Below are 167201 nucleotides of genomic sequence, written 5' to 3'. Positions count from 1 at the left end.
ACTACGACGTTGATAGGCTGGGTGTGTAAGCGTTGTGAGGCGTTGAGCTAACCAGTACTAATTGCCCGTGAGGCTTGACCATATAACACCCAAACAATTTGGCTGTTAGACGGTAGAAGTCGACAACAGACCGAAAATTTGTGAAAGAACACGCAACACCAACCGATATCACATACCCAATTCGCTGCCGCGGCTAAACCCCGAGGCAGCAACCGGATTGCTTGACGACCATAGAGCGTTGGAACCACCTGATCCCATCCCGAACTCAGTAGTGAAACAATGCATCGCCGATGGTAGTGTGGGGTCTCCCCATGTGAGAGTAGGTCATCGTCAAGCTTCTACTAGAAACCCCAGATCTCGACAGAGGTCTGGGGTTTCGTCTTTGCGGGCCGGGAAAGTCTTGGGCCCCAGTTCAGGGGAGCGCCTGGGCCTTGCCGACGAGCAGTGGTTCAAGAGCATCGCCGGCAAGCCGGCTCCTACAAAGGTCCTGGGCAGGGCTGCTACGGAGGCTGCTCGTCCTTTGGTGACCTTCCTGGGTATCGCTTCGCTCAACTCAGGCTACGAAGGCTCCGAACAGGTCGTGGTGGTGAGCTTTTGGTGGAAAGGATGAAGCGTCTTCCACCCTACGGATGCCTTTGCGCAGGCAATGAAAAGCCCGCACAAGGCGGGCTGAAGGATGGTGGTACTGAGTGTTCTTAAGCTCAGTCGCCGCGATATTCACAGCCGCTGCTGCAGGTCTCGTGAATACGGATGCGCGACAATTCCGGTAGTAGTGGTTTGAGCTGTTGCCAAACCCACTTGGCGATCACTTCGCTGGTCGGGTTTTCCAGGCCAGGAATGTCATTCAGATAGTTATGGTCGAGCTGTTCGTAGATCGGCTTGAAGATCGCTTTGATCTCAGCGAAATCTCGGATCCATCCGGTGTGCGGATCGACCTCACCTTCGATATAGACCGCGATACGAAACGAGTGCCCGTGCAGACGCCCGCACTTGTGACCCTCGGGGACGTGTGGCAGGTGGTGCGCCGCTTCGAATATGAATTCTTTGAACAGTTCCAAGGCCAGTCTCTTTGTCTACATAGCGAACAGGCCGCGATTCTAGCAGCCTGCAGCGCGCTATAGGACTTTCACTGAGCCAAGGCAGCGTTGCGGTCATGACGATAGACGCTCACGGCTTCGTATACCGCCTTGCGCAGTCGATTGATTCCGCCGATGGGACGATGCTCCGGTAATGCATGCCAGGGATTGAATGACAGGTTGTCGCAAAACAGATTCTGCTCCGAGCTATCGAAGTCCTGGGCGGGCAGGCGGATATCAGCCACGGTTTCGAAGGGGGAAATCCGCTCGTCCCACTCCACACTAGGGTCTTCTATAGGCATGTAATAACTCGGGTTCTGCCGTTGTACCTGCAATGCGAAGCATGCCGGCATCCGATCCAGCGATAATTGCTGGTAAAGCGCGCTACGCAGGAAGTTTGGCAAGTCGGTATTGGGTTTGGGGATTGCGTAGGCAGGACAGCTGTCGGGCGTGGGGATGACCCGGTACTTGATGTTGTGTGGCCCCAGCTTGAAAGGCGCGATCGAGTTATAGGTCGTTTCGACCGGACTGCTGGGCGCTGGCGAAAGCGTTTTCAAGGCAATGATGAGGTGGCGGATCTCCCAGGTGCGGGGATCCCAGCTGGGGAAGAAGGCCAGTGCTTTCTTGCCATCCGCCTGGGCGGCGAAGTTGCTTTGGTATTCGGCGACGTCGCGTACGAAGAATGCCGGATGGTTGAACATCACGAAATCCTGCTCATCGGTGTGGCGCGGATTGACCAGCAGCTTGTTGCCTGGAACGTCGAGAAGTTTGATCGCCATACCCCTGGCGTCGCGAGCGCGATCGAACTGTGGGTAGGCGTTTCCGTTGGACAGGCGCATCCAGGCCTGCCAGGTTTTGCCTGGCTCGCTGAGCACGCCATGGCGTAGCGTTTCGTCGAGCTCCGTTCTCACGGTTACTTCGGCTTTCACGCAACCGTGAGCCTTGGCGTGGGCGTCGCGCAATACGCGGGTATTGTCACGATGCTGTTCGACTACGCGGATTGCATCTTCGATGATGCCCTCGGTGTAGGCCGCTTCGTTGGCAGGAATCTGTTCTTCACTGGAAACCGGGCCGGAAAACTTCCAGCTGTAGTAAGCAGTGCCTATGCCCCAACCACCAAGGCCGACGATCAGCAGTACGACGAGTACTTTGGCGAAAAGCCGGCCAAGCCAGAGCCAGAATCGTTTAAGCATCGTTGGACTCCTTGTTGTTTACCGTCACGCTGCCCTGGCAGAACTGCCCGGGACTCCAGGGTTTGCTCTGCACTTCGCTCAATTGGCTTTCCAGCCGAGGATTGCCCAGTACTTTCAGGTACTCGACCAACGCCCAGCGCTCCTCCGGTTGCAAGGCCCGCCCAATGACGCCGTTGTTGCGGCAGCCATCGCGAAATTCATGGCCGCGATTGCCGTTGCCTTTGATGCTTGTATCGAGAAGGAACCCACCGGGGAATTTGTCGCTGACGAAGCCAACGTGCTTGGGATCGAATTCGAAGTTGCCGACCCAGAAGCTGCCTGGGCGCTCCGAGACCGGTGACAGCAGATGAAAGAGCGTGGGTACCGAGCCGTTGTGCAGGAACGGCGGCGTCGCCCAGATACTGTCCAACGGTCGAGGCTTGTAGCCGCGGAGCTCCTGCACGCCGATGGGCAGCCCGTAGCCGTCCATGCGTTTACGTTGCTCTGGCGAAACGCCATTGTCGCGGTATGCCCGCTCTTCGACATAGGCGGTGATGTAGGCCAGTGCTTCGGCGCTGGAGATGGCGCGTAAATCGACGTTATCGAGGCTCGCGCTGAACAACCGTACGTCCAGCTTTGCCAGGTCGGCCTTCTTCCAGCCCAGCTTGCTGATGTCGAAACGATGGTCGGCGATATTGTCGGCGGTACTGGAGTCGGTACCGACGATCGAAGTAGGGATGACCCGCATGTTCCACTCGGGGTCACGATCTGGGGCCATGCGCTTGTCCGCTGGCGTTACTTGTGGTGCGTGACAATGGGCGCAGTTTTCCTTGAACAGGGCACGTCCCTGGCTGGCGAGGGCGATGTCCACCTTGCCGAAGATCTTTTCTGGCCACGCTGGAGGCTGCAGGCGCTTGAGCGTTTCTTCCAGGGCATAGAGATCGGCGATTCTGACGCTGGAGGCATATCGCTGGTTCTCGGCGACGGCCTGTCCGTTGTCGTCAAACAGATGCAGTGTAGCGCCGACGCCGAGGGCCTCACCAACATTGCGCGCCATCGGTTGCATGGCCGATCCGTTCCACTGCACCCAGTCGAACTTCCAGATGTCCCAGAGATGTGGATAGCTGACCGGCGCATCGGCAATTCGGTAATTGGCGGCATCGATATTGTCGCCAAATACGGTATTGGCAATGCGGCCAAAGGCATCGGTTCGGCCGAAACCTTCTTCGGTCGGATAAAGACCACGGTGCCAGTCGTTGTAAGCCGTGCTCAGCAATTGATCGAGCACAGTCTTGAATTCCAGCCGCAGGTTGTCGTAATCGCGATCATAGCGCTCACCCAATACTTCTCGGGCGAAGCGACGGAATTTCAGCGGGTTGTAGTAGGTAAACGCCATACTCATGCCGAGCGACTGGCCGAAGCTGCCACCCTTCACCGTCGGTACTGTCGAGGCCAGTGAATGCAGTGCCGCGCCACCATCGATACGCACGGCCTGACCTTTGTAGCGCAGTTCGCCGGTGTGGCAAGCGGAGCAGGTGATGTCCAGATACTGGACGCCGCTTTCATCGTCTTCGTGCCGCGCGAACCCGACCGGCAAATTACCAGGATTGAGCGCTGTGGCTTTTTGGCCGGGTTCGGTAAGAAAACCGAAGCGCGCCAGGTAGTCGGGATCGGCGAACTTGGCTTTGCCGAACGGCAGCTCCAGGGCCGAGAACCATGCGTACTGCAGGTCTTTTACCCGCGTACCCTGAGGTGTGTAGTAATAGAGCTGACGTTCCTGATCGCTCCACTGCCCGAGGTAATGCAGCTTTTCGGCCGGTTTGTAGTCGGGAAGGTTGGGGTTGGCGATGAAGTAAACGGCAATCAGCAGTGCGCAGAGCAATAGCAGAAGAATGATCTGCACGGTACGGCGAATCAGGCGCATCGGTTACGTCCTTGCTGCGTTCTTCTAGTCGTGCACCTTTATGCCCATGCCGTCGCCTAATGGCAAGGTGCCAGGCCTGCATGACGTGCATTTTGTATGGTTTTTTATTCGGCAGCGGACAACCAGGCTTCGACCCGCTTTATTGCCTCGGCCTGGCGCTCGCTCCAGGTACCGGCAATTTCCACAACGGGCCGTTCATGCTCGTCGAGCCATTTAGCGCAGGCGTGGTGAAAGGCCAGTCGCTGTGCGAGATCCGGCTGGCAACGTTGACCATCGCTGACCCATTCGACGCCGCGCGGGTCGAGCAACAGGTGCAGGTGATATTCACGCTCGAGCAGTGCCGGCTCCATCCAGTCCGGGCAGTCGCCAAACAGCTCGCGGCTCCAGAGAATATTGCTCAGCAGGTGAGTATCGAGGATCAGCAGGTGAGGTCGCGTCTCTCTCGCAGCGTCTTCCCAGGCGAGCTGGCCCCTGGCGATAGTGGATATATCGGCATAACAGGTATCGCGTTGCTGGCTGTCGATGAAATGGCGGACGTATTCACCAACCACGACACCACCGAAACGCTGCTGCAGCTCATTGGCCAGCCAGCTTTTGCCACTGGACTCCGGGCCCGTCAGTACCAGTACTTTCATGATGGGCGCGCAACCAGTTCACGCCGCCAGGTCAGCCAGCCGTGGCAGGCCAGCAGGGTGAAGAGACCGTACAGGGCAGCGGTGAGGTATAGCGCCTGATCGATGAACAGTGCAACGAACAGCAGATCGAGGACGATCCACAGCGCCCAGCACTGCAGGCGCTTCTTGGCCATCCACAACTGCGCCACCAGGCTGAAGGCACAGAGCGTTGCATCCTGCCAGGGTGCGCTGGCGTCGGTGTAAACCACCATCAACATACCCAGTACGATGGAACCCAGCAGACCCAGGGCCAGGCCAAAGCCGGTCTGGCGAGTGTTCAGGCGCGATACATGGAGTCGTTCATCGGGCCGATCGCCTCGCGTCCAGTGCCACCAACCGTAAAGCTGCAGAGCGGCATAGACGAACTGCAGCAGCATGTTGGAATACAGCTTGGCCTGAAAAAACACCCAGGCGTAGAGCACCACCATAACCAGGCCAATGGGCCAGCACCAGGGGTTCTGGCGCACGGTCAGCCAGACGGCGATCAGGCCGAGCAGCGAGGCGCAGGCTTCGAGCGGTGACATGGAACCCCTGGGTGAGTGGTTGTATTGGGAGGCGCATTCTATCCCTTGTTATTACGGTCGTCTCGCCGCAGGGAGGCACGTTGCGGCGGCAATTCTCAGGATTGCATTGATAGCGGTTTGAAATTGAAAACAACTGCTTTATAACTGCCGCTTTTTTCGGCCATGCTGGAACCTCCACCAGCCGCTCCAGTCCGAGAATCATCCCCTTTCCAGCCAGCCTGTCTGGCGTATCCGTAGGAGTTCTGATGGACAGTTGGCTCGCGTTTCAGGCGCTGATCCTGGGTATCGTTGAAGGCCTCACCGAATTTCTACCCATTTCCAGCACCGGTCACCTGATCGTGGTCGGCGATCTGTTGTCATTCAACGGCGAGCGCGCCACGGCATTCAAGATCATCATCCAGTTGGGCGCCATTCTCGCGGTGATGTGGGAGTTCCGTCAGCGCATCACTTCGGTCGTGACCGGCCTCGGCAGTGACCCGATGGCGCGGCGCTTCACGGTCAACGTGCTGGTCGCCTTCATTCCAGCGGTGATTCTCGGGCTGCTGTTCGCGGATATCATCGAGCACTGGCTGTTCAACCCGATCACGGTCAGTGCGGCGTTGATCGTCGGTGGTGTGGTGATGATCTGGGCCGAGAAACGCCAGCACCGCATCGTGGCCGAGTCGGTCGATGACATGGACTGGAAGCTGGCCCTCAAGGTCGGCTTCGCCCAATGCCTGGCGCTGATCCCGGGTACCTCGCGTTCCGGCTCGACCATCATCGGTGGTCTGCTGTTCGGTCTATCGCGCAAGGCAGCCACCGAATTCTCGTTCTTTCTGGCGATGCCGACGATGATCGCGGCCACGGTCTACTCGCTCTATAAGTACCGCGAAATCTTGCAGTGGAGCGATCTGCCATTGTTTGCCATCGGTTTCGTCACCACCTTTATCGTCGCCATGCTGACGGTGCGCGCGCTGCTGGTATTCATCGCCAACCACAGCTACGCGGTATTCGCCTGGTATCGGATCGCCTTTGGTCTGGTGATCCTGGCGACCTGGCAATTCGGCTTGATCGACTGGAGTACGGCAGAAGGCTGATCGCCTCGCCAGGCAGGGAAGAGTATGCAGACGAAGGAACAGGCCGGCCGGATAAAGAGCTGGAACGACGACAAGGGCTTCGGTTTCATTCAGCCTGCCGCAGGGGGAACCGAGGTGTTCGCTCATATTTCGGCGATGCGTGGCGATCGCCGGCCCAGCAGCGGTGATCAGGTGTTGTTCGTTGCTGGGCGCGACGAGCGCGGGCGCTTGCGCGCCGAGCACCTGCGGCTGCGGCTGGCGGGTGAACTGGCCATCGACCAGCCGCAGGTTCGCGTTAAACCGCGAGCTGCGGCGTCTATCGGTAAAACTCAGCCGGCAGCCAGGTCGCGTGCCCGTAATGCCCGCCAGGCATCAGGTGGATTGCGCAATCCAGCCGCCAAGCTGATGGTTTTCGCTGCCCTGTGCAGCCTGCCGGTGTTCGGCGCCCTGCGCTGGCTGGCAGAGGGGCAGAACATCTGGCCGTTGCTGCTTTACCCGCTGGCCAGCGTCCTGTGCTTCATTCTCTACTGGAGCGACAAGAGCAGTGCCCAGCAGAACCGCCAGCGTATTTCGGAAAACACCTTGCACCTGGTCGAACTGGCAGGCGGCTGGCCCGGTGCCTTGTTGGCGCAGCAAGCGTTTCGCCACAAGACGCGCAAGGTCTCCTATCAACTGCTGTTCTGGATCATCGTCGCGTCGCACCAGCTGTTCTGGGTTGATCAACTGCTGCTGAGCGGGGCTTACACCGGCGGCTGGCTGCGTGGCCTGGGCATGGCCCTGCTATAGATCGAGCAGCAGGCCGACCTGCTGCTTCTTGGACAATCGCCGCACCACCAGTTGGTGCGAGCGGGTCAGCAGATCGCGCAGCTCTTCATCGCTCATGGGCGGCTGGCTGCCACTCATGCTGATCCAGTGGGCGCGGGCCAGGTAAGGCGCTGGGCGGATGCCCGGGCGATCCGTGTAGCCGAGAAACAACGCGTCATCCACCTTGAAGGCCAGGTTGTCACCGAGAAAGTCGACGATGGCGAACATCTTGTTGTGCGCCACGGAAAACACCTGGTTGCTACCCCACTTGTAATCGACGCGAGTCCCCGGCAGTTGCAGGCAGAAGGCAACGAGCTCTTCCCGAGTCATGGCTGTACCTCTTTCGGCCGTTCGGCACGGCGTAGCAGCAGGAGGCTCAGGCCAAGGCCGAGCAGCGACAGCAGGCCGGAGGCGAGGAACACTGCACCGTAGTCATAGGCACTGGCGATCAGGCCCATCAGCGGCCCGGCGATGCCGAGCGCCAGATCGAAGAACAGCGCGTAGGCGCCCAGCGCCGAGCTGCGGCTGGCGGCGGGGATGTTGCCGATGGCTTCGACGCCGAGCGCCGGGTAAACCAGCGACAGGCCGAAACCAGTCAGCGCTGCGCCACAAAGTGCCAGCGCGGGAATGGGGGCGAGCCAGAGCAATAGCAGCCCGAGGCTCTCGATTGCCAGGCAGATGGTGGCAACCCGGTAGCCGCCGCGCCGCTCGATGGCGCCGGCGAACAGCAGGCGCGCGGCGATGAATGCCACGCCAAAGGCACTCAGGCAGTAAGCCGCATGCTCCCAGCCGAGGCTGGCGTAATACAGGGTGACGAAGGTTGCCAGGGTACCGAAACCGATAGAGCCCAGGGCGAGCGCCACCCCGTTGGGAGCGATGGCCAGGAATACGTTGTGAAACGGCAGGCGCTTGCCCTGAATGATCGGAATGGCGGGTTTATCGCGTGCTACCCAAAGGGCACCGAGGCTTAGCAGTGTAATCGCACCGCCGATGCTCCAGAGGCCGAGCGAGGAGGCCATCAGTACGCCGAGCGGTGCACCTATCGCGATGGCGCCATAGGACGCGATGCCGTTCCAGGAAATCACCCGGGCGGTATTCTCTGCCCCGACCCGGCCGATGCCCCAGGTGATCGAGCCCGTACCGATCAGCGCCTGGGAAATGCCCAGTGCTACCCGTCCGACCAGCAGCAGGCCCAGGCCAACCTCGCTGGACAGGTCATGCAGGCTGGTCGCCGCGAGGGTCAGTACGCCGCTGCCCGCTGCGCCGGCCAAGCCGTAAACCACCGCGCGCTTGGGCCCGATGCGATCGATCAGCACGCCGGTGATGGGCCGCGAAACCAGCGTGACAAGGTACTGCAGGCTGATCACCAGGCCAGCCATCACCGAGCCGTAGCCCAGGTCGTTGAGCACGAAGCCAGGCAGTACCGCGAGAGGCAGACCAACACACAGGAAGCCGATGAAGGTGAAGAAAACCACTGCAAGAATTCGGGCGGTCTGGCCGGGAATAGGGGGCTTGCTAGCGGTCATCGGGCATCCTGTTTGATAGAGAAGGGTTGTTGATCGTTGCCAGGCGGATCGGACGAGGGAAGGCCTGCGTCCGATCCAGGCATCAGCCATCCATTGGCGTTGGCTTGAATCATGTGGTCGAGCCAGGCCCTCACGGCCGGCAACATGCCGCGACGATGAGGATAGACGGCCTGCAGGTGGCCGCCTGGCAGTTCCCAGTCCGGCAGCAGGCGAACCAGGCGGCCGGTCTGCAGGTCGGCCAGGCATTTGGTATGCGGCAGCATGGTGAAGCCTAGCCCTTGCAGTGCCGCCTCTCGGCGTATGTCGAAATCTTCGATGCTCAGACGCGCTTCGAAAGTCACCTCTCGACGAACGCCGGCCACATTCTTTATCAGATGGTGAATGCGCCGGTCGCTGCCCGCGGCGCCAAGCGCTGGCAGTTGTTGCAGGTCTTCCGGAGTGGTGATGTCCAACCCTTGCAGCAAGGCGGGCGAGGCCACCAGGTAGGCGGTTGCTGGTGCCAGTTGGCGGGCGATCAACGAAGGATCCTCGTCGCCCTGGTCGCGTACCCGCAGGGCGACGTCTATGCCTTCCTGGAGCAGATCCACGCGGCGATTGGTCAGCACCACGTCCAGTTGAACCAGGGGGTACTTCAACAAAAAGGTACTGACTACCTGATGCAGGCCGGCGCGCGCCAGCTCGATAGGGCAAGACACACGAATCCTTCCGCGCGGTTCGCTGCTGAGCGAGGCCACCGCTTCCTGTGCCTGTTCGGCTTCGAGCAGCATCGCCTGGCAGTGACGCAGAAAGCGCTCCCCCGTTTCGGTCAGCGCCAGCTTGCGCGTGGTGCGTTGCAACAAGCGCACACCAAGCCGTGCCTCGAGCTCGGCCACTCGCCGCGACAGGCGCGATTTGGGAATGCCCAGTTGCTGGCCGGCAGCGCTGAACCCGCCGTGCTCGACCACTTTGGCGAAGTACATCAGGTCGTTGAGATCCTGCATCACAGGCTCCTGGTCAGCCGAGAAAGTTCGTTTGTTCCATCAGTGGAACGCATCATCGCATTTTTGCCGACTAATCAGGGATTGGTTACACCTGTAGGATTAATCCATCGAATACCTACTGACGAGCCTAATTGCTCAAGGAGCCATCATGAAACTTCTGCATCTCGATTCCAGCATTCTCGGCAATGCTTCCGCTTCCCGTCAGCTCAGCGCTGCAGTGGTCGATGCCTGGAAGAGCGGGCAAGCCGATATCCAAGTCACTTACCGCGACCTGGCCAGCGATGCCCTGAGCCACTTTTCGGCTGCCAGCCTGGTTGCCGGTGGTACGCCCGCCGAGCTGCGTGATGCCGCCCAGGCTCATGAAGTGGCGCTGGCCGAAGCCACACTGGAAGAGTTTCTCGCCGCTGACGCAATCGTGATTGGCGCGCCGATGTACAACTTTTCCATCCCGAGCCAGCTCAAGGCCTGGATCGACCGTATCTCGGTTGCCGGTAAGACTTTCGCCTACGATGAAAACGGCCCCAAGGGACTGGCAGGTGGCAAGAAGGTGATCATCGCGTCGACCGCTGGTGGTCTGCATGCCGGGCAAGCCAGCGGCCAGGCCCACGAGGATTACTTGATCTTCGTGCTGCGCTTTCTCGGTATCACCGATATCCAGGTGGTGCGTGCCGAAGGCCTGGCTTATGGTGAAGAGCCGAAAGCCAATGCGCTGCGCGGTGCCCAGGAACAGATCGACGCTCTGTTCGCCGCCGCCTGATTCGACTCCCGGCAGCGGCGCCATGGGTTTCCCTGGCGCCGCAAATGTGCTTCCTTGTGGCTCTGGCGCAGCTTCGGCTGTATCGAATGGGCACATGCACGATGGGAGTCAAACAATGAAGAAATCACTGTTGTCGGTAGCGTTGCTGGGGCTGGCGGGGTTGGCCGAAGCGGGAGTGGTGGTCAAGAACGTTCCCTACGAAATCGATGGTGAGCCGTTCGAAGGCCTGCTGATCTATGACGATGCCGTTACCGACCCGCGTCCCGGCTTGCTGATGGTGCCCAACTGGATGGGCGTCAACGATGCGTCCGCTCAGAAAGCCGCCCGTGCGGCCGGGGACAAATACGTGGTGTTCATGGCCGATATGTACGGCAAGAACATTCGTCCCAGCAATGCGGACGAAGCCAAGGAAGCCGCCATCGCCGTGCGTGGTGACCGCGCACTGATGCGCAAGCGCGCTCAGGCGGCCGTCGAAGTACTGAAGGCGCAAACTTCTCAGGTTGCTCTGGATACCTCAAAACTGGGCGCTATCGGTTTCTGCTTTGGTGGCGGAACCGTTCTGGAGCTGGCCCGTTCGGGCGCGCCGCTGAAGGCCTTCGTGTCCTTCCACGGCAACCTGGATACACCCAACCCGGCTGACGCCAATAACATCAAGGCGCCGGTGCTGGTGCTGCACGGCGCGGATGATCCGGCAGTACCGCAGGCGCAGGTCGATGGTTTTGTCGCGGAGATGAAGGCAACCAAGGCCGACTGGCAACTGGTCAGCTACGGTGGTGCGGTGCATTCGTTCACCAACCCGCTGGCCGATGCGCCGGGCAGCAACCAGTACCATCCTCTGGTCGCGGCGCGGGCCTTCAAGGCAATGAACAATCTGCTCGATGAGGTGTTCGAGTAACGTGAGCCGAGGCAGGGGAAGGCCGGGCGGCCTTCCCCTGTGAAAGCCTTATCTGGCCGGCAGGACGGCGATGTCGATGATGTCACCAGGCAGATCCTTGATCTCACCCAGTGCGCTGGCCTTGCCCGTTTCCAGGTTGACCTGGTGCAGGGTGGTGCCGGTCAGCAGGTAAGCCGTATTACCGCCCTTGCCGTCGCTCTTGATATCCAGAACCGCGGTTTTCAGGCCATCGGCGATCTTGCCGACTACCTGCTGGATGCCGTCATTTGGCGGGTTCTGCAACATCAGGTTGCCGCTGGCCAGATCCACCGTGTACAGCGCGGTTTTCTCGGTACCAGCGTAGGCATTGGTGTAAGCGCCAGCTACGACCTTGGCGGTCTTGCCTGCGTACGGGCCGTCTTTGGCGTAGGCGACCTTGCCGTCTACCACGACTTCACCGCTGTCGACATTGACCCGCAGGCTGGTGCCGTCGGCAGCCAGCAGGCGCAGACGATCGGCGACCGGATTGAAGTCGACCACCGCCTGGCCTTTGCCCGGCAGCGCCTGGCTCAGTTTGGCGACCTTGCTGGCTGCGCCGCTCTTGGCGTCGAGGGTGTACAGCTGGCCATCGTCGTCCAGGCCATAGAGTGCGCCGCTGGCCGGGCGTACATCGATGCCGCGCAGGCTGGATACGCCGCTGAGTTGCACGTCGGAAGCGACCGTAAGGCTTTTGGTGTCGATGTGCAGTAGCTTGCCGTTCGCACTCAGAGCCAGCAGATCGTCGGCGTTGGCGGTGGCACAACCCAGGGCAGCGGTGGTGATGGCAATACCGAGCATTTTCTTGGAAATGTTCATGAGCGTCCTCTCTATGGGTAAGGCGCGAAGGTCTCTTCGCGCTCGCATCCAGGCGCCGTGATGAAGCACCTGTTATCGATACCCTCGAGATGACGTGGCAGATGTCGGCAGACATATCTGTTTACACCTGCCGAATCCCGGCTTCCATCCGATCAGTTGAGCGTGGCCACGACGGCGCGACCGATATACAGCACTTCACCCGTTGGCCTGTTCAGTGGCGAGCCGCCGGACGGCTCCAGGGTCAACTCGAACAGCTGGCCGGCACGTACGGCGCCGATCTGCTCGGCGGACAGGGTCAGCCGCTCGCCCGGCTCGACCAGGCCGAGTGAGCGTGGGCCATCTTTCGGATCGACGAGCGTCCAGAACTGCACGGAGCGATCCGCCGCGACCTGATCCTGGCGCAGTGGCTCCAGCAGCAAGGTGCCGTTGGCGTCGATATGTACCACCCAGCCCGGCGCTGCCGCTTCGCCTGGTGGTTGCAGCACGGCGGTATAGGCGGCAGGCGGCGCATCGTCGCGCCACGGCATCGGCAGCAAGGCGATGATCAGTGCCATCGCCAGGGCCGCGCTGGTCAGGCGCCAGGCGGTCAGGTTCGACCACCAGGCCTGCCAACTGCTGGCCCGTTGCCCCAGGTTCAGCGTCTGCTGCAGGCGCGGCCAGAGGCCGGGCGAGGGCGTACTGGGATCGAGCCTGTCACTGAGCTCGAGAAAATGTTGCTCCCATTCCAGGGCCATGGCGGCGGCCTGGGGGTCGCGCTCTATCAAGTCGGCGATTTCACGGGCCTGATCCTGCTCGAGCAGGCCGAGAACATACTCGCCGATGAGCGCACGGCGTTCTGCGGGGTCGGTGCTTATCATCGTTGCAAACACTCCTGCAGTGCGCGCAGACCGCTACGAATGCGCCCTTTGATGGTGCCCAGCGGGGTGGTCAGGCGTGTCGCGATCTGCTCATGGGTCAGGCCGCGATAGAACGCCAGTAGAATCGGATGACGCCGTGGGCGCTCGAGCTTCTGCAGGCAGGCGCGCAGATGTCGTTTGTCCGACTGTTGTTCATGTTGTTGAGCGGCCGAAGGGCTGTCGTCGATCAGGTGATCGGCGATGTCGTCTCCCAATGCCACGGTGCGACCGCGCTGGCGCAGCTGGTTCAAGGCGCGGTAGCGCAGGATGCTGTAGATCCACGCTCGGCCGCTGCCCAGCGAGCGCTGGAAGCGCCCGGCGTTGCGCCAGATCTGCACGAAGGCATCGTGCAGGCAATCCTCGGCAGGGTCGCGTTGGCCCAGCAAGCTGATCGCCAACCCGAGCATCTGCGAGGCTTCCTGACGGTACAGTGCCTGGAAGGCGCGCTCGTCACTGCGGGCGCAGGCTTCCAAGATGCTTTCGTAATCGAACATCGGGTCAGACATGCCGTCGTCCTGTCATGGGCTGCGTCCTGAATGTGCCAAGGGTTATACCCGAGACGGGCCGTTACGGATGCGTCGGCAATGAAACAAATAGTCTCGCGATGCCTTGGCAGATCCGCGATATTGGCTGAACTTGCCCGAAGCGGCCGCAGTCTATGCTGGTCATCGTCAGAAGGACGCCTGCATGCATCTGATTCGTCTGGTTTTTTTATTGTCCGCTGGGCTGCTGGCTGGTCTCGTGGAAGCGCGCGAGTATCGCTACAGCGATGCCCATCTACATTACGTCGACTTCTTCCAGGAAAGCGCCGGCATGGACACGCTGCTGCAGCGCATGGATGAGGCGGGAGTCGATCATGTGATGTTCTCGGGCATTCCGGTCGCCAAGAAATGGCACGAAAATGAGCCCAAGCGCCCGCGCTACTATGCGGGTGACGATGCAGCGGCCTACTGGTACAGCGCCACCGACGCATTGATCGCCCATGCCTACAAGCAGGTGCCGGAGGCGCAGCGTCATCGTTTCCACCCATTCCTGTCCGGCTTCAACCCCAACGACAAGAATTCGGATGCTCACATCCGCCGCATGCTCGAGCTCGATCCAGGGCTTTGGCAGGGCATTGGCGAGGTCTTCACGCGCCACGATGATCTTACTTCGCTGATCGAGGGCAGTACCCCACGGGCCAACAACGAGGCCATGACGCGGGTCTATCACCTGGCTGCCGAATACGATCTGCCGGTGATGGTGCACTCCAACATCACCTCCAAGCGGGAGCGCAATCCCCTCTATCTGCAGGAAATCGAAGAGCCGCTGCGCAATCATCCGCATGTGCGCTTCATCTGGGCTCATGCCGGTACGAGCATGGAGATCCACCGCCATCAGGAGAAGCTGGATTTTCTCTTCGATACCCTCGAACGCATGTTGGAAAGCTATCCCAATCTGTACGTCGATCTGTCCTGGACGATGCTCAGGCCCTATCTCACCGACGAGAACGGCAAGCCTGATCCTCAATGGGTGGGATTGGTTCGCCGCTACTCGGAGCGTTTCATGATCGGCTCCGACGTAGTAGGGCGCTTCGACAGCATGGGCGAGTACATGCAGGGTTTCGATCGCTTCCTCGATGAGTTGCCCGAAGACGTCGCCCACAAAGTGGCCAGGGACAACTTCCTCTCCATCTTGCCGCGGAGCGTGCAGGCGGAGTTGCCGGCGCCGCGCTGATGACGCCGATTGTCATCAGGTTGTCATCGCTGCGTCATAGCCTCGCGCCATTCCAAAGAAGGAGCGTGAGATGCAACACATCCGATTCGCAACGATGACGGCGCTGCTGCTGGCAGCAGGTCTGGCTCAGGCTGAAGTGCACGTGCAGGGGCCGGTCGAATATGGCGTTTTCGTCAGTCAGCACAAGGATTTCCAGCCTGGTGAGCGGGTGCTGACCCGATCCAACCAAGAGATCGAGCAAACCACCGTGGTGCCTGCCAAGCTGGGTACCAAGTTCGGCATGCGCTATACCCTGACGGGCAAGACCGCCGATGCCGAGCCGCTGACCCTGCTGTACCTCACACCGGGCGTGACCGGCAGCGATGGTCAGCGCCGCGACAAGTTCGTGGTGACGCAGAAGCTGGTGCCCGATGCGCCACAGGATGTCATGGCGTTCGAGTTCTCCGAGAACTATGAAGTGGTACCGGGCGAGTGGCATTTCCTGCTTTTTCAGGGCGACCGCAAGCTGGCTGAGCAGCGCTTCGAGGTGCGTTGAGACAGTGCGGTATCCTGGTGCTCGGTTCTTCAATAAGAAATGCGGGCAATGAAAAACGGCGCCAGAAGGCGCCGTTTTCCGTATCAGGCCGTTATCAGTTGCCGGCCCAGCGCTTCAGCACCAGGGTGGCGTTGGTGCCACCGAAGCCGAAGCTGTTGGACATGACGGTGTCCAGCTTGGCGTTTTCACGGGTCTCACGCAGGATCGGCAGGTCAGCGACCGCAGGATCCAGCTCTTCGATGTTGGCCGAGGCGGTGATGAAGTTGCCTTCCATCATCAGCAGGCAGTAGATCGCTTCATGCACGCCAGCGGCACCCAGGCTGTGGCCGGACAGGCTCTTGGTGGAGCTGATGGCCGGTGCCTTGTCGCCAAACACTTCGCGCACACCCTTGATTTCCGCAACGTCGCCGACTGGAGTCGAAGTGCCGTGGGTATTCAGGTAGTCGATCGGTGTGTCGACGGTGGACAGCGCCTGCTGCATGCAGCGAACCGCGCCTTCACCGCTCGGGGCAACCATGTCGTAACCGTCCGAGGTAGCACCATAGCCAACGATTTCGGCGTAGATCTTGGCGCCACGGGCCAGAGCATGCTCCAGCTCTTCGACTACCACCATGCCTCCGCCGCCAGCGATGACGAAACCGTCACGATGGGTGTCGTAGGCGCGGGAGGCCTTTTCCGGGGTGTCGTTGTACTGGGTGGAGAGGGCGCCCATGGCATCGAACAGGCAGCTTTGGCTCCAGTGTTCTTCTTCACCGCCACCGGCGAAAACGACGTCCTGCTTACCGAGCTGGATCTGCTCCATGGCTTGGCCGATGCAATGCGCGCTGGTGGCGCAGGCCGAGGAAATGGAGAAGTTGACGCCCTTGATCTTGAAGGGGGTCGCCAGACAGGCCGAGACAGTGCTACCCATGGTGCGGGTTACACGGTATGGGCCAACACGCTTGACGCCTTTTTCGCGCAGGGTGTCGATGGCTTCCATCTGGTTCAGCGTGGAAGCACCACCGGAACCCGCGATCAGGCCGGTACGTGGGTTCGAGACCTGGTCTTCGCCCAGTCCGGAATCCTTGATCGCCTGATCCATCGCCAGGTAGGCGTAGGCCGCGGCATCACCCATGAAGCGAAACAGCTTGCGGTCGATCAATTCTTCCAGGTTCAGGTCGACGGAGCCCGATACATGGCTGCGCAGACCCTTTTCGGCGTATTCCGGATTGAAGCGGATACCGGGGCGGCCAGCGCGAAGGTTGGCGGAGACGGTTTCTTTGTCATTGCCCAGGCAGGAAACGATGCCTAGACCGGTAATAACGACGCGACGCATGGAAAGGATCCTTTAGAAACTGTCGGTGGAAGTGAACAGGCCGACGCGCAGGCTTTCGGCACTGTAGATCTCGCGACCATCGACACTCACGCTGCCATCGGCGATTGCCAGGATCAGCGAGCGGGTAATGGTGCGTTTGATATGAATGTTGTAGGTGACTTTCTTGGCGGTGGGCAGAACCTGGCCGAAGAATTTCACTTCGCCCGAACCCAGGGCACGACCACGGCCAGGGTTGCCCTGCCAGCCGAGGAAGAAGCCAACCAGCTGCCACATGGCATCGAGGCCCAGGCAGCCAGGCATCACCGGGTCGCCTTCGAAATGGCAGCCGAAGAACCACAGATCAGGATTGATATCGAGCTCTGCGACAATCTCGCCCTTGCCGTACTTGCCGCCCGTTTCACTGATGTGGACGATCCGGTCGATCATCAACATGTTGGGGGCGGGCAGTTGCGCATTACCCGGGCCGAACAGTTCGCCGCGGCTGCAGCGCAACAGATCTTCCTGGGTGAAGGCGTTTTGTTTGGTCATGCGAGCTCCTCAATAATCCCCACGCGCCTCGGCTGGGTAAATCGTCCTGGCCGGCTGCGCATGAGTAATGCGACTGCCAGCAGCCTAGTCATAGACTGTTGCGTTGTGGTGAAAGTCACAGTGTGGCGAGTACAGTTGTACTCTGCAGTGGCCAATGGTGTCACAGATGCTCCTTTGGCGCCCACTTCAGCCCGCAAGCGTGCAACATTTCCGTCGATATGACTAGGGTCTGTTGACGTTTCAGCGCAGGCCGTAGGGCGTGGCGCGGTCGCGCTAAACGGGAGCAGCCCCTATCTCTAATGGCTAGGCGACAGCCAGCGGTCGAGCAATTCCTGCAGTTCCATGCGTTTGAACGGCTTGGCGAGGTAATCGTTCATTCCAGCCTGCAAGCAGGCCTCGCGGTCACCCTGCAGGGCGTTGGCTGTCAAGGCGATAATCAGCAGTTGGCCCCGCTGCCCCAGTTCGCGGATGCGGCGAGTGGCCTCGTAGCCGTCCATGATCGGCAGGCGGCAGTCCATCAACACGGCGGCGAATCGTCCCTGTCGTACCGCTGAAACGGCCTGTGCTCCATCGACCACCAGGGTGACTTGATAGCCCAGGCTGCGCAGCATGGCCTCGATTACCGTCTGATTGACCGCGTTGTCTTCCACCAGGAGTACTGAGTGGGCTTGCTGCACCGCAGGCTCAGAGGTCGAAGCTTCGGGGAGCAATTGTGGCTGTTGCGCTGAAAACGGCAAAGGAATCTCCAGGGTAAAGCAGGAACCGCGGCCCGATTGGCTCTGTGCTTTCAGGGTGCCACCCATGCGCTCAGCCAGCGTGCGGGCGATTGGCAAGCCCAGGCCGGTGCCACCGTAACGCCGGGAAATCGAATTGTCGGCCTGCTGGAAGGCATCGAACATGGTCTCCAGGCGTTCTTTGCTGATACCTATGCCGGTGTCGTGTACGTGGCAGGTAAACCACAGCACTTGATTGTCCAGCGCCTGCCAGTGGGCCTCGACCCGCACCTCGCCATGCTCGGTGAATTTCAGGGCATTGCCGATCAGGTTGACCAGAATCTGTCGAAGACGGGTGGGATCGCCCTGTACCTGCAGCGATGGCAGGGCTTCGCCAAGCTCCAGGCGCAGCGCCAGGCCGCGCTGCTGCGCGCTGTGCTGAAAGGCCTGCAGTGCCGTTTTCAGCAGTGCGGACAAATTGAAGCTGATGAGTTCGAGTTCCAGTGCCCCACGTTCGATCCGGGAAAAATCGAGAATATCGTTGATCACCTTGAGCAGGTGCTCGGTCGACTCGGTGGCCAGGGCAGCATATTCATGTTGCTCCTGATTCATGTCGGTAGTTTCCAGTAACTGCAGCATACCCAGGACACCGTTCATCGGGGTGCGTAGCTCGTGGCTCATCATCGCCAGAAAATCCGATTTGGCGCGGTTGGCCAGCTCTGAATCCTCACGTGCCTTGATCAGCAGGGTCATGGCCTGCTGTTGTTCCAGGGCGGCGTTGTTCAGACCGTTGGCGAGGTTGTTGATATGTCGCGCGAGGGTGACCAGTTCGCCGCCGCCGACTTCCGGGAGTGTGGTCTGGTAGTCGCCGCCCTGGATCGCCGTTACGGCATCGCTCATCGCGCTCAGGGGCTGCGACAGGCGGCTGGCGAGGCGCCGGGCCAGCAGGAAGGTCAGCAGCAGGGCGAACAACACCAGAAACGCGACCTTGAGCAGAATTTCCTGCTGGCGCGTATTGAAGGCTTCGCTGGACATGCCGACGACGACGCGGCCCAGGTAGTCGCCGGTCAGGGGCGCCAGTGCGTTGGCACCTTCCTGAATGAAGTCGGAACCCAGATCGACCTGCTGCTGCTGGATTGGGGATTGGAAAATGTCGATATGACCGTGGCCCGTCTGCAGGTGTTCGGGTTGCTCGAGGTAGACCAGGATGTTGTCGTCGCGGTCGCGCACTTCGACGAAGCGTACGTGAGGTGTTTTCAGGGTTGCCTTCAGCAGTGACTTCAGCACCTTGCGGTTGCCTGAAATCACCCCGTACTCAGTGGCCGGCGCCAGTTGGCTGGCGATCAATTGCCCGGTGTGGTTGATCTCTACTCGCAGATCCTGCAGGCGGTTGAAGGTCAGAAACCCAGTCAGCAGGAGCGTCAGCAGCAGGGCCGGGCCGACACTGATGAGCTGGGTGCGGATGTGAATGTTCCAGCCGCGCCACAGTTTCATGGTGTTTCTCCTTCTGATAGGTGCTGGGCAAGATCCTCGTCGCTGGGCAGATCCACCGCCAATGCGCGGGCCACCTGAGGATTGCCGAGCACTTTGAATGCGCTCGAGTAGGTGCCGTGAGGCCAGCTTTGCGGCGACCGGTCAAGCAGGCTGCCCAGCGTTTCCAGCCAATCGTTCTGGTCGCTGTAGGTGCTGGCCAGGCTACCGGCACGCACGAAGCCGGCACTGGGGCCGATCAGGGCGCGTTGCTGGCCGTAGCTGGTCAGTAGCAGGTTCTTGGCGGTTTGCGGGTTGTACAGATCGTCGTCGGCGACGCCGAGCAGCACATCGCTGTTGCGCAGCAGGCGCAACAAAGTTCGATTGTCGCGAGTGCTCGGCCAATCCTCGGACACGACCTCCAGGCCCAGGCTGGTAGCGGCCTGCCGGATCTCTTCGAGCAGAAACGCGCTCTGTTGGTCATGCAGTACGCCGACCCGACTGATATGCGGCAACAGATGTTTGGCCAGGCGCAGTTGGCGCAGCGGTGCGGGATCCTGCCAGAGCACGCTGAGGTTGGCCGGGGTGCGGTCGCCAAGGGTCGCGCGCGCCTGGGTCTTGTTGACCTGCAGCACCAGGGTCGGTGGGCCGTCCTGCGAGCTGAGGCGCCAGGCCAGTGCCGGCTGGCCGAAGAGGACGAGGCGGGTATCTGCCGACAGTTCGTTCAACGGTGGTAGATCGTTCAGCGGTACGATGCGCACGCGATCCTGCGGTCGCGCCGCCGCCAGCGCCGTGCTGAAGCCCCGCAGAATGCTGGTATCCCCGGCGCTGCTCAGCAGCAGCTCCGCCGCCTGCAGCGGTGATTGCAGCAGGCAGAGCAGAAGCAGCGTGCGGCGCATCCACGCGCGGCTGCTCAGCCATGTTCTCGAACGCTTGCTGACCATCTAGAACTCGAGATCGGCGCTGAGATAGAACAGGCGGCGCTTGTCGTAGTTGTTCTCGCGCCAGGTCAGGGCTTCGTCATCCAAACGCCACTGCACCACGCCAGCCATTTCCAGATTGCTGCGGCCAATTGCCGTGCGTTTGGCAAGGCGCAGGTCCACGCGCTCGAAGCGGCGTTCGTTGAGGCGATCCGCACCGTAATAGAACATGCCACTCGACCAGCCCAGCCCCCAGTCACGCAGCCAGCCGGCAGAGCCGCTGTTACGGGCGGTGAGGCGTCGATCGGTTTTGCTGGTGGCGCTGAAGTCGACATAGGCATAGGTCAGGCGCAGGCGGTCGTCAGTGCTGACCTGCCAGTCCAGTTGGGTTTCCGCGCCGCTGAAACGCATGCGATGGGTGTTGTCGGGGGCGAAACGATCAGCGCGCAAGGGTTCGCTGATCATGTTGTGGATCTCGTCGTAGAACAGTTTTACGTCGACGCTGAGTCCGGCTTCGGCGAACAGGCCGTTGTAACCCAGTTCATGGGAGCGGATGACCTCCTGCTCGAGGTTGCGCGGCCCACGTGCGTTGATGAAGTAGTAGGCGTCGTTCTGGCCGAATGGCTGTGGCTGCAGGCCGCGAATCCGGTAGCGCCAGTCGGCATTGTTCTCGTACATGTCGGGCGAACGTAGCGCTTCCGAATAGACGGCGCGCAGGCCGTGGCGCGGGGTGATCAGGTAGTTGAGGGCGAGCCGCGGAGTCAGCGATGAACCAGTGAGGTGGTCGTCTTCGAGCATGGCACCGCCTTGCAGCAGCCAATGGTTGTCCACCTGCCATTCGAGGTGGCCGAACAGCCGCCAGATCTGGTTGCTGAGCCGGCCGCCGAAGAAGGTTTCCGAGTCGGCCTGGTCATAACGGTAACCCAGGCCGCTGAGCAGGCGCAGGTTATCGGAGAGGCTGAGGGTGTCCTGCAGTTCGATGTCATAGCGGGTTTCGCGGATGTTCTGGTTGGCAGTGCCACAGACTTCGCGGGCTGCACCTGAGGCCAGTTGCTGCTGGATCTGTGTAGCCAGAGCCTGCTCCTGATGGGGGCCAGCGGGCACGCTGCCAAACGGATTGCGGGTGAAGCGTGTGACGTATCCAGGATTGAGCGACCACAGCTCGGCGAGCTGAGGGCTGAACGCGATCTCCGCTTCGCAGGCACGCCAGCGCTCGAGGCGCTCCCAGTGTTGTATCGAGCTCTGTAGCGACAGGCTGTGGTTGGCCGTCTGGTCGAAATTCCAACGCAGCGAACCGGCGTAGTCACGAGCCTTGATGTCCGAGTCGGTGTCGCCCAGGCCAATGCCTGGGAATAGTGGCTCGTAGAGATAGGGGCGCTGGTTGCTGCCTTCTTTGGCCGCCAGTTGCCAGTCGAGGCTCTGGCGCTCATCCAACTGATGATTGACGGAAAGGCTGATCCGTTCGAGTCGGCGGCTGTCCCGGTAGGGGGCGCCGAATTCGTTATGGTCGAAGCCGTCATCCTCCTGGCCGCTGATTGACAGGCGCATGGCGCCATTATCCCAACCGCTGCCCTGGCTGGCGTAGTGATCGGAAATCCCGCGCTGACCCCGGGTGACCTTGAGCCGGGTGCCAAGGCTATCGGCAGGGCGGCGGGTAAAGATATTGACCACGCCCATCAGTGCGTTGGCGCCGTAGCTCACGGTATTCGGGCCACGAAATACTTCGATGCGCTCGATATCTTCTATAGCCACTGGAATATCCGACCAGTCGACGGTCGCCAAGCCGGGGTGATACACCGAGCGACCGTCGACCATCACCTGCAGGCGCCGCGCTTCCGAGGCACTGGAACCGTGGTAGTTGAGTGTCGGCTGATTGCCATTGCGGTAGCCGACCATCATGCCGGGAACCAGGCGCAGCAATTCGGTGATGTCGCGTGCACCGCTGGCCTTGATCAGGGCGCTGTCGAGCACGGTGACGCTGCCGGGCACCGCGGCGGGCGATTGCTTCAGACGCGTGGCCGTCAGCACCTCGGGAACGAGCTGGCCTGCGCCGAACAGATCGTCGGCCATGGCGTCGCCAGCCGCGAGAAGCGCCAGCAGCAGAAGTCTGAGAGGAGGGGAGGCTTTGGTGATCACGCAACGGCCCTGTTCGCGCAGTGTGGTGCATGTTAACCGAGCGGCGAATCGTTGCCAGCCATACGCCGGCAAAAGACGAATTTTAGTTCAGAGGCCAGTCTGCAGTGGTGGCAAGCCCGCAAGGCTGGCCGTGGGGCGAGCGAGCCGTATAATGCCCCATTGCCACAAGGCTCACTACGGATCGGTCATGACTCAACAGCAACCTATCGCGGTGCTTGGCGGCGGCAGCTTCGGTACCGCTATCGCTAACCTGCTGGCGCAGAATGGTCATCGTGTTCTGCACTGGATGCGCGACCCCGTGCAAGCCGAGGCCATCCGGGTCAATCGCGAAAATCCCCGTTACCTGAAGGGCGTCAAAGTACTCGATGCTGTCGAGCCGACTACCGATCTGCCTGGCGCGCTGAACAGTTGCGCACTGGCCTTCGTGGCTTTGCCATCCAGTGCCTTGCGCCAGGTGCTGCAGCCGGTGTCGATGCTGCTGGCCGGCAAGATGCTGGTCAGTACCACCAAGGGCATCGAAGCGCAGACCTTCAAGCTGATGAGTCAGATTCTTGAAGAGGTCGCCCCTCAGGCGCGAATCGGCGTGCTGTCCGGGCCGAACCTGGCACGTGAAATTGCCGCTCACACGCTGACCGCCACGGTCGTGGCCAGTGAAGACGAAGCCCTGTGCCGTGAGGTTCAGGCAGCGCTGCACGGTCGTACCTTCCGCGTCTACGCCAGTGCCGATCGCTTTGGCGTCGAGCTTGGCGGTGCGCTGAAGAATGTCTACGCCATCATCGCCGGCATGGCGGCGGCGCTGGGCATGGGTGAGAACACCAAGAGCATGCTGATTACCCGTGCGCTGGCGGAAATGACCCGTTTTGCCGTGCACCTGGGGGCCAATCCCATGACCTTCCTTGGCCTCGCCGGGGTTGGCGATCTGATCGTTACCTGCTCGTCGCCGAAAAGCCGCAACTATCAGGTCGGCTTCGCGCTCGGCGAAGGTCTGAGCCTGGAGGATGCCGTCGAGCGCCTCGGTGAGGTGGCTGAAGGGGTGAACACCATCAAGGTGCTCAAGGCCAAGTCCGATGAATTGCAGGTATACATGCCACTGGTTGCCGGGTTGCATGCGATCCTGTTCGAGGGGCGTACCCTGGATCAGGTGATCGAGGCGCTGATGCGCGCAGAACCGAAGACCGATGTCGATTTCATTCCAGCCACTGGCTTCTGAGGGGATCCGAATATGAGTGAGCACCAAAAAGGCGAGCCCATCGGGCTGCGCATCGTCTGGATGCTGTTGTTCCTGCTGGTCTGGCAACTGGCCGAGCTGCTGCTGGCCGGGGTCGTGCTGTTGCAACTGATCTATCGCCTGGTGTACGGCGCGCCAAATGCGGGGCTGCTGGGGTTTGGTGACAGCCTCAGTCAGTATCTGGCCCAGATCGGCCGCTTCGGTACCTTCAACAGCGAGTCCAAACCCTGGCCATTCGCCGACTGGCCGACGCCGCGCCCGCCGCAAGGCGAGATGGCGCACAGTGTGCCACCTGCCGAGCATCCAGTAAGGGATGAGGAGCCGAAGCTGTGAGTCATCGCGTATGAAAATCTGGTTGCTGCGACATGGGCAGGCCCATGCGGAGGCCCGCAGTGATGCCGAACGGGAACTGACGGATTACGGTCGGAGCGAAGTGCGTCAATCGCTCGAGCACCTGCGTGGTCGCTCGCTGGGCGCCATCTTCGTCAGTCCCTATGTGCGTGCTCAGCAGACAGCTGCTCTGGTACGTGATGGCCTGGCGTTGAACAACGAGTTGCACACTGTTCCCTGGCTGACGCCGGAAAGTGACCCACGTGAGAGCCTGGCGAAGCTGCAGCGCCTCGCGGGCAGCGAGATCCTGCTGGTTTCGCATCAGCCCTTCATCGGCGCGCTCGGCGGGCTGCTGGTGCACGGCAATCGACAGCAGCCATTGCCCATGCATACGGCCAGCCTGGCACTGTTGGAGGGCGAAGACCTGATCGCCGGGCTGATGTCCCTGGAGTTGCTGGCTCATCCAGATCCGAGCTGAACTGGCTGCGGAGCTCGGCATTTGTGTGGCACGATCAGATGCTTGCCGTTACTGGCGAGCCAGACCCTAACAAGAAGGATTGTCCATGAGTCTCTGGCGTCAACCCCCCAACCTCGACGAACTCAACGCCGCCCAGCGCAATACCATCGGCGAACTGTTGGACATTCGCTTCGAGTCCTTCGATGACGGATCCATCACCGCCAGTATGGCGGTCGATGCGCGTACCCATCAGCCTTATGGCTTGCTGCACGGTGGCGCCTCGGTGGTGCTGGCGGAAAGCCTGGGTTCCACTGCCAGTTACCTGTGCATCGACACCAGCAAGTTCTTCTGCGTCGGCCTGGAGGTCAATGCCAACCACCTGCGCGGCTTGCGCTCGGGGCGCGTCACCGCGGTGGCCAAACCGGTGCATCTGGGGCGTACCACTCACGTGTGGGATATCCGCCTGAGTGGTGACGATGGCAAGACCAGCTGTATATCGCGGCTGACCATGGCCATCGTGCCTCTCGGCAGCCAGCCGCCGGAGCGCTAGCGTCCGACATTTGGCCGGAGCGTCGTCCTTCCTGACCGTTACGGTCATTGCCGTGCACCGGGGGCTGGCTGACAATCCGTTCATTGCCTGCCACCAGTATCAATGCCATGTCCCAGCTCATCTTTTTCGCCCATGCCAACGGTTTTCCCTCGGGTACCTACGGCAAGCTGTTCGCCGCGCTCGCACCTGAGTACCAGGTTCAGCATCTGCCGCAGCACGCGCACGATCCGCGCTTTCCGGTGAATGACAACTGGAGCAATCTGGTCGATGAACTGTTGCATCATCTGCAGCAGTGCGCAGAACCTGTCTGGGGCGTGGGCCATTCGCTGGGCGGCGTGCTGCATTATCACGCCGCGCTACGCAGGCCTGATCTGTACCGCGGCTTGGTGATGCTCGACTCGCCGGTGCTGACCCGCACCGACCAACTGGTGATTCACGCGGCCAAACGTTTTGGTTTCATCGACCGTCTTACACCCGCAGGGCGAACCCTCGGGCGACGCGAGGCGTTTGCCGATGCGTTGGAGGCGCGACGTTACTTTGCCGAAAGGTCGCTGTTCAGCCGCTTCGATCCCGATTGCCTGGATGCCTATGTCGAGCATGGCCTGCATCCTCATGACGAGGGCGTTCGTCTGCGTTTCGAAGCGGCGACCGAGATCAAAATCTATCGCAGCGTCCCTCACACCAGCCCCGGGCGGCCGCAGCAGTTGCAGGTTCCCCTGGCATTGGTGAAAGGCGCCCATAGCCGCGTGGTGCTCGCCCACCATGGGCGCATGGCGCGCCGTGCGCCGCGGGGAGAGTTCCTGACGCTGCCAGGCGGCCATATGTTTCCTCTTGAGTACCCGGACGATACGGCGCAGCTAATTCGCGGGCTGTTCACGCGCTGGCAGGTTCCCGTCGAGGTTGCTCGATGACTCTCGGTTTCGAAGAGGTGCGCCTGCGCTTGCCACATATCGAGCTGGCCGCTCAGATCCATGGCCCGGAGCATGGGATGCCGGTGATCGCCCTGCATGGCTGGCTCGACAATGCCGCGAGCTTCGCCCGGCTGGCACCGAAGTTGCCGGGCCTGCGCATCGTCGCCCTGGATTTCGCCGGTCATGGTCATTCGGATCATCGTCCGCCGGGTGCCAGCTATGCACTGTGGGATTACGTGCATGACGTGTTGCTGGTCGCCGAACAGTTCGGCTGGCAGCGCTTCAGCCTGCTCGGCCATTCCATGGGCGCGATCGTCTCGTTGCTGCTGGCGTCGACCTTTCCCGAGCGAGTGGAGCGCCTGGCGCTGATCGACGGCCTGATCCCGCCGACCACCGAGGCCGATGCGGCGGTGACCACGCTGGCCGATTCCCTGCGTGCGCAACTGGCCCTGCCAGCCAAGCACAAGCCGGTCTATCCAAGCCTGGAACGAGCGGCCCAAGTGCGTCAGCGCGGAGTAGGGCTGGTCAGTTTCGAGGCCGCCGAGTTGCTGGCGCAGCGTGGGCTGATGCCAGTGCCTGGCGGCTACACCTGGCGCACGGACAATCGCCTGACGTTGCCTACGCCCCTGCGGCTGACTCGCGGCCATGTTCGGGCATTCGTCGCGGGCCTGAGTTGCCCCACCAAACTGCTGCTGGCCGAGCACGGCTTGCTGGCGCATCGCGACGGCCTGGATGAATTGCTGGCGCAAACGGCGATCAGCGTCGAGCGGCTACCCGGCGGGCATCATCTGCACCTGGACGATGAGCAGGGGGCGCAACTCGTAGCAGACTGTTTCAATCCTTTCCTGTACGCCGCTTGACGGCCTGCTGCAACTGGGGAAAGGTGTCGGCATTGCCATGGAGACCCGCATGACCGACTTGTATACCGTCGCGCTGGAAGCGCTGCTCGCGTCCGCTGATGTTCACGCTCTGCCATCTACCTCGCAGACCTTCGACATGACTGAGCAACGAGGGGCTTCATGCGTCTGAGTTACCTGCTTCCCCTGATGTTGGCCAGTACTGCCGCCTCTGCCGATGTAGCCGGCAGCCGCGATCTCGATGTACTGCCCCGTTTCCCCGGCAGTGAGATCGTCACGTTCAAGGAACAAGCGGATCAGGAACGTCTCTACCCGCAGGGCACAATCCGCCGTATCAGCGGGCGCCTGCGTTACGAGCGTGAGGTGCTCGCCGAAGGGCAACTCACCGCCATCACCTACGAACTACCCCGCACCCACAATGCCAACGAAGTGTTCTCCGCAGCGCGCAAGGCGCTGCAGGATCAGGATGCCCATGTGCTTTATTGGTGCGAGGGACGTGAGTGCGGCTCCAGCAGCCTGTGGGCCAACGCGGTATTCGGTAACTCCACCCTGTACGGCTCCGATGATCAGCAAGCCTATGCATTGCTGCGCCTGGCCGAACCGAATCAGGACAGCCTGGTAGCGCTGTACAGCATCACGCGCGGTAATCGCCGTGCCTATCTGCATGCCGAGTTGCTGGCTGCCAACGAGCCGCTGGCGCAGGTTCTGCCAACGCCTGCCACGTTGTCACGGCAATTGAAGAGCACCGGTGAGCTACGCGTGCCCGGGCAAGACGAGCCTCAGGACGAGTGGACGGAGCTGCTGGCGCGGAGCCTCAACCTGGACAGCACCTTGCGGGTCAGCCTTTCCGGCGCTCACGCTGAAGCCTGGCGTGAGGCGCTGATCGAGCAGCGGGTGAGGGCGGCGCGCCTGGAGATCGGTGAAAGCACCGGCGACGGCCTGCGCATCAACGTGCTACGTTGATGCGCCGTTTACGGGCTTGAGTCTGGTTTTCTGGAAACACTGAAAAATGCCGAATAACGACCGTTTGCTGGTGCAGATCCTGCTACTGGGGTTACTGGGCGCCAGCCTGTGGGTGCTGGCGCCGTTCTGGTCGGCGTTGTTCTGGGCCGCCGTTCTTTCCTTCGCCAGTTGGCCGGTGATGCGCTGGCTGACGCGGCTGCTCAAGGGCCGTCAATCCGTCGCTGCCGGGCTGTTGACTGGCGTATGGATCGTGCTGGTAGCCGTGCCGCTGGTGATGCTCGGCGTCAACCTCGCAGACCACATTCGCGATGCCACCGCCATGATCAAGGGCTTCCAGGTCGAAGGCCTGCCACCACCGCCAACCTGGCTGGAATCCGTTCCCTTGGTGGGCAATCGCCTGGTCAGCATTTGGGAAACCCTGGATCAGCAGGGCTCGGCTCTGTTCGCTACGGTTCAGCCCTACCTGGGCCAGGTCGGCAACTTCCTGCTGGTGCGCAGCGCCAAGATCGGCGGTGGCATCCTCGAGTTGGCCCTGAGTCTGATTCTGGTGTTCTTCTTCTATCGTGACGGCCCGCGACTGGCGGCCTTCGTCGAAAGCCTGCTCGAACGCCTGATTGGTGATCGCGCGGAGCATTACCTCGAGTTGGTCGCCGGTACGGTGCAGCGAGTGGTGAACGGTGTGCTGGGCACCGCTGTGGCGCAGGCGATCCTCGCCTATATCGGCTTCATGATCGCTGGCATTCCGGGGGCTCTGTTGCTGGGGCTGCTGACCTTCGCCTGTAGCCTGATCATGGTGCCGCCGCTGATCTGGGGGCCGGCCGTCGCCTGGTTGGTCTGGCAAGGTGAGATCGGTATGGCGATCTTCCTCGGTATCTGGGGCTTCTTCATCATCAGCGGCGTGGACAACATCCTCAAGCCGTACCTCATCAGTCGCGGCGGTAACCTGCCGCTGGTGGTGGTACTGCTCGGCGTGTTCGGCGGCATTCTGGCCTTCGGCTTCATGGGGCTGTTCCTGGGGCCGACCTTGCTGGCGGTGGCCTACAGCCTGCTCAGCGATTGGGTCGCACACAAGGCGCCGGTGGGGCTACCACCGCGCGAGGAGCGGACGCCGCCACACTGAAGGAGAGGCGACTCAGTGGTCGCCGCGCTCGTATTTGTCGAGTGTGTCCCGGGCGATTTGCCGGCCAAGCATGATCAGCTCCGGCGCCTTGTAGAACTCGAAGAATCGGCAAACCCGCTTGGGCACGTTGATCAGGATGTCCGGCGGGTAGCCGGCGATCTTGTACTGCGAAAGCGAGGTCTGCATGACCTCGAAACTTTGGTTTATCAACTCCAGCAACGAAGCCGGCCCGGCCATATTGGCGACACGGGAGCCGCTCGCCGAGTTCGGCGCGCTATCGCTCTGCGGCGCGGCGGCAGGTTGCTGGGCATGGGGATCCACCGGATCCTGCAGCCACAGGTCGGGTTGCTGCGGGGCAATCGACTCCGCTCGGTTTTCCAGCAACAGAAGCTGGTCATCCTCGCCTGCCTTGCGTCGCAGCGATGGCAGGCGCGAGCCCAATGAAGCCATCAATTGATCGAAGCGGCCTTTCAACGCCGGCGTGCGTTCGATCACTGGCAGTTGATAATGCTGTTGCTGCGCCGAGTTGAGGTTCACTGCGATGATCAGGTCGCAATGGCTGGAGACGACGGGCACGATCGGCAGGGGATTGAGCAGCCCACCATCGACCAGCATGCGTTTGCCCTGAATAACCGGCGTGAACAGGCTGGGGATTGCCGCCGAAGCGCGCATCGCCTGGTGCAGGCAGCCTTCCTGGAACCAGATTTCCTGCTGGTTGGTGAGGTCGGTTGCCACGGCCGTGAAGGGGATGTTCAGCTCCTCGATATTGATTTCGCCGACGATATCGCGAATCCGCCCGAAGACTTTCTCGCCGCGTATGGCGCCAAGACGAAAGCTCACGTCGAGCAGGCGCAGCACGTCCAGATAGTCGAGACTCTGCGTCCAGTCGCTGTAATCCTTGAGCTTTCCGGCCGCATAGATGCCGCCGATCACGGCGCCCATGGAACAGCCGGCGATGCAGCCGATCTCGTAACCGCGCGATTCCAGCTCCTCGATAACGCCAATGTGGGCATAGCCGCGTGCGCCACCCGAGCCGAGCACCAGTGCTACTTTCTTGCTCATCCAACTCTCCCTTGAAAACGCGTCGTGCCGTGCCGGCGATAGTGGCACTTTTTTCCCGGCGTACCGTCATAATCACACCGGTAACATGATTGCCGGTCAACCTCTGGAGTATGCGACATGAAAGCCTGGATCCTTTTACCGATTGCGCTGTTGGCGGGCTGCTCAGCGACCACCTCGTACCGCGATAGCTGTGCCAGGCAACTGGATGCCGCCTGGCAGGAACTCGACCTGGCCAAGGCCGAAGGCTTTGCCGGTACCGTTAGTTACTCCAAGGCGGCATCGTTGATGACAGCAGCGAAAACCCAGCAGCAGTTCGAAGCGTTTCGCGGTTGCACCAACAAGTCGGAGAAAGCTCGCTTCTATATCCGCGAGTCCCGGGCAGGCCGCTGACAGCACAGTGGAGTAAGCTGGCAGCAACCTGACTTTTCTGGAGAATGGGATGCTGCTCGATTTTGCCGATCTGACCCCGCTGGAGCGTTACCGCTGGCTTGCCTCAACCGTCACCCCCAGGCCCATTGCCTGGGTGTCCACCCTGTCGTGTGACGGCGTCGCCAATCTGGCGCCGTTCAGCTTTTTTCAGGTCATCAGCGACGATCCGGCGACGCTCATGGTCAACGTCGGCACCCGTGACGACGGCAGCCTCAAGGACACCCTGCGCAATGTACAGGATAACGGTGAGCTGGTGATCCAGCTGGTTTCCTTCGCCCAGGCCGAAGCCATGAATGCCAGCGCGGCGATCCTGCCGCACGAGGTCAGTGAATTCGAACGTTGCGCGATTGCACAGCTGGCCAGCGAACGTATCGCGCCGCCTCGGGTCGCGGGGGCTGCAATCGCCTACGAATGTCGTCTGGCGGAACTCATGCCCTATCCACGGCATGCGCCGACCTGTCATCTGATCTTCGCCGAGGTGTTGTTGGCGCATGTCGACGATGCCGTGTTGACCGAGAAGGGACGGATCGACCCGCACAAGCTGGATCTGGTCGGTCGTCTTGGCGGTATGGCTTACAGCCGCACCCGAGACACCTTCGAGTTGCAACGCCCGAGCTGAGGCTCGTCTATCAATAAAGCCCGGTGCATGAGTATGGCGATTGCAGGCGCTCGACCTAGCCACCTTATAGCCTGAAAACGACCTGTATTTAGCTAAAAGCACTGCCTGTGCGCATTGATGGCTTGTCGCTATCAATTCGCTGTTTCAATGTGCGCGCTATACAGGTTTAGTGGCCGCTTCTGGCCATGCTTGCGTCGGGGGAGTGGGTATGGGCTTGGTTTCGCTACGCGGGGTGGCCAGTCTCAGCACGGCAAGCAAATTGTCGCTGGGGTTCGGCGTGGTACTGGCACTGACACTGGTCGTTGCCATTACCGGCTTCTGGGCGCTGCGTGACGTTGGCGCACGCTTCGCGCTGCTCGAGCGGATGAGCGAAATCAATGACCAGGTCGCTCGCATGCGGCGCAGTGAACAGGCCTTCGCCCTGAGCAATGACGAGCTGGACAGCACGCGCTTGCACGAGCAGGCGCAGCAGGTCGGCGAGAGCACCCAGCAGTTGCAGGAGCTGGTGTCCGCCGAGGAGCGTGATGCCCTGCAACAGGTGCAAGAGGGGATTGCCGAGTACCGCGCAACCTTCGATCGTTATGTCGATCAGAGCGACAACATGCGCCTGGCCCTGGATGCGGCCAAGTGGTTGGTGGTCAGTGCGTCCAACAGCCTGGATCTATTGCGCGAGGGGTTGGCCGAAGACGGTGTCGATGCGCTGAAGAACAGCCAGGGCAGCGAAGGTGGCGACTCGGTGTTGCAGGCCGGCCAGATCGGCCAGGTGCATGTGCTGCTGCTACAGGCGCTGGATGAGGCGCGCATGCGTCTGGAACAGAGCCGCAGCAGTGGCGAGGTGCCGCAGACCGAGATTCAGCAGGCCGCCGACGCACAGCAACTGGCCGGCGAGTTGCGTGATGCCATGGACGATCCTGGCTACAGCGCCGTGCTGGTCGAGGTCATCGGTAATCTCGACTCGTTCAATCAGCGCCTGCAGGAATACACCCAGCTGTTGCAGCAGCAGAAGCAGGAGCACGTACGACTGGTCGAACAGGCCGAGCATATCGTTGCGCTCGTCGAGCAGTCCTATCAGCGGCAGAAGCGGGCGCTGCACGGGCAACTGAGCAGCAGCGTCTGGCTGATCCTGGGCGCGTCGGCACTGGCCCTGCTGATCGGCTTGCTGGCGACCGCGCTGATCACCCTGTTGATCGTCAGGCCGTTGAAGCAGGTCACCGATGTCGCGCGACGGATCGCCAGTGGCGACCTTACCGGAGATATCGACGTACAGCGCAGTGATGAAATAGGCCAGCTACTGCTGGCCATGCAGGGCATGTCGCGGGATCTGCGCAGCATGGTCGGTCGCCTGCAGGCTGGCGTGTCGCAGATATCCGCCTCCGCCCAGGCATTGTCAGCGGTGACCGAGCAGACGCGCCAGGGCGTGAACGGGCAGAAAGAGGAGACCGACCAGGTCGCCACCGCCATGAGCCAGATGGCCGCCACCGTGCATGAGGTCGCGCGTAACGCCGAGGCGGCGGCTGCCTCCGCGGCTCAGGCCGATGCGCGGGTCGGCAGCGGTGGCGAGGTGGTGCGCGAGACCCTGCAGGGCATCGAACAACTGGCCGCCGCAGTGTCCGTGACCACGCAAAGCATTGAGCAGTTGAGCCATGACACCCGCCACATCGACTCGGTGCTGGAGGTGATCAAGAGCGTGGCCCAGCAGACCAACCTGCTGGCGCTGAACGCGGCGATCGAGGCGGCCCGCGCCGGTGAGCAGGGCCGCGGCTTCGCCGTGGTGGCCGACGAGGTTCGCGCGTTGGCCAAACGAACCCAGCATTCGACCGAGGAGATCGAGGGGCTGCTGGGCGTGTTGCGCGAGGGCGCGCGCCGTTCCGCGGCCGATATGCGCCAGAGCGGCGAAAGGGTGGCGCAGGTGGTGCAGGGTGCCCGACAGACCGAAGAGGCGCTGGCCGGTATCGCCAGTGCGGTGGCGGTGATTCACGAGATGAACCAGCAGATCGCGGCGGCCGCCGAACAGCAGACGGCCGTAGCGGAAGACATCAGCCGCAGTGTGACCTCCATCCGCGACATCGCCGAGCAGTCGGCCACGGCCATGGAGGAGAATGCCGGCTCCAGCATCCAGCTGGTCGAGCTCGGCCGCGAATTGCAGGGTATGGCCGGACACTTTCGTCTGTAGAGGCTCAAAGCCGGGCATTGCCCACAGTTTCGTCAGTAAAGGTTACGCAATGCTTTGCCCGCTGCGATAGGGCCAGTAGCATCACCCCACCCGCATAAGGAGTGGACGATGCACACGAAACTGGACGCCTGCCTGGACACCGTCAACCAAGTGCTGCTCGGCAAGGAGGCGCAGGTGCGCCTGGCGCTGACCTGCCTACTGGCGCGCGGCCACCTCTTGATCGAGGATCTCCCAGGCATGGGCAAGACCACCCTCAGCCACGCGCTGGCCAAGGTGCTGGGCCTGAGCTTCCAACGCGTTCAGTTCACCTCGGATCTGCTGCCGGGCGACATCCTCGGCACCTCGGTGTTCGACAAGGACACCGGGCAATTCCTTTTTCATCCCGGGCCGATCTTCGCCGAGCTGGTGCTGGCCGATGAAATCAACCGCGCCACGCCGAAGAGCCAGAGTGCGCTGCTGGAGGCCATGGAGGAGGGGCAGGTGACCATCGAAGGGGCAACCCGGCCACTGCCGGATCCGTTCTTCGTCATCGCCACGCAGAACCCGATCAGCCAGAGCGGCACCTTCGCCTTGCCAGAGTCGCAACTGGATCGATTCCTCATGCGTCTGTCACTTGGCTATCCGGCCCGTGCGGCGGAGAAGGCGCTGCTGCTCGGTGAACCACGCCGTTCGGTGCTGCCAACTCTGGATGCGGTGCTCAATCATGCCGAACTGGCAAAACTGCAGGCCGAGGTGCCGAAAGTTCGGGTCAGCGATGCGCTGGTCGACTACGTATTGCGTCTGGTCGAGGCCACGCGTACCCAGCCGCAGTTCGCCTGGGGCCTGTCGCCACGGGGCAGTCTGGCATTGCTGGCGGCGGCGCGTGCCTGGGCGCTGCTGGCTCAGCGCGATTACGTGATTCCCGAGGATGTGCAGGCGGTATTGCCGTCGGTGGCCGGCCACCGGTTGCGTGATCAGGCCGACCCGGCCGGGCATGGTGGCGGGGCACTGGTGCAGTGGCTGCTGCGCGAGGTTCCTGCACTTTGACGAGTGCATTCAAACAGCGCAGGAGCCGCTGGCTGGTCAGGCGCATTCCGGCTGCTGCCAGTATTCAGCTCAACCAGCGCCGCATCTTCATCCTGCCGACGCGTGTCGGTCTGGCTTTTATCGTGGCGCTGCTGGTGATGCTGCTGGCGGCAATCAATTACCAGAGCAGCCTGGCCTATGCGCTGACCTTTCTGCTGGCCTCGGTGTTCGTGGTGGCCATCCTGCATACCTATCGCAACCTGGCCGGGCTGGTGCTGCACGCTGGTGGTGCCGGGGCGGTGTTTGCCGGCGAACAGGCACGTCTGCGGGTACGTCTGGAAAGCCGTGGGCGGGCCCATGAGGCCGTCGCGTTAGGCTGGCCGCCTGCCGACACGCTGCAGCAGGATGTCGCTGCTGGCGGCGCTGCCGAATGTGAGCTGAGCTTGCCCACCGAACGCCGTGGCTGGCTGCGCCCAGACCGGCTGCGTGTGGAAAGCCGCTTTCCTCTGGGCCTGCTGGTGGCCTGGAGTCTGATCGATCTGGATCAGTCGGTGCTGGTTTATCCACGTCCCCTGGAGGGCGAGTTACCGCTGGCTGCCGGGGGAAGCGAGGATGATCAGGAGCCTGGGCATCTGACCCAGGGGCAGGGCAGCGACGACTTTCAGGGCCTGCGTACCTATCAGCCGGGTGACTCGCGTAAACGCTTGCACTGGAAAGCCTATTCGCGAGGCCAGGGCTTGCTGGTCAAGGATTTCGCGGCCCAGAGCGGGCGCGACCTGCTGCTGGATTTCGATGTGCTCAGCGGTGATCTGGAGAGCCGGCTATCGCTGCTTTGTCACTGGGTGCTGGTGCTTTCCGAGCGCCAGCAGCCGTTTGCTCTGCATTTGCCGGGCAGTGCGTTTGCGGCGGATATTGGTGAGCGTCATCGCGAGCAATGCTTGCGGGCCCTGGCGTTACATGGAGTCAGCGCATGAGCGCTATCCAGGGTATTCCGCGCATCAGCCTGACCTGGCTGCTGGTGGCGCAAGCATTGGTGATCGTGCCGCATTTGGGCCATTTACCCTTGTGGGTGATCGGCCTGTGGCTCGGCTGCGCATTCTGGCGGGTACAGATCTTCCGCATGCGTGCCGGTTATCCCACGCTGCCGCTGCGAATCGGTTTGATCGTTGTAGCTGCGCTCGGCGTGTTCCTCTCCCGTGGCACGCTGGTCGGGCTGGATGGCGGCGTGGTGCTGCTGATCGCTGCGTTCATTCTCAAACTTTTGGAGATGCGCACGCGACGCGATGCGCTGGTGCTGATCTTCCTCGGTTTCTTCGTGGTGGTGACCGGGTATCTGTTCGACGACAGCATTCTGGTCGCGCTTTTCAGCCTGCTACCGGTCTGTGCCTTGCTGGCGGCGCTGATCGGTTTACAGCAGAGCGGTACGGCGACACGCCCATGGCGCACGCTTCGCTTGTCGGCCAGCCTGTTGCTGCAGGCACTGCCATTGATGTTGCTGCTGTTTCTGTTCTTTCCGCGGCTGGGGCCGCTGTGGTCACTGCCGGTGCCCAATGAGCGCGGGGCGGTTACCGGCCTCGCCGACAGCATGGCACCGGGGGATATCGCCGAACTGACCCGCTCCGGTGAGCTGGCGTTTCGCGCCAGCTTCGAAGGTGAGGTGCCACCGCGCAACGAGTTGTACTGGCGTGCGCTGACGCTCGATCAGTTCGATGGGCGGCGCTGGTCGCAATCACCGGCTGCGCAGTTCTCGCTGCCGCCGCAATGGCAGCCGCGCGGACAGGAATTGCGCTATAGCATCGTAATGCAGCCGACCACCCGGCCCTGGCTGTTCGCCCTCGACGTAGCGCAGACCGATCTGCAGGGCACGCGGCAGATGGGCGACTTCCGCCTGCAGCACCGCCGGCCGGTGGATCGTGTGCTGCTCTATAGCGTCAGCTCCTGGCCCCAGGCAGTTCGCGAGCCGCAGGCACGCCAGAGCGGCATGCAGACCTGGCTGCGTCTGCCGCCCGATGGCGACTCGCGCAGCCGCGCGTGGGCCGAGGCGTTGCGTCAACAGTACCCAGAAGACGAGCAGTTGGTCGCGGCACTGCTGAGTCACTTCAATCGCCAGCCCTATGTCTATACCTTGCGCCCGGTGCCATTGGGTGCCGACTCCATCGACGAGTTCCTCTTCGATACGCGCAGCGGGTTCTGCGCCCATTACGCGGGCGCCATGACCTTCGTATTACGCGCCGCCGGCATACCCAGTCGTGTGGTCGCCGGTTATCAGGGCGGCGAGCTGAGTAGCAACGGCGATTATGTTCAGGTACGCCAGTTCGATGCTCATGCCTGGGTCGAGTACTGGCAGCCGGAAAAGGGCTGGACGAGCGTAGATCCGACTTTTCAGGTTGCCCCCGAGCGCATCGAGCAGGGCCTGGAGCAGGCGCTGGCGGGCGAGCAGAGTTTCCTTGCCGACTCGCCGTTTTCGCCACTGCGTTACCGCAACCTGACCTGGCTGAACGAGCTGCGCCTGGCCTGGGATGATCTCAATTACGGCTGGCAGCGCTGGGTGCTGGGCTATCAGGGCGCCCTGCAGTTCGAACTGCTGCAGCGCTGGTTCGGTCAGGTCGATGCCAGCCGCCTGATACTGGCGCTGGTGGGCGGTGGCGGCTTGTTACTGGGGCTGCTGTCGTTGTGGCTGTTCAAGCCGTGGCGCGCCGAGCGTGATCCGCTGCTGCGGGTGTTCCTGCGCTTCGAGCGCCTGCTGGCGCAGCATGGCGTGCAGCGCCATACCGGCGAGGGGCCAAGGGCTTTCGCGGCGCGTGCCGTGCAGGCACTGCCCGGGCAGGCCGATGCCATCAATGCCTTCGTGCAGGTCTATGAGGCGCAGCGTTATGCAGGACAGAACATATCCACCACAACACTACTCCAACAGCTGAGTGCGCTTCGCCGCCAATTGCCGTGGCGTTGGAGTCGAACCCATTGAATGGTTTCCAGGAGTACCCGTGATGAGTGGTTTCGTCGGTGATTTGCGCAGCGAAGTGCTGCGTTTGCAGGTAGCGCTCTACGCCTGTCGCGAGCGTCTGCAGGCCCGAACCGATGGCGAGGCGCTGCACGACCTGCGGGTGTGCTTGCGCAGGTTGCGTAGCTTGCTGAAACCACTCAAGGGCGCGGCCGGCAGCGATCCGCTGCAGCAGCGTGCCGCTGAGCTGGGGCGTCTGAGCGGGCCGTTACGGGATCTTGAGGTATTGATCGATACGTTAAGGCAGCAGGGTGGGCATGTCGCTGCCGACAGGCGAATCTCCGAGCGGGCGCGGGGGGATAAGCTGCTGCTCGCCAGCCGCGCGCTGCCAGCGCTGTTTCGTGCGCTGGACGACTGGCCGCAGGAGCTGATTCGGCAGCAGGCGAGTGGTCAACTGGGCGACCTGCACAAGCAGGTCAGGCGCTACCTGCGCAAGCAGCGTGCGCGCCTGGTGGAGGCCCTGCGCGATGATGAGCACGATCGCCATCGCATCCGTCTGCTGATCAAACGTGTGCGCTACACGGCGGAGGCGTACCCGCAGCTCTCGCCGCTGTCCGCCGAACAAGTCCGCCTGCTGAAAAAGGGGCAGGCGGTTCTCGGTGATTGGCATGATCACCTGCAGTGGCTGGCAAAGGCCGAGCGTGAGGCGGATCTGCAAGTGTTCGAGGCGTCGTGGCGGCGCTCCATGCAGGAGGCCGAACAGTCGGCTGACGTGGTTCAGGCGCGTCTGCTCGCTGCGCTCGAATGAGCGCGGCTGCATTTCTGCTGACAAATGACCGAACGGGCGTGTGTCTCAGGCTCGCTGAGGGGGAGCGAGTCTCTTACTATCTGGCTGACCTGTCCGGAGGTGAGTATGGATTTCTTTGAACTGCTGGAAGAAGTGCAGCGCACGCCCGAGGCGCTATCGATTCCCCGGAACTGGGGCCAGGGCCGCGCCAGCTTTGGTGGTGTGGTGGCTGCACTGGTCTATGCCGTGATGCGCAGTAAGGTGCCAGCGGAGCGTCCACCACGGTCGTTGGCGATCACCTTCGTCGGGCCGGTGGAGTCTGGTGTCGCAGCGCGCTTCGAGGCTGAGGTGTTGCGCGAGGGCAAGGCTGTCAGCCAGGTATTGGGGCGTGCGCTACAGAATGGCGCGGTGGTGGCATTGGTGCAGGGCAGCTTCGGTGCGCCACGCTCCTCTTCGATCAAGGTCGACGCGCAACCGGCGCCCACGATCAAGGCCGTGGAGAATAGCCAGGAACTGCCTTATATCCCTCAGGTCACGCCGGAATTTACCCGCCAACTGGCAATGCGTTGGGGGCTGGGCGGCTTGCCATTCAGTGGCACTCAGTCGCGCGAGATGGGAGGTTGGGTGCGCTTTCGCGATCAGGATCGGGTCGAGACCCTCGATGAAGCGCACCTGCTGGGTCTGGTCGATGCCTGGCCACCGGCGGTGCTGTCGCTGCTTAAAGGGCCTGCGCCCGGCAGTTCGCTGACCTGGACGATCGAGTTCATCCAGCCGATGGTCTCGGTTACTTCTGATCAATGGTGCCTTTACCGCGCGGAAATCGAGCATGCCCGCGACGGGTACGGGCATGTCGCGGCTGCACTCTGGACGCCCAGCGGTGAGCTGCTGGCCATCAGCCGTCAGACGGTCACGGTGTTCGGCTGAGTTGTCGGCACCAGCGCCTGGCGTGCCAGGGCATAGGCGGCGACGGCACCCAACCCGGACAACAGCAGCGCCAGAGGGGCTGTGCCACTGCCAGCCAGGGCAAGCGACACCAGCAGCAGCGGCAAGGCGATGGCCAGCAATGGCATGTCGAGCGATTCAACGCTGCTTGAGCGGGTGAGGGGAGCGGTTTGCGTGTTCATGGGAGATCTCCTGCATCAGATGAGCCCAGTCTATGGCGCTCGATGCAGGGCAGCGAATTGATCCCTCCTATGTGGTAGATAGCTTTTGTGTTATCTGCCCATGCTTTGCTAGCGCTAGGGTTTGAGCTGGCGGATGGCCCGCGATAGCTCGCCCGCCAGTTCTGCCAGTTCGCTGCTGGTGGTGGCCGATTCCAGGGTCTGCTGAACCGTGCGCTCGGTGACATCGCGAATGCCCACCACCGACCGGGTCATTTCCTCGGCCACCTGACTCTGCTGTTCGGCAGCAGCGGCGATCTGCGTGTTGCTCTCACGCATCTGTGCCACGGCGCCTGTAATTGCAGCCAGGGCCTCACCGGCTTCGTGAGCGGCCTGTACGCAATCGTCGGCCTTCAGCGAGCTTTCCTGCATGAACTCCACTGCATCGCGGGTGCCCGCTTGCAGTGTGCCGATCATGCTGGTGATCTCGTCGGTGGAGTCCTGCACGCGTTTGGCCAGGTTGCGTACTTCATCGGCCACCACGGCAAAACCGCGGCCCATTTCGCCGGCGCGGGCTGCCTCGATGGCGGCGTTGAGAGCCAGCAGGTTGGTCTGTTCGGCGATGCCATGGATGACGTTCACCACACCGCTGATCTTCTGGCTGTCACCGGCGACCTGCTGGATCATCGTCGCCGTCTGCTGGACGCCGCTGGAAAGGCCGGTGATGGAGTGCACGACGCGGCTGACTACAGCCTGCCCGGCGCCGGCGAGCTGGTCGGCGGTCTGCGACTGGTCACGGGTAGTCGCCGCATGCTCGGCGATGTGATGCACGGTGGTCGACATCTCATTGATGGCGGTGGCGGCCTGATCGGTTTCGCTCTGCTGGCCGAGCATGCCCTGGCGCACGTCTTTCATGCTTCGCGCCAGGCGTGCAGTGCCGTCATCCAGCCTCGACGCCGCCTGGATGACCGTACCGACGACACGCTGGTAGCCATCCTGCATGGCATTGAAGGCGCCGGCCATCTGTCCGACTTCGTCACGACTCTGCAGGGGGACACGTGCCGACAGGTCACCGTTTTTCTCCACATGCAGCATGACGTCCTTGAGGGTGTTGAGGTGGGTGAGCAGGAAGCGGATCAGAACCTGCGAGGCGCCGAGCAGAGCGAGCATCAGCAGGGCGACCGTCAGCGCGTAGCTGCCGGCACGCTCGGCGAACACCTGGGCCAGACTGCGGCCGTATGCCGGTACCGCCACGCGCTTGTCGTTGCCGTGTTCGAGAACCTGGGCGCCGATCAGCGGATCGCTGCCGAACACTCCGTCGTGGGCGAGATCGATCCAGCCGCGCGCGTTACGCAGTGCGCTGGCGTCCATATTGCCTGGCAGGCGTGGCTGTTCACTTGCCGTGAACAGGATCAGATCGGTGGTGCCAGGCAGCTCACCTTCGGCTGGCCAGGCGGCGATCAGGCGCGCCTGTTTTTCCGCTCCTTCGCGGGCCGCCTGGGCAAAGGTGTCCTGCTCCTGAAGCATGGCGAACAGGACGAGCAACAGGGTGGTGAGGAAAGCGACGGCATTGACCGCCCAGAACTTGTGTTTCAGGGATACATCGCGAATCCAGACGGGCATGTTTTTCTGCTCTCGACATGAATGAGGCTAGGGTCTGTTGCCGTTTCAGCACGACCGCGCCGGAGCCCGTTTTGCCGCGAGGCAAGGCACGAGCCGCGAAGTTTGGCTGGCCAAATGAGCCGGCGAGAAACGCAGCATCGCGACAAAACGGGCCCGGCCCTTCGGGTTGCGCGGGAAATCTCACCATGCGTTGTTGGAGGACTTGAAAAGGGAACGCCATTCCCTGCGTCCTCCGCCTAGCCTGGTGAGATTTCTCGCAGCAACGCGGCTTGTGCTGAAACGGCAACAGACCCTGGCAAGGCGCCATCATTGTTTCACGGGCCACGTATCGATCCGTTGATGTGAATCAATGGCCACATGAAAGTCGGTTTCGAACGACTCCGGAAGCGACGCGGTTGCCCCCAGGTTAACGGCGGCGATCGCTCAGGCTTGAGGGGGAGTCGATCTCCTGCTCGTCAGCCTGCTCGACGATCGAGGGCAAACCGAAAAAGGAGCGTGCGCAGGCGGTGGTGTGCCTGGCGACCTGGTCTTCCGGCTCTCGGCGGTGCAGCGCCACTTCACGCAGTACCTCACCCAGGTAGGCGGGCTCGTTACGGCCGCTTTTCGGCTTCGGCCGCAGGCTGCGTGGAAGCAGATAGGGGGCATCGCTTTCCAGCATCAGGCGGCCAGCAGGAATTTCTCTGACCAGGGGATGCAGATGAGCGCCGCGACGTTCATCGCAGATCCAGCCCGTGATGCCGATGTGCAGATCCAGATCCAGATAATCGAACAGGGCGCGTTGCTCGCCGGTGAAACAATGCACGACCGCTGCAGGCAGGCGGTCGCGGTAATTGCGCAGTATCTGCACGAAGCGGGGATGGGCGTCGCGCTCGTGCAGGAATACCGGCATCTGCAGGTCTACCGCCAGGCTGAGCTGCTCCTCCAGGGCTTTTTCCTGCTGAGGCCGTGGCGAGAAGTCTCGGTTGAAATCCAGGCCACATTCACCCACGGCTCGCACCTGGGGCTCGATCAGCAGGGCGCGCAGGCGTCGCGTGTCGTCGCTATTCCAGTTCTTGGCGTCGTGGGGATGCACACCGGCAGTGCTGAACAGCCGTTCTCCGCTCTCATCCAACTGTCGGCACAGGCTCAGCGCATGATGGCTTTCAGCCAGGCTGGTGCCGGTCAGCACCAATTGGCAAATGCCCGCGTTGAAGGCTCGTTCGAGCAAAGCCTGGCGCTGATCATTGAAGCTTGCGTGGGTCAGATTGACGCCGATGTCGATGAGTTGCATGGTGTGAACCTGCAGAACGTGGGGCCGCAGCATAACAGAGCTTCTTATGGCTTATAAAAAGCCATTAATTACAAATGCTTGTGAGTTCTTTGTAATGTAAAGCCAACAGTTATTGGCATCAGAACTGTGGCCGTGCGACCCTCCGCGCCCAGCTTCGGCTGACTGCCACAGGCCGTCAGCCGGTTTTCCGCTTCCGGAGCCTCGATATTGCGTGTCCTTCTCGTGCTGTGCATGTTGCTCTCGCTGCCGACTTCGGCAGTGGCGCGCATTGCCGGCCCGGTAGAAGTGACCAGGCCGGCGGCAGTGCGCGACTTGCCCAGCATTCGTAAAAATGGCGAACTGCGGGTATTGGTCAATCAGAGCCGCAACAGTTCCGGTGAGGTCAAAGGGCAGAGCATCGGTGTCGAGTACCAGCGCCTGCGTGCCCTGGAGCAGTACCTCAACCGTAATGTGCGGGACGGACGCAGCCTGCGCCTGAAGATGATTCCCAAAGCCAAGGATCAGTTGCTCGCCGCTCTGCAGCGTGGCGAGGGCGACCTGGTAGCGCCCGGCGAATTGCTCAGCAGCAAGGGTGGCGCAAGTATCATCGCCAGCGCAGCGATTCGTCGCGACGTGCCGGTAGTCATCGTCGCGCGGCAGGGTAATCGGCGTTATCAGCGCCTCGAGCAATTGGCCGGACGTAGTCTGTCGCTGCCGGTCGGCAGCATCGCCAAAGAGGCCCTGCACGGCATCAATCTCAAGCTTCAGGAGCGCAAGCTGCCACCTATCGTGGTCGAGTGGGTGGATCCGACCCTTGCTGTCGAGGACGTGCTGGAAATGGTGCAGGCCGGTATCTTCGACTTCACCGCTGTGGAGCTGCACATCGCCGAACGCTGGGCCAAGGTGATGCCCAAGTTACGTGTGGATCGGCATCTGGTGCTCGATGACCAGGGCGACATGCGCTGGTACATGCGTCGCGATGCGCCGTTGCTCAGTGCCAGTGTCGACCGTTTCCTGGAAGGTTACCGGGTGCCCGATGATCAGGATGCCGCCTTTCAGCGGGTCTATCGGCGGCTCTACAAGGTGCATTCCCCCATGGGCCGAACCGAACGGCAGCGCCTGGAACGTGTCCGTCCGGTCTTGCAGCGCTATGCTGAGCAGCATGACTTCGACTGGCTGGCGCTGGCCGCGCTGGCGTTCAAGGAATCGACCCTGAACCCCAGCGCGCGCGGCAGCAGCGGGGCGACCGGGTTGATGCAGATCACTCCCGCCGCCGCGCGCAGTGTCGGTGTCACCGATATCTCCCACGTGGAAAACAACGTGCAGGCCAGTGCCAGGTATCTGTCGATGATTCGCCGCGTTTTCTTCAATAGCCCTCGGCTGAACGAGCGCGAGCGCATGGCTTTCGTGTTGGCCGGCTACAACCTGGGCCCGCAACGGGTGCAAAGCTTGCGCGCAGAGGCTCGGCGGCGTGGCCTGAACCCGGATCAGTGGTTTTTCCAGGTGGAGCGCATTGCCATGGAAGAGCTCGGTATGGGTGTCGTCAGTTATGTCAATGCGGTGAACAAGTACTACCTGGCGTATGCGCGTGAACGCTATTCCCTGGAGCCTGCACGGCAAGAAATGAGTATGCGAAAATAATCGACATATTCGATTTATTTAAGCGGTTTTATGCGATTTTTATATTAAATAATTTAATTAATATGGCGCCATCTTACTCACACAGCAAAGGACTCGCAGCATGAACGCACTCATCAAATCTCTGGCAACCACTCGCGCAGGCTATGGCCTGACCATCCTGCGGGTGCTGGTTGGTATTATTTTCGTGGCCCACGGTTCGCAGAAGTTGTTCGGCTGGTTCGGGGGTTATGGTCTGGCAGGTGTGGCGCAGTGGATGGAAAGCATCGGCCTGGCTCCTGGATACCTGATGGCGTTGATGGCGGGTAGCGCCGAGTTCTTCGGTGGCCTGGCGCTGATCCTTGGCTTGCTGGTGCGTCCGGCTGCGGTAGTGCTGACCTTTACCTTGCTGGTTGCCATTTTCTCCGTGCACATCGGCAACGGTTTCTTCATGAGCGACAACGGTTATGAGTTCGCCCTGGCGCTGATGGCCGCCACCCTGGCACTGCTGGTCGATGGTGCTGGTCGACTGTCCCTGGACAAGCACATCGCCGGCTAAGTACTGCAAGCCTCAGAAAAGCCCGCCGATGCGGGCTTTCTTGGTTATTGACAGGGTAATCGCCAAGTCTCTAGGATTGCCACCTGCGCCGATTTAAACAGCTACTTGCGGGGCGCCTCAGGGATTCTTCAATGAGTCTCGAAATTCCGCTAAAGCGCTGGTTCGGTGTTGCCTCTCACCGCTGCCCAGCGGGATTTTCGAGGCGGAGACAAACACCCATGACCTGCCTCCAGGCCACGCAGATTCGTATCGCCCCCATCGCCACCGGCCTGATCCGGCGCAACCCGCGCATTCTGCTCGGTGGCACTCATCAGCCGACTCTGTTGCGCTATCTCGATGGCTGGCCCAGCCGCCGTCAGGGGCAGCGCGCCTTTCTCGTGCAGTTCGCCGAAGACGGCGAGTCGCTGCAGCGTTTCGCGGATGACAGTTTTGATTTCGCGGTGCTACAGCGTCCAGGCGCCGAGATGCTCGGCCAACTGACCCGCATCGCTCGCCAGGGACTGATCACTCTGCGCTGAGCTCAGAACTTTCAGAGCCAGCAGTGCCGACGCGCAGCAGACTTTGAATAGGCTCTCTCAGGGATAGTCGATGGCGGTGATGTACCAGTACCTGTCGCCAGTCGGTGCCTGCACACGCACTTCCGCATCCAGGCCCTTGCCGATCACGGCGCGGGCCAGTGGCGAGTCGATGCTGATCAGGTTGAGCTTCAGATCGAGTTCGTCAGGGCCGACGATGCGGTAGCGTGAGCTGTTGCCGTCTTCATCTTCCAGGGTGACCCAGGCACCGAAATAGACCTTGTTCGGATCACTCGGACGGGTGTCGACCACCTTGAGTTTTTCGAGACGCTTGGTGAGAAACCGCACGCGGCTGTCGATTTCCCGCAGCATTTTCTTGCCGTAGGTGTATTCCGCGTTTTCCGAGCGGTCGCCCTGGGCCGCCGCCTCGCTGACCGAACGGGTCACTTCGGGCCGGCGTACGTGCCAGAGCTCGTGCAATTCGGCACGCAGACGCGCCTCACCTTCGGGGGTGATGAGAGGCGTTCCGGCGGCGCGGGGTGGACGGTATCGGCTCATGCTGTGCTCAGTCTGTTGCGGGCGCCAAGTCTATCAACCCTCGCGCAGAACGGTGAGAGGGCTGGCATCCAGGGAGCGCCGCGTGCCCAGTACGCCAGCAGTCGCGACCAGCAAGGCGCCGATCAGTGGCAGCAACAGCAACCACGGATGCGGCTGCCAGGCCATCTGGAAGGCGTAGCGGTAAAGCAGGAAACTGACCAACTCGCAGCCAAGGGCGGCCAGCAGACCGCTGGTCGCGCCGAGCAGGCCGAACTCGGCACGTCGTGCCTGAGTCAGCAGCCTGCGCTCGGCGCCCAGCGCGCGCAGCAAGGCGCCCTGATGAATGCGCTCGTCCAGCGTCGATTGCAATCCGGCGAACAGCACGGCCAGACCCGCCGCGAGGACGAACAGCAAGACGAACTCGATGGCGATGGTGACCTGGGCGAGGATGCTGCGCAGTTGATTGAGCAGCGCCTCCACCTGCAGCAGGGTGACCGATGGGAACGCCCGTGACAGCTCGACCAGTTGTCGCTCCTGCTGCGGTGGCAGGTAGAAGCTGGTCAGGTAGGTGACCGGCAGATCCTGCAAGGTGCCTGGCTCGAAGATCATGAAGAAGTTGGGCTGGAAGTTGTTCCAGTCGACTTCGCGCAGGCTGGTCACGCTGGCGTCGCGGTTGACACCACCGACGGTGAAGGTCAGCCGATCACCCAGCTTGATGTGCAGGCTTTCCGCCAGTTCGCTTTCCACCGAAACGCCCGGTAATTCCTGATTCTTCTCGCCTGCCCACCATTTGCCGGCAGTGAGGGTGTTGCCTTCCGGTAGGTCGGCACCCCAGGTCAGGCTCAGGTCGCGGCGTACGGCGCGCTCGCCACGGGAATCCTTGCTGACGTATTGGCGAACCGGATCGCCGTTGACCATGATCAGCCGCCCTGGCACCACCGGGTAGAGCGGCGCAGGGTGGGGCGACAGTTCCGTCAGGCGGGCGGCGAAGGCGTCCCGCTCGGCAGGCAGCACATTGAGGGCAAAATGGTTGGGTGCGTCGGCGGGCAACTGATCCTGCCAGGTGTCCAGCAGTTCGCCGCGCAGCAGAGCGATCAACGCCATGGCCAGCAGGATCAGACCGAAGGCCAGGGATTGCCCGGCGGCGGCCAGGGGGCGGCGCAGCAACTGGCCGAGCCCCAGGCGCCAGGGTAGTGAGGCGCGGGCCAGCAGGCGACGCAGGCTTTGCAATCCGAGCAGAAGCAGGCCGCCAAGCAGCAGAGCGGTTACCAGGCCACCGCCAAGCAGTGCCAGGGTCAATGGCAGATCCAGGCTCAGGCGCCACATGATCAGCCCGAGGGCGAGCAGGGCGGTACCGTATACCAGCCAGGAACTGGCCGGCACCGGCAGCATGTCGCGGCGCAGCACCCGCAGTGGTGGCACGCGGCCTAACGCTGCCAGTGGCGGCAGGGCGAAGCCGGCCAGGGCTACCAGGCCGGTGGCGATACCCGCCAGGGCCGGCCACAAGCCGCCAGGAGGAATCTGGGTGGGCAGCAGGCCTTGCAGTAGATGGAACAGCAACTGCTGGGCGAGCCAGCCGAGCAGGGCGCCGCTCAGGCTGGCAAGCAACCCGAGAATCGCCAACTGCAGACTGAACAGCCCAAGGGCCTGGCGTCGTGACAGCCCCAGACAACGCAGCAGGGCGCTGGCATCGAAACGCCGGCTGGCGAAACGCGCCGCGGACAGGGCGACGGCAACGCCAGCGAGCAGCACGGCGGCCAGACTGGCCAGATTCAGGTAGCGCTCGGCGCGATCGAGGGCACCGCCGACGCTGCGGCTGCCATCACGGGCATCGTCGAAACGCTGGTGGGCTGCCAGGCCAGGTTCGACGGCCTGGCGATAGCTTGCCAGTACGTCGCTCGGCCCGTTCCATTGTTCGACGTAGCGCACCCGGCTGCCCGGTTGCACCACGCGGGTGGCCGGCAGATCGTCCAGGTGCATCAGCACGTGGGGCGTCAGGCTGTAGAAGTCGCCGGCTTCATCCGGAAGGTAGGTGAGCACCCGAGCCAGGCGTAGGGTCTTGGCGCCGACTTCGATGTCGTCGCCGGTTTTCAGATCCAGGGCTGCCAACAGTCGCGCCTCGGCCCAGACTTCGCCAGGCTTAGGCCCCTCGCTGACGGCCTCCTCGGCGTAGGGTTCGGCTGCGCTCTTCAGTTCGCCACGCAGCGGATAGCCCTTGCCTGCAGCTTTGACACTGGCCAGTTGGATACCCGCGTCGCTGGCGATCACGCTGGAGAACTCCACGACCTGCGCGTGTTCCAGGCCCCGTGAAGTACCCTCGTCAATCTGCTCGGCGGCCGCTGGCGCGCTGCCGCGCAGGATCAGGTCGGCCCCGAGGAATTCGGTAGCGCGCAAGGTCATGCCTTCATTCAGGCGCGCCCCGAAATAGCCGATGGCGGTGCTGGACGCGACCGCGATCAGCAAGGCGAAGAACAGCACGCGCAACTCACCGGCACGGGCATCGCGCAGCAGTTGGCGGCCTGCAAGTGACAGCAGGCTGAAGAAGGACAGGGATTTCATCAGGCGTTCACCGGTGCCACGAGGTGGCCACCCTCCAGACGGATCAGGCGCTGGCAGCGCGTAGCCAGGCGTTCATCGTGGGTGACCAGCACCAGGGTAGCGCCGCGCTCCTGATTCAGTTCGAACAGCAGATCGCTGATGCGCTCGCCCGTATGGCTGTCGAGGTTGCCGGTCGGCTCATCGGCGAACAGCACGTCGGGATCAGCGGCAAAGGCGCGAGCGATGGCCACGCGCTGTTGCTCGCCACCGGAAAGCTGGCGCGGTGTGTGGCTCAGGCGTGCTCCTAGGCCAACACGCTCGAGCAGCTCCGTGGCGCGCTGCCGGGCATCGCCACGGCCTTCCAGCTCCAGTGGCAGCATGACGTTTTCCAGGGCGTTGAGGCTGTCGAGCAACTGGAAGGACTGGAACACGAACCCGACATGTTCGGCACGTACGCGGGCACGTTCGTCTTCGCCAAGGTTGCCAAGGTCGTTGCCGGCCAGCAGGATGCGACCGCTACTGGGCAAATCGAGCCCGGCCAGCAGACCGAGCAGGGTGGATTTGCCGGATCCCGAGCTGCCGACGATGGCCAGGCTACCGCCTTTTTCCAATTCCAGTGAAAGGTCGTGCAGGATGGTCAACTCGCCTTCCGCGCTGGAAACCACTTTGTTAAGGTTCTGCGCAGACAGAATGCTTGAGCTCATGAGGAATCCGATGCGTGCGATATGGAAAGGAACCGTTCTCGGCCTGCTGCTTCTGGGGCAGATTGCGGGGCAGATGGCGCAGGCGGGTACCGTGCTGGTAGTCGGCGATAGTATCAGCGCGGCTTTTGGCATGGATACCCGGCAAGGTTGGGTTCATCTGCTCGATGAGCGCATGCTAGAGCAGGGTTTCGACCATCAGTTGGTCAACGCCTCGATCAGTGGCGACACCAGTGCTGGCGGTGCCGCGCGGCTGCCGGCGCTGCTTGCCGAGCATGACCCGGATCTGGTGATCGTGGAGCTGGGTGGCAATGATGGGCTGCGCGGCTTGCCACCTGGTCAATTGCAACAGAATCTTGCGTCGATGATCGATGCGTCCCGTGAGGCGGGTGCCAAGGTGTTGTTGCTGGGCATGCGCATACCGCCCAACTATGGTGAGCGCTACACCACGGCCTTTGCCAAGGTGTATGAGGAGCTGGCGGCGGAGAAGAATGTTGCGCTGGTGCCGTTTCTTCTCGAAGGTGTGGGCGGTGTCGAGGCGTTGATGCAGGATGACGGCGTGCATCCTGCGATAGAGGCGCAGCAGATGCTGCTGGAGAATGTCTGGCCAACCCTGAAACCGTTGCTCTGACGGGCTTTTCCACTGACGGCGTTTCGGATAATGTGGCGCCCCCGCCCTGGAGCCCCCGATGCTGCGACCCGTCTGGTCTTTGTACGCCTATCAACTGATCGAGCCGGATGAACAGCTCGACCTGTTCGCCTGTCGCGAGGTACGCGTGCACCTGGTCGCTCGACAGCTGGAGCTGGGCGGTTACGCCGATCGCACGCTCTGCGGCGGTCTGTTGCCTGCACAGCCGTTGTGGCGTGATCTGGAACGCCCCATGTTGCAAGACCGGCGCCTGTGCCCGGCTTGCCTGGCGACGCTCGATGCGCAACGGCGCGGAGAACGTCCGGCCTGGCCCGGACGCTGAGCCTGGCGGCGGTATACACTTCACCTCCTATCTACCACTTCCACCTCAAAGGTTTCCTGCATGTCGCCGCGCGTTTCAGCTCTCGCCCGCTGTCTGTCGTTGTGTGCTTTCTGTCTGGCAGGTTCTGCTGTCGCGATGGAGCTGCCGCTGCCGCCGCCGGGTGAGGATGTGGTTGGTGAAATCCAAGTGATCAAGGCGCGTTACGAAGACACCTTCGCCGACCTGGGTACGGCCAATGATCTGGGCTATCTGGAAATGGTCGCCGCCAACCCGGGTGTGGATGCCTGGCTGCCTGGCGAGGGCACCGATATCGTGCTGCCGACGCGTTTCATTCTGCCGGCGGGCCCTCGAGAAGGCATCGTGATCAACCTGGCCGAGTACCGCCTGTATTACTTCCCGAAAGGCCAGAACGTCGTTTACACCTATCCGCTGGGGATCGGTCGTGAAGGTTGGAGCTCGCCCGTTACCGAAGCGCGCATCACCGCGAAAACGCCGAATCCCGGCTGGTACCCGCCGCAATCGATCCGCGACGAACACGCTGCCGATGGTGATCCGTTGCCGAGTTACGTGCCTCCAGGCCCGGACAACCCCCTAGGGCCCTACAAGATGGCGCTTTCGGTGCCGGGTTACCTGATTCATGGCTCGAACAAGAAATTCGGTATCGGCATGCGGGTGAGCCATGGCTGCTTCCGTATGCTCAATAACAATGTGCTCGAGCTGGCCGACAAGGTGCCGGTCGGCACGCCTGTGCGCATCATCAACGAACCCTACAAGTTTGGCGTGAGCAACGGCAAGGTCTACCTTGAGGCTCACGCGCCGCTCGACGAGGAGGAGGGCGTGCCGACTGGTGATCAGCACGCCGCGGTGGTCAACGCGCTGATCAAGCGCAGCGACTTGAATGCACAGAACCTGGATTGGGATGTAGTGCGTGAGGTCGTGGCGGCGCAAGACGGTCTGCCAATCGAGATAGCTGCGCCGCGAGATGCGGTAATCCAGGCGCAATCGTCCGCGCTCTGAGTGTGTTGGCGGCAATAAAGAACAGGGGTTCTTATTGTTCGCTAATTGTTAAGAGCAATAAAAAAACCGGCCCTGGGGCCGGTTTTTTTATTAGCCAAGGGCTTTTACTTGCGGCTGGCTTTTTCCAGCATACGCAGAGCACGCTCGTTGGCTTCATCAGCAGTTTGCTGAGCCTTCTGAGCAGCGGCCAGCGCTTCGTCAGCCTTGCGGTAGGCTTCGTCGGCACGGGCCTGAGCGCGAGCTGCTGCGTCTTCGGTTGCAGTCAGGCGAGCTTCGGTTTCTTTGGTAACGCTGCTGCAACCGGTAGCCAGAACTGCGGCCAGAGCCAGAGCAGAGAATTTCAGAACGTTGTTCATCGTGTTCCCCTTGGGGTAAGTTTTTTGCTTGTTGAAGCCAAATCCCGAACCCGGAAAATGACCGGCGTACATACTACCTGTAACTTTTAGTAAGTAAACGTACGGGAAGCAAGGCCGCCGGTTTTTTTCATGTTCAACGGGCCTGTCGGTAATTAACCGAGCGCGCGATGTTGGTTGTTTATTGAGCAGGTACGACAAGGCGAATGAGTACCGAACGATCAGGATAATTGGGTAGGGGCTGTGCCTGTTCCGAGCAGAACGGATTTTGCCTTGCCCTTTATCCTCTAGAATGGCTTTATATCCTATTGTTACCGGATGTACGCAGGCCACAATGGCTGGATGTCGATGTCCGACCCAATCGAGAGGAGTAGTAATGAGCGAGCCACTGTCCATTCACCATGACCTTGCCGGTCACCAGTTCGAGACCACAGTGGATGGTGATCGCGCTTACCTCTCTTATATGGATCTGGGTAAGCAGACGCTGGATATCTATCGGACTTTCGTCCCCAACTCGCTGCGTGGTCGCGGTATCGCCGCGGCCCTTACCGGTGCCGCGCTCGATTACGCCGAGCGCATGGGCTATACGGTGATTCCATCCTGCTCCTATGTGGAGCGTTACATGGCGCGCCGCGAGGGTTCCACCGAGCAGAGCTGAAGCAAAGGCTGCAAGCAAAACGCCGGGCAGATGCCCGGCGTTTTCATTGCTGTCGACTCAACCGCGCTGGCGCTTGGGCAGTACGTCCTTGAGCTTGATGTGCATGGAGCGCAAGGTCTTTTCGGTGCTCTCCCAGTCGATGCAGGCGTCGGTGATCGACACGCCGTACTTGAGCTGCTGCAGATCTTTCGGGATCGACTGGCTGCCCCAGCCCAGGTGGCTCTCGACCATCAGGCCAACGATCGATTGGTTGCCTTCGAGGATCTGGTTGGCGACGTTGTCCATCACCAGTGGCTGCAGAGCCGGATCCTTGTTGGAGTTGGCGTGGCTGCAGTCGACCATGATGTTCGGCTTGATGCTGGCCTTCTTCAATTCCTGTTCGCAGACGGCCACGCTTACCGAGTCGTAATTCGGCTTGCCGTTACCACCGCGCAGCACCACATGGCCGTAGGCATTGCCCTTGGTGGTGACGATGGACACACCGCCTTGCTGATTGATACCCAGGAAGCGGTGCGGGCTGGAAACCGATTGCAGGGCGTTGATGGCAACGGTCAGGCCGCCGTCGGTGCCGTTCTTGAAGCCCACGGCCGACGACAGGCCCGAGGCCATTTCGCGGTGGGTCTGGGATTCGGTGGTACGCGCGCCGATGGCGGACCAACTGATCAGATCCTGCAGGTACTGCGGCGAGATCGGATCCAGCGCTTCGGTAGCGGTGGGCAACCCCATTTCCGCGAGATCGAGCAGCAGCTTGCGGCCGATGTGCAGGCCATCCTGGATCTTGAACGAGTCATCGAGGTACGGATCGTTGATCAGGCCTTTCCAGCCGACGGTGGTACGCGGCTTTTCGAAGTACACACGCATGACCAGATAGAGCGTGTCGGATACTTCCTCAGCCAGTACTTTCAGGCGCTCGGCGTATTCATGAGCAGCCTTGATGTCGTGGATGGAGCAGGGGCCGACGACCACGAACAGGCGGTGATCCTTGCCGTCGAGGATGTCGCGCACGACCTGGCGGCCGGCGGAAACCGTGCGCTGCGCGCTTTCGGTCAGCGGAATCTCGAGCTTGATCTGTTCCGGGGTGATCAGGGTTTCGTTGGAGGCGACGTTAAGGTCGTTAATCGGTAAATCAGCCATCGTGCTTTTCATCAGTTGCGTCATCGGGTCACGGAAGCCGGCCGCCAGCGATCCCCGTGCAGCGGGCACAGCGGTATGGGCACAGCGGGGAAGCGGAACCTTAGCGCGTTAGCGCCTGGCTAGACAATGATATTTAGGGCGTGAGAGTGGTAAAGCTATCGGTATGCTGCTCCCTGCCACTCTTTTGCGGTGTCCTCCAGAGGCAGCGCCTAAGCGACTTGTCGTTCGTGCTGCTTGCGGTAGTCCGATGCGGTGGCCCGGTGTCGTGCCCGCTGAAGGCGATGCTGACGGACTGCTGACTGCTCCAGGCGGGCCAGAATAGGATCCCCGCTCACTCGGTAGCGGAATATGCGGCTCGGCTGCGGCGCCTTGACAGAGGGGACGCGTCGAGTGACATGCTCTGCGTAACGATACTCCATCGGTAAATCACGCCATGACGAAGAAGCCGACGCATGAACGACCACTGCAGCTGGCAGCAAATCGATATTGCCTCGCCGGGTATGACGAGCGATCTGGAGTTGTCCGATTTCGATGCCGATCAGCAGCTGCTGAGTCTGCCGGGTACCTCGCTGGTGATTTTCACCAGCCAGGGTTGTGCCGCATGCCGCTACGCCCGTGAACGATTGCCCAGGCTATCGCTGCCCGTCGAGCGGCTGGCATGGATCGATGCAGGTGCCAATGGCGGCCTGGTTCGGCGCTACGAGGTCTTTCATCTGCCTGCATTGTTCGTCGTGCGCGACGGCCAGTTCCTAGGGGCTCTGCATAGTCGTCTGGCGCCGCTCGATCTCGAAAGAGCCCTGGCCAGTGTGCTGGCTCGTCCACCCGAGGAACTGCCCTGAGCCTTGCGGGAGCCGCGGCTTCGCAGCGAGTGGTGGAGTCGCGTGATTTGGTGCGATGGCCATGATCGAATCCCCTTCCCGAGGCCGGATCTCCTATGCGGACTTTGGCTTTGGGTTGTATATGGCCATCGCCTGACTGCCAGTGTTTTCGTTGACTTTTGGATGACGCTGCTAAGCTCAAGCGAGGCTCCGCCGTGTCGGCAGTCGAGGAGGCCGTATGATTCGTTCGATTCTTTATGCAACCGATCTCGGTCTTTACGCACCCTACGTCCTGCAGCACGCGCTAGCGCTGGCGCGCAGTTTCAATGCTCGTTTGTATGTGGTGCATGTGGTGGAACCGATGGGGTTGTTCGCCGAGTCGGTCTTGCAAACCTATGTCGACGAGGCGCGCCTCAAGGAATTGCGCAGCACGGGGCTGGAAACCGTGATGAATAGCATCGAACTGCGGGTGCTCGAAGGATTTCGCGACGAGTTGGGGGAAAACCGCGACGACCTCGATCTGATCGGCTCGGTGCGGGTGCTGCGGGGCGATCCACCACTGGCCATTCTCGAAGAAGCGCAGAAACTCGGTGTGGATTTGCTGGTCGTAGGCAGTCACAGCCATGGTGCCGCGTTGGAGGTACCGATGGGCAGGACGGCGTCGAGGTTGCTGCAGTTATCCGATGTACCAGTCTACCTGGTACCCATGTTGCAACACCGTTCCCGTCACGAATGATCGCTACACAACCCAGATAAAAAATCTATATTTACCGTCTGAACCATTAATATGGTTATATACCGGTTCGACGATCAGGCTGCCTATCCGCTTTGAGGGATTTCTATGAAGCTTCAGCAACTGCGCTACATCTGGGAAGTCGCGCACCATGACCTCAACGTCTCAGCCACGGCGCAGAGCCTTTATACCTCGCAGCCAGGTATCAGCAAGCAGATCCGTTTGCTCGAAGACGAGTTGGGTGTGGAAGTGTTCGCCCGCAGCGGTAAGCACCTGACGCGAGTGACGCCGGCGGGTGAGCGCATCATAACCACGGCAGGTGAAATCCTGCGCAAGGTTGAAAGCATCAAGCAGATCGCCCAGGAATTCTCCAATGAGAAGAAGGGCACCCTGTCCATCGCTACCACTCACACCCAGGCACGTTATGCGCTGCCGCCAGTGATCAGCAGCTTCATCAAGCAGTACCCGGACGTTGCCCTGCACATGCACCAGGGCACGCCGACGCAGATTTCCGAAATGGCCGCCGACGGCACCGTGGACTTTGCCATCGCCACCGAAGGCCTGGAGCTGTTCAACGATCTGGTGATGATGCCTTGCTACCGTTGGAACCGTTGCGTGATCGTGCCCCAGGGCCATCCGCTGGCCAAGCTGCCGAAGTTGACGCTGGAAGCCCTGGCCGAGCACGAAATCGTCACCTACACCTTCGGTTTCACCGGCCGCTCCAAGCTCGATGAAGCCTTCAATCACCGTGGTCTCACGCCCAAGGTCGTGTTCACCGCGGCGGATGCCGACGTGATCAAGACTTACGTGCGTCTTGGTCTCGGTGTGGGCATCGTGGCCAAGATGGCCGTCGACCCGGCCCTGGATCCGGATCTGGTGGTGCTCGATGCCAGCGAGCTGTTCGAGTCTAGCGTGACCAAGATCGGCTTCCGCCGTGGCACTTTCCTGCGCGGTTTCATGTGCGACTTCATCGAGAAGTTCGCCCCGCACCTGACCCGTGAGGTGCTGGCCAAGGCCGTGCAATGTCACAACAAGGTCGAGTTGGAAGAACTGTTCAAGGACGTGGAGCTGCCGCTGCACTGACAACATTAGCGGCAAGCTGCAAGCCACAAGCGGCAAGTAGAAGCATGGGGTCACGAGGCCTCTGACTTGCAGCTTGTAGCTTGATTCAATGGCTCAGGTGCAGACCGCATTCACGGTTGTCTTCACCCTTGGTTGGGTCGAAGTAGTCGAAGTTGTTCGGCAGGCCGTGGGCGGTGAGGTATTGATACAGATCCTTGGATGACCAGTGCAGCAACGGCGCGACCTTTATCAGGCCGTCCGGGTTGATGCTCACCGGCTGCATCTGCGCGCGCACGGCGGTGTCGGTGGCGCGCAGCGCGGTGAACCAGACGCTCGGCGCGGTTTCGCGCAGGGCGCGGGCGAAGGGCTCCAGTTTGACCTCTTCGGTGAAGGCGGCATGGCGCGGATCGTCCAGTGCTGGCGTCGGGCCGTCGATGGCCTCACGGTGGGCACGGCTGCGCTTGGGCAGGTAGGTGATCAGGTTCAGACCGAGCTGACTCGTGACCTCATCGGCGAACTTGTAGGTGGCTTCGGTGTTGTAGCCGCTGTCCATCCACACGATCGGGATGTCGGCCTTGGCCTGGCTGACCATATGCAGGATGACCGCCTCGAACGGGCGGAAGTTGGTCGTGCAGATCGCCGGTTTGCCCAGGCCGATCGCCCATTCGATCAGCTTCTCCGGCTGGTTGGCGAATTCGGCGTTGAGGGTGTCCAGATCGAGATCCATGGCAGGCTCCAGGGCATATGCGTGAGGAGGGCGATGGTAGCAAATCTGCGTGGCTGCAGGGGCTGCCGTATCGTCAAAGCGGCGCGGCTTCTGTAGAGTTGCCGCCAACTTTAAAGCCCAACCTAGGAGTGTGCCGTGGAAATTGCTTGCCTTGATCTGGAAGGTGTACTGGTTCCCGAGATCTGGATCGCCTTTGCGGAAAAGACCGGAATCGAATCCCTCAAGGCGACCACCCGAGACATTCCCGATTACGACGTGCTGATGAAGCAGCGTCTGCGAATCCTCGACGAGCATGGCCTGAAGCTATCGGATATCCAGGAAGTGATCGCCACGCTGGAGCCGCTCGACGGCGCCGTCGAATTCGTCGACTGGCTGCGCGAACGCTTTCAGGTGGTAATCCTGTCAGACACCTTCTATGAGTTCTCCCAGCCGCTGATGCGCCAGTTGGGCTTTCCGACGCTGCTGTGCCATCGGTTGATCACCGACGATACCGACCGTGTGGTGGATTATCAGCTGCGCCAGAAGGATCCCAAGCGTCAGTCGGTATTGGCCTTCAAGAGCCTCTACTATCGCGTGATCGCTGCCGGCGATTCGTACAACGACACCACCATGCTCAGCGAAGCCCACGCTGGCATCCTGTTCCATGCGCCGGAAAACGTGATTCGCGAATTCCCGCAGTTTCCGGCCGTGCACACTTACGCAGACCTCAAGGTCGAGTTCCTGAAGGCCTCTAATCGTCAGTTGAGTCTTTAGGAGGCTTCGCCGCAGCGCTGTCGCGCAGCAAACAGGTCGATGTAGACAGAGTAGGATGGGTGCTAACCCATCAATTGCGATGGGTTAGCACCTACGCGGCCCGCCCCATCCTACATTTTTTAACCTCCTGTAAATCAATTGGTTACTTGATGTTTTGAGAGGAAGACTGCTGCCGACTGTGTCGGCAGCAGGGCAGGGCTCAGATCTCTGTGGCCGGGATATGGCCGAACAGTTCCTGAGAGAAGCGCATACGCTCTTCGGCGTTCTCCTGGATGCCTTTGGCAGCCAGCTCTTCCAGGCGTGCTTCCACCGCATGGGTACGGTGGGTCAGGCCGCAATCGTTGGCGATCTGAATGTTCAGGCCGGGGCGGGCGTTGAGCTCGAGAATAAGTGGGCCCTTCTCCTGATCCAGCACCATGTCCACGCCAATATAGCCGAGGCCGCATAGCTCGTAGCAGCCAGCGGCGAGCCTCATGAAACCATCCCAGTTCGGCAGTTGCACGCCGTCCACCGCATTGGTGGTATCGGGGTGTTTGCTGATCTTGTTGTTCAGCCAGGTGCCGCGCAGGGTCACACCAGTGGCCAGATCCACACCAACGCCAATGGCGCCCTGGTGCAGGTTCGCCTTGCCGCCCGACTGTCGGGTTGGCAAACGCAGCATGGCCATCACCGGATAACCCATCAGCACGATGATGCGAATGTCCGGCACGCCTTCGTAGCTGATGCTCTTGAAGATGGTGTCCGGGGTTACCCGGTATTCGATCAGCGCACGATCCCGGTGCCCGCCCAGGGAGTACAGACCCGAGAGAATGCTGGAAATCTGTTGTTCGATTTCGGAGTGGCTGACGATCTTGCCCGATACCGTCTTGAAACGATCCTCGAAACGGTCGGCGATCACCAGGATGCCGTCACCGCCAGCGCCCTGGGCCGGCTTGACGACGAAATCGCTGCGCTCGCCGATGATCTTGTCGAGGGTGTCGATTTCCTTTTCCGTGGAGATCACCCCATACATTTCCGGCACGTGGATGCCGGCTTCGATGGCGCGCTCCTTGGTGATGATCTTGTCGTCGACGATCGGGTACAGGTGCCGTTTGTTGTACTTCAGCACGTAGTCCGCGTTGCGTCGGTTGATACCCATGATGCCTTTGGCTTCAAGGGCCTTCCAGGTTTTCCAGAGACCTAGCATTGGCTCAATCCTTCAGGAAGGCTTTGAAGCGGAACAGTTCGGTCAGGCGGTAGCCGCGGTAGCGACCCATCGCCAGCATGAAGCCCACCAGAATCAGCAGAATCGCCGGGAAGGTGAAGACGAAGTAGACCAGTTCCGGCACGCTCATCAGCAGGTGCGCCAGCGTCGCGGCGACCAGGGTGCCGATGGCCACCTTGAAGGCATGGCTACCGCCACGTTCTTCCCAGGTGATCGACAGGCGTTCGATGGTCATGGTCAGGATCACCATCGGGAACAGCGCTACGGACAGGCCACGTTCGAGGCCCAGCTTGTGGCTGAACAGGCTGATGGTGGCGATCAGCACGACCACGAAGGTCAGTACCACCGACAGGCGCGGCAGCATCTGTAGCTTCAGGTGTTCCAGGTAGGAGCGTAGCGACAGGCCGAGTGCGGTGATCACCGTGAACAGGAAGATACCGAAGCCCAACTGAGTCTCGCGAAAGGCCAGGGCGATCAGCACCGGGGTGAAGGTGCCCAGGGTCTGCAGGCCGCCGAGGTTGCGCAGGATCAGGATGACCAGCACGCCGATGGGGATCATCACCATGATCATGAAGGTTTGCTGGGTCTGCAGTGGCAGGCCGTACAGCGAGTACTCGAGGAAGTCGGCGTCGGTGTTCTCGTCGGTCAACTGAGCGAGGCGGATGGCGTTCATCTCGCTGTTGTTGAGGGTGAAGGTAGTGGTCGCCTGGCGACCACCATCGAGGGTGATCAGCGGCTCGTCACCTGTCCACCAGACCAGGCGGTCGTTCGGCAGACCCTGCTCGCCGCTTTCCGGGTTGAAATACAGCCAGCGGTCGCCGTTGAAGCTGCGCAGCCACAACTCCGGGCTCTGCTGGATGTCGGCGGCCAGGCGAATGGTGTGCACGCGTTCCATCGGCACGTGGGCGATCGATAGCAGCAGTTCGATCGCTTGCGCCTTGTTCGGCGTCGAGGCGTCGCCGCCGAGCAGCAGCTTGGCGTTGTCGTCGTTGCTGTTGTTGACCCGTTTGATGGTTTCGCTGATGAAGGTCTCGACATCGGCCGAGTGCTGGCGAATCGGCGCCAGCAGGGCTTCGGCGGCGATCTTCTCGGGGCCTTCTACCGGGATGCTGTCGCGGAAGATCGGGCCTTTGGCCTTGGCCTGTTCGCCGCTGTAGCGCTTGGTCAGCACCAGGCGGTAGTAGAGCGTCTGCTTGCCATTGGCGCGGCGTGCCGACCAAGTCACCTTGCGGTTGCTGTCGGCACGGTTGATGCTCACACCGTAGTTATTGGAGATGAAACTTTCATTGAGGCTGACGTAATCCTGGTTCAGCGGCGGTACGAACATCTGCAGCTTGATCGGGTCGCGGCCGTTGGCCTGGAATTCGACACGGGTGTCGATGTTCCACAGGTCGTCGGTTTCGTCACTGCTGACCGGAATGCCAAGGACAAAGATCTGATAGGCCGTAATCGCGATCCCCAGGCTCACCAGGATGGTGATCAGGATTTTCAGATGCAGGTTAAGAGAGCGCATGGGGATTACTCGCCGGATTTTGCGGTGGTACAGGCAGGTTTCCCTGCTGCGTATTTTAAGCTGGGGTCGACCAGTGCATCGAAGCGCTTGAGCGCGTCGGAGCCGATCAAAAGTGGGTATTGGAAGGCGCTGCGATCGGTAAGGTTCACTTCGATCTGGCGCCTGGCGCCGCCCATGCACACATCCAGCTCGACTACCGGGCGTGCGGTGTAGGTTTTCTCTTCTTCCGGATCGAAATCGCCGGAGCGACGCTTGATCTTGCTGATGCGCGCCAGCGGCCGCTCGATCGGATGGGCATGGGCATCGTCGATGGCCAGGTAGAAGCGTACCCAGCGTTCGCCATCACGCTCGAAGCGTTCGATGTCACGAGCGCTGAGCGAAGCGGTCTGGGCGCCGGTATCGAGTTTGGCGGCCACGATCACGTCGAGGTCGAGGCTCACGTATTCGTTCAGGCCATAAATGGTCTTGTCGGCCGCAGCCGCGAGACCGGGCAGGAGCGATAGGCAGAAAAGCAGGGGGAAGGTTTTGAGTCTCATAAATCCTGTCGGGTGGATCGCGATCGGTAGAGCGAATCTCGGGCCGGGGCCGCCATTCGCTGGCATGGAGTCTAGCAGGCGCCCCGGGACGTCCCCTCCAGGCATTGAATGGCGCGCATTCTAACATGGGGTTTTTCCATGGTGACAGACGGTTGTCTGCCTTTGTGTATCTGCTTTTCTGGTTATCGTAGTTGCAGCGAGAATGGTTATATTGTCGACAATGTTGTTTTTAATTTGTGTTTATTTGGCTTTTTGCCTATGGTTTCAGGCAAATTACTAGCGGTGTGTCGACAATATGCAAGAGCCCAGTGTGCTTGTCCTGGCTGCCGAGCAAGATGCGGAAACCCGCTCCGAACACGTATTTCGCCGTATCCAGGCGGCTATCGTGAAAGGCGAGATCGCCCCAGGCAGCAAGATTTCCGAGCCGGAGTTGGCGCGTACCTATGGCATCAGTCGTGGCCCGCTGCGTGAGGCGATCCATCGCCTGGAAGGGCAGCGCCTGCTGGTGCGCATTCCTCATGTCGGGGCACGGGTGGTATCGCTCGATCGTGAGGAACTGATCGAACTGTACGAGATTCGCGAATCCCTCGAAGGGATGGCCTGCAAGCTGGCGGCCGAGCGCATGACCCAGGCCGAGATCGATGATCTGCGCCGGGTGCTCGACACCCATGAGCGTGACGAAGCCTTCCAGGCTGGCGTGGGTTACTACCAGCAGGAAGGCGATTTCGATTTTCACTATCGGATCATCCAGGGCAGTGGTAACCGTACCCTGGTGAAGATGCTCTGCGGCGAGCTCTATCAACTGGTGCGCATGTACCGCATTCAGTTCTCGGCGATAACGCCCAATCGTCCGCGTCAGGCCTTTGCCGAACATCACCGCATTCTTGATGCCATCGCCGATCGTGATGGCGAACTGGCCGAATTGCTGATGCGCCGACATATCGGCGCATCCAAGCGCAACATCGAGCGCCACTACCAGAGCGCCCATCCCACCACCGTCAAGACCCGAGGCAAGTCATGAGTCAGAGTACGCCAGGCCAGCGCTTTCGCGATGCGGTCGCCAACGAGCAGCCGTTGCAAGTCGTCGGCGCCATCAATGCCAACCATGCGTTGTTGGCCAAGCGCGCCGGTTTCAAGGCTATTTATCTTTCGGGTGGTGGCGTGGCGGCTGGCTCCCTGGGAGTACCGGATCTGGGCATCACCGGGCTGGATGACGTGCTCACCGACGTGCGTCGCATCACCGATGTCTGCGATCTGCCGCTGCTGGTCGATGTCGACACCGGCTTCGGCAGTTCGGCATTCAATGTGGCGCGCACCGTCAGGTCGATGATCAAGTTCGGCGCCGCCGCGATCCATATCGAGGATCAGGTCGGTGCCAAGCGCTGTGGCCATCGGCCGAACAAGGAGATCGTTTCCCTGCAGGAAATGGTCGACCGCATCAAGGCCGCCGTCGATGCGCGTACCGATGACAGTTTCGTGATCATGGCGCGCACCGACGCCCTGGCCGTGGAGGGACTCGACGCCGCTCTGGATCGGGCCGCGGCCTGTGTCGAAGCGGGCGCCGATATGGTTTTTCCGGAAGCGATCACCGAACTGCAGATGTACAAGACCTTCGCCGCGCGGGTGAGGGCGCCGATTCTCGCCAATATCACCGAGTTCGGCGCTACGCCGCTGTTCACCACCGACGAACTGGCCGCGGTCGATGTCGGCCTGGTGCTGTATCCGCTGTCGGCATTCCGCGCCATGAACAAGGCCGCGGAAAACGTCTACACCGCGATTCGCCGCGATGGCACGCAGAAGAACGTGGTCGACAGCATGCAGACCCGTATGGAGCTTTACGAACGTATCGACTACCACGCCTTCGAGCAGCGCCTCGATGCGCTGTTCGCGCAGAAGAACGGCTGAACCGATGCTGGTCTCATCGCTGGCAAGCCAGCTCCTACAGGCATAAAGCCCTCTCGTAGGAGCCGGCCTTGCCGGCGATGGCTCCGGCATATACGCCTCGAAGTGGCTGGATAGACATCTATAACAAATCCAAAAAAGGAGAAAACCCATGGCTGAAGCAAAAGTGTTGAGTGGCGCAGGCCTGCGTGGCCAGGTCGCCGGGCAGACCGAGTTGTGCACCGTGGGCAAGACCGGTGCCGGGTTGACCTATCGGGGTTATGACGTGCGTGAGCTGGCGGCGGGGGCGATCTTCGAAGAGGTTGCCTACCTGCTGCTGTATGGCGAGTTGCCCAACCAGGCGCAGCTGGATGGGTACCTGAAGAAGCTGCAGGGTCAGCGTGATCTGCCCACAGTGCTCAAGGAAGTGCTGGAGCGTATCCCGAAAGATGCTCATCCCATGGATGTGATGCGCACCGGTGCCTCGGTGCTGGGTAACCTCGAGCCCGAGACGAGCTTCGAGCAGCAGCGCGACAAGGCCGATCGGTTGCTCGGCGCCTTTCCCGCGATCATGACTTACTGGTATCGCTTCAGCCATGAAGGCCAGCGCATCGATTGCAACAGCATTGAACCGACCATTGGCGGTCACTTCCTGGCGCTGCTGCATGGCAAGAAGCCCAGCGAGCTGCACGTCAAGGTGATGAACGTGTCGCTGATTCTCTACGCCGAGCATGAATTCAATGCCTCGACGTTCACTGCGCGGGTTTGCGCCTCGACGCTCAGCGACATCTTTTCCTGCGTCACCGCGGCCATCGGCTCTCTGCGCGGACCGCTGCATGGCGGTGCCAACGAGGCGGCGATGGAGATGATCGAGAAATTCGCCTCGGCCGAAGAAGCCTCCGCCGGCACCCTGGCGATGCTGGAACGCAAGGACAAGATCATGGGTTTCGGCCATGCGATCTACAAGGAATCCGATCCGCGCAACGAGGTGATCAAGGGCTGGAGTCGCAAGCTCGCCGACGAAGTGGGCGACACGGTGCTATTTCCGGTGTCCGAGGCCATCGACCGGGTCATGTGGGAGCAGAAGAAGCTGTTCCCCAATGCCGACTTCTACCATGCCTCGGCGTATCACTTCATGGGCATTCCGACCAAGCTGTTCACACCGATCTTCGTCTGCTCGCGGGTTTCCGGCTGGACGGCCCATGTGTTCGAGCAACGAGCGAACAACCGCATCATCCGCCCGAGTGCGGAGTACACCGGCGTCGAGCAGCGTCCGTTCGTGGCGCTGGATCAGCGCTGAAGCAACGCACGCGGTCCACTTCGGTGGTGCCGCGACACCCATAAAGAGCGCTGCCGGCTCGAACGGCGCGCCAGCTACTCCACCGTGATCGAGTTTCGTGCCATGACCCTGACCATGAACAGCGCCAACCGCAAGCCGTTACCCGGCACCTCGCTGGACTTCTTCGATACCCGTGCTGCGGTCGATGCCATCCAGCCCGGTGCCTACGCCACGCTGCCCTATACCTCGCGGGTGCTGGCGGAAAATCTGGTGCGTCGCTGCGGCCCGGCGACTCTGCGCGACTCGCTCAGGCAACTGATCGAGCGGCGTCGTGACCTGGATTTTCCCTGGTTCCCGGCGCGAGTGGTGTGCCATGACATCCTCGGTCAGACCGCGCTGGTCGACCTGGCCGGCCTGCGCGACGCCATTGCCGACAAGGGTGGCGATCCCGCCCAGGTCAATCCGGTGGTGCCGACCCAGTTGATCGTCGACCATTCACTGGCCGTGGAATGCGGCGGTTTCGACCCGGATGCCTTCGCCAAGAACCGCGCCATCGAGGATCGCCGCAACGAGGATCGCTTCCACTTCATCGAGTGGACGAAGAAGGCCTTCAAGAACGTCGACGTGATCCCGCCGGGCAACGGCATCATGCACCAGATCAACCTGGAGAAGATGTCGCCGGTGGTGCAGGTGCAGCAGGGCGTGGCCTTTCCCGACACCTGCGTCGGCACCGACAGCCACACCCCGCATGTCGATGCCCTGGGGGTGATCGCCATCGGTGTCGGTGGCCTGGAGGCGGAGAGCGTGATGCTTGGCCGTGCCTCGTGGATGCGCCTGCCCGATATCATCGGCGTCGAGCTTACCGGCCGGCCGCAGCCGGGTATCACCGCCACCGACGTGGTGCTGGCGCTCACCGAATACCTGCGCCAGGCCAGGGTGGTCGGCGCCTATCTGGAATTCTTCGGCGAAGGGGCGGCGGCGCTGACCCTGGGCGACCGCGCGACCATCTCCAACATGACTCCGGAGTTCGGCGCCACGGCGGCGATGTTCGCCATCGACCAGCAAACCATCGACTACCTCAGGCTGACCGGTCGTGAGGATGAGCAGGTTCGCCTGGTAGAAACCTACGCCAAGGCTACCGGCTTGTGGGCGGACGACCTGGCCAGCGCCGAGTACGAGCGGCTGCTGAGCTTCGATCTGTCCAGCGTGGTACGCAACATGGCCGGCCCGTCCAACCCGCACAAGCGTCTGCCGACCTCGGCGCTGGCCGAGCGCGGCATCGCCGGTGCCTGGGAAGAGGTGCCCGGGCAGATGCCCGACGGCGCGGTGATCATCGCCGCGATCACCAGTTGCACCAACACCAGCAACCCGCGCAACGTGATCGCCGCCGGGCTGCTGGCGAAAAAGGCCAATCAACTGGGCCTGCTGCGCAAACCCTGGGTCAAGTCGTCCCTGGCGCCGGGTTCACGGGCCGTGCAGCTGTACCTGGAGGCCGCCGGCCTGCTGCCCGAACTGGAAAAGCTCGGCTTCGGCATCGTCGCCTTCGCCTGCACCACCTGCAACGGCATGAGCGGTGCGCTGGATCCGGCGATCCAGCAGGAAATCATCGAGCGCGACCTGTATACCACCGCCGTGCTGTCGGGCAACCGCAATTTCGATGGGCGCATCCACCCCTACGCCAGGCAGGCGTTCCTGGCCTCGCCGCCGCTGGTGATCGCCTACGCCATCGCCGGCACCATCCGCTTCGACATCGAGAAGGATGTGCTCGGCGTGGTCGACGGGCGGGAAATTCGTCTCAAGGATATCTGGCCGGCGGACGAGGAAATCGACGCCGTGGTGGCGTCCAGCGTCAAGCCGGAACAGTTCCACAAGGTCTACTTCCCGATGTTCGCCGTGCAGTCCGACAACGGCGAGCGCATCAGTCCGCTGTATGACTGGCGGCCGATGAGCACCTACATTCGGCGTCCGCCTTATTGGGATGAAGAGGGGGAAGGTGCATTGGCTGGCGAGCGCACGCTCAAGGGCATGCGCCCGCTGGCGGTGCTGCCGGACAACATCACCACCGACCACCTGTCGCCGTCCAACGCCATCCTCGCCGACAGCGCCGCTGGCGAATACCTGGCGAAAATGGGCTTGCCGGAAGAGGACTTCAACTCCTACGCCACCCACCGTGGCGACCATTTGACCGCCCAGCGCGCCACCTTCGCCAACCCGCAACTGGTCAACGAAATGGCCGTGGTCGATGGCCAGGTGCGCAAAGGCTCGCTGACCCGGTTGGAACCGGAGGGGAAGGTGGTGCGGATGTGGGAGGGCATCGAGACCTACATGCAGCGCAAGCAGCCGCTGATCATCGTCGCTGGCGCCGACTACGGTCAGGGCTCGTCCCGTGACTGGGCGGCCAAGGGCGTGCGCCTGGCCGGTGTGGAGGCCATTGCGGCTGAAGGCTTCGAGCGCATCCACCGTACCAACCTGATCGGCATGGGCGTGCTGCCGCTGGAGTTCAAACCCGGCACCACGCGCCTGACCCTGGGCATCGACGGCAGTGAAACCTTCGATGTGCTCGGCGCCCGCACGCCGCGCACCGATCTGACCCTGGTCATCCATCGGCGCAACGGCGAGACCCTCGAAGTCCCCATGACCTGCCGACTGGATACCGCCGAGGAGGTGTCGATATACGAGGCCGGTGGTGTGCTGCAACGTTTCGCCCAGGATTTTCTGGAAGCGGGTGCCGATGTTTCGCAAAAGGTGGCTGGTTAAGCCGTTTTCGTTTAACGATCAGGTATTCATCGATGGCTTATGCACCTCAAATCAAGATTCCCGCTACCTACATGCGCGGCGGCACCAGCAAGGGCGTGTTCTTCCGTCTCGACGATCTGCCCGAGCGCTGCCAGGTGCCCGGCGCCGCCCGCGATGCATTGCTGCTGCGGGTGATCGGCAGCCCCGACCCCTATGGCAAGCAGATCGACGGCATGGGCGGCGCCACCTCCAGCACCAGCAAGGCGGTGATCCTGTCGCGCAGCAGCCGATCCGGGCACGATGTCGACTACCTGTTCGGCCAGGTTTCCATCGACAAGGCCTTCGTCGACTGGAGCGGCAACTGCGGCAACCTGTCAGCCGCTGTGGGTTCCTTCGCCATCCAGGCCGGGCTGGTCGACGCCGGGCGTATCCCCCGCGACGGCATCTGTACGGTGCGGATCTGGCAGGCCAATATTGGCAAGAGCATCGTCGCCCATATACCGATCAGCGCCGGCGCCGTGCAGGAAACCGGTGATTTCGAACTCGATGGCGTGACCTTTGCCGCCGCCGAGGTGCAGCTGGAGTTTCTCGATCCGGCCGATGCGCAGGAAGACGAGGGCGGGGCCATGTTCCCCACCGGCAATCTGGTCGATGAGCTGGCCGTTCCCGGTGTCGGTACCTTCAAGGCCACGCTGATCAATGCGGGTATCGCCACTATCTTTATCAACGCCGAGGACGTCGGTTACATCGGCACCGAGCTGCAGGACGTCATCAACGGCGATCCCGAGGCGCTGGCCCGGTTCGAGGCGATCCGCGCCCATGGCGCCTTGCGCATGGGCCTGATCAAGACTCTCGACGAGGCGCAGAGCCGCCAGCACACGCCCAAGGTGGCCTTCGTCGCGCCGCCGAAGCCTTACCTGTCGTCCAGCGGCAAGCCGGTGGAGGCCGAGAACATCGATCTGTTGGTACGGGCGCTGTCCATGGGCAAGTTGCACCACGCCATGATGGGCACCGCGGCGGTGGCCATCGGCACGGCTGCGGCCATTCCCGGCACCCTGGTCAATCTGGCGGCGGGTGGCGGTGAGCGCAGCGCGGTGCGTTTCGGTCACCCCTCGGGCACCCTGCGGGTTGGCGCCGAAGCCCGTCGCGGCGGCGGGCAATGGACGGTGACCAAGGCGATCATGAGCCGCAGTGCACGGGTGCTGATGGAAGGCTGGGTGAGGGTGCCTGCCGATTCCTTCTGATTTTCGATAACGAAGCCCCTCCCATTGGAGAGTGGGCGCATTACCGGTTTGCCTGGCAACAGCAATCCTACGTAAAAAGGACGATTTCATGAGTAGCAATACCGACCGTAACGAGCGACCGGACTACGACAGCGTGCTGCAGCAGGTCGCCGACTACGTGCTGACCTACCGGGTCGAGTCCCGCGAGGCGCTGGATACGGCGCGCAACTGCCTGATGGACACCCTGGGCTGCGGCCTGCTGTCGCTGCGCTTCCCCGAGTGCACCAAGCATCTGGGGCCGATCGTCGAAGGCACCGTGGTGCCCCATGGCGCCCGGGTGCCGGGCACCAGCTATCGGCTCGATCCGGTCAAGGCTGCATGGGACATCGGCTGCATCATCCGTTGGCTGGATTACAACGACTGCTGGCTGGCCGCCGAATGGGGCCATCCCTCGGACAACCTCGGCGGCATTCTGGCCGTGGCCGATCATCTGTCACAGCTGCGGGTTTCCCGTGGTGAAGCGCCGCTGCTGATGCGCGAGGTGCTCGAGGCCATGGTCATGGCCCACGAAATCCAGGGCGTGTTTGCGCTGGAGAACTCCTTCAACCGTGTCGGTCTCGACCATGTGATCCTGGTCAAGGTCGCCTCCACGGCAGTCTGCGCCAAGCTCATGGGCGCCAGCCGCGAGCAGTTGCTGTCGGCGCTGTCCCACGCCTTCGTCGATGGCCAGGCGCTGCGCACCTATCGTCACGCCCCGAATGCCGGCTCGCGCAAGTCCTGGGCGGCGGGTGATGCCACCAGTCGGGCGGTGCGTCTGGCCGATATCGCCCTGCGCGACGAGATGGGCATTCCCGGTGTGCTGTCGGCGCCGCAGTGGGGGTTCTACGATGTCGCCTTCAGCCATACCAACAAGGATCTGGCGAGCAAGCCCGAGGATAAGCGTGTTTTCAGCTTTTCCCAGGGCTTCGGCAGCTACGTGATGGAAAACGTGCTGTTCAAGATCAGTTTCCCGGCCGAGTTCCATGCGCAGACGGCGGTGGAGGCGGCGGTGATCCTGCATCCGCAGATTCGCGAGCGCCTGGATGACATCGCACGCATCGAGATCACCACCCACGAGTCGGCGATTCGCATCATTTCCAAGTCCGGGCCCATGGCCAATTCGGCGGATCGTGACCATTGCCTACAGTACATGATCGCCGTGCCGCTGCTGACCGGCGGCCTGGTCGCCGAGCATTACGAGGATGGCTTCCACGCTGCCCATCCGCAGATCGATCGTCTGCGCGAGAAGATGGAAGTGGTCGAGGAGCCCCGTTATTCTCGGGAGTACTTGGAGGCCGACAAGCGCTCCATCGCCAACGCCATTCAGGTGTTCTTCAACGATGGCTCCTCGACCGAGAAAGTCGAAGTCGAGTATCCGGTTGGGCACCGCCGGCGCCGCGCCGAAGGCATCCCGCTACTGGAGGACAAGTTCAAGGCCAACCTGGCCACGCGCTTCACCGCGTCGCGCAGCGCCCGCATCTTTGCGCTGTGCAAGGACGCTCAGGCGCTGGAGGGCACCGCGGTACATCGCTTCATGGATTTGTTCGTGCTCTGACGTCGCGTGCCGGAGCGACTCAGTGTTGAGTCGCCCCCAACAGCAAACCGCCGGCGCCCATGAAAAAGGCGCCGGTGGTGCGGTTCAGGCGTTGCGCGCCGCGGCTGGTGCGGATGAACCGGCGAATCTGCCGGCCGAACAGAGCGTAAACCAGCGAGGCCGCATATTCGGCCAGCAGATACGTAGCACCCAGGTAGACGAACTGTTCGATGGCCGGCTGGCCGGGCTTGATGAACTGTGGAAATACCGCAGCGAACAGCAGGATCGCCTTGGGGTTGCTGATGCCGACCAGAAACTCCTGCAGCATCAAGCGGCGTAGTTGCCGTTGCGGCTGTACCGGCGGCATTGTCGCGTTGTCCAGGTTCAGACCGCTGAACTCCCGGCTGCGCCAGGCGCTGATACCCAGGTACAGCAGGTAGGTTGCGCCGACCCACTTGATCACGGTGAACGCCGTTTCCGAGGCCAGCAGCATCGCTCCCAGGCCGATCGCGGAAATGCTCAGGAAAATCGCGAAGGCCAGCACGCGGCCTGTGGTAGCCAGCACGGCCGCGCCAATGCCATGGCGAATGCCATTGTTCATCGCGCAGAAGTTGTTCGGCCCTGGCGTCAGGGCGATCAACATGGCGACTGGGGCGAACAGCACGGCATCGAGCAGGGTCATGAGGCACGTCCAGAATGGGGGCAGGCTATTTGAAGCGTCGTTCGACGCCTTTTTCCACCAGGATCTTGGCGGAGATTTCTTCCACCGAGAAGTGAGTGGAGTCGATGAAATTGATCGATTCGCGACGGAACAGGCTTTCCACCTCGCGCACTTCGAATTCGCATTGAGCGTAGCTGGAATAGCGGCTGTTGGGTTTGCGCTCGTTGCGGATGGCGGTCAGCCGATCCGGGTCGATGGTCAGGCCGAACAGCTTGTCGCGGTATTTCTTCAGTGAGGCAGGCAGTTGCAGACGTTCCATGTCGTCCTCGGTGAGCGGGTAGTTGGCCGCGCGGATACCGTACTGCATGGCCATGTACAGGCAGGTCGGCGTTTTCCCGCAGCGCGATACACCGACCAAAATCAGATCTGCCTTGTCGTAGTAATGTGTACGGGCACCATCGTCGTTGTCGAGGGCGAAGTTGACCGCCTCGATCCGCTCCATGTAGTTGGTGTTATGGCTGATCGAGTGCGACTTGCCCACCGAATACGAGGAGTGCGAGTTCAGCTCCTGTTCCAGAGGCGACAGGAAGGTCGAGAAGATGTCGATCATGAAGCCGCGGGACTCAGCCAGGATGTCGTGGATTTCCTGGTTGACGATGGTGGCGAAGATGATCGGATTGGCGCCGTCCTTGTCGGCGGCGTTATTGATTTGTTGTACCATGGCGCGCGCTTTTTCCACGCTGTCGACATACGGCCGCGTGAGTTTGCTGAAGCCGATGGTCTCGAACTGTGCCAGCAGGCTCTGCCCCAGGGCTTCCGCTGTGATACCGGTGCCGTCCGAGATGAAGTACGCGGTTCGATTCATTGCGACAATGGCCTTAAGCTGAGAGCGAATCTTGGCTATGATGGGCCGGTTTTTGCGGGCCCCGATGGGCTTGCATTGTTACTTATTTTCCAGGGCCAGGCCATTGTCCGCACGGCGCAAGCCGTCGACTTTTCCAGCCCCATGAGCTTTTCCAACACTGAAGTGGAGAGATCACCTTGGCAGAGTACGTAGTTTCCCTCGATAAGCTCGGCAATCACGATGTCGAGCATGTAGGGGGCAAGAACGCCTCCCTCGGCGAGATGATCAGCAATCTGGCGGGGGCGGGTGTCTCGGTTCCCGGTGGTTTCGCCACTACGGCCCAGGCCTATCGCGACTTCCTCGAGCAAAGTGGGCTCAACGCGCAGATCCACGAAGCCCTGGACGCCCTGGATGTCGATGACGTCAACGCCCTGGCCAAGACCGGCGCGCAGATTCGTCAGTGGGTGATGGACGCCGAGTTCCCAACCGAACTCAATGAGCAGATCCGCACCGCCTTCGCCGCCATGGCCAATGGCAACGACAACATGGCCGTGGCCGTGCGCTCCTCGGCTACCGCCGAGGATCTGCCGGACGCTTCCTTCGCTGGCCAGCAGGAAACCTTCCTCAATATCCGCGGCGTGGAAAACGTCATTCGTGCGGCCAAGGAAGTCTTCGCTTCCCTGTTCAACGACCGCGCCATCGCCTACCGCGTGCATCAGGGCTTCGACCACAAGCTGGTCGCCCTGTCCGCCGGCGTGCAGCGCATGGTGCGTTCGGAAACCGGCACCGCCGGCGTGATGTTCACCCTCGATACCGAATCGGGCTTTCGCGACGTGGTGTTCATCACCGGCGCCTACGGCCTGGGTGAAACCGTTGTGCAGGGCGCGGTCAACCCTGACGAATTCTACGTGCACAAGCACACCCTCGAGGCCGGTCGCCCGGCGATCCTGCGCCGCAACCTGGGTAGCAAGGCGATCAAGATGATCTACGGCGACGAAGCCAAGGCCGGCAAGTCGGTCAAGGTGGTCGACGTCGAGCGTGCCGAGCGTGCGCGCTTCTGCCTGAGCGATGCCGAGGTCACCGAGCTGGCCAAGCAGGCCGTGATCATCGAGAAGCACTACGGCCGGCCGATGGACATCGAATGGGCCAAGGACGGTGATGACGGCAAGCTGTACATCGTCCAGGCCCGCCCCGAGACCGTGAAGAGTCGTGCCAACGTCACCGTGATGGAGCGTTACCTGCTCAAGGAGACTGGCACCGTGCTGGTCGAAGGTCGCGCCATCGGTCAGAAGATCGGCGCCGGCAAGGTGCGGGTCATCAACGACGTGTCGGAAATGGACAAGGTTCAGCCCGGCGACGTGCTGGTTTCCGACATGACCGATCCGGACTGGGAGCCGGTGATGAAACGCGCCAGCGCCATCGTCACCAACCGTGGCGGGCGTACCTGCCACGCGGCGATCATCGCCCGTGAGCTGGGCATTCCGGCCGTGGTCGGCTGCGGCAATGCCACCCACGTATTGCGTGACGGTCAGGGCGTGACCGTTTCCTGTGCCGAGGGCGACACCGGCTTCATCTTCGAGGGCGAGCTGGGCTTCGACATTCGTAAGAACTCCGTCGACGCCATGCCCGAACTGCCGTTCAAGATCATGATGAACGTCGGCAACCCGGATCGCGCCTTCGACTTCGCCCAGCTGCCCAATGCCGGTATCGGTCTGGCGCGCCTGGAATTCATCATCAACCGCATGATCGGTGTGCACCCCAAGGCGCTGCTGAACATGGACGGCCTGCCGCCGGAAATCAGGGAAAGCGTCGAGAAGCGCATCGCCGGATACGACGACCCGGTGAGCTTCTATGTCGAGAAACTGGTCGAGGGCATCAGCACCCTGGCCGCGGCGTTCTGGCCGAAGAAGGTCATCGTGCGCCTGTCCGACTTCAAGTCCAACGAATACGCCAACCTGATCGGCGGCAAGTTGTACGAGCCGGAAGAAGAGAATCCGATGCTCGGTTTCCGCGGTGCTTCGCGCTACATCAGCGAATCGTTCCGCGACTGCTTCGAGCTGGAATGCCGGGCGTTGAAGAAAGTCCGCAACGAGATGGGCCTGACCAACGTCGAGATCATGGTGCCGTTCGTGCGAACCCTGGGCGAAGCCAAGCAGGTGGTCGATCTGCTCGCCGAGAACGGTCTGGCGCGCGGTCAGGATGGCCTGAAAGTCATCATGATGTGTGAGCTGCCGTCCAACGCCATTCTCGCCGAAGAGTTCCTCGAGTACTTCGACGGCTTCTCCATCGGCTCCAACGACCTGACTCAGCTGACCTTGGGCCTGGATCGTGACTCCGGTATCGTCGCCCACCTGTTCGACGAGCGTAATCCGGCGGTCAAGAAGCTGCTGGCCAATGCCATCGCCGCCTGTAACAAGGCGGGCAAGTACATCGGTATCTGCGGCCAGGGGCCTTCCGACCACCCGGATCTGGCCAAGTGGCTGATGGAGCAGGGGATCGAAAGCGTTTCCCTGAACCCGGATTCGGTGCTGGAAACCTGGTTCTTCCTGGCCGAGGGTCAGCAAAGCTGACCGGCATGCCTTGAATGTTGATCCGAGGGCAGGTTCTACCTGCCCTTTTTTATGACCTGCCGACTGGGGATGTTCGTAGTCGGCAGCGGGCTGTGCCAGAGCGAAGAAGATGCAAAGCAGTAGTGAGTTGTTTCCCGTTGCGCTGATCGGTGCCGAACTGCGTGGCGACCTGAGTGAAGATGTCTACCGTCTCAAGCCTGGCAACAGCCCGGATTTCAGCGTCGAGCTGGCACTTACCCGCCTGGCGGTGGCGGGCCAGGAGGCTGTGCGTGGTGAGCCGGTTATCCTGCTGCACGGCAGTTTCTCGAACCGACGTTTCTGGTATTCGCCCAAGTGCATTGGTCTGGCGCCATATCTGGTTCGCGCGGGGTTCGATGTGTGGATCGCGGAAATGCGCGGCCACGGCCTGTCGCCGCGTAACCTGGCCTATCGTCACAACTGCGTGGCCGACTATGCGCGTTACGACCTGCCGGCAATAGCGGCGTTCGTTGCTGAAAAGAATCCGCGGCCCGCTCACTGGCTCGGCCATTCGCTGGGCGGCCTGACCCTGGCCGCTGCACTGGGAGGCGGCTATCTGCAGCAGGCGGGGATAGCCAGTGTTGGCCTGTTCGGGGCCGAAATCAGTCGCCGCTACTGGTTGCTAAAGGTACCGCCAATCGAGTGGCTGGCGCGTTTGCTGCTCAAGCGTTTTACGGTGCTGTCCGGCTCGCGGCTCAAGCGCGGGCCTGAGGATGAGCCAATCGGTATCGCCCTGGAAACGCTGCGCTGGTATCGGCTGTTCGGACGTTTCGGCGATGCCGAGCGTGACTGGTGGGCGGGTTTGAGTGAGGTGCAGGTGCCCGTGCTGGCGATCGCAGGCGAGGGCGACGCCGAGTGTCCGCCTCCGGCATGCCGGGCACTGTTCGAGCAATTCGCATCGGAGGATCGCGAGTTCATCAGCCTGGGACGTGCTCAGGGCTTTCAGCAGGACTACGGCCACGTGCAGATGCTGATCAGCAAGGAGGCGCAGGACGAAGTCTGGCCGCTGGTGCGTCGTTGGCTGGACGGTGAGCGGCAATCGCCACGGGCTGCGCCGCAGGCGGAAAACGGGGCGGGCATTCCTGCCACGCCATGATCCGGCTAAGATTGCCCTCGTCAGTCGCTGCGATGCTTGGTCACGTGCCATGTGCGCAGTCGATCAGACTATGCTGCAGGCCTCGATCACCTATTCAGGAGCTTCGCCATGCAATACATCACGCCCGATTTGTGTGACGCCAACCCGGAGCTGGTCAGCGTCGTGGAACCGATGTTCAGTAATTTCGGTGGCCGCGACTCGTTCGCTGGGCAGATCGTCACCGTCAAATGCTTCGAGGACAATTCGCTGGTCAAGGCCCAGGCCGATCAGCCCGGCGCCGGCAAGGTACTGGTGGTCGACGGCGGCGCGTCCCTGCGCTGTGCGCTGCTTGGCGACATGATCGCGGAAAAAGCGGCAAAGAATGGCTGGGAAGGCATGGTGATCTACGGCTGCGTGCGCGACGTCGACGTGCTGGCGCAGACCCATCTCGGCGTGCAGGCTCTCGGTAGTCATCCGATGAAGACCGAAAAGCGCGGTCTGGGTGACCTCAACGTGGTGGTCACTTTCGGCGGCGTGACCTTTCGCCCGGGCGAATACGTGTATGCCGACAACAACGGCATCATCGTCTCGCCGCAGGCGCTGCAAGTCGAATAACCGGGTGCGGTTGCTCAACGGGCTGTCGCCATGAATCATCAGGGGTGTTGATGTACGAGGAAGACAACGCGCAGTGGGGCCTGGTGCATGGCTTCGTGCTGGATGGCAGAGGTGGCGCCCGTGCAGTGGCCCGCGAGCAACTCGATGAATTGCAGCTGGATGAGGGACAGAGCCTGTGGCTGCACTGGGATCGTAGTCATCCGCAGACGCAAAGCTGGTTGCGGCGCGACAGTGGCCTGAGCGAGTTCGCCTGCGATCTGCTGCTCGAGGAAAATACCCGGCCCCGAGCATTGCCGCTGCCCAATGACGAACTGCTGCTGTTTCTGCGTGGCGTCAACCTCAATCCCGGTGCCGAGCCCGAGGATATGGTTTCGGTGCGAATCTTCGCCGAGGCGCGGCGCATCATCTCTCTGCGCCTGCGTCCGCTGCGCGCCACCGAGGATCTGATCGACCGGCTGCAAGCTGGCAAAGGGCCCAAGAGCGCCTCTGAACTGGTGCTGCAGCTCAGCGATTACCTGACGGACAAGGTCGAGGATCTGGTCACCGAGCTCTCCGAACGGGTCGACGCCCAGGAAGAGAAGGTCGATGCCGACGAGCGCATCTTGCCCGATCATGGCCTGCTGCTGCAGATCCGTCGCCGCGCGGCGGGCTTGCGGCGTTTCCTGTCGCCGCAACGCGATATCTATGCGCAGCTGACGCGCAGCCAACTTCCCTGGTTGAGCCACGAGGACAGCATCTACTGGAACGAGCTGAACAACCGCCTGCTGCGTTACCTCGAGGAGCTGGAACTGACTCGCGAACGCATCGGCTTGCTGCTGGAAACGGAAAACCGGCGCATGGATGTGCGGATGAACCACATCATGTTCCGCTTCGGCATCATCACCTGCGTGTTTCTGCCGATGAGCTTCGTCACCGGTCTGCTGGGCATCAATGTCGGCGGTATTCCAGGGGCCGATAACCCCTACGGATTCCTTGTCGCCTGCCTGCTGATGCTGATTATCGGCTTCGGGCAGTGGTTGCTGTTCCGGCGCTTGCGTTGGGTCTGATGTGACTTGCGTCTCAGGCGCTTCGTCTAGCGGAGACGTTCTGTGAGGTCTGCCATGCACGATCCATTTGAAGAATCCCTGCGTGATCTGTTGAAAACCCCGTCCTCGCCGTCGCGCGATGACGATGCCTGCCTGAACCGCGTCCTGAAGACCGCCAACCGCCAGGTCGGCGCGGGCGACCTGTTCGGCTTGATGGGGCACTGGGCCGGAGCCCTGATGATCGCCCTCAACAATGGCTCTTCCCATGTAGCACCGGTGTCACGTCGCCGTACTTCTGCTCGCTCTTCTGATAAGGCTGAATGAAATGGAACTCGATCCCTGGACTCATAGCCTGGTCGCCGCGATGACGGCGTTGTGGACGAAAGTCGCCGGCTTCATTCCCAATCTGTTCGTTGCGCTGGTACTGGTGCTGCTCGGCTTCGTCGTCGCCAAGCTGCTCGATACGCTGCTCTCCAAACTGCTCGGAAAGCTCGGCCTCGACCGTCTGATGGCCGGCACCGGTCTGACCAAGATCCTGGGTCGCGCTGGCTTCCAGGTTCCGGTTTCGACTCTGATTGGCAAGATCGTCTACTGGTTCGTGCTGCTGGTATTCCTGGTGTCCGCTGCCGAATCGCTGGGCCTGGAGCGTGTCTCCGCGACCCTGGACGTACTCGCCCTCTATCTGCCCAAGGTGTTCGGTGCCGCGCTGGTGTTGCTGGCCGGTGTAGTGCTGGCTCACTTGCTCAGTGGCCTGGTGCGCGGCGCCGCGGAAGGTGTTGGACTGGATTATGCCCACGGCCTGGCACGCCTGGCCCAGGGATTGGTGATCATCATCAGCATCTCCGTGGCCATCGGCCAACTGGAAGTGAAAACCGACCTGCTCAACAACGTCATCGCCATCGTGCTGATTTCCGTGGGGCTGGCGGTCGCGCTGGCGCTGGGTCTGGGCAGCAAGGAACTGGCCAGCCAGATTCTCGCCGGCATCTATGTGCGTGAGCTGTATCAGGTCGGTCAGCAGATCGAAGTGGGCGATATAGAAGGGCAGATCGAGGAGATCGGTACGGTTAAAACCACAGTGTTGACGGACTCCGGCGAGCTGGTTTCGTTCTCCAACCGCATACTGCTCGAGCAGCGGGTAAGCAGCCGCTGAGAGGGCATTTCTGCTACCCTGTGCGCCCAGCCAGCGGCCTGTAATATCAGGTGCTGGCTGTTTTCGTCCTGACCGTTGGCCCGATCTGTTTTGAACGCACCCCAATCACCGTCACTGCGCTATGACCCACGCGAGCTCTCCGACGAGGAGCTGGTGGCGCGTGCCCATGACGAGCTGTTCCACATCACTCGCGCATACGAGGAGCTGATGCGGCGTTACCAGCGCACCTTGTTCAATGTATGCGCACGATATTTAGGGAACGATCGCGACGCGGACGATGTCTGTCAGGAAGTGATGTTGAAAGTTCTGTATGGGTTGAAGAACTTCGAAGGGAAGTCCAAGTTCAAGACCTGGCTCTACAGCATTACTTACAATGAATGCATCACGCAGTATCGCAAGGAGCGTCGCAAGCGTCGTTTAATGGACGCGCTAAGTTTGGATCCACTGGAAGAGGCGTCTGAAGAAAAGGCGCCTAAAATAGAGGATCGAGGTGGCCTGGATCGCTGGCTCGTGCATGTGAATCCGATTGACCGTGAAATTCTGGTGTTGCGTTTTGTTGCAGAACTGGAATTTCAGGAAATTGCTGACATCATGCACATGGGGCTCAGCGCCACGAAAATGCGCTACAAACGCGCGTTAGACAGATTGCGGGAGAAGTTTGCAGGCGTTACCGAAAGTTAGTTCGGGGCGAACTTTCACTGGCATAGGTGAGTTTTTTTAAACTTACTGACGACTCGCATGTCTACCTGCATGTGAATCAATCACTCATAGATGGGGATTTAACGGATGAAACTGAAAAACACCTTAGGCGTAGTCATTGGCTCCTTGGTAGCCGCTACCTCCATGGGCGTGCTGGCTCAAGGCCAAGGCGCTGTCGAGGTGGAAGGCTTTGCTAATCGCTATTTCACCGACACCCAACGTGACTTCGCTCACGACGAAGGCAACCTGTTCGGCGGCAGCGTTGGTTACTACCTGACCGACGATGTCGAGCTGGCGTTGTCCTATGGCGAATACCACGACCTGCGTGGCGAAGGCGCTGCTGGCAGCAAGAACATCAAGGGCAACCTGACTGATCTGAAGGCCATCTACCACTTCGGCCAGCCTGGTGTAGGCCTGCGTCCCTACGTTTCCGGTGGCTTCGGTCATCAGAGCATCGGCGACGCCAACAGCGGTGGTCGTAACCACTCCACTCTGGCTATCGCCGGCGCTGGTGCCAAGTACTACTTCACCGAAATCTTCTACGCTCGCGCTGGTGTGGATGCCCTGTACAACATCGACCAGGGTGACACCGAGTGGCAAGCTGGCGTTGGTGTCGGTCTGAACTTCGGTGGCAGCACCCGTCAGGTCGCCCAGGTCACTGAGCCGGCTCCAGAGCCGATCCCAGAGCCGGCTCCGGTCGTTGAAGAAGCGCCTCAGGTCGTCCGCGTTGAGCTGGACGTCAAGTTCGACTTCGACAAATCCGCTGTCAAAGAAGAAAGCTATGGTGACATCAAGAACCTGGCTGACTTCATGAACCAGTACCCGCAAACCAGCACTACTGTTGAAGGTCACACCGACTCCGTTGGTACCGACGCTTACAACCAGAAACTGTCCGAGCGTCGTGCAAGCGCTGTTCGTGACGTCCTGGTCAACCAGTACGGTGTTGATTCCCAGCGCGTCAACTCCGCTGGCTACGGTGAGTCCCGTCCGGTTGCTGACAACGCTACCGAAGAAGGCCGCGCGATCAACCGTCGTGTAGAAGCTGAAGTAGAAGCCCAAGCCCAGTAATAGGCTCAGGTTTCAGGAAAACCCGGCTTCGGCCGGGTTTTTCTTTGCCCGTAAAAAGTGCCAGGGCGTTGCAAATAAAAACGGCATCTACCAGGCCACCCGATGGGGGAAGGTGATCTGGCAGACACCGTGTTCGTTACCCGGCTTCCCGATAACAGGGCGCCGATTCATTGTCGTAATGCCAAAGCAAGTATCACGCCATATCGCTAGCAGGCGGAAAAACGTAATGGTTCGACCTGACCCACCCCTACGGTGTGAGCTATTGCTGTGCACTGCCGCCTCATGGATGGTTCGCTATGAGGCGGGGCACACCTGGGCTTCTTCCACGTAGTCCCTCAGCCAGCGCAGCACGTCTACGGCTTCCCAGCGATTGGGGTCGAACATTGCATAGGCAAGGCCCTGGTAGCCCACCACATCCAATTGTCTGTGATAACCCGCACGCTGCAGCAAGGCTTCGATCTCGGCGAAGCAGGTATTGAAGTGCAGGCGGTTGAAGGGAGTTTTACCTTCGGTAACGATTCCCTCCAGGTGCAGTTCCTCGACGATGGGGCGAACCTTGTCCAGTGGCATCCGATTGATCGAGTGTTTGAGTTGCATTACGTCCAGCATCATTAGACTCCCGCTTTACGCCTGATCTAGTCGGGTCAATCCCGATGTGCGATCGGTGTGGTGACGGCTGCTAGGGTAAATCAAAAATACTGTACAAATAAACAGTATTCGGTAATAGTGGTCTTCGACGCTTCATGACTCCCATGTGCGCGAGCGCTGCAGAGCGCCCGTGGTCGATGCCGAGGGCTACTAGCAATGCAACAGATACTCATGACAATTTTGCTGTTGGTGACGCTGACAGGCTGCGTGCAACCGCAGGTCGAGCAACCCAGGGTCAATGCCAACTACCTGATCATCGAAGACAGTCAGGCCTGGGCAGTGCTGGTTTCAGACGGCAAACGCGTGGAGGAACACGGCGTAGTGGTCGATGCCATCAAGCTGGCGAATAGCGATGCGCCAGTCGCTGCCAGCTACGTGATCGATACGCCGAACTGCGGCAAGGTGCAGTGGCTGGTCGAGCGCCAGGATGCCGCGGACGGGGTGACCACCCGCATGACCTTGCATGACAACAAGCAACTGGGCGTTTCGGGCTGTGTGATCGGTGAAGGGCTGACCCGAGTCTGGACGGTGCTCGATTATTCCAGCTGAGACCAGTCGCATTAGCGGCCGGTTGCTGTAGCGGAGGCCTTGCGCTCCTCGACGCTGATACGCTGGCATATCTCGATGATCTGTTCACGCATCCAGCGATTGGCAGGATCCTGATCAGTGCTTTCGTGCCAGTAGAGATGGGTTTCCAGCACTGGAATACCGGCCACCGGCAGTTCGCTGAAATGCAGATCATTGTCCCGCGCGAAACGCTCCGGCACGGTGATCGCCATGTCGGTATCGCGCATCACACGGCAAGCCATCAGGTAATGCTGTGAGCGCAGGGCGATACGCCGCTGAATGCCCATTTTGCCCAGTGCCAGATCGATATAACCCAGGCCGCTGCGACGGCTGGAAATGTGGATGTGGGTCAGCGACAGATACTCTTCCAGGCTCAGCTTTTCCTTGCCCAGCGGATGGCCGTGGCGCATCGCGCAGACGTAACGATCCTCCATCAGTTTGACGTGGCGCACCTGTGGATCGATGTTCAGCGGGGCGTCGACGGCGAAGTCCAGGCGACCGGCCGCCAGCTCCTTGGTGGTTTCCCGGCGACGTACCAGCATGCTCTCGATGGTCACGTTCGGTGCCTGGCGGCGCAAGCGCTGGAACAGCGGTGGCAATACCACGGCTTCGGTCAGATCCGTCATGCAGATGCGAAAGCTTTTGTTCGCCTGGGCTGGGTTGAAGGTACGACTTTCCTGAACCGAGATACGCAGTTGCTGCAGGGCGTTGCGCACGGGCGTGATGATGTTCTGCGCCATGGGCGTCGGCACCATGCCCTGGGCGGTGCGTACGAACAGCGGGTCGTTGAAGGTTTCCCGCAGGCGCGCCAGAGCGTTGGATACCGCCGGCTGGGTGATGCCGACGATCTGTCCGGCGCGGGTGAGGTTGGCTTCACTGTAGATGGCATCGAAGACGACGAAGAGATTGAGATCCACCTTGTTCAGATTCATGCCCGAGTGACTCCGCGTGTTGTTTTTGTGGGGTGATCTTATATCGGTGATGAATGTTAATACACGCTGAAAATAGCTTCGATAAATTATGCGGCGTCCACTAGCATCGTTTGCACACAAAAGCAGCTCTGAAGGTGTGCCATGGATTTCGCCTATTCCCCCAAGGTTCAGCAACTACGTGAGCGCGTCAGCGCGTTCATGGAAGCTCACGTCTATCCGGCCGAAGCAGTGTTCGAGCGTCAGGTGGCCGAAGGCGATCGCTGGCAGCCAACGGCGATCATGGAGCAGCTCAAGGACAAGGCGAAAGCCGAAGGCTTATGGAACCTGTTCCTGCCTGACTCCGATCGCGGGGCGGGGCTGAGTAACACCGAATACGCGCCTTTGGCAGAGATCATGGGCAGTTCGCTGATCGGTGCCGAGCCATTCAACTGTGCGGCGCCAGATACCGGCAACATGGAAGTATTGGTGCGCTATGGCAGCGAAGAGCAAAAACGTCGGTGGCTCGATCCGTTGCTGTCCGGTGAAATTCGTTCTGCGTTCGCCATGACCGAACCGGGCGTTGCTTCTTCGGACGCGACCAACATGCAGGCGAGCGCCGTGCGTGACGGTGATCACTGGGTGATCAATGGGCGCAAGTGGTGGACATCCGGTGCCTGCGATCCGCGCTGCAAAGTCATGATCTTCATGGGGCTCACCAATCCCGATGGTCATCGTCACCAGCAACATTCGATGATTCTGGTGCCCATGGATACGCCCGGCGTGAAGGTGGTTCGGCCGCTGCCGGTGTTCGGCTATGACGATGCCCCCCACGGCCACGCGGAAGTGCTTTTCGAAAGCGTTCGGGTGCCGTACGAAAACGTATTGCTAGGCGAGGGGCGCGGTTTCGAGATTGCCCAGGGGCGCCTCGGCCCAGGTCGCATCCACCATTGCATGCGTTCCATCGGCATGGCCGAACGGGCGCTCAAGCTGATGTGCGAGCGAGCCCTGGAGCGAAGTGCCTTCGGCAAACCGTTGGCGCGGCTGGGGGGCAATGTCGATGTGATCGCCGAGTCGCGCATGGAGATCAACATGGCGCGCCTGCTGACCCTGAACGCGGCGTACATGATGGATACGGTCGGCAACAAGGTGGCTGCCAGCGAGATCGCGCAGATCAAGGTGGTGGCGCCCAATGTGGCACTGAAAGTAATTGATCGTGCCATTCAGATGCACGGTGGGGCAGGGGTCAGCGGTGATTTTCCGCTGGCTTACTGGTACGCCATGCAGCGCACCTTGCGCCTCGCCGATGGCCCGGATGAAGTACACCGTGCGGCTATCGGCAAGTACGAGCTCGGCAAATACATGAAGTGAGGCTGGCTCAGGTGCCCGGCGGCTCGTCGGGCTCTGGAAGCAGAGCCCGCTTGTCGCCATTCAAGCGCCTATGCAGTGGTGCGGCGAAGGCACGTGCAGCGAGCTCCCCATCGAATATGAGGGTACATTTGCCCAGGCGTACGTACCAGAGTGCGCCGTTGCCTGCTGGGTCACGTCGTCTCTGCAGGCTTCTTGTCACGGGTTTTCAGCAGCGACAGTATGACGCCGCCGGCCAGTACGCCCATGGTAACGCTGAGCGAAAGCAAGGCGGGAACCTTGATGAAACCGTGCAGGAAGATCTTGCTGCCGATGAATATCAGCACGATCGCCAGCGCGTACTTGAGGTACACGAAACGGTGCATCAGCGCTGCCAGGGCAAAGTACAGCGCCCGCAGCCCGAGAATCGCGAAGATGTTCGAGGTGTAGACGATAAATGGATCCTGGGTGATGGCGAACACCGCCGGCACGCTGTCGACAGCGAATACCAGATCCGCCAGTTCGATCAGCACCAATGCGAGCAGCAGCGGGGTGGCGAACAACAGCACCTTGCCACTGCCCGGATCCCGTTGGCGCACCAGAAATTTGCCGCCATGCAGGTCATCCGTGACACGGATGTGCTTGCGCAGGAAGATCAGCAGCTTGTTTTGCGACAGATCCGGATGCTCTTCGTGATCCTTGCTGAACAGCATCTTGATGCCGGTAAACAGCAGGAACGCGCCGAACACATAGAGGATCCAGTCGAACTCCTGAACCAGGGCCGTTCCCAGGCCGATCATGATCGCCCGCAGCACGACGACGCCGAGGATGCCCCAGAACAGCACGCGGTGCTGATATTTGCGGGGAATGCCGAAGAAGCCGAGGATCATCGCCATGACGAACACGTTGTCCATCGATAGCGACTGTTCGACCAGGAAGCCCGTATAGAACTCCAGCGCCTTGGTTGCGCCAAGTTCCCACCAGACCCAGCCGCCAAACGCGACGCCCACGCTGAAATAACCCGCGTAGAGCAGCAGGCTTTCGCGCATTTCGATTTCGTGTTGGTCACGGTGCAGGACGCCGAGATCGAAGACCAGCAGCGCAAAGACGATGATGACGAACGCCATCCAGAAATAGTATGGGGTGCCGAGAAACGGCGTGGACATAAAGGCATGTAGAGCTGTCATGGGCCCTCCCTGTTTAATGCCTAAGTTGAGATTCAACTTAGTGACTCCGACATCACGATGAGATGGACTCATCGCCAGAGGGGCCCGGCGTCACATGCGCATAAGGCTAGGATGAATCGCGCAGCAGGGCAAGTGGCTGCCGCGCTCAAAAGATTTCAATACACCCAGACTTCGACGCGGCGATTCTTGATCCTGCCGCTGTCGCCTTCGTTGTCGGCGACCGGTAACTCATCACCGAGGCCGGCGACTTCACGCAACACCACACCTTCGCGCACCAGCTCGCGGCGTACCGCCATGGCGCGCAGTTTGGACAACAGTTCGGCTCGCGCCGAAGCGGCCTTCGGGTCGCCGAAACCAACCAGCACGACCTTTTGCTGCAGCTTGTCGTGCTGCTTCAGGTAATCGAGTACCCGGCGCAGATCCTGCTGGGCCTTGTTGTCGAGGCTGGCGCTGCCTTCCTGGAAGCGGAAGTTCACTGACAGGCGTTGGGCGTCACGTGCCAATTCCTGATAAGCCGCCGGCATGTCGGGCGTGGCTTCGATGCTGACCGCCTGCACGGTCTGTGCAATGAAGCCGTTCTGCGCGACGATGGCCTGGCCTTGCGGGCTTTGGGCGAATTGCAGCAGAGCTTCGGCCCACGGATTGGCGTTTTTCGGGGGGGCGTAGAGGAACAGGCGCCGTGACAGCGGGTAATCTTCGGTGGCTATCAGTGTCACGCTGGGCTGCATCGGTTGCGACTCACCGGCAGCGATGGGTACGGCCTTGGCCTTGCGCACATAGGGCAGGCCGATAAAGCCGATGCCCTGGGGATCATGGGCGACCGAATCGGAGAGCTGTTCGCTGGATTCGAAACGCTTGGCCTTGCCAGACAACTGCTTGCCATTGGCGCTCAGTACCAGCTCCTTGAAGGTGTCGAAGGTGCCGGAATTGTCGTCTCGGGCGTACAGGCTGATGGCACCGGAGCGTCCGCCCAATTGCGCCCAGTCACTCACTTCGTCAGAAAATATCTGCGCCAACTGCTCGATGTTGAGGACGCTGATCGGGTTATCCGGATGCAGGATGATCGCCAATCCATCGATGCCGATGATCTGCTCGGCGTCTCGGCTTTTCATGTTGCCGAGCGACGAGAGCATCGCCACTTCATTGTCCTTGATCGGCCGTGACGAGGCCGCGAGTTCGGCGTCGCCTTGCCCAATGGCACTGAAACCGGTGCCCGAACCGTGCGCGGCAATTTCCACGCGCAGCGTGCGGCCTGCTGCATTCGTGGCGGAGATCACTTGCTCGTTTTCCTGGGTGTTGATCGTGTTGATATTGCTCAGGCCCTGTTGTTGCATCAGGCCCCTGACCAGAGCAGGGCCCAGGCTGGCACCAATGGTGTTGGAGCCCTGGATACGCAGGGCCGGGCGATCCCCGGCTGGTAGCGGCAGGGCGGCGAATGCCGTCCAGGGACTCAGGTAGCAGACGAAGCCGAGCAACAGGAAGGTTGCGGTTCGGCTCCAGGTTTCACGGTCACAAACGAGGGCACGCAGCATGCGGCAAACACCTTGAAGGGGGTGGCTGAAGTGCTGCGACGATAAGACAGAAAAATGACCATAAGATGACTGGGCGGGTCAGCTCAGCTCCAGCCACACAGGGGCGTGATCAGAAGGCTTCTCCATACCGCGCAATTCGTAGTCGATACCCGCGTCCTTGAGACGTTCCTGTAGCACCTGAGAGGCGAGAATCACGTCGATACGCAGGCCGCGTTTGGGCTCATCCTCGAAGCCGCAGCTGCGGTAGTCGAACCAGCTGAAACGGTCATCGACCTGCGGATGCAACTGACGGAAGCTGTCGGCCAGCCCCCAGCTCTTGAGTGTTGCCAACCACTCGCGTTCTTCCGGCAGGAAGCTGCACTTTCCGGTCTTCAGCCAGCGTTTGCGGTTGACCTCGCCGATGCCGATATCGCAATCCTCGGGCGAGATATTGATATCGCCCATGACGATCAGCGGCTGGTTGTGGGCAAAGCGCTCTGTCAGCAACGCTTGCAGATCGGCATAGAAGCGCTGCTTGGCGGGAAACTTGGTGGGATGGTCGCGGCTCTCGCCTTGGGGGAAGTAGCCATTCATCACGGTGACCGGGTTGCCCTGGGCGTCGGCGTAGGTGCCGTAGATGAAGCGCCGCTGGGATTCCTCGCCGTCGTTTGGAAAACCCTTGAACAACTCCAGCGGCGCCTGGCGCGAGAGCAGCGCTACGCCGTAATGGCCCTTCTGACCGTGGTAGTGGACGTGGTAACCCAGGGCGCGGATTTCCGCTTCGGGAAACTGATCGTCGCTGACCTTGGTTTCCTGCAGGCCGATCACATCTGGCTGGTGCTTCTCGATCAGCGCAGCGAGTTGATGCGGACGTGCCCGCAAGCCGTTGATGTTGAAGGAAACGAGTTTCATGGCAGCGATCCTGGTGATTCTGGCAGGTAAGGAGACGATGCTAGCCGATCAGGGCGATAGACGGCCACTAGGAGAGCCAGATCTTGAAATCGTTTCGATTCGTACAGGCTCTGGAATAGGGTGGTTGCCGTGATAGCATCGCGGCCATGAGAGTTATTTCTACACTAGGCGCGGGATGCGCACTGTTGCTGTTCAGTTCGGTATCGCTGGCCGAAGACGCTCGCCTCGTGGTCAGTGTGCAGCCTGCCAACAATGCCTTGAAGAGCAATGTCGAAGGTTACATCGGCAGTCTCGGCGAGCGTGATGTCGAGGCTCTGCAACGTTTGCGTCGAGTCGTCGAAAGCCAGGCGGAAAAGGCGGCGCAGGCGCTGGGATACTACCAGTCGCAGATCAGCACCGAAGTGGTCGAGCAGACGCCGCCGCGCCTGAACGTGCGTATCGTGCCAGGCGAACCGGTACGCATCGGCAGCGTGACGGTGCGGGTCGACGGGCCGGCCGCGGAAATGCCCGCCTTCCAGTTGCCCAGGGATGCACAGCTCACCCAGGGCGCCCGGCTCAATCATGGCCGTTACGAGGCGGCCAAGCGGCACATTCAGAACCAGGCTTCGCGCTACGGCTTCTTTCGCGGACACTTCACCCAGCAGCGCTTGAGCATCGACCCCCAGGCCGGATTGGCCGACATCGAACTGGTCTATGACAGTGGCCCGCGCTACATCCTTGGTAGCGTGAGTTTCGAGGGCGACATGCCGTTCGACGACGACCTGCTGCAGCGCATGGTGCCGTTCTCCGCCAACACACCCTACGACTCCGAGCGCATTGCCGAGCTCTATCAGGCGTTGCGCTCCAGCGGTTATTTCGAATCGGTACGGGTCGATGCCAGCCCCACGGTCGCCGAGCAGCAGGTGATTCCAGTCGAGGTGCACCTGCAGACCCGTCTGCCGCGTACCATGGGCCTCGGTCTTGGCTTTTCCACCGACGTCGGCCCCCGCGGCCGCGCCAACTGGGAGCGGCATTGGGCCAACCCGCAAGGGCACAGTTACGGCGCGGAGATGGAGCTCTCGGCGCCGCGGCAGAACGTCGGGCTGTGGTACGACGTGCCGCTGGATCCGCCGTTGACCGACAAACTGCGGATCTCCGGCGGTTATCAGTACGAAGAGATCGCCAACACCGACAGCCTCAGTCGCCTGTTGACCGTCGGCCCGGAATGGCACAGCAAGCTGGACAGTGGCTGGCAACGGGTGATCTCGCTGAAATGGCTACGCGAGGAGTATCGCCTGGGCGACGATTCGGGCCTGAGTACCTTGCTGATGCCCGGCATCAGCTTTGCCTACCTGCGCAGCGATAACCGCATCGACCCGAATTACGGCTACCGCCTGCAGTTCGACGCCTCGCTGGCCAAAGAGGGCTTGCTGGCCGATTCGGACGTCATCCACGGCAACGCGCTGGTCAAGGGCTTGACCACCCTGTGGCAAAAGCACCGTTTCCTCGGTCGGGCACAGTTTGGCGGTACCGAGTCCAGGGGGTTCAATTCTTCCGTGCCGCCCTCATTGCGCTTTTTCGCCGGTGGTGACCAGAGTGTGCGCGGTTACGACTACCAGAGCCTGTCGCCGGAGAACAACCAGGGCGACAAGATCGGCGCACGTTATATGTTCGCGGCCAGCGCCGAGTACCAGTACAGCGTGGCGGACAAGTGGCGGGTGGCGACCTTCTACGATACCGGTAATGCCTTCAACTCCCTGGATATGCCGACGCTCAAGAGCGCGGTGGGTATCGGTATGCGCTGGGTGTCGCCGGTGGGGCCGTTGCGCCTCGACCTGGCTCACCCGCTGGATGACGAGGGCGGGGTGCGTCTGCATTTCTCCATGGGGCCGGAACTGTGAGGCGGGCGCTCAAGTATGTCGGTCTGAGCCTGGCGGGCCTGCTGGTGTTGCTGGCCGTACTGCTGATCTGGATGCTGGCGACCGCTGCCGGCAGCCGCTGGACATTGGGCCTGGTGCCTGGGCTGCAGATCGACGGATTCGAAGGGCGCCTGGGTGGTCGCTGGAGTGCCGAGCAGTTGCTCTGGCAGCAGGGCGACAATCAGGTGCTGGTTCGCCAGCCGCTGCTCGACTGGTCGCCTGCCTGTCTGCTGCGTCTGACACTGTGCATCGATACGCTGCGTAGCGAACGCATCGAGCTGAACTTCGCACCCAGCGACGAGCCGCCGAGTCAGGAGCCCTTCAGCCTGCCGCAACTCGATCTGCCGCTGGCCTTGCAGGTCGGTGAGGTATGGATCGGCAGTCTGCAGTTGAACGGTGAGGATCAGTTGCAGGGGCTGGAGCTCGCTGCGGACTGGGCAGCCGACGGCCTGAACATCAGCAAGCTGCACGTGCAGCGTGACGATCTGATCGTCGACCTGCAGGGGCGCTTGCAGCCCAGTGGTGAATGGCCGCTGAGCCTGCAGGGCCGCGCAGCGCTGCCAGCACCAGACGGGCAACCCTGGAACCTGGGGCTGCAGGTCGAAGGCGACCTGCTTCAGAGCCTGGCGCTGACGGTCGACAGCAGCGGCTACCTGGCCGGGCGCTTGAGTGGCGAGGTACAGCCTCTGGTCGAGCACATCCCGGCGACGCTGACGTTCACGGCTGACGGCTTCAAAGCCGATGCATCGTTACCCGATACCCTGCGACTGGACGCCTTGCAGCTGCAGGCGGCGGGTAATCTGCAGGACGGTTACGGCATCGACGGCAACGCCACTCTGCCAGCCGAGGGTGGCTCGGTAGCCCTGGCGCTGCGTGGTCGTGTCGACGCCAAGGGCGCGGATATCGCCACCTTGCGCCTGGCCGCGGCGGACAACCAGTACCTCGCGGTCAATGGTCGTCTGGACTGGCAGGACGGCTTCAGCGCGGATACCCATATCGATTGGCAGGATTTCCCCTGGCTGCGCTTGTATCCGCTGGAGGAGGCTCCACCGGTCACGCTGAAGAAACTCACCGGTGATCTCGCTTATGAGGATGGCAACTACCTTGGCAATCTGTCCGCGGCATTGGACGGCCCGGCGGGCGCATTCAGTGTGCAAACACCGCTCAGTGGCGATCTGCAGCAGGTGCACCTGCCACAGTTGCAGATTCGTGCCGGCCAGGGAACGATCGATGGCCAGGTGACCGTCGGTTTCGCCGATGCGGTGCGCTGGGATGCGCAGTTGCAGGTCAGCGATTTCGATCCTGCGTACTGGGTCGCCGAATTGCCCGGCCGTATCGCCGGGCCGGTGCGCAGCAAAGGGCAATTGCTCGACGGACGTCTGGAACTGACCGGCGATCTCGATCTGCGGGGGCGCCTGCGTGGCCAGCCGGCACAGTTGCAGACCCAGGTAGCTGGCGCCGGGGAACGTTGGGAGTTGAACGCGCTGACATTGCGTCTCGGCGACAATCGCATTGATGGCAGCGGTCGGCTCGATCAGCGTCTGCAGGGCGAGCTGCGCATCGCGCTCAATCGCCTCGGCCAACTGTGGCCGGGCTTGCAGGGGCAGGCCACAGGGCGTCTCGATCTGGCTGGCAGCCTGCAGGCCCCTCAGGGCAAATTCGACCTGAGCGGCCAAGGTTTGGCGTTCGAGGACATGCGTCTGCATCAGCTCGGGCTGGACGCAACCCTGAATGCCAACGGGCAGGCCAAGGTACAACTGCGTGGCCTGGGGATCGCCAGCGGCGATACGCAGATTGGTGATCTCACGGTCAACGGCGGCGGTAATCAACGTCAGCAGCAAATGGAGCTGAGCCTGCAGGGCGAAGCGCTGCAAACCAGCCTGGCGCTGGACGGAACACTGGATCAGGGCAACTGGCGTGGCCGTCTGAGCCGCGCCGAGGTGCAGGCCGGTGGCCAGGATTGGCGCTTGCAGCAGCCCGCCTCGCTGGTGCGCCTGGCCAGCGGCCAAATCGACCTGGGCGCCCATTGCCTGCGCTCTGGCGAGGCCAGCCTGTGCGGCGAGAACCAGCGTCTGCAGCCGGAGCCGAAAATCCGTTATCGACTGGCGGATTTCCCCCTCGACAGCCTGTCGCCCTGGTTCCCGAAGGACTTCGCCTGGCAGGGGCGGCTCAACGCCGAGGTGCACCTGGATCTGCCTGCCGCCGGCCCCAGCGGGCGCGTGGTGGTGGATGCCGGCAGTGGTACCTGGCGTGTGCGCGACGACGAGCAGTGGGTGGATTTCACCTACGACAGCCTGCGCCTGAGCAGTGAGCTGCAGTCCCAGCGTATCGATACCCAATTGAATCTCAGCGGGCCGAAAATCGGTGAGCTGTCGGTGCAGGCGCAGCTCGATCCGCGCCCGCAGAACAAACCGCTGTCTGGCCAGTTCCGCCTGAGCGGCCTCGATCTGGCCATCGCGCGGCCGTTCGTGCCGATGGTGGAGCGCCTGACCGGGCGTCTGGATGGCAGCGGCAACCTGTCCGGCGATCTGCTGTCGCCTCTGGTCAATGGCCAGTTGCTGCTCAGCGGAGGAGAAGTCTCCGGTGGTGAATTACCGACCAACTTCGAGGATCTGCAGATCCGTGTGTTGATCGCCGGCGAAAGCCTGCAGCTCAACGGCGGCTGGCGCAGTGGCGATCAAGGGCAGGGCACACTGAACGGTGCGCTGGCCTGGAGTGGCCCGCTGAACGTTAACCTGAGCGTGCAGGGCCGCCGCTTGCCGGTGGTCGTCGAGCCTTATGCGACACTGGAAGTCGAGCCGGACATACAGGTGCGTCTGGCCGAGGATCGACTGTCGGTCAGCGGCAAGGTGTCCATCCCTCGTGGCGAGATCGTGGTGCGTGAACTGCCGCCGTCCACTGTCAAGGTCTCCGACGATGCGGTCATCGTCGGTGCCGAGGCGCGTGAGCAGCAGGCGGTGGCCATCAGCATGGACATCGACGTCGATGTGGGTAGCGACAAGCTGACCTTCAGTGGCTTCGGGCTCAATGCCGAACTGGCCGGGCAGGTGCATATCGGTGACGACATGGACACCCGTGGCGAGCTGAATCTCAACAAGGGCAATTTCCGTGGCTACGGCCAGCGCCTGACGATCCGCCGCGCGCGCCTGCTGTTCGCCGGCCCCATCGACCAGCCGTTCCTCGATATCGAGGCGATCCGCAAGGTCGACGAGGTGGTCGCTGGCTTGCGTCTGACCGGCAGCGCCGACCAGCCGCGTACCGAAGTGTTTTCCGAACCGGCGATGAGCCAGGAGCAGGCGCTGTCCTATCTGGTGCTGGGGCGGCCGCTTTCGACTGGCAGCGAGGACAACAACATGCTCGCCCAGGCAGCATTGGCGCTGGGCGTGGCGGGAAGTTCAGGGGTCACCGGCTCGGTCGCGCAGAGCCTGGGCATCGAGGACTTCCAGCTGGATACCGAGGGCAGCGGCAATACCACCAGCGTGGTCGCCAGTGGCAACCTCTCCGAACGCCTGAGCCTGCGCTATGGCGTAGGTGTGTTCGAGCCGGTGAATACCGTGGCGTTGCGTTACGCCCTCAGTCGCCGCCTGTATCTGGAGGCTGCCAGCGGCCTGGCCAGTTCCCTGGATCTGTTCTACAAGCGAGACTTTTAGGAGCGACTGCCTGCGCCGCGAAGCATCGTTGACGCAGGCCTGACCGGCGACGGGTAACTGGCAGTATTTACGCTGCTGTCATCTTGCAGCGGGCCGGGCATTCACATTACCGACACATAGGGATTCCATGGGCCAGCGGCAGACACAGATACTCAAGCACGACCTGAAGGCAATCGCCGAAGACCTGAAATGGGCGTCCGTTGATCTGGTGCAGATCGCCGAGCGCTTAAGAGGCACGGAGAACGAAGCAGATGCATGGGCAATTCTCAGGATGGTGGGGGTGCTGATCAACGGTGAGGATCGCCTGTCCAAGTATGCCGCCGAGGTCAAGTCCGGCCGGATCTCTCGCTCCAAAGCATGAGCCGCCGGCCAGAGCCTTGCGCTTAGCGTCCCTTCGCACGAATGCTGGAAAGTCATTCAGCACTGACGCTGCGTATTTTTTACTGCGCACGGCCTGCTCTGCCGAGGGTAGAGCAGCCTTCTAGTGAGCGCTGTCCTGGCGTAGGATGGTCGCCCATGCGTGTATTACCCACATAGAAAAGGATCATTTTCATGGCACAAGTAACCCTGCGCGGTAATCCGGTTCAGGTCGATGGCCAATTGCCGCAAGTCGGTCAGCAGGCGCCTGCGTTCAACCTGGTCGGTGCCGGCCTGGCGGATGTCAGCCTGAGCAGCCTGGCGGGCAAGCGCAAAGTGCTGAACATTTTCCCGAGCGTCGATACCCCGACCTGCGCGACCTCGGTACGCAAGTTCAACGCCGAGGCCAGCAAGCTGGCCAATACCGCGGTGCTGTGCGTTTCCGCCGACCTGCCGTTTGCCCAGGCGCGTTTCTGCGGTGCCGAGGGCCTGGAAAACGTGATCAACCTGTCGACCATGCGCGGCGCCGAATTCCTCAAGGACTACGGGGTGGCCCTGAGCTCCGGCCCGCTGGCCGGCGTGGCTGCCCGCGCCGTGGTGGTGCTGGATGAAAACGACAAGGTGCTGCACAGCGAACTGGTCGCCGAGATCGGCAGCGAGCCGGACTACGATGCCGCTCTGGCGGTTCTCAAGTAAGTTCTCGTAACGCTTCGAAACGGCCTGCTCTGCAGGCCGTTTTCGTTTCAGCCATTCATTGCTGGTTCAGCCCCGCGGCCACCAGCCTGCGCAGGCGGTTGGCTACCGGCGACAGCTGGCGACCCTTGACCAGCAGCAGGTAGTACGGCGACATCTCGATGGTCACGTTGAGCGGGAGTACCTTCAGCTTGGCGCCGACCTGGTCGCCCAGTAGCAGATCCGGCACCTCGCTGGCCAACGGGGCGATGGCCGATGACGACACCAGAATGGCGATCATCGCCAGTAACGATGTGGTGTTGGTGATGTTGGTCGGCAAGGGCGCACCGGCACTGAGAAAGGCCGTTTCCATCGCCTCACGGATCGGCGCCCGGTGGCTCTGCATGACCCATTCATAGGGCGACAGATCGCGCAGCGTCACCTGATCCACATTGGCCAGCGGGTGATCCTGGCGAACCATCAGCTTGAGGGTTTCGGTGCGCGCCGGAAAAATCTCGAAGTCCGCCGGATTGACACCGCGCGGCAGGCGGGCGAGCACGAAGTCGTTCTTGCCCGCAGCCAGGTCATGCACCAGCACGTCGCTGGCGGCGACGTTGACGTGCACCTCGGCCCGCGGCGAGATCGCCTTGAGCTGACGAATGGCCGGAATCACGAAACCCACCGCAGCCCCGGTCACCGCGCCGACCGTGGTGATGCCGCCTTCGCCGCGCTTGAGTTCTTCGACGTCCTGGGCGAGGTCGCGCAGTTCCACCAGCATATTGTGCGAGCGCTGTGCCAGGGCTCGGCCGATCAGGGTCGGCAGCATGCCTTTGGCATGGCGTTCGAACAGCCGGGCGCCGAGGGTATGTTCGATATCCGCCAGCATGCGCGAAGCAGCCGGTTGAGTGACGGTCAACGCGTCTGCCGCGAGGCCTAGCTGGCCGTGCTCGGCGATGGCGGCGATCAGGCGCAACTGGGGAATCTTCAGGTGTCGGGCGATCCCGATATCCATGGTGGCTCTCGTTTTATTGTCGTTATTGAGGCGTTGAACGGATTCTGTGACGCGGCGGGGCACTTGTCGATTACTTGCATACCACTATTGGTATGGCGATGCACTGAATATGAATTTGATTGATATGGACGGCTGACTCTATCTTCATGCCTGCTTTGAAAGCTCTTCGCTGAACGAACAACAATAACTGCGATGTCGCGTGTGCCCTGGCATGCAGCAGGCGTCGCCCAGGAGAAGCTGATGAACACTGTCCGTAAACTCGTGGCCGCCGTGGCCATGGGCGCCAGCCTGTTGAGTGCCGCCTCCGCCGGGGCCGCCGACAAGGGGTTCGTGGGTATCGCGATGCCTACCAAGTCGTCCGCCCGCTGGATCGACGACGGCAACAACATGGTCAAGCAACTGGAGAAAGCCGGCTACAAGGCCGACCTGCAGTACGCCGAAGACGACATCCCCACCCAGGTTTCGCAGATCGAAAACATGATGGTCAAGGGCGTCAATGTCCTGGTCATCGCGGCGATCGATGGCACAACCCTGACCAACGCGCTGGAAAACGCCAATGCCGCGGACATCAAGGTCATCGCCTATGACCGTTTGATTCGCGATAGCCAATACGTGGACTACTACGCCACCTTCGATAACACCAAGGTGGGTGTGCTGCAGGCCGAGTCGCTGGTCAAGGGCATGCAGGCACGCGGCCCTGGCCCTTACAGCGTCGAGCTGTTTGGTGGTTCACCGGATGACAACAACGCCTATTTCTTCTACGACGGCGCCATGTCGGTGCTGCAGCCGCTGATCGACAAGGGCGAGATCAAGATCCTTTCCGGGCAGACCGGCATGGGCAAGGTCGGCACCCTGCGCTGGGACGGTGCCACCGCCCAGTCGCGCATGGACAACCTGCTGTCCGCCAATTACACCAAGGAGCACCTCGACGGCGTGCTGTCGCCCTATGACGGCATCTCCATCGGCATCCTCTCGTCCCTCAAGGGGGTCGGCTACGGCTCGGGCGACATGCCGATGCCGGTGGTGACCGGCCAGGATTCGGAAGTGCCTTCGGTGAAATCCATCCTCGCCGACGAGCAGTATTCCTCGATCTTCAAGGACACCCGCCAGCTCGCCGAGGTGACCGTCGGTATGGTCAAGGCCTTGCTCGAAGGCAGCGAGCCGCAGATCAACGACACCACAACCTACGACAACGGGGCGAAAGTGGTGCCGTCCTATCTGCTGCAACCGGTCACCGTCGACAAGAGCAACTGGGAGAAGGTGCTGATCGACAGTGGTTACTACCGCAAGGATCAGTTCCAGTAACCGCGCCGCCGTCGGCAGCGCCTGGCGCTGCCGGCCATCCACTCCTTTCCTGACCTGAGCATGGCGCGCCCGCTGCGGCTGGCGCGTGCCTTGCGGACGGATATGCCCATGCAGCAAGACATCATTCTGGAAATGCGCGGCATCACCAAGACGTTCCCGGGCGTGAAGGCCCTGAACAACGTCAACCTCAAGGTGCACCGCGGCGAGATCCATGCCCTGTGCGGTGAGAACGGCGCCGGCAAATCGACCCTGATGAAGGTGCTCAGCGGCGTCTATCCCCACGGCAGCTACGAGGGCGAGATCGTTTACGAAGGCAAACCACTGGCATTCACCGGCATCCGCGACAGCGAGCGGGAAGGGATCATCATCATTCACCAGGAGCTCGCTCTGGTGCCGTTGCTGTCCATCGCCGAGAACCTGTTTCTCGGCAACGAGATCGCCAGCAACGGCGTGATCGACTGGCCGGAGGTCTATCAGCGCACCGAGGTGCTGCTGAAAAAGGTCGGCCTCGACGAAATCGCCACCACGCCGGTCGAGAAGCTCGGCGTGGGCAAGCAGCAACTGGTGGAGATCGCCAAGGCGCTGGCCAAGGACGTCAAGCTGCTGATTCTCGATGAGCCCACCGCGGCGCTGCAGGAAAACGACAGCCAGAAGCTGCTCGATCTGTTGCTGGAGCTCCGCGCCCAGGGCATTTCCTCGATTCTGATTTCCCACAAGCTCAATGAAGTCAGTCGCGTGGCCGACAGCATCACGGTGCTACGCGACGGCGCCTCGGTGAGCAGCATGGATTGCCATAGCGAAGCGGTCAGCGAGGAAACCATCATTCGCGGCATGGTCGGCCGCGACATGGAGAACCGCTACCCGGATCGCACCCCCGAGATCGGCGAAACCCTGCTGGAGATCCGTGACTGGAATGTCTGGCACCCGGAATCGGCATCCCGGCAGATGATCCGCAACGTCAACCTCAGCGTGGCTGCCGGTGAAGTGGTCGGCATCGCCGGGCTGATGGGGGCAGGGCGCACCGAACTGGCCATGAGCGTGTTCGGCAAGAGTTACGGGCGCAACATCTCCGGCTCCGTGCACCTGCGCGGCAAGGAAATCGATGTGTCCACGGTGCGTAGCGCCGTGGACAACGGCATCGCCTACGTCACCGAGGATCGCAAGTCCCTCGGGCTGGTGCTCGACGAGAGCATTCTTTGCAACACCACCCTGGCCAACCTCGCCGGCGTGTCGAGCTTTGGGGTGATCGACGAACACGAGGAACGACGCGTCGCCGAGCAGTATCGCGAAGCGCTGCACATCCGCACGCCCGGGGTATTCCAGAAGGTGCTCAACCTGTCCGGTGGCAACCAGCAGAAGGTGGTGCTCAGCAAATGGCTGTTCGCCAAACCCGAGGTGCTGATTCTCGATGAGCCGACCCGGGGCATCGATGTCGGCGCCAAGTTCGAGATCTACAGCCTGATCAACCAACTCGCCGCCAGCGGCAAGGGGGTGATCATCATTTCTTCGGAAATGCCCGAGCTGCTGGGCATGTGCGACCGCATCTACGTAATGAACGAAGGCGCCTTCCTGGGCGAACTGGCGCGCGCAGACGCGAGCCAGGAAAAGATCATGTCGATGATCGTCAAGGCGTGAGCGAGGTGAACGCAATGGAAACCAAAACCCAACCGGCTCGGCCGTCGTTGCTGGCCCACCTGAAGAGCCATGTGCGTGACTACGGCATGCTGATGACCCTGGTGGTCATCATGGCGCTCTTCGAGGTGCTGACCGACGGCACGCTGATGCGCCCGGTGAACCTGACCAACCTGTTCCTGCAGAACAGCTACATCATCATCATGGCGCTGGGCATGCTGCTGGTGATCGTTTCCGGGCACATCGACCTGTCGGTGGGCTCGGTGGTCGGCTTCGTCGGTGCGGCAGCAGCGGTGATGATGGTGCAGTGGGGCTGGCCGACCTCGGTGGTGGTGCCGGTCTGCCTGCTGATGGGCTGTCTGATCGGCGCTGCCCAGGGCTACTGGATCGCCTATTGGCAGATTCCTTCGTTCATCGTCACCCTGGCCGGCATGCTGGTGTTTCGCGGCCTGACCCTGGCGGTGCTCGATGGCCAGTCGGTCGGCCCGTTCTCGAGCAGCTTCCAGTTGATGAGCAACGGCTTCATCCCGGATATCTTCAGCGATACGCGGCCGAACATCACCGCCATCGTGCTGGGCGTGCTCGCCGCCGTGTTGATCATCTACCTGTCAGTGCGCGCCCGTCGTCGTGCCAAGCGCTACGGCATCGTCGACGAGCCGGCGCTGTTCTTCGTCATCAAGAACGGCCTGATCGCCGGTGCCATCGTCTACATCGCCTACCTGCTGGCCACCTACCGCGGTCTGCCGAACGTACTGATCATCATGGCCATGTTGATCAGCGCCTACACCTTCCTGACCAACCGCACCACCCTCGGCCGGCGCATCTACGCCATCGGCGGCAACGTCAAGGCGGCCAAGCTGTCGGGCATCAACACTGAGCGCCTGACCTTCTTCGCCTTCGTCAACATGGGCATGCTCGCCGCCCTGGCCGGGCTGATCTTCGCTGCGCGGCTGAACACTGCCACGCCCAAGGCCGGGGTTTCCTTCGAACTGGATGTGATCGCCGCGGTATTCATCGGTGGCGCTTCGATGTCGGGCGGCGTGGGCAAGATCATCGGCGCGGTGATCGGCGCCCTGATCATGGGGGTGATGAACAACGGCATGTCGATCCTGGGGATCGGTATCGAGTGGCAGCAGGTGATCAAGGGCCTGGTGCTACTGGCTGCGGTGATCTTCGACGTGGTCAACAAGAACAAATCCCGCTGAGGTATTAGGCCATGAATAGCCAGAATTTGACTCCAGGCAAGGCCGTGTATGCCGACCTGGCCGAGCGCACCGTGCTGATTTCCGGTGGCGCCACCGGTATCGGTCGGGCATTGGTGGAGGCCTTCGCCCGCCAGGGCGCACGAACCGCTTTCGTCGATATCGACGACAAGCACGGCCAGGCCCTGGCCAGCCAGTTGAGCGAAGAGGGGCATCAGGTGCGCTTCCTGCGCTGCGATATCACCGATATCAAGGCTTATCAGGCGGCCATCCACAAGATCGCCGAACAGTTCGGGCCGATCACCGCATTGCTCAACAATGCCGCCAACGACGTTCGCCATGCCCTGGACTCGATCAGCGTCGAACGCTTCGACGACCTGATCGCCGTCAACCTGCGCCACGCCACGTTCGCCACCCAGGCGGTGGTGCCGATGATGCGCCAGGCCGGCGGCGGCTCGATCATCAACTTCGGCTCGGTCGGCTGGATGATGGCTTCGGCCGGTTACCCGGTGTACGCGGCGAGCAAGGCCGCCGTGCATGGCCTGACCCGTGGCCTGGCGCGCGATCTGGGCAAGGATCGCATCCGCGTCAACACCCTGGTGCCGGGCTGGGTGATGACCGAGAAGCAGCTGGCCATGTGGGTCGACGAATCGGCCAAGGAGCAGATCAGGCAGAACCAGTGCATGCCCGGCCAACTGCTGCCCGAGCATATCGCCGACATGGCGCTGTTCCTGGCTTCTGATGCGGCGGCGATGTGCACGGCGCAGAATTTCATTGTCGACGGAGGCTGGGTATGAGCACCTTCAAAGCGGCGGTCTGGCCACGCAAGCTGCGTTCCACCGAATGGTTCGGCGGCAACTCGCGGGATCACATCTACCACCGCAGCTGGATGAAGAATCAGGGGCTGCCGGCCGATCTGTTCGACGGCCGGCCAGTGATCGGCATCTGCAACACCTGGTCGCAGCTGACGCCCTGCAATGCACATCTGCGTGATCTGGCCGAACGCGTCAAGCACGGCATCTACGAAGCCGGTGGCCTGCCGCTGGAGTTCCCGGTGTTCTCGGCCGGGGAAAGCTCGCTGCGGCCGACCGCGATGATGTACCGCAACATGGCGGCGATGGACGTGGAAGAAGCGCTGCGCGCCAACCCGCTGGACGGTGTGGTGCTGCTGGCCGGCTGCGACAAGACCACCCCGGCGCTGCTGATGGGCGCGGCGAGCGTGGATATTCCGGCCATCGTGGTGTCCGGCGGGCCGATGCTCAATGGCTGGTTCCGTGGCGAACGGGTCGGCTCGGGCACCGCCCTGTGGCAGATGTCGGAAGACATCAAGGCCGGCAAGATGAGCCGCGAGGACTTTCTCGAAGCCGAGCAGTCGATGTCCCGTTCGCCCGGCTCCTGTAACACCATGGGTACCGCCAGCACCATGGCCAGCATGGCCGAAGCCCTGGGCATGGCGCTGTCCGGCAATGCGGCGATTCCGGCGGTGGACAGCCGCCGCCGTGTGGTGGCGCACCTGACCGGGCGGCGCATCGTGCAGATGGTCAAGGACGATCTCAAACCATCCGACATCATGACCCGCCACGCTTTCGAGAACGCCATCCGGGTCAATGGCAGCATCGGTGGTTCGACCAATGCGGTCATCCACCTGCTGGCCATCGCCGGCCGCGTCGGTGTCGACCTGACCCTGGATGACTGGGATCGCCTCGGTCAGGACATTCCCACCATCGTCAACCTGATGCCGTCGGGCAAATACCTGATGGAGGAGTTCTTCTACGCCGGTGGTCTGCCGGTGGTGATTCGTATGCTCGGCGAGGGCGGCAAGCTGCACAAGAGCGCGCTGACCGTGTCCGGCGAAACCATCTGGGAGGAGGTCAAGGACGTACGCAACTGGAACGAGGACGTCATCCGCCCGGTTGATCAGGCGCTCACCGCCAAGGGCGGGATCGCCGTGCTGCGTGGCAACCTGGCACCTCGCGGCGCAGTGCTCAAACCCTCGGCAGCGTCGCCGCACCTGATGCAGCACCGTGGCCGCGCCGTGGTGTTCGAAGACATCGACGACTACAAGGTGAAGATCAACGACGAGAGCCTGGATATCGACGAGCACTGTGTGATGGTGCTGAAGAACTGCGGCCCGCGCGGTTATCCGGGCATGGCCGAGGTGGGCAATATGGGCCTGCCGCCCAAGGTGCTGCGCAAGGGCATCACCGACATGGTACGGATCTCCGATGCGCGGATGAGCGGCACCGCCTACGGCACCGTGGTGTTGCACACCACGCCGGAAGCGGCCGCCGGTGGGCCGCTGGCGGTGGTACGCGATGGCGACATGATCGAGCTCGATGTGGAGGCCAGGCGCATTCACCTGGACATCCCCGAGGCCGAACTGCGGCAGCGTCTGGCCGAGTGGCAGCCAACCATCGAGCCGCCCACCAGCGGCTACATCAAGCTGTTCCACGATCATGTTCAGGGTGCCGATAGCGGTGCGGACTTCGATTTCCTCAAGGGCTGCCGCGGTGCCGGCATTCCCAAAGACAGCCACTGAGACTTGCGAGAGGAAATCGAAGATGACAGAGATCAGCCAGGCTGCGATCAGCTGGATTGCCGTCGACTGGGGCACCTCCCAGGTGCGTGCGTGGGCACTCTCGGATAGCGGGGAGGTTCTCCAGCGCGCTTCATCGGCGCGCGGCATGAGTACCCTGACGCCGGATCAGTTCGAAGGCGCGCTGCTCGAATTGATCGGCGGCTGGCTGGACGACAGGCGCGTTATCGACGTGATCGCCTGCGGCATGGTCGGTGCGCGGCAGGGCTGGCGTGAGGCCCCCTATGCCGAAGTGCCCTGTGCGCCGCAGGCGGTGGAGCGAATGGTCAGGCCCGAGGTGGCGGATGGACGCCTGCGTGTCTCGATCATCCCGGGATTGTGCCAGCGCGCGCCTGCCGATGTGCTGCGCGGCGAGGAAACCCAGATCGCCGGCCTGCTCGCCGAGCACCCCGATTACAGCGGCGTGATTTGCCTGCCGGGTACCCATAGCAAGTGGGTGGAGATTCGTGAGGGGCAGGTCATCGCTTTCCAGACATTCATGACCGGTGAGCTGTTCGCCTTGCTGAGCCAGCAGTCGGTGTTGCGCCACGGTATGCAGGGGGATGCTCGGCTTCTGGATCAGCAGGCTTTCGACACCGGGCTGCAAGCTGGGGCAGGGAAGGCGCAGCGGTTGGTCGGCGCTTTGTTCGGCCTGCGCGCCGAAGGCTTGCTCGAAGGGCTGGCACCGGTTGCCGCACGCTCTCGGCTATCTGGGTTGCTGATTGGCCAGGAGCTGGCTGCGCTGGATGAACGCTGGCGAGGTCAGCGGGTCTGTGTCATCGGCGACGGCGAATCGGCCGAGCGCTATCGGCATGCCCTCGATATCCTGGGCGTGGCGGCGCTGCCCGTGAGTGCCGAGCGCGTCACCCTGGCTGGCCTGACCGCTGCCCGTGAGCATATTCAACGAGGAGCCTAGAGATGGCTGCAAACTCGAACGGCACCAGCGCCGCACGTATCGCCGACGCACGCCTCTGCACCCTGGGCGAAGGGGTGTTCTGGCACCCGCAGCGCGAGCAACTGTTCTGGTTCGATATTCTCGGGCGACGCTTGCTCAGCCAGCAGGATGATCAGCCGCTGGAGTGGACATTCGATGAGCGTGTATCCGCCGCTGGCTGGATCGATGAGGAACTACTGCTGATTGCCAGCGAGACGGCGTTATCGACCTTCAATCTGGCCACCGGCGCACGGCAAAAGGTCTGCGCGCTGGAGGCGGATAATCCACTGACCCGCTCCAATGACGGCCGCGCCGATCCCTGGGGCGGTTTCTGGATCGGCACCATGGGCCTGAACGCCGAGAAGCAGGCCGGTGCCATCTACCGTTATTACCGTGGCGAGCGGCGCCGCTTGTTCGCCGCTATCAGCATCACCAACGCCATCTGTTTTTCGCCCGATCGGCGCTATGCCTATTTTGCCGACACCGCACGCCAGCAGATCTGGCGCCAGCCGCTGGACGAGCAGCACGGCTGGCCACAGGGCGAGGCGCAGCCGTTCATCGACGGTCGCGTGGCGGGCGTCAGCCCCGATGGCGCGGTGATCGACAGTCAAGGGCGTCTGTGGAGCGCGCAGTGGGGGGCCTCGCGTGTCGCTTGTTACGACACGGAGGGGCACTTTCAGCAGGCAGTGGCCTTTCCCGCTTCGCAGATTTCCTGCCCGGCATTTGGCGGGCCAGGCCTGTCGACCCTGTTCGCGACCTCCGCGCGCGATGGCCTCGACGACGAACAACTGGCTGCCGAGCCCCAGGCAGGCAAACTGTTTGCCGTGGAGCTGCAAGCACAGGGGCAGGCCGAGCATCGGGTCATCCTGTAGGCGCTCGGAACGATGGCAATACCAGGCAATACATCGAAAAATGCATGCCGCGCTCGCGTTACAGGCGCCCGGCGCGGTTTTCTGCGCATTTCTCCCTCTCAAGCCACTGCTGGAGGTAAATAGCCCGTAAAGAGGCTTTGCTTCGAGCCTTACAGTGCTTATCGTTCACGCTCCCCTAGGAAGCGATTGGCCCATGTCCGAAGTAAACACAACGCGCAGCACTCCATCCTCCAAACGTCAGTGGTTCATCGGTCTGCTCTTGCTGGCGTTGGTCATCGTCTTGATCTGGTGGTTCTGGCCGGCAAAAACGGCGCCTCAAGGCAACACGCGCTGGGGGTTCGATAATGTGCCGGTGCGCATCGCCCATGTCGAGTCGCGGGACTTCCCCATCGTGCTGAAAGCCCTGGGCACGGTCATCGCCTATAACACCGCCAACGTGCGTAGCCGAGTGGATGGCCAGTTGCTGAAGGTGCTCTTCAAGGACGGTCAGCCGGTCAAGGCCGGTGACGTGCTGGCGCAGATCGACCCGCGGCCGTTCGAGATCGCCCTGCAGCAGGCACAGGGCACGCTGGCGGAAAACCAGGCACAGCTGCGTAATGCCGAAAAGGATCTGGCGTTGTATCGCGGCCTGTTCGCCGAAGACTCCATCGCCCGGCAGACGCTGGATACCCAGGAAGCACTGGTCAACCAGTACCGTGGCGCGCTGCAGAACAACCAGGGCGCGGTGGCCGAGGCCAAGCTGAATCTGGACTTCACCAAGGTGCGCGCACCCATCGACGGCCGCCTGGGTATCCGTCAGGTCGACCAGGGCAACCTGGTGAACTCCGGTGACACCAATCCCATCGTGGTGATCACCCAGACGCTACCGATTTCCGTCACCTTCACGCTGCCCGAGGCCGAGCTGCCGGCCGTGCTGGCTCAGGTGCGCAACGAGCGCACCCTGGTCGTGCAAGCCTGGGATCGTGGTGAGAACAACCAACTGGCCGAAGGTGTGCTGGAGAGCCTGGACAACCAGATCGACACCACCACCGGTACGGTCAAGCTCAAGGCGCGCTTCGAGAACGCCGAGGAAATGCTGTTCCCCAACCAGTTCGTGAATACCCGCCTGCAGGTTTCGGTTCGCGAGAATGCCTTGCTGGTTCCTGTCGCGGCGCTGCAGTTCGGCGCCAACGGCACCTTCGTGTATGTCATCGACGCGGAAGACAAGGTAGAGGTTCGCAAGGTCAAGGTCGGCCCCGGCGACGGCGAGTTCACGGTGATCGAAGAGGGCGTCGCGGCCGCCGAGCGCGTGGTGGTCGAAGGTACCGATCGCCTGCGTGCAGGTAACAAGGTCGAGGTGATCGGCGAGGGTACTCGTGAGCCGTCGGCCACCGAAGAAAATGCACCGCGGGTGCGTAGCGCTTCATGAACGTCTCCCGCCTGTTCATCCTGCGACCGGTCGCCACCACCCTGATCATGCTGGCGATCTTCCTCAGTGGCGTGATCGCTTATCGGCTGCTGCCGGTGTCCGCATTGCCCGAAGTGGATTACCCGACCATTCGGGTGATGACCCTGTATCCCGGTGCCAGCCCCGATGTGATGACCAGCGCGGTGACTGCGCCGCTGGAGCGCCAGTTCGGGCAGATGGCCGGGCTGCAGCAGATGTCCTCGACCAGCTCCGGCGGCGCTTCGGTGATCACCCTGCGCTTCAATCTGGAAGTGCAACTGGACGTGGCCGAGCAGGAAGTACAGGCGGCGATCAATGGCGCCACCAACCTGTTGCCGAACGACCTGCCGGCGCCGCCGGTGTACAACAAGGTCAACCCGGCCGACACCCCGGTGCTGACCCTGGCGGTGACCTCCAAGGAGCTGCCGCTGCCCCAGGTCAATGACCTGGTCGACACCCGTCTGGCGCAGAAACTGGCGCAGACCACTGGCGTCGGTCTGGTATCCCTGGCCGGTGGCCAGCGTCCGGCGGTACGTATTCGCGTCAATCCCGAGGCCCTGGCGGCCTATGGCTTGAACCTTTCGGACGTGCGCTCGCTGGTCAATGCCAGCAACGTCAACCAGCCCAAAGGCAACTTCGACGGCCCGACGCGGGTCAGCCAGCTCGACGCCAACGACCAACTGCGCTCGGCCGACGAATACCGCGATCTGATCCTCACCTACGCCAATGGCGGCGCGCTGCGCTTGCGCGATGTCGCATCGATCGTCGATGGCGCGGAGAACCAGCGTCTCGCCGCCTGGGCCAATCGCAATGCGGCGGTGCTGGTCAATGTGCAGAGGCAGCCGGGCGCCAACGTCATCGACGTGGTGGATCGCATCCAGACCCTGCTGCCCAACCTGACTCAGGGCTTGCCGGCCAGCGTCGAGGTGACGGTGCTCACCGACCGCACCCAGACCATTCGCGCCGCGGTGCGCGATGTGCAGCACGAACTGTTGCTGGCCATCGCCCTGGTAGTGATGGTCACCTTCCTGTTCCTGCGCAAGGTCTCGGCGACGCTGATTCCCTCGGTAGTGGTGCCGCTGTCGCTGATCGGTACCTTCGGTGTGATGTACCTGGCGGGCTTCACGATCAACAACCTGACGCTGATGGCGTTGACCATCGCCACCGGTTTCGTGGTGGACGATGCCATCGTCATGCTGGAGAACATCGCCCGCCATCTGGAGGATGGCGAAACGCCGCTCAACGCTGCGCTCAAGGGCGCCAGGCAGATCGGTTTCACCCTGGTTTCGCTGACCCTGTCGCTGATCGCCGTGCTGATCCCGCTGCTGTTCATGGCCGATGTGGTAGGGCGGCTGTTCCGCGAATTCGCCATCACCCTGGCGGTGGCGATCCTCATCTCCCTGGTGATTTCCCTGACCCTGACGCCGATGATGTGCGCACGCCTGCTCAGGCACGAGCCGGAAGCGGAGCAGGGGCGTTTCTACAAGGCCAGCGGTGCGGTCATCGACCGCATGATCGAACGCTACTCGGTCGGCCTGCGCTGGGTACTGCGCCATCAACCGCTGACCCTGCTGGTGGCCATCGGCACCATGGCACTTACCGTGGTGCTTTATCTCGCCGTACCCAAGGGCTTCTTTCCGGTGCAGGACACCGGGGTGATCCAGGGTATTTCCGAGGCGCCGCAGTCGATTTCCTTCTCGGCCATGAGCGAACGCCAGCAGCGCCTGGCCGACGTGATCCTCAAGGATCCGGCGGTCGCCAGCCTGTCGTCCTACATTGGTGTGGACGGCGACAACCCGACCTTGAACAGCGGGCGCATGCTGATCAACCTCAAGCCCCACGCCGAGCGCGACCTCAGTGCCACCCAGGTGATCGAGCGGCTGCGTCCGGAGTTGGCCAGGCTCAGCGGCATCGAGCTATTCCTGCAGCCGGTGCAGGATCTGAGCATCGAAGATCGGGTCAGCCGTACCCAGTTCCAGTTCAGCGTGGAGTCACCCGACCCCGAGATGCTGGAAACCTGGTCGGCGAAACTGGTCGAGGCGCTGCGTCAGCAGCCGGAACTCAGCGACGTCAATAGTGACTTGCAGAGCCGCGGCCTGCAGGCTTACCTGCGGATCGATCGCGATATGGCCGGGCGGCTCGGTGTCAGCGTTGCGGCTATCGATGATGCGCTCTACGACGCCTTTGGCCAACGGCAGATCTCCACCATCTATACCCAGGCCAGCCAGTACCGCGTGGTGCTGGAAAGCGAAAATGGCGGCAGCATCGGCCCGGCGGCGCTGCGCCAGATCCATGTCGCCACTGCCGAGGGCGGTCAGGTGCCGCTGTCGTCCCTGGCCCATGTCGAGGAACGTGCGGCGAGCCTGTTGATCAACCATATCGGCCAGTTCCCGGCCGCCACGCTGTCGTTCAACCTCAGCCCTGGCGTCGCCCTGGGCGATGCGGTGGCGGTGATCGAGCGTGTGCAGCAGGACATCGAGATGCCGGTCAGCGTGCAGGTGAACTTCCAGGGTGCCGCCGAGGCCTTCCGCGCCTCGCTGTCGTCCACGCTGCTGCTGATCCTGGCGGCCATCGTCACCATGTACATCGTGCTCGGTGTGCTCTACGAAAGCTACATCCACCCGATCACCATTCTCTCCACGCTGCCGTCGGCCGGCGTTGGCGCCTTGCTGGCGCTGCTGCTGACCGGCAACGACCTGGGGTTGATCGCGATCATCGGTATCATCCTGCTGATCGGTATCGTCAAGAAGAACGCCATCATGATGATCGACTTCGCCCTGGAGGCGGAGCGACACCAGGGCATGACGCCCCATGACGCGATCTATCAGGCGGCGCTGCTGCGTTTCCGGCCGATTCTGATGACCACGCTGGCCGCGCTGTTCGGCGCGATTCCGCTGATGCTGGCTTCGGGATCCGGTGCCGAGCTGCGGCAGCCGCTGGGCCTGGTGATGGTCGGTGGCCTGCTGCTCAGCCAGGTGCTCACCCTGTTCACCACGCCGGTGATCTATCTGTACTTCGATCGGTTGTCGCGGCGTTTCAGCCGCCGTGGCACGGCGGGGGTGGTGGTATGAGCGGCAAGCTTCAAGCTTCAAGCTTCAAGCTAGAAGCAACAGCCAGCTTTGACTTGCAGCTTGCAGCTTGTGGCTTGCGGCTCAAAGCTGGCTTGCAGCTATGAATCTGTCAGCACCTTTCATCCGCCGTCCGGTGGCGACCCTGTTGCTGAGCCTGGCGATCATGTTGCTGGGCGGCGTCAGCTTCGGTTTGCTGCCGGTAGCGCCCCTGCCGAACATGGATTTCCCGGTGATCACCGTGCAGGCCAGCCTGCCCGGTGCCAGTCCGCAGGTGATGGCCGCCACGGTCGCCACGCCACTGGAGCGTTCCCTGGGCGCCATCGCTGGCGTCAGCCAGATGAATAGCAACAGCAGCCAGGGCAATACGCGGATCATGATCGAGTTCGATCTGGATCGTGATATCAACGCCGCGGCGCGGGAGGTGCAGGCGGCGATCAACGCCTCGCGTGAACTGCTGCCCAGCGGCATGCGCAGCATGCCGACCTACCGCAAGATCAATCCGTCCCAGGCTCCGATCATGGTGCTTTCGCTGACCTCGACGGTGCTCGACAAGGGCCAGCTGTACGACGTCGCCTCGACCATCGTCGGCCAGAAACTGTCGCAGGTCAGCGGCGTCGGCGAAGTTCAGATAGGCGGCAGCTCGCTACCTGCCGTACGGGTGGCCCTGGAGCCGCGGTTGCTGGATCAGTACGGCGTGGCGCTGGACGATGTGCGTGCGACCATCGCCGCGGCCAACGCCAAGCGTCCCAAGGGCGCCGTGGAGGACGAGCAGCGGCATTGGCAGGTGCAGGCCAATGACCAGTTGGAGCGCGCCGCCGATTACCAGCCGATGATCATCCGCTACCAGGACGGTGCGGCGATCCGCCTGGGTGACGTCGCCCAGGTCACCGATGGCGTGCAGGATCGCTACAACAGCGGCTTCTACAATGACAAACAGGCCGTGCTGGTGGTGGTGAACCGCCAGAGCGGGGCGAATATCATCCAGACCGTTGCCGGCATCCGCGCGTTGCTGCCGGAGCTGCGCGGGGTGATCCCGGCCAGCGCCGACCTGGAAGTGGCGATGGATCGCTCGCCGGTGATTCGCGCCACGCTCAAGGAAGCCGAGCACACCCTGCTGATCGCCGTGGCGCTGGTGATCCTCGTGGTGTTCGCGTTTCTCGGCCGCTGGCGCGCCGCGCTGATTCCCGCCCTGGCGGTGCCGGTCTCGCTGGTCGGCTCGTTCGCGGCGATGTACCTGCTCGGTTTTTCCCTGAACAACCTGTCGCTGATGGCGCTGATCATCGCCACCGGTCTGGTGGTGGACGATGCCATCGTCGTGCTGGAGAACATCTCCCGGCATATCGAGGCCGGTGAAACGCCCATGGCCGCAGCCTTCAAGGGCTCACGCGAGGTGGGTTTCACGTTGCTGTCGATGAACGTCTCGCTGGTGGCGGTGTTTCTGTCGATCCTGTTTATGGGCGGGCTGGTCGAGCGGCTGTTCCGCGAGTTTTCCATCACCCTGGCGGTGGCCATCGTCATTTCCCTGCTGGTATCGCTGACGCTCACGCCGATGTTGTGCGCGCGTTGGCTGAAGCCCGAGCCCAGGCGCGAAGAGCACCAGGCAGGACGTCTGCAGGTCATCGGTGCGCGTGTGCTGCGTGCTTATGAACACAGCCTGGAGTGGGCCTTGCGCCATTCGCTGCTGATGCTGATCAGTCTGTTCGCGACCATCGCGCTGAACGTCTTCCTGTTCGTCAGCATCCCGAAAACCTTCATGCCGCAGCAGGATACCGGCCAGTTGATGGGCTTCATCCGCGGCGACAACGGGCTGTCTTTCCAGGTGATGCAACCGAAGATGGAGGCTTATCGCCGTTCGATTCTGGCCGACCCGGCAGTGGAAAGCGTGGCGGGCTTCATTGGCGGTAACAGCGGTATCAATAACGCGATCATGATCGTGCGCCTCAAGCCGCTCAAGGAGCGCGACCTGTCGGCACAGCAGGTGATCGACCGCCTGCGTGCCAATGCACCGAAGATTCCGGGGGGGCGGATGTTCCTCATGCCCGATCAGGATCTGCAGGTCGGCGGGCGCCAGGGGCGTAGCTCGGAGAACGAATATATGCTGTTGTCGGGCGATCTCGACGCTCTGCGCGAATGGTTGCCGAAGGTGCGTGAGGCATTGCGGGCGCTGCCTGAGCTGACCGATATCGATGCGTCCGAAGACGGCGGTGCGCCACAGATCCGCCTGGTGGTCGACCGTGGCGAGGCCAAGCGCCTGGGTATCGACATGAGCCTGGTGACTGGCGTGCTCAATAATGCGTTCAGCCAGCGGCAGATCTCCACTATCTACGACAGCCTCAACCAGTACAGCGTGGTCATGGAGATCAACCCGCGCTACGCCCAGAGCCCCGAAGCACTCGCGCAGATCCAGTTGATCACCGCGGACGGCGCGCGCGTGCCGTTGTCATCCATCGCCCATTGGGAACGCAGCCTCGAGGATGATCGCATCAGCCACCAGGGGCAGTTCGCGGTCGAGAACATCGGCTTTTCCCTGGCGGAGGGCGTCAGCCTCGATCAGGCTACCCAGGCCATCGACCGCGCAGTGGCGCGGATCAGCCTGCCCAACGAGGTGCAGGGCACGCTGGGCGGCACCGGTGCGGCGTTCCAGCAGACGCAGCAGAACCAGCCGTGGATGATTCTGATGTCGCTGGTGGTGGTGTACGTCGTGCTCGGCATTCTCTACGAGAGCTACGTGCATCCGCTGACCATTCTCTCGACGCTGCCGTCGGCTGGCGTCGGCGCATTGCTCGCTTTGCAGCTGCTCAATACCGAATTCAGCCTGATCTCGCTGCTCGGTCTGTTCCTGCTGATCGGGGTGGTGAAGAAGAATGCCATCCTGATGGTCGATCTGGCGCTGCAACTGGAGCGCAACGAACACCTGAGTCCGGCCGACTCGATTCGCCGCGCCTGCCTGCTGCGCTTCCGGCCGATCATGATGACCACCCTGGCCGCATTGCTCGGTGCCTTGCCGCTGATGCTCGGCAGCGCCGAAGGTTCGGAAATGCGCCAACCGCTGGGTATCACCATCGTCGGCGGGTTGATACTCAGCCAACTGCTTACGCTTTACACCACCCCGGTGGTCTACCTCTATCTCGACCGCCTGCGCCATCGGGTCAACCGCTGGCGTGGCGTGCGCACCGATGCCGCTTTGGAAACGCCTCTATGACCCATGCAACCCGCCGTACCCTTGGCCTGCTGGCGCTGAGCATCGCCCTGGCCGGCTGTGCCATCGGCCCCGACTACCAGCGTCCGGAAATCAGTACGCCGGCGCAATTCAAGCAGGCCGAAGGCTGGAAGGCCGCCGTGCCTGCCGATGCTCTGGAGCGCGGCGCCTGGTGGGAGCTGTATGGCGATGGCGAGCTCAATGCGCTGGTCGGGCGCCTGAACGTGTCCAACCAGACCCTGGCCGCCTCCGAGGCTCAATACCGTCAGGCTCGTGCGCTACTGCGTAGCGGGCGCGCGGCGTTCCTGCCGACGCTGTCGACCAGTGCCGGCATGACCCGTGCCGGGCAGGGCGGTGGCGACAGTACGCTGCGTACCTCCGACGGCATTGCCATCGGCGGGGCCAACTCGGCGAGCATCTCGAAAAACTACGATCTGAGCCTCAATGCCAGCTGGGAACTGGATGTGTGGGGCAAGCTGCGTCGCGGCCTGGAGTCCAATCGCGCGGCGTTCGAGGCCAGCGCGGCCGACCTAGCTGCGGTGCGCCTGAGCCTGCAATCCGAGTTGGTGCAGAGCTACCTGCAACTGCGTGTGCTGGATGAACAGCAGCGCCTGCTCGACGCTACGGTCGCTGCCTACCAGCGTTCGCTGCGGCTGACCGAAAACCAGTACCGGGCCGGTATCGTGCCGCGCTCCGACGTCAGTCAGGCGCTGACCCAGCTGCGCAGTACCGAGGCCCAGGCCATCGACCTGCAATGGCAGAGGGCGCAGCTCGAACACGCCATCGCGGTGCTGATCGGCGTGCCACCCAGCGATGTGAGCATTGCCCGCCGCGAAAGCTTGCCTGCATTGCCGCAGGTGCCGGCGAGCGTGCCTTCCCAATTGCTGGAGCGCCGCCCTGATGTGGCGGCCGCCGAACGTCGGGTGATCGCCGCGAATGCCGAGATCGGCGTGGCCAAGGCCGCCTGGTTTCCCGACCTGACACTGTCCGCTGCTGGCGGCTACCGCGGCAGCAGCTTCTCCGACTGGGTCAACCTGCCCAACCGCTTCTGGTCGGTCGGGCCGCAGCTGGCCCTGACCTTGTTCGATGGCGGGCGCCGCAGTGCCGAGAGTGAGCGGGTCGAAGCGGTCTACGATCAGACCGTCGCCCAGTACCGCCAGGCCGTGCTCGACAGCTTCCGCGAGGTCGAGGATTACCTGGTGCAGCAGCGCGTACTCGGACGCGAGATGGAGGTGCAGTCGCAAGCGCTGGACGCCGCGCGTGAATCCCTGCGCCTGATCGAGAACCAGTACCGCGCCGGTACCGTCGACTACAACAGTGTGGTCAACGTACAAGCCACGGCGCTGAGCAACGAACGCAGCAGCCTGACGCTATTGGGCAGCCGCCTGACGGCCAGCGTGCAACTGATCACCGCGTTGGGCGGCGGTTGGGATACGCTGAACCTTTCGCCGGCCGACGAATAGTCTGGTGAATGGGGCCCTGGCCATTGGTGACTATTCGTGACTGTTTAGTTCGCGGCGTTTTTCGCTAAAATTCCATACGTGATGTCGCGTTATTGTGCGTACGCCCTTGTACACAGCGAGTATGTGCCCATACGGATATAGGTGTGTGGTGGCTGTTGATTCGGCGATCCGGCAACTCGGTGCATGGCGGCACGCCGTTCCTTATTGAGAGTTGCAATGCTGACGGGTAGCTACGACCTTTCCCTGGTTCTGATTTCTCTGTGCGTGGCGATCCTGGCCTCCTATACGGCGCTGGATCTGAGCGGGCGCATCGCTACCGCCAAGGCCTCTGCGGTTTCGCTGTGGATCGGTGGTGGAGCACTGGCCATGGGGATCGGCATCTGGTCGATGCATTTCATCGGTATGCTTGCCTTCAGCCTGCCGATCCCCCTGGGGTATGACCTTGCCATCACCTTGTTGTCTCTGACCATCGCCATGCTCGCCTCGGGGTTTGCCCTGTGGCTGGTCAGTCAGGCGCGGATGCCGCTCTGGCACTGGTTGCTCGGTGCGCTGGTGATGGGCACGGGCATCAGTTCGATGCATTACATCGGCATGCAGGCACTGATGATGCAGCCGGGCATCGACTACGATCCGCTGCTGTTCGCGCTGTCTCTGCTGATTGCCGTACTGGCGTCCGCCGCAGCGCTGTGGATCGCTTTCCGGCTGCGCCGGCATACGCCTTTCGTCCGTCTGGCACGGGGTGGGGCAGCGGTGATCATGGGCTTTGCCATCGTCGGCATGCACTACACCGGCATGGCTGCCGCCAACTTTCCCGCCGACAGTTTCTGCGGTGCAGCGAATAGCGGGCTGGATACCGGCTGGCTGGCCAGCCTGGTGATCATCGTCACCCTGGCGGTGCTGGCCATTGCCTTGCTCACCTCGGTGCTCGATGCGCGTCTGGAGGCGCAGACCGCGATGTTGAACAGCTCGCTGGCCGAGGCCAATCAGGAACTGACCTTGCTGGCCCTGCACGACAACCTGACGCGCCTGCCCAATCGCCTACTGCTGGAGGATCGCATCGAGCAGAGCATGCACAAGATCCGTCGCAATGGCGGGCACTTCGCACTGATGTTCATGGATCTGGATGGCTTCAAGCCGGTCAACGACGCATTCGGTCACCATGTCGGCGACCTGTTGCTGAGGGAGGTCGGTCAGCGCCTGCAGCGCAGCCTGAGGGCTCAGGACACCCTGGCACGAGTAGGTGGGGATGAATTCGTCCTGCTTGCCGAACTGGGCGAGCGCGACGATGCGGCCACCATCGCCGGGCAGATCGTCGTGTTGCTTGGTCAGCCTTTCCAGGTGGCCGAACATGAGCTGAGAGTCTCGACCAGCGTAGGTATCGCCCTGTATCCGGGCGATGGCGACGATCGGCAGGAGTTGTTGAGAAATGCCGATGCGGCGATGTATCACGCCAAGGGTACCGGCAAGAACGATTACAGCTTCTTCGAAGCGTCGATGAACGCCAATGCGCATAACCAACTGCAACTGCTGCATGACCTGCGTGCGGCCCTGGCGAATGAAGAGTTCGTGCTGCATTACCAGCCCAAGTTCGATGCGCTCAATGGCCAGCCGATCGGTGCCGAGGCGCTACTGCGCTGGCAACACCCCGTGCGTGGGTTGCTGGCCCCGGATACCTTCATCCCCCTGGCCGAGCGCACCGGGCTGATCATTGCCATCGGCGAATGGGTGCTGCGACAGGCATGCCGTCAGATGCAGCAGTGGTATGCCGCCGGTCATCGCGATTGGCGTGTGGCGGTCAACCTGTCGGCGTTGCAGTTCTCCCATGCCGGCCTGCTGGGCAGTGTGGCCGGAGCCTTGGCCGAGCACGCCCTGCCGGCCAATTGCCTGACCCTGGAAATCACCGAAACCACTGCCATGAGCGATGCCGACGCCAGTATGCTGGTGCTGCAGCAGCTTGCCGACATGGGCGTCGACCTGTCCATCGACGATTTCGGCACCGGCTATTCCAGCCTGCTCTACCTCAAGCGTCTGCCTGCCAATGAGCTGAAAATCGATCGTGGCTTCGTCCGCGAACTGGAACACGACAGCGACGATGCGGCGATTATTTCCGCCATCGTTGCCCTGGGTCGGGCTCTGAATCTGCGCATCGTCGCCGAAGGCGTGGAAACCGCCAGGCAGCAGGACTTCCTCACCAACCTGGGTTGCGATTCTTTGCAGGGTTTTCTGCTTGGCCGGCCGTTGCCGGCCGACGAATTCATGGGCGCCATCGATCAGGCTCGAGCGGACAGGGCGAACGCTGCTACGAGTTGATCGGCGGGCTGGCATCAGCCCCGTAGCCAGATGCCTTTGCCGTTCAGGCGCTTGCGGTCATGGGCGATGTTGAAGTCCAGTAGTGGCCCCTTGGGCACGATGCTGGTGGGATTGATGGTCTGGTGGCTGGTGTAGTAGTGATGCCGGATATGCCACATGTCCACGGTGGCCGCCACGCCCGGCCACTGGTACAGCTCGCGCAGCCAGTTGCTCAGGTTCGGGTAGTCGACGATACGCCGCAGGTTGCACTTGAAGTGGCCGTGGTACACGGCATCGAAGCGCACCAGGGTAGTGAACAGGCGCCAGTCGGCTTCGGTCAGGTATTCGCCGGTCAGGTAGCGTGATTGGCCCAGGCGGGTTTCCAGCACCGACAGTTCGCCGAACAGTTCATCGAACGCTTCTTCGTAAGCTGCCTGGGTCGTGGCGAAACCGGCGCGGTAGACGCCATTGTTGACGCTCGGGTAGATGCGCGCATTGAGCGCATCGATATCGGCGTGCAACGCCTGCGGATAGAAATCCAGGCGATTGCCGGTAAGCCCGTCGAATGCCGAGTTGAACATGCGGATGATCTCCGCCGACTCGTTGCTGACGATGCGCTGCTGCTTCTTGTCCCACAGCAGGGGCACGGTGACCCGGCCTGTGTAATCGGGGTCGTCCTGGGTATAGCGCTGGTACAGAAAGGCGAAATCATCCAGGGCGTCACCGCTGGAGCCATGCTCGGCGTCGAACGTCCAACCGTTCTCGAGCATCAGCCAGCTCACCACCGATACCTCTATCAGCTCCTCAAGATCCTTGAGGGCACGCAGGATCAGCGTGCGATGGGCCCACGGACAGGCCAGAGACACGTACAGGTGATAGCGGTCGGCTTCGGCGGCGAACCCGCCTTCGCCTGTAGGGCCGGGCGATCCATCGGCGGTGATCCAGTTGCGCCGCTGGGCGTTCTCCCGCTTGAAGCGGCCACCGGCGCCGGTGTCATACCATTGGTCGTGCCATTGGCCTTCGATCAGCAGTCCCATGTCCGTACTCCCGTTGCCAGCCGAGGGAAATTCCCCGGAAACTGGAGTTTAGCCAGCCGGTCGTGAGCGCGGGATACAAAAAAACGTCGGGAGCGATTTTTGACGTCGCTGGCGACGGCCCGCAGGGTGCCCGCCAGGGATGGCAGGGCACAAAAAACGGGCGTCACGAATCGGCTAGCTCGATAGCTGACGAGCCTGCCAGCGCTTTCGCGCGTCATCGAATGCTGCTTCGCGCGGTATGCCCAGGCCGCGCAGTGCCAGGGCCATGGTGGCGATGATCGCCAACTGGCCATAGGCATCTTCGGCTTCACCCTGCCAGACGGCGCGCAGGTGGGTTGGATCCAGGCGCTCCGGTTTGACATGGCGCCGCTCGGACAGCATCGGCCAGTCCTCGTCCCAGTTCTCGCCCCCCTCGGTGCCATACAGGTGGCAGACGGCGTCCGGGTTGAGTTCGATTTCGCCGCCGTCGCCCTTGACCACGATGACGCGATCACCCAGCAGTTGGCTGGCCTCGCGGTGCACGGCCTGGTAGCCGGGGTGGAAGATGCTCTGCAGCCCGCAGCGCGCCGCCAGCGGGTTGAGGATGCGTGCCAGTGAGTGGATCGGCGAGCGCAGGCCGAGCACGTTGCGCAGGTCGATCATGCGCTGCAACGCCGGCATCCAGTCGTCCAGGGGCATGAAGGCCAGGTTCTGGTCATCCAGGCTCCGCGCAACCTCATCCCAACTGCGGCATAGAGGAATCGCCAGTTCGCCGAGCAACTGCTCACTGTACAGGCGCCCGGCCGTGTGTGCGCCGCCGCCATGCATGAAGATGCGCAGGCCGCTGTTCGCCAGGGCCTTGGCAGCCAGCAGGAACCAGGGCAGATGGCGTTTCTTGCCGGCGTAGGTGGGCCAGTCGAAGTCGACGGCGATGGTTGGCGCAGGCAAGCGCGCACGCACCGCCTCGGTGAAGCCAGCCATCTCCTCGGCGCTTTCTTCCTTGTGCCGCAGGAGCATGAGAAAGGCGCCAAGCTGGGTATCCTCGACCTTGTCGTCAAGGATCATGCCCATGGCGTCGCGGGCTTCCTCGCGGGTCAGGTTGCGTGCGCCGCGCTTGCCTTTGCCGAGAATGCGCACGAAGGAGGCGAAAGGGTGTTCGGCTGGGGTGATCAGGTTCATAGGCAATTCGTGGGCTTGGGCAGGCCCGCCAGCTTGGCGGCGAGTTTGGCAGGAGTGCCATTGAACAGGCGATTGAGGTGCAGGCTGTTGCCTTTGTCCGGGCCCAGCTTGAGGGCGACGTACTTGATCAGCGGGCGATTGGCCGGCGACAACTGAAATTCGTCGTGGAAGGCGCGCAGCAGCATGAGGATTTCCCAATGCTCATCGCTCAACTGCAGGTCTTCGCGCTCGGCCAGGGCTGTGCCCACCTCTCTGGACCAATCCTGGAGATCGAGCAGATAGCCATCTTTATCCAGCTCGATGGCGCGGTCGTTGACGATCAGGGGGCTCATAACCAGCTATTGACCTTGCTGAAGCGGCAGGCGAGGGCGACGAAGCCTGGATAGTCGACCTGCTGCAGCTTGCCGGCAGGCTGCAGGCCACGAGCCTGAATGTCTTCATCCAGAGCGAACAGGGCAATACCGTCGCCCAGGGCGCTCAGCGAATCGGCGTATATCGTGCCGGGCTGGATCGCGTAGGTAGCATCGCCGCAGAGCAGCAGGCCATCGCCGCTGCCCAGCAGGCGCAGACAACTGCTCAGGCGGTCATCACTGAACGGGGAGCTGGATACAACGTGCAGGGTTGTCATCAGAGGGTGATCACCTGGTCGTAACGGTCGATGAGATCGCGCAGCCCGGCGTCGTCCAGGCGCTGCACCTCCAGTGCCAGCGAAGTTTCGCCGAGGCCACGCTGTTGCAGGCTGTGGCTGCAGGCGTACAGCGATTCGACGCCGAACAGCGGCAAGGCCTGCAGGTTGGCGGTCAGGTCTTTCTGTTGCACGGCCTGGGACTTTTGGTCGGCGGCCAGTTGCAGTACGCCGTCATCGAGAAACAGCAGGCCGATGGGCAGATCGAAGGCGCCGCCAGCCAGGGCGATATCCAGTGCTTCGCGGGCGCCGGGGCCGCTCCAGGGGGCTTGGCGGCTGATGATCAGCAGCGAATGGCTCACCTCAATCGCCTCCGAAACAGATCAGGCGGTCGGCCAGTTGCGCCGCCTCATGTAATTGGCCCAGACCAGAAAGCACCCACGGGGCCGGCAGGTTGGCGGCTTGTCGCTCATAGCGAAGTGCCTCCTGCTCATCGAGCACGCCACGGCGCAGGGCCGCGGCGATGCAGACCACGCCGTCGAGCTCCTGGGTGGTGATGAACTCACGCCACTGGCGAGCCACATCGGTTTCATCCTGAGGGCTGACGATGTTGCCCGAGGCACTATGTACGCCGTCGGCGTAGAAGAACAGGCGCACGATCTCGTGGCCGCCGTGCAGCGCCGCTTCGGCAAAACGCAGGGCGCGGCGGGAGGAGGGGGCCGAGGCTGGGGAAAACAGGGCAATGGCGAATTTCATGAGCGGCCCGGTTGCGGAAACAGGGCGTCATGATAAGGCCTGATTGGCCGGGAACAGAAATGAAAAAGCCCATATCCGCAGATATGGGCTTTTCGGTCACAGGCGACTCAGCGCAAGCGGATTACGTGATGTCGCGCTTGGTCGGGCCAGTGTACAGCTGGCGCGGACGGCCAATCTTGTACGGGCTGGAGAGCATTTCTTTCCAGTGCGAGATCCAGCCGACGGTACGCGCCAGGGCGAAGATCACGGTGAACATGCTGGTCGGAATGCCGATCGCTTTGAGGATGATGCCCGAATAGAAGTCGACGTTCGGGTACAGGTTGCGTTCCTTGAAGTAAGGATCGTTACGCGCGATTTCGTCGAGCTTCATCGCCAGTTCCAGCTGCGGGTCATTGATGCCCAGCTCGGCCAGTACTTCGTCGCAGGTCTGTTTCATGACCTGGGCGCGTGGGTCGAAGTTCTTGTAGACGCGGTGTCCGAAGCCCATGAGCTTGAACGGATCGTCCTTGTCCTTGGCCTTGGCGATGAACTTGTCGATATTCGATACGTCACCGATTTCGTCCAGCATGGCCAGAACGGCTTCGTTGGCGCCGCCGTGGGCCGGGCCCCAGAGCGCAGCGATACCGGCAGCGATACAGGCGAACGGGTTGGCACCCGAGGAGCCCGCCAGACGTACGGTGGAGGTGGAGGCGTTCTGCTCGTGATCGGCATGCAGAATGAAGATCCGATCCATCGCCTTGGCCAGCACCGGGCTGATCGGCTTGGTCTCGCACGGCGTGTTGAACATCATGTGCAGGAAGTTTTCCGCGTAGCTCAGGTCATTACGCGGGTACATCATCGGCTCGCCTTTGGAGTACTTGTACACCATGGCGGCGATGGTCGGCATCTTGGCGACCAGGCGCATCGCGGAAATGTCGCGGTGCTGCGGGTTCTTGATGTCCAGGGAGTCGTGGTAGAAGGCGGAAAGGGCGCCAACTACGCCACACATGACGGCCATCGGGTGGGCGTCACGGCGGAAACCGTTGAAGAAGGTCTTCAGCTGTTCATGAACCATGGTGTGGTTCTTGATGGTGCTGACGAAAGCAGCTTTCTGCTCTTCATTAGGCAGCTCGCCATTGAGCAGCAGGTAGCAGGTATCCAGGTAATCGGCTTTCTCGGCAAGCTGCTCGATCGGATAGCCGCGGTGCAGCAGGACGCCTTTGTCACCATCGATGTAGGTGATCTTCGATTCGCACGAAGCGGTCGACATGAAGCCGGGGTCGAAAGTGAAGTTGCCCGTGGCAGTCAGGCTCCGCACGTCGATCACATCAGGGCCAACGGTGCCGGATAAAACGGGCAGCTCGACGGGGGCTGCGCCCTCGATGATCAACTGCGCTTTTTTGTCAGCCATGTTTGGCCTCCTAGTTATGCTTGGAATCATCAGTCGGCCCCCCACGCAGGGCCCGCATCACTATAGTGTTATGAATCTGAAAGTCAATTTGCGAAAACCCAGGCAATAGAAGGGTTTGAGTGCGCTGCCTGCGACAAAAAGGCGCGGCCTTTTACGCCATTTTCAAGGTTGACGCAATCGGTAGAAGGTCGAGGTGTCCGCGTTGTCATTAGCGACCTAACTGTCTATACTCTGCGCCCGACTGCCAAGGGCCTTACAGCCCGGATTCTGGTGGTTGTCACTTCTTGGGTGATGGGTACCTGACCAGTGCGCTTCCCGACAACTCAGCCCTGATAGCTGGGGCTCTCAGTGTGATAATAAAGCCGTGAATAGCCAACGACCTGTAAACTTAGACCTTCGGACGATAAAACTCCCAGTCACTGCTTACACGTCCATTCTTCACCGTATATCCGGCGTGATCCTTTTCCTCGGCATTGCCGTGCTGCTGTTCGGGCTCGACAAATCGCTGTCATCGGAAGAGGGCTTCGCCCAGGTGAAAGAATGCTTGACCAGCCCGCTGGCCAAGTTCGTGATCTGGGGACTTCTGTCCGCTCTGCTGTACCACCTGGTGGCCGGTGTGCGCCACTTGATCATGGATGCTGGAGTCGGTGAGACGCTGGAAGGCGGCAAGCTGGGTTCCAAAATCGTTCTCGTCGTATCGGCGATCGTGATCGTGCTGCTGGGGGTGTGGATATGGTAACTAATGTCACTAATTTCTCGCGTTCGGGCCTCTATGACTGGATGGCGCAACGTGTTTCTGCGGTCGTTCTCGCGGCTTATGTCCTGTTTCTGTTGGGTTACATCCTCCTGAATCCAGGCATGGGCTATGCCGAATGGCATGGTCTGTTCTCCAATAATGCAATGCGCATCTTCAGCTTGCTGACCCTCGTCGCGCTGGGCGTTCACGCCTGGGTCGGCATGTGGACGATCTCCACTGACTACCTGACGTCGACCGCGCTGGGCAAGTGGGCCACCGTTGTGCGTTTTCTGTTCCAGGCCGCGTGTGGCATCGCCATGTTCGTGTTCTTCGTCTGGGGCGTGCAGATTCTTTGGGGTTTCTGATTCATGACTAGCATTCGTACTCTTTCCTATGACGCCATCATCGTTGGTGGTGGCGGTGCCGGCATGCGCGCTGCACTGCAGCTGGCGCAGGGCGGCCACAAGACCGCAGTGGTAACCAAGGTCTTCCCGACCCGTTCGCATACCGTTTCCGCCCAGGGCGGCATCACGTGCGCCATCGCGTCGAACGACCCGAACGACGACTGGCGCTGGCACATGTACGACACCGTCAAGGGCTCCGACTACATCGGCGACCAGGACGCGATCGAATACATGTGTTCCGTCGGCCCGGAGGCCGTGTTCGAGCTCGAGCACATGGGGCTGCCGTTCTCCCGTACCGAGCAGGGCCGCATCTACCAGCGTCCGTTCGGTGGCCAGTCCAAGGGCCCGGACAACCCGACTCAGGCTGCTCGTACCTGCGCCGCTGCCGACCGTACCGGTCACGCGCTGCTGCACACCCTGTACCAGGCCAACCTGAAGGCTGGCACCTCGTTCCTCAACGAGTGGTACGCGGTCGATCTGGTCAAGAACCAGGACGGTGCCATCGTTGGCGTCATCGCCATCTGCATCGAAACCGGCGAAACCGTCTACATCCGCTCCAAGGCCGTGGTTCTGGCCACTGGCGGTGCTGGCCGTATCTACGCTTCCACCACTAACGCACTGATCAACACCGGTGACGGTGTGGGCATGGCGCTGCGTGCTGGCGTGCCGGTACAGGACATCGAAATGTGGCAGTTCCACCCGACCGGTATCGCCGGCGCCGGTGTACTGGTCACCGAAGGCTGCCGTGGTGAGGGTGGTTACCTGATCAACGCCCACGGCGAGCGTTTCATGGAGCGTTATGCGCCTAACGCCAAAGACCTCGCTGGTCGTGACGTAGTGGCCCGTTCCATGGTCAAGGAAGTCATCGCCGGTAACGGTTGTGGCCCTGACAAGGATCACGTGCTGCTGAAGCTCGATCACCTCGGTGAGGAAGTGCTGCACAGCCGTCTGCCTGGCATCTGCGAACTGTCCAAGACCTTCGCGCACGTTGACCCGGTTGTCGCGCCTGTTCCGGTCATCCCGACCTGCCACTACATGATGGGCGGCGTTGCCACCAACATTCATGGCCAGGCCATCACCCAGGATGCCAATGGCGTCGACCGCATCATCGAAGGCCTGTTCGCCGTGGGCGAAGTAGCCTGCGTATCGGTACACGGCGCCAACCGTCTGGGCGGCAACTCGCTGCTCGACCTGGTGGTCTTCGGCCGCGCCGCTGGCCTGCACCTGGAAAAAGCGCTGAAAGAAGGCGTGGAAGTCCGCGGTGCCAGCGAGACCGATATCGAGCAGTCGCTGGGGCGTCTGTCCGGCGTCAACGAGCGCAGCACTGGCGAAGAAGTCGCACCGCTGCGCAAAGAACTGCAGCAGTGCATGCAGAACTACTTCGGCGTATTCCGTACCGGCGAATACATGAAGAAGGGCATCACCCAGCTGGCCGATCTGCGCGAGCGCATCGCCAACGTCAAGATCTCCGACAAGAGCCAGGCCTTCAACACCGCGCGTATCGAAGCGCTGGAGTTGCAGAACCTGCTGGAAGTCGCCGAAGCCACTGCCATCGCCGCCGATACCCGTACCGAGTCCCGCGGCGCCCACGCCCGTGAAGACTACGAGGATCGTGACGACACCAACTGGTTGTGCCACAGCCTGTACTTCCCGGGTGAGAAGCGCGTGACCAAGCGTGACGTCAACTTCTCGCCGAAGACGGTTCCGGCGTTTGAACCCAAAGTTCGTACTTATTGAGGGTGGCTACCATGTCTCTTGGCAAAAGCTTGAAAGTCAGCGTTTATCGCTACAACCCGGAAACGGACAAAGCGCCCTTCATGCAGGACTTCGACGTCGAGATCGACGGCAAGGATCTGATGGTGCTCGACGTGCTGGCCCTGATCAAGGAGCAGGACGAAGGCTTCTCCTACCGTCGCTCCTGCCGTGAAGGCGTCTGCGGTTCCGACGGCATGAACATCAGTGGCAAGAACGGCCTGGCCTGCATCACGCCGATCTCCACCGTGGTCAAGGGCAACAAGCTGGTGATCCGTCCGCTGCCGGGGCTGCCGGTCATTCGTGACTTGGTCGTCGATATGAGCATCTTCTACAAGCAGTACGAGAAGGTGCAGCCGTTCCTGCAGAACGACACGCCGGCGCCGGCTATCGAGCGCCTGCAGTCGCCGGACGAGCGCGAGAAGCTGGATGGCCTGTACGAGTGCATCCTGTGCGCTTGCTGCTCGACCAGTTGCCCGTCGTTCTGGTGGAACCCGGACAAGTTCCTGGGCCCGGCCGCGCTGCTGCAAGCCTATCGCTTCCTGGCCGACAGCCGTGATACCAAGACCGCGGAACGATTGGCCTCTTTGGATGATCCATTCAGTGTGTTCCGCTGCCGCGGCATCATGAACTGCGTGAACGTATGTCCCAAAGGGCTGAACCCGACCAAGGCAATCGGTCACGTTCGCAACATGTTGCTGCAGAGCGGTACCTGATTCACTGTTCTTTAGCTTGACCCGCAACGCCTGCAGCACCGACTTCATGTCGGTGTTGCAGTATAGCCAGGGCGTCGGTCTAGCCGCCGACGTTCTTCAATGAGATATATGACGACCAGCAGGGGCATTCGGGCTGGTGCCCGGACTATCTGCGGGATTATTGGTGGCTTTTTCGAGTCGCTGTTACATGACTTCGAAAGCCAGTCGGTGTCCTCGCCGGTGGTGTCCCCTTACCGAGGGTGACCAAGCATGCAAGAAAGCGTGATGCAGCGTATGTGGGACAGTGCCCACCTATCCGGTGGTAACGCTGCCTACGTGGAAGAGCTCTACGAGCTCTACCTGCACGATCCCAACGCCGTGCCGGAAGAATGGCGCACTTATTTCGATAAGTTGCCGTCCGAAGGCAGTACCGCCAATGACGTATCGCACTCGACGATTCGTGATCATTTCGTGTTGCTGGCCAAAAACCAGCGTCGTGCTCAACCGGCTTCAGCCGGTACTGTCAGCAGCGAACACGAAAAGAAGCAGGTCGAAGTGTTGCGGTTGATTCAGGCATTCCGCATGCGTGGCCACCAGGCGGCTCAGCTCGATCCGCTTGGGCTGTGGCAGCGTTCTGTTCCTGCTGATCTGTCGATCAGCCATTACAGCCTTACCGACGCGGATCTGGACACCACCTTCCGCACAGGTGGTCTGGCAATCGGCAAGGAAGAAGCAACTTTGCGGGAAATCCGCGATGCTTTGCAGCAGACATATTGTCGCACCATCGGCTCCGAGTTCACCCACATCGTCGATTCCGAGCAGCGCAGCTGGTTCCAGCAGCGCCTGGAAAGCGTGCGCGGTCGTCCGCAGATTTCCGCCGAAGTGCAGGGGCATCTGCTCGAGCGCCTGACCGCCGCTGAAGGCCTGGAAAAATACCTGGGTACCAAATACCCGGGCACCAAGCGTTTCGGTCTGGAAGGTGGCGAGAGCCTGATCCCGCTGCTCGATGAGATCATCCAGCGCAGCGGTTCCTACGGCACCAAGGAAATCGTCATCGGCATGGCCCACCGTGGCCGTCTGAACGTCCTGGTCAACACCTTCGGCAAGAACCCGCGCGACCTGTTCGACGAGTTCGAAGGCAAGAAGGTCGAAGGCCTGAGCTCCGGTGACGTGAAGTATCACCAGGGTTTCTCCTCGAACGTGATGACGCCGGGTGGCGAAGTGCACCTGGCCCTGGCGTTCAACCCGTCTCACCTGGAAATCGTTTCTCCGGTGGTCGAAGGTTCCGTACGTGCTCGCCAGGATCGTCGCAGCGATGCAGTGGGCGACAAGGTTCTGCCGATTTCCCTCCACGGTGACGCGGCATTCGCCGGTCAGGGCGTGGTCATGGAAACCTTCCAGATGTCGCAGACCCGCGCTTACAAGACGGGCGGCACCATCCACATCGTGATCAACAACCAGGTTGGTTTCACCACCAACCGTGCCGACGATGCGCGCTCCACCGAGTACGCCACCGACGTCGCCAAGATGATCCAGGCGCCGATCTTCCATGTGAATGGCGATGATCCGGAAGCCGTGCTGTTCGTCACCCAACTGGCTGTCGATTACCGCATGCAGTACAAGCGTGACGTGGTCATCGACCTGGTCTGCTACCGCCGCCGTGGCCACAACGAGGCCGACGAGCCGAGTGGTACCCAGCCGCTGATGTATCAGCAGATCGCCAAGCAGCGCACCACCCGTGAGCTGTATGCCGAAGCACTGACCAATGCCGGACGTCTGTCGGCCGAAGCCGTGCAGGCGCCTGTCGACGAGTACCGCACTGCACTGGACAACGGTCAGCACGTGGTCAAGAGCCTGGTCAAGGAGCCGAACAAGGAGCTGTTCGTCGATTGGCGCCCTTACCTGGGGCACGCTTGGACTGCTCGTCACGACACCCGTTTCGATCTGAAGACCCTGCAGGAGCTGTCCAACAAGCTGTTGGAAACTCCGGATGGCTTCGTCGTTCAGCGCCAGGTCACCAAGATCTACGAAGATCGCCAGAAAATGGGCGCAGGCGGCTTGCCGCTGAACTGGGGCTACGCCGAAACCATGGCGTACGCGACCCTGCTCGTCGAAGGCCATCCGATCCGTATCACCGGTCAGGACGTGGGTCGCGGTACCTTCTCGCACCGCCATGCGGCGCTGCACAACCAGAAGGACGGCAGCACCTATCTGCCGCTGCAGAACCTCTACGAGGGTCAGCCGCGCTTCGACCTGTACGACTCCTTCCTGTCGGAAGAAGCGGTACTGGCATTCGAATACGGTTACGCCACCACCACGCCGAACGCGCTGGTGATCTGGGAAGCCCAGTTTGGCGATTTCGCCAACGGTGCCCAGGTGGTGTTCGATCAGTTCATTTCCAGCGGCGAGACCAAGTGGGGTCGTCTGTGCGGTCTGACCATGTTGCTGCCGCACGGTTATGAAGGGCAGGGCCCGGAGCACTCATCGGCACGTCTGGAGCGTTACCTGCAGCTGTGCGCCGAGCACAACATCCAGGTTGCGGTACCGACCACGCCGGCACAGATCTATCACCTGCTGCGTCGTCAGGTCATCCGTCCGCTGCGCAAGCCGCTGGTGGTGCTGACGCCCAAGTCGCTGCTGCGCCACAAGCTGGCCGTATCGACTCTGGAAGATCTGGCCGAAGGCTCGTTCCATACCGTCATCCCGGAAATCGATGCGATCGACCCGAAGAAAGTCGAGCGCCTGGTTCTGTGCAGCGGCAAGGTTTACTACGACCTGCTGGAGAAGCGCCGCGCCGAAGGCCGCGAAGATGTCGCCATCGTGCGTATCGAGCAGCTGTATCCGTTCCCGGAAGACGATATGAATGAGGTGTTCGCAGGCTACAAGAACCTCAAGCATGTCGTCTGGTGCCAGGAAGAGCCGATGAACCAGGGCGCCTGGTATTGCAGCCAGCACCATATGCGTCGTGTCGCCACTGCGCACAAGAAATCCCTGGTGCTCGAGTATGCAGGGCGTGATGCCTCGGCAGCTCCGGCTTGTGGCTACGCTTCTCTGCACGCCGAACAGCAGGAAAAACTGCTGCAGGATGCTTTCACCGTTTAACGCCATCGCGAGGGAAGCGGCCTGACTGAGGCCGTTTCCTCGAACAAACCGAATTTAAGGAACAGAACACAATGGCTATCGAGATCAAAGCCCCTACATTCCCCGAATCGGTCGCCGACGGCACCGTGGCTACCTGGCACAAGAAGCCGGGCGACGCGGTCAAGCGCGATGAGCTGATCGTCGACATCGAAACCGACAAGGTCGTGATCGAAGTACTGGCCGAGGCCGATGGTGTTATTGCTGAAATCGTCAAGAACGAAGGCGACACCGTACTGAGCAACGAAGTACTGGGCAAACTGACCGAAGGCGGCGCTGCTGCTCCGGCCGCTGCTCCTGCGCAAGCTCAAGCTGCTGCCGCTCCGGCTCAGGCCGCTGCACCTGCCGCTGCTGGCGACGACCAGATCCTGTCGCCTGCCGCGCGCAAACTGGCCGAAGAGAACGGCATCGACCCGAACAGCATCAGCGGTTCCGGTAAAGGTGGTCGTGTGACCAAGGAAGACGTGGTCGCCGCTGTCGAAGCGAAGAAGAACGCTCCAGCTGCCAAGCCGGCTGCCGCTGCCGCCGCTGCTCCGGTCGTCGCTGCTGCTGGCGATCGTACCGAGAAGCGCGTACCGATGACCCGCGTACGTGCCACCGTCGCTCGCCGTCTGGTCGAAGCGCAGTCGAACATGGCCATGCTGACCACCTTCAACGAAGTCGACATGTCCGAGATCATGGCGCTGCGTTCGAAGTACAAGGATCAGTTCGAGAAAACCCACAACGGCACTCGTCTGGGCTTCATGTCCTTCTTCGTCAAGGCTGCCACCGAAGCGCTGAAGCGCCTGCCGGCTGTCAACGCCTCGATCGATGGCAACGACATCGTTTACCATGGCTACCAGGATATCGGCGTAGCCGTTTCCAGCGACCGTGGTCTGGTCGTGCCGGTACTGCGTAACGCCGAGTCGATGGGCCTGGCCGATATCGAAGCCGGCATCGCCGCCTACGGCAAGAAAGCCCGTGATGGCAAGCTGTCCATCGAAGAGATGACTGGTGGCACCTTCACCATCACCAACGGCGGCACCTTCGGTTCGATGATGTCGACGCCGATCGTCAACCCGCCGCAGGCTGCGATTCTCGGCATGCACAACATCATCCAGCGCCCGGTGGCCGTTAACGGTCAAGTGGTGATTCGCCCGATGATGTACCTGGCACTGTCCTACGATCACCGTCTGATCGACGGCAAAGAAGCCGTGACCTTCCTGGTGACCATCAAGAACCTGCTGGAAGACCCAGCTCGTCTGTTGCTGGACATCTAATACACCAGCCTCAAGCTGCAAGCGCCAAGCTTCAAGTAGAAGCGCTCCGTCTTGCAGCTCGAAGCTCGAAGCTTGAAGCTGAAAAGGAATCTTTTATGAGCCAGAAATTCGACGTGGTAGTCATTGGTGCCGGCCCTGGCGGCTACGTAGCCGCCATCAAGGCTGCCCAGCTCGGTCTGAAGACCGCGTGCATCGAGAAGTACCAGGACAAGGACGGCAAGATCGCCCTCGGTGGTACCTGCCTGAACGTTGGCTGCATTCCTTCCAAGGCGCTGCTGGACAGCTCCTGGAAATATCACGAGGCCCATGAAGGTTTCGCTGTACACGGTATTGCCGCCAAGGGCGTGACCATTGACGTGCCAGCCATGGTTGGCCGCAAGAACACCATCGTCAAGAACCTGACCGGCGGTGTTTCCACCCTGTTCAAGGCCAATGGCGTGACCCTGCTGGAAGGCCACGGCAAGCTGCTGGCTGGCAAGCAGGTCGAAGTCACCGACAAAGACGGCAAGACTTCGATCGTCGAAGCCGAAAACGTGATCCTGGCTTCCGGCTCGCGTCCGATCGACATCCCGCCGGCTCCGGTCGACCAGGACGTCATCGTCGACTCCACCGGTGCACTGGACTTCCAGACCGTACCGAAGAAGCTGGGCGTGATCGGCGCTGGTGTCATCGGTCTGGAGCTGGGTTCGGTATGGGCTCGCCTGGGTGCCGAAGTGACCGTTCTGGAAGCGCTGGACAAGTTCCTGCCAGCCGCTGACGAAGCGATTGCCAAGGAAGCGCTGAAGACCCTGACCAAACAGGGCCTGAAGATCAAGCTGGGCGCTCGCGTGACCGGTTCGGAAGTGAAGAAGAAGCAGGTTACCGTCACCTACACCGATTCCGAAGGCGAACAGAAAATCGTCTTCGACAAGCTGATCGTTGCGGTTGGCCGTCGTCCGGTCACCACCGAACTGCTGGCTTCGGACAGCGGTGTTGATCTCGACGAGCGTGGCTACATCTTCGTCGACGACCAGTGCGCCACCAGCGTTCCAGGCGTCTATGCCATCGGTGACGTGGTGCGCGGCGCGATGCTCGCTCACAAGGCCTCGGAAGAGGGTGTGATGGTTGCCGAGCGGATCAAAGGTCACAAGGCACAGATGAACTATGACCTGATTCCTTCGGTCATCTACACCCACCCGGAAATCGCGTGGGTCGGCAAGACCGAGCAGCAACTGAAGGGTGAAGGCGTTGCAGTCAACGTCGGTACCTTCCCGTTCGCAGCCAGCGGCCGTGCCATGGCAGCCAACGACACCGGCGGTTTCGTCAAGGTCATCGCCGACGCCAATACCGACCGCGTACTGGGTGTACACGTGATCGGCCCGAGCGCGGCAGAGCTGGTGCAGCAAGGCGCCATCGGTATGGAGTTCGGTACCAGCGCTGAAGACCTGGGCATGATGGTCTTCTCGCACCCGACCCTGTCCGAAGCCCTGCACGAAGCAGCGCTCGCAGTAAACGGTGGCGCGATTCACGTCGCCAACCGCAAGAAACGCTAAGAAGTCGTTCGTCTGATAGCGGCCTGCGGGCCGGTGTCGTTCAGACGATTTTTCGCGAAGCAGAACCACGGTGCATTGCCCGCGCAGGGCTCAGGCCCATGCGCGGAATGTGTGCCGGACTGCCTAGAGGCGGTCACAGGTGGTGCGGCACGTCAGTGCAGCACCGATGCGCAATACCTAAACGAAGACGGTAGACAAGCATGAATCTTCACGAGTATCAGGGTAAGCAGCTGTTCGCTGAGTACGGCCTGCCCGTATCCAAGGGCTTCGCCGTAGACACCCCGGAAGAGGCCGCAGCGGCCTGCGAAAAGATCGGTGGTACCGAGTGGGTCGTCAAGGCTCAGGTACACGCCGGTGGCCGCGGTAAAGCGGGTGGTGTGAAACTGGTCAAGAGCAAGGAAGACGCCAAGGCTTTCGCTGCCAACTGGCTGGGCAAGCGTCTGGTGACTTATCAGACTGACGCCAATGGTCAGCCTGTCACCAAGATCCTGGTCGAGTCCTGCACCGACATCGCCAAGGAACTGTACCTGGGCGCTGTAGTCGATCGCTCCAGCCGTCGTATCGTGTTCATGGCTTCCACCGAAGGTGGCGTGGACATCGAGAAGATCGCTCACGAAACGCCTGAGAAGATCCTCAAGGCCACTATCGATCCGCTGGTCGGGGCACAGCCGTTCCAGGGTCGCGAGCTGGCATTCCAGCTGGGCCTGGAAGGCAAGCAAGTCACTCAGTTCGCCAAGATCTTCGTGGGTCTGGCCAAGCTGTTCAAGGATCACGATCTGGCTCTGCTGGAAGTGAACCCGCTGGTCATCAAGGCCGACGGCGATCTGCACTGCCTGGACGCGAAGATCAACATCGACGCTAACGCCATGTACCGTCAGCCGAAGCTGAAGACCTTCCACGACCCGTCGCAAGACGACGCCCGTGAAGCCCACGCTGCCAAGTTCGAACTGAACTACGTTGCTCTCGAAGGCAACATCGGCTGCATGGTCAACGGTGCCGGTCTGGCCATGGGCACCATGGACATCGTCAACCTGCACGGCGGCAAGCCAGCCAACTTCCTGGACGTTGGCGGCGGCGCTACCAAAGAGCGCGTGACCGAAGCCTTCAAGATCATCCTGTCCGACAGCAACGTCGCTGCCGTTCTGGTGAACATCTTCGGCGGTATCGTTCGTTGCGACATGATTGCCGAAGGCATCATCGGTGCAGTGAAGGAAGTCGGCGTCAAGGTTCCGGTTGTCGTCCGTCTGGAAGGCAACAATGCTGAACTGGGTGCCAAAGTCCTGGCCGAAAGCGGCCTGAACATCATCGCGGCAACCAGCCTGACCGACGCTGCTCAGCAAGTCGTCAAAGCTGCGGAGGGCAAGTAATGAGCGTCCTGATCAATAAAGACACCAAGGTTATCTGCCAGGGTTTCACTGGTTCGCAAGGTACCTTCCACTCCGAACAAGCCATCGCCTACGGTACCAAGATGGTTGGCGGCGTGACCCCAGGTAAAGGCGGCACTACCCACCTGAACCTGCCAGTGTTCAACACTGTGAAAGAAGCTGTGGAAGCTACCGGCGCCGACGCTTCGGTCATCTACGTTCCGGCTCCGTTCTGCAAAGACTCGATCCTGGAAGCTGCCTTCGGCGGCATCAAGCTGATCGTGTGCATCACCGAAGGCATTCCTACCCTGGACATGCTGGATGCCAAGGTCAAGTGCGACGAGCTGGGCGTTACCCTGATCGGTCCTAACTGCCCAGGCGTGATCACTCCGGGCGAGTGCAAGATCGGCATCATGCCGGGTCACATCCACCTGCCAGGCAAAGTAGGCATCGTGTCGCGTTCCGGCACCCTGACCTATGAAGCCGTCAAGCAGACCACCGACGCCGGTTTCGGCCAGTCCACCTGCGTGGGCATCGGTGGTGACCCGATCCCGGGCTCCAACTTCATCGATATCCTGAAGCTGTTCCAGGAAGATCCGAAGACCGAAGCGATCGTCATGATCGGTGAGATCGGCGGTTCGGCTGAAGAAGAAGCGGCTGCCTACATCAAGGCCAACGTCACCAAGCCTGTAGTTTCCTACATCGCTGGTGTGACCGCTCCACCCGGCAAGCGCATGGGCCATGCTGGCGCCATCATCTCCGGCGGCAAAGGCACTGCAGACGAGAAATTCGCTGCTCTGCAAGACGCTGGTGTGAAAACCGTGCGTTCCCTGGCTGACATCGGCAAGGCCCTGGCCGAGCTGACCGGTTGGGAAGTCAAAAACGGCTAAGCCGTTACGACTGTGAAAAAAGGCCACCTTCGGGTGGCCTTTTTTCATTGAGGCGACGCGAACTTACAGGCTTTCGACAGTCTGTCCGCCAGCTTCGAGTTCTCGGCTGATTTTCGCTAACATGCCGCCCCCTGCATTGCCAACTGCCACAAGCAGACGAGCATGCCTGCATTGGCCCGGCCCACGAGCCCGGGCAACGTTTCCCCTGACCCTGATGGAAACCTCCGGAACATTTTGATTTTCTGCCTGTGGTATTTCCCTCTATGACTCGCTTGAAAAGCCTGGATATCCTGGCTCTCGGTTTCATGACGTTCGCGCTTTTTCTGGGTGCGGGCAACATCATCTTCCCGCCTAGCGCCGGCCTGTCAGCTGGCGAAAATATCGCCGCAGCGGCAATGGGCTTTCTGCTGACCGGTGTCGGTTTGCCATTGCTCACGGTCGTGGCGTTGGCCCGTGTGGGCGGTGGCCTGCCAACGTTGACCACACCGTTGGGTCGTTGGGCCGGTATCGCACTGGCAGTGGCCGTGTACCTGGCGATCGGCCCGCTGTTTGCCACCCCGCGCACGGCCGTCGCGTCGTTCGAGATCGGCATGCAGCCCTTTGTCGGCAACAGCGCCACGGCGCTATTCGTATATACCCTGGTGTATTTCGCGGCCGTACTGTTCTTGTCCCTCAATCCAGGTCGCCTGGTCGATCGGGTCGGCAAGTACATTACGCCGGTGCTGATCGTTGCGCTGATCGTGTTGGGTGGTGCGGCCGTATTTGCCCCAGCGGGGGAGGTGGGTGAGGCATCCGGTGCCTACCGCAGTGAACCGTTGGTGCAGGGTTTCCTGCAGGGCTACCTGACCATGGATGCCCTGGGCGCCCTGGTATTCGGTATTGTGATTGCCAACGCCGTGCGCGCGCGTGGCATCAGCGACGACGGATTGATCACCCGCTACTGTGTGATTGCCGGCATCATCGCTGCGGTGGCGCTTTCGTTGGTCTATCTGTCGCTGTTTTATCTTGGCGCTACCAGCCATGAGTTGGCTGCGGGTGCCGAGAACGGCGGGCAAATCCTCACCGCCTACGTGAACCAGACGTTTGGAACATCGGGCTCGCTGCTGTTGGCGGTCGTCATCATCCTGGCCTGCCTGACCACTGGCGTTGGTTTGCTGACAGCGTGCGGTGAGTTCTTCAGCGATCTGGTCAAGATCCCTTACCGCGCCGTAGTTATCGTCCTGGCGCTGTTCAGTCTGGCGGTTTCCAACCAGGGGCTGACTCAGCTAATCAGCGTTTCCATTCCCGTGTTGGTCGGGCTCTACCCGCTGGCGATCGTGCTGGTGGCGCTGAGCCTGGCGAACCACCTATGGCTGTCACAGAGCCGGGTTTTCGTACCGGTTATGGCGGTTACCCTGGTGTTTGGTATCGTCGACGGCATGGGCGCTGCTGGTTGGGGGGATCACGTGCCCGCCGTCTTTGGCAGGCTGCCACTGGCTGCTCAGAGTCTGGGCTGGCTGGTGCCCGTATTGGTGACATTAATGGTCGCCTGCCTGGTTGATCGGGTATTGGGGATGAGGCGTCCGGCAACGGCCTGACCAACCTGTCGATGTCCAGGAGCCGCTCCCTTGAGCGGCTTTTTCTTGTCTTCCGTGGCTATAATCGCTCCAGCACTACAAGGAGCCTGCATGCCCATCAGCGAAGAATATCTGCCTCATCTACTGGCCGTTCTCTGGTTCGTCATCTGCTGGGGGGGCTACACCCGCTATGCCCAAGTGAAAGGCCGCACCACTCCTTGCCTGGCCAGCGTCCTGCATCTCTACCGCGAGGACTGGATGCGGCGAATGCTGCTGCGCGACAACCGCATCGCCGATGCCAACGTGATCGGCAACCTCGAGCGTAACGCCTCGTTCTTCGCCTCCAGCACGCTGATCATCCTCGCCGGCATCCTCACCGTGCTCGGCGCTTCGGATCGCGCGGTATCGCTATTGGCCGACCTGCCGTTCGTGCAGGTCGCCAGCCGCGGCATGTCGGAGGCCAAGCTGCTGTGCCTAGGCGTGGTGTTCGTCTACGCCTTTTTCACCTTCAGCTGGTGCATGCGCCAATACAACTTCGCTGCCGTATTGGTGGGCTCAGCGCCGATGATCGGTGAGCGGCATGTCACCGAGCAGGAGCGCAAGGCATTTGGCGAGCGAACCGCGCGGGTGATCTCGATGGCGGCCAACCAGTTCAACTACGGCCTGCGTGCCTACTATTTCGGTATGGCGACTCTGGCCTGGTTCATCAACCCCTGGTTCTTCATGTTGGTTTCCGCAGGTGTCGTGGTGGTGCTGTATCGACGCGAATTCCATTCCGATGTGCTGGAAGTGATGGTGTACACACAAACGCCGACGTTCGAGCCCACCAAGGAGAGAGCCGAATGAGTATTCCGTTCTGGTGCATATTCATCAGCGCCGTGCTGATCTTCGTGGCGAAGGTGCCGCTGGCCAAGGCGATGAAGGAGGAGGGCGGGCGTTACGACAACCATCATCCACGCGCACAACAGGCGCGCCTCAGCGGATTCGGCGCACGCGCGCTGGCTGCTCATCAGAACAGTTTCGAGGCATTTCCGCTGTTTGCAGTAGGGGTACTGATGGCTCATGTCACCCAGAGCAGCGGGTGGCTGGTGGACTTGTTGGCGGTGACTTTCGTGGTCGCACGGGTGCTGTATCTGCTCTTCTATTGGGCAGATCTGCACTGGCAACGTAGCTTGGTGTGGATGATTGGAATGGGTTGCACGCTGCTGTTGATGCTCACGCCAGCGTTGCGGTAAAGCGGAGGGAGAAGGGCGTTACCCGCGGTGGGCTGCGGGTAACGTGAAAATGTCAGCTTACTGCTGTTGCTGAGTCGGGGCTGCCGGATCAGCGGGTGCGGCTGGATCCGCAGGGGCTGCCGGTTCGGCCGGTTCGGCTGGTGGAGTTTGCAGCTCTTCCTGTTGCTCGTTGGCACGCTCCTGAGCGGCCTCGGCTTCTTTTTGAGCAGCTTCATTGCTCTGCTCAGCGGCGTCGTTCATCGACTCCTGGGCTTCGGTGCGAGCTTCTTGAGCGTCTTCGGCTTTGTTTTCGGACGGCTTGTCACAGGCCGCAAGGCCAAGCGTGGCAGCCAGCATGAAGGCGTAAGCGACTGATTTTTGCATGGTGGTGCATCTCCTTTGGGTAAATACCATTACGGTTTTTCGAGGCATCAAAGTGGGTATAAGTTCATTCCCTTTCCACTCAATGCCCGTTTATGCGCTGGGTGCACCCGTAGAAGCACCAATTCAGGGCTTGTCACAAAATCGGAAAATTTCTCGACTTCTCGGTGGATTGAGCACGCATCGATGATTATCGTGACGCTCGTTCCCTCGGTGCGCGCTGGCAAAGTGGGCGCATCCGACGCCGATCCCGGCTACTGAACTTAAGGAAACTGAATGGACGCGTTGTTGATCCTGGGCGGCCTGCTGCTGATTCTCGTCGGCCTGGTGTTGCTGGTGATGCGTGGTTTCGCCACCAGCCTGCTATGGGGCTGGGCTTGCCTGTTGCCGCCTCTGACGCTGCTGTTCATCGTGGCTCATTGGCGCCGGGCCAAACATGCACTGGCCTGCTGCGCGTTGGGCATGATCCCGCTGGTCGTCGGTCTGGCTGTAATGGCGGGCCAGGATCCACAGCGTCTGGAGGCCATCATCGGCCTGCAGTGGTTGCAGCCTGAGAAGCAGGCTCCAGGTGAGTTGCATATCCAGCTCAATGGCCAACTCAATGGCGAACCTTTCGCTCCCAAGGAAGGCGAATTGACCGACAGCGTGCTCAGTCTGCGTGAAGGTCAGGATTTCTTTGCCCGTCGTGAGCTGATCATTCGTGGCTTGCCGCTCGCCGCGGATGGACTGCGTCTGGATGTGCTGCCGGATGATCAGGGTCAGTTGCCGGAGATCGAGTTCAGCTGGTTGTTGCCCGATCAGGACTTGCCCGAAGCGCGCCAACTGAAAGGTGGCTACACATTGCACCTGGATCTCCGGCCCGAAGAACCGAATCGTCTGGTGGGGGATTTCCACCTGGTGCTGCCGCCGCAATTCGAGACCACCTTGAGTGGCAAGGTCGAAGTGTTTCGCAATGGCCTGCGTTATAACGAGGGCAAGGTGGATCGCACCGTCGACTCTCGTGACACCCTGGCGCATATCCTCACCGACTACCTGCAACGTCGCTTTGCTACTCGCGATGTGCAACTTGAGCCACTGCCTGCCTCTGCCGTGGCGGGTAGCAACCTGATGCTCGAAGTGCAGGCTCGCGTTGACGGACGCGAGCAGCGTTTGTCGGTGAGCCTGAGCAAACATCCACAACTGGGCTGGCGAGTGGATGATGACCGCTTCGCCGAATTATCGGCAGCGAGCAAGCAGATGCCTGTTGCTGCACCTGCTCAGCCCGCCGCGCCAAGCCAGCCAGCCCCCCAGCAGGATCCACGCCAGGACTTCACCCTTGTGCGCCTGCTCAGTGAGCCGCAACGCTACGTCAATCAGCCGATGCGAGTGTTCAGCGAAAAGGGCAACTCGGCTCAGGGGCAGTTCGCCGGGCTCGATGAACAGGGGCAGATCATCCTGCGGCAGCGCCTGAACGGTTCGGGCGAAGCGCGCTTTGCGCTGTCGCCGACGGATGTCGTTCATGTCGAGCTGCTTGACTAGGGTCTGTTGACGTTTCACCCTAATTCTTTGATCTATAAGAGCAAGCTCGTATCGTTGTAGCTCTCATACAACACCAATACGAGCTTGCAATGCCCCGATTGATGCTCAGCGATGAGCACTGGTCGAAGCTGCTGGAAATTTTGCTTCACATGGCCATCTACAACAAGCGTGATCTATGGATGACTGTCGAAGGCATGCTTTATCGCATGCGCACGGGATGTCCCTGGAGAGATCTGCCCGAGGCGTTTGGGGACTGGAATAGAATCTACAAGCGCTTCAATGCCTAGTCTGCTTGCGGCAAGTGGCTCAGGATCTTCAAGGCGCTTGTGGTTGAATCCGACATGGAGTGGGCTTTCACAAGGCCCACCAGCACAGCGTAGGTGCAGCCAGTGGACAGGATGAAGCGATAGGGAAAAGCCGAGTCGGCAACACCAGCAAGATTCACTTGGCAGTGGCTGCATATGGTCTGCCCATCGAGTTTGAAATCACAGGTGGTCAAATCAATGACTGCACCCAGGCAGCGGCGTTGATTTCCCAGCTCCCAGCGGCAGAAACCATCGTCGCGGATAAGGGCTATGACAGCGAGAGAATCCGGGGACAGATAGAACGACAAGGGGCTAAGGCCGTGGTACCGAGAAAGCGTAACTCCGTGAAAGGAAACGCGGATCTGGATAGAGGGTTTTACCGCAATCGGCATTTGGTGGAGAACGCCTTCGCCCGACTGAAGCATTACCGGGCGGTGGCATCACGTTTCGACAAGCTCAAACGAAATTACGAGAGTGTGGTAGCCATGGCTTGCGCGTTCTTATGGTTGCCTATGTGAAACCTTAACAGACCCTTTAATGGGTATGGCCTCCGCTCGAGAGCATCCTGCGGAGCCGGGATGCCGTACCTTCGGCCTCCCTGAACCAACAGGAGAAAGGTCTTGGGTCGTTCCTTGCTGCTTGAACCGTTCAGGATACTGAGGGAGAAGGTTCCCTTCGTAGAGTATGCGTGCAGGAGTGCTGGCCTCCTGTTTCACCCTAGGGTGGAAACACTGGCAGAGCTGGGGCAAGGCCAGATGAGGTATGCCTTGTATGACGTGCTTCTGAGCCTGTCCGTGGTAGCGCTTATCGTCGCCTACAGTTCCGCTCTCGTGGTGGGGGTGGATCTGTCCGGCGCCGCATCGGTGTTTTCGAACATCCAGGCCCTGTTCCTGGGATTTGCCTACTATGCCTATTTTTCGACGGGCTGCTTCTTCCTGTTGATCCTCGCATGTATGGGCGTTCGCAGGCCTGCAGGCCATACGCGTATTCAGGGAGCGTTCCTGCTGACCTTGCATTATGCGCGCTGCTATTCCCTGTTCCTGTTGCTGATAGTTCCCCTGCTGCTTTTCCTGGTCGATCGGTCGCTGCAGGGAATGCTCACGATGGACGAATACCTCCAGGGCGAACCTGCCCATGCGCTTTACTTCATGGTGCCGTTTCTGGCGTTGTACCTGCACTGTTGCCTGTTACCGATGAAGCGATTCTGGGCGCCCAGCAAGAGCGGCTTCGTTTCTTTCCTGGCTGTCTTGCTGGTCACGCAACTGGCTTTTACGTTCAATATCTGGCTGCCTTCCGTGGCCAGACTGGAGTTGCAATGGGAGATCGTCTGTGCCCGGATGATGGCTTCGGACAAGGTGGCCGGCCTTTCCGTGGAACAACGGCAGGCGTTCGAACGCTCATGCCTGGCCAGGGGGCTGTGAGGCTGCATAGGCGTCAACGATCGAGGCGGCCTTGCGTAGGGTGCGCCATGCGCACCAAGGCTAGCGGCGTCGATCGTTCAGGTGCGCGCAGCGCACCCTCTTACTACCGGCTTGCGACGAAACGTCAACAGACCCTAAGGTCTGTTGACTTGAAGTTTTCCCACACCGCCCCCACCTGATAGGTCATCCGCCGTACTGCGGCTTAGCCATCAATGTGGAGTTAGATGACCATGAGTGTGGAAACTCAAAAAGAAACCCTGGGCTTCCAGACAGAGGTGAAGCAACTGCTGCACCTCATGATCCACTCGCTGTATTCCAACAAGGAAATCTTCCTGCGCGAGTTGATCTCCAACGCCTCCGACGCCGTCGACAAGCTGCGTTTCGAGGCGCTGGCCAAACCCGAGCTGCTCGAAGGCGGCGCCGAGCTGAAGATCCGCGTGACCTTCGACAAGGACGCCAAGACCGTCACCCTGGACGACAATGGCATCGGCATGAGCCGCGAAGAAGCCATCGCGCACCTGGGTACCATCGCCAAGTCCGGTACCGCCGACTTCCTGAAGAACCTCTCCGGTGACCAGAAGAAGGATTCGAGCCTGATCGGTCAGTTCGGCGTGGGCTTCTACTCCGCGTTCATCGTTGCCGACAAGGTCGAAGTGTTCACCCGTCGTGCCGGGCTGTCGGCTGGCGAAGGCGTGCACTGGGCCTCCAAGGGCGAGGGCGATTTCGAAATCGCCAACGTCGAGAAAGCCGAGCGCGGTACCCGTATCGTGCTGCACCTCAAGAGCGGTGAAGAGGAGTTCGCTGACGGCTGGCGCCTGCGCAACATCATCAAGAAATACTCCGACCACATCGGCCTGCCGATCGAGTTGCCGAAGGAGTTCCACGGCGAGGAGAAGGACAAGCCAGCCGAACCCGAGTGGGAAGTGGTCAACCGCGCCAGTGCACTGTGGACGCGCCCGCGCACCGAGGTCACCGACGAGCAGTACCAGGAATTCTATAAGCACGTTTCCCATGACTTCGACAACCCGCTGAGCTGGAGCCACAACAAGGTCGAAGGCAAGCTGGAGTACACCTCGCTGCTGTACGTGCCAGGCCGTGCACCGTTCGACCTTTACCAGCGCGAAGCGCCGCGTGGCCTGAAACTCTATGTGCAGCGCGTGTTCATCATGGATCAGGCGGACGAGTTCCTGCCGCTGTACCTGCGCTTCATCAAGGGTGTGGTCGACTCCAACGACCTGTCTCTGAACGTCTCCCGCGAGATCCTGCAGAAGGATCCGGTGATCGATTCGATGAAGTCGGCACTGACCAAGCGTGTGCTGGACATGCTGGAAAAACTGGCGAAGAACGAGCCCGAGCAGTACAAGGCGTTCTGGAAGAACTTCGGCCAGGTTCTCAAGGAAGGCCCGGCGGAAGACTTCGCCAACAAGGAGAAGATCGCCGGCCTGCTGCGCTTCGCTTCCACTCAGGACGGCGAGGGCGAGCAGAGCGTTTCCCTGGGCGATTACATCGGTCGCCTCAAGGACGGCCAGGACAAGATCTACTTCCTCACCGGCGAGTCCTACGCGCAGGTCAAGAACAGCCCGCACCTGGAAGTCTTCCGCAAGAAAGGCATCGAAGTGCTGCTGCTCACCGACCGTATCGACGAGTGGCTGATGAGCTACCTCACCGAGTTCGATGGCAAGTCGTTCGTCGATGTCGCCCGTGGTGACCTGGATCTGGGTTCGCTGGACTCGGAAGAGGACAAGAAGGCCCAGGAAGAGGTCGCCAAGAGCAAGGAAGGGCTGGTCGAACGCTTGAAATCGGCGCTGGGAGAACAAGTGGCGGAAGTACGCGTCTCCCATCGCCTGACCGATTCACCAGCCATCCTGGCCATCGGCGAACAGGATCTGGGCCTGCAGATGCGCCAGATTCTCGAGGCCAGCGGCCAGAAGGTGCCGGATTCGAAGCCGATCTTCGAATTCAACCCGAACCACCCGCTGATCGAGAAACTGGATGCCGAACCGGACGAAGATCGTTTTGGCGACCTGTCGCACATTCTCTTCGACCAGGCCGCGCTGGCTGCGGGCGACAGCCTGAAAGATCCGGCGGCCTACGTGCAGCGTCTGAACAAGCTGTTGGTCGAGCTTTCCGCTTGATGCCACGGCTGTAATGAAAACGCCGCTCGACCAGAGCGGCGTTTTCATATCTGCTCAACCTCGTAGGATGGGTCGAGGAGCGAAGCGACGATACCCATCAACGACCCATCTACACGAAAAAGCCCCGTCATCCGAAGGATGACGGGGCTTCTTTTTTGTCTCGGTCAAGCGATCAGACGATGATGCCCTGGCTGCGCAGGTAATCGTCGTAGGTACCGCTGAAGTCGGTGACGCCATCGTCCGACAGCTCGATGATGCGCGTGGCCAGGGAGCCGACGAACTCGCGATCATGGCTGACGAAGATCAGCGTGCCTGGGTAGTTCTCCAGCGCCAGGTTGAGCGCTTCGATGGATTCCATGTCCAGGTGGTTGGTCGGTTCGTCCATCACCAGCACGTTGGGCTTCTGCAGGATCAACTTGCCGAACAGCATGCGACCCTGCTCACCACCGGAGATCACCTTGACCGACTTGAGGATCTCGTCGTTGGAGAACAGCATGCGCCCCAGGGTGCCACGGATGACCTGTTCGCCTTGCGTCCACTGGCCCATCCAGTCGAACAGGGTCACGTCGTCTTCGAAGTCGTGGGCGTGATCCTGGGCGTAATAGCCGACCTCGGCGCTTTCCGTCCATTTCACCGCACCGGTGTCCGGGGTCAGTTCACCGACCAGGGTGCGCAGCAGGGTGGTCTTGCCGATGCCGTTGGGGCCGATGATCGCGACGCGCTCGCCGGCTTCGACAGTGAAGCTGAAGTTCTTGAACAGCGGTTTGCCATCGAACCCCTTGGACATCTGCTCGATGGTCACGGCCTGGCGATGCAGTTTCTTGGTCTGCTCGAAGCGGATGAACGGGCTGACCCGGCTCGACGGCTTGACCTCGGCCAGCTGGATCTTGTCGATCTGCTTGGCACGGCTGGTGGCCTGCTTGGCTTTCGAGGCGTTGGCCGAGAAGCGGCTGACGAAGCTCTGCAGCTCGGAAATCTGTGCCTTCTTCTTGGCGTTGTCCGACAGCAATTGCTCGCGCGACTGGGTCGCAGCGGTCATGTATTCGTCGTAGTTGCCCGGGAACAGGCGCAGCTCGCCGTAATCCAGATCCGCCATGTGGGTGCAGACCGCGTTCAGGAAGTGGCGGTCGTGGGAAATGATGATCATGGTGCTGTTACGCGCCGTCAGAATCGTTTCCAGCCAGCGGATGGTGTTGATATCCAGGTGGTTGGTCGGTTCGTCGAGCAGCAGCACGTCCGGATCGGAGAACAATGCCTGAGCCAGCAGCACGCGCAGCTTCCAGCCGGGGGCGACTTCGCTCATCGGGCCGAAATGCTGTTCCAGCGGGATGCCCAGACCGAGCAACAGCTCGCCGGCACGGGATTCGGCGGTGTAGCCGTCCATCTCGGCGAACTCACCTTCGAGCTCACCGACCTTCATGCCATCCTCTTCGCTCATTTCCGGCAGCGAATAGATACGATCGCGCTCGGCCTTGACCTTCCACAGCTCCTCGTGACCCATGATCACGGTGTCGATCACGTTGAATTCTTCGTAGGCGAACTGATCCTGGCGCAGCTTGCCGAGACGCACGTTCGGCTCGAGCATGACCTGGCCGCCGGAGGGCTCGAGATCGCCCCCGAGGATTTTCATGAACGTCGACTTGCCGCAGCCATTGGCGCCGATCAGGCCGTAGCGGTTGCCGTTGTTGAACTTAACGGACACGTTCTCGAACAGCGGCTTGGCACCGAACTGCATCGTGATATTTGCTGTGGAAATCAAAGCTGTCTATCTCGCATGTTTCAAAGGGGTGGATTTACTCTTGGGGCAGTTTTGGGGCAATTCTTAGCTTGCTCATCTCTGCCCAGTCGCCTTCGCCAGCAATCCATCGGGCATAGCGCGTCAGCAGAATCTGCACTAAGTGGCCCAACTGCTTGGCGATGAAGGCCGGAGCCATCCCTGCCATTAGGCACATGGTTTGCGTATGTGTGGCGCGTATTGTACGGAGGACAGTAGCGAATACCCAGCGCTTTCAGGGGCGGTGGTCACTGATGATGCGGGTCACTCGTCTGTTGGACGACATGGAGGAGAGGCTTGCGCACCGAGAACAACTGCTCGAGCAGATGGCTGGAGCCTGATGATCAGGTGCCGATGAGCAGTAAGGCCTGCATTGCTAATGGCATGATCAGCATCCACTACGCCCTGCATGATTCTGCAGCCCGCTGTTCTCGATCCCTGGCTGAGCCGGGTTATAGGCTATTCCCAATTGTTGTAGATGATCTTCGAAAACACTAATGTACTGGCATTTTGATGCCAGGCATTCTCGGTTCTCACTGAGCCCGCCGCGTGTGGCTTTTTCCGTCTGCAGAAAATCCAATGCCCGAATCTCTGCCGAGAAGGCAATGTCACGATCACCGGCTCGCTGATCTGCTGCATCTGGATGTGGATCAATGGTTACTTTTCAGGTCGCACGGGTTCATGAGGATTGGTGCAGAAAAGTGCCACCTTGTTGCCATCTGGATCGCGGAGATAACCGACAAAGAAGTTCGGGCTGTAGGCCTCGCGAAAACCGGGTGAGCCTTCATTCACTCCCCCATGGCGCACGCCCTCTGCATGGAGGTCGCGTACCTCGTCCTGTTTCTGCGCTCTGAACGCGACCATGCTGCCGTTGCCGACCGTTGCCGGCTTTCCGTCATAAGGGGTGGTCACGTGAAACGCCCCTGGGCCATTCTCGCGATCCTCAGTGCCAGGAAGCGAGTAACACAACTGACTTTCCCATCGCTCCACTTCGTATCCCAGTGGAACCAGGAGCGCGTTGTAAAAGATCTCTGCGGCGCGTAGGTCGTTGGTGCCTATCATGGTGTAGCTCAGCATGGCGTGCATCTCCAACGGTTTTGGTTTCAGGCCGGGCTCTGGATAGGGTGCTTAAAGCGATTCCAGCACCTCGGCCTCGGTCAACAGGCGTTCTCTGATCTGATTCAGCACACGATAAACAGCATCACGATCTTCATGTGAGAAGCCCTCAGTAGAGAGGACTACGGCGTCCGGTGGTGCACTATTGATCAGCTCCGCTACGTATCTGCTCGCGAACGCTTGAAGCTTTGGCTTTTCCATGAGACATCCCCAGCCCGCCCAAGAAATATCAATAGTAGTACAACCTAAACTACTGACTAAGCCCGCCACGTATGGGTTTTTGATGCCCTGAGAAAACCTATGGCAACCCTTACGCCAGCGCAGCTGGTTCGCATATGCCGGCACTCGTGCATGCCCGAAGACGCCTGGTACGGCGCGAAAGTGCGTAATGGTAAAACTTGGTTGATCGAACTACAGCCCCTCGCCGCTGAAGGGCAGGTCAGCTCGCCTCACCGCGCTTTGCCTTCTGCCCGCATAGGGCGCTCATGGGCAAGTCGCAGTGATCAGGTATTTGATGACTGCATTTGAGAGGCTTTGAGGTCAGCATGGCGAGATGGCTGACATTACAAATGAGCTACGCGCTCAACTGTTTGCCCGGCAACAGTGGATTAACACATTGCCTGTGGCGTGGCAGGTGAATGCGCGAAAACCCACGGAAACCGGGCCCAGGGCGCTGGCACGACTGCTGCAATGCTCTGCACAATCGCGGAATTGATCCGAGCGACGCTTTCAGGGCGACCTCAGGAGCTGTTCCGCTTCTGTCCCTGTCAGGAGCATTCCATGCGCCAATCCCGCGTCGCCAATTCGTTCGTACGGCTGCTGGCTTTAGCCGCTACCGCCTTCACCCTGTCTGCTCCGCTTCAGGCGGCGGATCTGCCCAAGGAGCTGAAGCTCGACTATGCCTATTACTCACCGACCAGCCTGGTGCTCAAGCGCTTTGGCTGGCTGGAGGAGAGCGTTGGCCCCGATACCAAGGTGAGCTGGGTGTTCAGCCAGGGCAGCAACCGCTCCCTCGAATACCTCAACAGCGGCGGTGTGGATTTCGGATCCACCGCAGGATTGGCCGCCGTACTGAGCCGCGCCAATGGCAGCCCGATCAAGACCGTTTACGTCGCCAGCCGCCCGGAGTGGACGGCACTGGTGGTGGGCAAGGACTCGCCGATCAAGACCCTGGAGGATCTGAGAGGCAAGAAGATCGCTGCCACCAAAGGCACCGATCCCTTCCTGTTCACCCTGCGCAGCCTGGCCACGGTCGGCCTCGACAAGAACGATGTGGAGCTGGTGCACCTGCAGCATCCGGATGGCCGCACCGCCCTGGAAAAGGGTGACGTCGATGCCTGGGCCGGTCTCGACCCGCTGCTCGCCGCCAGCCAGTTGCAGGCCGGCTCGCGCATTCTCTATCGCAATCTCGACTTCAACAGCTACGGCGTGGTGAGCGTTACCGAGAAGTTCGCCAAGGAGCATCCGCAGGCCATCGACAAGGTACTGGCAGCCTACGAAAAGGCGCGCGAATGGGCCCGTGCCAATCCCGAAGAGCTCGCCAAGATTCTCTCCGAAGAAGCCAAGCTGCCGCTGGAAGTAGCCAAGCTGCAACTGCAGCGCACCGACTTCAGCAACGCCCAGCCCGGCTCTGAACATGTCGCAGCGCTCAAGGCTGCCGCACCCATCCTGCTCGAAGAGCAACTGGTGCGCCGTGGTACTGACGTGAACGCCGTGGTGGACGCACTCATCGAGCCGGCGTTCGGCAAGCAGGCCATCGCCGCCAAATAAGGCGTGGATGCAGCGCTTGTCGCCATTCTCTGCGGCAAGCGCTGTGTTCATGTCGCTTCAACAATCGGGGAGCCTTTCATGACAATCAAGAGCAAGTCGCTGCCGGCTTTGCGCAGTTCCCCATGGAAACCGGGGTTCGATGCCAGTGCCTGGCGTCGGCGCGCCAAGGGATTGGTCATCCCGCTGCTGCTGATCGTGTTTCTGGAAATCGTGGTGCGCATCGGCTGGATTCCGTCCTATCAGATGCCGGCGCCCAGCGAGATCGTGCTGACCCTGCATGAGCTGGCCGAAGGGCCGCTGTGGGGGCATATCGGCGCCAGCCTGGCGCGGGTATTCGCCGGTTTCGCGATCGGCGCCGGGCTGGCCCTGCTGGTGGCCGCCTGGGTTGGCCTGAGCCGTGAGGCTGAAGCCTATCTGGAACCCACTTTCGCCGGGCTGCGGGCGATTCCCAGCCTGGCCTGGGTGCCGCTGCTGTTGCTCTGGCTGGGCATCGACGAGACCTCCAAGGTGGTTCTGATCGCCATCGGCGCCTTCTTTCCGGTTTACGTCAACGGCGTCGCGGCAATCCGCAACATCGATCGCAAGCTGGTCGAGGTGGGCCAGATGTATGGCTTCAGCTCGCGTCGTCTGGTCTGGCGTATTCTTCTGCCGGCTGCGTTGCCCGGGCTGATGACCGGCTTGCGCAGCGGGCTCAGCCTGGCCTGGATGTTCCTGGTCGCCGCCGAACTGATCGCCGCCACGAGGGGGCTCGGCTACCTGCTCACCGACGGCCGGGAAACCTCGCGGCCGGATATCGTCCTGGCCTCGATCATCGTCCTGGCACTGCTCGGCAAGCTCAGCGACGGCCTGTTGGCCAAGCTGGAGCAGCGTCTGCTGGGCTGGCGTGATGCATTCACTGGCAAGGAGGTTTGAGATGGCTGCGTCATTGCTGGATATACGCGTGGAGCGCAAGAGTTTCGCTGGCGTGACCGTACTGCAGAACGTCGGTCTGTCCCTGGGCGAGCGGGAGATCGTCAGCCTGCTGGGCCCCAGTGGCTGCGGCAAGAGCACCTTGCTGCGTATCGTCGCGGGGCTGGAACGTGAGTTCAATGGCCGCGTGCAGCTCGGTGAGCAGGGCGGCGACGTCTCTTTCGTGTTTCAGGAGCCGCGGCTGATGCCATGGCTCACGGTGGAGCAGAACATCGGTTTTGCCGACGACCGCGACTACGACCGTGAGCGAGTGGCGCAACTGATCGCCGAAGTGGGGCTGGATGGTTTCGCCAAGGCGCTGCCCAAGGAGCTCTCCGGCGGTATGGCGCAGCGCGTGGCCCTGGCCCGCGGGCTCTATTCGCGGCCGCGGGTGTTGCTGCTCGACGAACCCTTCAGCGCGGTGGATGCCTTCACCCGCATGAAACTACAGGATCTGCTCCTCGAGCTTGCCAAGCACCATGCCATCGCCCTGCTGGTGGTGACCCACGACGTGGACGAGGCGCTGTATCTCAGTGACCGGGTGCTGGTGATGGGCAGTCGCCCCAGCGGCATCCGTCAGGAACTCATCGTCAACCTGTCGCGTCCCCGAGACAGACGCGATGGTGAACTGTCGCGGCTGAAAGCCGAAGCGCTGACCGAGCTGCACCTGGCCCATGCGATCTGAGTATCGTGTCTGGTGAATGATGATTCCGGGCAGGGCTCTCCAACTGGCAGATCCCGCCCGGGATGTGTCACTCGTCCATGGGCAGGATCAAGCCGCGTTCTCCTTCTTCTGGCCAGCGCGGATATCGAAGGCGCCGCCGGTAAAGGCGTCATCAACGGTGACCTTGCCTTTGCCCGGCAGCAGCGGAAACACCAGTTCGGCGAAGCGGTAGGCTTCTTCCAGGTGCGGGTAGCCGGAGAGCACGAAGCTGTCGACGCCCAGGTCGGCATATTCCTGAAGACGTGCAGCTACCGTTTGCGGATCGCCGACCAGTGCCGTACCTGCACCGCCGCGTACCAGGCCAACGCCGGCCCACAGGTTGGGCGCCACCTCCAGTTTGTCGCGCTGGCCGCCATGCAGTGCCGCCATGCGCCGCTGACCTTCGGAATCCATCTTGGCGTAGTTGCTTTGCGCGGCGGCAATGCTCTCGTCGTCCAGATGACTGATCAACTCGTCGGCCGCCGCCCAGGCGGCGTCGTTGGTCTCGCGCACGATCACATGCAGGCGTACGCCGAAGCGCACCGTGCGGCCATAGGCGGCTGCCCGGGCACGCACGTCGGCGATCTTCTCGGCCACTGCCGCTGGCGGCTCGCCCCAGGTCAGGTAGGCGTCGACATGCTTGGCTGCCAGGTCGTGGGCCGCGGGGGACGAACCGCCAAAGTACAGGGGCGGATAGGGAGTCTGTACCGGTGGGAAGAAGTTCTGCGCACCGCGTACCTTGAGGTGTTTGCCATCGAAGTCGACGGTCTCGCCTTGCAGCAGTTGGCGCCAGATGCCGAGAAACTCGTCGGAGGCCTCGTAGCGCTGATCATGATCGAGAAACACACCGTCCGCTTCCAGCTCGGTGGCGTCGCCACCCGGCACCACGTTGAGCAGCAGCCGGCCGCCGCTGGCCTGGTCGAGGCTGGCCGCCTGGCGTGCCGAGGCGGTGGGGTTGCCAAGCGAGGTGCGCAGGGCAACCAGCAGTTTGATGCGCTGGGTGACCGGCACCAGGCTCGCCGCCGTGACCCAGGGATCGAGACAGCTGGCGCCGGTTGGGATCAGCAGGCCATCGTAACCGAGCTGATCGGCGGCCACCGCGATCTGCCGCATGTAGGCGTTGGTGGCGGGGCGTCCGCTCCCGGAGTGGCCCAGGTAGCGGGTATCGCCGGAGGTGGGAAGAAACCAGAATATGTCCAGGCTCATGAGTACATCCTTTACGCGATTGTGGGCGGGGAAGGCGATTCACGCCTCCGTCTATCGCATGCTCGGCATGGGCATCGAGTGTCATATCGACAGGTTGATGACCCGGTTGCCCTGCGAACTTTGCGCAGGTTTTCGTTTGTTGACGACCAGCTCGCCAATCGCGATCAGCCGGGCCCGCGTGACGTTGCGCGTCAGCCCCAGCAGGCTGGCGGTATGTACCTGGTTGTAGTGACTGAAGCGGTAGGCGGCCCTTAGCAGGCTATCTTCGACCTTCTCGTGAAGGGCGCCGCTCTGCTCTTCGAACAGCCGCTGGAACGCCCGCTGCAACAGGGCCTCGGCGGACTCATCGACGGGCGGCGTGCCATCCTGGCGTTCGATGCGCATGTTCGACAGGCGCAAATCGTCGCGCTCGATCACACCGGCGCGGCAGATCAGCAACGTATGGTGGATGACATTTTCCAGCTCACGGATGTTGCCGGGCCAGCTGTAGTTGACCAGCTTGGCCTGTGCCTCGTCGGTCAGGCGTACCTCGCCGTAGCCCAGGCGGTTGCTGTAGGCCGTGATGAAGTGACGGGTCAGCGGCAGGATGTCGCCAGGGCGCTCGCGCAGCGGGTGCAGTTGCAGGCTGACTACATTCAGGCGGTAGTACAGATCCTCGCGGAAATGCCCGGCGTTGATGGCCTTTTCCAGCTGCACGTTGGTTGCCGCCAGCACCCTGACGTTGATCGGAATGCTTTTGCGTGAGCCCAGGCGTACCACCTCGCGTTCCTGCAGAACGCGCAGCAGCTTGACCTGAATGGGCATCGGCAAGTCACCGATCTCGTCGAGGAACAGGGTGCCGCCGTTGGCCTCTTCGAACCAGCCGGCCTTGGCGGCCAGGGCGCCGGTGAAGGCGCCCTTTTCGTGGCCGAACAGCTCGGCCTCGACCAGCGATTCGGAGAAGGCTCCGCAGTTGACCGCCATGAATGGCCCGTTGCGCCGGCCGCTGAGGTTATGGATATGCCGCGCGACCAGTTCCTTCCCTGTACCGGTTTCGCCGATTATCAGGACGCTGGCCTCGCTGGGTGCGACCTGTTGTAAGTGGGCGAGCAGCGCCTGCGATTTTGGGTCTTCGAAAACCTGTGCGGTTGCCCGAATCGAGGTAGCCAGTGCGGGAGAGGGAGGAAGCGTCAGCAGCTGCATGGTTATCCTATGAGTAGAAGGTTGGCGTGGGGCGTGTCTGGTTGAGAGCCCAGTCGCCCAGTTCCTGGATCTTGTAGTCCACGGGGTCGTGCAGGGTTTGCGTGCGTAGGTTGCGCCAGTGCCTGTCGAGGCGCAGCGAGGCATGGGTGGCGCGAGCACCGGTGACTTCGAACAGGCGGTTGCAGATATCCAGGCCAGTACGGCTGGCTGCCACCTTGGCGGTGGAAATGGAAATGGCCAGTCGAGCGCGCTCTTCGGCGCTCAGGGCATGTTCCTTGCTCCAGGCCTCATCGAGCTGCGCTGCGGCACGTTCGACGAGCAGGCGCACACCTTCCAGGCCGACCCAGAATTCTCCGTAATGGCGCAGGATGTACGGATCCTCGCTGGTGTGCTGGGCCTTGGATCTGAACCACGGGCGACCCTCCTTGAGGGTGTAGTGGCGTGCGTCTTCCAGGGCACCTTCGGCGATGCCGAGAAAGATGTGGGAGAAGTGCAGTTGCGCGATCAGCGGCCTGAGGCAGGCGAATGGCGTACTCAGCGGGCCTGGGTCGAGCAGCAGCTCCTCTTCCTCGACACGCACCCGCTCGAAGGTCGCGCTGCCGCTGTCGGTCTGTCGCTGGCCCATGTTGTTCCAGTCGTCATGCAGGGTGATGCCGGTACGGCCACTGGGGATTGCGGCAATCAGCAGTTTGCCCCCGGCGCTCTCGTCGACGGCCGAGGCGATCAGCATCTCCGAGTCGGTGGCGCCCGAACAGAAGCTCTTCTTGCCGGAGAACTCGCGCCAGCCATCGAACTTCTTGACGATGGTTCGGGTGTCCAGCGGGTTCAGAGCATTACCCCAGAACCAGTTCTTGCGAGCCGTCTGCTCGTACCAGGGCTGCCATTGCTCTGGGCGGGAGAACAGGCGCACGGTTGCCAGCATCAGGTGCTGGAAGCCGAAGACATGGGCGATGGAGCTGTCGACCTTGGCGAACTCACGCACCACCCCCAGGGTCTCGGCCCAGCTGGCGCCCACGCCACCGAACTGCGTCGGGATGCTGAGTGCAAGCAGGCCGCTCTGGCGAATGGCGTCGCGCTCGGCCTTTGGCGTCCCACCTGCTTCATCGCGTTCGACAGCGGTTTCGGCAAAGCCGGCCGCCAGCTTTCGCGCGGTTTGCAGTGGGCTGAGAACTGCAGTTTTCTGATGGGCACTCACGCGTTGCTCCTCGCGGTCTGGGTACTGGGCAGCACGTCGTTGGCGATCATTTCGCCGAATGGGCCAGTGAGATTGGTGATGCCACGCCCGGCCAGGCTGGCATAGGGCTCGGGTAGAAGAGGGAAGACCAACTCGGCGAAGCGGTAGGCTTCCTCGAGGTGGGGGTAGCCCGAGAAAATGAAGCTGTCGATGCCGAGATCGGCGTACTCCTTGATGCGAGCCGCCACCTGCTGCGGGTCGCCGACCAGTGCGGTGCCAGCGCCGCCGCGTACCAGGCCCACGCCAGCCCAGAGATTGGGGGCGATTTCCAGGCTGTCGCGGCGCCCACCATGCAGGGCGGCCATGCGCCGCTGGCCTTCGGAGTCGAAACGCGCGAATGACTTCTGCGCAGCCTCGATGGTTTCGTCCGAGATGTGTTCGATCAAGCGATCTGCAGCTGCCCAGGCTTCTTCCGCCGTTTCCCGGACGATCACGTGCAGGCGAATACCGAATTTAAGGGTACGACCATGTTTGGCGGCGCGGGCGCGCACGTCGGCGATTTTCTCGGCCACCGCGGCAGGCGGTTCGCCCCATGTCAGGTAGACGTCGAGCTGCTCGGCGGCAAGCTCATGGGCCGCCTCCGACGACCCACCGAAGTACAGCGGCGGGTAAGGGCGCTGCAACGGTGGATAGAGGGCTTTGGCGTTATCGACCTTCAGGTGCTTGCCGTCGAAATCCACGGCTTCTCCCAGCAGGACTCGACGCCAGATACGCAGGAATTCATCGGTGACTTCGTAGCGCTCGGCATGGCTCAGGTGAATGCCGTCGCCGCGATTTTCGTCAGGGTCACCGCCGGTGACGACATTGATCAACAGACGCCCGCCTGACAGGCGATCGAGGGTCGCGGTCATGCGCGCCGAGACCGTAGGCGAGATGATCCCCGGACGGATGGCGACCAGATAACGCAGGCGTTCCGTCATCGGCGCCAGAGCCGAGGCCACGACCCAGGAGTCTTCGCAGGAACGGCCGGTTGGAATCAGCACGCCGTAGTAACCGAGGCCATCGGCTGCCTGGGCGATCTGCTTGAGGTAGTTGAGGCTTACCGGGCGGGCGCCCTGACTGGTACCGAGAAAGTGGCCGTCGCCATGGGTTGGCAGAAACCAGAAAACGTTCATAGGGCTGCCTCCCGCTCATTACGGGCCGGGCATCGGGGAGCATGGGGCGAGACCGTTGACGGTCTGCGCTTGATCGTAGGGTTGATGCGGCGAGCAATCATGTACGCGTCCTGTGACAGAGCCCTGTGAACAGGGCGGTGCACGCAGACAGCAAGAGCTGTACCAGCATCATTTGCCACGAATTACGGGGCCTTGAACCGCCTGGATAAGTGTCAGGTGTTTCTCTGCCAAACGTAATGTTGTGCAACTGTTGATGAGGCAACAGTTGATGGGCGTACAGCACAGATGCAGAAAAAGGTCGGATGGCGCAGGGCATGGCGTGCTCGTTCGAGTCCTGTTCATCAGGGTTATACGAGCAATGGCTTATTCTTCAAAAGAATTTGAATGGATATGGTTATAGCTGTTTTCGATGTCTAGATGTTGATTCTGTTTCGAGATTTTTGATATTAATTCTATAAATATCATGTATTTATATGAGCTATTTAATTATTTTTCGAGAAAACCTTGTCTGAGCAGTGAGGCGTGTTCGTAACTGACTTGGCACCTACCCCCTTATGAGTTGAGCACGTGAAGATGATTGCTCCTGGAGTTCTCATCATTTGGCGGCATTTTCGGCGATTTTTATGCCTGGGTGTCTGTCCTGCAACAGTACTGCGCTTTCTATGAGTTGTACCTACTGCGGCTCCTTTCCTCTTTGAGGGTTTCGATTTCTCCTGTCTCATATCAATGTGTAAATCGTTTTTTATCAATAGGATATAGCTGATTTATAAAGAAACTATCACCTGATTTGGCTCATTTTCGCCGGACGCCACCCTAGGAGAAGATTTCCCAGGCACGCAATGCGATGCGTCTGGTGGCTTAGCCGGACTGATTCGCCAGCGCATCAGTGCCTGGGTTCTGCAAAGGATCGAATGTTTGAATGCACATGGATGTGCGCAGGCCACTCTTTCACCGTACCGCCCTGATCCTCTCGGGCGTGATGTTCCTCAACCCTGTTGTGCCAAGCCGTAGAGGAGTTGCAGGCGTTACTCATGATCGCCGCTCTTTTGACCCGCTAGCGAAGCGCATTCAAATGAGGATCGGGCGAGACGATTGGAACGGCGCATAGCAGGCTGGCGCACATTTCCCTCAGGGATACATGCGCGCCAGGCGTATCAAACGACCCCAGTCGCTTTGGGCGTGTCCTGGCGGCCGCCCCATTCTGTCCAGGAGCCGTCGTACAGCGCGGCCTCGGGCAGGCCGGCGACCTCCAGGCCCAGCAACAATACGGCGGCCGTTACGCCACTGCCGCAACTGGTGATCACGGTTTTTTTGCCGTCGACACCGGCTTCGGCGAACAGGGCGCGCAGCGAGTCGGCTGGCAGCAAGGTGTGGTCACTGCGCAGTAATCGGCTGTAGGGCAGATTGTGGCTGCCTGGGATATGGCCGGAGGCAACGCCTGGACGTGCTTCCGCGGTGCTGCCGTCGAAACGATTGGCGGCGCGGGCGTCGAGGATCAGGGTGTCGCGGTGGTCGATGGCTTCGAGTACATCGCCCAGGCCCCTGAGCCTGCGGGTATGCACATTGGTCTCGAAGGTACGCTCAGTGACAGCGGCAGGTTCGCCGGTTTCGCTGGGGCGGCCTTCGGCCAGCCACTTGGGCAGCCCGCCATCGAGCACGGCAACGCGCTCATGACCAAAATAGCGAAACAACCACCAGGCACGGGCAGCGGAAAACAGCCCCTTCTGGTCGTAAACCACCACGCGGCTGGCATTGTCGACGCCCTGGGCTCCGATCAGCCGAGCGAAACGGCCTTGGGATGGCACGGTGTGGGGCAGCGGCGTATCGGGATCGGAAAAGGCGTCGATATCGAAGAAACGTGCGCCGGGGATGTGCGCCTTGAGGTATTCCTCGTGGCCGTTCTTCGCTTCGTTGGGCAGGTAGGTGCTGGCATCGAACAGCACCACGTCCGCGGCATCACCCTCGCGGGCGAGCCATTCGCTGGTGACCAGGGGGCCAAAACTCATCCTTCCATCTCCTTTCGTCTGGGGCGGCATGCGCTGAAATGGGAACAGTCTTGCATCCTGCCAGCTTGGCAGGTGCGTCGCATCCGGTTGTACCCCAGCTTCGCTAGACCGTTTTCACCTATGCATAGACAAGCACGTCAGTCGCGGAAGAACACCTGCACCAGGTGATAGCCGAACTGGCTCTTGATCGGTCCATGGACTTCGCGAAGCGGTTTTTTGAAGATTACCTGGTCGATGGCGCGCACCATCTGGCCGGGGCGCACTTCGCCCAGGTCGCCGCCTTTTTTCCCAGAGGGGCAGGTAGAGTGCTTGCGCGCCAGCACATCGAACGCCTCGCCCGCCGCGATACGTTTCTTCAGACCAGCAGCTTCCGCTTCGGTCTTGACCAGGATGTGGCGGGCCATTGCCTTTGCCATGACGGGGCACCTCATTTTTACCGGGCGCGTATTGTGCCAGCATTTGCTGCACCATCAGAACAGCATCGCTTTTCCGGCTCATGCTGGCTGGTATATCAGCGAATCTGGACGTTCTCTCCAGTCAGGGTGGTTCCGGTTTCCATCTTTCGACCGGCGCACCGTCCTGCGCCAAATTCAATGACGTGAGCAGCCGACCGTCAGGGCATCTGAGCTCCGGCGGGCTCACTGTATGGGAATAATTGCCCGGTTCTGTGCTTAGCGCGCAAGGCCCCATGGCCGTAGATTCTGCCTAGGGTCTGTTGACGTTTCACGCACGGCCGCGCCGGAGCCCGTTTTTGCGCGAGGCAAGGCACGAGATGCGAAGTTTGGTGGGCCAAATGAGCCATCGAGTAACGCCGCATCGCGCAAAAACGGGCCCGGCCCTGCGGGTTGTGCGGGAAATCTCGCCATGCGTTGTTGGAGGACTTGGCAAGGGAACAACCATTCCCTGCGTCCTCCGCCTAGCCTGGCGAGATTTCTCGCGGCAACGCGGCTCGCGTTGAAACGTCAACAGACCCTAGCGTTTAATTTCCCGGGAGAAAGGGCATGCGCATTGCCGTACTGACATTCGATGGTTTCAACGAACTCGACTCTTTTGTCGCCAGCGCGCTGTTCAACCGCCTGCGGGATCGCGGCTGGCAGGCGCAGATTACCTGCCCTGGCGAGCAGGTGATGTCCATGAATGGCGTGCAGGTTCAGGCCCAGCAGTCGCTGGAGTTCGCCCGCGAAGCGGATGTGGTGCTCTTTGGCAGCGGCATCAGAACCCGCCAGATTGCCGAGGACGCCCGTACCCTCGAACGCCTGCAACTTGACCCGCGAAGGCAACTGATCGGCGCCCAGTGTTCCGGTGCCTTGCTCATGGCGCGGCTTGGGTTGTTGCAAGGGATACCCGCCTGCACCGATCTGACTAGCAAGCCTTGGGTGATCGAGGCGGGCGTCGACGTGCTGAACCAGCCATTCTTCGCACGTGGCAACCTGGCGACGGCGGGCGGCTGCCTGTCCGCGCCATACCTGGCAGCCTGGGCCATCGCGCGCCTGGCCGGCGAGCAAGCGTGTGCCGAGGTTCTGCACTACGTGGCGCCGGTGGGCGAAAAGGAAGACTTCGTCGAGCGGGCACTGAATGTGGTTCGCCCCTATCTGCTGGAGTCTGCTGCCTGATGGCCACTCAAGAGCGGGTATGCCCCTCGTGTGCCTCGATGATCGTCAGCAGATCATCCAGCGTGCTCTCCAGGTAACGGCCGGCACGGTAGTCAGGTTTGATCGCCTCGCCGCCGGCAATGACCGCCTGCGGCTGCTCGACGAAGCGGCCGATCGGCTCGAAGCGTTCGTCCAGTACCACTACCAGCGGAATCGGGATACGTTCCAGGTTCAGGCGCTCTTTCAGATCATGCTCGGCACGGCCCTTGGATACGATCGCCAGTGCTACGCGAGGTTGCAAGCGCTGCAGGTGATCCATCGCCGTGAGGTTGAGCTGGCAGTCCGGGCACCACATCTCAGCAGCCGCCAGCAGGTAATAGCGGCCTTCCACGGCCTCTAGCCGCTGGTAGATGTTGGGGCTCAGGGCGTCTTCGGCATTCAGCAACTCCTGTGCGGTCTGCACTGCGGCAATCTCGGCGGGCAATCCGCGGCTGACGAAGGCATCGAAGCGCTCGCCGATGGCGAATAGTGCCTGAAAGGAAGTCATGCTCAGTTCTCGTGCAGGGTTGGCAGGGCAGTCCAGCATAAACCCGGCGGCGCGGCAAATCGTTACGCCGGTGCGTGGACGCTGTCGGGCCGTTACGCTGCTTAGTCGTTGCGACACTGGATGGCAGGCGTGGTGGACGACGGCCATCGCAGCATCTGCTCATGCCATCACGTCTGCAACTGCGGCAGATCCCGAAACAGATCGAGGGCCTGGGGGTTGGCCAGCGCGTCGGTGTTCTTCACCGGCTGGCCGTGCACCACGTTGCGCACCGCCAGCTCGACGAGCTTGCCGCTGATGGTGCGCGGAATGTCCGTCACCGCGACGAGCCGCGCGGGTACGTGGCGCGGTGTGGTGTTGGCGCGGATCACCTGGCAGATCTGTTTCTCCAGCGCTTCGTCGAGCTTCACGCCTTCACGCAGGCGCACGAACAGCACCACGCGCACGTCGCCATCCCATTGCTGGCCGATGGCGATGGACTCCAGTACCTGCTCGACCTTTTCCACCTGGCGGTAGATCTCGGCGGTGCCGATCCGTACGCCGCCAGGGTTGAGCACGGCGTCCGAGCGACCATGAATGATCAGCCCGCCATGCAGCGTCTGCTCGGCGTAGTCGCCATGAGCCCAGATGCCGGGGAAGGTGTCGAAATAGGCGCTGCGGAACTTCTCGCCGTCGGCGTCGTTCCAGAAGCCCACGGGCATGGAAGGGAAATGGCGGGCGCAAACCAGCTCACCTTTTTCGCCCGTCACCGCCTTGCCGTCATCGTTCCAGATCTGCACGTCCATGCCCAGGCCCTTGCACTGGATCTCGCCGCGGTACACCGGCGAAACCGGATTGCCCAGGGCGAAGCAGGAAACGATATCGGTGCCGCCGGAGATGGACGACAGGCAGACATCGGCCTTGATGTCGCGATAGACGTAATCGAAGCTCTCGTGGGCCAATGGCGAGCCGGTGGAGAGAATCGCCTTCAGGCGCTGCAAACGATGGCTTTCGCGCGGCTTGGCGCCGGCCTTTTCCAGGGCCGCGATGAACTTGGCGCTGGTACCGAAAATGTTGATGTTCTCGGCGTCGATCAGGTCGATCAGGCGGTTGGCATCCGGGTGGAACGGCGAGCCGTCATACAGCACCAGGGTGGCACCCAGCGCCAGGCCGGAGACCAGCCAGTTCCACATCATCCAGCCGCAGGTGGTGTAGTAGAACAGCGTGTCGTCGGCCGTCAGGTCGCTGTGCAGGCCGAGTTCCTTGACGTGCTGCAGCAGTGTTCCGCCTGCGCCGTGGACGATGCATTTGGGCACGCCGGTGGTGCCGCTGGAGTAGAGGATGTACAGCGGCTGTTCGAAGGGCACGGCGGTGAATTGCGGTTCTCCACCGGGTTGGTAGAAGCCTTGCCAGAGAGTGGTTAGAGCAACTGACTTGTAATCAGTAGGTCTGGCTTCTGTTCGCGCATAAGGCACCACAACCAAGTGTTTTAGGCTGGGTAGGTGCGAGAGAACCTCGTTGAGCTTGTCCGTCAGATCCAGCGTCTTGCCAGCGTAGCGGTAGCCGGCACAGGCGATCAGTACCTTGGGTTCGATCTGGCCGAAACGGTCGATCACGCCCTGGGTACCGAAATCCGGTGAGCAGCTCGACCACGTCGCGCCCAGGCTGGCGGTGGCGAGCATGCCGACCAGGGTTTGCCAGGTGTTGGGCATGAAGGCGGCGACCCGGTCGCCAATACCCACGCCAGCCTCCTGCAGGCTGCGCTGCAGGCCGGCGACGTGTGCGGCCAGTTGCGCATGGCTGAGCTGTTCGCGGCTGCCGTCTTCGGCTACTGCGACGATGGCAGGATGCTCGTCGCGGCGGCGCAGCAGGTGCTCGGCGAAATTCAGGGTGGCACCTGGAAACCAGTGGGCGCTGGGCATGGCCGCGCCTTCTTCGAGTACCGCCTGGGGTGGATGGCTGAAGCGAATGTCGAAGACATCGACGATGGCTTGCCAGAACGCTTCGCGCTCGCTCACGCTCCAGGCGTGCAGCGCCGGGTAATCGGCCAGATCCAGGCCGTGGCGACTGTTGACGAAGCGGCGGAAGGCATCCATGCGTGTGGCACTGATGCGTTCGGCCATGGGCGTCCAGAGCGGTTGCTGCATTGGGTTACCTCATCACTTTTTTATTCGTGCTTTTTATTGGCAGGTGGGCCGTTCAGACACTACCCGTTTTCAGTCATTGTGCCAGCCAGCCACCATCCATGTTCCAGGCCGCGCCGCGTACCTGGGCAGCGGCATCGCTGCACAGGAACAGCGCCAACTCACCGAGCTGTCTGGGCGTCACGAACTCCAGCGACGGCTGTTTCTCTGCGAGCAGGTTACGCCGTTCGCCTTCGCTGTCGCCGCTCTCGGCCGCGCGGGCATCGATCTGTGCCTGTACCAGGGGCGTCAGTACCCAGCCTGGGCAGATGGCGTTGCAGGTGACACCGGTGGTGGCGGTTTCCAGCGCCACGGATTTGCTCAGGCCGATCAGCCCGTGCTTGGCTGCCACATAGGCGCTCTTGCCGGGTGAAGCCGCCAGTCCGTGGGCAGAGGCGATATTGATGATGCGTCCCCAGTTGCGCTGACGCATGCTGGGCAGGGTCAGCCGGGTGGTGTGGAAGGCCGACGACAGATTGATGGCGATGATCGCGTCCCAGCGTTCCGGGGCGAAGGTTTCCACCGGCGCCACGTGCTGGATGTCGGCGTTATTGACCAGGATATCGACCGCGCCGAACTCCTGCTCGGTGTAGGCGATCATCGCCTCGATCTGCTGCGGATCTGACACGTCCGCCGAGTGGTGGCCGACCTTGCCGCCGAACGCCGCCACGGCATCGATGGCCGCCTGGGCATCGCCGAAGCCGTTGAGTACCAGATCGGCGCCGGCTTCAGCCAATACCAGGGCGATACCCAGGCCTATGCCGCTGGTGGAACCGGTGACCAGTGCAGTCTTGCCTTTCAGATTCATGCTGGACTCCTTGCGTGCGAGCGGCCCGATACCACAGACCGCTCGCTTCATAAAATTAGACGATGCCGGTGCTGTAGAAGACGCCGATCACGAAAAACACCGCCAGGGTCTTGATGATGGTGATACCGAAAATGTCCTTGTAGGCTTCGCGGTGAGTCAGCCCGGTCACCGCCAGCAGTGTGATGACCGCGCCGTTGTGGGGCAGGGTGTCCATGCCGCCGCTGGCCATGGAGGCGACGCGGTGCATGACTTCCAGCGGGATGTTGGCGGCGTTGGCCGCGGCGATGAAACTGTCGGACATGGCCGCCAGGGCGATGCTCATGCCACCCGACGCCGATCCGGTGATGCCGGCCAGCAGGGTGACGGTCACCGCTTCGTTGACCAGCGGATCCGGAATGCCCTTGAGGGCGTCGGCGAGGATCAGGAAGCCCGGCAGCGACGCGATCACCGCACCGAAACCGTACTCCGAGGCGGTGTTCATCGCGGCCAGCAGCGAGCCACTCACCGCGCTCTTGGTGCCTTCGGCGAGTTTCTCGCGAATGACCCCGAAGGCGCTGATCAGCACCAGCACAATGCCCAGCAGCAACGCCGCCTGCACGGCCCAGATGGCGGTCAGCTTGCTGACGTCGGTCTGCAACGGCTCTGCCATTCCGGCCAGTTGCAGGCTGTGGGTCTTGCCATAGAACTCGGGAATCCAGTGGGTGAACAGCAGGTTGGCCACGTCCACCAGAATCAGCGGCGCGATGGCCAGCCACGGGCTGGGCAGCTTGATGTCGTCCGGGGTTTCCGGCTCGTTGCGCAGCTCCGTGCCATAACCCTCGCCAGCGCGCAGGGCCTTGCCCAGCTGCCGACGCAGGTAGAGCATGCCGATGCCAAGCACGAACAGGCTGCCGATCAGCCCCAGCCAGGGCGCGGCCCAGGCTGTGGTATTGAAGAAGGTGGTGGGGATGATGTTCTGGATCTGCGGCGTGCCGGGCAGGGCATCCATGGTGAAGCTGAACGCGCCGAGGGCGATGGTGACACTCATCGACTATCTCCTGACACGGAACCGGGAGAGAGGCGCTTGTAATGCGAGAAGTGGCTGTTGCAAGGTTATCGCGGCGACTCAAAACACGAAAATTTGCGGGAGCCTGAATAGTCTTTGATCGATGCGTCGCTTTCAACGTTGATGGTGGCTGAAATTATTCAGAAAACATGGTTACCTCCGACCCATCCTTGTGGATGGTCTGGAAATTCAGCTCTCGAAAAGTACGACATAGTAACCATGCGGATTGCAGGCTAGTGCGCAAAATTGAGGATTTCCCGCATTTCCTTATGAAAATTTCATGAGCGTGATTGACGTGGTTGTTTGGACGTAGGTATAAGGCGAGCAGCGTATTTGTGCCGCAAGGCTATGGACTAAAATTAAAAGGACTTAACTATGACGCAACGTTCAATGCGTTACGCGTGTCTGTTCACTATTTTCGCTTTTTCATCACTCCCCCCTACTATTGGCCTTGCTGCGGAAGCATTCAACTCTGCAGCCTTAGGCCTGTATCAGGAACCTGGTTTCGCGTTGAGCCGGTCTTTCGGCTTAAGTGAAAGCGTCGACAGGGTCGATCCTTTTACAGGGGCCCTGAAAATAGTCCATAAAGATTTGGTCATCCCAGGTAACGGCGGGCTCGACATTGAGGTTCTCCGTAACTATCAAGGGGTGAGCAATACGGCAGGCCCATACAGCAATGGCTACACCAGTCGTACGCCCTTCGGGACGGGTTGGGATATCCACTTTGGGCGGTTATGGGTTTCGGAAACTTATCAGACCCTTGCTGCCGGAGCGAACAACAAGGTCTGCCAGATTGGCCAGGTTGCCACCAACCTGAACCCGATCCTGGAATTGCCGGATGGCACCAGAGAAACGCTCGCCAATGGCAATGGCTCCAGCCAGGCATTCATTACCAAGTCCCGATGGATCGCAACCTGTCTGCCGGCCTCCCAGAACAAGGGGGACGGTGGGCTTGTTCTGCATTCCCCGGAAGGTCTGAAATATACCTTCAACCTCAAGGGTACGGTGTCTCCAAGTTTCCAGTTTCGCACTTACTTCGTTACCCGAATAGAAGACCTGTCGGGTAACAGGCTGGATCTTGAATACAATATTAAATCCTCGAACCTATATGCGCCCCATCACCTGCTGACGCGAGTCAAGGCATCGGATGGGCGCACTGTCTCGTTCAACTACAAGAACGAATCCTCCACTGCCGCCATCATTTCCAGTATCAGCGGTGAGGGACAGACTGTCAGCTATACGTTTTCCGATGCGGCTTACAGCGTTGGCGCCAAGGCACAATACCTGACTCGGGCTTCCAATCCAGACGGTACCGACTGGCGCTATACCTACAATGACAGCAACAGCCTGGCAGGTACTTCGCCGGGGCGCTTTTCGATCGCGACCATGAAAAGCCCGCTGGGTTTGAGCACCAGCTATACCTACGATTACAAACAGATGGGTTCCGATCCGTCTGAAAAGACCAACATCGTCACGGGGCGAAGAGTTTCTTCGATTCGCGGCAGTTCCCATAGCGCTTATACCTGGGCCTACACCTATACCAAAGGCGTCAATAAAAACGATGTAACCGTTGAAAAGGGGCCCGAGCAATGTGTTCGTTATGAACATGTTGGTGCCAATACCATCGCCAATGGCGTCTCGGCAGTGGACAGAGGGCTGTGGACCATCGGGCTTCTGGTCAAAAAGGAGACTTCCAAGAGCTGCGGCAGCGCCCTGCGGACGGAGACCTACACCTGGGGATCGCAGAATATCTCCGAGCAGAATGAAATGCGTCGCTACAACCTGCTGGTCGAGAACTATACACGCGCTCCCATACTGACGAAGAAGGTGGTCAGCCAGTCAGGCACCTACACGACCGACTACACCTATGACGCCAACGGCCAGCCCACCAAGCTGGTGGAGAGCGGCGATAAATCCAGAACCATCACCAATACCTACACCTTGCCCGGCGGCAACTGGATGCTGGGTAAGCTCGCATCGCAAACCACCTCCGGCATCACGGGGAGCCTCAAGTACAGCTACACCTCCAGTGGCAAGGTTTCCCAGGAGGATCGCTATGGGGTGGTGACCAAGTACACCTATCTCGCTGCTGGCGATTTGAATACGCTGGCCGATGCCAATGGCAAGGTGGCGCGTTACGAGGATTACTACCGGGGGGTTCCGCGCAAGGAAACCTACGCCGACGGCGGAGTGCTTACCCGGACGGTGAACGAGACGGGAACCGTGGCCTCCGTGAAGGACGTCATGGGGCAGACCACCAGTTACACCTATGACAAGGCCAACCGCCTGACCGGTGTCACCCCGCCCAAGGGAGCGGCTGCAAAGATAACCATCGGCTACAGCTTTGGCAGCAACAATGTCGAGACGCTGACGCGTGGCGCCTACAAGCGAGTCCGGGAATACAACGAGCTCGGCCAACTGCTGAAACAGACGGAAAGCGGTAGCGCATCGGTTCAGCCAGTGGTTGTAACGGCGACCTATTCGCCGTCGGGCGGCCGCACCTTTCTGTCGAACCCCAATTTCGCATCTGCAGCGGCCGTAGGCGAAAAATTCGAATACGATGCCCTGAACCGACTGACCAGGATCACCCATGCCGATGGTTCCACCATCAGCATGAATCATGGCGCCAAGATAGTAACCACGACCGATGAACGCGGTAACGCCACCGTTCGTGAATACGTTTCCTTCGGTGAGCCGGATGAACGCCTCTTGGTGAAGGTCACCGAACCGGGCAGCAACGTCACCAGCATCACCATCGATAACCTCGGGCGCACGACAGCCATCGCTCAGGGCGGCTTGAGCCGCACCTATACCTATGACGCCAAAGGCTTCGTCGCCAGCGAAACCAACCCGGAAACCGGTGTCACCGCCTATACCCATGATGGCGTCGGTAACGTACTTACTAAGAAAGTGGGTGCCGCGGTCGCGGATCAATATGTCTACGATGCGCGCAACCGCCTGAAGAAGGTCACCTATGTCGATGGAACCGCGCTCGAATACGGCTACGACCTGGCGGGGCGAGTGCTGTTCGAGGTCTTTGCCGGCACGGACAGACGCTATACCTACGACAGCCATGGCAATCTGCTGAGCGAAAGATTGAACCTGACGTCGCTCGGCAAGAACTATGTCGCGGCCTATGCCTACGATGCGCTCGATGCCCTGACCAGTATCACCTACCCGAGTGGCCTGCTGGTCGATCTGGCGCCGAACACCTACGGCCAGACCACCAAGGCGGGTAGTTTTGCCAGTGTAGTGAGCTATCACGCCAATGGCAGCCTGAAAGGGCTGACCTATGGCAATGGCCGCAGCCTGAGTATCGGCCTGGACGCCAACCGCCTACGTCCCACCCAGCGTTCGGTCGGCGGCAGCGATACCCTGCTGTCTCTCCAGTATGGCTACGACGCGGCCAACAACATCACCAAGGTCACCGACCTGCGAGCTGCCGCCTATACCCAGACCCTGGGTTACGACGCCTTGAACCGCCTGGTCAGTGCCGCCGGTTCCTGGGGTACTGGAAGTTTCGCCTACAACGCCCGCGGGGATCTCACCAGCCGCACGTTGGGTGGCCTGAGCACTACCTATGCCTACGATGCGCAGGGTCGTCTGGCCAGCTTGAGCGGCAGCCTGGCGGCGGCGTTGAGCTACGACGCCAAGGGCAACGTCCTGCAGGCTCGTGGCAGCTATGCCTATGACGGAGCGGGCAATCTCGACCGTCTCTGTGTCCAGCCCAAGGCCAACTGTGCCAGCGCACCCGACCAGCGTTTCGGCTACGACGGCAAGGGCATGCGGGTACTGCAGGAGCAGGGCGGCGTTCGTAAAGTCAGCTTCTACGGTCAGGCGGGGCTGTTGCTGGAGGAGGATCTCGCCACCAACAAGCGCAAGGAGTACATCTATGCGGGTGGCGAGCTTATCGCCCATGGTGGCAGCGATGGCACGCTCTACTACCACAACGACCATCTGGGTTCGCCGGTAGCGGCGAGCAACGCCCAGGGTGCTCTGCAATGGCGTACGCACTTCAGGCCCTACGGCGAACGTCAGGCGGAGGGCGGAGCGAACGTAGGCAGTATCGGTTATACGGGGCATATGCAGGACGATGGCAGCGGCCTGGTGTATGCGGGGGCGCGTTACTACGACCCGGTGGTGGGGCGTTTTCTGGCCATCGATCCGGTGGGGGTGGATGCGGGCAGGCCGGTGAGCTTCAATCGGTATGCATATGCCAATAACAGCCCGTATGGCTTTGTTGATCCGGATGGCAGAAGCCCTGTTGTTGCGATGGAAATAGCGGTTGCTGGTGCTCAGATTCTGACAGGGACTGCAATCGTTAATTCCACTGGTGGGATGACCGCGTTCCCGGCGCACCAGGGTGGAGGAGAGGTTTACGGAGGCTCGTCGATTGATCCGACGATTTCCGGGGCTTGGCATACGGGGCGGCCTGCGTCAGGGTTTGATCTACTGACTTGGATGTTGACTGTTAAAAGCAGTGCAGGTAATACCTTGCAGCCTGGCCCACATGCTGGTGAATCAGTTCCTGCACGTGGGCCTAGTCGGGACTTTACCAAAGGAGAGCGAGACAAGATTAACGAAATTGGGCGAAAGACTGGTTGTCATACATGTGGCAGCACAGATCCGAGGACTACTAGTGGAAACCACATCCCAGATCACCAGCCAGCAAATGCGTTGAATCCTTCAGGAGGTCCGCAAGAGCTGTATCCGCATTGCCTGACATGCAGTCGTGTACAAGGTGGGCAAGTAAGGGGTGCACAGGGTCGCTCAGAAGGAGGGTTGAATTGAATATTAAAGTGTCTGTAATAAGCGAAGGCCTGTCTTGTGAAACTGCAGGTTTGAGGGATGTATTTGGTTATGAAATAGCAGCGGCTGTTGATAATTCCTTATTAAAGGATCAGTGTCGTGAGTTTGTTCTATATGTTGCGGATTATATACTCGCTGGTAATACGATTCGTCCTGGCGAAACCGTTCAATATGGGTATTGGATTACAAAGGCTGAATTGAATGATCTTAGTCAGTTGATATTCTGGGAGTGTGATCCAGGGACAATGGATTATATCTTCGGCGTAAGCATTGCTGTTTCATATTGGCGCGATCAAAATTTGATCTGCCAAGAAGTCGGGGCGGCATTCACCCCGCCTCGGCTAGATCAGATGGTTGTTATTTCCGACGGGGTCTATGAGGGTGATGATGTGGAAGGGGTACGATATCCATCACCTGATCATATGTCGGGATGGTGGCTTACCACTGATCGATTTAATGGCAACACTGACACATTAAAGACAGTGCATGCGTACGATGTTAGTGCTAGGAGACCAGATCTTGCTAAGTTTTTGGCTCTGCCTTTCGGCTATCGTTTTTTTTCACCGCAGAGCAATGTTTGGTTCGATCAAAGAGTGGCAGAAGCGGAAGGCTAGACCAAACTAGGAAGCCTCCAGGGATCTTTAGAGCCCGGGAGGCTGAAAATGAGTGGCAATAAATCTTTTGATTTCGACTTTTTTACCTCCGCCAACGTGGGGCGTATCGTTACAGGCTTTGATTATTTGCATGTGGTCTACAAGTCGCAAGGGTTGGCCGCTGATTTTATCTTATGGCTCTCCAAGTTGTTTTTACCTGAGCTCAAGGTTGTTGAAGGTGTGTGGTTTTTATTTTGGGGCTGTTCGGTGTTAAGCGTTATCAGGAAATGTTGAGTGATGGCCATAGTTCTGCGTAGATCCAGTTCTGGATGAATCTTTTTGAAGTGACGGGTTTGTTTGATAATTTAATTGTTGAGCCGGCTATGGTTGTTGCGGAGTCTCTGGTAGGTAGTTGGAGTTCTAAGCTGTAAAAGGAGCGGGGAGGGAGCGAATCTTTCCATGGCTCCTTAAAAATGTAATTACTTATTGGGATAAGGTGTTTTTGATGCCTTGTCCTTTATCCTGATATTGACGGAGCGGGCAATCTCGACCGTCTCTGTGTCCAGCCCAAGGCCAACTGTGCCAGCGCACCCGACCAGCGTTTCGGCTACGACGGCAAGGGCATGCGGGTACTGCAGGAGCAAGGTGGTGTTCGTAAAGTCAGCTTCTACGGTCAGGCGGGGCTGTTGCTGGAGGAGGATCTCGCCACCAACAAGCGCAAGGAGTACATCTATGCGGGTGGCGAGCTTATCGCCCATGGTGGCAGCGATGGCACGCTCTACTACCACAACGACCATCTGGGTTCGCCGGTAGCGGCGAGCAACGCCCAGGGTGCTCTGCAATGGCGTACGCACTTCAGGCCCTACGGCGAACGTCAGGCGGAGGGCGGAGCGAACGTAGGCAGTATCGGTTATACGGGGCATATGCAGGACGATGGCAGCGGCCTGGTGTATGCGGGGGCGCGTTACTACGACCCGGTGGTGGGGCGTTTTCTGGCCATCGATCCGGTGGGGGTGGATGCGGGCAGGCCGGTGAGCTTCAATCGGTATGCATATGCCAATAACAGCCCGTATGGCTTTGTCGATCCGGATGGCAGAAGCCCTGTTGTTGCGATGGAAATAGCGGTTGCTGGTGCTCAGATTCTGACAGGGACTGCAATCGTTAATTCCACTGGTGGGATGACCGCGTTCCCGGCGCACCAGGGTGGAGGAGAGGTTTACGGAGGCTCGTCGATTGATCCGACGATGTCCGGGCCTTGGCATACGGGGCGGCCTGCGTCAGGGTTTGATCTACTGACTTGGATGTTGACTGTTAAAAGTAGTGGGCCGCGTCCTAATGGTGGTAATGCGAAACCCCATGGGAACTCTAATCATAATGATGCGATTGATAGTCGTATAGACGGGCTGAGGCAGGATCCATCAGTTTCGAATATTCGTAAAAATCAGCAACAAGTTGATGTTGATGGAGGTAAGATTGGTACAAATAGGGCTGATATTCAATACGATAAGGGGTGTCATTATTGTGTTGAGTATGATCATGTTCCTAAGAATAGTGTTCGGCATGGCGATAGAATAAGGGCCAATGATCCAGGCGCAAAAACTGAATTGAATCTCTTGTGATTGGGTTTGAAGTGACAGAGAAAATAAATGAATCAGAGTTGCTGGATTGCCTTGATGGCTCTGGATCGGATAGAGAGTTTTATGCGATTGGTGAGCTCAGGAAGCTTGGGTGGGAGCTTCCTAGATTGTTACTTGAGAAGTATAGGGGCTCTAGACGGTGGCAGGTGAGAAGTTCTTGTGTTTATCATTCTATTCGTTATGCAAGATCATCTGTCGAGGCTGTTCAGTTAGGAGTGGAAGCCCTGTCTGATAAGTCTCATGCGGTACGTTATAGGGCCTGTATGCTGCTAGCTTATTCGCTTGATAAGAGTGTTTTGTCAAGTTTAAAGAAGGCTGAGAATAATGCTGCTGATGAGAGAGCCTTGCAGGATTTGCGTGCTGCGATTGATGCTATAGAGTGCCAGAATAGCGATTACTTTGTAGATCGGGATCACTCTGGAAATATGACGTTAAGAGTGAGTTAATGATACTCCGGGAGTTTGGTTTGGTGGGCGTCGATCGCAACAAGATAAACCCTCTGGGAAGCGAGTGTTTTGAGTGTGGGGTGGGTAACTCTTTGCTTATCCGTAGTTCTTTAAAAATGTAATTACTGGTTAGGGCAAGGCGTTGTTTGATGCCTTGTCCTGATTGTCCTCTATATTGCGACTCCTTTGGGATAACAACCTTCTGTGCGCAGGGCCGCCTGGCCAGCTTGAGCGGCAGCCTGGCGGCGGCGTTGAGCTACGACGTCAAGGGCAACGTCCTGCAGGCCCGTGGCAGCGGTGCTGGGGCGTTCTGGCCATCGATCCGGTGGGGGCTGTGGGCAGGATGGTGAGTTTCAATCGGTATGCGTATGCTAATAACAGCCCGTATCGCTTTGTCGATTTGGATGTCGAGGTTGATCAGGATTGATCTCTTTGTGTGTAGAGGGCTACTTGGAAGTTCAAGTCATAGAGTTCTTGCGATCTGAAGGCGTTCTATCTTCTGCAAGTCTGGAGCGGGTGGGCCAGTTGCAGGAAGCGGGGCGTACGGTGTCGCGAATCGAATTGCTATTGCGCCTGGGGCTCCTGTCTGAAGTGAGCCTGGCCAGCGCATGGTCGTCGGTTCTCGATCTGCCCTTGCTGAGGGCGGATGCCTTGCCTGAGCCTTTGGAGGTATTGGCCGAGGTGCCGGTGAGGTTTCTCAAGCATCATGCGGTCATTCCGATAGGCTTCGAGGAAGCCTATGTGCATCTATGGCTTGCCGACCCTGCCGACCGTTACCCAGTCGAGGCGCTCGAATATGCCCTGCAGAGATCGGCCCGGTTGTTCATTGGCGTGCGCAGCGAAATTGAACAGGCCATCGAGCGTTGTTACGGGGAGGGGCGCTCGGCGGTGGGAAGCCTGGTCGAGGGCTTTGATAGGCAAGACATGCGCGAAGATGATGTCGAGCACCTGAAGGATCTGGCTTCCGAGGCTCCCGTGATTCGCCTGGTCAATCTGTTGCTGCAGCGCGCCATCGAGCGACGTGCCTCGGACATTCATATCGAGCCATTCGAGAGTCTGCTCAAGGTGCGCTACCGGGTGGATGGACTCCTGCTGGAGGCGGAAAGCCTGCCTGCCAGTTCGGCTGCGGCGGTGATCTCGCGCATCAAGATCATGGCCCGTCTGGATATTGCAGAGCGGCGTCTGCCGCAGGATGGGCGAATCATGCTGCGGATTCAGGGTAAGGAGCTGGATTTGCGGGTCTCGACTGTCCCAACCAGTTTCGGTGAGTCGGTCGTGATGCGTTTACTGGATCGCCAGGCTGTGATGCTCGATCTTGTCGGCCTGGGGTTAGACGGTGAACGGCTGAATGGCCTGGTGACGTTGCTTGAGTCTCCCAACGGCATTCTGTTGGTCACGGGGCCTACCGGTTCGGGCAAGACCACCACCCTGTATGCCGGGCTTTCCCGGTTGAATACCGAGGCGCGCAAGATCATCACGGTCGAGGATCCTGTCGAGTACCAGTTGCAAGGTATCAACCAAATCCAGGTGAAGCCGGCCATCGGCCTGGATTTCGCGAATGCGCTGCGTTCCGTCGTACGGCAGGATCCCGACGTGATCATGATCGGCGAGATGCGGGATCCGGAAACCTGTCGTATCGCCATTCAGGCATCCCTGACCGGCCACCTCGTGCTTTCCACCCTGCATACCAATGGTGCCCTGGCCACCATAACGCGCCTTTTGGACATGGGGGTGGAGCGTTATCTGATCGCATCCACGGTCAATGGCATTCTCGCCCAGCGTCTGGTTCGTCGCCTTGATCCCGAGTGTCGCGAGGCATTCGAGGTTCCAGCGGAACTTGTCGCCGAACATGATCTTGGGCGCTATACCCATGAGCGACCAATCCGGCTGTACAGAGCCAGAAACACTGAGTTAGGAAACGGTTATCGCGGTCGTAGCGCCATTACCGAATTGCTCGTGATGGATGACCGCTTGCGTGGCTTGTTACTGCAGAACGTCAGTGCCGTCGAGCTGGAGCAGGCCGCCAGGGAAGCTGGATTTCGTACTTTGTATGAGGATGGCCTGCGCCAGGCATTGGCCGGGATCACCACGCTGGACGAGGTTCTACGTGTAACCCGTGGCGAACAGACGGGGTTGTTATGAAGCCATTTCGCTACCAGGCACTGGATGCCTCGGGAGCCAGGATCAGTGGCCTGATGAAGGCCACCAGTCTGGAGTCGGCAGTTACGACGTTGCAGAAGCGTGGTCTGCTGGTGTTGCGAATCGAAGCTGCCAGACGCGCTTCCTGGGGAAGCTTGCAGCTATTTCGGTCACAGGCTTTGCCGGAAAAAGCGCTGCTTCACTTCACTCGGCAGTTGGCTACGTTGTTGAACGCCGGGCAGCCACTGGAGC

The 167201-nt window shown here is 61.2% G+C and carries 148 protein-coding genes, 2 rRNA genes and 2 pseudogenes (1 of these 152 only partly in view); 94 read left to right on the top strand and 58 right to left on the bottom strand.

The annotated features are described in order from the left end of the window. Together DNK10_RS16480 and rrf are read left to right on the top strand one after the other, a co-directional pair. Nucleotides 1-82: ribosomal RNA gene (locus DNK10_RS16480) — 23S ribosomal RNA — on the top strand; the annotation flags it as partial. Between the two features lie 138 nt (nucleotides 83-220). Further along, nucleotides 221-336, top strand: a 5S ribosomal RNA gene (rrf, locus tag DNK10_RS16475). 365 nt (nucleotides 337-701) lie between these two features. Here rrf and queD read toward each other — a convergent pair. The 5 genes from queD to pnuC all read right to left on the bottom strand — a co-directional run bounded on the left by queD (nucleotide 702) and on the right by pnuC (nucleotide 5370). Continuing rightward, nucleotides 702-1058: a 6-carboxytetrahydropterin synthase QueD gene (queD, locus tag DNK10_RS16470; protein ID WP_131192294.1), complete on the bottom strand. Its 357-nt coding sequence runs from the start codon at nucleotides 1056-1058 to the stop codon at nucleotides 702-704. Nucleotides 1059-1126: 68 nt separating this feature from the next. Further along, nucleotides 1127-2269 carry a catalase family protein gene (locus DNK10_RS16465; RefSeq protein WP_131192293.1) on the bottom strand — a complete coding sequence of 381 codons (1143 nt, stop codon included), beginning with the start codon at nucleotides 2267-2269 and terminating at the stop codon, nucleotides 1127-1129. Next, entirely contained in the window at nucleotides 2262-4172 is a 1911-nt protein-coding gene (locus DNK10_RS16460; protein ID WP_131192292.1) for a di-heme-cytochrome C peroxidase, read from the bottom strand. The genes DNK10_RS16465 and DNK10_RS16460 overlap by 8 nt, the downstream gene beginning before the upstream one ends. A 104-nt stretch (nucleotides 4173-4276) precedes the next feature. After that, nucleotides 4277-4807 carry an AAA family ATPase gene (locus DNK10_RS16455; protein WP_131192291.1) on the bottom strand — a complete coding sequence of 177 codons (531 nt, stop codon included), beginning with the start codon at nucleotides 4805-4807 and terminating at the stop codon, nucleotides 4277-4279. Next, on the bottom strand, nucleotides 4804-5370 hold the full coding sequence (gene pnuC / locus DNK10_RS16450) for a nicotinamide riboside transporter PnuC (protein ID WP_131182612.1): 567 nt from the start codon (nucleotides 5368-5370) through the stop codon (nucleotides 4804-4806). The genes DNK10_RS16455 and pnuC overlap by 4 nt, the downstream gene beginning before the upstream one ends. Before the next feature lie 245 nt (nucleotides 5371-5615). On the opposite strand from pnuC, the gene DNK10_RS16445 reads away from it, so the two are divergent. Together DNK10_RS16445 and DNK10_RS16440 are read left to right on the top strand one after the other, a co-directional pair. Next, a complete protein-coding gene (locus tag DNK10_RS16445) occupies nucleotides 5616-6446 on the top strand; it encodes an undecaprenyl-diphosphate phosphatase (RefSeq protein ID WP_131192290.1) in 831 nt (276 codons plus the stop codon). A 24-nt stretch (nucleotides 6447-6470) separates the two neighbouring features. Next, the gene (locus tag DNK10_RS16440; RefSeq protein ID WP_131192289.1) at nucleotides 6471-7211 is read left to right on the top strand and encodes a DUF1294 domain-containing protein; all 741 of its coding nucleotides are present in this window, start codon (nucleotides 6471-6473) and stop codon (nucleotides 7209-7211) included. Here DNK10_RS16440 and DNK10_RS16435 read toward each other — a convergent pair. Genes DNK10_RS16435 through DNK10_RS16425 form a run of 3 tightly spaced genes read right to left on the bottom strand, consistent with a single transcriptional unit; the run spans nucleotide 7206 to nucleotide 9735 of the window. Then, nucleotides 7206-7559, bottom strand: a complete 354-nt coding sequence (locus tag DNK10_RS16435; protein ID WP_131192288.1) for an MmcQ/YjbR family DNA-binding protein — start codon at nucleotides 7557-7559, stop codon at nucleotides 7206-7208. The genes DNK10_RS16440 and DNK10_RS16435 overlap by 6 nt on opposite strands. Beyond that, entirely contained in the window at nucleotides 7556-8755 is a 1200-nt protein-coding gene (locus tag DNK10_RS16430) for an MFS transporter (RefSeq protein ID WP_131192287.1), read from the bottom strand. The genes DNK10_RS16435 and DNK10_RS16430 overlap by 4 nt, the downstream gene beginning before the upstream one ends. Further along, nucleotides 8752-9735: a LysR substrate-binding domain-containing protein gene (locus DNK10_RS16425; protein ID WP_131182607.1), complete on the bottom strand. Its 984-nt coding sequence runs from the start codon at nucleotides 9733-9735 to the stop codon at nucleotides 8752-8754. The genes DNK10_RS16430 and DNK10_RS16425 overlap by 4 nt, the downstream gene beginning before the upstream one ends. A 148-nt stretch (nucleotides 9736-9883) precedes the next feature. Between DNK10_RS16425 and DNK10_RS16420 the strand changes: the two genes are divergently transcribed. Both DNK10_RS16420 and DNK10_RS16415 read left to right on the top strand, forming a co-directional pair. Then, nucleotides 9884-10492, top strand: a complete 609-nt coding sequence (locus DNK10_RS16420; protein ID WP_131192286.1) for an FMN-dependent NADH-azoreductase — start codon at nucleotides 9884-9886, stop codon at nucleotides 10490-10492. A gap of 115 nt (nucleotides 10493-10607) precedes the next feature. After that, nucleotides 10608-11387 carry a dienelactone hydrolase family protein gene (locus DNK10_RS16415; protein ID WP_131192285.1) on the top strand — a complete coding sequence of 260 codons (780 nt, stop codon included), beginning with the start codon at nucleotides 10608-10610 and terminating at the stop codon, nucleotides 11385-11387. A 48-nt stretch (nucleotides 11388-11435) separates the two neighbouring features. Here DNK10_RS16415 and DNK10_RS16410 read toward each other — a convergent pair whose 3' ends face one another. The 3 genes from DNK10_RS16410 to DNK10_RS16400 form a co-directional block, all read right to left on the bottom strand. Then, a complete protein-coding gene (locus DNK10_RS16410) occupies nucleotides 11436-12221 on the bottom strand; it encodes a DUF4394 domain-containing protein (RefSeq protein ID WP_131192284.1) in 786 nt (261 codons plus the stop codon). Nucleotides 12222-12373: 152 nt separating this feature from the next. After that, on the bottom strand, nucleotides 12374-13078 hold the full coding sequence (locus DNK10_RS16405) for an anti-sigma factor (RefSeq protein WP_131182603.1): 705 nt from the start codon (nucleotides 13076-13078) through the stop codon (nucleotides 12374-12376). After that, the gene (locus DNK10_RS16400; protein ID WP_131182602.1) at nucleotides 13075-13623 is read right to left on the bottom strand and encodes a sigma-70 family RNA polymerase sigma factor; all 549 of its coding nucleotides are present in this window, start codon (nucleotides 13621-13623) and stop codon (nucleotides 13075-13077) included. The genes DNK10_RS16405 and DNK10_RS16400 overlap by 4 nt, the downstream gene beginning before the upstream one ends. 181 nt (nucleotides 13624-13804) lie before the next feature. Here DNK10_RS16400 and DNK10_RS16395 point away from each other — a divergent pair, with 181 nt between their 5' ends. Together DNK10_RS16395 and DNK10_RS16390 are read left to right on the top strand one after the other, a co-directional pair. After that, nucleotides 13805-14833, top strand: a complete 1029-nt coding sequence (locus tag DNK10_RS16395; RefSeq protein WP_131182601.1) for an amidohydrolase family protein — start codon at nucleotides 13805-13807, stop codon at nucleotides 14831-14833. 70 nt (nucleotides 14834-14903) lie between these two features. Then, on the top strand, nucleotides 14904-15368 hold the full coding sequence (locus tag DNK10_RS16390) for a DUF3859 domain-containing protein (RefSeq protein ID WP_131192283.1): 465 nt from the start codon (nucleotides 14904-14906) through the stop codon (nucleotides 15366-15368). Nucleotides 15369-15462: 94 nt separating this feature from the next. Here DNK10_RS16390 and fabB read toward each other — a convergent pair whose 3' ends face one another. From fabB to DNK10_RS16365, 5 genes are all read right to left on the bottom strand, one after another. After that, nucleotides 15463-16683, bottom strand: coding sequence for a beta-ketoacyl-ACP synthase I (gene fabB / locus DNK10_RS16385; protein WP_131182423.1), 1221 nt, complete (start codon nucleotides 16681-16683; stop codon nucleotides 15463-15465). A 12-nt stretch (nucleotides 16684-16695) separates the two neighbouring features. Further along, a complete protein-coding gene (gene fabA, locus DNK10_RS16380) occupies nucleotides 16696-17211 on the bottom strand; it encodes a 3-hydroxyacyl-[acyl-carrier-protein] dehydratase FabA (protein WP_042553806.1) in 516 nt (171 codons plus the stop codon). Between the two features lie 296 nt (nucleotides 17212-17507). Further along, nucleotides 17508-19418, bottom strand: a complete 1911-nt coding sequence (locus DNK10_RS16375; RefSeq protein WP_131192282.1) for an ATP-binding protein — start codon at nucleotides 19416-19418, stop codon at nucleotides 17508-17510. Continuing rightward, the gene (locus DNK10_RS16370) at nucleotides 19415-20293 is read right to left on the bottom strand and encodes an ABC transporter substrate-binding protein (protein WP_244216269.1); all 879 of its coding nucleotides are present in this window, start codon (nucleotides 20291-20293) and stop codon (nucleotides 19415-19417) included. Before DNK10_RS16370 ends, DNK10_RS16375 begins: the two co-directional genes overlap by 4 nt. Before the next feature lie 45 nt (nucleotides 20294-20338). Continuing rightward, nucleotides 20339-22384, bottom strand: a complete 2046-nt coding sequence (locus tag DNK10_RS16365; protein ID WP_131192281.1) for a TonB-dependent receptor plug domain-containing protein — start codon at nucleotides 22382-22384, stop codon at nucleotides 20339-20341. Nucleotides 22385-22637: 253 nt separating this feature from the next. On the opposite strand from DNK10_RS16365, the gene DNK10_RS16360 reads away from it, so the two are divergent. The 8 genes from DNK10_RS16360 to DNK10_RS16325 all read left to right on the top strand — a co-directional run bounded on the left by DNK10_RS16360 (nucleotide 22638) and on the right by DNK10_RS16325 (nucleotide 28866). Continuing rightward, nucleotides 22638-23660 (top strand): NAD(P)H-dependent glycerol-3-phosphate dehydrogenase, encoded by a 1023-nt coding sequence (locus DNK10_RS16360; protein WP_131192280.1) that lies wholly within the window; start codon nucleotides 22638-22640, stop codon nucleotides 23658-23660. Between the two features lie 12 nt (nucleotides 23661-23672). Then, nucleotides 23673-24011, top strand: coding sequence for a DUF4389 domain-containing protein (locus DNK10_RS16355; protein ID WP_131182418.1), 339 nt, complete (start codon nucleotides 23673-23675; stop codon nucleotides 24009-24011). Between the two features lie 10 nt (nucleotides 24012-24021). After that, complete coding sequence (gene sixA / locus DNK10_RS16350) at nucleotides 24022-24486, top strand: phosphohistidine phosphatase SixA (RefSeq protein ID WP_131192279.1); 465 nt, start codon at nucleotides 24022-24024, stop codon at nucleotides 24484-24486. An 85-nt stretch (nucleotides 24487-24571) separates the two neighbouring features. Next, nucleotides 24572-25015, top strand: a complete 444-nt coding sequence (locus tag DNK10_RS16345; protein WP_131182416.1) for a hotdog fold thioesterase — start codon at nucleotides 24572-24574, stop codon at nucleotides 25013-25015. Between the two features lie 107 nt (nucleotides 25016-25122). Then, complete coding sequence (locus tag DNK10_RS16340; RefSeq protein WP_131192278.1) at nucleotides 25123-25926, top strand: alpha/beta fold hydrolase; 804 nt, start codon at nucleotides 25123-25125, stop codon at nucleotides 25924-25926. Continuing rightward, a complete protein-coding gene (locus DNK10_RS16335) occupies nucleotides 25923-26786 on the top strand; it encodes an alpha/beta hydrolase (protein WP_131192277.1) in 864 nt (287 codons plus the stop codon). Before DNK10_RS16340 ends, DNK10_RS16335 begins: the two co-directional genes overlap by 4 nt. Before the next feature lie 159 nt (nucleotides 26787-26945). Beyond that, on the top strand, nucleotides 26946-27746 hold the full coding sequence (locus DNK10_RS16330; protein ID WP_131192276.1) for a DUF4892 domain-containing protein: 801 nt from the start codon (nucleotides 26946-26948) through the stop codon (nucleotides 27744-27746). A gap of 46 nt (nucleotides 27747-27792) precedes the next feature. Next, entirely contained in the window at nucleotides 27793-28866 is a 1074-nt protein-coding gene (locus DNK10_RS16325) for an AI-2E family transporter (protein ID WP_131182412.1), read from the top strand. 12 nt (nucleotides 28867-28878) lie between these two features. On the opposite strand, the gene DNK10_RS16320 is transcribed toward DNK10_RS16325, so the two are convergent. Next, nucleotides 28879-29928 carry a patatin-like phospholipase family protein gene (locus DNK10_RS16320; RefSeq protein ID WP_131182411.1) on the bottom strand — a complete coding sequence of 350 codons (1050 nt, stop codon included), beginning with the start codon at nucleotides 29926-29928 and terminating at the stop codon, nucleotides 28879-28881. A 117-nt stretch (nucleotides 29929-30045) separates the two neighbouring features. Between DNK10_RS16320 and DNK10_RS16315 the strand changes: the two genes are divergently transcribed. From DNK10_RS16315 to DNK10_RS16280, 8 genes are all read left to right on the top strand, one after another. Next, on the top strand, nucleotides 30046-30318 hold the full coding sequence (locus tag DNK10_RS16315; RefSeq protein ID WP_131182410.1) for a hypothetical protein: 273 nt from the start codon (nucleotides 30046-30048) through the stop codon (nucleotides 30316-30318). A gap of 49 nt (nucleotides 30319-30367) precedes the next feature. Further along, entirely contained in the window at nucleotides 30368-30976 is a 609-nt protein-coding gene (locus tag DNK10_RS16310) for a flavin reductase family protein (protein WP_131192275.1), read from the top strand. A 208-nt stretch (nucleotides 30977-31184) separates the two neighbouring features. Continuing rightward, nucleotides 31185-33149 (top strand): HAMP domain-containing methyl-accepting chemotaxis protein, encoded by a 1965-nt coding sequence (locus DNK10_RS16305; RefSeq protein ID WP_131192274.1) that lies wholly within the window; start codon nucleotides 31185-31187, stop codon nucleotides 33147-33149. Between the two features lie 108 nt (nucleotides 33150-33257). Continuing rightward, the gene (locus tag DNK10_RS16300) at nucleotides 33258-34175 is read left to right on the top strand and encodes an AAA family ATPase (protein WP_131192273.1); all 918 of its coding nucleotides are present in this window, start codon (nucleotides 33258-33260) and stop codon (nucleotides 34173-34175) included. Next, on the top strand, nucleotides 34172-35128 hold the full coding sequence (locus tag DNK10_RS16295; RefSeq protein ID WP_131182406.1) for a DUF58 domain-containing protein: 957 nt from the start codon (nucleotides 34172-34174) through the stop codon (nucleotides 35126-35128). The genes DNK10_RS16300 and DNK10_RS16295 overlap by 4 nt, the downstream gene beginning before the upstream one ends. Next, nucleotides 35125-37119 carry a transglutaminase TgpA family protein gene (locus tag DNK10_RS16290; RefSeq protein ID WP_131192272.1) on the top strand — a complete coding sequence of 665 codons (1995 nt, stop codon included), beginning with the start codon at nucleotides 35125-35127 and terminating at the stop codon, nucleotides 37117-37119. The genes DNK10_RS16295 and DNK10_RS16290 overlap by 4 nt, the downstream gene beginning before the upstream one ends. A 22-nt stretch (nucleotides 37120-37141) precedes the next feature. Beyond that, nucleotides 37142-37903, top strand: coding sequence for a CHAD domain-containing protein (locus DNK10_RS16285; RefSeq protein ID WP_131192271.1), 762 nt, complete (start codon nucleotides 37142-37144; stop codon nucleotides 37901-37903). 105 nt (nucleotides 37904-38008) lie between these two features. After that, complete coding sequence (locus DNK10_RS16280; RefSeq protein ID WP_131192270.1) at nucleotides 38009-38806, top strand: acyl-CoA thioesterase; 798 nt, start codon at nucleotides 38009-38011, stop codon at nucleotides 38804-38806. On the opposite strand, the gene DNK10_RS16275 is transcribed toward DNK10_RS16280, so the two are convergent. The 3 genes from DNK10_RS16275 to DNK10_RS16265 all read right to left on the bottom strand — a co-directional run bounded on the left by DNK10_RS16275 (nucleotide 38782) and on the right by DNK10_RS16265 (nucleotide 41875). Then, nucleotides 38782-39006, bottom strand: a complete 225-nt coding sequence (locus DNK10_RS16275) for a hypothetical protein (protein ID WP_131192269.1) — start codon at nucleotides 39004-39006, stop codon at nucleotides 38782-38784. The two genes, DNK10_RS16280 and DNK10_RS16275, sit on opposite strands and share 25 nt — an antisense overlap. A gap of 114 nt (nucleotides 39007-39120) precedes the next feature. Beyond that, on the bottom strand, nucleotides 39121-40605 hold the full coding sequence (locus DNK10_RS16270) for a methyl-accepting chemotaxis protein (protein WP_131192268.1): 1485 nt from the start codon (nucleotides 40603-40605) through the stop codon (nucleotides 39121-39123). 406 nt (nucleotides 40606-41011) lie between these two features. After that, nucleotides 41012-41875: a TatD family hydrolase gene (locus DNK10_RS16265; protein WP_131182400.1), complete on the bottom strand. Its 864-nt coding sequence runs from the start codon at nucleotides 41873-41875 to the stop codon at nucleotides 41012-41014. Nucleotides 41876-42079: 204 nt separating this feature from the next. Between DNK10_RS16265 and DNK10_RS16260 the strand changes: the two genes are divergently transcribed. The 3 genes from DNK10_RS16260 (at nucleotide 42080) to DNK10_RS16250 (ending at nucleotide 44548) form a co-directional block, all read left to right on the top strand. After that, nucleotides 42080-43495, top strand: coding sequence for an MltF family protein (locus DNK10_RS16260; protein ID WP_131192267.1), 1416 nt, complete (start codon nucleotides 42080-42082; stop codon nucleotides 43493-43495). 100 nt (nucleotides 43496-43595) lie between these two features. Then, a complete protein-coding gene (locus tag DNK10_RS16255; protein WP_131192266.1) occupies nucleotides 43596-44030 on the top strand; it encodes a DoxX family protein in 435 nt (144 codons plus the stop codon). 218 nt (nucleotides 44031-44248) lie between these two features. Then, nucleotides 44249-44548 carry a class I SAM-dependent methyltransferase gene (locus DNK10_RS16250; protein WP_131192265.1) on the top strand — a complete coding sequence of 100 codons (300 nt, stop codon included), beginning with the start codon at nucleotides 44249-44251 and terminating at the stop codon, nucleotides 44546-44548. Nucleotides 44549-44605: 57 nt separating this feature from the next. On the opposite strand, the gene greB is transcribed toward DNK10_RS16250, so the two are convergent. The 3 genes from greB to DNK10_RS16235 are packed head-to-tail and all read right to left on the bottom strand — an operon-like array spanning nucleotide 44606 to nucleotide 48324. Beyond that, entirely contained in the window at nucleotides 44606-45103 is a 498-nt protein-coding gene (gene greB, locus DNK10_RS16245) for a transcription elongation factor GreB (protein ID WP_131182396.1), read from the bottom strand. 33 nt (nucleotides 45104-45136) lie between these two features. Next, nucleotides 45137-47641, bottom strand: a complete 2505-nt coding sequence (locus DNK10_RS16240) for an ABC transporter permease (RefSeq protein WP_131192264.1) — start codon at nucleotides 47639-47641, stop codon at nucleotides 45137-45139. After that, nucleotides 47641-48324: an ABC transporter ATP-binding protein gene (locus DNK10_RS16235; RefSeq protein WP_131182394.1), complete on the bottom strand. Its 684-nt coding sequence runs from the start codon at nucleotides 48322-48324 to the stop codon at nucleotides 47641-47643. The genes DNK10_RS16240 and DNK10_RS16235 overlap by 1 nt, the downstream gene beginning before the upstream one ends. A 10-nt stretch (nucleotides 48325-48334) precedes the next feature. Here DNK10_RS16235 and DNK10_RS16230 point away from each other — a divergent pair, with 10 nt between their 5' ends. From DNK10_RS16230 to DNK10_RS16220, 3 genes are read left to right on the top strand one after another with little or no spacing between them, the layout of a single operon-like run. Then, nucleotides 48335-48952 carry an arylesterase gene (locus DNK10_RS16230; RefSeq protein WP_131182393.1) on the top strand — a complete coding sequence of 206 codons (618 nt, stop codon included), beginning with the start codon at nucleotides 48335-48337 and terminating at the stop codon, nucleotides 48950-48952. 58 nt (nucleotides 48953-49010) lie between these two features. Beyond that, a complete protein-coding gene (locus DNK10_RS16225) occupies nucleotides 49011-49292 on the top strand; it encodes a hypothetical protein (protein ID WP_131182392.1) in 282 nt (93 codons plus the stop codon). A 60-nt stretch (nucleotides 49293-49352) separates the two neighbouring features. Next, a complete protein-coding gene (locus DNK10_RS16220; RefSeq protein ID WP_131182391.1) occupies nucleotides 49353-50309 on the top strand; it encodes a L,D-transpeptidase family protein in 957 nt (318 codons plus the stop codon). A gap of 104 nt (nucleotides 50310-50413) precedes the next feature. Here DNK10_RS16220 and oprI read toward each other — a convergent pair whose 3' ends face one another. Continuing rightward, a complete protein-coding gene (gene oprI, locus DNK10_RS16215; protein ID WP_013791646.1) occupies nucleotides 50414-50665 on the bottom strand; it encodes an outer membrane lipoprotei OprI in 252 nt (83 codons plus the stop codon). A 373-nt stretch (nucleotides 50666-51038) separates the two neighbouring features. On the opposite strand from oprI, the gene DNK10_RS16210 reads away from it, so the two are divergent. Continuing rightward, nucleotides 51039-51320 (top strand): GNAT family N-acetyltransferase, encoded by a 282-nt coding sequence (locus tag DNK10_RS16210; RefSeq protein WP_131192263.1) that lies wholly within the window; start codon nucleotides 51039-51041, stop codon nucleotides 51318-51320. A 57-nt stretch (nucleotides 51321-51377) separates the two neighbouring features. On the opposite strand, the gene DNK10_RS16205 is transcribed toward DNK10_RS16210, so the two are convergent. Beyond that, nucleotides 51378-52454 carry a 3-deoxy-7-phosphoheptulonate synthase gene (locus DNK10_RS16205; protein ID WP_131192262.1) on the bottom strand — a complete coding sequence of 359 codons (1077 nt, stop codon included), beginning with the start codon at nucleotides 52452-52454 and terminating at the stop codon, nucleotides 51378-51380. A 452-nt stretch (nucleotides 52455-52906) separates the two neighbouring features. Between DNK10_RS16205 and DNK10_RS16200 the strand changes: the two genes are divergently transcribed. From DNK10_RS16200 to cysB, 3 genes are all read left to right on the top strand, one after another. Further along, the gene (locus DNK10_RS16200; protein ID WP_131192261.1) at nucleotides 52907-53293 is read left to right on the top strand and encodes a thioredoxin family protein; all 387 of its coding nucleotides are present in this window, start codon (nucleotides 52907-52909) and stop codon (nucleotides 53291-53293) included. Between the two features lie 217 nt (nucleotides 53294-53510). Continuing rightward, nucleotides 53511-54008, top strand: coding sequence for a universal stress protein (locus tag DNK10_RS16195; protein ID WP_131182386.1), 498 nt, complete (start codon nucleotides 53511-53513; stop codon nucleotides 54006-54008). 105 nt (nucleotides 54009-54113) lie between these two features. Next, nucleotides 54114-55088 (top strand): HTH-type transcriptional regulator CysB, encoded by a 975-nt coding sequence (gene cysB, locus DNK10_RS16190; RefSeq protein WP_131182385.1) that lies wholly within the window; start codon nucleotides 54114-54116, stop codon nucleotides 55086-55088. An 85-nt stretch (nucleotides 55089-55173) separates the two neighbouring features. Here the strand turns inward: cysB and DNK10_RS16185 are convergent, their stop codons facing one another. After that, the gene (locus tag DNK10_RS16185) at nucleotides 55174-55794 is read right to left on the bottom strand and encodes a phosphoadenosine phosphosulfate reductase domain-containing protein (RefSeq protein WP_131182384.1); all 621 of its coding nucleotides are present in this window, start codon (nucleotides 55792-55794) and stop codon (nucleotides 55174-55176) included. A gap of 135 nt (nucleotides 55795-55929) precedes the next feature. Here DNK10_RS16185 and thrH point away from each other — a divergent pair, with 135 nt between their 5' ends. Continuing rightward, nucleotides 55930-56547 carry a bifunctional phosphoserine phosphatase/homoserine phosphotransferase ThrH gene (thrH, locus tag DNK10_RS16180; protein WP_131182383.1) on the top strand — a complete coding sequence of 206 codons (618 nt, stop codon included), beginning with the start codon at nucleotides 55930-55932 and terminating at the stop codon, nucleotides 56545-56547. Between the two features lie 199 nt (nucleotides 56548-56746). On the opposite strand, the gene DNK10_RS16175 is transcribed toward thrH, so the two are convergent. Genes DNK10_RS16175 through rloA form a run of 3 tightly spaced genes read right to left on the bottom strand, consistent with a single transcriptional unit; the run spans nucleotide 56747 to nucleotide 59800 of the window. After that, on the bottom strand, nucleotides 56747-57733 hold the full coding sequence (locus tag DNK10_RS16175) for an alpha-L-glutamate ligase-like protein (protein WP_131182382.1): 987 nt from the start codon (nucleotides 57731-57733) through the stop codon (nucleotides 56747-56749). Nucleotides 57734-57737: 4 nt separating this feature from the next. Beyond that, nucleotides 57738-59264, bottom strand: a complete 1527-nt coding sequence (gene rloB, locus DNK10_RS16170; protein ID WP_131182381.1) for an osmotic stress tolerance membrane protein RloB — start codon at nucleotides 59262-59264, stop codon at nucleotides 57738-57740. A 5-nt stretch (nucleotides 59265-59269) separates the two neighbouring features. After that, a complete protein-coding gene (gene rloA / locus DNK10_RS16165) occupies nucleotides 59270-59800 on the bottom strand; it encodes a retropepsin-like aspartic peptidase RloA (protein WP_131182380.1) in 531 nt (176 codons plus the stop codon). A 295-nt stretch (nucleotides 59801-60095) separates the two neighbouring features. Here rloA and DNK10_RS16160 point away from each other — a divergent pair, with 295 nt between their 5' ends. From DNK10_RS16160 to prpD, 6 genes are all read left to right on the top strand, one after another. Further along, nucleotides 60096-60821 carry a GntR family transcriptional regulator gene (locus tag DNK10_RS16160; RefSeq protein WP_131182379.1) on the top strand — a complete coding sequence of 242 codons (726 nt, stop codon included), beginning with the start codon at nucleotides 60096-60098 and terminating at the stop codon, nucleotides 60819-60821. Next, nucleotides 60818-61705: a methylisocitrate lyase gene (gene prpB, locus DNK10_RS16155; RefSeq protein ID WP_131192260.1), complete on the top strand. Its 888-nt coding sequence runs from the start codon at nucleotides 60818-60820 to the stop codon at nucleotides 61703-61705. The genes DNK10_RS16160 and prpB overlap by 4 nt, the downstream gene beginning before the upstream one ends. A gap of 148 nt (nucleotides 61706-61853) precedes the next feature. Then, nucleotides 61854-62981, top strand: a complete 1128-nt coding sequence (gene prpC / locus DNK10_RS16150) for a bifunctional 2-methylcitrate synthase/citrate synthase (RefSeq protein ID WP_131192259.1) — start codon at nucleotides 61854-61856, stop codon at nucleotides 62979-62981. Nucleotides 62982-63095: 114 nt separating this feature from the next. Next, nucleotides 63096-65717, top strand: coding sequence for a Fe/S-dependent 2-methylisocitrate dehydratase AcnD (gene acnD / locus DNK10_RS16145; protein WP_131192305.1), 2622 nt, complete (start codon nucleotides 63096-63098; stop codon nucleotides 65715-65717). 32 nt (nucleotides 65718-65749) lie between these two features. Then, entirely contained in the window at nucleotides 65750-66940 is a 1191-nt protein-coding gene (prpF, locus tag DNK10_RS16140; RefSeq protein ID WP_131192258.1) for a 2-methylaconitate cis-trans isomerase PrpF, read from the top strand. A gap of 88 nt (nucleotides 66941-67028) precedes the next feature. Continuing rightward, entirely contained in the window at nucleotides 67029-68513 is a 1485-nt protein-coding gene (gene prpD, locus DNK10_RS16135; protein ID WP_131192257.1) for a 2-methylcitrate dehydratase, read from the top strand. 19 nt (nucleotides 68514-68532) lie between these two features. Here prpD and DNK10_RS16130 read toward each other — a convergent pair whose 3' ends face one another. Continuing rightward, nucleotides 68533-69174 carry a LysE family translocator gene (locus DNK10_RS16130; protein WP_131192256.1) on the bottom strand — a complete coding sequence of 214 codons (642 nt, stop codon included), beginning with the start codon at nucleotides 69172-69174 and terminating at the stop codon, nucleotides 68533-68535. Nucleotides 69175-69199: 25 nt separating this feature from the next. Then, a complete protein-coding gene (gene ppsR / locus DNK10_RS16125; RefSeq protein WP_131192255.1) occupies nucleotides 69200-70018 on the bottom strand; it encodes a posphoenolpyruvate synthetase regulatory kinase/phosphorylase PpsR in 819 nt (272 codons plus the stop codon). Between the two features lie 176 nt (nucleotides 70019-70194). Between ppsR and ppsA the strand changes: the two genes are divergently transcribed. From ppsA to DNK10_RS16080, 8 genes are all read left to right on the top strand, one after another. Further along, on the top strand, nucleotides 70195-72567 hold the full coding sequence (gene ppsA, locus DNK10_RS16115) for a phosphoenolpyruvate synthase (protein ID WP_131192254.1): 2373 nt from the start codon (nucleotides 70195-70197) through the stop codon (nucleotides 72565-72567). 109 nt (nucleotides 72568-72676) lie between these two features. After that, nucleotides 72677-73681, top strand: coding sequence for an alpha/beta fold hydrolase (locus tag DNK10_RS16110; RefSeq protein WP_131192253.1), 1005 nt, complete (start codon nucleotides 72677-72679; stop codon nucleotides 73679-73681). A 108-nt stretch (nucleotides 73682-73789) separates the two neighbouring features. Next, on the top strand, nucleotides 73790-74275 hold the full coding sequence (rraA, locus tag DNK10_RS16105) for a ribonuclease E activity regulator RraA (protein ID WP_131182368.1): 486 nt from the start codon (nucleotides 73790-73792) through the stop codon (nucleotides 74273-74275). Nucleotides 74276-74325: 50 nt separating this feature from the next. Continuing rightward, nucleotides 74326-75321, top strand: a complete 996-nt coding sequence (locus tag DNK10_RS16100; RefSeq protein WP_131192252.1) for a zinc transporter ZntB — start codon at nucleotides 74326-74328, stop codon at nucleotides 75319-75321. A 54-nt stretch (nucleotides 75322-75375) separates the two neighbouring features. Then, on the top strand, nucleotides 75376-75624 hold the full coding sequence (locus DNK10_RS16095) for a CrfX protein (RefSeq protein ID WP_131192251.1): 249 nt from the start codon (nucleotides 75376-75378) through the stop codon (nucleotides 75622-75624). A gap of 1 nt (nucleotide 75625) precedes the next feature. Next, on the top strand, nucleotides 75626-76450 hold the full coding sequence (locus DNK10_RS16090; RefSeq protein WP_131192250.1) for a mechanosensitive ion channel family protein: 825 nt from the start codon (nucleotides 75626-75628) through the stop codon (nucleotides 76448-76450). A gap of 90 nt (nucleotides 76451-76540) precedes the next feature. Beyond that, on the top strand, nucleotides 76541-77131 hold the full coding sequence (sigX, locus tag DNK10_RS16085; RefSeq protein ID WP_131182364.1) for an RNA polymerase sigma factor SigX: 591 nt from the start codon (nucleotides 76541-76543) through the stop codon (nucleotides 77129-77131). 105 nt (nucleotides 77132-77236) lie between these two features. Then, nucleotides 77237-78217, top strand: coding sequence for an OmpA family protein (locus DNK10_RS16080; protein ID WP_131182363.1), 981 nt, complete (start codon nucleotides 77237-77239; stop codon nucleotides 78215-78217). Nucleotides 78218-78511: 294 nt separating this feature from the next. On the opposite strand, the gene DNK10_RS16075 is transcribed toward DNK10_RS16080, so the two are convergent. Further along, nucleotides 78512-78826: a transcriptional regulator gene (locus tag DNK10_RS16075; RefSeq protein ID WP_131182362.1), complete on the bottom strand. Its 315-nt coding sequence runs from the start codon at nucleotides 78824-78826 to the stop codon at nucleotides 78512-78514. Nucleotides 78827-79036: 210 nt separating this feature from the next. Between DNK10_RS16075 and DNK10_RS16070 the strand changes: the two genes are divergently transcribed. Then, nucleotides 79037-79414: a hypothetical protein gene (locus DNK10_RS16070; RefSeq protein WP_242674762.1), complete on the top strand. Its 378-nt coding sequence runs from the start codon at nucleotides 79037-79039 to the stop codon at nucleotides 79412-79414. A gap of 11 nt (nucleotides 79415-79425) precedes the next feature. On the opposite strand, the gene DNK10_RS16065 is transcribed toward DNK10_RS16070, so the two are convergent. Then, nucleotides 79426-80364, bottom strand: a complete 939-nt coding sequence (locus DNK10_RS16065) for a LysR family transcriptional regulator (RefSeq protein WP_131192249.1) — start codon at nucleotides 80362-80364, stop codon at nucleotides 79426-79428. 141 nt (nucleotides 80365-80505) lie between these two features. Here DNK10_RS16065 and DNK10_RS16060 point away from each other — a divergent pair, with 141 nt between their 5' ends. Further along, the gene (locus tag DNK10_RS16060; protein WP_131192248.1) at nucleotides 80506-81711 is read left to right on the top strand and encodes an acyl-CoA dehydrogenase; all 1206 of its coding nucleotides are present in this window, start codon (nucleotides 80506-80508) and stop codon (nucleotides 81709-81711) included. Nucleotides 81712-81881: 170 nt separating this feature from the next. Here DNK10_RS16060 and DNK10_RS16050 read toward each other — a convergent pair whose 3' ends face one another. From DNK10_RS16050 to xthA, 3 genes are all read right to left on the bottom strand, one after another. After that, nucleotides 81882-82874: a TerC family protein gene (locus tag DNK10_RS16050; protein WP_131182358.1), complete on the bottom strand. Its 993-nt coding sequence runs from the start codon at nucleotides 82872-82874 to the stop codon at nucleotides 81882-81884. A gap of 155 nt (nucleotides 82875-83029) precedes the next feature. Continuing rightward, nucleotides 83030-84406 (bottom strand): substrate-binding domain-containing protein, encoded by a 1377-nt coding sequence (locus tag DNK10_RS16045; protein ID WP_131192247.1) that lies wholly within the window; start codon nucleotides 84404-84406, stop codon nucleotides 83030-83032. A gap of 78 nt (nucleotides 84407-84484) precedes the next feature. After that, complete coding sequence (gene xthA, locus DNK10_RS16040) at nucleotides 84485-85297, bottom strand: exodeoxyribonuclease III (RefSeq protein WP_131192246.1); 813 nt, start codon at nucleotides 85295-85297, stop codon at nucleotides 84485-84487. A 146-nt stretch (nucleotides 85298-85443) separates the two neighbouring features. On the opposite strand from xthA, the gene DNK10_RS16035 reads away from it, so the two are divergent. From DNK10_RS16035 to tpx, 4 genes are all read left to right on the top strand, one after another. Continuing rightward, nucleotides 85444-87177 (top strand): autotransporter assembly complex protein TamA, encoded by a 1734-nt coding sequence (locus tag DNK10_RS16035; RefSeq protein ID WP_131182228.1) that lies wholly within the window; start codon nucleotides 85444-85446, stop codon nucleotides 87175-87177. Then, nucleotides 87174-90845: a translocation/assembly module TamB domain-containing protein gene (locus DNK10_RS16030; RefSeq protein WP_131192245.1), complete on the top strand. Its 3672-nt coding sequence runs from the start codon at nucleotides 87174-87176 to the stop codon at nucleotides 90843-90845. Before DNK10_RS16035 ends, DNK10_RS16030 begins: the two co-directional genes overlap by 4 nt. Nucleotides 90846-90972: 127 nt before the next feature. Then, on the top strand, nucleotides 90973-91206 hold the full coding sequence (locus DNK10_RS16025; protein WP_131192244.1) for a hypothetical protein: 234 nt from the start codon (nucleotides 90973-90975) through the stop codon (nucleotides 91204-91206). A gap of 191 nt (nucleotides 91207-91397) precedes the next feature. After that, on the top strand, nucleotides 91398-91898 hold the full coding sequence (gene tpx, locus DNK10_RS16020; RefSeq protein ID WP_131182225.1) for a thiol peroxidase: 501 nt from the start codon (nucleotides 91398-91400) through the stop codon (nucleotides 91896-91898). Between the two features lie 55 nt (nucleotides 91899-91953). Here the strand turns inward: tpx and DNK10_RS16015 are convergent, their stop codons facing one another. Continuing rightward, the gene (locus DNK10_RS16015; RefSeq protein WP_131192243.1) at nucleotides 91954-92886 is read right to left on the bottom strand and encodes a LysR family transcriptional regulator; all 933 of its coding nucleotides are present in this window, start codon (nucleotides 92884-92886) and stop codon (nucleotides 91954-91956) included. Nucleotides 92887-93126: 240 nt separating this feature from the next. Here DNK10_RS16015 and chvE point away from each other — a divergent pair, with 240 nt between their 5' ends. The 12 genes from chvE (at nucleotide 93127) to DNK10_RS15955 (ending at nucleotide 112875) form a co-directional block, all read left to right on the top strand. Next, entirely contained in the window at nucleotides 93127-94191 is a 1065-nt protein-coding gene (gene chvE / locus DNK10_RS16010; protein WP_131192242.1) for a multiple monosaccharide ABC transporter substrate-binding protein, read from the top strand. Between the two features lie 108 nt (nucleotides 94192-94299). Further along, on the top strand, nucleotides 94300-95826 hold the full coding sequence (gene mmsA / locus DNK10_RS16005) for a multiple monosaccharide ABC transporter ATP-binding protein (RefSeq protein WP_131192241.1): 1527 nt from the start codon (nucleotides 94300-94302) through the stop codon (nucleotides 95824-95826). A gap of 14 nt (nucleotides 95827-95840) precedes the next feature. Further along, complete coding sequence (gene mmsB / locus DNK10_RS16000; RefSeq protein WP_131192240.1) at nucleotides 95841-97028, top strand: multiple monosaccharide ABC transporter permease; 1188 nt, start codon at nucleotides 95841-95843, stop codon at nucleotides 97026-97028. A gap of 11 nt (nucleotides 97029-97039) precedes the next feature. Beyond that, complete coding sequence (locus DNK10_RS15995; protein WP_131192239.1) at nucleotides 97040-97822, top strand: SDR family NAD(P)-dependent oxidoreductase; 783 nt, start codon at nucleotides 97040-97042, stop codon at nucleotides 97820-97822. Continuing rightward, on the top strand, nucleotides 97819-99564 hold the full coding sequence (gene araD / locus DNK10_RS15990) for an L-arabinonate dehydratase (protein ID WP_131192238.1): 1746 nt from the start codon (nucleotides 97819-97821) through the stop codon (nucleotides 99562-99564). Before DNK10_RS15995 ends, araD begins: the two co-directional genes overlap by 4 nt. A 22-nt stretch (nucleotides 99565-99586) precedes the next feature. After that, nucleotides 99587-100516, top strand: a complete 930-nt coding sequence (locus tag DNK10_RS15985) for a 2-dehydro-3-deoxygalactonokinase (protein ID WP_131182218.1) — start codon at nucleotides 99587-99589, stop codon at nucleotides 100514-100516. 2 nt (nucleotides 100517-100518) lie between these two features. Next, entirely contained in the window at nucleotides 100519-101406 is an 888-nt protein-coding gene (locus DNK10_RS15980) for an SMP-30/gluconolactonase/LRE family protein (RefSeq protein WP_131182217.1), read from the top strand. A 193-nt stretch (nucleotides 101407-101599) separates the two neighbouring features. After that, entirely contained in the window at nucleotides 101600-102814 is a 1215-nt protein-coding gene (locus tag DNK10_RS15975) for an MdtA/MuxA family multidrug efflux RND transporter periplasmic adaptor subunit (protein WP_131182216.1), read from the top strand. Continuing rightward, nucleotides 102811-105903 carry an MdtB/MuxB family multidrug efflux RND transporter permease subunit gene (locus DNK10_RS15970; protein WP_131192237.1) on the top strand — a complete coding sequence of 1031 codons (3093 nt, stop codon included), beginning with the start codon at nucleotides 102811-102813 and terminating at the stop codon, nucleotides 105901-105903. Before DNK10_RS15975 ends, DNK10_RS15970 begins: the two co-directional genes overlap by 4 nt. 100 nt (nucleotides 105904-106003) lie before the next feature. Continuing rightward, on the top strand, nucleotides 106004-109105 hold the full coding sequence (locus DNK10_RS15965) for an efflux RND transporter permease subunit (protein WP_131192236.1): 3102 nt from the start codon (nucleotides 106004-106006) through the stop codon (nucleotides 109103-109105). Further along, the gene (locus DNK10_RS15960; protein ID WP_131192235.1) at nucleotides 109102-110565 is read left to right on the top strand and encodes an efflux transporter outer membrane subunit; all 1464 of its coding nucleotides are present in this window, start codon (nucleotides 109102-109104) and stop codon (nucleotides 110563-110565) included. The genes DNK10_RS15965 and DNK10_RS15960 overlap by 4 nt, the downstream gene beginning before the upstream one ends. 216 nt (nucleotides 110566-110781) lie before the next feature. Continuing rightward, nucleotides 110782-112875, top strand: a complete 2094-nt coding sequence (locus DNK10_RS15955) for a putative bifunctional diguanylate cyclase/phosphodiesterase (RefSeq protein WP_131192234.1) — start codon at nucleotides 110782-110784, stop codon at nucleotides 112873-112875. A 14-nt stretch (nucleotides 112876-112889) separates the two neighbouring features. On the opposite strand, the gene DNK10_RS15950 is transcribed toward DNK10_RS15955, so the two are convergent. The 7 genes from DNK10_RS15950 to gltA all read right to left on the bottom strand — a co-directional run bounded on the left by DNK10_RS15950 (nucleotide 112890) and on the right by gltA (nucleotide 117820). Further along, entirely contained in the window at nucleotides 112890-113891 is a 1002-nt protein-coding gene (locus tag DNK10_RS15950) for a glutathione S-transferase family protein (RefSeq protein WP_131192233.1), read from the bottom strand. Nucleotides 113892-114065: 174 nt separating this feature from the next. Continuing rightward, on the bottom strand, nucleotides 114066-115049 hold the full coding sequence (locus DNK10_RS15945; protein ID WP_131192232.1) for a glycosyl transferase family protein: 984 nt from the start codon (nucleotides 115047-115049) through the stop codon (nucleotides 114066-114068). After that, complete coding sequence (locus DNK10_RS15940) at nucleotides 115046-115381, bottom strand: TusE/DsrC/DsvC family sulfur relay protein (RefSeq protein WP_131182209.1); 336 nt, start codon at nucleotides 115379-115381, stop codon at nucleotides 115046-115048. Before DNK10_RS15940 ends, DNK10_RS15945 begins: the two co-directional genes overlap by 4 nt. After that, a complete protein-coding gene (tusB, locus tag DNK10_RS15935; RefSeq protein WP_131192231.1) occupies nucleotides 115378-115677 on the bottom strand; it encodes a sulfurtransferase complex subunit TusB in 300 nt (99 codons plus the stop codon). The genes DNK10_RS15940 and tusB overlap by 4 nt, the downstream gene beginning before the upstream one ends. Beyond that, a complete protein-coding gene (gene tusC, locus DNK10_RS15930) occupies nucleotides 115677-116036 on the bottom strand; it encodes a sulfurtransferase complex subunit TusC (protein WP_131192230.1) in 360 nt (119 codons plus the stop codon). Before tusC ends, tusB begins: the two co-directional genes overlap by 1 nt. Nucleotide 116037: 1 nt before the next feature. Further along, the gene (gene tusD / locus DNK10_RS15925) at nucleotides 116038-116430 is read right to left on the bottom strand and encodes a sulfurtransferase complex subunit TusD (RefSeq protein ID WP_131182206.1); all 393 of its coding nucleotides are present in this window, start codon (nucleotides 116428-116430) and stop codon (nucleotides 116038-116040) included. A gap of 121 nt (nucleotides 116431-116551) precedes the next feature. Further along, nucleotides 116552-117820 (bottom strand): citrate synthase, encoded by a 1269-nt coding sequence (gltA, locus tag DNK10_RS15920; RefSeq protein WP_131182205.1) that lies wholly within the window; start codon nucleotides 117818-117820, stop codon nucleotides 116552-116554. Nucleotides 117821-118184: 364 nt separating this feature from the next. On the opposite strand from gltA, the gene sdhC reads away from it, so the two are divergent. From sdhC to DNK10_RS15860, 12 genes are all read left to right on the top strand, one after another. Then, nucleotides 118185-118559, top strand: coding sequence for a succinate dehydrogenase, cytochrome b556 subunit (gene sdhC, locus DNK10_RS15915; RefSeq protein ID WP_070883123.1), 375 nt, complete (start codon nucleotides 118185-118187; stop codon nucleotides 118557-118559). Beyond that, nucleotides 118553-118921 (top strand): succinate dehydrogenase, hydrophobic membrane anchor protein, encoded by a 369-nt coding sequence (gene sdhD, locus DNK10_RS15910; protein ID WP_131182204.1) that lies wholly within the window; start codon nucleotides 118553-118555, stop codon nucleotides 118919-118921. The genes sdhC and sdhD overlap by 7 nt, the downstream gene beginning before the upstream one ends. A 3-nt stretch (nucleotides 118922-118924) precedes the next feature. Next, nucleotides 118925-120697: a succinate dehydrogenase flavoprotein subunit gene (sdhA, locus tag DNK10_RS15905; protein WP_131182203.1), complete on the top strand. Its 1773-nt coding sequence runs from the start codon at nucleotides 118925-118927 to the stop codon at nucleotides 120695-120697. Between the two features lie 11 nt (nucleotides 120698-120708). Then, on the top strand, nucleotides 120709-121428 hold the full coding sequence (locus DNK10_RS15900) for a succinate dehydrogenase iron-sulfur subunit (protein WP_131182202.1): 720 nt from the start codon (nucleotides 120709-120711) through the stop codon (nucleotides 121426-121428). Between the two features lie 249 nt (nucleotides 121429-121677). Further along, nucleotides 121678-124509: a 2-oxoglutarate dehydrogenase E1 component gene (locus DNK10_RS15895; RefSeq protein WP_131182201.1), complete on the top strand. Its 2832-nt coding sequence runs from the start codon at nucleotides 121678-121680 to the stop codon at nucleotides 124507-124509. 71 nt (nucleotides 124510-124580) lie between these two features. Beyond that, entirely contained in the window at nucleotides 124581-125804 is a 1224-nt protein-coding gene (gene odhB, locus DNK10_RS15890; RefSeq protein ID WP_131192229.1) for a 2-oxoglutarate dehydrogenase complex dihydrolipoyllysine-residue succinyltransferase, read from the top strand. A 95-nt stretch (nucleotides 125805-125899) separates the two neighbouring features. Further along, entirely contained in the window at nucleotides 125900-127336 is a 1437-nt protein-coding gene (lpdA, locus tag DNK10_RS15885; RefSeq protein WP_131192228.1) for a dihydrolipoyl dehydrogenase, read from the top strand. Nucleotides 127337-127536: 200 nt separating this feature from the next. After that, entirely contained in the window at nucleotides 127537-128703 is a 1167-nt protein-coding gene (gene sucC / locus DNK10_RS15880; RefSeq protein ID WP_131182198.1) for an ADP-forming succinate--CoA ligase subunit beta, read from the top strand. Then, nucleotides 128703-129590, top strand: coding sequence for a succinate--CoA ligase subunit alpha (gene sucD, locus DNK10_RS15875; RefSeq protein WP_131182197.1), 888 nt, complete (start codon nucleotides 128703-128705; stop codon nucleotides 129588-129590). Before sucC ends, sucD begins: the two co-directional genes overlap by 1 nt. A 263-nt stretch (nucleotides 129591-129853) precedes the next feature. Next, the gene (brnQ, locus tag DNK10_RS15870; protein WP_131192227.1) at nucleotides 129854-131167 is read left to right on the top strand and encodes a branched-chain amino acid transport system II carrier protein; all 1314 of its coding nucleotides are present in this window, start codon (nucleotides 129854-129856) and stop codon (nucleotides 131165-131167) included. Between the two features lie 90 nt (nucleotides 131168-131257). Then, nucleotides 131258-131992: a DUF599 domain-containing protein gene (locus DNK10_RS15865; protein ID WP_131192226.1), complete on the top strand. Its 735-nt coding sequence runs from the start codon at nucleotides 131258-131260 to the stop codon at nucleotides 131990-131992. Continuing rightward, nucleotides 131989-132381 carry an MAPEG family protein gene (locus DNK10_RS15860; protein WP_131182651.1) on the top strand — a complete coding sequence of 131 codons (393 nt, stop codon included), beginning with the start codon at nucleotides 131989-131991 and terminating at the stop codon, nucleotides 132379-132381. The genes DNK10_RS15865 and DNK10_RS15860 overlap by 4 nt, the downstream gene beginning before the upstream one ends. A gap of 57 nt (nucleotides 132382-132438) precedes the next feature. Here the strand turns inward: DNK10_RS15860 and DNK10_RS15855 are convergent, their stop codons facing one another. After that, on the bottom strand, nucleotides 132439-132744 hold the full coding sequence (locus DNK10_RS15855) for a hypothetical protein (protein ID WP_131192225.1): 306 nt from the start codon (nucleotides 132742-132744) through the stop codon (nucleotides 132439-132441). A 273-nt stretch (nucleotides 132745-133017) separates the two neighbouring features. On the opposite strand from DNK10_RS15855, the gene DNK10_RS15850 reads away from it, so the two are divergent. The 4 genes and pseudogenes from DNK10_RS15850 to htpG all read left to right on the top strand — a co-directional run bounded on the left by DNK10_RS15850 (nucleotide 133018) and on the right by htpG (nucleotide 138120). Continuing rightward, entirely contained in the window at nucleotides 133018-134259 is a 1242-nt protein-coding gene (locus tag DNK10_RS15850) for an MFS transporter (protein WP_131192224.1), read from the top strand. A gap of 89 nt (nucleotides 134260-134348) precedes the next feature. After that, a pseudogene (locus DNK10_RS15845) lies at nucleotides 134349-135082 on the top strand (IS5 family transposase). 102 nt (nucleotides 135083-135184) lie between these two features. Then, nucleotides 135185-135985: a hypothetical protein gene (locus DNK10_RS15840; protein WP_165496000.1), complete on the top strand. Its 801-nt coding sequence runs from the start codon at nucleotides 135185-135187 to the stop codon at nucleotides 135983-135985. Nucleotides 135986-136215: 230 nt separating this feature from the next. Beyond that, on the top strand, nucleotides 136216-138120 hold the full coding sequence (gene htpG / locus DNK10_RS15835) for a molecular chaperone HtpG (protein ID WP_131192222.1): 1905 nt from the start codon (nucleotides 136216-136218) through the stop codon (nucleotides 138118-138120). A gap of 172 nt (nucleotides 138121-138292) precedes the next feature. On the opposite strand, the gene DNK10_RS15830 is transcribed toward htpG, so the two are convergent. The 3 genes from DNK10_RS15830 to DNK10_RS15815 form a co-directional block, all read right to left on the bottom strand. Next, entirely contained in the window at nucleotides 138293-139879 is a 1587-nt protein-coding gene (locus DNK10_RS15830; RefSeq protein WP_131192221.1) for an ABC-F family ATPase, read from the bottom strand. Between the two features lie 672 nt (nucleotides 139880-140551). Next, the gene (locus DNK10_RS15820) at nucleotides 140552-140971 is read right to left on the bottom strand and encodes a VOC family protein (protein ID WP_131192220.1); all 420 of its coding nucleotides are present in this window, start codon (nucleotides 140969-140971) and stop codon (nucleotides 140552-140554) included. Nucleotides 140972-141022: 51 nt separating this feature from the next. After that, a complete protein-coding gene (locus DNK10_RS15815) occupies nucleotides 141023-141211 on the bottom strand; it encodes a hypothetical protein (protein WP_131180698.1) in 189 nt (62 codons plus the stop codon). A gap of 579 nt (nucleotides 141212-141790) precedes the next feature. On the opposite strand from DNK10_RS15815, the gene DNK10_RS15810 reads away from it, so the two are divergent. From DNK10_RS15810 to DNK10_RS15800, 3 genes are all read left to right on the top strand, one after another. Continuing rightward, complete coding sequence (locus tag DNK10_RS15810; protein WP_131192219.1) at nucleotides 141791-142780, top strand: aliphatic sulfonate ABC transporter substrate-binding protein; 990 nt, start codon at nucleotides 141791-141793, stop codon at nucleotides 142778-142780. 78 nt (nucleotides 142781-142858) lie between these two features. Then, nucleotides 142859-143692: an ABC transporter permease gene (locus DNK10_RS15805; RefSeq protein WP_131192218.1), complete on the top strand. Its 834-nt coding sequence runs from the start codon at nucleotides 142859-142861 to the stop codon at nucleotides 143690-143692. 1 nt (nucleotide 143693) lies between these two features. Further along, a complete protein-coding gene (locus tag DNK10_RS15800; RefSeq protein WP_131180662.1) occupies nucleotides 143694-144413 on the top strand; it encodes an ABC transporter ATP-binding protein in 720 nt (239 codons plus the stop codon). A gap of 87 nt (nucleotides 144414-144500) precedes the next feature. On the opposite strand, the gene ssuD (DNK10_RS15795) is transcribed toward DNK10_RS15800, so the two are convergent. From ssuD (DNK10_RS15795) to DNK10_RS15770, 6 genes are all read right to left on the bottom strand, one after another. Beyond that, on the bottom strand, nucleotides 144501-145637 hold the full coding sequence (gene ssuD / locus DNK10_RS15795) for an FMNH2-dependent alkanesulfonate monooxygenase (protein WP_131192217.1): 1137 nt from the start codon (nucleotides 145635-145637) through the stop codon (nucleotides 144501-144503). An 81-nt stretch (nucleotides 145638-145718) separates the two neighbouring features. Next, nucleotides 145719-146819, bottom strand: coding sequence for a sigma-54 interaction domain-containing protein (locus DNK10_RS15790; protein WP_131180660.1), 1101 nt, complete (start codon nucleotides 146817-146819; stop codon nucleotides 145719-145721). Nucleotides 146820-146826: 7 nt separating this feature from the next. Beyond that, nucleotides 146827-148014 (bottom strand): acyl-CoA dehydrogenase family protein, encoded by a 1188-nt coding sequence (locus tag DNK10_RS15785; protein ID WP_131180659.1) that lies wholly within the window; start codon nucleotides 148012-148014, stop codon nucleotides 146827-146829. After that, nucleotides 148011-149168, bottom strand: a complete 1158-nt coding sequence (ssuD, locus tag DNK10_RS15780) for an FMNH2-dependent alkanesulfonate monooxygenase (RefSeq protein ID WP_131180658.1) — start codon at nucleotides 149166-149168, stop codon at nucleotides 148011-148013. The genes DNK10_RS15785 and ssuD (DNK10_RS15780) overlap by 4 nt, the downstream gene beginning before the upstream one ends. Before the next feature lie 1154 nt (nucleotides 149169-150322). Further along, entirely contained in the window at nucleotides 150323-151174 is an 852-nt protein-coding gene (sseA, locus tag DNK10_RS15775; protein ID WP_131180657.1) for a 3-mercaptopyruvate sulfurtransferase, read from the bottom strand. A 137-nt stretch (nucleotides 151175-151311) separates the two neighbouring features. Continuing rightward, nucleotides 151312-151590 carry a peptidylprolyl isomerase gene (locus tag DNK10_RS15770; RefSeq protein ID WP_131180656.1) on the bottom strand — a complete coding sequence of 93 codons (279 nt, stop codon included), beginning with the start codon at nucleotides 151588-151590 and terminating at the stop codon, nucleotides 151312-151314. A 585-nt stretch (nucleotides 151591-152175) separates the two neighbouring features. Between DNK10_RS15770 and DNK10_RS15760 the strand changes: the two genes are divergently transcribed. Further along, the gene (locus tag DNK10_RS15760) at nucleotides 152176-152787 is read left to right on the top strand and encodes a DJ-1/PfpI family protein (protein ID WP_131180655.1); all 612 of its coding nucleotides are present in this window, start codon (nucleotides 152176-152178) and stop codon (nucleotides 152785-152787) included. A 7-nt stretch (nucleotides 152788-152794) separates the two neighbouring features. Here DNK10_RS15760 and DNK10_RS15755 read toward each other — a convergent pair whose 3' ends face one another. From DNK10_RS15755 to DNK10_RS15740, 4 genes and pseudogenes are all read right to left on the bottom strand, one after another. Beyond that, nucleotides 152795-153313, bottom strand: a complete 519-nt coding sequence (locus DNK10_RS15755) for a thioredoxin family protein (RefSeq protein ID WP_131192215.1) — start codon at nucleotides 153311-153313, stop codon at nucleotides 152795-152797. Nucleotides 153314-153480: 167 nt separating this feature from the next. Further along, entirely contained in the window at nucleotides 153481-155436 is a 1956-nt protein-coding gene (locus DNK10_RS15750) for an acetoacetate--CoA ligase (RefSeq protein WP_131192214.1), read from the bottom strand. 73 nt (nucleotides 155437-155509) lie between these two features. Further along, complete coding sequence (locus DNK10_RS15745; protein ID WP_131192213.1) at nucleotides 155510-156280, bottom strand: 3-hydroxybutyrate dehydrogenase; 771 nt, start codon at nucleotides 156278-156280, stop codon at nucleotides 155510-155512. 55 nt (nucleotides 156281-156335) lie between these two features. Then, nucleotides 156336-157298 (bottom strand): annotated as a pseudogene (locus DNK10_RS15740) (GntP family permease); the annotation flags it as partial. 402 nt (nucleotides 157299-157700) lie between these two features. Here DNK10_RS15740 and DNK10_RS15735 point away from each other — a divergent pair. The 7 genes from DNK10_RS15735 to gspF all read left to right on the top strand — a co-directional run. Continuing rightward, entirely contained in the window at nucleotides 157701-162116 is a 4416-nt protein-coding gene (locus tag DNK10_RS15735; RefSeq protein WP_131192212.1) for an RHS repeat domain-containing protein, read from the top strand. After that, a complete protein-coding gene (locus DNK10_RS26015) occupies nucleotides 162113-162748 on the top strand; it encodes an immunity protein Imm33 domain-containing protein (RefSeq protein WP_208738830.1) in 636 nt (211 codons plus the stop codon). Before DNK10_RS15735 ends, DNK10_RS26015 begins: the two co-directional genes overlap by 4 nt. 48 nt (nucleotides 162749-162796) lie before the next feature. Next, nucleotides 162797-163021 (top strand): hypothetical protein, encoded by a 225-nt coding sequence (locus DNK10_RS15725; protein WP_131192211.1) that lies wholly within the window; start codon nucleotides 162797-162799, stop codon nucleotides 163019-163021. A gap of 233 nt (nucleotides 163022-163254) precedes the next feature. Continuing rightward, nucleotides 163255-164346, top strand: a complete 1092-nt coding sequence (locus DNK10_RS15720; RefSeq protein ID WP_482811955.1) for an RHS repeat domain-containing protein — start codon at nucleotides 163255-163257, stop codon at nucleotides 164344-164346. After that, on the top strand, nucleotides 164343-164810 hold the full coding sequence (locus DNK10_RS15715) for a hypothetical protein (RefSeq protein ID WP_131192209.1): 468 nt from the start codon (nucleotides 164343-164345) through the stop codon (nucleotides 164808-164810). The genes DNK10_RS15720 and DNK10_RS15715 overlap by 4 nt, the downstream gene beginning before the upstream one ends. A gap of 450 nt (nucleotides 164811-165260) precedes the next feature. Further along, nucleotides 165261-166952 carry a type II secretion system ATPase GspE gene (gspE, locus tag DNK10_RS15710; protein ID WP_425273860.1) on the top strand — a complete coding sequence of 564 codons (1692 nt, stop codon included), beginning with the start codon at nucleotides 165261-165263 and terminating at the stop codon, nucleotides 166950-166952. After that, nucleotides 166949-167201: the beginning of a type II secretion system inner membrane protein GspF gene (gene gspF, locus DNK10_RS15705; protein ID WP_131192208.1), read on the top strand. Its footprint extends 953 nt past the window's final position; only the first 253 of its 1206 coding nucleotides appear in the window; the start codon lies at nucleotides 166949-166951; its stop codon lies beyond the right edge, outside the window. The genes gspE and gspF overlap by 4 nt, the downstream gene beginning before the upstream one ends.

Source organism: Phytopseudomonas daroniae, from assembly GCF_004327275.1.
Lineage (GTDB): Bacteria > Pseudomonadota > Gammaproteobacteria > Pseudomonadales > Pseudomonadaceae > Aquipseudomonas > Aquipseudomonas daroniae.
This window is presented reverse-complemented; position numbering and strand designations above follow the sequence as displayed.

Bases quoted from the DNA above. Each gene is read 5' to 3' on its own strand.
- mmsB (WP_131192240.1), top strand. From the start codon at position 95,841: ATGGAAACCAAAACCCAACCGGCTCGGCCGTCGTTGCTGGCCCACCTG.
- DNK10_RS16080 (WP_131182363.1), top strand. From the start codon at position 77,237: ATGAAACTGAAAAACACCTTAGGCGTAGTCATTGGCTCCTTGGTAGCC.
- DNK10_RS16405 (WP_131182603.1), bottom strand. From the start codon at position 13,078: ATGATAAGCACCGACCCCGCAGAACGCCGTGCGCTCATCGGCGAGTAT.
- xthA (WP_131192246.1), bottom strand. From the start codon at position 85,297: ATGAAACTCGTTTCCTTCAACATCAACGGCTTGCGGGCACGTCCGCAT.
- DNK10_RS16375 (WP_131192282.1), bottom strand. From the start codon at position 19,418: ATGAAACTGTGGCGCGGCTGGAACATTCACATCCGCACCCAGCTCATC.
- DNK10_RS15940 (WP_131182209.1), bottom strand. From the start codon at position 115,381: ATGAGCCCCCTGATCGTCAACGACCGCGCCATCGAGCTGGATAAAGAT.
- DNK10_RS16425 (WP_131182607.1), bottom strand. From the start codon at position 9,735: ATGCAGGATCTCAACGACCTGATGTACTTCGCCAAAGTGGTCGAGCAC.
- DNK10_RS16015 (WP_131192243.1), bottom strand. From the start codon at position 92,886: ATGGATATCGGGATCGCCCGACACCTGAAGATTCCCCAGTTGCGCCTG.
- rraA (WP_131182368.1), top strand. From the start codon at position 73,790: ATGCAATACATCACGCCCGATTTGTGTGACGCCAACCCGGAGCTGGTC.
- tusB (WP_131192231.1), bottom strand. From the start codon at position 115,677: ATGACAACCCTGCACGTTGTATCCAGCTCCCCGTTCAGTGATGACCGC.
- DNK10_RS16310 (WP_131192275.1), top strand. From the start codon at position 30,368: ATGCTGCTCGATTTTGCCGATCTGACCCCGCTGGAGCGTTACCGCTGG.
- DNK10_RS15945 (WP_131192232.1), bottom strand. From the start codon at position 115,049: ATGAACCTGATCACCCCAGCCGAACACCCTTTCGCCTCCTTCGTGCGC.
- prpB (WP_131192260.1), top strand. From the start codon at position 60,818: ATGAGTCAGAGTACGCCAGGCCAGCGCTTTCGCGATGCGGTCGCCAAC.
- DNK10_RS15790 (WP_131180660.1), bottom strand. From the start codon at position 146,819: ATGCAGCTGCTGACGCTTCCTCCCTCTCCCGCACTGGCTACCTCGATT.
- DNK10_RS16355 (WP_131182418.1), top strand. From the start codon at position 23,673: ATGAGTGAGCACCAAAAAGGCGAGCCCATCGGGCTGCGCATCGTCTGG.
- DNK10_RS16415 (WP_131192285.1), top strand. From the start codon at position 10,608: ATGAAGAAATCACTGTTGTCGGTAGCGTTGCTGGGGCTGGCGGGGTTG.
- DNK10_RS16195 (WP_131182386.1), top strand. From the start codon at position 53,511: ATGATTCGTTCGATTCTTTATGCAACCGATCTCGGTCTTTACGCACCC.
- DNK10_RS15995 (WP_131192239.1), top strand. From the start codon at position 97,040: ATGAATAGCCAGAATTTGACTCCAGGCAAGGCCGTGTATGCCGACCTG.
- DNK10_RS16070 (WP_242674762.1), top strand. From the start codon at position 79,037: ATGACAATTTTGCTGTTGGTGACGCTGACAGGCTGCGTGCAACCGCAG.
- ssuD (WP_131180658.1), bottom strand. From the start codon at position 149,168: ATGAACGTTTTCTGGTTTCTGCCAACCCATGGCGACGGCCACTTTCTC.
- DNK10_RS15770 (WP_131180656.1), bottom strand. From the start codon at position 151,590: ATGGCAAAGGCAATGGCCCGCCACATCCTGGTCAAGACCGAAGCGGAA.
- brnQ (WP_131192227.1), top strand. From the start codon at position 129,854: ATGACTCGCTTGAAAAGCCTGGATATCCTGGCTCTCGGTTTCATGACG.
- sucC (WP_131182198.1), top strand. From the start codon at position 127,537: ATGAATCTTCACGAGTATCAGGGTAAGCAGCTGTTCGCTGAGTACGGC.
- DNK10_RS15755 (WP_131192215.1), bottom strand. From the start codon at position 153,313: ATGACTTCCTTTCAGGCACTATTCGCCATCGGCGAGCGCTTCGATGCC.
- DNK10_RS16210 (WP_131192263.1), top strand. From the start codon at position 51,039: ATGAGCGAGCCACTGTCCATTCACCATGACCTTGCCGGTCACCAGTTC.
- DNK10_RS15955 (WP_131192234.1), top strand. From the start codon at position 110,782: ATGCTGACGGGTAGCTACGACCTTTCCCTGGTTCTGATTTCTCTGTGC.
- acnD (WP_131192305.1), top strand. From the start codon at position 63,096: ATGAACAGCGCCAACCGCAAGCCGTTACCCGGCACCTCGCTGGACTTC.
- DNK10_RS15810 (WP_131192219.1), top strand. From the start codon at position 141,791: ATGCGCCAATCCCGCGTCGCCAATTCGTTCGTACGGCTGCTGGCTTTA.
- DNK10_RS16455 (WP_131192291.1), bottom strand. From the start codon at position 4,807: ATGAAAGTACTGGTACTGACGGGCCCGGAGTCCAGTGGCAAAAGCTGG.
- DNK10_RS16275 (WP_131192269.1), bottom strand. From the start codon at position 39,006: ATGAACACGCAAACCGCTCCCCTCACCCGCTCAAGCAGCGTTGAATCG.
- DNK10_RS16225 (WP_131182392.1), top strand. From the start codon at position 49,011: ATGCTGCGACCCGTCTGGTCTTTGTACGCCTATCAACTGATCGAGCCG.
- araD (WP_131192238.1), top strand. From the start codon at position 97,819: ATGAGCACCTTCAAAGCGGCGGTCTGGCCACGCAAGCTGCGTTCCACC.
- DNK10_RS16060 (WP_131192248.1), top strand. From the start codon at position 80,506: ATGGATTTCGCCTATTCCCCCAAGGTTCAGCAACTACGTGAGCGCGTC.
- DNK10_RS16130 (WP_131192256.1), bottom strand. From the start codon at position 69,174: ATGACCCTGCTCGATGCCGTGCTGTTCGCCCCAGTCGCCATGTTGATC.
- DNK10_RS15980 (WP_131182217.1), top strand. From the start codon at position 100,519: ATGGCTGCAAACTCGAACGGCACCAGCGCCGCACGTATCGCCGACGCA.
- tpx (WP_131182225.1), top strand. From the start codon at position 91,398: ATGGCACAAGTAACCCTGCGCGGTAATCCGGTTCAGGTCGATGGCCAA.
- DNK10_RS16325 (WP_131182412.1), top strand. From the start codon at position 27,793: ATGCCGAATAACGACCGTTTGCTGGTGCAGATCCTGCTACTGGGGTTA.
- DNK10_RS16065 (WP_131192249.1), bottom strand. From the start codon at position 80,364: ATGAATCTGAACAAGGTGGATCTCAATCTCTTCGTCGTCTTCGATGCC.
- fabB (WP_131182423.1), bottom strand. From the start codon at position 16,683: ATGCGTCGCGTCGTTATTACCGGTCTAGGCATCGTTTCCTGCCTGGGC.
- DNK10_RS16335 (WP_131192277.1), top strand. From the start codon at position 25,923: ATGACTCTCGGTTTCGAAGAGGTGCGCCTGCGCTTGCCACATATCGAG.
- DNK10_RS16305 (WP_131192274.1), top strand. From the start codon at position 31,185: ATGGGCTTGGTTTCGCTACGCGGGGTGGCCAGTCTCAGCACGGCAAGC.
- DNK10_RS16035 (WP_131182228.1), top strand. From the start codon at position 85,444: ATGAGAGTTATTTCTACACTAGGCGCGGGATGCGCACTGTTGCTGTTC.
- DNK10_RS15855 (WP_131192225.1), bottom strand. From the start codon at position 132,744: ATGCAAAAATCAGTCGCTTACGCCTTCATGCTGGCTGCCACGCTTGGC.
- DNK10_RS15725 (WP_131192211.1), top strand. From the start codon at position 162,797: ATGAGTGGCAATAAATCTTTTGATTTCGACTTTTTTACCTCCGCCAAC.
- DNK10_RS16235 (WP_131182394.1), bottom strand. From the start codon at position 48,324: ATGAGCTCAAGCATTCTGTCTGCGCAGAACCTTAACAAAGTGGTTTCC.
- DNK10_RS16290 (WP_131192272.1), top strand. From the start codon at position 35,125: ATGAGCGCTATCCAGGGTATTCCGCGCATCAGCCTGACCTGGCTGCTG.
- DNK10_RS15965 (WP_131192236.1), top strand. From the start codon at position 106,004: ATGAATCTGTCAGCACCTTTCATCCGCCGTCCGGTGGCGACCCTGTTG.
- DNK10_RS15815 (WP_131180698.1), bottom strand. From the start codon at position 141,211: ATGGAAAAGCCAAAGCTTCAAGCGTTCGCGAGCAGATACGTAGCGGAG.
- prpF (WP_131192258.1), top strand. From the start codon at position 65,750: ATGGCTTATGCACCTCAAATCAAGATTCCCGCTACCTACATGCGCGGC.
- cysB (WP_131182385.1), top strand. From the start codon at position 54,114: ATGAAGCTTCAGCAACTGCGCTACATCTGGGAAGTCGCGCACCATGAC.
- tusD (WP_131182206.1), bottom strand. From the start codon at position 116,430: ATGAAATTCGCCATTGCCCTGTTTTCCCCAGCCTCGGCCCCCTCCTCC.
- DNK10_RS16390 (WP_131192283.1), top strand. From the start codon at position 14,904: ATGCAACACATCCGATTCGCAACGATGACGGCGCTGCTGCTGGCAGCA.
- DNK10_RS16255 (WP_131192266.1), top strand. From the start codon at position 43,596: ATGAACGCACTCATCAAATCTCTGGCAACCACTCGCGCAGGCTATGGC.
- DNK10_RS16100 (WP_131192252.1), top strand. From the start codon at position 74,326: ATGTACGAGGAAGACAACGCGCAGTGGGGCCTGGTGCATGGCTTCGTG.
- DNK10_RS16360 (WP_131192280.1), top strand. From the start codon at position 22,638: ATGACTCAACAGCAACCTATCGCGGTGCTTGGCGGCGGCAGCTTCGGT.
- oprI (WP_013791646.1), bottom strand. From the start codon at position 50,665: ATGAACAACGTTCTGAAATTCTCTGCTCTGGCTCTGGCCGCAGTTCTG.
- sdhD (WP_131182204.1), top strand. From the start codon at position 118,553: ATGGTAACTAATGTCACTAATTTCTCGCGTTCGGGCCTCTATGACTGG.
- mmsA (WP_131192241.1), top strand. From the start codon at position 94,300: ATGCAGCAAGACATCATTCTGGAAATGCGCGGCATCACCAAGACGTTC.
- DNK10_RS16045 (WP_131192247.1), bottom strand. From the start codon at position 84,406: ATGCTGCGTGCCCTCGTTTGTGACCGTGAAACCTGGAGCCGAACCGCA.
- DNK10_RS16185 (WP_131182384.1), bottom strand. From the start codon at position 55,794: ATGGATCTCGATCTGGACACCCTCAACGCCGAATTCGCCAACCAGCCG.
- DNK10_RS15950 (WP_131192233.1), bottom strand. From the start codon at position 113,891: ATGGGACTGCTGATCGAAGGCCAATGGCACGACCAATGGTATGACACC.
- greB (WP_131182396.1), bottom strand. From the start codon at position 45,103: ATGAGCCGATACCGTCCACCCCGCGCCGCCGGAACGCCTCTCATCACC.
- DNK10_RS16025 (WP_131192244.1), top strand. From the start codon at position 90,973: ATGGGCCAGCGGCAGACACAGATACTCAAGCACGACCTGAAGGCAATC.
- DNK10_RS15860 (WP_131182651.1), top strand. From the start codon at position 131,989: ATGAGTATTCCGTTCTGGTGCATATTCATCAGCGCCGTGCTGATCTTC.
- sixA (WP_131192279.1), top strand. From the start codon at position 24,022: ATGAAAATCTGGTTGCTGCGACATGGGCAGGCCCATGCGGAGGCCCGC.
- DNK10_RS15960 (WP_131192235.1), top strand. From the start codon at position 109,102: ATGACCCATGCAACCCGCCGTACCCTTGGCCTGCTGGCGCTGAGCATC.
- DNK10_RS15820 (WP_131192220.1), bottom strand. From the start codon at position 140,971: ATGCTGAGCTACACCATGATAGGCACCAACGACCTACGCGCCGCAGAG.
- DNK10_RS15900 (WP_131182202.1), top strand. From the start codon at position 120,709: ATGTCTCTTGGCAAAAGCTTGAAAGTCAGCGTTTATCGCTACAACCCG.
- pnuC (WP_131182612.1), bottom strand. From the start codon at position 5,370: ATGTCACCGCTCGAAGCCTGCGCCTCGCTGCTCGGCCTGATCGCCGTC.
- rloA (WP_131182380.1), bottom strand. From the start codon at position 59,800: ATGAGACTCAAAACCTTCCCCCTGCTTTTCTGCCTATCGCTCCTGCCC.
- gltA (WP_131182205.1), bottom strand. From the start codon at position 117,820: ATGGCTGACAAAAAAGCGCAGTTGATCATCGAGGGCGCAGCCCCCGTC.
- DNK10_RS15865 (WP_131192226.1), top strand. From the start codon at position 131,258: ATGCCCATCAGCGAAGAATATCTGCCTCATCTACTGGCCGTTCTCTGG.
- chvE (WP_131192242.1), top strand. From the start codon at position 93,127: ATGAACACTGTCCGTAAACTCGTGGCCGCCGTGGCCATGGGCGCCAGC.
- DNK10_RS15735 (WP_131192212.1), top strand. From the start codon at position 157,701: ATGACGCAACGTTCAATGCGTTACGCGTGTCTGTTCACTATTTTCGCT.
- DNK10_RS16205 (WP_131192262.1), bottom strand. From the start codon at position 52,454: ATGGCTGATTTACCGATTAACGACCTTAACGTCGCCTCCAACGAAACC.
- DNK10_RS15985 (WP_131182218.1), top strand. From the start codon at position 99,587: ATGACAGAGATCAGCCAGGCTGCGATCAGCTGGATTGCCGTCGACTGG.
- DNK10_RS16200 (WP_131192261.1), top strand. From the start codon at position 52,907: ATGAACGACCACTGCAGCTGGCAGCAAATCGATATTGCCTCGCCGGGT.
- DNK10_RS16465 (WP_131192293.1), bottom strand. From the start codon at position 2,269: ATGCTTAAACGATTCTGGCTCTGGCTTGGCCGGCTTTTCGCCAAAGTA.
- DNK10_RS16340 (WP_131192278.1), top strand. From the start codon at position 25,123: ATGTCCCAGCTCATCTTTTTCGCCCATGCCAACGGTTTTCCCTCGGGT.
- DNK10_RS16370 (WP_244216269.1), bottom strand. From the start codon at position 20,293: ATGCGCCGCACGCTGCTTCTGCTCTGCCTGCTGCAATCACCGCTGCAG.
- DNK10_RS16160 (WP_131182379.1), top strand. From the start codon at position 60,096: ATGCAAGAGCCCAGTGTGCTTGTCCTGGCTGCCGAGCAAGATGCGGAA.
- sdhA (WP_131182203.1), top strand. From the start codon at position 118,925: ATGACTAGCATTCGTACTCTTTCCTATGACGCCATCATCGTTGGTGGT.
- DNK10_RS16320 (WP_131182411.1), bottom strand. From the start codon at position 29,928: ATGAGCAAGAAAGTAGCACTGGTGCTCGGCTCGGGTGGCGCACGCGGC.
- DNK10_RS16270 (WP_131192268.1), bottom strand. From the start codon at position 40,605: ATGCCCGTCTGGATTCGCGATGTATCCCTGAAACACAAGTTCTGGGCG.
- DNK10_RS16410 (WP_131192284.1), bottom strand. From the start codon at position 12,221: ATGAACATTTCCAAGAAAATGCTCGGTATTGCCATCACCACCGCTGCC.
- DNK10_RS15800 (WP_131180662.1), top strand. From the start codon at position 143,694: ATGGCTGCGTCATTGCTGGATATACGCGTGGAGCGCAAGAGTTTCGCT.
- DNK10_RS16110 (WP_131192253.1), top strand. From the start codon at position 72,677: ATGCAAAGCAGTAGTGAGTTGTTTCCCGTTGCGCTGATCGGTGCCGAA.
- DNK10_RS16460 (WP_131192292.1), bottom strand. From the start codon at position 4,172: ATGCGCCTGATTCGCCGTACCGTGCAGATCATTCTTCTGCTATTGCTC.
- DNK10_RS15850 (WP_131192224.1), top strand. From the start codon at position 133,018: ATGGACGCGTTGTTGATCCTGGGCGGCCTGCTGCTGATTCTCGTCGGC.
- sucD (WP_131182197.1), top strand. From the start codon at position 128,703: ATGAGCGTCCTGATCAATAAAGACACCAAGGTTATCTGCCAGGGTTTC.
- ssuD (WP_131192217.1), bottom strand. From the start codon at position 145,637: ATGAGCCTGGACATATTCTGGTTTCTTCCCACCTCCGGCGATACCCGC.
- DNK10_RS16090 (WP_131192250.1), top strand. From the start codon at position 75,626: ATGGAACTCGATCCCTGGACTCATAGCCTGGTCGCCGCGATGACGGCG.
- DNK10_RS16250 (WP_131192265.1), top strand. From the start codon at position 44,249: ATGACCTGCCTCCAGGCCACGCAGATTCGTATCGCCCCCATCGCCACC.
- lpdA (WP_131192228.1), top strand. From the start codon at position 125,900: ATGAGCCAGAAATTCGACGTGGTAGTCATTGGTGCCGGCCCTGGCGGC.
- prpD (WP_131192257.1), top strand. From the start codon at position 67,029: ATGAGTAGCAATACCGACCGTAACGAGCGACCGGACTACGACAGCGTG.
- DNK10_RS15760 (WP_131180655.1), top strand. From the start codon at position 152,176: ATGCGCATTGCCGTACTGACATTCGATGGTTTCAACGAACTCGACTCT.
- prpC (WP_131192259.1), top strand. From the start codon at position 61,854: ATGGCTGAAGCAAAAGTGTTGAGTGGCGCAGGCCTGCGTGGCCAGGTC.
- DNK10_RS16330 (WP_131192276.1), top strand. From the start codon at position 26,946: ATGCGTCTGAGTTACCTGCTTCCCCTGATGTTGGCCAGTACTGCCGCC.
- DNK10_RS16050 (WP_131182358.1), bottom strand. From the start codon at position 82,874: ATGACAGCTCTACATGCCTTTATGTCCACGCCGTTTCTCGGCACCCCA.
- DNK10_RS16345 (WP_131182416.1), top strand. From the start codon at position 24,572: ATGAGTCTCTGGCGTCAACCCCCCAACCTCGACGAACTCAACGCCGCC.
- DNK10_RS16420 (WP_131192286.1), top strand. From the start codon at position 9,884: ATGAAACTTCTGCATCTCGATTCCAGCATTCTCGGCAATGCTTCCGCT.
- DNK10_RS16435 (WP_131192288.1), bottom strand. From the start codon at position 7,559: ATGACTCGGGAAGAGCTCGTTGCCTTCTGCCTGCAACTGCCGGGGACT.
- DNK10_RS16230 (WP_131182393.1), top strand. From the start codon at position 48,335: ATGCGTGCGATATGGAAAGGAACCGTTCTCGGCCTGCTGCTTCTGGGG.
- DNK10_RS16175 (WP_131182382.1), bottom strand. From the start codon at position 57,733: ATGCTAGGTCTCTGGAAAACCTGGAAGGCCCTTGAAGCCAAAGGCATC.
- DNK10_RS16430 (WP_131192287.1), bottom strand. From the start codon at position 8,755: ATGACCGCTAGCAAGCCCCCTATTCCCGGCCAGACCGCCCGAATTCTT.
- fabA (WP_042553806.1), bottom strand. From the start codon at position 17,211: ATGACCAAACAAAACGCCTTCACCCAGGAAGATCTGTTGCGCTGCAGC.
- DNK10_RS16300 (WP_131192273.1), top strand. From the start codon at position 33,258: ATGCACACGAAACTGGACGCCTGCCTGGACACCGTCAACCAAGTGCTG.
- DNK10_RS16400 (WP_131182602.1), bottom strand. From the start codon at position 13,623: ATGTCTGACCCGATGTTCGATTACGAAAGCATCTTGGAAGCCTGCGCC.
- DNK10_RS16280 (WP_131192270.1), top strand. From the start codon at position 38,009: ATGGATTTCTTTGAACTGCTGGAAGAAGTGCAGCGCACGCCCGAGGCG.
- DNK10_RS16265 (WP_131182400.1), bottom strand. From the start codon at position 41,875: ATGCAACTCATCGACATCGGCGTCAATCTGACCCACGCAAGCTTCAAT.
- odhB (WP_131192229.1), top strand. From the start codon at position 124,581: ATGGCTATCGAGATCAAAGCCCCTACATTCCCCGAATCGGTCGCCGAC.
- DNK10_RS15970 (WP_131192237.1), top strand. From the start codon at position 102,811: ATGAACGTCTCCCGCCTGTTCATCCTGCGACCGGTCGCCACCACCCTG.
- htpG (WP_131192222.1), top strand. From the start codon at position 136,216: ATGAGTGTGGAAACTCAAAAAGAAACCCTGGGCTTCCAGACAGAGGTG.
- DNK10_RS15805 (WP_131192218.1), top strand. From the start codon at position 142,859: ATGACAATCAAGAGCAAGTCGCTGCCGGCTTTGCGCAGTTCCCCATGG.
- DNK10_RS15895 (WP_131182201.1), top strand. From the start codon at position 121,678: ATGCAAGAAAGCGTGATGCAGCGTATGTGGGACAGTGCCCACCTATCC.
- DNK10_RS16285 (WP_131192271.1), top strand. From the start codon at position 37,142: ATGAGTGGTTTCGTCGGTGATTTGCGCAGCGAAGTGCTGCGTTTGCAG.
- DNK10_RS16445 (WP_131192290.1), top strand. From the start codon at position 5,616: ATGGACAGTTGGCTCGCGTTTCAGGCGCTGATCCTGGGTATCGTTGAA.
- DNK10_RS15745 (WP_131192213.1), bottom strand. From the start codon at position 156,280: ATGAATCTGAAAGGCAAGACTGCACTGGTCACCGGTTCCACCAGCGGC.
- DNK10_RS16240 (WP_131192264.1), bottom strand. From the start codon at position 47,641: ATGAAATCCCTGTCCTTCTTCAGCCTGCTGTCACTTGCAGGCCGCCAA.
- DNK10_RS16075 (WP_131182362.1), bottom strand. From the start codon at position 78,826: ATGCTGGACGTAATGCAACTCAAACACTCGATCAATCGGATGCCACTG.
- DNK10_RS16315 (WP_131182410.1), top strand. From the start codon at position 30,046: ATGAAAGCCTGGATCCTTTTACCGATTGCGCTGTTGGCGGGCTGCTCA.
- DNK10_RS16395 (WP_131182601.1), top strand. From the start codon at position 13,805: ATGCATCTGATTCGTCTGGTTTTTTTATTGTCCGCTGGGCTGCTGGCT.
- DNK10_RS15975 (WP_131182216.1), top strand. From the start codon at position 101,600: ATGTCCGAAGTAAACACAACGCGCAGCACTCCATCCTCCAAACGTCAG.
- sseA (WP_131180657.1), bottom strand. From the start codon at position 151,174: ATGAGTTTTGGCCCCCTGGTCACCAGCGAATGGCTCGCCCGCGAGGGT.
- DNK10_RS16440 (WP_131192289.1), top strand. From the start codon at position 6,471: ATGCAGACGAAGGAACAGGCCGGCCGGATAAAGAGCTGGAACGACGAC.
- rloB (WP_131182381.1), bottom strand. From the start codon at position 59,264: ATGCGCTCTCTTAACCTGCATCTGAAAATCCTGATCACCATCCTGGTG.
- ppsR (WP_131192255.1), bottom strand. From the start codon at position 70,018: ATGAATCGAACCGCGTACTTCATCTCGGACGGCACCGGTATCACAGCG.
- DNK10_RS16095 (WP_131192251.1), top strand. From the start codon at position 75,376: ATGCACGATCCATTTGAAGAATCCCTGCGTGATCTGTTGAAAACCCCG.
- DNK10_RS16365 (WP_131192281.1), bottom strand. From the start codon at position 22,384: ATGGCCGACGATCTGTTCGGCGCAGGCCAGCTCGTTCCCGAGGTGCTG.
- DNK10_RS16220 (WP_131182391.1), top strand. From the start codon at position 49,353: ATGTCGCCGCGCGTTTCAGCTCTCGCCCGCTGTCTGTCGTTGTGTGCT.
- DNK10_RS15750 (WP_131192214.1), bottom strand. From the start codon at position 155,436: ATGCAGCAACCGCTCTGGACGCCCATGGCCGAACGCATCAGTGCCACA.